We start from the raw sequence: 200,587 nt of genomic DNA, 5'->3' as shown, positions 1-200,587 counted from the left end.
GTCTGCTGTGTCACGCCGATCTGACGCACCGCCTCGGCGATCGTCGCGCCTTGTCCCTGCAGAACTTTAACCTGCCGAAGCTTCGATACAATCTCTTCGGGCTTTTCTCGTTTCCCAGCCATCGCTGATCCTCCAATTTGCCGGACAAATCTATCCCAGTTGGTGGACCACTTTCAGGGGGCTACTCCAATCGCGGCGGCCGCCGACTGAATCTCTGTCCCGATACGGGCCATGATCTCGGCATGTTGTTCAACGTACCTAGCTTCAGAACGTAGCAAAAAGTCTTTTTCTGCTCGGCGTGCCTGAAGCAGGTCCCCTTTAACATGCGACATCACGAGGGCCAGATCGTTGGCCTCTGCGCGTGCCTTGGCAGCGCGGGCATTCACGACGTACATGACTGCGCCTACCGCGAGCATCAGGGCCATCGTTGCGACTGCAATGCCTACGATAGCGCTGATCGCAGTACTGACCTTAAAGCCGTTCACGCCGAATCCATCCCAAGAGCCTTCGGCGCACCCTGTCCGCAAAGGCCTTCGAATTCGTGAATTGACTTGCAGTCGACTGACCGCACTAAAGCGCTCATATCGCTGACCGATACACCGGGATGCCCTTGACCGCCTCAGTTTGGCTAAGTCAATGACCTTCATAGGTTTTTCAGGCTGAAACGACTTGCCCAATTCGAAACATACAGGCCAATCCGATGTGCATCCACAGTTTGGGCATGACTGCACCAAAGCTTGGTGCATCAAATTGAGAAAAAACGTTTATCAGATCGGCACAGATCCGATGCTTGACCCACCACAGACATAGAGCGTCTGACCGGTGACAAACCCGTTTGCGGGGTCACAGAAGAAGAGGAATGCTCGGGTCACATCGTCGGTCTGACCAAGCCGCCCGACCGGAATGCGCCGGGCCAGGTCGTTCTCGCGTTCGCTGCCTTTAGGGATGATGCCCCAGAAATTATCGGTCTGGATCGGGCCGGGTGCCACGACATTCACCGTGATCCCATGAGGTGCGAGTTCCAGCGCCCATGTGCGGGCCATCCCGATCATACCGGCCTTGCTGGCGCCGTAAGCGGTGCGGGTTGCGGCGCCAAGGGCAGCGCGGGACGAATTGAACATGACCCGACCGAAAGCGCGCTTTTTCATCGCGGGAAGGGCGGATTGAAGCAGCGTCAGCGCCGAACCGAGATGCAGTTGCGCCAACCCGGTGATGTCCGATGGCTTGGCGTCTTCGATCAGATTGGGCCAGATCACCCCGGCGTTGTGGACGAGATGGGTCACCTCAAAGCGTGCGCCGATGTCATCGGCCACCGCCTGAACAGTATCGGGATCCAGCAGATCGCAGTCGAGATGTTCGAGCTTCTCGTGCGAAAAATCCGGCGCATGGCGGGCAAGGGTGATAACCCGGTAATCTTGCTCGAGAAGGCGCAGCGCCAGATCGGCGCCGATGCCCTTGTTGCCGCCGGTAATGACGGCCGTGTAATCGGTCATGATGCCCCCTTTGGAACGAGTGCGAGTACTCGCAGCGGACTGCCGGTGCCGTTGCGGATCTTGAGCGGGGGGCAAATCAGCATCGCGCCCGTGGCGGGCAGCCGGTCGAGCCCGGTCAAGCATTGAAGCCCGTACCGCCCATTGCCATGAAGAATGTAGTGGGCAGGGTAGGGCGGCGCGTAGTGCATTCCCTGTCCCGCATCGGTGCCGACGGTTTCAGTCCCGAAACCGCGAATGCCGCGCTCTTCCACCAGAAGACGGATCGCCTCGGGCGTGGGGCCGGGCGAATGCGGACCGTCCTCGCGCATATTGAGATAGTCGGCTCCCCGGCGCTTGGACCAGTCGGTGCGCATCAAAACCCATGTATCTTCCGGAATGCGTCCGTTGGTGGCTTCCCATTCGGCGATGATCTCCGGGGTCAGTTCAAAATCTTCATCCTGCGCCGCCCCTTCTGAGCAATCGATAACGCAGACAGGACCGATGAAGGCCTCTGCCGGGATTTCGTCGACCGCGCCATTGGCCACGTCGCGGCCCGAAACCCAGTGAACCGGCGCGTCGAAATGGGTGCCGGTATGTTCAGACATGGAGATGTTGTGCCATTTCCAAGCCGGTCCGCGATGGTCGTAAGCCGAGACTTCCTCCATCCGAAAGCGGGCGCATTGTCCGAATTCGGGCGGCAGGATGATAACCGGGAAATCCGGATCAAGCGTGTGGGTCAGGTCGACCACTTCGATCTCGCCACTGGTCAGAGCAGTGGCCATCTGGGTCAAAGCGTTCATCCCACATCTCCTGCCAGTTCGCGTTCCAGAACCCGTGGGTCCTGCCGCCATCGTTCTGCGTAGTCCTTGGCAACATCGCCGCACCAGACGTCTTCGACCCCGTCGCGCAACCCCTGTACGACAGACCGCGCGATGGCGCCGGGCAAGAGCTTGGGCGGCGGAACGTCCTGATACCAATCGTCATCAGTCGGACCGCAAAAGACGGTTATGACCTTTACGCCGCCGGGACGCAGTTCGGCCCGTAGCGACTGCGCCAAAGACAGTGCGGCGGCCTGCGACGCGTTGAAACTTCCATAGGAAGGATCGTTAGCGATGGCGTTTATCGACAGTATATTGACCCAAGCTGCGGCGTTGTTGATGCCGTCGGCACCTCGCGCTTTCATACCTGGTCCGAAAGCCTGTGCCAGCCGCATCAGGCCCAGATAGTTCACCTCCATCTCGTCACGGGCAAAGGCCGTGTCGCCACGGGCCAGCACGCCGCCAGGACGCATGAAACGGGCGTTGTTGATCAGGATGTCGACCTTGCCACCGATCTCTCCGGCCAGTTCGATGACCGAGCTTGTGTCGGTCAGATCGAGCGGCATCAGATGGACGCCGTCCATCTTTTCAAGCGCGCTCCGTTCCGGATAGGGGCGCCACGTCTCGCCTTCCCCAACGAAAACCGTCATGGCTCCGGCGTCCAGCAGAGCCTTGGCTAGTGCCGGGGCTCCGGGCTGTCGGCCATCTGTAATCAGAACGCGTCGGTGTTTGGGGTCGGCCCCCAATTCGCGAAGTTCGGGATCGTCTGCCATGTTGGGCGTCGTCTCCTTGGGGATGGCGATCAGCACGCCTTGACCCGCCCGGTCGAGACGGGAGAGCAGGCGTACCTCGCTGCCTTTTACGCAATCGCCATGGACATGGCAGAAGATCGAAGGACCGGCATTCAGACGCACGGTACCACAGCGCCAAGGCGCCTGCCGCCGGAAATATAGGTTGGGCGAGGTATGCACGATCGTGTCGGCGATCAGCTCTCCGACCGGATCGGTATCCCTCCACAACAGCTCGAGGCCGAGACAGGAAACGCAGGCATCGCGCGGCGGATATTGAACCGTGCCGCACTCTGCGCAGTGTTGCAGTTTGAATCGGCCTTCTGCGGCGGCAGCAGTAAGCCCCATGGCCGCGCGGCTGCGAAAGGAGGGCGGCAGGACCGGGACGGTCTGAACATTTTGCGGGTTCTTCTTTGGCGGACAGGCGAGTGGATCGGTCATGCGCTTTCTCCGGTCAGGATGGCGGCACCGGAACACAAGCCGCGGTCATAGTTAATCATACCAAAGCCCGAGACCAGTGCGTTTTTCGCATCGGCGACCTGCGTCGGCCCGGCGGTTCGGGTGACCTGTCGAAGCGCTTCGACCATGCCGAGAAATCCGCCTGCGGCCCCGGCCTGACCGGCGGAAAGCTGACCGCCCGAGGTATTATGCGGCAGGTCTCCGGTCACCGTGAGGTCACGGTCGCGCAGAAAAGCAGGTGCTTCGCCCTTACTGCAGAAACCCAGATCTTCGAACTGCATCATCGAGATCACGGGATAGTCGTCATAGGTCTGCACGAGGTCCATGTCGGCGGGTTCCATCTCGGCCATCGACCAGAGGTCCTCGACGTCAAGCGCCCAGCCGCCGCGCAGCTGGATCGGATCGTCCGGAAAGGCGTTGTGGCGCTCGATTGTTCCGGCGATCCGCGCAAAGGGCAGGCCGCGCTTCACCGCCTCTTCCTCTGACATGACAAGAAAGGCTTCGGCCCCGGCGCAGGGCATCACGCAATCGAAAAGCGCGATCGGGTCCGAGATCGGTCGTGCCTCAAGGTAATCTTTAAGGCTGAGGGGCTTTTTCATCAGCGCGTTGGGATTGCGCAAGGCGTTGTCGCGCTGCGCGACGGCGATACGGCCAAAGTCTTCTCGGGTCGCACCATATTCCTGCATGTAACGGTCCGTGAGCAAGGCGAACATCGAATTCGGGCCGCCGTAGCCATACGGATAGGCCGCATCCATCGCAAAGCGCGAAAAACTCGACAGCAGCTTGCGGAAGCTGTCGATATGGTTGGTGTCTCCGGCAACACAGGCGACGATCTCGGCATCCCCTGCCTGAACCGCCCGCGCCGCCCGGCGCAGCGCAACGACCCCGCTGGCCCCGCCCATTGGAATGGAATCCAGCCACCTCAGCGTCACGCCAAGATGCTGGGACAGTCCGACCGGGCTGTCGGGAAACAGAGTGAATGAGGCGACGGACAAGCCATCGATATCTTCTTTCCGAAGCCCCGCAGCGTCGAGCGTTCCCTTCAGGGCGCGCGCCAGCCAGTAATGTGCCGTCTGCGTCGAGTACCGCTCATATGGCGTTGAAAACGGCGCGGTGACAACGACGCCGTCATAGGATTGGCGGCGGCTCATGCGATTTGCCTTTTCTTTGCCTTGCGCAAATCGATGGTCGCCGCATCCTCAAGAAGGTCAGCGGCCAGCGATTTCAGAGTCGCACGCTGGATCTTGTTTGTCGCGGTCAGTGGCAGGTCGGTGACAAAGGCGATGTAGCCCGGTACCTTGTAATAGGCCATCTGTCCAAGTGCCCAGTCGGTGATCTGCCGAGCAAGCTCCGGTGACGGATCGGCATTGACCTGAAGACAGGCAAAGACCTCGTCGCCCCGGATGTCATCCGGCACGGCGGCCACCGCGGCGGCGGTGATTGCGGGATGGCGCATCAGCACGGATTCAACCTCGACTGCCGCGATGTTTTCACCGGACCGACGGATCACGTTTTTCTTCCGGTCGACAAAGAACATATCGCCAGTGTCGAGTTGCCGGACAATGTCGCCCGTGTGAAACCAGCCGCCTTCCCAGACCTTCTCCGTCTCCTTTGGGTTCTTCCAGTATTCCTTGAAAAACCCATGCCGGGGGTCCGGCCCGCTATGTCTGACCAGCAGTTCACCGGGCATGTCGTCCGTGCAGTCGCTTCCGTCGTCGGCGACGATCCTGACCTCAAGTTCCGGTCCTGGACGGCCAATGCATGCTTCTCCGACACGCCGAGGTTCGTGGTTGGCGGCAATCACCGCGCCAGCGCCGGTTTCTGTCATCGCCCATGCTTCCATAATCGGAAAACCGAACCTTTCCTCGAATGCGGCATGCAGGCGCGGATCAACCCCGGCGCCAAAACCAAAGCGGACGGAATGAGCGCGATCCTCGGGATCTTCGGGAAGACCCATCAGCATTGAGGGCATCACGCCCAGATAGTGCAGACAGGTCGCACCGCTGTCACGAACCGAGGCCCACCAGCTGCGTGGGTGGAACCGGTCGAGCGCGGTAAGGCACCCGCCGACTGTCAGCATCGCCATAAAGGAATAGGCCATAGCGTTCATGTGAAAGATCGGCAGCGGCGTCAGCATGCGCTCGCCATCTTCGGTCAGAGTGCAGACGCCCCCAGCCTTGGCGTACCAGTCCCCGGCCTCGGTGAAATACGTGTTGGCCAGAACGCAGCCCTTGGGCCGCCCGGTGGTGCCCGACGTGTAAAGCATGGCGGTTTCGCGATGCTGCGGATCACAGGACGTGTCAAACACTGGGGCGCCAAAGGGCGCGGGTATCGGCTGATCCGGCGCCACGACAGGGATCGGCCGGTTGACCGCCTCGCCCGCTTCGCGAAGCTCTGCCATTCGCGAAGGGATGGCGACCGCGAGGGCCGGTTCGGCGTTCTCGATCATGTATTCCAGCTCGGCCGCGCGCAGGTCGGGATTGACCGGGACGACAGATAAGCCAAGCGCGTTAAGTGCTAGCCAATACAGGAAAAAGTCTGGCCGGTTCTCAAGAAGCAGCATGACCCGCTGACCGGCCTTGAACCCGGCGTTTGCGAATTCTGCCGATAGATGCTCTACCCGTTCTTGCGCGGCGGCATAGGTAACCTCGCCAGCTGGAATGGCATAAATCGCAGCCGTTTCAGGCAGGACGTTGTTCAGGGGGCGCTCCGGCCAGCGCGTGGCGGAGGCAGAGAACAGGCCATGGACCGTGTCGGGCATTTCACTCATGGCAACAACTGGATATTGCCGAAAGCGGCGTCGCAATTCAGGATATCGACCCGCTTCCGTGCGATCTTCAACGCGTCGTCTTTGAGGACCAGTTCGTGCTGTGCCGTCAGTGCGAGCAGGAACTGATCATCCAGACGGGTTTCGACGTAGTGCATCTGGGTCGTCACCAGAAACGCGCCCGCGTCGTTGTCGATCTTGTCGACATAGGGACGCTGGATCACATGATGACAGCGGCTCTTGGGCTTTTGCGAAAAGGTCCGCGCCCCGGTCAGTCGTTCGACCCGCAGCCGCAGCATGAACTGGTCTTCATACATCAGCGAGGTTTCGTTGATCTCATCCTTCTGTTTCCAGTCCAGCGGCATCCAGTAAATGCCGTCCTCGGTCCAGAGGTTGAGCCAGTCGTCGTACCTGCCCTCGTCCAGCATCCTGACCTCGTCATAGACAAAGTCGATCAGGTCGTTCTTGGTGATGGTCATTCTGCAGCCTCCAGCGCGTCTTCGCTTGGCAGCGACATAGTCATGAACTTGGCCCAGGCGTGGAACTGGTTGCGCATCTGGCGTTCGGTAGTCCCGTTTTCCTCGGCCTGAGTGTCGAGATCCTCATCTTCCTTGTAGAGGCGCTGGATATTCACCCATTCCAGCCCATCGGACATGAGGCCTTCCTGCGCACGCTCGTACATTTCAAGATCGTCATGTCCGACGATCGAGGTAGGCGCGTTGATCATCCGGTTGTACATCGCCGTACGCGCTACCAATTCGTCCGGTGCATCGACAAGCCGATAGATCCAGCTTTCCACCAGTGTCTTATCTGGGCCAAGAGGGATGAAATTGCGCAGCTGCTGGATCGGCCCCTTGATCATGATATTCGGGAAATAAACCGTATTGTGCCGGTTCTCTCCAAGGATCTGCTTGGCCTTCTCTTCGCCGTAAGCCTCTGACATCTTTTCGAAATACCCTGGTATCTCGGAATAATCGGAATGGATCGAATGGCTGACACCGGTGTGGCCGTGGCCATTGGGCCATGTACGGATACCCATGTCTTCGAAGAATTCGTAAGGCGACATGAAGGGTGCGATGATCTGCATCGCGGGCGGTTTGGGTGCCCCCTCCGGCTGATCCATTTCTTCCCAGATCTTTACCGCTGTCCCTGCCGAACTTTCGTGCGCCACCATCGGATGGCAGGTGTCGGTCTGGTTCTCGACCAGCATCTTCCAGTTGCAGCGGTGCATGTAACGGAGAGGCTGTCCTGCAACGACTAGCTTCCCGGCGGGGGAACGATCAACCATGTTGTCGAACGAGGATAGCGACTCGCCAAAGTACTCTTCGAACCCGATTCCTTCGTCTGCCAGCCGGGCAAAGATGAAACCACGGTAGTTCATCACAGCCCCGACCGACTTCATGCCCTTGCCATTTTCCGTCTGGTCCAGACCGGTACCCTCATACCCTTTCTTGAGCGGGATCGCGAGAAGACAGCCATCGGTCTTGAAGGACCACGCGTGGTAGGGGCAGCGAAAGAATTTGCCCGTGTTACCTGTGCGATCAATGGCGATCTTGGTGCCCTTATGCGGGCAGCGATTGTGCAGAACCTTGACCTCGCCGTCGCTGTGACGCACCTGGATCACCGGCTGATCGCCGATCTGGGTGGTATAGTAGTCTCCCTTGTTCGGGGTCTGGCTGTCATGGCCGACGAACACCCAGCTGTTGGCGAACAGGTGTTTCATCTCAAGCCGATAGACTTCATCCGAGGTGTAGACGTCGCGATGCACCTGAAACGGTGTCACCAGCGCCTCGATATCCTGTTTTGTGCGATAGGTCGTCATTACTTCCTCCGTCAGATGTCGAGTTTCAGGCGGGCAGACTTGGCGCGGCTGACGCAAATCTGCATGACCTTGCCACTGTCGCGTTCGGCTTGCGACAGAACTACGTCGCGATGGTCGGGCGTGCCCTCAAGCACATCGGTCTGGCAGATGCCGCAATCGCCACGCTGGCAATCATAGATCAGATCTTCGCCCGCTTCTTCGAGCACGTCGATGATCGTCTTGCCCGGCGGGATCGTGTAGACCGCGCCGGTCGACGCGACTTCTACCTCAAACGCAGAATCGCCGTGCTGATCGGCGGCCGCGTCGAACAGTTCGAAATGCACGCGTTCGCTTGGATATCCTGCTGACTCTGCTTGTGATTTGACCGCTTCAATCATCGGTTTTGGGCCGCAGACATAGATATGAGACTGTGGGTCAGCGTCGCTCAGAACCTTCGCGATATCGAGTGGCCCACCCGCCTGATCGTCTCGGTGCACGGATAGGCGGTCGCCGTGGTCCTGCGTCAGCCGGTCGATGAATGCGGCGGCGCTGTCGTCGCGAATCGCATAATGCAGACGGTAGTCGCGGCCCTCTGCCTTTAGCGCGGTGGCCATTGAGATCATCGGCGTGATGCCGATTCCACCGGCGATCAGAACCGAAGGTACGTCGTCTGTGGCAAGCGGGAAATCGTTCTTGGCGGACTCGACAGTGACAGTGTCACCTTCTGCCAGCCCGTGCATGAACCGGGATCCGCCGCGGCTTTCATCTTCAAGCCTGATTCCAAAGACATAGGCTTTGGGGTCATTGGCTGCGCCGTCAAAGTCGATCAGACTATAGGGCCGTGTTGCACCATCGGGCAGGTGAACCTCGGCATGTGCGCCTGCCTCGTAAGGCGGAAGCGTACCGCCATCGGGCGTTACAAGAGTGACTACGCGGATTAGCTCTGCCGCCTTCCGCACTTCCTTGACTGTCAACGTGATGGCCGACATGGCCTCCCCTTTTTATGCAAATGCAGGCATCTCTGGCTTGCCTAAGCATGAGCGAGCGATGTTTTAAGTGTCAAGGTTTAAGTATGAAAAGATGAAAACTCATATTTTTATTGCCAGACTCGTGAACGCTTGATTACGCTCTGACCATAACAACCAACCGGGAGACGACCATGAACAAGATCATGAAGACCATTTCGGCCGCCGCGATCGCGGTTGCTTCGACTGGTCTTTCTGCCGCCGCGCAGGAAACCACGCTTCGACTGTCCAACTGGCTGCCGCCGTCGCATCCGATCGTGAAAGATATCGTGATGCCCTGGGCCGCGAATGTCGAACAAGCCACCGAAGGCCGCGTAACCGTGCAGATCCTCGATGCGCCACTCGGGCCGCCGCCCGCGCATTTCGACCTTGCTGCCACTGGCGCTGCCGATGTTACTTTTGGCGTCCACGGTTACACGCCGGGCCGCTTTTCGCTGACGCAGATCGCGGAGCTGCCCCTGAACACACCTAATTCCGAGGCACTTTCCGTCGCCTACTGGCGCGTACACGAAGCGATGCTGGCCGAAAAAGCCGAGCATCAGGGTGTCAAGGTTCTGGCCGTCTGGGGCCACGGTCCGGGTCACATGTTCACCACCGGCGCGGATGTAAGCCCGATGTCGGCGGTCGAAGGTCTCAAGATACGGGTGGCCGGAGCCCTGACCAGCCAGCTAGCCGAGGAAATGTCGATGGTTCCGCTTCAGGCGCCGTCGCCAAAGACCTACGAGCTTCTGTCGGGTGGTGTCGCGGATGCGATCTATTTCCCTTATGAATCGGTGCCGTTCTTCAAGCTCGACTCGCTGCTGACCAAGGCGCTGCGCGTTGATGGCGGCCTCTATAACGTCTCGTTCTTCATGGTCATGAACCAGGCCAAGTTCGACAGCATGTCCGATGCCGACAAGGCTGCCATAGACGAAGTCTCGGGCGAGACTCTTGTCCGGATGGCGGGCAAGGCTTGGGATACTGCTGACGAGGCCGGTCTTGCCGCGCTCGAGGGGACCGTCGACTTCCACGATGCGACCGAAGAAGAAATGGTGGCAATCGAGGAAATGTCGCAGCCGCTCTACGACACGGTCCGCAAGGCATTCGACGAAAAGGGCGTCGATTTCGATGCGGCGCTTGAAATGCTGCGCAATGAAACGCAGGCGGTTCTGTCCGAATGACGGGCATCCGCCAAACCGGGGCAGGGCGTCGCGCAAGCGCCCTGCGCCAGACGTTCCGGCGCATCACGGCGGTTCTGACCGGGCTGCTGCTACTGGCGCTGACCGGCGTGACGCTGGTCGATGTGCTGGGGCGCTACTTTTTCAACAGTCCGCTTCCCGGCGCCTCGGAAATGACCGAATTGCTGGTGATGGCAATCGTCTTTGCCGGCCTGCCGGCGATCTGTCTGGATGACGGCCACATAACGGTCGATCTGTTCACGTCGCGCCTCAAGGGGCCACTGGCCGAGGTGCAGACTTTCATGGCGCGGATCATTGTCGCGGTGGTGCTTGCGGTTGTCGCCTGGCAGCTGTGGGAGCACGGGATACGGCTGAGCGCTTATGGCGAAACGACTGTTTACCTGCGGGTGCCTCTGATGCCGGTCGCCCTCGCGGCCAGCATTTTGTGTGCCACATCTTCCATCATCGTGCTGGGTCTCGCGGTCATGCGACTACCCAAGGGAAAATCTGAGGAGATCTGAAAGTTGGACTGGCCCATTGGCATTGCCATTCTCATGGCGTCAATCTTCACGGGCGTACCGATCGCCTTTGCCCTGACAGCCGTCGGCGTGATTGGCGTCATTTCGATCATCGGTTTCGATCCGGCTATGGCGATGCTGGGCCAGATCTATTTCGACAGCGGCCGCAGCTATACCCTTTCGGTGGTGCCGCTCTTCCTTCTGATGGGCAATTTCATCGTCCAGTCCGGCATCGCGAGCGAGATGTACGATGCTGCCAACGCATGGCTGCGCCACCGCAAGGGCGGGCTGGCAATGGCGACTGTCGTAGCCTGCGGCGGGTTTTCCTCGGTCTGTGGTTCTTCGTTGGCAACAACTGCGACCATGGGCCGGATCAGCCTGCCTGCGATGCGCCGATATGGTTACTCCGACCGTCTTTCCGCTGCTTCTGTCGCGGCGGGAGGCACGCTCGGCATCCTGATTCCGCCTTCGGTGATCCTCGTGATCTACGGCATTCTCACACAGCAGGATATCGGCAAGCTGTTCCTCGCCGGTCTGATCCCCGGTCTGATCGGTGTGCTGTTCTATATGTTGGCCGTGCGCCTTTCCCTCTGGCTCCATCCCGAAGACCTCGTCACGCTGGACAAGCTGCCGCTGCGCGATCGCCTGCGCGCGACCAAGGGCGTTTCCGGCGCGCTCATCCTGTTCGTTTTCGTGCTCGGCGGCATCTACATCGGGTTCTTCACCGCCACCGAGGCCGCAGGCATGGGCGCAGGCGGAGCGATCCTGATCACCGCGCTGCGTGGCAAGTTGACCCTTCGGGAAACGCTGGAAACCCTGTTCGACACCGCCAAGACCACGGCGGTGATGTTCTTCATCCTGTTCGGCGCGCTCTACTTTCTGAACTATGTGAACCTCTCCGGACTGACGACGGACCTTCGCAGCTGGATCACCGCCTTAGGGGCTGGCCGGTTGCAGGTTATCCTGATGATCATTGTGCTGTTTCTGGTCCTGGGCTGCCTTCTGGAAAGCCTGTCAATGATCCTGCTGACGGTACCGGTCCTCTTTCCGATCGTTTCTGGGCTTGGTTTTGATCCGATCTGGTTCGGTGTCTTCGTCGTGGTCGCGACCGAGCTCAGCTACATCACCCCGCCCATCGGGATGAACGTCTTCGTCATGCGGATCGTGGCGCCCGACATTCCTCTCGAGCGGGTCTTTGCGGGTGTCCTGCCTTTCGTCTTCGTCGACATCCTGCGCCTGTTCCTGTTGATCGCTGTGCCGTGGCTGGTGCTGGTCGTTCCCAATTCGATGTGAGGGCGGATGACAGCTAAAACCGTAGAGGAACTTGAGGCACCGGCGACATCGGGCGCGCAGCCTTTTCTGCCCGATTACCTTCTTTTTCTGACCGCCTCCGTCTCGGCGGCGATGAGCGAAGAGTTTCATGAATACGTACGCACCCGCGGGCTGCGGGTGCCGGAATGGCGGGTGCTGGCCTGCTTGCATGACGACGACGGCCAGATGATCACCCGGCTGGCCCGTTTCGCCATGATCGAACAGTCCCGGCTGACGCGGATCATCGACCAGATGGACGAGCGCGGCCTGCTTGAACGCCGAAGCGACAAGGCCGACCGGCGCCGCGTCCGGATTTTTCTGACCCGTGCGGGGGCAAGGTTGGCCGCCGATCTCGTATCAGAGGCGCGCGCACATGAAAAACGTCTGATCAAGCGGCTTCCTGACGGTCTGGGCAAGGACCTGAAAGCCACGGTCAAGCGGCTTCACGCAGTCCTCTGGGCCGAAGAGCAGGACTGACACTACTCTTCAGAGATCGTGTTTCCGAATGTTGCCGAGGATGCGATGCAATGTTCCCACAAAGGCGGCAAGCTCCTGTGCATCGATGCCGGTGAACATCTTCTCGTAATGATCGTGCATGACCGGCCAAGCCCGATCAAACTCCTCGCGACCAAGGTCCGTCAGATAGACCTTGCGCACGCGCCCGTCACCATCGGTCTCCTGGCGGCGGACAAAACCCGATTTCTCAAGCGCTTCAAGCGTGCGCGACATGGTCGATTGTTCGGTCACCGTGTAGACCGACAATTCGTTGATGGTCAGGCCCGGCACTACAGCCACAACCGCAAGAGTGCGCGCCTTGACGGTCGTCAGGTTCTGCGGCTTCAGGTCGGTCAGTACCTCGGCGTTATAGCGCCCCATGATGCGGTTCATCAGGTAGGGTGCGAAATTCCACAACCCGATTTCACCCAGTGTCTGGGGTGGCCGTTCGGCGGTTTCGGGCGTCTGTTGTGTCTCCATAGGGAGCTCCGATTCTGTAAGCCTGAATGTTCACTGACGCAATTATGCGCCGGTTTCCACTCTCCTCTGTGGTTCCGGGTGGCCCGGCAGGTCGCGAACGACGCCCGGGGATGCCCGGACCCGCTACATTCTCCCGCATTATGCACATTTTCATTGAAGCTTAAAATAAATTACTTGCATTCGCAGATAGAGGCTGCTCGGATGTCTTCAAATATAATGCTTTTGGGTCCTGAAAGTATGCATCTGCATTTTATAGGGCGAAGGGGGACGTTTTGAAGATCACGGTAATGGGCGGCGGTAACGGCAGTTACGCAGCGGTAGCAGATGCAGTAGAGGCCGGGCACGACGTCCGGTGGTGGCGGCGTGACAAGGAAAAGTTCGCACCCCTGGGGACGCCCCCAAAGCTGACCGTGACCGATCATGCAGGCAGCCGTGAAATCGTCGTCGAAACCAGCGATGATCTGGGTTGGGCGATGGAAGGGGCCGAGGTCATCCTCGCGCCGACCCCCGCCTTCGCACAGGAAGACATGTCAAAGGCGCTGGCCCCGCATCTGGTGGACGGGCAGGTGATCTTTCTCGCGCCCGGTTCTTTCGGGTCGTGGATCATGTTGGAACGCGTGCGCAAGGCCGGTTGTACCGCCGACGTCGCTTTCTGCGAAACCGGCACCCTGCCGTGGCTCTGCCGTAAAAAGGGTGAGGCAGAGGTCCGCATCACGACCCGCGCCTCGCGCCTGCCGACTGGTGTTCTTCCCGCGCGCCTAACGGACATGGCGCTTGGCAAGTTGTCAGAGGTCTTTCCGGATGCGATCGAGCGCTGCGAAGATGCGCTGTCGGGCGCTTTGATGAACGCAGGCCCGATCATCCACCCGCCACTGATCCTTATGAATGCAGGGCCGATCCAGCATTTCGATAGCTGGGATATCCATAACGAAGGCACGCAACCCGCAATCCGCGCGGTGCATGACAAGCTTGATGCCGAGCGCATGGCGATCCGGGAGAAACTGGGATACGACGCGCCACACTTTCCACTTACCGATCACTACAACACGTCCAACTGGATGTACGGCAACCTTGCCCATGATAAGCTGGTGGACAGCGGTGACTGGCACGAAGCGCTCGATCTCTATGACCACCGCTACATGACCGAGGATATCGCCGTCGGTCTGGCGTTGCTGGTTTCCATCGGTCAATGGGCCGGCGTACCGACGCCGGTGGCAAGCGGCCTGCTGGCCATTGCCGGGGCAGTGACCGGCCGCGATCTGCGCGGCGAAGGGCGTACCTTCGAAAACCTAGGTCTGGCCGAGCGTTCGGTCGCGGACGTTCAGCAGGATCTGAAGGAAGGTCTGGCATGAGCGATGCGGCCACAGCCTGCATCGGTGCCGGTCGCATGGGCCGTGGCATCGCGCAATGCATGGCCTATGCCGGGCATGACATCGCCCTGATCGACGCAAAACCCCGATCCGACGAAGATTTTGATCGCTTTCGCAAGGAAACCCTTGCCGAGGTCGAAGCCGGGTTGACCATGGTCGCGGATATCGGCGGCTTTGATGTCGCAGTCCTGCCGGAGTTGATGAAACGGGTGTCGGTCTATCCGGTGGCTAAAGCGGAACAGGGGTTAAGCAGGGCGCATATCGTTTTCGAAGCCGTGCCCGAGGTGCTCGACGCCAAGAAGCACGCGTTTGGTCTGTTCAACGACCATGCCGATAATAACGCAATCCTCGCTTCCACCACCTCGACCATGCTGTCGACCGAATTGGCGCAATATTGCTCTGACCCCGCGAGGTTTTTGAACGCTCACTGGCTGAACCCCGCGCTTCTGGTGCCGCTGGTGGAACTCAGCCCGACAGATCAGACCAGCGATGCGGTTCTCGCCGACCTGACCGGTTTTCTCGAAGGCATTGGCAAGGTGCCGGTGGCCTGCAAGGCCTCGCCCGGATACATCGTCCCGCGCATTCAGGCGCTCGCGATGAACGAAGCCGCCCGACTTGTCGAAGAAGGTGTCGCCTCGGCCGAAGATGTGGACCGGGCTGTGAAATATGGCTTTGGACTGCGGTTTGCCGTGCTGGGCCTTCTCGAATTCATCGACTGGGGCGGCGGCGATATCCTCTATCACGCCAGCAACTACATGGCGGGGGCGACCGGCGAAGACAGGTTCGCCCCGCCACAGATCGTCAACGACAAGATGAAGAGCGGTGAAACCGGGCTGCGCGCCGGGCGTGGCTTTTTCGATTACGCTGGCCGGGACGTTCCGGCCTACCAGAAAGACCGAATGGGCGCATTTCTGAACGCCTTGAAACAAGCCGGGCTACACCGGCCACCCAGCGCCTGAACGGCGCAGTCAACCAACAATCCGATAATAGGGAGACTACAATGAGCAAATTCAGCCGACACTTCAAAACAGGCGCGCTAAGCCTCGCCTGCGTCATGGGCCTGACCGGCCCCGTTCTGGCCGAGGACGTCATTCGCGCCGTCACCGCCTTTCCAAAGCAGCTTGCCTTCAGCCAATCCTTCCTAGGATTCGTCGATCTGGTGAACGAGCGCGGCGAAGGCGTGGTGCGGATCGACTATATCGGTGGACCCGAAGCGGTGCCCCAGAACCAGCAGATGGAAGCGGCGCGTCGCGGCGTCGTGGACATGCACTATGGTCCCGCCTCCTTCCATCTTGGCACCATGCCCGAGGCGGACGCATGGGTCGGCTCGACCGTATCGGCGATGACCGCCCGCGAAAACGGCGGGTTCGACCTGATGGCCGATGCCTTTGCCGAGAAACTGGGCGTGACTTTGCTGGCCCAGATCGACAGCGGCATTCAGTTCCATATCTACACGGTGGATGAACCTACCATCGGCGAAGAGGGACTGCCCGATCTCGACGGTGCCAAGCTGCGCAGCCAGCCCATCTACAAGTCTTTCTTTGAAAGCCTTGGGGCGGTTCCTGTTTCGGTTCCCGTGCCGGATGTCTACACCGGGCTCGAGCGAAGCACATTCGACGGGGCCGGCTGGCCGATCGTCGCCATTCAGGACCTGTCCTGGGACAAGTTCTTGAAGTACCGGATCGATCCCGGCTTTTTCAACACCGACCTTGCCATCGTCATGAACCCGGATAAGTGGGAAGGGCTGAGCCAGGAGTCCAAGGACCTCATCACCCAGGTCGCGATCGAGTACGAACAGATCTCCTACGACAAGTTCCAGGAAGTCATCACGTCGACAGACGAAAAGGTTCAGGCCGAGGGCATGACTGTTATCTCCCTTGAGGGTGACGCACGCGACCAGTTCCTCGATGCGGCATATGACAGCGCATGGGCGCGCATGGAAGCGGCTGGCGCCGAGGACTATCAGGCCCTTCGCGACGCCTATTACGACCGCTAAGACATTGACGCCGGCGGCGGCAGTGTGCCGCCGCCGCACATCGGCCCGGTCTGCCGGGCCCGGATGCGGGGCAGAAACATGCGTATGATTTCAAAGGTCTATGACGGCCTGATCCACGGTCTGGCGGCGATTGCGGCAGCCTCTTTCGCCTTGATGGTGGCGGGCATCGTCGTTGATGTCGGGTTGCGGAATCTGGGCTTCCGGCCCTTCCAGCCGACAAGTGCCCTGATCGAATATGGCCTGATGCTGGCAACCATGGCGGGGGCACCCTGGCTTGTCCGCACGCAGGGACACGTCGCGGTGCGGGCCCTGATCTCGCGTCTTCCGAATTCCGCTGAAAGGGGTGTCGACCGCATCGTGTTGATCTTCTGCGCCGCCGTTCTTGGGCTTCTGGCCTGGCGCGCTGGCGTGGTGGCCGGTGAGATGGTCGATACCAACGCCGTCGATATCCGCTCCGTGGCCCTGCCCAAATGGATTTTGCCGTCGATGCTGATGGCCGGCTTTGCGCTGATGGCGATCGAATTTATTAGAATTTTTGTGAAGGGTGGCACCTACCATGCCCAGAACGCGAGCCACTGACATGACAAAGACAGGGCTCGCCACATGATCCCCTGGTATTTCGCAACCGCCATCATGATCGGCGGCGTCCTTTTCCTGATGGCACTTGGCCTGCCGGTCGCCCTTGCCTTTCTGTCGATCAATATCGTCGGAGCCTGGCTGTTCCTTGGCGGCATGGCAGGCATTGACCAGATGATCCTGAACGCCACGGATTCCGTCACAAGCTTCTCTCTAGTCCCTGTGCCGCTGTTTGTTCTGATGGGCGAGCTTCTGTTCCAGAGCGGCATGGCGATCCGCGTATTCGACGCGCTAGACAATTGTCTCGGTCGCGCGCGTGGACGCCTCAGCTATATGACCGTTGCGGGCGGTACGCTCTTTGCCACATTGTCCGGGTCCTCGATGGCCAATACGGCGATGCTGGGCACCACGTTGATGCCCGAAATGCGCAAACGCGGATACAAGAACGCCCTGGTCATGGGGCCGATCCTCGCTACGGGCTCTCTGGCGATGATCATTCCGCCCTCCTCCCTCGCCGTTCTGCTAGGGTCACTGGCAAGGATCGACGTGGGCGCGTTGCTGATCGCGGGTGTGCTACCGGGGCTCGTCCTTGCGGTGATGTTCGTTCTGACGATCCGCATACTCATCGCGCTCGATCCCGATGCCGCGCCCAGCTATGACGCTGAACGCGCCCCGTTCTCAGTCATCGTGAAATCGGTGCTGCGCGACGTGATGCCGATGGGTCTGGTGGTCTTTGCCGTTATCGGCCTGATCCTTCTGGGCTGGGCGACACCCACGGAATCCGCCGCATTCGGCGTGCTTTCGGTGCTGATCCTTGCCATTTTCTACCGAAAACTATCCTGGTCGGTTATCGTGAAATCCTTGTGCGGCACACTTTCCGTTTCGGTCATGATGCTGACCATCATCGTCGCCTCGACCACCTTCTCGCAGCTTCTCGCCTTTTCCGGCGCTTCGCGCGGTGTCGTGGAATGGGCCACGGGGTTCGATGTTGACGGCTTGGTCATGCTGGGCTGCATCTTCCTCGTGCTGCTGGTGATGGGCATGTTCATGGATCAACTCTCGATCATGATGCTGACCCTGCCGATCTTCATGCCGCTCGTGCTGCATTTCCAGTTCGACCCGGTCTGGTTTGGGGTCTTCATGCTGATCGCGCTTGAGATGAGCCTTGTCACGCCACCCTTCGGTCTATTGCTTTTCGTCATGCTGGGGGTCGCCCCAAAGGGCACCACATTGGGCGAGGTGACAAAATCCGCCATGCCATATCTGGCCTGCACAATGCTGCTTTTGATCCTTCTGGTGATGTTCCCGCCACTGGCCACCTGGCTGCCATCCCTCAAATAAAGGAGTTCCCATGCGCATTTGGTACCAAAGCTATGTCGATCGTGAGAATGGCGGCATTTATTGGGAAGAGCTACAAAAGCATCTCAACGCAATCGCCCGCGAGGGCACCGAGATCGTCGTGCATGGCATCACGCCCCACGACAGTTACGCCCATGCGCTCGTCGAATTCCGCTGCGCGCGAGAAATGATATGCAACGCCATTCAGGCCGAACGCGAAGGCTACGACGCTTTCATCATCGGCCATTTCCAGGACGCTGGCCTGTACGAGGCACGCAGCGCCGTCGATATCCCCGTACTCGCACTTGGCGAATCCTCCATGCTGCACGCCTGCCAGCTGGGCCAGCGCAGCGGCATCGTGACCATCAATCGTCGCTACATCCCGTGGTTCCACCAGCAGATTGGGAAATATGGTCTCAAGGAACGTGTCACCGGCGTCCACGCGATGAACTTTGAGCCCGGCCAGATCCTCGCCGCTTTCGGCTCGGATGAACGGCGTGAGGTCGTGGCGCAACTGTTCCACGATCAGGCCCTGCCGCTGATCGAGGCCGGTACGGATGTGCTGATACCGGGCGGCGGTATCCCGATGCTTCTCTTTTCCCAAATCCACGGTCACCGGATCGAGGGGCTGCCCGTGGTCAACGGTATCCCGCTGGCGGTGAAATATGCCGAGATGGCGGTCGAGTTGAAACGAGATTTCGGCCTGACGGTCAGCCGCGTATCCGATTTTTTCCAGCCTCCGGTCGAGGTTCTGGACGAATTCCTTGAATACCCCGCGCCACATCCCGGGCTGACCATCCCGCATTGATCGTTAGGCGACCGCGTAATCGGTCAAATTCGCCGCACTTGCGGCTCGATGCCTCGGAATTTCTCGCGCAAATCGCTTGGGAGCCCTTGGAAGAGATCCCGCAATAATATATGCAAATGAATATAGTTTATCCTGAAGACCGAGGGTGCCCATGGCCGAACGATCCTTCAAGAAAGAAGTTGAACAGCTCCGCATCGGTGCCGGACAGACTTTCCGTGGCGAGGGCATCCTTGCCATTACAAAGGCGCTTCTTGAAAATGGCGTCGGATATGTCGGTGGTTATCAGGGTGCCCCGATCAGCCACCTGATGGACGTTCTAGCCGATGCCGAAGAGCTGATGGCAGAGCTTGGCATCAGGTTCGAAGCCAACGCCTCCGAAGCCGCAGCCGCCGCCATGCTGGCGGCCTCGGTTCACTACCCGATCCGGGGCGCGGTGACATTCAAATCGACCGTTGGGACTAATGTCGCGTCGGACGCTCTGGCCAACCTCGCCTCGGGCGGGGTAACCGGTGGCGCACTTGTCATCGTTGGCGAGGATTATGGCGAAGGCTCCTCCATCATGCAGGAGCGCAGCCATGCCTTCGCGATGAAATCGCAGATCTGGCTGCTCGATCCCCGCCCCAACCTGCCGTCGATTACCGAGGCTGTGCGGCACGGGTTCGAACTGAGCGAGGCGACCAATACGCCGGTCATGCTGCAACTGCGCATCCGCTGCTGCCACGTGCATGGTGCATTCGAGGCCAAGGATAATGTGCCGCCGTCGCTGACCGTGCGCGATGCGCTTGCAAGCCCGCGCCGCGATACCAACCGGATCGTCCTGCCCCCGGCGTCTTTCAATCATGAAAAGGAAAAGGTCGAAAAACGCTGGCCTGCCGCGCTCGATTATATTCGTACGCATAAATTGAATGAATTCTTCGGCCCCGAGACCGGCAAGGTCGGCATCGCGCTTCAGGGTGGTATGTATAACGGCGTCATCCGTGCGCTCCAGCGTCTTGGGCTAGCTGACGTACACGGCGACACCGATGTTCCGCTCTATGTCATGAACGTCGCTTACCCGATCGTCGATGATGAGTTCCTCGAATTCTGCACCGGCAAGGACGCGGTGCTCGTGGTCGAGGAAGGTCAGCCGAATTACATCGAGCAGAATCTGCGGGCGATCCTCCATCAGTCCGGCCGCAGTCAGACCGTCGTCGGCAAGGATCTTTTGCCCAAGGCAGGTGAATACACCGGACGCATCATGTTCGAGGGCATCGGCGACTTCTTGCGTCAGCACGCGCAGGATCTGCTGCCCGCGGCGATGCGCGCGCCGAACAAGCCCAAAGAGACAGACCCCGTGCCGCAACTGCGCGATGTCGTCCCGGCCCGCCCGCCGGGGTTCTGCACCGGATGCCCGGAACGTCCGATCTTTGCCGCGATGAAGCTGGTTGAAAACGAAATGGGTCCGCACCAGACCTCGGCCGATATCGGCTGCCACCTTTTTTCGATCATGCCGCCCTTCGAAATCGGCGGGACCACCATGGGCTACGGGCTTGGCCCGGCCTCAAACGCGGCTTTCGACGGCGGCGGCGATAAGCGTCCGATCTCGATTATCGGCGACGGCGGCTTCTGGCATAACGGCCTGTCCAGCTCTATCGGCAACGCTGTTTTCAACAAGGCGGATAGTGTTACTGTCGTGGTCGACAACTACTATTCCGCCGCGACGGGCGGGCAGGACATCCTGTCCAGCCGCGCGAACAATCCGACAAAGTCGACCCAGCACCCAATCGCCAAGGCGGTTGAGGCTGTCGGGGTGGAATGGGTGCGCCAGATCGACCGTACCTATGACGTCGGAAAGGTTCAGGAAACGCTGAAAGAGGCGCTGACCACCGATTACGATGGCCCTAAAGTCATTGTCGCCTCGTCCGAGTGCATGCTGAACCGGCAGCGACGCGAAAAGCCTCTGCGCGCCGCCGCGATCAAAGAGGGCCGTCGCGTGGAACGGCCCAAGTTCGGCGTGGACGAAGATGTCTGTACCGGCGATCACGCCTGCATGCGCTTGTCCGGTTGCCCGTCCCTGACGTTGAAAATGCCTGACGATCCGCTGCGCGATGACCCCGTTGCCCATATCGACCAAAGCTGCGTTGGTTGCGGCAATTGCGGTGAAGTGGCGGATGCCGCCGTGCTCTGCCCCTCGTTCTATCAGGCTGACCTGGTCCACAATCCGGGCAAGTGGGAACGTCGCCGCGCAGAATGGCGCCGCCGCGCGATCAGCTGGCTACAGGACCGCCGCGCCAGCCGTCGACTCACATGGGAGGCAGGGGCATGACAGTGCAAGACACCGGACTGGTCGCGCGCGAGCCGGATGCCCGGCTGAACGACATCATCAAGATCGCCGTGCTCGCCGTTGGCGGGCAGGGCGGCGGCGTGCTGAATGGCTGGATCGTAGCCTTGGCCGAGGCCAACGGCTATGCGGCGCAGGCCACCTCGGTCGCGGGGGTTGCCCAGCGGACCGGTGCCACGATCTACTACGTCGAAATGATGCCCGAAGGTGCGGGCAACCCGGTATTCGCGCTGGCCCCGGCCGAAGGCGACGTCGATATCCTCATGGCCGCCGAGCTGATGGAGGCCGGACGAGCGATGCAGCGCGGTTTCGTTACACCGGACCGGACCACGCTGATCGCCTCTTCGCACCGCGCACTCGCTACATCGGAAAAAATCGTGCCCGGTAGCGGCATTTCAGATCCGACGGCTGTGCTGGCCGCCGCGCGCGAACAGGCTCAGGATGCGATTATCTTCGATCTCGAGACCATGGCGCTCAATGCAGGATCGGTCATTTCCGCCAGCCTCTTCGGTGCCCTTGCCGGTTCCGGTCGCCTGCCCTTCCCGGTCGAAAGCTTCCGGGACACGATCCGCGCCTCGGGCCGAGGCGTGGAGGCAAGCCTGCGCGCCTTTGATGCCGCTTGTGCTGCGGCCAAGGAAGGATATCGCGATCCGCAGGACGTGGCCCCGGCCAAGCCAAAAGCCGAAGTTCACGGGCCGGAGAAACTGGTGCGCCGCTGGTCCGCCCTGATCGCCCGGGCCGAAACACTGCCCGTTCCGGTTCAGGATATGGCGAAAGCCGGACTACGCAAGCTGACCGAATATCAGGATATTCCTTACGCGGAATCCTACATGGACCAGCTCGAAGCCATCTCCGCGCAGGACAAAGATGCTGGCGGCGCCGAGCATCAATTCGCCTTCACCGAAACGGCGGCAAAATACCTTGCCAATGCAATGGCCTACGATGACATCATCCGGGTCGCCGATCTCAAGACCCGCAAGGCGCGGGTCGCCCGAATCGACAAAGAGATGGGCGCGACGGAGGATCATCTCGTTCAGGTCACGGAATACGTGCACCCTGGCGCGGCCGAATTCGTCAGTATGATGCCCGCGCCGCTCGGTCGCTTCACCAACAATCGACCGGGCCTCTATCGCTTAATCGATCGTCTGGTTAATCGGGGTCGACGTATCCGCACCGACCGCTTTGGTGGTTTCTTTATGTTCTACCTGATGGCCGGGCTGCGCCGCTGGCGTCGCAGCCTCTTGCGCCATCAGGAGGAGGTCGCCCATATCGACGACTGGCTCACGACGGCAGAGGGTCGCCTTTCGCAGGACTATGCGCTGGCGGTCGAAACGCTGAAAATCCGGCGCTTGATCAAAGGGTATAGCGACACCCACGCCCGCGGACTGGCCAAGTTCGACAAGGTCATGTCCGGCACCTTGCTGGTCGAAGGTCGGGACGACGCCGCCGACTGGACTGCCCGTCTGATCGCCGCTGCTCTCGCCGACCCGGAAGGCAAGGCTCTGGACGGTGCGCTCGAAACCATCCGGTCCTTTACGACGGTCGGCAGGGCCTAAGGCCTCTGCCCTGCCACTAACCGGTCACGAAATCACGACCTCGGTCGTCCACTGTCCACAGCGTTCCGACAGCGGACCGGGCAGGGGCGCGTCGCTAAAGAAGGTGTCGATCTCTGAAAGCGAGGCGATGCGGGCCGGGGCGCTACGCTGAAATTTTGATTGGTCCGCGACAAGATAGGTGCGGCGCGATTGCCTGAGGATCGCCTGGCTGGCGCCGACCTCCTCTATGTCAAAGTCGAGAATATCCCCGTCCTCGTCCATCGCCGAACAACCGATCACCGCAAGGTCGAACTTGAACTGCCGTATCGTGTTGATGGCCAGCGAACCCACAAGCCCGCCGTCGGAGCGCCGCAGATTGCCGCCTGTCACAACCACATCGCAGTCGGAATTCGCCGCAAGGATATTGGCCACGTTCATGTTGTTGGTCACCACGAGCAGGTTCCTGTGCGACAGCAACTCCATCGCCACCGCCTCGGTGCTCGTTCCGATGTTCAGGAAGATCGAGATGTCATTGGGAATACGTCGGGCGCAGGCTTTGGCGATATTCGCCTTTGCGTTGGAATGCAGGGTCCGGCGTTCCTCATAACCGATATTCATCGTGCTCGACGGCAGAACCGCGCCGCCATGCACACGCTCAAGCCTTCCGGAATCGGCCAGATCGGTGAGGTCACGGCGGATGGTCTGAAGCGTCACACCGAAATGGCGGGCAAGGCCTTCAACCGTAACCTTGCCGTCGCGCCGCGCGATATCAAGGATCTCGGGGTGCCGGAATGTCTGGTTCATGCCGCTCTTTCGCAGGTTTGTCGCTCATTTCTCAATTCTGGTGTCTAAGCTGGGACGGCGCAAGCAGTTGAGCAAAACCGAATGCACATCGGCCGCAAGCTGTTTCGGTCCTTTGCGCTTCAATTTGAGATCTAAACTGTATTTTTCGAAATAGGGCGTTATTGCCGTCAATGCGAAAGAAAACGAACATTCACCATTGCGCGTTGACGTTCTTGTTGGCATAGATTGAGCCGTTCTTTATCGCGGGGAGGAGCGTTTTGAGCAGTGGGGACGGGTCGGTCACTGACCTTTTCATCATTGGCGGCGGTATCAACGGATGCGGCATCGCACGCGATGCGGCGGGGCGCGGCCTTTCCGTTGTCGTCGCAGAGATGAACGACCTTGCCAGCGCGACCTCCTCGGCCTCGACCAAGCTGTTCCACGGCGGGCTGCGCTATCTCGAATATTTCGAATTCCGACTGGTCCGCGAAGCATTGATCGAGCGTGAGATCCTGCTCGAGGCGATGCCCCATATCAGCTGGCCCATGCGATTCATCCTTCCTTACCATAAGGATATGAGGTTCGAATCGGACACGCCAACGTCCAATCTTTTAGGGATCTTCATGCCGTGGATGCGCGGAAAAAGACCGGCATGGCTCATCCGTCTGGGACTGTTCATTTACGATAACATGGGCGGGCGAAAGATCCTGCCAGCCACGAAAACGCTGTCGCTCCACAGTACGCCCGAAGGCGAACCGCTTCAGGACAGGTTCGAGCAGGCCTTTGAATATTCCGATTGCTGGGTCGAGGACTCGCGGCTAGTCGTGCTGAACGCGCGCGATGCCAAGGCCCGTGGCGCGTCGATCCTGACGCGGACCAAAGTGCTTTCGGCTGCGCGCGAATCGGCTGGCTGGCGAATTGAAACGCAAAACATCGAAAACGGCAAAAAGGAAACTTTTCGCGCGCGGATGCTCGTGAACGCGGGCGGTCCTTGGGTCGGCGACATCATTCAGTCCAAGATACGCTTGAACTCGCGCGAAGGCGTGCGCCTCGTGCGCGGCAGCCATATCGTGACCCGTAAGCTCTTCGATCACGGCAAATGCTACTTCCTGCAAGGCACTGACGGGCGGATCATCTTTGCCATTCCCTACCAAACCGATTTCACCCTGATAGGGACAACCGATGCCGAACATGACGACCCGACACAGCCTCCGGTCTGTACGCCCGAGGAACAGGCCTATCTGATCGATTTCGCCAACCGTTACTTCAAACAGGATATCACCGAAGAAGATATCGTCTGGACATATTCCGGGGTGCGCCCGCTTTATGATGACGGGGCCAGCAGCGCGACGGCTGCGACACGGGATTATACGCTCAAGGTCGATGCCGAAGGCGGCGCGCCGGTGCTCAATGTCTTTGGAGGTAAGATCACGACCTATCGCCGGCTTGCGGAAACCGCTCTGGAAAAGATTTCCGAACATCTTTCGGTTTCCTCCGGCCCCTGGACCGCAGGAGTGCCGCTCCCTGGTGGTGATTTCCCGGTGGATCAGGTCGACAGACAGATCGAAGACCTCAAGAAATCCTACCCGTTTCTCACCGATTTTTGGGCGCATCGCCTGATCCGCGCCTACGGCACGGAAGCGCACGGTATCCTAGGCGAGGCGACATCCGCAGCAGACCTCGGTCGTGATTTCGGGGCGACACTGACCGAGGCCGAGGTCAACTGGCTGATTTCCCACGAGTTCGCTCACACGGCAGAGGATATCCTCTGGCGGCGAAGCAAGCTTGGGTTGCGCTTGACGCAGGCGGAGTCAGATGTGCTCAATGAGTGGATAAGCGCGCGGCATCAGTCCGGATCCGGCCGCGAAAAAGCAAGAAGGACAATCTAGATGACGCTGGAGCTCAAGGGCGTATCGAAGATGGTGGAGGGACAGACCCATATCTATCCCACCGACCTGACTCTCACAAAGGGAACGATGAATGTCCTGCTTGGCCCGACCTCGTCGGGTAAAACCTCTCTGATGCGGTTGATGGCGGGGCTGGACGCGCCCGCAAGCGGCCGGATTTTCTGGGAAGGCAAGGACGTGACCGGCCAGCGCGTGCAGGACCGGAAAGTCGCGATGGTCTACCAGCAGTTCATCAACTACCCGTCGATGAGCGTTTACGACAACATCGCGTCCCCGATGAAACTCATGGGCGCGGACAAGTCCGAGGTTGACCGCCGCGTACGTGAAACCGCCGAGTTGATGCAGTTGACGCCAATGCTGTCGCGCAAACCGCTGGAACTCTCTGGTGGTCAGCAGCAGCGCTGCGCCTTGGCTCGGGCGCTGGTCAAGAATGCGGGGCTGGTCCTGCTCGATGAACCGCTCGCCAACCTCGACTACAAGCTGCGCGAGGAATTGCGGATCGAAATTCCCAAGATATTCGAGGCCTCCGGCTCTATCTTTGTCTATGCAACGACCGAACCCGAAGAGGCGCTCTTGCTCGGCGGCAATACCGCGACGCTTTGGGAGGGCCGCGTCACCCAGTTCGGCCCGACGCCCGAGGTCTATCGTCAGCCGGTCGATGCGACAACGGCGAGGGTTTTCAGCGATCCGCCGATGAATTTCCTGCCTGTGTCCAAGACCGGATCAAAGCTTATGTTCGGCAAGGGCCAAAGCGCCCCGGCAATCGGCAAGCTCGCCGAGCTGCCGGACGGTCGCTACATGGCGGGTTTCCGTCCCAACCATCTGGAAATAACGCAGCACGCGGCCGACGCCATGAAATTTTCGGCCAACCTGCATGTGACCGAACTCACTGGGTCAGAAACCTTTGTTCATCTCGACCACCACGGTGAGCGCTGGGTCGGATTGATACACGGGGTGCATGAATTGCCCATTGGCGAGGAGCTGAACGTCTGGCTCGATCCGCGCCATGTCTACATTTTCGGCGAAGACGGCGGGCTGATTGCACCCGCCGCCTATGCGCTGGCGGCCTGAGGGGGGAACGATGGCCAAGATCACACTCGATAACCTCGCGCATTCCTACCTGCCGAACCCGACGTCCGAGGACGACTATGCGCTGAAGGAGTTGAACCACGACTGGGAAGATGGCGCTGCCTATGCCCTGCTGGGCGCCTCCGGTTGTGGCAAGTCCACGCTGCTCAACATTATCTCGGGCCTCTTGCACCCAAGTCAGGGCCGTATCCTGTTCGACGGCAAGGATGTCACCAACGCCCCCACAGCCGAGCGAAATATCGCGCAGGTTTTCCAGTTCCCGGTGGTCTATGACACCATGTCGGTGCGCGACAACCTTGCCTTTCCGCTGCGCAACCGGGGCCGGGACGAGGCCTATGTCGCTGAACGCGTTCAGGAAATCGCCCGGATGATCGGGATGGAGGATATGCTGAACCGCAAGGCGCGCGGATTGACGGCAGATGCCAAGCAAAAGATCTCGCTGGGCCGTGGCATGGTGCGCAAGGACGTGAACGCGCTGTTGTTCGACGAGCCGCTGACCGTGATCGACCCGCATATGAAATGGGAGCTTCGGACCCAGCTCAAGAAGCTGCACCATGACTTCGGTCATACGATGATTTACGTAACCCATGACCAGACCGAGGCGCTGACCTTCGCCGACAAGGTCGTGGTGATGTATGACGGTCGCGTCGTCCAGATCGGCACGCCGGATGAACTGTTCGAACGGCCGGAACATACATTCGTCGGCTATTTCATCGGCTCCCCGGGAATGAACGTGATCCCCGCCAAGGTCGAAGGCAACAAGGCCTATATCAACGGATCGCATGTGGATTTGGGCCATGGCTACGGCCCCGTCGAAGGCAAGGTCGAAATCGGCGTCCGGCCCGAATTTGCGCGCCTGAGCCACGATGACGGCTTGCCTGTCAACATCCGTCGGATCGAGGACGTGGGCCGTCACAAGATCATCCGCGCAGACTTTTTTGGGCATGATATCAACATCATCGCCGGAGAAGACGACGAGATCAGCGCCGATATGAACCGCGTCAGTTTCGACGCCGCGCATGTGAATGTCTACGCCAACGACTGGCGCATCGCGCCTAAAGGAACTCTGGGGGAGGCGGCCTGATGGAGAAGACAGTCAACCAAAAGGCATGGTTCCTTGTTCTCCCAGTTCTGGTGCTGGTCGCCTTTTCGGCGGTGATCCCGCTGATGACGGTGGTGAACTATTCGGTGCAGGACACCTTTGGAAACAACCAGTTCTTCTGGGCGGGGCTTGAGTGGTTCAAGGAAATGCTCGACTCCGAACGCATGTGGAACGCGCTCGGGCGGCAGCTTATGTTCTCGGGCATCATCCTGCTGATCGAGGTGCCCTTGGGCGTTTTCGTCGCCCTGAACATGCCCAAGAGCGGGTTCTGGTCCTCCTTCTGCCTCGTGCTGATGTCCCTGCCGCTGCTGATCCCGTGGAACGTGGTTGGCACGATCTGGCAGATTTTCGGACGCGTCGATATCGGTCTGCTCGGCTATACGCTCGACGCGCTGGGCATCGACTACAACTACACACAGGATACGGTCGCAGCATGGATAACCATCGTCGTAATGGATGTCTGGCACTGGACCTCGCTGGTTGCGCTGCTGGCCTATGCCGGGCTGAAATCGATCCCCGACGCGTATTACCAGGCGGCAAAGATCGATCAGGCGAGCCGCTGGAAAGTGTTTCGCTACATCGAACTCCCCAAGATGATGGGCGTGCTGATGATCGCGATCCTGCTGCGGTTTATGGACAGTTTCATGATCTATACCGAACCGTTTGTCGTCACAGGCGGCGGTCCGGGCAACGCGACCACGCTGCTCTCCATCGACCTCGTGAAGATGGCGCTCGGCCAATTCGACCTTGGGCCTGCGGCCGCGTTCTCGCTGATGTACTTCCTCGTTATCCTGCTGATTTCTTGGGTCTTTTATACCGTTATGATCAACCTTGAGAAACGGGAGGGCTGAGCCATGGCCGATACCACGATGACCCCAGCATCGACCCGTTCGCGCAGCAAGATCCGGATCAACTCCAGCGCGGTTGTAATGACGCTCTACCTGTTGTTCCTGCTGCTGCCGATCTACTGGCTGCTGAACATGAGCTTAAAGACGAACAGCGAGATCCTGAACACTTTCACGCTCTGGCCCAACAACCTGACATTTGCCAATTATGCGACGATCCTGACCGATCCGGCGTGGTATATGGGCTATGTCAATTCGCTGATTTACGTGCTGATGAACACGGTGATCTCGCTCGCCGTGGCGCTGCCTGCCGCCTATGCGTTTTCCCGCTATCAGTTCATGGGGGACAAGCACCTGTTCTTCTGGCTGCTGTCGAACCGCATGGCCCCGCCCGCCGTTTTCGCACTGCCCTTCTTTCAACTTTATTCGAGCGTCGGCCTTTTTGACACGCATATCGCCGTGGCGCTCGCGCACTGCCTCTTCAACGTACCGCTGGCGGTCTGGATTCTCGAAGGTTTCATGCGCGGCGTGCCAAAGGAAATCGACGAAACCGCCTATATTGATGGTTACTCCTTTCCAAAGTTCTTCGTGAAGATCTTCATGCCGCTGATTGCGAGCGGGATCGGCGTCGCGGCCTTCTTCTGCTTCATGTTCTCATGGGTCGAACTGCTGCTGTCGCGCACCCTGACCACCGTCGACGCCAAGCCGATCGCCGCGATCATGACCCGGACGCAAGGCGCAAGCGGTATCGACTGGGGCGTTCTTGCCGCCGCCGGTATCCTGACCATCGTGCCCGGCGCGCTCGTCATCTACTTTGTCCGCAACTACATCGCCAAGGGCTTTGCCCTGGGGAGGGTGTGATGCGGGGTGTCGCTGCTCTTGCTGTGACTCTCTTCGCCGCTCCTGCCTTTGCGCAGGACTACGATCAGACCTGCAACGGTAATGGCTATGTGATCTCGGCGGACAAAGGCGTGTTTGCTGGGGCCCCGCTCTATCTTGGCAAATCCTGCGATGCCTACTCGGCCCGAACGGGCGAGGGCCGCTGGTGCTGGCAGAACTCCGGTGTTTCCGTGGAGATGGGCGACACACTCTGGCTGCTGGCACATGTCGAGCTCTACTGCCAGGCGCCCGGACTCGACGATCTGGCGTGCAGCTGCATCGACTATTTCAACGAGAAGGAAAACTGATGGACTGGATGGCATGGACATGGCCCACCGCGATCTTCTTCATGGTCATCGCCTCGCTGCTGATCATCTTTACGGTGCTGGCGATCAAGTTTCCCGAAACGCCGCGCATGGGGATCTTGCGGATTGAAACCACGCGCGGCGACCGGCTGTTCATCACGCTGCTGGGGTCGGCCTTTATCAATATCGCTTGGCTCGGACTGGTCGGCACCAACCAGCCCTACGCCATGATCGTCTGCCTGATCTATGCCGCAGCGGTGTTCCGCTGGGTCTGACAAGATACGCGCCGGGGACGAGGCGGAAGCCCGAAGCGCGTCTGACAGCCTCACAACTACTGGTTCGATAACGGGAGGAAATACCAATGAACCTGAGTTTGAAATCATCAACCGCGCTGGCGCTGGGCCTAGGGCTCATGTCCGGTCCGGCGTTTGCCGATATGGAAGCGGCGCAACAGTTCCTCGATTCCGAGATCGGCGATATGTCGGCCCTCACCCGCGAGGAACAGGAAGCCGAAATGCAATGGTTCATCGATGCTGCGGCGCCGATGGCGGGTATGGACATCAAGGTGGTGTCGGAAACGATCACGACCCATGAATACGAAAGTCAGGTTCTTGCACCTGCCTTTACGGCGATCACCGGCATCCAGGTCACCCATGACCTGATCGGCGAAGGCGACGTTGTCGAAAAGCTGCAGACGCAGATGCAGTCGGGCGAGAATATCTACGACGCCTATATCAACGACAGCGACCTGATCGGCACCCACTGGCGTTACCAGCAGGCGCGCTCTCTGACCGACTGGATGGCGGGCGAAGGTGCGGACGTGACCAACCCCGGTCTCGACCTCGACGATTTCATCGGTCTTTCCTTTACAACTGCGCCGGACGGAGAGCTCTATCAGCTTCCCGACCAGCAATTCGCGAACCTTTACTGGTTCCGTTACGACTGGTTCAACGACGAAAAGAACCAGGCGGATTTCAAGGAAGCTTACGGCTATGATCTTGGCGTTCCGGTTAACTGGTCGGCCTATGAAGATATTGCCGAATTCTTTACCGGTCGCGACCTGAGCCATATGGGCGTCGAAGGCGAAGTCTTTGGCAACATGGATTACGGCAAGAAAGACCCTTCGCTTGGCTGGCGTTACACCGATGCGTGGCTGTCGATGGCCGGTGCCGGTTCCAAGGGCGAACCCAACGGTCTGCCGGTTGACGAATGGGGCATCCGCGTCAATGAAAACTCGCAGCCGGTGGGTTCCTGCGTGGCCCGTGGCGGCGCGACCAATGGCCCAGCAGCGGTTTACGCGGTCACCAAAGCCATTGAATGGCTTGAGAAATATACGCCGCCCGCCGCCGCAGGCATGACCTTCTCCGAGGCCGGCCCGATCCCGGCGCAAGGCAATGTGGCACAGCAGATGTTCTGGTACACCGCCTTTACCGCAGACACCGTGAAAGAAGGTCTGCCGGTCATGAACGAGGACGGCACGCCCAAGTGGCGCATGGCCCCCAGCCCGCATGGCGTCTACTGGGAAGAAGGCACCAAGATCGGCTATCAGGACGTGGGCTCCTGGACGCTGATGAAATCCACCCCGGTGGATCGCGCCAAGGCCGCATGGCTTTATGCGCAGTTCGTGACCTCCAAGACCGTGGACGTCAAGAAATCCCATGTGGGCCTGACCTTTATCCGCGAGTCGACGATCCAGCACGAAAGCTTTACCGAGCGTGCGGACAAGCTCGGCGGTCTGGTCGAATTCTACCGGTCGCCCGCGCGGGTGGCATGGTCGCCGACCGGCACCAACGTGCCTGACTACCCGAAACTGGCGCAGCTTTGGTGGCAGAACATCGGTGACGCAATGTCGGGTGCCAAAACCCCGCAGGAAGCACTCGACGCGCTTTGCGCCGATCAGGAACGGGTGATGGAGCGTCTCGAGCGCGCCGGCATTCAGGGCGATATCGGGCCGAAGCTGAACGAGGAAAAGGACCCTCAGGAATGGCTCTCGATGGAAGGCTCGCCCAAGGCGAAGCTCGACAACGAGGACGAGGAACCGAAGACCGTTTCCTATGACGAGCTGATCAAATCCTGGCAGTAAGGATATGATCCGACCGGGGCCGTCTGGCCCCGGTCATTTCCGGCGAAAACGCTGTGCACTTGCTGTACACCCCCTGTACACCCCCCGTGCATCAAAAAGGTGCCTTTGGGCCGCAGACACGCCAAATCCCCTCAACAAATCCTTAACACCCGCAGGCCTTACCGAGCGCGCGTTAACCGATGTCGATGTCGGCAATCAGCTGCTGCCGGGAGTCTGCCAGCTTGCTTTTGACTGTTTCGCGGACGTCCGCATAGATCGTCGGGCTTAGCGACATGCGCGAGGCCGACAGCCAGTAGTCGAGCTCGTTCTTGCCCCAGGAAACAAAGAGGATGTTCTGCTTCTTGTCCTTGAAGGTGAAGTTGAACGCCCCCAGCGCCAATGAGATCACATCGCCCGCCGCCTCGGCGCTGCCGATCTGGAAATTGCCCCCGGTCGTGCTTGAGGTTTCGAAATCGAAGAGTTGGATCTTGCCGTCGCCCGAGGCCAGCCCGCGCAGCGCCTCGATCGCGGTCTCTACGATCTTGAACTGATTGCCGGTCGCGACCTGCGCCAGCGTGGCAAGGATGACCTGATCGAAACTGCCGTTGCCTTTCAACTTCTGGCTGGCCTCGAAAGGCTGGGATTCGCGGGTCCAGCCCATCACCCCAAGCATTTCCATATAGGCCGCGTACCATGCGGCGCGCTGGGTGATCGGGTCGGCCTTGGCATCCGCGGCGCGCTGGGCAAACAGGGTCGAGAGCAGCACGTCCTCCTTCTGGCCGGGGGTGAGGTTTTCTACAAAGGACACCACGCTGGACGCATTTACAGCCGCCTGAAGCGATTGCTGATGGATTTCAACTTGCGAGCTTGGATCGAAACCTTCGCCCGACCGGCTGGTTGCCTGGGCAAAGGCGGATTTCGCGCCTTTCTTGCTGCGGGTGGCGCGTGGTTCGGCCAGCACCGTGGCGATCAGTTTTTCGATCCTTTCCTTGAGGCTGGTGGGCGCGCGCTCTATCAGGGGCGAGGAGCCGGGCAGGGCGGCATCGCGGAAAGCGGGTGGCCACGTGGTGCTGACGGGGCGTGTGTCAATATGGGTGAAACCGTTGTACCGACCGATCCCGCCGGTGAAGAACTCTTCCTTGTCGCGCAGCCAGCGCAGGGCCATGGCGACATCGGGCTGGGACATGCCCGAGACTTTGAAATCGAGCGCGTTGAATTCCATGTGCTTGCTGCCCTTGGCCCCGCCGATGCAGGCGTTGTAGGCAGGCGCGCGATAGGCGTTGGTGATCGCGATGGGCTTGTCGAGCCGGTCGCGCAGATGGTCGAGCACCTGCGCAGTGCGCGCGATATTGGGCCAGAGCGCGCGGGGCGGATAGGTGTTCTTGCCTGCGCAGCTGCCGCCCGGCGTGTTATGGGCACCGCCAAGGATCAGGAATTCATCCGTCGAGAAATTACGCAAATTCAGTGACTTGATAAAACGGTCGAAATCACCGTAATCGGCCCAGCTAAGCGCGGCCGAGGTGCTGCGGACACCCGCGCCCCGCGATTTGGCGGCAAAGATCGCGTCGACCTCTTCGTCCGAAATCTGGTCACTCTCATCGCCTTCGCCGATGTCCACAGGCGTGGATGTGGACGTTGCGAGCGAGGGCGTTGCGGTTGCAAACGTCCCTTTGGGCTGGAGTGTGAAAGGCCGATCGTTGATGAAATTCGGCTCCTTATGCAGCCTGTCGAAAAGCTGGGGGATCTGGCTGGCGCTGGCAATCCGGGTTTCGATTTCCTGCCGGAAAGAGTGATAGCTACCCGAGAAACGGCCATTGTCCCAGACGGATAGTAGCGCGCCGGTGAAGGCACCATGCTGCGGGCCGTCCATCGCGAATTGTTCATCCTTGCAGGCCCCAAGGTTGAGCACCGACGCCTTGATTGGCGTGATCAGCGGGTTAGTCATCACGCTTTCCTTGAACGCACCGTAAGATTTCGACGCCTCGCGATAGGCGCCTTCGTTCGCCCGGAAGACCGCATCGGCCACATCAAGCGGCATGGCGCGGGGTGTACCGGCCAGATCCAGCGACCGTCCGAACAGGGTGGCGGGAGAAACCGGGCCAAAGCGGACCATCGACCCGGAATGGCAGGTGTCTGGCACCATCAGTATCCGCACGCCCGCTCGGAATTTCGTCCAGAGCATGTAGAGTTCATCATCGGCCAGCTGGAAGTCGAAGAGGCAGAGCGTCTCGTCGATCTTCTGGTCGCCGTCATGGTCTTCGTCCTGATTGAAATCAGGGATGCGGCCGCCATGTCCCGAGACGGTGAACAGGAACATGTCGCCGGGTTTGAGATCCCTGGCAGCCTTTTCGACCTGCTCGATGACATTCTGGCGGGTGGCGTCTGCGGTCAGAAGAAGCTCGGGTTTGAAGCCTTCGGCGGTGGCAAGGTTCTCCATCGCCAGCGCGTCAGCCTCGCAGGCGGCAAGCCTGCCGTCCCAGCCTGCGTAATGGCCGGGATCGACGGTGTTGAGCCCCACGTGCAGGGATATGCCGGTGGGTTGCCCGCCCGCGATCACGGGGGGCGATTGCAGCGCGCGCGACAGGCTGCGGGCCGAGCCGAAGGGCCCGTCGATAACCATCGGCGGCGCTTTGCGGGTATTGGCCAGCTTGCTGATTTCGCGCCGGAACTTGGCGGCCACATCGCCATATCCCTCATCCGTGGGATGCAGCCCGTCATGCCAGCGATGATCGCCGACGACGTTCCGGCAATTGATATAGGTTACATGGGGGTGGGTTGCCGCAAGGCGGCGCAGGCGGCGATTGAACTTGTCCATCATCACCGCGGCGATCTTCTTTTGCAGGCTCCGGTCAAGAATACCACGCGATTCCATCGGCTTGCCCAGCCATCGGTCGTTGTTCGGCACGGGGTAGTCGTAGCCGTGGCACAGGATCGAGACATGCGGGAACTGCTGGTGGACCTGCGTGAACATGCGTCCGTAATGCCCAAGCGCCTCGTCGAGCAGGGCGTTGAACGACGGTAGCAGGTAATCCTCGGGCATCAGGTCGGGGTCGAATTCCTCGAGATGCAGGGCAAGCGCCCCTTCGGCGACAAGGTCATTGCCGCCGCCAGACAGCAGCAGGATGCTGGCCCCGGTGTCGCGCAGGGCTTTGATGTATTCCTGCTTGTCCGCCATGTTCTTGAGCAGGTCGCCCGCCGCGCCAAGCGACAGGATGGCGTAGTTCTCATAGAGGTGATCGATCACGTCCTTGAGGAAGACCGGGTACTGGAACCAGCTGTCGCCCTCGGAGATGACAATCGGGCCGTCATAGCCGCTTGCGATGATCTTCTGGAACTTGTTGCGCCGGCTCAGTCGTGCGAACCAGTTGGCTGAATTCATCACGAGCGCAGAGCGTTCAAGCGCATTTGGCCCGGTGGGAATTTGCACCGTATCGGGGTTGAGTTTGAGGGCCGGATTGAACGGGCCGGAATTGTCCGGGTCGGGAATGAAATATGGCGACAGTTCGGATTCATCCATATTCGGGTCGGCCATTTTGGACATCAATTGATCGACGCTGATCTTGGTCATTTCCAACTCCTCACTTAAAATTTTTTTGGTCACTGAATTTGCCGATGATTTCGAGAATGTGGGATTCGATCACCGTGTCGTTGTTCAGGGCGATCTGGGAAACGCGGTCAAAGGCATGTTTTTGCGCCCTTATTCCGGTCAGCAGGTGCAGGGCAGTCCGGGCCGGGAAATCGGCTTTGTCGGCAAGCTCAGCCATGCCGAGGAACGGTTTTGATTCTGCGAGGCCCGGTTGGCGCTGGGCAAAGGACCGGGAAATTAAGTGCTGAATGGATTTGCCGTAATAGGCGAAATGGATGCGCTGTTCGAGTTCTTTGGTGGGAATGTAAATGCGCGCGCGGGGCGCTTTATTGGTCTTGATCAGCGGGAAAACAGTTGCCGGTTCTTCTGGCGGTTCGGCTTTTTCTTGCCCGGAAACGCCTTTGTTCATGGCGGCAATCAGCGGCAATAAACGCTTTTCCGCCTTTGCGACGTCGATGGAAGGGTGGATCAGGTGCAGGGTGTCGAAAATCTCTTGCGGGGGGATGCTTTTCACCCGCTTTTGGTCCGACCCATCCAATTGCTCATGCGTATCGAGAAGGGCGAGCATCTCATTGACGACCTGAACGCCGGCGGCTTCGGCCACGAGATGAATTTGACACCCCGTCTCTTTTCGCAGCTGGATGAGGTCGGCGAGAAACTGGCTGATATAGCCCTGCGGCGGCGAACCTGTCTTGTGATGGCAGGAATGTTCGCGCTCTCCCCAGACCGCGCGATAGGCGCTGAGTTTGAAATCGCGCCAGAATGCGCGTCCGATTCCGCGTATCCGGTTTTCAATCAGCGCATCGAGCTGTTCGCTATCGTCTCCGACTTGATCCTTGTAAATGTCGAACAGTCCGGTGAGCGTCTCAAGCGAGTTCTCGGCGAAACTGTTGCACCAGAAAACCGAATAGGGATAAAGCCGGGCCGCCTTTATAATGTTCTTGCGACGTGCCGCGGCGGCGAATGACGGTTTTATCCCTTCGAGACTTCCCGAGATCCAGATCAGGATGCCGTCGTATTTCTTTTCTTTAGGCTTTTTTCCGGCAAGGCATTCGGAAAGATATTGGCGCGTCTTTGGCCAACCTTTTTCATCCGAAGGGTATGACCCGGTGCGGACATGCATCCCATCGTCGAGATGTAAGTAATGGCCCATCAACTCGAAACAGGGGGTCGATCCGGTCTGGACCTTGCCGATCATGCCCCGGATGCCTTTTTCCCCGATTGAAAAGTCGAATGCGGTGGGCGCGCGCACCCCAAGGCGTAATACCCAGGAATCGACGATATGCCTTGCCCAGTCTTCGTATTTCCAGAGAGCGACGCCGCAAATGCCTTTGTAGCCGCCCCAGTTCTTTCCCCATGAATTCAGAACGTGAAAGCCAAGCTCGTCATATCCGACAAGGGTGAAGGCATGGGTTCCAATTACGCCCTTGTTGGGCGGCCATTCGATAACGCCGCCATTTTCCGGGCCAGCGTTTAGCCATCCGTGATGCACATTGGCGGATACAAGAATGGCCTCGGCATCATTCAACGCGGCATGGAAATGATTGAGGATTGGCGCTACGCGAAAATAGGCCCCCAACCCGATTTCGCGGGCTTTCTTGGCCTGGTCGACCGAGGGGAAACGGAAAGGTTTCTCAACGAAAGGGACGCAATAAGAGCTGCTTTGCCAGAAATGTTCGTGAGAGGGTTGCGAGTTTTCCGGCCAGTCGGGGCAGACACCGTGATGATAGAACCCTTTTATGACGGAACGCAGGGTATGTACGCCTTCGCCTTGTGGTGATTGACGGTCATCGAGCTCGGGATAGGTGTCATGAAAGAAGGCCATGCAATAAAGCATGTCAGCGCTGACAATATTCCTGATCTGTTCGCTTTTCTTTTTGCTCTTTTCAGCGCCGCGAAGGAATTGGAGACCAAGCTGAATGTCGATCAGATTTGCCAGCGCGTAGCCAACGCAGCGCCCGGTTTCGCCCTGATTCCTAGTGCCGAAAACGGGAATTTTCATGTCCGACTCCCTGTCTTTGACAAGCAGACGCGGGTCCAGCGATACGGCTTGACGCAGAATGGAGAGATTGGGGATGTATTCCTGATCACGCAGATCGACCCAGTCCCGGCGTACCAGATTCTTTTCCACGTATGCGGGCGCAATAAGAGTCATGACGGTAAAAAATCACTTGTTCAAAAGGGCTTGATCAAAAATAGTGCTAAAAAATATGCGCTTGTAATGTGCAACCTTAGCACGAATTTCTGATAAAATACAGCATCTAAGATTGTGGGTGTGCGCGTCAGACCCGGGTGAGGGGCATAGCGTCACACCACTACGGTGGCTTTTGAAGCCTGTTTTCAGATGATTAATTCGGCCTTGCACCGGCAGCATTCTCCCGATGCAAGATTGTTATTACAGCGGATCAGATGAAATCGAAATCATCCGCTGTCAGTTTCAAACCCCCGTCACCCGCCAGAATAATGCTGCCGCCGTCATGCTCGATCACAAGGTCTTTGCCGTCCTTTGAGATGTCGAGAGAATGGAAATTGCCGCTATGGTCCTCGATGCGCAGCGTATCGCTGCCCTGCTGAAAACCTTTGACCAGATCGATTCCACTATTTGCGCCGAATACGAACGTGTCATTTCCTGCCGAGCCGATAATCTTGTCGTCACCGCCCATCCCGGCAAGGGTATCATTGCCTTTGCCACCCTTGATGACATTGTCTTCGCCATTTCCGGTGAGATTGTCAGCTTTTTTCGACCCGACGACGTTTTCAAATCGATGCGTTCGGACCCAGCCTGCGATGTTTTCCGTTTCGCCGTTTGAGGCGCCGACATTCTGCCAGCCGGACGCCCACAACGAATAAGTCACGCCCATCGAGAATTTCGCGAAATTGATCAGATCGGTGCCGTCGCCGCCCCATGCCGTGACGCCGTAATCGCTGTTCTTTGCGTCGACAATGAACAGTTTGTCATTCCCGCCGCTCAGGTTGACGGTGCTGGCAAACCCTTCGCCCAGCTTGACCTTGTCATTGTCGTTGCCGGTGGAAATAAGCTCGACCCAGCCATCCTTGGTGATGACGGTATCCTTGCCGTCCTTTGTGCGAACGGCCCCGGCACCTTCGCTGCCGATATTGACCTTGTCATTGCCGGATCCGGTTGAGGCGAATTCGACCCAGCCTTTTGTTGATACAGAGTCATTCCCGTTTCCTGTGAAAAGCGAACCTGCGCCGCCGTCGCCAATTGTGATTTTATCTTTGGCACCGTCGCCCTCACCGCCCGTATTTATTGTTTGAACGTAGGCATTCCCGGTGACCACCGTGTTCTGCGTGGCGTAGAGGTTTATTGAAGCGGTGCTGCCATCCTGCTGGTTGCCCAATTTCACGATGTGTTTTTCGCCATCCCAGCCAAAGATGTATCTGGCGCGGGTCGAGATCAGATCGACATCGCTGTTATAACCGAGCTCGAGAAAATCGATGCGGCGGTCTTCGCCGTTATCAAGGTCAGTAAACACCGTTTGGCTGTTGTCGCCGGTAAGGCGGAGGGCCTTCAACCGCCATCCGCTGCCGGTAAAGCTGACCGTACCTTCTATTTCATCCGGGTCCGACGCGAAAACATTGTAATAGCCCATGAAAGGGCCGCCTTCGAATACGGACTGGCCGGGCAGTCGTTCAACGTCGTTTATACCATCAAATGTCACATCCAAATTGAACTTGGTCATTGTCCTCTCCTAGAAATATTTTCTGTATCAATTCTCTTAGGCGAGTGCCCCTATGGGCCGGGCGGCAGGGCAAAATATCCCTGTAATTCAATCAGCCTGAGCCGAGGGAATGGCGCTCCGAAACAATATTGCACGCAAAGAAAAGATTGGCGCGGATTTTTTATAAGCGGTCGCGAGGGCAGGCTGCCCTTAAACGTCAGATGGGCGAGCGTCCGGATTTCCGGTTTACAAGTAAGAACTTACAGGCAGGGGTTAGGTCGCTGCATCGATTTGGTGCTGCGATGCTAAAGCGCTCGCCGTGGTGTAAGGATGGGGGAAGGGCGCGAATCGTTGCTTTTCGTCCGGGCAATTCGGAAACCTGAACCAACGTTCTGAAAATCTCGGCACGGGGTGACGGCACGCGATGGTCTGCCGGGCCGCCTGCAGTTACAGGTAGCCCGGAAGCCGTTGTAGTACCGTGCGCAACGGTTCGCTTGCACCATTGATTTCATATTGAAATTCGCGATAAAAGCGCCCAATACTTTTCGCTCAATTTGCTCATAATATTTCGCAAATAGCGCAAAGTATTGCGTCGCTCCCACAGCCTGACCATAGGACCCCGGGAACTGACATCAGTCTAATATATTTTTTCCGACTCGCCAGCATTAAACCCATTTACTCCGGGGGTCCGTCCGTGGTTCAGCACAGCGAGAATTTCGCCCAGAGCCGCCTTTCCGGCTACCCGCGGCGAACGAACGTAAAGAGCCCAGAGTGAACGATACTGCAGCCTAATCGAAAATCCGCTAAGAAGCGAGCGTCGCTGATTTAGTAGATATTTCGATCCGTTTTTTAGGTTAGGGCAGGCAGAGTCTTCCAATAATAAAGTTGCACCAAGCAATCCTCACAAAGCTCGATGGCTACAGTAGATTCGATATCGAATTCGACGATGATCACATCATCGTTTGCTGCAAAAACGCCGAGAGCTTTGACCTATCGTTTCATGTTTTTGGCAGCGAATTTCAGGTCAGCTTCGACGGTTGGCACGAACACTTTCAAACCGAGGAAGAAGCCCTTAACTGCTTCGCGTTTGGCCTTTCACAAGAATGCCGCCTCAATGTGATAAAACGTGGCGCGAAGGAATGCAGTTGGACTGCTCAGGCTTGGCAATATGACACTTGGGTCGATGACACCAAAACCGGTTTGATCTTGATCCCGTTTTGGCGGCCAAAGCAAATCGAGTACAAGCATGGTCGCGCTCGCTTTGTTTTTTTCTTGCGGCAATAGGCCGACTTTGAAATTGGAACTATCGTTAAGGCTATTGTCGTAACCTCCAAAGCTGGCAAATCATTCCCCTGAGAGGTATATCGACCGCGCCCAAATGGTCTTCTTGATCCTGCGCACCTACACATGAGAACCGATACCAAGTACCGATTGAACTTGCGCTTCACAGTAAACAGAAACCAATCACATTGGGTAATCAGAAGGTCGCCGTAGCTTTCGGATTTTTCTTCGAGACAAGTTTCACAGACAGGAACTATTGCGCAACAGACTGGAATAAACTCTCGACCGTAATCAGGTTGTCATAATGCCGATGGCCGAATCGTCGGATTCTTGTTAAAGTTGTTAAGTGTAGTAGCATGGATTTCCCGATTCAATCGGGCCTCTAAGATTGCGTACTTTTTCCGATTTTTACTTATCCGGGCTACTGCAGACCGGAGGTCGCAATGAATTGCATCTTACGCGCATGCGTGATCGGGCTTTTGATACCGATACTGACGCAATCCCTAACGGCGCAGGAGGCTTCTGAGCGGAAAAACCAGTATGCGGCCAAGGTTGTCTGCGGCACCCAGCCCGATCCGAAGAACCTGCAATTCGTCCAGGGCGTATATGCCAGCGTCGTAAACATCCTGAACACGGAAGATGTCCGACAAAGTTTAGATATTTCCGTAGCCTTGACCCATCCTCCAGTGCCCCCGGCGCCTGGCGAAAACGTCGAAATTACAACACTGGAACTTGAGCCGGGCGAAGCGGTTGCGCTTGACTGTATGGATATCGAGGCATTGGGTTTTCCGTTTGGGTTGCCTGACGATTATATCGATGGCTTCGCGGTGATCGCATCTACAGGTCACCTTGGAGTCCAGGCTGTCTATACGGCGGCGCCGTTGATGAAGGATGGTTGCTGCAAGACATGGCTCGGCCCTGTCGCCAGTATCGACGTTGAGCAGATCCCTCCGGCAATGGCACCGTCGGGACCCGGTCACACCCCTGATCTTCTGCCTGAATCGCCGGAACTTGAGGCCGATCCACTGGGCGCTCCTGGAACCGGGTATTGCGGCCCAGTGTCGCCCGACGGTGGCCCACCGAGCGCGGTGGCCGAGATCGTCAACAAAGGTAACTCTGCCGCGAGTGCCTCGGTCGCGCAGTTCGACTTCGGAGCGTTCGGCCAAACGCAAGTGCCCGTTCCGACACTTGAACCCGGCGAACGACAGCCCATCAGCGTAGAAATTCCCGCACAATGTTTCGGTAGCGGGCGCGGCGATGGGCGCAACAATACATGCCCCTTCGATGTGATCGCTGACGTGAACAGCGAAGTGGATGAAAGCCTTGAAACCAATAACACTCGCCGCGGCCATTGCCTGCGCGCCCAGCCGGGTTGACGGGCATGGCTCAGTATCCCCTTCTCCTTGTAATTGCCGCAGTTACCGCGGCAGGCGGATATGCCACCGCCCAGGAACGGAAGCCCTCGCAGCCGGTCTATCGCTACCTGCACGAGGCCAAAGTAGTGTGTGGCCAAATCGGTATGCAGCGCGTCGGCCCGCTTCCCCAAGGGCATTACTCGACGGCGATCAATCTCTACAATCCACACAGCGCGGCAACCACCTTGGATTTTGATCTGCGTCTTGCAAATCCGCCAGGACAGTTACAGGCGGGCGATGTGGTTGCGCTCGAGCCTATCGAATTGCCATCCGGAGATGCTATTTCGGTCGATTGCCGAACTTTGAAAGCGCAAGCCTTTTCCTATGGGTATCCTTCCGGCTTCATCGACGGAATGCTCAGTGCGGCTGGGCTTCAGCCGCTTGTCGTGACCGCCGTTTACACCTCGGCCGCGCCGGGCGAACACCATGGCCACCAGCGCCTGACATCGCTTGATGTGGAGAATATTTCCGCGCGCGCCGTCGAGGTGTGGCCACCAGACGCTAATTGGCCAGAGGACGGCACAGAAGAGACATTCTGCGACACGTTGCGCCGTACAAGCGCTGTCATTACCGGGACCGTGGTGTCTCAGAGCTATACCTTTGATGAGGCTCCCGAAGAAGGCCCGCGCGAAGTCTCACGTATCGAGGATGTAGGGGTAGTGGCTGGCTCCGGCGCGGTTGTGGGCGGACCCGTCGAAATCCGCCTGAGGCGTGGGTTTCTCCCCGATGGGCGCTTCGTCGATACATCGGAAATGCCCGTCCTGACGGAGGGCGCGCGCTATTTATTCCTGCTTCCCAATCATGGGTGGGTTCACGAAGCGGTCTCCCTCGACGATGTGCTTAGAATTGTGGATTTGAACGGCACAGAAGTCCTGGTGGATCAGCATGGCTTCGCTGTCACCAATACAGAAGGTGGACGCAGCGTCGAACCTGTAAGCGAGCCGGAGTTTTTGTTCCGGAGTCCTCAGCTTACCGGAAATCCGCCGCCAGGTAATGCGCTGTCGCCCGAAGAATTCGGCATGGAGATCGACGAGGTTGATTGCCCCGATCCGGTTCTTACCGGTCCATTCACGGCCTATCCACTGGTCCCGGCAAGAATACGAGGGATGGAGTAATGTTCCGGGCCTTTACGCTTGCCGCCAGCCTCTTGATCGCATCGCCGGCGCTGGCCTTCACCGTTCAAGAGAACTGGGTCGGGAACCAGGTTCGCTGGGAAGATAGTGACCTGCCGGTAGAATGGCAGCTCGATTCCGGCAACGTTCCAGGTGGCAGCGGACGGATGACCGCCATCAACCAGGCTATCGACGCCTGGAACCGCACCGGCGGACTCCGCCTGCTTTTCACCACCGATCCCGGGACGGAAAACGATAATGTCATGACAGAAGGCGACGGCAAGAGCGAAGTCCTTTTCACCACTCGAAATGCAATCGACGGTGCTGCCGGGCGAGAGTTTACAACCCATAACTGTGCGGGCTGTCGGCGTATCGTGGAATCCGATGTAGCCATCGCCAATGATATCGGGGGCAATCCGTCACCCCCAACGTCACAATTCACCGGCTGCACAGCCCAAGCGGTTCTGATCCACGAATTCGGGCATACGATTGGTCTGGACCATGAATCTAATCGCCTTTCGATGATGCAGCCGATATGCAACGACACACCTCGCGTACGCGGCGCAGATGGCGGGCATATCGTATTGCCGGATGATCAGCAGGGCGCGCGACAGCAATATGCAGGGAATGGCGACGAGACTAACCTTATCGCCATTTCGCAATATCTTCTTCGCGAACTGCCTCAATTATACCGTGATCGCTACATATTTCTTGAACAGGCGGGGATCATCAATCCCAACGCAGGCAATCAGCGACTTGTTAATTTCGGGCTCAATGGCACGCGGCGCGCCTTTAACCCGGACATTCTCGAATGTGCAGCCTTCGGTCCGCTCGACCCGACCTGCGAAGGAAGGTTCTACGATGTCGCCGGGCCGGAACCGCGAGCGCTTCGTCTCTGCCCAGGCGACAGTTTTGACGTACCTTTCACTGTTGCCAATCGCGCCAACAGCGCAGGCACAGAAAAGGCGCATAGCATTGGCTTCTATTTGACCGACGGCACAGATCCGCCCTTCGATCCGACTGCGCAATTTTCAGCCGCGCATGATTTGGCTGGAGCCATCCTCGATAATGAGATCGAGTTTGACAGTACCGGCAGCTTCAATGCGACCGGCGTCCAGCGCCTGACACTTAGCAACGACCCGGATTGCGCACCCGAAGGACAATACCGATTGTGGCACGGCGTTGATATCTGCCATGAGCACCTGGAAGGAAACGGAACTGTCGCCGCGGGCGGCATTCTCGAAGACGACAATTTTGCGCTGACCGGGTTCTTCGTGAACATCGTCGATGCGGGCGCGGGGCAATGCCAAGGTGCGTCCATCCCGGCCAGTGATGGCATCTGTCCCACCGCCGAAATCCGCAAGACCTGCGATGCGCCTCCGCTCGACCCTCCGGATGGCGAACCACAACCACCCGATGATTGCGTGGCCGGAAGCGAGGATTGCGTCTGCCAGGTTACCTTCGGATCACTTGGCTCTGAAAGTGCGCACCCAGACGGCGATCACTCGATCAACGAGTTTTGCCCCGATGACGGCAATATCGAACGGACTTGCGTATCTCAGGGTTCATTTGGATTGTGCCGCACCTGCGGCAACTTCGGTGATCGCCATGTTGGGTGCTCATGCACATCCGATGATGAGTGTGGCGCAGATTTAACCTGCTTCGGCGACGAAACACAGAATGGTATGGGGACCGGCACCTGTCAGCCGGAAGAGCCACCCTCTTGGGTATGCCAGGCCGATTGCCAGGTGCTGTTCAACGATGAATCCGCCTATTGCGCCAACAATCACCCGTCCGGCACCGCGCTCTGCGTTCCCGGCGTCTGCAATGAGCCTGAAGTATTCGCGTGCTGGACCGAAGGCGAATTGCTGGACATAGATGACCAGCCTACGTTCGGGCCGGTCTGTCGCGTCGCGCCAGATGACTCACCGCTCTCCGTCTCATGCCAATCAGAATGCGGACCAGGCGCGGACCTGGATAATCCTGCGATAGACGTGTCCTGCCAGGATATTGGTTATCCAGATAATTTTGTCTGCGATCTTCAAGTGGCAGGTGGCGCTTGCCGCCCCAGTCTGCCCTGAGTGACAAAATGCGCTGGACCTGAGTATGCACTCGCCAAAGCCAGTTACGGCAGGTGCAGTCCGTTCTTACGAAACTCCATCCTGATCTTATCCGCACGCTAATCTACACCCCATGCGGTATAGCTGTCTAAAGCCAAGAGCCGCTCAGGGGAAACACGCGCTATGTAGGGTGGTTCGTCCCTAAAGGTACTCACATGAGGAAAGCCCTCGGCGTCCGGAAGCGTTCCGGCTTCAGACCAATCGCCGGTCGACACAGGTGGACCAGCGACATTGTTCGATACGCTCAACGCTGCCGACAAGGCAGTCGTTGGCAATGCCGCAATCGGCAGCATCCAGTCTCAAGTCAATGCCGACTTCCTCGAAAAACTGCCGTTCGCCGATGATCCGCTCGTGGCGACGCTCGATCTGGGCGCAAAAGGATCGTTCGACCAAGTGCTCGAGCGGCTCGAACTCTATCTTAGCCCAAAGAATGGCGGCGAGCGAGTGCCGCGAGGCCTTGGCTACAATAACTTGCTGTTCATGGCGGCTGAACTGCTCCTGCTTCAATCACATCCTGAACAGGTTCCGCTCCTCCTGATCGAGGAACCAGAGGCGCACCTCCACCCATAGCATCAGACTTTGTTCATGGACGTCCTCTCTGGACGTGCCACTGAAGCCACGTCCGACGATGCACCACAGCAAGTCCAGGTTCTGCTCACGACACATAGTCCGCAGCTCGCAGCTGGAGCCGCGCTCGAGGCGATGACGATGGTAGTTGAACATCGGACGTTCCCGCTCGGCAAAGAGCACACCCGGCTTGATGCTGACGACTATGACTTTCTGCGCCGTTTTCTTGATGCGACCAAAGCCAATCTATTCTTCGCCCGAGCGCTGATCGTCGTGGAAGGCGACGGGGAGAACCTTCTGTTGCCGGCAATCGCGGAAAAGGTCGGAAGGCCGCTTCGCAGCCACGGCGTCTCTATCGTCAATGTTGGGCATCGAGGGTTGTTCCGCTACAGTCGCATTCTTCAACGCAAGGACGGTGATGCTATCCCAATACCGGTTGCGCCAATCCCCGATCGCGACATTCCTCCCAAGGAGGCGAAATGGCTGGTCGGCGAGCGTAAAACGGAAGATGAACTTGGGGCCAGCGAGATCGACAAGCGAATAAAAACTCTGCGGCGCGACACCGGCGATCCGGTCGAAGCGTTCATAGCCGGCAACTGGACGCTCGAATTTGACCTCGCACTTCAGCCCGGCCTCGCCGCCGATGTTCACCAAGCGGTCCAGCTGGCTCAAACCACAAGTCGCAATCCGGTCCGGCTGAGGAAGATCGGCGAACGAGCAAAGAAGGCCTACGCTGACTGGTTAGAGGAAGGAAAAACCGCAGTCGAGATCGCAGCGCTGATCTATCAACCCGTTTTCAATAAAAAGGCATCAAAGGCCGAGGTCGCAGAGCAACTCGCCGCAATCCTGCGTGCTCGTAGTGAGACGCCCGAAGTGATGCGCACATTGCTACCGTCCTATCTTGTGAACGCGATCGACTACGTCACAGGAGCATATGTTCCCGGCGCGCCTGAATTCGCGACGAATGGCAATGATGAGCCAGATGAGGAGGAAACCGACACCGAGGAGATACCAAGTAGTGTCGCCACGGACCCGGCTTAATCATGTTCGAGATATTGCGCGCCACCCCTGAACTCCTCGCCGAACTCGGTGCCGAGATCGGCGGCTGCGATTTCACCGATCCCAACCAGAAGGCGTTCCTTGAGAACACCAATGCGTGCGATGTCCAAGCGGCGCCTGGTAACGGCAAGACGACTTTGCTCACTGCCAAGCTCGCTCAATTGTCGCGTAGCTCGAATGAGCTGCGCAGCGGTGTTTGCGTCATCTCACATACCAATGCCGCGCGATCCGAAGTGGAAAGCCAAATCTCCAATCATCCGACTGCGGCGAGTTTGATGGCCTAGCCGCACTTCACCGGGACGGTGACGGGGTTCATAAACCAGTGTCTCGCCTTGCTCTATCTTCGCGGGCTTGGCTGGACCATACGCCAGATCGACGATGATGTTTTTGCTGCCGAAGCACTGCGACTCTACCCCTATTTCTGGGCACTGAAGGCCCACGCCGGCCGCGCTCAGATGACAGTCGAGCGGTGGGTTTCGGAACTTACACTTGATGTCGACTCTGCGGACTGGGCCGGCGAGCCCGAAAGCCTCGCCGTGAAGCATCGCAAGGGTCAGCACCGCCCCAAAACCAACTGCGGCAGGGCACTCGCCAAGCTCAAGGCAGGGATGGTCAAATCTGGGCTCTACCGTTACGCCGACATGACGGTGCTCGCGCAACGAGCACTTGAAAGCACACCCGGGCTCGCCGAACGTATTCGAGCCCGCTTTCCGCTTGTCATACTTGATGAGGCACAAGACACCAATGGGGACCAGCTTCGGTTGCTTGAGGGTCTGTTCAAACACGATGACTGTGCGTTTCAGCGTCTGGGCGACAGCAACCAGACGCTCTATGAAGATGACGGAGTGGCACCCGAATACTGGTCGCCCGGCAAGGGCTCGCTCCCTCTTAATGACAGCCGCCGATTTGGAAATGAAATAGCCAATTTCGCCAGCCGTTTAACCGTCCGATCTTCCCAGACAATAACAGGCGTAGCCCATCGCCGATCGACACGTGTCCTGATCCTTTTCGATGAGAACACAATCGGTGATGTTCTTGGTGCGTTCGCCGACGACGCGCAAGCGCATTGGGGCGACGACAGCGCGGAACGGGAAATTTGGGCCGTCGCCTCGCGCCATTCCACTCATGGAAAAACGAAGGGTGAATGGCGGCCCATCAGTCTCGGCGACTATTATCCTGCATATCGAAGCGAGAATGGATCGCGGAAGGATGCCAATCGGTTCTGCCGTCAAATGCAAAGAGCCGCCTTGCAGCACGCAGCAGGACTGCCCCCGCGTGATGTCGCCGAGACTCTTACGACGGGGCTTGCCGGGCTTGCCCGGGCTCACACCTGGAATGCTCCAAACTGACGGGCGGTGGGTGCCCACAATCTCTGGATCACACTTTCCGAACGAAATCCCAGCCTACCGCGCCACGTCAAGCGGATCGTTTACGACCATATCCTTTAGGCGATGCGGCATGGGATCAGGAAGCGTGGGACGAATTCGTAGATGCACTTTTGCCTCTGTTCGCTCCTTTGCCCTCAGGCGCCGAGGAGACCGTTTCCGACTATTCCTCGTTCATCGAGGCGGTGAAGCCCAACCTCGCGGTCCCCGAATACAGTTCGACAAAGCATTTTCAGCAGGGTGAAGTGAGGTTGAACCTCGGCTCGATTCATTCGGTCAAAGGAAAGAGCGTAGATGGTATCCTTGTCGTCGAGAGCGAGGTCTGGGAAGGGTCAAGCAAAGACCAGAATTGCATGGACTTGACCACGGTTCTGCCGCACGCGTTCGGGATCGTAGATGAGAAGTTCACCGGGGCGGCATTAACCGCCGCCACCAATGTATTTGTCGGCGTGACTCGGGCAAGAGAACTGCTCGGGCTTGCGATGCGAAAATCAACGGCAGAGCAGGTTGTTGACGCCGCAAAGGCACAAGGATGGAAGGTCGTCGACCTGGTTGCCGCCGCTGGCTTTGCTGCGGATGATTAGTTTCCGCGCTCGAGCGATCCGTTTGCCTACCCCGCTACTGACTACCAACGAAAAGCATTTTCCGGGCTGCTGTTGACTTACCCGCATGATCGCCAATGACTTATCCGCCGTAATCGCTGAGTCGATCATTGGGGATGTCCCAACAAAACAGTTCGGCGTTCTGATGCATTGTAGGAAGTCTTGCGCCCGACAAGCGGCCCACGGACACACCTTGGTTGCCCGGAGGAAAGCAAGCGACCTGCGGGTTCATTGGCGCCGGGTCCGTTTCAAAGGGTCACGCAGCGGCGACCAGCCTCGTGCAATGGCCGTATCGCACGGCGTTACTGGCCGCTGGCTTGTCGGAGAGTGCTGGAGTCGCGCAGGTTTTTCCTGCCGCCTTTTCGGGGAGTATGCGGTTTTGGATTTCGCCCATGCAACGAAAAAAGCGGGGGAAATCGGTGGAAAATATCGGGATACCGTCGGGATCCCGTTTTTTCCGACCGCGCAGACTATTGGGCGAAATGCGCAAACTTATGGGGACCGCGCAATGTTATGCGCGATCCTACAGCCGTTCAGAAATCGAGGTTTTCGACGTTCAGCGCGTTCTGCTGGATGAACTCTCGGCGGGGTTCGACGACATCGCCCATGAGCTTGGTAAAGAGATCGTCGGCCTCGACCATGTCATCCACCTTGACCTGCAGCAGGGTGCGGGCGTCCGGGTCGAGCGTGGTTTCCCAGAGCTGGTCCGGGTTCATTTCGCCAAGACCCTTGTAGCGTTGCAGCGACAGACCCTTGGCACCTTCGTCGAGAATGGCCTGCAAAAGGCCAAGCGGGCCGTAGATCACCTGGTTACGGTCGCGGCGTTCCAGCGTGGCCGGGGCGCCATAGATGTCTTGCAGGCTTTGGGTAAAGCTGCCGGTCTTGCGCGCCTCGCCAGAGCGCAGCATCGGACCATCGAGCGTGCGGACCTCTTCAACACCGCGCAGGATGCGGGCCAGACGGATGCCGTGGTCCTGCGTGATACGCCCCTGCCAGCCGCGTTCGTATTCGGCGGCGATCACGTCGAGCCGTTTTGCCACCTTGTCGGCGACGGCCTGAAGGTCGGCGTCCACGGCGCCGGGCACAAATGCCCCGGCAATGGCCGCCTGTTCAAGGATGTGACGGGGGTAATGGGTCGGGAAGGCTTCGAGGACCCGGCGGAGCTGGCGTGCCTCGTCGATGACGCGGACCAGATCCTGCCCTGTGATTTCCTCGCCCGAGCCGAGCCGCAGAACCGCGTTCTCGACGCCCTGCTGGATCAGGTAGTCGTCCATCGCGGCCTGATCCTTGAGGTAGACCTCGGACTTGCCACGGCTCACCTTGTAGAGCGGCGGCTGCGCGATATAGAGATAGCCGCCTTCGATGAGTTCCGGCATCTGCCGGTAGAAGAAAGTGAGCAGCAGCGTCCGGATGTGTGCGCCATCCACGTCGGCGTCGGTCATGATGACGATCTTGTGGTAGCGCAGCTTGTCGATGTTGAATTCATCGCGCCCGATCCCGGTGCCAAGCGCCATGACGAGGTTGCCGATTTCCTGGCTGCCGAGCATCCGGTCGAACCGGGCCCGTTCCACATTGAGGATCTTACCCTTGAGCGGCAGGATCGCCTGCGTGCCCCGGTCACGTCCGGTCTGCGCCGAGCCGCCGGCGCTGTCACCCTCGACAAGGAAGATTTCGGTCTTGGCCGGGTCTTTTTCCGAACAGTCCTTGAGCTTGCCGGCAAGGAAGTTCACGTCCATCGCAGTCTTGCGCCGGGTCAACTCGCGCGCCTTGCGGGCAGCTTCGCGGGCCAGCGCGGCCTCGATGATCTTGCCGACGATGATCTTTGCCTCGTTCGGATTTTCCTCGAACCACTCGGAAAGCTTTTCGTTGACCAGACCTTCGACGGCGGGACGGACCTCGGAGGAGACCAGCTTGTCCTTGGTCTGTGAGGAGAATTTCGGGTCGGGCACCTTGACCGAAAGCACGCAGGTCAGACCCTCGCGCGCGTCATCGCCGGTAAAGGAGACCTTTTCCTTTTTCGCAATGCCGCTGGACTGCGCATAGGCGTTGATCGTGCGGGTCAGGGCGCCGCGGAAACCGGCCATATGGGTGCCGCCATCGCGCTGCGGGATGTTGTTGGTAAAAGGCAGGACCGTCTCGTGGTAGCTGTCGTTCCACCACATCGCGACTTCGACGCCGATGTCGTCTTTTTCGCCGGTGATAAAGATCGGCTCGCTCATCACGGTGGATTTCGACCGGTCGAGATATTTGACGAATTCCCGCACGCCGCCTTCGTAGAAGAGCTCCGAGCGGAGCGGTTCCACGGGACGCTCGTCGACCAGGATGATGCGGACGCCCGAGTTGAGGAAGGCAAGTTCGCGCAGGCGTTTTTCCAGCGTCTCGAAGGAATATTCGAGGTTCGAGAAGGTGTCGGTCGAGGCGAGGAAGCGAACCTCGGTCCCGGTCATGCCCTCTGCGTCGCCGACGACCTCGAGATGCTTGACCGTGTCACCGCGTTCGAACCGGGCCACGTGCTCCTTCCCGTCGCGCCAGATGCGCAGTTCCAGCCAGTCGGAAAGCGCGTTCACGACCGAGACACCCACCCCGTGCAGACCGCCGGACACCTTGTAGGAGTTCTGGTCGAATTTGCCGCCCGCATGCAGCTGGGTCATGATGACCTCGGCGGCGGAAACGCCTTCTTCCTCGTGGATGCCGACGGGGATTCCGCGTCCGTTATCCATTACTGAAACGCTGGAATCCGCATGGATTGTGACGGTCACCGCGTCCGCATGTCCGGCCAGTGCCTCGTCGATGCCGTTGTCGACGACTTCGTACACCATGTGGTGCAGACCCGAGCCATCGTCCGTGTCGCCGATATACATGCCGGGCCGTTTGCGGACAGCTTCTAAGCCTTTGAGAACCTTGATGGAATCAGCGCCATATTCTTCCGGTGCGCGGTCGGTCTCGGACATCCGAAAATCCTTTTGTCATTTTGCGATTTTATACCGGGTTCTGGGGGGATTGTCACGGGCTGACCACAATATTTGGTGTATCTCATGACGTCACTGCGCGCCCTTCCAGAGAGTCGATTCAGGTGCGGTCGTCGCGTGATGGGGGCTCTGCCCCCGATGCCCGTTCCGGGCATCTCCCCCGGGATATTTTCTGACCCAAAGAAAGACCAAACGAGCGCTTTAGGCTGGGTCCTGCAGCGAGACGCCGGTGGTTTCCGAGACATGCAGGTGTTGCGCCCGCGATCCGAGTTCGGCGAAGAGTTCAGCGCCGGTGCCGGTCATCCAAGCCTGGGTCCGCAGCGCGCATATCTCATCGTAGAGTGCGGCGCGGCGATCGGCATCGAGATGGGCGGCGATTTCGTCGAGAAGCAGGATGGGCGGCGCGCCGATCTGTCGCGACAGGGCGCGCCCGTTGGCGAGGATGAGCGACACCAGCAGCGCCTTTTGTTCGCCGGTCGAGCAGTCCTTTGCCTCGATCCCTTTTTCGGCATAGACGGCGTGAAGATCGGTTCTGTGAGGTCCGACCAGTGTCCGGCCGGCGGCCATGTCACGGAACCGGCTTTCGGCGATGGCCTCGGCAAGATCCGTGGCGCTTTTGGGCATGCTGCCTTCGGATTGGGTGAGGTCGAGCGCCGCAGCCGGAAAACGCGTGGTGCCATCCTGTTGCGCGGCTTCGAGTTTCAAAAGGGTGTCAAGGCGGTTGCGATGGATGAGTGCGCCCGCCTCGGCCATCTGCCGTTCAAGGGCCATGTACCAATGGGGATCGCGGACCATGTCCTTGAGCAGCCGGTTGCGTTCCCGCATGGCCTTTTCGTAGTCAAGAACGATCTGGGCGTGGCCGGGATCAAAGCTCAGCACGGCCCGGTCGAGAAACCGCCTGCGACCTTCCGCGCCTTCGATCCACAGACGATCCATGGACGGGATAAGCCACAGGACCCGGACTATCTGGCCAAGGGCGACCTGGCTTGCCTGTTTGTCGTCTATTCTGACCTGCCGCGCAGCCCCGTTTTCCGACCATGTCCTGATCTCGTGGGCGGTGCCGCCGGAGAGCACATCGGCCGTCAACTGCCATCCGATTGGATCGGGACGCCGGGCCATATCGCTTGCGCTGGCGCGGCGCAGCCCACGACCAGGGGAAAGCATCGACAATGCCTCAAGGATATTCGTTTTCCCGGCCCCGTTTGCCCCGAAAATCGCGACCGGGCGTTCATCGACGCGGATCCTGGCGATCTTGTGGGACCGGAAGTGCGACAGGGTCAGGGAGGTTACTGCCAGTGGCTTTTCGGGCGCCATCCGTCCCCCTTCTTTGGGTCTTAAAATATCCCCGCCGGAGGCAAAAGTTTTAGACGCGCATCGGCATGACGACGTAGACCGCGCTCTGATCGGTTCCTTCGCGCATCAGCGTCGGATCACCTGCCGAGTTGAACATGAAAACGGCGTTCTCACGGTCGACCTGGCTCGCGATTTCCAGCAGGTATTTCGCGTTGAAGCCGATCTCGAGCCGTTCGTCGGAATAGGCGACGGCAAGCTCTTCCTCGGCGGCGCCGCTGTCGGGGGCGTTCACCGACAGGATCAGACGGTCTTCTTCCAGCTGCAGCTTTACCGCGCGGGAGCGTTCAGAGGACACGGTGGCGACGCGGTCGACGGCCTTGGCAAAATCAGCCGCGTCGACTTCGAGCCGACGGGTGTTTCCCTGCGGGATGACGCGCGTGTAATCAGGGAATGTTCCGTCGATGACCTTGGAGGTCAGCGTGATGTCGGGTGTCGCAAACCGGACCTTGGTTTCCGAAACCGAGACTGCGATTTCCATGTCGTCCTCGTCGAGCAGCTTGCGCAGCTCGCCCACGGTTTTGCGGGGAACAATTACGCCGGGCATCTGTTCGGCGCCTGCGGGAAGCGGGGCGTCGATACGGGCAAGGCGGTGGCCATCGGTCGCGACGCAGCGCAGCGCCTTTCCGTCTTCGCCATCGGCCACATGCATGTAGACACCGTTCAGGTAGTAACGGGTCTCTTCGGTCGAAATGGCGAATTTCGACTTGTCGAACAGGCGGCGCAGCACCTCGGCCTTGGCGGAAAAGTTCGACTCGTATTCCGAGGTCGCCATGACCGGGAAATCTTCTTTCGGCAAGGTGGCCAGCGAAAAGTTCGACCGGCCCGCTTCGACCGTCAGACGGCCTGCGGCGGTATCGGCATTCAGGCTGACAAGGGCGCCGTCGGGCAGCTTGCGCACGATTTCATGCAGGGTCGTCGCGGCCACGGTGGTCGCCCCGGCGCGTTCGACCTGTGCAACGGCCTTGTCCACCACTTCGATATCGAGGTCGGTGGCGCGGAAATAGACAGAGTCACCCTCGGCTTCGATCAGCACGTTGGCGAGAATCGGAATGGTGTTACGGCGCTCGACAACCGATTGCGCCTGAGACACGGCCTTGAGCAATGTGCCACGTTCGATGCTGAATTTCATGTCCTTCGATCCTCTGCAAAGGCCGGGAAGGGCAAGTTAGCGGTTTGGCCCCCCGGCACAAGGCCTTTCCTGAGTTTGTCTGTTTTAAAGGAAAGGGCGTCAAGGGGGGCAGCGATGCGATTGCGGCGAGTATGGCCAAATCGCAAACATTCTGCGGCGTTACCGCGAATTTGCCCGCCCGGACGCGTGTTTATGGTCTTGTGCATATGCCCCGGCGCGGGCCGGGGCCTGCAAATCAAGCCTCGAGCGCGCGGCGCAGCATTTCAACGTCTTCGGCGATCTGACCGTCGGACGCCTTGAGCTCTTCGATGCGACGCACGCCATGCATGACGGTGGTGTGGTCGCGACCGCCAAAACGGCGGCCGATCTCCGGCAGTGAGCGGCTGGTCAGCTGCTTGCAGAGGTACATCGCCACCTGGCGCGGGCGTGCGTAGGAGCGCAGGCGTTTTGGGCCGATAATGTCGGACAGGCGGATGTTGTAATATTCCGAGACCTTGCGCTGGATTTCCTCGACGGTGATCTTGCGTTCCGAGGCGCGCAAAACATCGGCGAGACAGTCCTGCGTCAGCTCCATATCGATCTCGCGGCCAACGAGCGAAGCGAAGGCAAAGAGGCGGGTCAGCGCGCCTTCGAGCACACGCACGTTGGTCGAGATGCGATGGGCAAGGAATTCCAGCACACCATCGGTAACTTCCAGTCCGGGGTAGGTCTTTTTGTAATTGTCGAGTTTCGACTGGAGGATGCCGAGGCGCAGCTCGTAATCGGTTGGATGCAGATCGACGACGAGGCCGCATTGCAGGCGCGACTGGACGCGGTCTTCGAGATCCTTGATTTCACCCGGGGCACGGTCGGCCGAAATGATGATCTGCTTGTTCTGGTCGACCAGCGCGTTGAAGGTATGGAAGAATTCTTCCTGCGTGCTGTCCTTGCCGGCGATGAACTGCACGTCATCGACCATCAGAACGTCGACCGAGCGGAACATGTGTTTGAAATCCATCATCTTGCGTTCGCGCAGGGCCTGGACAAAGCGGTACATGAACTGTTCGGCCGATAGGTATAGCACGTTCAGCTCGGGCTGACGGGTCCGTAGTTCCCAGGCGATGGCATGCATGAGGTGCGTTTTACCAAGGCCGACACCGCCGTATAGAACCAGCGGGTTGAAGGTGACGGGACCGCCTTCGCTGACGCGACGTGCTGCGGCATGGGCCAGTTCGTTCGGCTTGCCGACGACGAAGTTGTCAAAGGTGAAACGGGCGTCCAGCGGCGCGGCGCCGAATTCGGGAGCCTGATCGTCCGAGACGGGCGCGGCCGCGGACGGGGCCGACGGCGCGACGGCAGGGTCGACGGGTTTGGCGCGCTGCTCGGGCGCCGTACGGCGCTTGGGCGAATTTGCCGGAACCTGGAACTGGATGCGCTGAACGTCCTCCCCACAGGAGTTCAGCTCGTACAGGATAAGGTCGGAAAAGTTCTGGCCAACGTAGTTGCCCATGAAGTTCGTCGGCACATGAAAGACGGCAACGCCATCGTTCACATCCGAAAATTCAAGCGGTTCGATCCATGTTGTATAGTTGTTCTGACCGACCGTCTTGAGCAGCTTTTGTCTGAGTTGTCCCCATTCTTCTTGTCTCATCTTTGCCTCATGCATCCCAAATTTCGAGGCCATTCGACCTCTTATCTCTTGTTGACCGGCGCAGAAACCGGCGGGACTCATGCACAAGAGGGGACACCGCTGACAAAAGCATGACAGCGCGTCGTCGTCGTATTGCGGCAATGACAACAAGCAAACCGAACCCGTCCGCCCAACACTAGACGGGTCATAACCGGTGCAATCATCGACGCACTATTTTACACGACAGGGTCACAATAACGATGGGCAGCCATCGTTCATGACACACTGAGAAAGCCGGATGAAATCCGACAATTCAGTTGAGTCTCCGGCGTTTTGACCCGTTGCAGACTGGGCCTTGGTCCGGAAACAACCTGTCCCCCCAAGCATATGAATCGCTCGCTTAGTGGTAGCAATTCTGACGGCAGACCGGCAACGAAACTATGTTATTGACTCACTCTTTTCTCGGCAGAGAATCTCTTGGCCCCATGGAAACCGGCGGAAGCCGTCCGGAACCAAAAAAGGCGCTGCCGACGGCAACGCCTTATAGTCATTAATATTTCACAAAAACTTGAGCGGTTGATCGCTCAACTCAGCTGAGAGCTTTCACGCGGCTCGAAAGACGGGACATCTTCCGGGCGGCTGTGTTTTTGTGCAACACACCCTTGGTGACGCCGCGCATCAGCTCTGGCTGGGCGTCGCGAAGGGCAGCAATTGCCGCATCTTTGTTACCGGAAGCGATCGCTTCCTCAACTTTACGAAGGTAAGTGCGAATCCGCGAACGACGGGCTTTGTTAACGGTAAAGCGCGATTCGTTCTGACGGGCGCGTTTCTTGGACTGCGGTGTATTGGCCATGTCGGCTCCCTCACATCGGGACGGTTGAAATCAAAAGCGCAAAACGTCCCGACACCGGGTTTTCATCGACCGGTCGAATCCTGCCAGAGCGGGCATCACGCGCATGTATCGGCGGCGTATAGGTCAGTTTTACGGGAAAGGAAAGCCATTTTCGCGAAGATCGCGGCGCAGGCCGGGCGGATGCCGGGGGCGGCGATGCGCCCCCGGTCGATTACTTGTCGCGGAACTGCGGTTGCCGCTTTTCAAGGAAGGCACCCATACCTTCCTTTTGATCTTCGGTCGCGAACATCGAGTGGAACAGGCGGCGTTCGAACAGGATGCCTTCGCGCAGGGTGGTCTCGTAGGACCGGTTTACCGCTTCCTTGGCGGCAAGGATGCTCGGCAGCGATTTCTCCGCGATCTTGTCGGCGGCGGACATCGCCTCTTCCATCAGTTTCTTGGCGGGCACGACCCGGCTTACGAGGTTCGCGCGTTCCGCTTCCTCGGCCGTCATGAAACGCCCGGTGAGGTTCATATCCATCGACTTTGACTTGCCGACATAGCGCGTAAGACGCTGGGTGCCGCCGATCCCGGCGATAACCCCGAGGTTGATTTCCGGCTGGCCAAACTTGGCAGTGTCGGCGGCGATGATGAAATCGCAGGCCATCGCCAGTTCACATCCGCCCCCAAGCGCATAACCGGCGACGGCGGCGATGATGGGCTTGCGGATCGCGAGAATTCGGTCGCTGGTATCGGCGAACAGGTTCTCGCTGTAGACATCCGCATAGCTCTTTTCGGACATCTCCTTGATATCCGCCCCGGCAGCAAACGCCTTTTCCGAGCCGGTTATGACGATGCAGCGCACCTTATCATTGCCATCGGCCTCTTCCAGTGCATCGCATAGTTCGCCCAGCAGCTGGGTATTCAGCGCATTCAGGGCGTCCGGGCGATTGAGGCGTATTTGGCAGATGTGGTCTTCTGTAGCGACGGTAATCGTCTCAAAGGCCATGAATCTTGCTTTCATTGTTCCGTTGTGAAACCGAGCCTTACCATTTGAAGCAATCACTTCAAGCTATCTTTGGCATTGCGCACAGAAGAACGACGATCTTCCCGATTGCACGATTCGCTGCACATTTGAGCGACAATCGGGGGTGCGGCAGGGCTGGCCCTCGCGTCCGTAGACGTCAAAGGAATGCTGAAAATATCCAAGTTCTCCATCGGCTTGGCGGAAGTCGCGCAACGAGGAACCGCCTGCCTGAATGGCATCCGTAAGCACCTGCCGGATGATCGGAACAAGCGCGCCGACACGGGCGGCCGAAATTTTACCGGCTTTTCGGCGGGGTGAAATTCCGGCACGGAAAAGCGCCTCGCAGACATAGATATTGCCAAGTCCCGCCACGATGCGCTGATCGAGCAAGGCCGATTTGACCGGGGTGTTGCGCCCGTGAAACGCCTTGATCAGATGCGCTTCGTGGAAATCGTTGCCCAGCGGTTCGGGCCCGAGCACGGCGAGCAGCTTGTGGGAATCGGCGCTGGCGGTGTCCATCAGATCCATCGCGCCAAAGCGGCGCGGGTCGTTGAAGGTAATGCGCGCGCCATTGTCCATATGCAGCACCACATGGTCGTGTTTTTCCGGCATCGGGTGTTCATGCACGAACCGGCCCAGCGGATCGCCCGACACCATCATCCGACCCGACATGCCCAAGTGCACCAATAGCGTCTCGCCCGAACTGAGGTCGGCAAGGATGTATTTCGACCGCCGCCGAAGCCGTTCGACGCGTTTGCCCGATAGCCGCACCGCCATATCCGGCGGGAACGGCCAGCGCAGGTCCGGCCGGTTGACCTCGGCGCGGGCGATGATTTCGCCCTCCATCACGGGGGCAAGGCCGCGACGGACTGTCTCTACCTCTGGCAATTCGGGCATGGTGCTCTTTCTTCTGGCAAGGGGGCGCATTGTGCCGCCCGGCAACGCCCTATAACAAGGGCCAAACTTTAGCGGCGGCAAGACCCATGACAGACGAAACCGACAAAACCACCCATTTCGGACGCGAGACCATCCCCGAGGGCGACAAGGCCGGGCGGGTGCAGGGCGTCTTCAACTCGGTCGCCAGCAAATACGACATCATGAACGACGTGATGAGCGTTGGCATCCACCGGGTCTGGAAAGATGCGATGATGGACTGGCTCGCTCCGCGCCCCGGCCAGCGGCTGCTCGACGTGGCGGGTGGTACGGGCGATATATCCTTCCGCTTTCTCAAGCGGGCCGGACATGGGCATGCCACGGTGCTTGACCTGACCGAGCCGATGCTGGTGGAGGGGCGCAAGCGCGCCGAGGCCGCGAGCATGGCGGACAGCCTTGACTGGGTGGTGGGCGACGCGATGGCGCTGCCCTTCGAGAACAATACCTTTGATGTTTACACGATCAGCTTCGGCATCCGGAACGTGACCCGCCCGCAGGAGGCGCTGAACGAGGCGTTCCGCGTGTTGAAACCGGGTGGACGGCTGATGGTGCTGGAATTCAGCCAATTGCCGAACGACGGGCTGCAAAAGCTCTATGACCTCTACAGTTTCAACGTCATTCCGCGCATGGGTCAGATGATCGCCGGCGATCGTGACAGCTATCAGTATCTCGTCGAATCGATCCGCAACTTTCCCGATCAGGAGACTTTCCTGTCGATGGTCCGGTTGGCGGGATTTGAACAGGCGAAATACCGGAATCTCAGCATGGGAATCGCGGCGCTGCATTCAGGGTGGAAGATCTGATGGGGCTGGCTGAGCTGGTGGCTGCCTGATGCGCGGTCCGCATAATATCATCCGCCTGATCCGTACCGGCGCCACGATGGAGCGTACCGGCGCGATGGGCGTAATCCTCGATGCCTATGACGCGCCACCCATGTTGCGCGTTGCTGCGCGCACGCTGGGCAAACCTTTCATGTGGCTGGGCTACAAGGGCGACCCGTCGATGCCGCCCGCGACCCGCGCGCTGACCGCGCTGGGCCCGGCCTATATCAAGTTCGGCCAGATCCTGTCGACGCGGCCCGATCTGGTGGGCAATGACCTTGCGGTGCAGCTGCGCGTCCTGCAGGACAAGTTGCCTCCCTTTGAGATGGCCGAATCCCGTGCCCAGATCGAAAGCGAGCTGGGCATGTCGGTCGACGAGATCTTTTCCGAGTTCTCCGAACCTATCGCCGCAGCCTCGATCGCGCAGGTGCATCAGGCACGGCTGGCGGACACGGGCGAGAAGGTCGCGGTCAAGGTGCTGCGCCCGAATATCGAGCGTGCCTTTCGCAAGGATGTGGACGCGTTCTATTTCGCGGCGCGCATGGTCGAGTTGTTCGCGCCGGGCGCGCGGCGGCTGCGCCCGATGGAGGTGGTCGAGCATTTCGACGGCGTCGTGCGGGGCGAACTTGACCTGCGGCTCGAAAGCGCGGCAGCTTCGGAATACGCGGCCAATACCAAGGACGACCCGGGCTTTCAGCTTCCCTCGATCAAGTGGAATTTCTCAAGCCGTCGGGTGATGACGCTGGGCTGGGCGGAAGGGGTGCCGCTTGGCGACAATGACGCGCTGGATGCGGCCGGGCATGACCGGCGCGATCTGGGCGAACGGCTGCTGCGGCTGTTCCTGCTGCACGCCCTGCGCGACGGGTTCTTTCACGGCGACATGCATCAGGGGAACCTCAAGGTCGCACCCAATGGCGATATCATCACCTATGATTTCGGCATCATGGGCCATATCGATGAATACACCCGCCGGGTCTATGCCGAGATCCTGTTCGGTTTCATCCGGCGCGATTACAAGCGTGTGGCCGAGGTGCATTTCGAAGCGGGTTACGTGCCCGCCGATCAGGATGTCGATGAATTCGCCCGTGCTCTGCGTGCAGTGGGCGAGCCGATTTTTGGCATGGATGCCTCGCATATCTCGATGGGGCGGTTGCTGACCTATCTCTTCGAGGTGACCGAGCGGTTCGGCATGGAAACCCGGACCGAGCTGATCTTGCTGCAGCGCACGATGGTGGTGGTCGAGGGCGTGGCGCGCTCGCTGAACCCGAATATCAACATCTGGGAAGTCGCGCGGCCGGTGGTCGAGGATTACATCAAGGATTCCATTGGCCCGAAAGCGGTGTTGTCGGACCTTGGCAAGGCGGCGCTGGTGCTGGCGCGGTTCGGTCCGCGCCTGCCGGGACTGGTGCAGAACGCGCTTATTGCACAGGCGGAACCGCCAGCGCCCGAACGCAAGCTGAGCCGCAGGATGCTGGGCTTGGTGGCCGTCTGTGCCGCTGTCGGTGGTGCGGCCCTCGCGGTTCTGCTGGAGCACCTGTTCTAGGGGGGTCATCCAGAGGCCAAGCGGTTTGATGTCCCGGAAAGAATAGAGCGTGTCCTCAAACCGCGTTGGTGAACTATGCCGTTTATACCGGACCCTTTGGGTGAAGGTCGAGTTTGAGCCCATGGGGACGTTTGGCGTCGATAAAGCGGGACGTGGCTCTGCCGAAAGTGTATGGCGACAGGGGCTTCCGGACGTTTCCGCGGAGAAGCCGGCAAACAGGCTAAGACACTATGACCAAACCCGCAGACAGCATCATTGGCATGTATCGTCGACATGGCAAGACCTGGGCCGAGGCGCGCGGCACCAAGTTGACGGAGGGCATTTGGCTCGATCGGTTTATCCCCATGGTACGGCCGGATGCAGCGGTACTTGATATTGGGTGTGGATCCGGCGAGCCGATCGCCCGACACGTCCGCGGTCACGGCCATGCCGTGACCGGTGTGGATGCATCGCCGGAAATGCTCGCGCTGTTTGGGGCAAACCTTCCGGGTGAGACGGCTGAACTGGCCGACATGCGTTTGTTGAATTTGGGCAGGACATTCGGCGGACTGATTGCCTGGGATAGCTTCTTTCATTTGACGCCTGAAGATCAGCGTTTGATGTTCCCTGTCTTTCGCCGCCATGCCGCACCGGAAGCCCCGTTACTATTCACCAGCGGTCCCGCTTTCGGCGAAGCGATTGGCACACTCGAGGGAAAGCCACTCTACCACGCGAGCTTGTACCCAGATGAATATCGCCAGCTTCTCAATGAGAACGGCTTCGATGTCGTGGCCTTCGTGGCAGAGGATCCCGCCTGTACCGGGCATAGCGTCTGGCTTGCGCGTCGTCTGGCTTCCTAACCTTGCCTTACGCTCTCCCCAGACGGGCGGTCCGATACGCGAATATCTTTGCAAAGGTCCGCTTCGTCCGCATACCCGACCAACAAATTTCGCGGGCACCCCCAAAGAAAAAACCCCCGCGCGGAGGGGGCGCGGGGGAGTTTGGTTGCCAAGGGAAGCAACGAGAGTTGGGTTACCAGTCCGAGGGACCTTTTTCTGCAAAGGCGTTGACCAGAAAGTCGATAAAGGCGCGAACCTTGGGCTGGGTGAACCGGCCCGGCGGGTAAACGGCATAGATGCCTTGCGTCTCGACCGGAAGGCTGGGCATCGCGTATTCGACCAGCCCTTTTTCCATCGCGTCGGCAAAGAGAAAGCTGGGCAGGAAGGCGATGCCAAGGCCCGAGATCGCGGCGTTGAGCAGCGACTGGCCGTCGTTCACACTTAGCCAGCCGGCGGTGCGGACCTGACGCTTTTCACCCGAGGGGGCGGTCAGTTTCCAGACGTTGCCGCTCGACTGGTTGGAATAATGCAGCAGCTTGTGTTCGTTCAGGTCGTCGATCTTCTGCGGATAGCCGTATTTCTGGAAATAGGCGGGCGAGGCGATCATCGCCTTGGTGGTTTCCGTCAGCTTGCGCGCACGCAAAGTGCTGTCTTCCAGCTCACCGATCCGCACGGCCATGTCGAAACCTTCGGAAATCAGTTCGACATACCGGTTGTTCAGCACCATGTTGACGGTGATTTCGGGGAAATCCGACAGGAATTCGCTGAGCACCGGCGAGAGATGATTGACGCCGAAATCCGTCGCAACCGAAATGCGCAGCAGACCCGAGGGGGCCGATTGCATCGAGGTGACCAGCGCATCCGCTTCGCCTGCATCGTTCAATACGCGGCGGGCACGGTCGTAATAGGCAAGGCCGATCTCGGTCGGGCTGACGCGGCGGGTGGTCCGGTTCAGCAGGCGTGCGCCCAGCCGTGCCTCAAGGCTCGAAACGTGCTTGGAAACGGCTGATTTGGAGATGCCCATTTTCTTGGCCGCATCCGTGAAGCCGCCCTGATCTACCACATTGGCGAAGGCTTCCATTTCGGTGAGACGGTCCATCGACTATTCCTTGGTGATTTCTATCGTTCTGGAAACAGTCTATCGCCATCAATCTTGGCAAGAACGCGGCACGTCTGAGATAATATCGCGGTTTTGTGTGGATCGTTCATGGCATGGAAACAGGGAAATCTCCCTTTAATGTTATGTTTTAATTGAATTTTAAACGCTTTCGTCAGCGGTTCAAGAGGCGTGTGTCAGCCCAGAATCCTGTCAAACTCTTTTTCGCCGCGTCTGGAAACGCGGAGGATTCGGCTGTCGGGGACACGGGCGACCCAGCCGAGGTCTTCGAACCGGGACAAGAGCGCGCGCCCGAGCCGTCCGGCCAGATGCGACTGGCGCATCGACCAGTCGAGGCATTCGCGGCAAAGAGGCGCGCGGCTGGGCGGCAGCGCGTCGGGGTCTAGGCCAAGTTCGCGCACGAAATCATACCCCTCAGGTGTCAGGTCCAGACCGGAATGGCTGGTCCGGAAGGCGCCGCGATCCTGCATCGCGCGGTAAAGCCGAACGCCCATTTCCCCGGCCATGTGGTTGTAGCAGACACGCGCGGTGCGCAGTTCCTGATCTTTCGGGCCGGTCCGCGTGCGCAATTGACCTTGCGTGGCGGCAAGGCCCATCAGACCTTCAAGCGCCCGGGCGACCTCATCCCCGGAGAGGGTGAAATAGCGGTGCCGTCCCTGCTGGCGACGCGCGATCAGTGAGCCGTCTTCCAGCTTGCGCAGGTGCGAACTTGCCGTCTGGGCTGTGACCCCGGCCTCATGCGCGAGTTCGCTCGCGGTCAGCGCCTTGCCCGACATCAGCGCGGTCAGGATATTGGCGCGGGCCGGATCGCCGATCAGCGCGGCGAGAGTCGCGATATTGGGACCGTCTTTCATGCTTCGACGCTAATCGAAGCATTGCGGACAATCCAGATGCTAGTCAGCGGCAAGCAAGGAAAGGAAACCACTATGCTGACATGTATCATCCGCTACCAGATCGATCCGGTGAAAAAGGCGCAGTTCGAAGAATATGCGCGCAACTGGGGGCAGGCGATTCCGCGCTGCGGTGCCGATCTTGTCGGCTATTATGCCCCGCATGAGGGGTCATCGACGCTGGCCTATGGCATCTATAACGTCAAAAGCCTGTCTGATTACGAAGCCTACCGCGCCCGGCTGGCCGCCGATCCGCTGGGGCGCGAAAATTACGAATTCGCGCAGCGCGAGCGGTTTTTGCTGCGCGAGGACCGGACATGGTTGAAACTGGCCTCGGCCCCACACGGAGACCCTGCATGATCGCCATCATTTTCGAAGTCGAACCCGCCGAGGGCCGCAAGGAGGAATACCTTGATATCGCCGCGAGCATGCGCCCGCTGGTCGAGCAGATCGACGGGTTTATCTCGGTCGAGCGGTTCCAGAGCCTGACCACCCCGGGCAAGCTATTGTCGATTTCGTTCTTTCGCGACGAAGAGGCGGTACAGGAATGGCGCAGCCTGACCCGGCATCGGGCCGCCCAATCCCGCGGGCGCAAGGGCGTGTTCTCGGACTACCGGCTGCGGGTGGCCCATGTGATCCGCGACTACGGGATGTTCGACCGGGAACAAGCGCCGCAAGACAGTCTTGCGGCGCATGACGAGCTATAGCGCGGCGGCGAGCCGTGTGCCCTGATTGATGGCGCGTTTCGCGTCAAGTTCGGCGGCCACATCGGCGCCGCCGATCACATGCACCTTGGTGCCTTGCGATTCCAGCGCGTCGGCAAGGCTGCGTTCCGACACCTGACCAGAGCAGAGCACGATGGTATCGACCTCGATCACGGTCGGGTTTTCGCGCGCCTCGCCAAAGCTGACGTGTAGCCCGCTCGCGTCGATCTTTTCATAGTTCACGCCGCCGACGAAATTCACGTCCTTCATTTTTAGCGCGGCGCGGTGAATCCAGCCGGTTGTCTTGCCTAGTCCCTTGCCGTGCTTGGTCTTCTTGCGTTGCAGCAGGGTGATTTCGCGCGCCGGTTCCTCGGGCTGGGGGCCTTCGGGGGCAAGGCCGCTGCGATGCTCGGCCGGGTCGGTGACGCCCCATTCCTTCATCCACAGCGGCAGGTCCACGGTCGGGCTGGTGCCTTCATGGGCGAGGAATTCGGACACGTCGAAACCGATGCCGCCCGCGCCGATCACCGCGACCTTGTGGCCGACCTTGGCCTTGCCGCGCAGCACGTCGATGTAGTTCACGACGTTCGGCCCGTCCTGACCGGGAATTTCCGGATCGCGGGGCAGCACGCCGGTGGCGATCACCACCTCGTCGAAACCGCCCAACATTTCGGGCGTGGCGGTTGTGTTCAGCTTTACCTCGATCCCGAGGTCGGTGACCATTGCGCGATACCAGTCGACGAGGCCCCAGAATTCTTCCTTGCCGGGGATCTGCTTGGCCATGTTGAGCTGGCCGCCGATCTCGTCCGACTGTTCGAAAAGCGTGACCTTGTGGCCCCGTTCGGCGGCGGTGATCGCGGTCGACAGGCCCGCCGGACCGCTGCCCACGACGGCAAGCGTCTTGATGTCGGTGGCCGGTTCGATCGGCAGTTCGGTTTCATGACATGCGCGCGGGTTCACAAGGCATGAGGTCAGCTTGCCTCCGAATGTGTGATCGAGGCAGGCCTGATTGCAGGCGATGCAGGGGGCGATATGGCTGGCCTCGCCGCGCGCCGCCTTGGCCACGAAATAGGCGTCCGCCAGCATCGGGCGGGCAAGGGAGACCATGTCGGCGCAGCCGGTGGAGAGCACTTCTTCGGCAACTTCGGGCGTGTTGATCCGGTTCGAGGTGATGACCGGGATGCTGACCTTGCCCATCAGTTTCTTTGTGACCCATGCAAAGGCCGCGCGGGGTACGCTGGTGGCAATGGTGGGAATGCGTGCCTCGTGCCAGCCGATGCCGGTGTTGATGATGGTTGCCCCGGCCTTTTCGATTTCCTGCGCCAGCTGAACCACTTCGTCGAATGTCGATCCGTCGGGGACGAGGTCGATCATGGAAAGCCGGTAGATGATGATGAAATCGGTGCCTGTCGCCTCGCGGGTGCGGCGCACGACCTCAACTGGCAGGCGCATCCGGTTTTCGTAAGACCCGCCCCAGCGGTCGGTGCGCTTGTTGGTGTGGGTGACGAGGAACTGGTTGATGAAATAGCCCTCGCTGCCCATGATCTCGACCCCGTCGTACCCGGCCAGTTTGGCCTTGCGGGCGGCCTCGACAATATCGGCGATCTGCGTTTCGATCCCCTCCTCGTCCAGCTCGTTCGGGGGAAAGGGCGAGATCGGGGATTTCACAGCGCTGGGGGCGACGCATTTGGGGCCAAAGGCATAGCGCCCGGCGTGGAGGATCTGCATCGCGATCTTGCCGCCGGCCTCATGCACGCGGTCGGTGACGATGTTGTGGTTTTCAATATCCGTCTCGCTGACCATCATCGCGGCGCCGGGCGCCACCGAGCCTTCGGGATTTGGGCCAATGCCGCCGGTCACCATCAGTGCCACGTCGCCACGGGCGCGCTCGGCATAGAACTCGGCCACGCGGTTCCAGTCGCCGGTTTCCTCAAGCCCCGTATGCATGGAGCCCATCAGCACCCGGTTCTTGAGCGTCGTGAACCCAAGGTCGAGCGGTTTCAGTAGGTTCGGATAGGTGGCCATTGCGTGCTCCCTGTCTGCATGTCCGTTGCGAAGATTGCCGTCTCGGCCGGGTTTGTCACCTGCTACGCTGCGTCATCGACGATGTCGTTTGGTATCGTACCGGTGGAAATCGCGATCCAGATGGCGATGGCGAGCAATGACAGGGCGAAGGCCAGCCGCACCGGCACCGAGCTTTGCCATGACGCAAGCCGCGTGCCGATCATCGCGCCAAGCAGGACGATGGCCGAATGCACGATCAGCGCGGTCAGTACGTGTAACCCGCCCAGCAGCAGCGTTTGCAGCCAGATCGGCCCAGCCTGCGGCGAGGTGAACTGTCCGATCACTACCATGTAAAACACCAGCGCCTTGGGGTTCAGCAGGTTGGAGATCAGGCCCCGGCGAAAGGCGTTTTCGTCGCGGATCGGCGGCACGCCTTCGGCGCTTTCAGCCCAGGCGCACCAGGCGAGGTAGACCATATAGCCCACCCCGGCCCATCGCAGCAGGTGATAGAGCCAGTCCGACGCGGCCGCTATGGCGCTGAGCCCCGTGGCGGCGGCGACGACCTGAACAGACAACCCGATGGTGATGCCAAGCACGGCGATCATGCCCGCCCGTCTGCCGGTTTGCGCCGAGAGCGCGGCAAGCCAGCCCATGTTCGGCCCCGGCGTGAGTTCGATGACGAACATCGCAATCATGAAAGAGGTCCAGTTGACCCCCAAAAGAATGTCCAAGTGCGGCCCCGTGGCTGGAATATCTGGCGTCGTTCCAGTCAGGCTGCCGCGAATAGGCGGGGAACAAAAGAGTAACTTTGCGGTATTCTAGGAAAACGGCGCCCATTAACGGCAGGGACATGCCTGCCGATATTGTGCTGACACGGGCCGTTCCTATATTTTTCCTGTCCCTTGCGGGGGCGAAGTCTGGAGATCGAAAGATGGGATATGTCAAGACGGCCATGCTGATGGCGGCGCTTACGGCGCTTTTCATGGGGCTGGGCTATTTGCTGGGCGGCACCGGCGGCGCGCTGATCGCGCTGGTCGTGGCGGCTCTCATGAATGTCTTTACCTGGTGGAATTCCGACAAGATGGTCTTGCGGATGCATAACGCCAAGCCCGTCGCTTCGGGCGACAGGCTTGGTCTTAACGATCTTGTGGCGCGGCTGGCTGAGAATGCAGGGCTGCCGATGCCCGCCGTCTACCTGATCGATACGCCGCAGCCGAATGCCTTTGCCACCGGACGCAATCCGCAGAATGCCGCCGTGGCGGTGACCTCGGGGCTGATGCAGAGCCTGTCGCGTGAGGAACTGGCCGGCGTCATCGCGCATGAGCTGGCCCATATTCGCAACCATGACACGGCGATCATGACCGTGACGGCCACCTTTGCCGGTGCGATTTCCATGCTCGCGAATTTCGCGCTGTTCTTCGGCGGCAGCCGAGAACGGATGGGGATTGTCGGCACGCTCTTGATGATGTTCCTCGCGCCGCTGGCGGCGGCTTTGGTGCAGATGGCGATCAGCCGCACCCGGGAATATGCCGCCGATAAGGCGGGGGCGCAGATCTGCGGTCAGCCGCTCTGGCTGGCCTCGGCGCTGGAGCGTATCCAGCAGGGAGCCTCGCGCATCGACAATGTCGCCGCCGAGAACAACCCCGCCACGGCGCATATGTTCATCATCAACCCGCTGCATGGCGGCGGACGGGACAAGTTGTTTTCGACTCACCCCGCGACTGAGAACCGCGTGGCGGCGCTGAAGGCAATGGCAGCACAAGGTTATGGTCATGAAAGCGTGCCTGAATCGGTGGCATCGCGGTCCTCCATTCCTTCGTCCGGACAACGCCGGGGCCGTGGCAATGGTAACGGGCCGTGGCGGTAAGCCGCTGAAGCTTGCAATGGGACAGGGCTTGCGGCAGGTCTGGGGCGCAGAGTAACGCGTCAGATCAGACCGCAGCGGAAGAGGCCGACTATGACCCCGGAAGAGATTGCCAAACTGCCCTATCGGCCCTGTGTCGGGGTGATGCTGGTCAACGGGCTAGGCGAGGTTTTCGTCGGCCAGCGCCGGGACCGCGATCAGGACGCCTGGCAAATGCCGCAGGGCGGGGTCGACAAGGGCGAAGAGGCCCGCGATGCGGCGCTGCGCGAGCTCTGGGAAGAGACTGGGGTGACCTCGGACCTTGTCGAGATCATCGGCGAAAGCGAGCTGTGGCTGCCCTATGACCTGCCGCATGATCTGGTGCCGAACATCTGGAAGGGCCGGTATCGGGGACAGGAGCAGAAATGGTTCCTGATGCGGTTCACCGGCGAAGATGCGCAGATCGATATTGCCACCGAACATCCCGAGTTCTCGGAATGGCGCTGGCTGCCGGTGGCCGATCTGGTGCCCAATATCGTGCCGTTCAAACGCGAGGTCTACGCGCGCGTGGTCGAGGAATTCGCGCCGCTGCTTGACGGATAAGCACACAGACAACGGCGGTGATCCCCGTACACCACCTGTACACCCCCTGTGCATCACGCGTGCAGCGTTTCGCCGGTCGCGCTCCCCTTGTGCCTCATGGCCGCAGGGCATAGGGTGCGGCCTACCTCGGGGGGCCAAGTGGCTGAGATGCGTAAGCAGACCCGTTGAACCTGAACCAGTTAGCACTGGCGGAGGGAAGGTATGGACATCGCGCCACCCCTTGCCCTGTCGCCGCAATAGGGAGGATGCCATGAAGTATCTTACATTTGCAGCGGGCGTATTCTGTGCCACGGGTGTTGCCGCCCAGACGCCGGAACTGACCGTTTACACCTATGACAGTTTCGTCTCGGAATGGGGTCCTGGCCCGCAGATCGAAAAAGCGTTCGAGGCCGAATGCGGCTGTGATCTGAAATTCGTCAGCGCGGGCGATGGTGCTTCGCTGCTGGCGCGGCTCAAGCTTGAAGGAGCGCGCAGCGACGCGGATGTCGTGCTGGGGCTGGATACGAACCTGATGGCCTCGGCCGAGGATTCGGGCCTCTTCGCGCCAAGCGAGGTCGATGTCGAATACGACCTGCCCGTCGCATGGGAAAGCGATACATTCGTGCCCTATGACTGGGGCTATTTCGCCTTTATTCACAACAAGGGCGTGACCCCGCCGCAGGATTTCCTTGAGCTTGCGAAGAGCGACATGAAGATCCTGATCCAGGATCCGCGTTCCTCGACGCCAGGGCTGGGCCTGCTGATGTGGGTCAAGGCGGCCTATGGTGACGACGCCGCGCAGGTCTGGGCCGATCTGGCGGATAATGTCGTGACCGTGACCAAGGGCTGGTCCGAGGCCTATGGGCTGTTTCTGGACGGCGAGGCCGACATGGTGCTGAGCTATACCACTTCGCCTGCCTATCACATCATTGCCGAAGACGACGACACCAAGGAAGCCGCCGCCTTTGACGAAGGCCATTACATGCAGGTCGAGGTAGCCGCAAAGCTGGCGGCCAGCGATCAGCCTGAACTGGCCGAACAGTTCCTGCAATTCATGGTGACGGATGCGTTCCAGTCGGTGATCCCGACGACCAACTGGATGTACCCGTCGGTGATACCGGGCGACGGTTTGCCCGAAGGGTTCGAAGGTTTGGTCGAGCCGCGCAAATCCCTGCTGCTGCCCCCGGCAGAGGTGCAGGCCGCAAGGGACGAGGCGCTGAATGAATGGCTGACCGCGCTCAGCCAGTAATCTCTCCGGTCAGCGGCAGGCCCGGGCTGGGCGCGGCGGCATTGGTCGCCGTGCTGATCCTTGGCCCGTTGCTGGCCGTCTTCCTGCGGGCCGAGGCCGGGGCGGGGCTGGTGCGCGCCGACTGGGCGGCGATCCGGTTCACCGTCTGGCAAGCAGTGCTTTCGGCGGTGATCAGCGTGGCGCTGGCCGTGCCGGTGGCGCGGGCGCTCGCGCGGCGGCGGTTCGCCGGACGTTCAATTCTGATCACGCTGCTGGGCGCACCGTTTATCCTGCCTGTGATCGTCGGGGTTCTGGGCTTGCTTGCCGTGTTCGGACGGAATGGCTGGATCAGTCACGGGCTTGGACTGATGGGCCTGCCGCCGGTGCAGGTATATGGGCTGCACGGGGTGGTGCTTGCCCATGTGTTCTTTAACCTGCCGCTGGCGACGCGGCTGCTCCTTCAGGGCTGGCAGGATATTCCCGCCGAGCATTTCCGGCTTGCCGCGCAGCTTGGCGCCGGGTCGCGGGTGATCTGGCGGCTGATCGAACGGCCGATGCTGGCGCGGGTGGTGCCCGGTGCGCTGGCGGTGATCTTTGCGATCTGCCTGACCAGTTTCGCGGTGGCGCTGACCTTGGGCGGCGGGCCGCGTGCCACCACGATCGAACTGGCGATCTATCAGGCGTTTACCTTCGATTTCGATCTTGGCCGCGCGGCGCTGCTGTCGGTGGTGCAGATCGCGCTGACCCTAGGCGCGGCGCTGATCGCGCTGCGTGTCGCCTCGGGCGACGGGTTGGGCGCGGGGCTGGATCGGCCCGTGCAGCGTTGGGACGCGGCGGGGCGCGGGGCGCGGTTGCTCGATGGCGCGCTGATCGTGGCGGCGGGGCTGTTTCTGCTGCTGCCGATGCTCGCCATCGTGGCCGAGGGCGTGCCGGGGCTGCTGCGCCTGCCCGCATGCGTTGGTCGCGCGGCGCTGGTGTCGCTGGGCGTCGCGCTGGGCAGTACTGCCGTGATGCTGCTGGTTGCCTTGCCGATGGCGCTGGCGATTGCAGCGGGGCGTGGGGCGGTCGAACTTGCCGGTCTATTGGGCCTTGCGGTGTCGCCACTCGTGATCGGCACCGGATTGTTCCTGATCGTGAACCCGATTGCCGACCCGTTTGCGCTGGCCCTGCCTGTGACGGCGGGGGTAAACGCGGTGATGGGGCTGCCCTTTGCGCTGCGTATTCTTGTGCCCGCCGCGCGTGAGGTGCTGTCGGTGCATGGGCGGCTGGCGCTGAGCCTGAACATGCGAGGGCTAACCTTTCTGCGACTGGTGATCTTGCCCCGGATGCGGCCCCAGATTGGCTTTGCTGCCGGGCTGGTCGCCGCGCTGTCGATGGGCGATCTGGGGGTTATCGCGCTGTTTGCCGAAACCGATGTGGCGACGCTGCCCCTGCAGATTTACCGGCTGATGGGGGCCTACCAGATGCAGGCGGCCTCGGGCGCGGGCCTGTTGCTGCTGGCGCTGTCGGTGGGGTTGTTCTGGACTCTAGATCGCGGGGGGCGCTGGCATGTTGCAGCTTGAACAGGTGCGCATCGACAATGGCGGGTTCGAGATGGACGCCGATTGGGCAGTCGAGCCCGGCGAAAAGATCGCGGTCATCGGCCCGTCGGGGGCGGGAAAATCGACTCTGATTGGGGCGATTGCCGGGTTTTACCCGGTGATCCGGGGTCGGATGCTGTGGCAGGGTAAGGACATCACAGCGGCCATTCCCGGAGAGCGCCCGGTGGCGATGCTCTTTCAGGATGGCAACCTATTTCCGCACCTAAGCGTCGCGGAGAATGTCGGTCTGGGTCTGCGGCCGGATTTGCGGTTGCCGGCGGCCGAGAAGGAGCAGGTGCGCGAGGCGCTGGGACGGGTCGGTTTACAAGGGATGGAGGAGCGTCGACCGGCGGCGCTTTCGGGTGGGCAGCAGAGCCGCGCGGCGCTGGCGCGTGTGCTGGTGCAGGACCGTCCGCTGCTGTTGCTCGACGAACCCTTTGCCGCGCTGGGCCCGGCGCTGCGGCGTGAGATGCTTGATCTGGTGCGGAGGCTGGCGGATGAGACGGGCAAGACAATGCTGATGGTCAGCCACGATCCCGACGACGCGCGCCGGATCGCGGACCGGATCATACTGGTCACCGAGGGCCGCGCCAATGCGCCTGTTGCAACCGGTGAAATACTGGCCAATCCGCCCGAGGCGCTGCGGCAGTATCTGGGCTAGATCCGGGCGGCGTTGCGCCCTTGCGGGGCCTGTGTCATTCAGCGGCAAATTCCCGGAAGGAAGCCGTTACATGGACCGAAACCTGCCCAATCTGCACGAAGTCAGCGAGAGCCGCCACGTAGAGATCACCCTCCCGGACGGCTGTGTTCTGGCCGCGCGGATCTGGCGGCCGGCGGATGGCACGCCGATGCCCGCGATCCTTGAATACCTGCCTTATCGCAAGGGCGACGGGACGCTCTATCGCGATGCGGTACGTGCGCCGTACATCGCAGCGCGGGGCTATGCCTATGTGCGGGTCGACATACGTGGCACCGGTGAATCCGAAGGGCTGATGGTCGATGAATATACCGCGCAGGAATTGCAGGACGGTTGCGATATCATCGCCTGGCTGGCGGCGCAGGACTGGTGCGACGGTAATGTCGGGATGGTCGGCATTTCATGGGGCGGTTTCAACGGCTTGCAGGTGGCGGCGCTGCAGCCGCCCGCGCTGAAGGCTGTCGTTTCGGTTGCCTCGACCGATGACCGCTATGCGGATGACGTGCATTACATGGGCGGGACCATGGTGGTCGATCAGATTTCATGGGCGTCGAACATGTTCGCGATCAACACGCTGCCGCCCGACCCGGATCTGGTGGGCGAAAAGTGGCGCGACATGTGGATGACGCGGCTGAAAGGCTCGGGGCTGTGGCTGAAGAACTGGCTTGAGCATCAGCGCCGCGATGAATTCTGGAAACACGGCTCGGTCTGCGAGGATATCTCGCGCATCAAGGTGCCGGTTTATGCGGTCAGCGGCTGGGCGGATGGCTATTGCCGTACCGTCTTCCGGCTGATGGAGACGTTGCAGGGGCCGAAAAAGGGGCTGGTCGGGCCGTGGTCGCATAAATACCCGCATATCGGCGTGCCCGGCCCGGCGATTGACTGGGCGGCGGAGGAGCTGCGCTGGTGGGACCAGTGGCTCAAGGGGCGCGAGACCGGGATCATGGAGGAACCGCAGCTGCGGCTCTACATGCAGGATCACGCGGCACCGGCGGGTTATTACGCCCATCGCGACGGGCGTTGGGTGGAGGAACCATCTTGGCCCTCGCCGAACATCACGCGCACCCCTTACGCGCTGGGCGCGGATGGGGTTCTGGGCGGTGAGGGTGGCGGTATGCTGTCGATCCGGTCGCCGCTGGATACCGGGCTTGCCGGGGGCAAATGGTGTTCTTACGCCAAGCCTGGCGATCAGCCGGTGGATCAGCGGCGTGACGATGCAGGCTCGTTGGTGTTTGAAACCGCGCCGCTGGCCGGTGCATTGGAAATTGCCGGGGACGCGGCGCTTGAGCTGACTTTCACCGTGGATCGACCTGTTGCACAGGTGGCGGCGCGGCTGGTGGATGTGGCGCCGGATGGGGCGGCAACACGGGTGAGCTATGGCTTGCTGAACCTCACCCATCGCGACAGCCACGAAACGCCGGAAGAGCTGGTTCCGGGCGAGGTCTACACCGCGACTGTACCCTTCAAGCATATGGCACAGACTTTCCGGGCGGGGCATCGGCTGCGGCTGTCGATTTCGACCAGCTATTTCCCCATTGCATGGCCCGCGCCGGAACCCGTGACTCTGTCGGTCGATACCGGGGCCAGCCGGTTGATACTGCCGGTGCGGGCGATCCGCGAGGAACCGACCCCGCGCGATCTGGGCACGCCGAAGGGGGCGCCGCCGATGGACGCGGAGACCCTGTCGCCGCCCAAGTTCGACTGGCAGGTGATCGAAAGCCTTTCCGCTGGCGAAACGCAGGTAGTGATTTCCGAGGACGAGGGGCGTATCCGCATTGCCGACAGCGGCATGGTAACGAACGCGCGGGTGGTCGAGACATATGGGTTCAGGGGCGACGACTGGCGGTCGTTCCGGGGGCACGTGGTCTGGGACATGGAACTGTCGCGTGACGACTGGCAGATGACCAGCCGGACTGAAACCGAGATCACGGCGACGGCGAGCCACTTCCAGATCCGGGCGCATCTCGTCGCGAAAGAAGGCGAACGGATCGCGCATGAGGAAAACTGGGTCTGCGACATTCCGCGTGATCTGCTCTGAGCGGAAGATAGCCGTCGCCCATTCAGCGCTTTATCGTACCGGTTGGTTCGATTATGATCCCGTTATCTGATCTGGGGGATCAATGGCGGAGAAACCGGCAAACACATCCCGTTGCGAAGGTGATGCGGCGGGCAAGGTGAAGACCCGCTACCGTCGCCATGCGGCAGGAGAGGACCCGGCCAAACGGGGCCAGATCCTGAAGGGCGCGATGCAGTGCTTTATGGAGAACGGGTTCGACGCGACCAGCATGAACGAGGTCTGTCGTGCGGCGGGCGTGTCCAAGGGCACGCTCTATGTCTATTTCACGGACAAGGTGGATCTTTTCGAAGCGCTGGTGGCGGAAGAGCGTGACCGGATGTTCGAGGGTATCGAAGCCCTGCTGAAGCAGGATTTGCCCTTGCGCGAGAAACTGGTGCTTTTCGGGCGGCTCATGGTCGAGGTGCTGTGTTCGGACCGGGTGATCCGTTCGCAGCGGATCGTTGCGGGGATTGTCGAGCGGATGCCCGATGTCGGCGCGCGTTTCTACGATGTGGCGGCGCGGCGGACCAATGCCTCGCTTGCAGAACTGCTGGAACGCGAGAGTGCCGCCGGGCGGGTGGATATTCCGGATATCGACCTTGCCGCGAGCCAGTTCTCGGAACTGGTCTGTGCGGGCATCTGGCGGGCAAGACTGTTCGGGAAACGGGAAACGCCGCCGTCGACCGCCGAGATAGAGACACATGTGCAATCGGCGGTCGGGATGTTCCTGCGCGCCTATGAAAAGCGTGTGGAGTAGAGGAAAGGGCAGATCAGTGCCGCCCTTTCCGATTCTCAGAACTCAGAAGATAAAGTCGTTCGCCGACAGGTCGTCGAGGCTGGTGTCGAGCAGGACGATCAGGTTGTCGCCATCATCGCCAAAGTCATAGACGACCTTGTTGCCACGCTCGACGGCGGCCGAAAGGAATTCGTCAAAGCTGGTAGCTTCGCCGTCGAAGTTCGAAAAGTCGAGGCTGTCGCGGTCCGGGGTGAAATCGGTGATCTTGTCCTTTCCGATGTTGTCCTCGAAGACAAAGGTGTCACGCCCCTTGCCACCGGTCAGCACGTCCTTGCCCTTGCCGCCGATCAGCGTGTCGGCGCCTTTGCCACCGATCAGGGTGTCGTGGCCGTTACCGCCGTCGAGCGTATCGTCGCCCTTGTTGCCCTTGAGCGTATCGCTGTTGCGGCCACCCTTGAGCACGTCGTCGCCAGCGCCGCCCTTGAGCACATCATCGCCGCGCTTACCGGTCAGGGTGTCGTCGAAACGGTAGCCCTTGAAGCTGTCATCGCCATTCGCACCGGTAAAGTCGATGCTGTCCGTCTTGATGTAGCTGGCGAGGAAGTCGGACCGGTCCGAGCCATCGTCGGACATGCCGAAGAAGCCGTAGACCATGTCATGGGCGTCGTCTTCGTTGCTGATTTCAGGATCGAAAGAGACGCTGTAATCGCTCTGGTCGAGCGCAAGGGCGCTGTTCGAGAGCGTCGCGCCATAGCCGAGGTCGACACCGCTGACCGGGCCGGACAGGGTGTGGGTGGTCATGCTGTAGACGATCTCTCCGCGCAGGATATAGGCCTGCGAGGCCGGGTTGGCGGTATCTGTGATATCAGATTCCGCGCCCGCGTAATCGCCCTGAAGACCGTCCGAAAAGGTGCCTCGTCCTGCTGGAGTGAATGCGGCATCGAAGGTATCGAGATATGCGAGAAAATCGGTAACGCTGTCGTTGCCGGTGGTAATGGTGATGGTCATGGCGTCTCCTGTACGGTCAGCGCCCTGATCGGTGGGAAAGTGCCAGCGACGGGAACGGACCGAAAACCTGTTTTGCTCGCGTTGCGAGGCTGTACTGAACGGGCTGGGTTCCTGTCGCGACCATCTGGGTCGCGCGGCTGGACCGCCGCCTTGCGGGGTCCGTGCCTAGCTGCTCATCGGCTACCGATTCTGACTATTTTTGTCAAGAATATGTCGGGAATAATTTTCGCTTGCCTTGAACAGAGGTCGAAAAGCTATTGCTTGGCAATTTCATCCGTGTCTTCAGGCGGTTGGCCCTTGACGGGCGGTGTCTTCTGCCCCTGTGACGACAGGAAACGGTCGGGGCTGGAATAGTGGTATTCCTGATCCACCGCGTTCAGCAGAAAGAGATAGGCAAGCGGGCGCGAGAAGCGCTGGCCGGGAAAATAGGTCTCGAACAGGCCCTTGGCCTTGGTGCTGTGCGAAAAGAATTCGTAGATGCGCTGCTGCACGTGCTGGATCAGGTCGGGATCGTTCTTTGATACCAGCAGGGCGTAGGGTTCGTAGGAATAAGCCTTGTCCTTGACCCGGATTTCGCTGCCGGGGCAGGGACGTCCCGAGCGTCTCCAGGCGCGGAGCTTGGCCAAGATGATGTCGCGGTCGCCAAAGTAGATCCGGTGCGGCCGGCCTTCGCGTTCGCTGCAGAACCAGCTGATCGCATCGTTGTGCAGGCTCATGGCGCAGAAGACATAATGCGGGTCAACCGGTTCAGGCGGGCCGAGGGTTTTCTCGGACCGGCTTGCGCAATCGGCCACCGGGTTGGCCGGATCGGAGTCGGATATCCCGGCGCAGGGGTCGATCGAATTTCCCTGTGGGTCGCTGCGGTTCCGGACATCGAAAAGGTCTATTTCGCAGGCCTGCCGGACGATTTCCTCGGAGGTCGTGTCCTTGATGAATCCGAGATAGGTGGGGCCAAGTGCGCTGCCGCTGCCGTCGCGTTCAAGGTAGGACACGCCCGAGGTGAAGACGATGGGCGAGAAGATCCCGTCATAGTCCCTTTCCTCGAGCCCGGCAGGGCGCTGGTAGCGCACGGTGATCGGATCGCAGATCACATCCACGCCTGCCGTGTCCGGATCGTCGGTGTCGGGGTCGAAACGTCGTGGCGGCGCGCCAGCCGGAGGCGGGGCCTTCAGGCGCCTGATGCGGGTATCGGCGGTGATCCGGGTCTGGTGAACCACGTATTTGCTGCTGTTGAAGATGTAATGGCAGAGGTCGGCGATATAGCCGATGTACTGCGGCTCATCGTCGCCGGATTCCATTCGGTAGGAGAACGGTTCGGCATCCTCGCGAAAGCCGAGCAATATGTCGATACGCTGTTCGCGGTCATGCGATTCTGCCTCGGCTGGGGCGGGGGCTAGGCTTGCGAGGCTCAGCGCGAGGGTTGCGGCTGCGGCGGCGGCTGTTTTGGCGGCCAGAGCAGCATCGGGGCCGGTGGTTTTCCTATCGGGGACGGCTTCCGTTGTGCGATGGGCACGGGCCCATGCGAAACAGACCACAAGGAAGGGCAGCAACGTGTACACGAGGTAATCGAGACCGAAATATTCGTAGAAGCAGGAGGTAAAACCCTTGCCGGTTGCGCCTGACCCGCGGAAGAAATCAAAAAGGTAGTATTCGCCGTAGACCATATCGCTTTCGGTGCAGGAGTAGGTCGCATAGGCTTGTTCGGTCGCGTCCCAGGACAGGGACCACGCGGCGGTGATCCCGTAGTAAAGCGCGACTGTCACCAACGCGTTGATCACGGCGACGGTGATAATCGCGCCGGACCGGGTTGGCTTGGGCGATCGCGCCCATTCCACGACAAACACCGCGAAAAGCGCCTGCACCACGCCAATCGGGGCGTATGAGGCGTAGTAGAGCACGAAAGGTGTCGGCTGACGCAGAAAGTTGAAGAACAGCTCGCGCTTGTCCTCGGAGATCACGACGGAGGACAGGAAGGCGGTGCCCACCAGCCCGAGAAGCGCGATCACGCCCGCGATGCAGATGATGCGGATCACCTGCGACAGGATGCGGTAGGACAGGCGCAGCGGCACCATGTTTGTCCATCTTTGCCGGGGGCTGAGCAGGGCGCTCGTCCCGCGATGCACCTGATGATCGACGAGGAAGAAACGCCAATACATGACGGCTGTGATCGGGAAGAGGAACAGCGAGGCTGTCTTGAGAGTCTCGACCGTGGCCGTCCAGAAGATCAGCGGCGGGCTTGGCGGCTTCCATGTCAGGGTGGGGTGCATGTGCTGCCATATGAAAATGGCATAGGCCACGCCAACCAGCAGAAAGACTGAAAAGGCAAGGTTTCTTTCCAGCCCCGGCGCGGCGTGCAGCTCCGGGAAGGTTTCGCGCAGAAGCCTGCGCAGGTCGGGGTTCAGCACCGCATCGAAATCGCCGTCACGCTCGGCATAGACGGTAAAAAGCGAGGCCAGCTCATCGCGCAGCTTTTCCATCTTTTCCGTGGCTTCGCGGAACTTCTTGCGCAGCATCTGCTGGTGCGCGGCGAGCGCGTCGGTATCCTTGGATTTATGGCGGGCGATGCTTTCGCGCGAGGGTTTTTCATAATCCTGAACGATGAGGCTTTCGAATTCGCCAAGCAGGCTCATCGCCTCGGCCATCAGCTCTTCCTGCAGGGGGGCGAGTTTCTGGCGGATGCCGGTTTCGGGCCAGTTGCCGATGCGCTCGTCCTTGAGCCATGACACCATCAGCTCGATCTCGTCACGCCGGTTGTAGAACTTGATCGGGTCTTCGGTGACGCCGAAATGGGTGTGTATCCAGGCGGGCACCTCTTCGGGCACCGGTTCGACGCCATCTTTCGTTTCGCGCCGCAGCATCGGGGTTTTGTCGTAGTAACCGCCGCTTTGCAGCCGGGCGATGAAATCGCGCGTATGCGCCTCGACCCTTGTGGGGATGCCCACAAGCTGGTGCGTGGCGATGCGCAGCCATTCCTCGGGCACTTGCAGAATGCGGAACAGCGGCAGGAACCCGGCAAAGCCAAAGGCCAGCGTCAGCGGCCAGTTCGGATTGTCGAGGTCGATGTTGCTGGTGTCCATCTGGATACCGGCCACCGGGCTCATGTTGAGCAGGTGAAAGATCAGCTCTCCGAAAAAGGTGAGGCTGAGATAGACGAAGAGGATGCAGGAGACATAGACGAAATAGGCGCGTCCCATCGGGCTGCGGGCGCGCAGGTCGGTCGGCGCCAGATGCTGCATCACCCGGTAATCGAGCGATTTCTGATCGTAGGAATGTTCGCGAAACCGCCGCCAGGCAAAGATCATGATAATGATCGACCCGGCAATGAAGGCGAAAACGAAATCCCAATTGAAAGTCAGGCCAGAAAAAGGGACATCCGGCGCCAGTTCATTCTTGAGAAGATTGTCATTCCACAAAGAAGGAACAAGCCCTTCGGGCCAGATGTCCCTGAAAGCGTTTTCCATTTAACCAACCCCACCGCGATGAAATAGCTGTGGGAACCTAATTATAACCAGCAATCATCCGCATTTCTGCTGTTTTGGATTACACGGATTCCCCGCCTGAGCGTCCCCGCCTGCGACTGTAATTGACGCTGCAGCAAGAACGGTAACCACGAACAATGCGATAGAAAATTTCTTCATGATTCCCTCCAAATACTCTTTCAGCATACCAAATTCCGCCGAAAATTACAACTTTAGGTAATCATGGCTTGACTTGAGCAACTTGAGCGGGATTTGCGCTTGCGATCCGACAGTTTAGGGAAACAGGCCCCGCTTTCACCATGCGCGGGCGACGCCGATGCCGAAGAAAAGCTGGCCCTCGGATTCGGTCGCTGGGCTGTTGGCGGCATCGTCGATCAGGCGGCTGTAGAGGACGCCCGCGCCGACGGCCCATTCGGTGCTGACGGGTTGCACAAAGTAGATCGAGGCGCGGATGTCGCGCCAGCCGGACCCGGGCAGGAACTCTCCGATCCCGGTCAGGGCGGCATCGGTGGCGTCGACGCCGAAATAGGTATCCATGTACTGGCCCGACCCCCAGCTTGCAGCCAGCCCGAGACCGAGCGCCCCATAACGGCCCGCAGGTAGCCAGCGCCGGATGCTGACATCGGCGACATGGCCGTCATGCACGCCGGTGACGTCCTGAAGGGTGCCCCCGGCAAAGCGCCAGCGGTTTCTGGGGTCATTGCTGCTGGTTTCAAAGGCGACAAAGCCGCCTAGATCGAGCGACATGGAGATATCGGAAAGACCGCTTTCCGCATCCGAGCGGCCAAAGCGCAGGATACCGGCGGGGCCGATGCGCCAGTTCGGATGGTCGAGCAGGTTGATGCTGAGATAATTCGCCTCGAGGCTGACAAATCTTTCGCCAAAGTTCAGCCGTCCGGCGGGTGCGATGGCCCATGTGTTGTCATCGGCACCTGCATAGCGTGGCCCCGCCCCGACACCGAGCGCGAAGAACTGGGGAAAGCCGGGTACGTCGATCCCGTTTCCCTCGGCATGGGCGGCTTTGGTCAGGCCAAGCGTCGCCGTCAGAGCGAGGGCTAGAGTGCGATAACAGTACATGTGGCGCAAGCCTCGCGGCGGTTGAGTGAGGTGATCATGAAAACGTTTTCAGCGGGGCGGTTTGCGGGGGCGGGTGGTTCATAAAGATTGCCGGATGTCGGGGATACGTGTACAATTCTAGGTTGAGTGCGTGTGGGGTTCAATGCGCTTGTTCAATGTCATGCTGCGCGGTTGTCGGTCTGGTGCGGGCAGCAGGTTCATCTTGCTGAGTGGGAGTTAGAAATGTCTGTCACGAACAATCAATTTCATCCGCCTGTGCATGTCGGGTCCGGGCTTCGGGCGCTGGGTCTTTGCGGCGCGCTTGCCGCGGCCACCTTGGCGCCCGAACGGGCTGCCGCGGTCGAAGGCGGGGCCGGGTTCTATATTCTCGGGTCACGGACCACGATGGGCGGGGCGGTGCCACCGCCCGGCACCTATTTCATGCAGCAGTTCTATGGTTTCGATGGCAGCTCGACCACGAATGTCACTGGCGCCAACGGTAATCTGTTGCTGGATTTCGACGCCTCGGCCTTTATCTCGCTCTCGACGGTGATCTGGGCGCCGGACAGTGCGCCGATCATGGGCGGGCGTCCCTATTTCCTTGCGGTTCTGCCGGTTGGGAACAAGTCGGTATCCGCATCTGGAATCCTGACAGGACCGGGCGGAGGGGTTTTGTCGGGCGCGGTCAGTGACGACAATACCGTGATCGGCGACCCGGTGCTGGGCGGTGGCCTTGGCTGGGGCGCGGGGCCGTGGTTCAGTTCGCTGAACGTGCTGGTGAACGTCCCGGTCGGCGAATACGATGCGTCGCGGGTCGCCAACGTCGCGTTTAACCGCTGGGCCACGGATATCACTGGCGCGCTCACATGGATCGATCCGGCCAGCGGCTGGCAGGCGGATCTGGCGCTGGGCGTTACCTTTAACGGGAATAACGACGATACCGATTATCACTCGGGCGACGAGTTCCACCTGGAAGCGGCGGTGATGAAGACCTTTGCCAATGGCCTGTCGGCGGGGCTTCAGGGCTATTACTACGAACAGATCAATGGCGACAGCGGCAGCGGCGCGGTGCTTGGGGATTTCGAAGGGCAGGTTTCGGCCATCGGTCCCGCCATCGCCTATACCGCCGAGATCAGCGGCATCCCGGTCAGTTTCGAAGCGCGATTCTTTCACGAGTTCGACGCCAGAAACCGGATTCCCGGCGACACGTTCCTGTTTAACGTCAGCTTTCCGCTGGGGCTGTGAGCCGGGTCAAAGGTCGTCTTCTTCGTCGGTGACGTCGATGCCAAGCTTGTCGAGCGCGTCTTCGAGATGTTCGGCAAGGCTCGGGATGCCCGAGAGGTAGCGCTCGGTCGGGGCCGAGGCTTCGAGCCGGGCCTCTTCCTTGGCGTCTTCCAGTTCCTCGGGTTCGAAGGAGCCGCGACCGATCCACATCAGGGCGACGAGGTTCAGTTTCTCGTCATCGTTGAGGCCCGAGATGTAATCCGCGAGCTTGACGCTGTCGGGACCGTATTCCCGGGTGAGCGCGATGACCCTGACGACTTTTCCGGTACTGATTTCAAGCATGATGACCTGCCTTTTCCCGGGGCAGCATGTTGCGCGCGCCCCGTGGTTTCAGAACAGCACAGGGGGCGGTGACGTTCAAGGGCGTGCGGCGAATGCCCGGTATGTAAGAGTATGGGGGCGTAAACGAAGATTTTATGCCGATCGGCGGGTACAGACCATGAAGGATCATGGTCTTGTCAGCTCATCTTGTGTATCGGGCGACCGAAAGCTTCCCGTTGCAGAAGACACCGAAAGACAAGATCAGGCATGACCGATTTTTCCCGTCCCACTCTGCGTGAGCGCGCCGCGCAATTCACCGACAGTCGCGCGTTTCAGAACTTTATCCTGTTCGTGATCCTGTTCAATGCGGGCATACTTGGCCTCGAAACCTCTGACACCGCCATGCAGCGGGTCGGGCCGCTGATCAAGCTGTTGGATCGTATCTGCCTTGTCATCTTCGTCGTGGAAATCGGTCTTAAGTTCTTTGGCCGGGGTCTCGGGTTTTTCCGGCGCGGGTGGAGCGTTTTCGACTTTGTCATCGTCGCGATATCGCTGATCCCGGCGGCGCAGGGGCTAAGCGTGCTGCGTGCTCTGCGTATCCTGCGACTGCTGCGCGTGATCTCGATGGCGCCGTCGTTGCGACGGGTGGTCGAGGGTCTGTTCAAGGCGATCCCCGGCATGGCCTCGGTTTTCGTCCTGATGGCGGTGATCTTCTACATCGGGTCAGTGATGGCGACCAAGCTGTTCGGCGACAGCTTCCCCGAATGGTTCGGAACGCTGGCCCAGTCGGGCTATACCCTGTTCCAGATCATGACTCTGGAGAGCTGGTCGATGGGGATCGTGCGCCCGGTGATGGAGCAGTATCAGCAGGCGTGGCTGTTCTTTGTCCCGTTCATCATCGTGACGACTTTTGCGGTGGTGAACCTTTTGGTCGGCCTGATCGTGAACTCGATGCAGGACGCGCATCATGAGGAAGATAGCGAAAAGACCGACCTTTACCGGGACGAGGTTCTGGCCCGCCTTGCCGAACTTGAGGCGCTGATCCGGTCGGAAAAGGACAGTTCCAAAGCGGATACAGGTCGGCGCTGACCGCGTGGGTGCTGATGCGTTCGGGCGGGTGTGACGCGCTGCTGTGCGAGGCGAAGAGATGGCGGCGCGGCGTGGCCGAACTGTCTATTCGCCGCGCCTGACAAGGACGACCATAGTGGCTGAGAAAGTTGCAGCCTCGGCCATCAAACGCCTCTTGCCGACACCCCGATCAGAACAGGAAGTCGCCTGCGTCGAGTTCCGACATGTCTACGGATTTCAGAATGATCTTGTTCGTCCCGGCCTCGATCACGACGTCGTCACCGTCCTGCGACATGTGGTTGTTCGACAGGTCCCGGAAGTTCTTGATCGGCTTCACGCCCGACAGGTCGATGTCTTCCTTGTCGTTCAGTGCGTTGAAGTCCTTGATCAGGTCCCGACCGAATTTACCCTTGAAGATGAAATCATCCGCACCGCCAGAGCCGCGCATCTTGTCGTTGCCCTTGCTTCCGACGATCCTGTCGTTGCCGGCTCCACCAACAAGGTTATCGTTGCCGTTCCCGCCGATCAGTACATCGGCCCCGCCGTTACCTTTCAGAAGGTCGTCGCCTCCGCCGCTTTTGAGCTTGTCCTTGGAAGACCCGCCGAACAGCTTGTCATGCCCGCTCCCGCCTTTCAGCGTATCTTTCCCTGATCCGCCGAAAAGCTTGTCATCGCCTTTTGCGCCTTTGAGCTGGTCGCGCGCCGCCCCGCCGCGCATAACATCGTCCGACTGCGTGCCTGTCCGGTTAATTCCGGGCATATTGGTGACGGAGATGTCCGAGCCATACTCGCTCATCGGGACCTCTGCGATGCGGAGGCCGTCGCCCCAATACGTGGCCGCAAAAACACTCTCAGCCTTCGGGTCGAGCGCATAGAACAGGTATTCATCGCCACCCTGGTCAATTGTGTAATCGGAAGTGACGGTAATGAATCGCCCGCCGGTATTGATGTAGGACACCGGGCCAAACCCCGAGGACTGGCTGGTCAGAAGGTCGGTCAGCCCGTCGCCGTTGATGTCAGCGGGCTGGAGCCGCATGATCCATTCCTGCCCGGTATCGAACCCCGGCAGGAATGTGTCGGTCTCGTCGGCAAAGCTGCCATCATCCTGCTGGATCAGGACCTGAATGGCACCACCATCGTAATTGTCGCCGGTCTGGCTGAACAGGATATCGAGGCGTCCGTCGTTGTTGAGATCGGCGGTTTTGGTGCTGACGGTGATCGAGTCCTTCTGGAAGCGACCGATCGGCAATTCCTGTTTCTCGACAAAGTCCTGCGCGTCATCATCCCAGGTCATGACTCTGGAAACGGACCGCGCGTCCATCCCGAGGATCAGCTCTGGCTGGCCGTCCTTGTCCAGATCAGCGATGTAGGATGACGTGTATTTGTATTGGAACAGGCCAAACAGTTTTTGGTCCAGTTTCTTGCGCTGGAACGTGCCGTCTCCGGCTCCGAGCAGCAGGTAAGGATCAATCTCTTTATTGCCGAAAACAGTGCCGACATAGATATCCTGATTGCCGTCGCCGTTAACGTCACCGTGAGTGACCGAATGCGTGAAATCCGAAAGTCCGGGCAGATTATCGGTGGCGTCGGTAAAGCCGCCTTTGCCGTCCGAGAGGTACAGAAGGTTCGGTTCGCCTTCAAAAGGTTCGGTATCGTAGCCGCCCGCCCCAAGGTAAATGTCGAGATCCCCATCGCCGTTGAAGTCGGCGAATTCAAAATCGCTGATGCTGTTCTGGACCGAGGGGCCGGGCAGCCGTTTCAGGCTGAGAGTGCCGGTGCCGTCGTTATACAAAATGAACGGCGTAGTTTCTATTTTCGGCGTGGGAGGAAACGACCCGATGGTCACGACCACGTCCATGTCGCCGTCCTGATCAATATCGACCCCGGCCAAGTTGACCGTATCGGTTCCGCTTAGAAAGGATGGTTGGAAAATCTGTGCAGGATAGTTTGTCATATTATGCCGGTAGAGTAGATCTTATACTTTGAGGCCTCTTTCAGACGCCCCTTCAATGGTTGAGGTGATATGATTCAATCCTGACCGTGCATGGAATTGAGAAATCGGGCAAGAATTAATTGGATTTTTCCATTTGAGGTCAGGTGCCGTTATTAATGTGAATTGTTAACGTCTGATTAATTCATGCATCCTGCCCGAGTTGAAACACCGTGACTTCGGGGCGCTGTGCATTCGAATCTTGTGTCATGAACAAGCAGGAGCAGGCATGACGATTTTGAGCCCGCACTCGATTGGAAATCACAGGCGGATGCGTCGCGAATGTCGTGGGGGATGCCTTGACGCTGAAACTTCGTTGGAGTGATCTGCATCGCCACAAGCCGCGCAGATTGGTCACTTTTCCGGCGACGTCCACCATGGCCGGTCCGGCCGCAGGCGTACCCTGCAGGCCATTGCGATGTAACGAATTTTCGTGCTTTTATGGTGCCCAGGAGAGGACTCGAACCTCCACATCGTTGCCAATACTAGCACCTGAAGCTAGCGCGTCTACCAATTCCGCCACCTGGGCAGGTGTCGTGAGCCGTGCACTTAAGGATTAGCGAGCGGGGTGTCAAACGGATTTTCGCGGAGTCAGGTAAAGTTTTTTGCCTTAACGTTACGATAATCCGCCGGGCGTTCGGGTTTGTCCCTTAGGCGCGGGCGAAACGCGTCGATTTGCGCCTTGTTCGCAAGGGCGTAGAGCGGTAGATCACGGTAAAAGTCAGTTACGGGAGAGCACGGATGTCCAGACTGGTGACGATCATTGGCGGGTCCGGCTTTGTCGGGCGCTACATTGCCCGGCGGATGGCCAAACAGGGCTGGCGCGTGCGCGTCGCGGTGCGCCGCCCCAACGAGGCAGCCTTTGTGCGCCCCTATGGCGCGGTCGGCCAGGTTGAGCCTGTGCTGTGCAATATCCGCGACGATGCTTCGGTTTCCTCGGTTATCAAGGGCGCGGATGCGGTGGTGAACTGCGTTGGTATCCTCGCCGAGAAAAGCCGCAATACATTCGACTCGGTCCAGAGCGAAGGTGCGGCCCGCGTGGCGCGGCTGGCGGCTGTCGAAGGTGTCGAGCATCTGGTTCAGATTTCGGCCATCGGCGCGGACACCGAGGCCGAGAGCGACTACGCCCGAACCAAGGGCGAAGGCGAAGCGGCGGTGCTTGAGCATTTCCCGTCGGCGGTGATCCTTCGGCCTTCGATTATCTTTGGCGCCGAGGACCAGTTCTTTAACCGCTTCGGCGGCATGGCGATGTTCTCGCCGGTGGTGCCGCTGGTCGGGCCAGAGACGCGTTTTCAGCCCGTCTATGTGGACGATGTCGCCGAGGCTGCCGTAAAGGGCGTTCTGGGCGAGGCTGCGCCGGGAATCTATGAACTTGGCGGACCAGAAACCGCGACTTTCCGCGGCCTGATGGAAAAGATGCTGGGCATGATCCATCGCAAGCGCGTGATGATCGGCCTGCCGTTCTTTGCCGCGCGGATCATGGCCGGGGGGCTCGACCTGCTGCAGTTCCTGTCCTTCGGGATCTTCCGCAACACCATGCTGACGCGCGATCAGGTCCGGAACCTGGCGGTCGACAACGTGGTGGCCGAGGATGCCAAGGGCTTTGACGATCTGGGAATCAAGCCGGTCGCGATGGAGGCGATCCTGCCGGATTACCTGTGGCGCTTCCGTCCTTCGGGTCAGTACGACGCGATCAAGCAGTCCGCAGGCAACCTGCGGACCTGATCGCCTAGCTATAGGCGTAGACCAGCAGGACGACGCCCAGAATAACGCGGTAGATCACGTAGGGCGTAAAGCTGACGCTGCGCAGCAGGCGCATCATCAGCGTCAGCGCCAGCAGGGCGGAACCAAAGGCAAAAAGCGCAGCCAGCGCGGCGTCGTGAACCGCGCCGTAATTCGCTTCTTTGACCACATCCGCGCCCAGCAGGACCGCCGAGGCAAAGATCGTCGGAATCGACATCAGCATGGCCAGACGTGCGGCGTCTTCGCGGTTATAGCCCATCTGGCGCGCGCCGGTGATGGTGATGCCCGAGCGCGAGGTGCCCGGGATCAACGACACGGCCTGCCATAGACCCATTTTCAGCGCATCGCCCCAGGTCCAGTCAGAGGCGGTCTTGTGTTCGGCGCCGCGCTGGTCGGCCCAGTAAAGCACCAGCCCGAATATCAGCATGGTCCAGCCGATCACTGCCACCGAGCGCAGGGATTCGTCGATGCCGGTCAGGTGCAGGAAGGCACCGACAATAACGACCGGAATGGTCGCGATCACGAGGCCGAGGGCGAGTCGCGCGCCGGGCGTATCGACGCGCCCGCGAAGCAGGCGGCCCAGCCCGGCCAGCGCGCTGCGCACATCGCTCCAGAAATAAACGATCACTGCACCAAGCGTGCCGACATGCACCGCGACGTCGATCAACTGGCCCTGATCGTTCAGTCCGGTCAGGCCGGGGAGGAGGATCAGGTGGCCCGAGGATGAGATCGGCAGAAACTCGGTTATGCCCTGAATCAGGGCAATCAGGATTAGCTGAAACAAAGGCATGGTTGAAGGAGCCGGTATTTTGGAGCGGTTTCGAGAATCATGTATAAGTACCTAAATTAAATGGAAAGCGGACATTTAGGTCCGGTTTGATACCTAAAAAAGAGTTTTGATCGCCACTTTTTCTCCTTCGGTGGTCGAAAAACGTGAAATAGGTCAGCATAGCTGACTTTTCATCCTTTCATGCTTTGTTTAAATGATGCCGACTTCTTACCTTTTTCTGGAGACCGACTCGTGGCCAAACAGCCGATGCTCAAATTTGTCCAGATTGACCGGGATATGCCGGAGAAACGTGACGCTAATATGCGCCGCGAAGATTTTCATGAGATTTATGCCGAGTTCGCGGACGCAAAGGCCAAAGAACAGGCGAGCCGGTGCAGCCAGTGCGGCGTTCCTTATTGTCAAAGCCACTGCCCGCTGCAGAACAATATCCCCGACTGGCTGCGCCTGACCGCCGAAGGGCGGCTTCAGGAAGCCTATGAGGTCAGCCAGGCGACGAATACCTTCCCCGAGATCTGCGGCCGTATCTGCCCGCAGGACCGGCTTTGCGAAGGCAATTGCGTCATCGAACAGTCGGGTCATGGTACGGTCACCATCGGGTCTGTCGAAAAGTACATCACCGACACTGCCTGGGAAAAGGGCTGGGTCAAGCCCGCCAACCCGTCGCAGGAGCGCAAGGAAAGCGTGGGCATCATCGGCGCGGGCCCTGGCGGTCTGGCGGCGGCGGATGTGCTGCGTCGCGCCGGCGTGCAGGTCACGATCTATGATCGCTATGACCGCGCGGGCGGGTTGATGACCTATGGCATCCCGGGCTTCAAGCTGGAAAAAGACGTGGTGATGCGACGCAATGACCAGCTTGAACAGGGCGGCGTGACCTTCAGGCTGAACTGCACCGTGGGTGAGGATATTTCTTTCGAGGAAATCCGCGAGGCCCATGATGCGGTGATCATCGCCACCGGCGTTTATAAATCGCGCGAGTTGGGCGGGCCGGGCAGCGGGGCCACGGGCATCGAGCGGGCAATCGATTTCCTGACCGCGTCCAACCGCAAGAGCTTTGGCGACGAGGTTGAAGATTTCACCAATGGCCGGATGAATGCCGAGGGTAAGAAGGTCGTCGTGATCGGCGGCGGCGACACGGCGATGGACTGCGTGCGGACCTCGATCCGTCAGGGTGCGACGAGCGTCAAGTGTCTTTACCGTCGCGACCGGGCGAATATGCCGGGCAGCCAGCGCGAAGTGGCCAATGCCGAGGAAGAAGGTGTTGTTTTTGAATGGCTTTGCGCGCCCAAGGGCTTTGTATCCGAAGGCGACAAGGTCAGCGGCGTGATGGTGCAGAAGATGCGTCTGGGCGCGCCGGATGCCTCGGGCCGTCAGGCACCCGAAGTGATTGAGGGCGCGGATTACGTCGAAGAGGCGGATCTGGTCATCAAGGCGCTTGGGTTCGAGCCCGAAGACCTGCCGAAGCTCTGGGATCAGCCGGAATTGACCGTGACCAACTGGGGTACGATCCGGGCCGAGTTCACCACCGGGCAGACCTATCTGCCGGGCGTATACGCGGTGGGCGATATCGTGCGCGGCGCGTCGCTGGTGGTCTGGGCCATTCGTGACGGTCGCGACTGCGCCGACGCGATCCTGCGGCAGTTCGGAAGCCCGGTTGCAGTAGCGGCGGAATGAGAGAAACCGGGGGGTGATCGCCGTACACAGGCCGTACACCCCCTGTACACCGCCGCGCTGCGGCATCTGAAATACCCAAGCGTCACAAGGTCAGCGTTGCGGACCCGGTTGGCGAGACCCAGGCAAACGGATCAGTGACATGACGAAGCGGACCGGAAAATGCATGTGTGGCGCGGTGGAATTCACGGCGCAGGACGTCCCCGAGGGGTTCGGCATCTGTCATTGCGAGATGTGCCGCCGATGGACGGGATCCGCCTTGATGGCGGTTTCGGTGCCGGTCAAGGGCGTGACATGGAAGGGCGAGGCGCATGTGCGCACGCTGCAGAGTTCCGACTGGGCCGAGCGGGCGTGGTGCCAGCGCTGCGGTACGGGTCTGTATTATCACGTCACCGCCGATGGTCCGATGACCGAGAATTACGAGATTCCGATAGGGCTGTTCGATGACACCGAGGGTCTGGTCCTGAAGCGCGAGATTTACATCGACCACAAGCCGTCCTGTTTTGACATCGCGGGCGATCATCAGCGCATGACTCGCAGCGAAGTGATGAAGATGTTCGGTATCGAGGACGACGCGTGAGCGAGGCGGTGCAACATGGACGCTGCCTGTGTGGTGCGGTGACGGTCTCGGGCCGTCTGGGACAGGACATGAGCGCCTGTTTCTGCACGATGTGCACGCGCTGGAGCGGCACCGTGCAGATGGGCATCGATGCCCCGGCGAACACGGTTGTCGTCAATGGCCCGGTCAAGACCTATCGTTCGTCCCCGTTTTCGGAACGCGCCTGGTGCGACACCTGCGGGTCGGCGCTCTGGTTGCGTGACGACGGTGGCGATTATGAATTCGTACCCGGCCTGTTCGAAAATGCCGGGGGCGGACGGCTGACGCGTATCGTCTATGCCGACCGAAAACCGGACGGCTGGGACATTGCCGATGGGCCCACGCGGGTAACCGCCGCCGAATACGAAGAGAAACACCCGTTTATACCCGAAGGAGAAATGCCATGACTGCGTATGATGAGAACTGGGTGCGCGCGGAAGAAACCAAGCGCAAGTGGATGGCAGAGAATTCGCTCTATACCGAAGAGAGCGAGCATTCCTCCTGCGGGGTGGGGCTTGTCGTGTCGGTGGATGGCTCGAAAAGCCGCAAGGTCGTGGAATCCGGGATCAAGGCGCTAAAGGCGATCTGGCACCGGGGCGCGGTGGACGCGGATGGCAAGACAGGCGATGGCGCGGGTATCCATGTGCAGATCCCGGTGCCGTTCTTCTATGACCAGATCAAGCGGACCGGCCATGAACCGCGTCAGGACGAGCTGATCGCCGTTGGGCAGGTGTTCCTGCCCCGGACCGATTTCGGCGCGCAGGAGACCTGCCGGACCATCGTGGAATCCGAAGTGCTGCGGATGGGGTATTACATCTATGGCTGGCGCCACGTGCCGGTGGATGTGACCTGTCTGGGTGAAAAGGCCAACGCGACCCGGCCCGAGATCGAGCAGATCATCATTTCGAACGCCAAGGGCGTGGACGAAGAAACTTTTGAACGCGAGCTGTACGTGATCCGTCGCCGGATCGAGAAGGCCGCCGCCGCTGCAGGTGTCGGGCAGCTCTATATCGCGTCGCTGTCCTGCCGGTCGATCATCTACAAGGGCATGATGCTGGCCGAGCAGGTCGCGGTTTTCTACCCCGACCTGATGGACGAACGCTTTGAGAGCGCCTTTGCGATCTATCACCAGCGCTATTCGACCAATACCTTCCCGCAGTGGTGGCTGGCGCAGCCGTTCCGGATGCTGGCTCATAACGGCGAGATCAACACGCTCAAGGGCAACACCAATTGGATGAAGAGCCATGAGATCCGCATGGCGTCGTCGACCTTTGGCGATATGGCCGAGGATATCAAACCGATCATCGCGGGCGGGTCTTCGGACTCGGCGGCGCTGGATTCGGTGTTCGAGGTGCTGGTGCGCGCGGGTCGTAATGCGCCGATGGCCAAGACCATGCTGGTGCCGGAGTCGTGGTCCAAGCAGGCGGTGGAGCTGCCCGAGGCTTGGCGCGACATGTATTCCTACTGCAACTCGGTGATGGAACCGTGGGACGGCCCGGCCGCGCTGGCAATGACAGACGGGCGCTGGGTTTGCGGTGGTCTTGACCGGAACGGTCTGCGCCCGATGCGCTATGTGGTGACGGGCGACGGTCTGCTGATCGCCGGGTCCGAAGCGGGCATGGTGCCGATCGACGAATCCACCGTGGTGGAAAAGGGCGCGCTGGGCCCGGGCCAGATGATCGCGGTCGACATGCAGGACGGCAAGCTGTTCCACGATGTCGAGATCAAGGACCGGCTGGCCGCCGCGCAGCCGTTCGGCGAGTGGGTCGGCAAGATCAACGATGCGGACGAGGTGCTGGCCGGGGTCAGTGAAAAGCCGCTGTTCACCGGCGAAGAGCTGCGCCGCCGTCAGATCGCGGCGGGTTACACCATCGAAGAGCTGGAACAGATCCTGTCGCCGATGGCCGAGGACGGCAAGGAAGCGCTGGCCTCGATGGGGGATGACACGCCGAGTGCGGTTCTTTCCAAGAAGTACCGCCCGCTGAGCCATTTCTTCCGTCAGAACTTCTCTCAGGTCACTAACCCGCCGATTGACAGCTTGCGCGAATTCCGCGTGATGAGCCTCAAGACCCGGTTCGGCAACCTCAAGAACGTGCTGGACGAGGACAGCAGCCAGACCGAGATCGTGGTGCTGGAAAGCCCGTTCATCGGCAATGCGCAGTTCGAGGCGCTGACCACGCAGTTCAACGCGCCGATGACGGTGATCGACTGTACCTTTGAGCCGGGCGAGAGGGCGCTGCACGGCGCGCTGGCGCGGATACGGTCCGAGGCCGAGGACGCGGTGCGTTCCGGTGCCGGGCATATCGTGCTGACCGATCAGGAGTCGGGCGAGGGCCGCGTCGCGATGCCGATGATCCTTGCCACCAGCGCGGTGCACAGCCACCTGACGCGCAACGGGCTGCGGACCTTCTGTTCGCTGACCGTGCGTTCGGCCGAATGTATCGACCCGCATTATTTCGCGGTGCTGATCGGCTGCGGCGCGACCGTGGTTAACGCCTATCTCGCCGAGGATTCCATTGCCGACCGGATCGAACGCGGGCTGATCGACGGGCCGCTGACCGAGGCGGTTATGCGCTATCGCGATGCCATCGATGCCGGTCTTCTCAAGATCATGGCCAAGATGGGGATTTCGGTCGTGTCGTCGTACCGGGGCGGGCTGAATTTCGAGGCTGTGGGCCTGAGCCGTGCGATGTGCAACGAATACTTCCCCGGCATGACCAGCCGGATCAGCGGCATTGGTGTCAGCGGCATCCAGCGCAAGGCCGAAGAGGTGCATGCGCTGGGCTGGACCTCGGGCCTGACCACGCTGCCCATCGGGGGTTTCTACAAGGCGCGCGCCAGTGGCGAGACCCATGCCTGGGAAGCGACCTCGATGCATATGCTGCAAATGGCCTGCAACAAGGCGTCCTACGAGCTGTGGAAACAGTATTCGCGCAAGATGCAGAGCAATCCGCCGATCCACCTGCGCGATCTGCTCGACATCAAGCCGCTGGGCAAACCGGTGCCGATCGAAGAGGTCGAAAGCATCACCTCGATCCGCAAGCGGTTCGTGACGCCGGGCATGTCGCTTGGGGCGCTGTCGCCCGAGGCGCATAAGACGCTGAACGTGGCGATGAACCGGATCGGGGCTAAATCCGACAGTGGCGAGGGCGGCGAAGATCCGGCGCATTTCGTGCCGGAGCCGAATGGCGACAATCCGTCGGCCAAGATCAAGCAGGTCGCGTCGGGGCGTTTCGGTGTCACCGCCGAATACCTGAACCAGTGCGAAGAGCTTGAGATCAAGGTCGCGCAGGGGGCCAAGCCCGGCGAGGGCGGCCAGTTGCCGGGGATGAAAGTCACCGACCTTATCGCGCGTCTGCGCCATTCGACCAAGGGCGTGACGCTGATTTCACCACCGCCGCACCACGATATCTATTCTATCGAGGATCTGGCGCAGCTCATCTATGACCTCAAGCAGATCAACCCGCGCTGCAAGGTGACGGTAAAGCTGGTCGCTTCTTCGGGCGTGGGCACGATTGCTGCAGGTGTGGCCAAGGCCAAGGCCGACATTATCCTGATCTCGGGCCATAACGGCGGCACCGGGGCTTCTCCGGCCACGTCCATCAAATACGCGGGTCTGCCGTGGGAGATGGGCCTGACCGAAGCGCATCAGGTGCTGGCGATGAACAAGCTGCGCGAACGGGTGACGCTGCGCACCGACGGTGGTCTGCGGACGGGCCGTGACATCGTGATGGCGGCGATGATGGGGGCCGAGGAGTTCGGCATCGGCACCGCCGCGCTGATCGCGATGGGCTGCATCATGGTGCGTCAGTGCCAGTCGAACACCTGCCCGGTGGGCGTCTGTACGCAGGACGAGGCGCTGCGCGGCAAGTTCACCGGCTCGGCGGACAAGGTTGTCAACCTGATCACCTTCTACGCCACCGAAGTGCGCGAGCTGCTGGCCGCCATCGGTGCCCGGTCGCTGGATGAGGTGATCGGCCGTGCGGATCTGCTGGCGCAGGTCAGCCGCGGGTCGGCGCATCTGGACGATCTCGACCTCAACCCGCTGCTGATCACGGTCGATGGGGCCTCGCGCATCCGCTATGACCGCGAGAAAGAGCGCAACTTCGTGCCCGATACGCTGGATGCGGAAATCGTGCGTGACGCGGCGCGCTTCCTCAAGGATGGCGAGAAGATGCAGCTTTCCTACGCGGTGCAGAACACGCACCGGACGGTGGGCACCCGCACCTCGAGCCTGATTGTGCAGAATTTCGGGATGCGCAACGCCTTCCAGAACGACCACCTGACGGTAAAGCTGCAAGGCTCGGCCGGGCAGTCGCTGGGGGCCTTTGCCGCGCCGGGTCTGAAGCTGGAAGTGTCAGGCGACGCGAACGACTATGTCGGCAAGGGACTGTCTGGCGGTACGATTGTCGTGCGTCCACCGATGGCCAGCCCGCTGAAGGCGAGCGAGAACACCATCATCGGCAACACTGTTCTGTACGGGGCGACCGACGGATATCTCTTTGCGGCCGGTCGGGCGGGCGAGCGTTTCGCGGTCCGTAACTCGGGTGCCAAAGTGGTGATCGAGGGCTGTGGGTCGAACGGGTGTGAATACATGACCGGCGGCGTGGCCGTGATCCTTGGTGAGATCGGTGCGAACTTTGGCGCCGGGATGACCGGCGGGATGGCCTATCTGTACGATCCCGAGGGCAAGGCCACGACGATGATGAACCTTGAAACGCTGGTCACCTGCCCGGTGACGGTGCCGCACTGGGAGTTGCAGCTCGAAGAGCTGATCGAGCGCCATGTGGCCGAGACCAACAGCCTCAAGGGTGCCGATATCCTCCAGCATTGGGATCTGGAAAAGCAGAACTTCCTTCAGGTCTGCCCGAAAGAGATGCTGAACCACCTTGCTGCGCCGCTGAGCCTTGAGCAGGGGGCCATTCCGGCAGAGTGACGGATCAAGGATAGAGGATGGGAAGGGGCCGCTGTTGCGGCCCTTTTTTTCATGTGTCCTGTGTCGGGTGCGGTTGCGGAAGTGCAGTCGACGACTTCGATGAGTTCAGGCGTTTTGCGCGATTTGCAGGCGCCAGCATCACTGTTGTGAAAATATACATGGATTGCGTTTAGGTAAACTTGCCTGTTCATGTTTACACTTATAGGGGAATTAAATTATCCTTTCCCCGCATGCGTAAACGCATGTGTCGGGTCCCGGCGCTGTCGGGGCCGAGAGAGAGGCAGCGGTCGCGGCGTGCAGACATTGCGCCGCTGCCGGATAGGTTTCACCGCGCATGAGATCGTCATCATGCCCAGAGAATGCACGAGTATCCCATGAAAGAGTTTGACCTGATCCACATCGGCCATGGCAAATGCCTGTCGACCTTCATGCAGGAACGCTGGAACCGGTCGGATCGTTACAACTTTTTCAACGGTGTTACCACGGGGGATGCGCTCTCCAAGGCGTTCATGGCCGGGGCACGGTCGTCAGAGGGTCAGAAGATCGACATCAACCTGAGCACAGATAAGCCCAATGTGCTGTCCTATGAATGCTTTACCTATTTCGGCTGCGCGGAGGATACACCGGAAGAGTACCGGCATCTGACGCTTGAACGGCAGGCATTCATTGCGGCAACGCTGTCGCATCTTTCGCGGACGGCCTTGTTGATCCTGCGGAATCCCGTCGACTGGATCAGGTCGGCGCATGCGCAATACATCAAATATGGCGGGTCCCTGAACCTTCAGGGATATTTCACCGCCTTTCGCACGCCTTTGCTGGATAATCTGCGGCTGGACCAAATTCTGCCGATTTGGCGCGACAACGGGTTCGAGCCGGTGGTGCTGGCGATGGAGGATTATACGCGCGATCCGGAAAGGTTCTGGCGCCAGTACGAAACCCTCACAGAGCTTCCGGCGCCACAGGATGTCGCGACGGATGCGCAGAGCGACAACCGCACGGACCACGGCAATCTGGAAACTCGGGCGGCCACCAATGCTTTGATCGATACGCTGATCGGCGCGATGGAGCGGAACCAGTTGTACAAGAACAGTCCGCCGCATCAGAAAGAGCTGGAATCGCTATCCACTGTGAACGAACATTTCCGGAGATGGACCCTGCGCCGGGCTTTCGAAGCAATGGGCGAAGAGGAGTTCGACGACCTCCGGTCCCAGCTTGCGCTGAGCGAAGATGAGAGTTTTCGAGAACTGGCGCTTGAACCAGCGGACGCCGATCTGCTGGCGCAATGCTATCTTGAGCCGCTGCGGGAATTTTCGGCGTTCGAGCCTTACGTCGAGAGCTATCGCAAGAGCTTGATCGCAGCGGCGGCGTAAACGGTCGCAGAGATCTTGTCGGGGGCACTGCCCGTGCGGCGGGTCGGATATTTTCCGTCCCAGGCGTTGCGCTGATAAGAGCGGCACTTGCCGCGAGCGAGCTTTGGTCGTGCGCACATGGTCTGACGGCAGGCCGATGCAGAAAAACCAAATAGCCAAGGGCCGCGTTGCGCGGCCCTTGGTCTGGATGATCAGGCGATCATGCCTTGCGCCGGCGGCGACGCAGAACGGCGATCCCGCCGAAGGCGGCCGCCAGCATCGGCAGCGAGGCAGGCAGCGGCACGGGCGTTGTCGCGTTCACGACGACATTGATGCCAGTCGAGGCGACCGAGTTGCCATCGTAGAACGCTTCGAATTCGATGCGGTAATTGCCGGCTACCGTCGGATCGAATGTGCTGAGCGGTGACATGAAGAAGCCGTCGGTCGGTTCGTTGAAGAACTCATAATTCCACGAGTTCTGTGCGACAGAGGACGTACCGAGAAGAGCGGCATATTCCGACGGGCTGGCCGCGACGATACCAGCGCCATTGGCGGTTGTCATATTGCCCAGTGCATGGTCCCAGTAGGGTTGGTTGATCGGGTCGAAAGTGAAGAAATTGGTTCCCGCGCCCGCGTCACCGTCGATACGCATTTCATAGGTGAGCGCGTTCAGACTGGTGTTGTTTGCAGAAGGAAAGGCGAAAGCGAGTTCTGTCGCGACGCTCCAATCAAAGCTCCAGACCGGGGTGGTCGGGCTGTTGGGGTCCCAGCCGAAACCGCCGGGTGCCGCGCCCGCGTCGAAGGTGTAGGTGTCGACGCCGTCGTAGTTATAGGTGGCGCTGGGCGCATTGTTTTCGTCAAAGCGGAGCTTGGCGCGCAGGCCGACTTCCAGTTTGGCGTCCGGGCCTGTGATGTTGGGTCCGTTATAGGCCCCTGTTCCCACGGTGAAGCTGCCATTTGCATTGCCCGACCCGAAGATGACGTTTGGCGTGATTTCTGCCGCCTGCGCCGTGCCGGCGGTCAGACCGAGAGCGATGAGTCCGGCATACCCGGCCGATACTATTCCTGTTGGTTTGGTCATTTTGTCCCCAAAATTCTGGTTTTCGTCAATCTGGCCACCGTATGGCAAAAGGTGGTCATCTCAATGTTTTTTCAGCAGTTTTTTGTTTTGAGAGCGAAATAACTGGCCGATTACAACCATACGTTTCTTGGTTTTCGACTTTACGTTCGTCAGGGCTGAGCCGGGAAACAATGTGGTTCGGTTTCGTCAGGTTTTTTGATTCGATGACCTGCCATGTCTGCGTTTCGTGGTCTGTTCGGGTTGTGGTCTCTGTTAAGCTCTTCCCCGGGGCGGCGTCTGCGCGTATTGCTGGGGCATGGCAAGTAAGACCTCATCGGCACGCAAGAAAAAACCCTCGGCAAAGACCGGGGGGAAGACCCGGAAACAGCGCAGTCTGAAAGGCTGGCTGTGGTTTGTGGCCACGCGCGCAGTGCTGGTGGCGGTGGGCTTGGCGCTGTTCGTGGTGCTGCTTTATACCGTGGTCAATCCGCCGATCACCCATACGATCTGGGCAGAGCAGCGGCGGCTGGGCTCGGTCGAGCGGGAGTGGGTCGCGATCGAGGATGTGGCCCCCGAGATGGCGCGCGCCGTGGTCGCGGCAGAGGACGCGAATTTCTGCCTGCACTGGGGGTTCGACGTGGAGGCGATCCGCAAGGCGTGGGACGCGGGGGCGGCGCGGGGCGGGTCGACGATAAGCCAGCAAGTGGTGAAGAATGTCTATCTCTGGCAGGGGCGGAGTTGGATCCGAAAGGCGCTGGAGGCGGGTCTGACGCCGCTGGTCGAGGTGATCTGGTCGAAGCGGCGTATCGTCGAGGTCTACCTGAACGTCGCCGAGATGGGTGACGGGGTGTTCGGGGTGGCGGCGGCCTCGGAGCGCTATTTCGACCGGGCGCCGGATAAGCTGACCGCGCAGCAGGCCTCGCTGATCGCGGCGATCCTGCCGAATCCGCGCGAACGGTCCGTCACGCAGCCGTCGTCATTCGTCCGCAAGCGGGCGGCGTCGGTCCGGGAGGGGGCGGCCACCATTCGCGCAGATGGGCGGGCGGCCTGTTTCGAGGATTGAAAATCCCTGCCGCAACAGGCATTGCTGGTGAGGCTTTACTGTAACCAGGATCATCATGGCCCGACTGTTTCACGTCCCCCTTTCCCCCTTTTGCCGCAAGGTGCGTCTGAGCCTTGCCGAGAAGAAAATAGAAGTGGAGCTGGTCGAGGAGCGCTATTGGGAGGCGGATCCGGATTTCCTGCGCCGCAACCCGGCGGCCAAGGTACCGGTGCTGAAGCTGGATGGCAGGATCATGGCCGAGTCCGCGGCGATCTGCGAATATATCGAGGAGACCCGGCCTGAGCCCGCGCTGATGCCGAAAGATGCCGAGGGGCGGCTGGAAGTGCGTCGGCTGGTGGGCTGGTTCGACGACAAGTTCCATAACGAGGTGACGTCGAAGCTGCTGTATGAGCGGGTCAACAAGAAGGTGACCGGCGCGGGCTATCCGGACAGCAAGAACGTCAAGGCCGGGGCCAAGGCGATCAAGTATCACCTCGACTACATGGCCTGGCTTCTGGATCACCGGCGCTGGCTGGCGGGGGACAGCATGACGCTGGCCGATTTCGCCGCTGCCGCGCATCTGTCCTCGCTGGATTACATTTCGGACGTGGACTGGAACCGGTCGGCGGCGGTCAAGGACTGGTATGCGAAGATCAAGTCGCGCCCTGCCTTCCGGTCTATCCTCGCCGATCAGATCCCCGGTTTCCGGCCACCGCCGCATTATGCCGATCTCGATTTCTGAAAAGGGGGCTCTGCCCCCGTCCTGCGGACTCCCCCGGGATATTTTTGACCCAAAGAAGCCATGGATGTTCTGAAGGAGCAGCTTGTGGCGCAGGCCCTGCGCGAAGGTTTTGTGGCCTGTCGTGTGTGCCGTCCTTGGGATGTGCCGGAGGTTGCCGGACGGCTGTCGGCGTTTCTGGAGGCTGGGTATCACGGGCAGATGGGCTGGCTGGAAGAGCGGTCGCATTGGCGGGGCGATCCTGCGGCGCTCTGGCCCGACGCGCGGTCGGTGATCATGCTGGCGGAGAGCTATACGCCGGAAGTCGATCCCCGGGAGGTACTGGCGCGGCGGGAGCGCGCGGCGATTTCGGTCTATGCGCAGAACCGCGATTATCATGATCTGGTGAAGAAGCGTCTGAAGCGGCTGGCGCGCTGGCTGATCGAGGCGTCGTCCAAAGGCGGGTGCCGGGACGGCGAGGGGCGCTGGGTGTCTTTTCCGGAGATGGGGGCGCCGGAAGTGAAGGTGTTTGTTGATACCGCACCGGTGCCGGAGAAGGCGCTGGGGCAGGCGGCGGGTCTGGGCTGGCAGGGCAAGCACACCAACCTCTTGAGCCGGGACTGGGGGAACTGGGCGTTTCTCGGCTCGGTCTTTACGACGCTGGAATTGCCGGTGGACGAGGCGGAGCGGGATCATTGCGGATCCTGCCGGGCCTGTCTGGACGCCTGTCCGACCGATGCTTTCCCCGCGCCCTACCGGATGGATGCGCGGCGTTGCATTTCCTATCTGACAATCGAGCATAAGGGGCCGGTGGCGCCGGAGTTGCGTGAGAAGATGGGCAACCGGATCTATGGCTGCGACGATTGCCTGGCGGCCTGCCCGTGGAACAAGTTCGCGGTGGCGGCAAGCGATATGCGCTATGCGGCGCGGGAGGATCTGGTGGCGCCAAGGCTGGCCGAACTGGCGGTGCTGGACGATGCGGGGTTTCGGGCGATGTTTTCCGGCTCGCCCATAAAGCGGATCGGGCGGGACCGGTTCGTACGTAATGTCTTGTACGCGATCGGTAATTCCGGAGAGGTCGCGTTGCTGGAGGTGGCGCGCGGGCTGGTCGGGGACGGTGATGAAGCAGTGGCCGATGCGGCCGTCTGGGCGGTGGAGAGGTTGCAGGCATGACGATCTTGCTGGGGGTGGATACGGGCGGCACCTATACGGATGCCGTTTTGCTGCGCGGTGAGGACGAGGTGATCGCGAGCGCCAAGGCGCTGACCACGCGGCAGGATCTGGCCATCGGCGTGGGCGAGGCGGTGCGGGCGGTTCTGGGAAAGGCCGGGGTGACGGCGGCGGAGGTTTCGCTGGCCTCGCTGTCCACGACGCTGGCGACGAATGCGCTGGTCGAGGGGCAGGGCGGGCGTGTGGGGCTGATATACATCGGGTTTCGTGAGGAGGATCTGGCGCGCCACGGGCTCGCAGAGGTCCTGCGGGGCGATCCCTCGGTGGTTCTGTTCGGGGGGCATGATCATGCGGGGGGCGCGGTGTGCCCCCTGGACGTGGCGGGATTGCGCGGCTTTCTGGATGAGGTCTCGGGCGGGGTATCGGCCTTTGCCGTGGCCGGGCAGTTCGCCACGCGTAACCCGGGGCATGAGATCGAGGCGGCGCGGGTGATTGCCGAGGTGACCGGGCTGCCGGTGACCTGCTCGCATCAGCTCTCGGCCAAGTTGAACGGGCCGAAACGGGCGGTGACGGCGGTGCTGAATGCGCGGCTGGTGGGGATGATCGACCGGCTCATCGGGCGGGCGCAGGATGTACTCGGCGAGATCGGGGTGACGGCGCCGATGATGGTGGTGCGTGGCGACGGGGCGCTGATGTCGGCGGAGCAGGCGCGGCTGCGGCCCATCGAGACGATCCTGAGCGGCCCGGCGGCCAGCCTTGTCGGCGCGCGCTGGCTCACCGGGGCGGAGACCGCGCTGGTGTCGGATATCGGCGGGACGACGACCGATGTGGCAATGCTGCGGGAAGGGCGGCCCTTGATCGATCCGGGCGGGGCGCGGGTTGGCGGGCATCGCACGATGGTCGAAGCGGTGGCGATGCGCACCACGGGACTGGGCGGGGACAGCCAGGTGCATGTTGAGGTCGAGGGGCTGCGCGGCGGAGTGCGGCTGGGGCCTCGGCGGCTGGTGCCGGTGGCGCTGATGGCGCGGGAGGCGCCGGAGGTGGTGCATCGCGCTCTGGAGGCGCAGCTGCGGGCGCAGAGCGTTGGCGAATATGACGGTCGGTTCCTGCGGACGGTGCCGGGTCTGCCTGCGGGCGGCTTAAGCGCGCGGGAGGAGGCCTTGCTGGAACGGATCGAGGGCGTGCAGCCGATGGGCGCGGTTCTGCGCACGCGGATGGAGCAGGGCGCGCTGGGCCGGCTGGTGGATCGCGGTTTGGTGCAGGTCGCGGGCGTGACGCCCTCGGATGCGTCGCATGTGCTGGGGCGGCTTGACGCGTGGGACGGGACGGCGGCGGAAAAGGCGCTGACCCTGATGGCGCGGCGACGGATTGGGTCCGGCGAACGCTTGGCCACGGATGCCGGTGCGCTGGCGCGGATGATCGTGGACCAGTTGACGGAACAGACCGCTTTGGCCCTGTTAGAGGCTGCTATTGCCGAAGAGGGCGAGGCGTTTGACGCGGCGCCCGAGGTTCTGGCACGGCATGAATTGATGGCGCGGGCGCTTGCGGGGCATCGCGGTGTGCTGGCGCTGGAGGCGCGGCTGAACGTGGATGTGATCGGGCTGGGGGCGTCGGCCCCGGCCTATTACCCGGCGGTGGGGGAACGGCTGGGGTGCCGGATGATCCTGCCGGAACATGCGGGCGTGGCGAATGCGATTGGCGCGGTTGTCGGGCGGGTGACGGTGCGCCGGTCCGGGACGGTGACCTGCCCGGCCGAAGGGCGGTTTCGGGTGCATCTCGCGGAGGGGCCGGAGGATTTCGCGGAATCCGAGACGGCGATGGTGCGGCTTGAGGAGGTCTTGCGCGACGAGGCGCTGGCGGCGGCAAGCGGGGCCGAGGGCGTGCAGATCACGGTCACGCGGGATGTGCGGGTGGCGCAGGCCGAGGCGCGCGAGGTGTTTGTTGAGGCGGTGGTGACAGTAGAGGCGAGCGGGCGGCCCCGGGTGGCGGCGGAGGCTTAGGGGCCTCTTTTCGACATGCACTGTGGTCGGTTGAGGGGTGGCCCGAGCCTGGGTGGGCGCGTGGTTGCCACCGATATGCCGGGCGGACGTCAAGAACAACATCGGTATTGCGTGTCGCGAGGTTGGAAATACGCCCTCCCGGGGGGAGGGTCGGGCGCGGCCCGGGCTTACAGCCCGTGCCCAAGGTTTTCTTCCCGGCGCGGGCGGGGTGCGCGCGCCGGGTTTATGTCATTCCGCTGCGGTGCGTTTCGGCAGCACCCAGTCGGGGCGGATGAAGTGGCAGGTATAGCCGTTGGGGATCCGCTCGAGGTAATCCTGATGCTCGGGCTCGGCCTCCCAGAAATCGCCGACGGGTTCGAGTTCGGTCACGACGCGGCCGGGCCAGAGACCCGAAGCGTTGACGTCTGCGATGGTGTCCTCGGCCACTTCTTTCTGCGCCTCGTCCACGTAATAGATGGCGGACCTGTAGGAGAGGCCAAGATCGTTGCCCTGCCGGTTCAGCGTGGTCGGATCGTGGATCTGGAAAAAGAACTCCAGCAGGCGGCGATAGCTTATCACCTCGGGGTCGAAGATGATCTCGATCCCCTCGGCATGGGTGCCGTGGTTGCGATAGGTGGCGTTGGGGACATCGCCGCCGGTGTAACCGACCCGCGTGGAAATCACGCCGGGCATCTTGCGGATCAGGTCCTGCATCCCCCAGAAACAGCCGCCTGCGAGTACTGCGCGTTCTTCACTCATGCTACGTCCTCCACCTGGTTGAGATAGTCGCCATAGCCTTCAGCTTCCATGTCGTCGCGATGGACGAAACGGAGCGAGGCCGAGTTGATGCAATAGCGCAGACCGCCCCTGTCGCGGGGGCCGTCGGGGAAGACGTGGCCAAGATGGCTGTCGCCATGGGTCGAGCGGACCTCGGTGCGGATCATGCCAAGCGAAGCGTCGCGCAATTCCTGCACATGCGCCGGTTCGATGGGCTTGGTGAAGCTGGGCCAGCCGCAGCCGGATTCATACTTGTCCGCCGAGGCGAACAGCGGTTCGCCCGATACGATATCCACGTAGATGCCCGGTTCCTTGTTGCCCAGAAGCGCGCCAGTGCCCGGGCGTTCGGTGCCGGATTTTTGGGTGACGTAATATTCCTCTTCGGAAAGCGCGGCGATCCTATCGGGGTCTTTGGTATACTTGGTCATGACTCACCTCTGCTTTGTGGCGTTTGGTTAGTATTTGGCGCTTTCACCGGCAAAATAAAGCCCCGGCGGGCGGGTTCACCGGGAAAGTGATCCGGAGCGGCGGGGCAGTCGTAACAGGTATGACAAGAGAATATGAGGTTTCAAATGCTGCGCTTTGTCCTGATGATCTGCGCCCTGCTGGCGGGTGCCGCTGCACAGGCCGGCGCCCTTCGGGGCGAGTTCCAGTCGATTGACGGGGGCGGCCTGTCTTTGGACCAGTGGCGGGGTCAGCCGGTGCTGGTGGTCAACACGGCCTCGCGCTGCGGCTATACCTATCAGTACGAAGGCATGCAGGCGCTTTACGATGCCTATCGCGGGCGCGGGCTCGTGGTGCTGGCAGTGCCCTCGGACGATTTCCGACAGGAGCTGGGCAGCGCCGAGGAGGTCAAGGAATTCTGCGAGCTGACCTTTGGTCTCGATATGCCGATGACAGACATCACCCCTGTGCGCGGGGCCAAGGCGCATCCGTTCTATCAGGACGTCAAGGCGGCGACAGGCTTTGTGCCGGGCTGGAATTTCAACAAGGTGCTGGTGGGCCCGGACGGAGATGTCGTCGCCACATGGGGGTCGAACACGCGCCCTGAATCCCGGGAAATCCGGGCGCGCATAGAACCGTTGCTGAGCGACTAATCAGTTGATCGGCGGCTTTTTCACCTTGGACTGCCGCGACAGTTGAACGGCGAGGATGCCGACGGTCACGATGACCACGCCAAGCACGTCCTGAGGACCGAGGCTTTCGCCGAGCAGGACCGCCGCAACGGCGACGCCGAACACCGGGTTGAGAAAGTGGAAGGTGGCCGCGCGGGTCGGACCGATCCGGTCAAGCAGCATGAACCAGATAAGCGTCGCGAGAATACCAGGGAACAGCGTCGTATAGGTAAAGGCAAGCACCAGCGGCAGCGTGAGGTTTACATGGACGGTTTCGAACAGGGCCGTTGCGACGAGCAGGATGGCCGAGCCGACCAGCATCTGCAAACCGACGATCATCATGAAGTTGCCGCCCGAGGTGGCGCCGCGCACTGCCAGCGTTGCAAAGGTGAGCGCGAGGACGGCAATGCCACAGAGCATGACACCGTGGATATCGACGCCCTGACTGATGCGGCTGCCCATGATAATTGAAACGCCAACGATCCCGGCGACAAGACCGACGATGCCCATGGGCGCCAGCTTTTCGCGGAAGATCAGCCATGTCGCCAGTGCGACCAGCAGAGGCATGGTCGAGGCGACGATGGAAGCCAGGCTCGCCTCGATGGTCTGCATCGCATAGAAATTCAGGCCGAGGTAAAGCGCGTTCTGACATATCCCGAAGAGGATCGTCGCGTACCACTGTTTCTTGGTCAGCCGCCAGGACTGGCCCATCATCCGCGCGATCGCCACGCCGATCACGCCCGAGACGAGAAAACGCATCGCCAGCGAAAATAACGGTGAGGCGTCTGCGACGATGATACGGGCCGAAGTGAAGGCCGAGGACCACATCAGCGCAAAAGCCAGCCCCATCAGAATCGAACGCATATCCAACTCAGCACACCCCTCGGGTGCAGGAACGGCTGTGCTGTCTCATGGTCATGGCCTCCTTGCGGGCCAGACACAGCCCTTATCGGGTGCCCAAATCAAAAAGGGCCGCCCGCGGGCGACCCTTTCCGAAATCTAAGAAAGATTCAAGATCAGCCGTTGACGCTGTCCTTGAGTGCCTTGGCGATGGTCATCTTGACCACCTTGTCGGCGTCTTTCTTGAACTGTTCGCCGGTGGCGGGGTTGCGCACCATGCGCTCGGGGCGCTCGCGGCAGTAGATCTTGCCAACGCCGGGCAGGGTGACGGCACCGCCGCCGGATACTTCCTTGGTGATCAGGTCGCATACCGCGTCAAGTGCGCTGCCTGCGGTTTTCTTGTCGGTGCCCATTTCTTCTGCAAGTGCGGCGACAAGCTGGGTCTTGGTCATTGGTTTCGACATTTTTGTTCTCCTTCAACTGCCCGCTCTCTTGGGCCTCGTCCCGGATATTTAACGGGATATGGGGGGAGAACACAACGAATTGTGGTCTGTGCCAAGCCCCAAACAGGCGGATTTTTGCGGTTTTTTACTGTTTTTGCCCTTTAAAGAAAGGCTGTTTCGTCAAAAGAGCGCAATTTTCGGCTGTGGAGGCGTTCAAGAGGCATCGTTCGCAGTATTTCCATGGCACGGATTCCGATGTTAAGATGGCGCGAAACCTGCGTCGTATAGAAGTCTGAAGCCATGCCGGGCAGCTTTAATTCGCCATGCAGCGGCTTGTCGGAAACGCAAAGAAGCGTGCCGTAGGGCACCCGGAACCGATAGCCGTTGGCGGCGATGGTCGCGCTTTCCATGTCGAGCGCGATGGCGCGAGATTGCGAAAGGCGCTGGACCGGGCCGGATTGGTCGCGGAGTTCCCAGTTGCGGTTGTCGATGGTGGCGACGGTGCCGGTGCGCATGATGCGTTTGAGTTCGTATCCCGAAAGCTCGGTCACTTCGGCGACTGCCTGTTCCAGCGAGGTCTGGATTTCGGCCAGCGCCGGGATCGGCACCCAGACCGGCAGGTCATCGTCAAGCACGTGATCTTCGCGCAGGTAGCCGTGGCCAAGGACGAAATCGCCAAGCGCCTGCGTATTGCGCAGCCCGGCGCAGTGGCCGACCATCAGCCACGCATGCGGGCGCAGCACGGCGATGTGGTCCGTCGCCGTCTTGGCGTTGGAGGGGCCGACGCCGATGTTGACCAGCGTGATGCCCGACCCGTCGGGTCGTTTCAGGTGATAGGTCGGCATTTGCGGCAGTTTCAGCGGCGCGTCGAGCGGTTCGTCCGGTTTGGTGATCTCGGCATTGCCGGTGCTGACGAAGCTGGAATAGCCGCTGCCCGGATTGGCAAGCTGGGCGCGGGCGAAGGCTTCGAATTCGGTCACGTAGAACTGGTAGTTCGTGAACAGCACGTGGTTCTGGAAATGCTCGGCATCCGTCGCGGTATAGTGCGAAAGGCGCGCGAGCGAGTAATCGATGCGCTGGGCGGTAAAGAGCGCGAGCGGCGCGATCCCGTCGGGGGCGGCATAGGTGCCGTTGACGATGTCGTCGTGGGTGGTGCTGAGGTCGGGCACGTCGAACACGTCGCGCAGGGTGAAATCGGTCGCGCCATCCTGCGGCACGGTGATCTCGGGCCGGTTGGCTACGGCGAAATGCACGGGGATCGGCGTGTGCGAGGGACCGATGGCGACGGGCTGGCCATGGTTCTTGATCAAGAGGCCGATCTGCTGGGTCAGGTAGCTGCGAAAGAGGTCGGGCCGGGTGACGGTGGTGCTATAGGTGCCCGGCAGCGCCACATGACCGAAACTCAGCCGGGAATCGACCCGCGCATAGGAGGTCGTCGTGAGGCGTATCTCCGGGTAAAATGCGCGGATGCGATAGCCGGGATTGCCCTTTTTCATGACCTCCATGAAGCGGTCGCAAAGGAAGTCGGTTGCTTCGGCGTAAAGCTGTTCGAGCCGGGCGACGGCGGCCTCGGCATCGGTAAAGCTTTCGGTCTTGAAGATTTCGGGCGTGTCTATCTTGCTCATGTCTGCGGCTCTAACAAAGGAATTTTTTTGAATTCGCGCACGTCGATCAGGCCAAGATCGGAAATGCGCAGCTCGGGGATGACGACAAGCGCCAGCAGGGAATGCTGCATATAGGCGTTGTTCAGCTTGCAGCCACAGGCGCGCATCGCCTCCATCATCTGTTCGGCTTTGGCGGCGACCTCGGATGCGGGGCTGTCGGACATCAGCCCGGCGATGGGCAGTTCGACCAGCGCCAGTTCCTCGCCGTCGCGATAGAGGGTGATGCCGCCGCCGACCTCGGCCAGCCGGTTCGCGGCCAGCGCCATCTGGGTGCGGTCGGTGCCGACGACGATCATGTGGTGGCTGTCATGGGCCACGGTCGAAGCCATCGCCATCGGACCGGTATAGCCGAAGCCCGAGACAAAGGCGTTGACCACGCCGCCGGTGGCGCGGTGGCGTTCGACCAGCGCGATCTGGCAGGTGTCGCCTTCACCCTCGACCAGACCGTCGCGGACCGGCAGGTCGATTTGCAGCGCCTTGGTCGGGGCCTGATTTTCCACCACGCCGATTACGTTGGCGCGGGCCGAGTTGGCGCCGTCGGGGGCCTTGATCTCAAAATCCGTCTCGCTCAGGTCGTGGCCAAGGTGCACCGTGCCGCGCGCGCTGTCGGGCCAGACGTAATGCGGGCAGTCGACGAGGCATTCGCCGTCCTTGGCGACGATCTGGCCGCGCGCGATGACCAGTTCGATGGGCAGGGTTTTCAGATCCGAGGTCAGGATTACGTCGGCGCGACGGCCGGGGGTCAGCGAGCCAAGCTCACGCTCCAGACCGAAATGGGTGGCGGTGTTGATCGTCGCCATTTGCAGCGCGATCAGCGGGTCGCAACCGCAGTCGATGGCGTGACGCACGACGCGGTTCATATGGCCGTCATTCACCAGCGTGCCGGAGTGGCAGTCATCGGTGCAGAGGATGAAATTGCGCGGGTCCATGCCCTTTTCGGTGATCGCGGTGATCTGGCTTTCGACGTCATACCAGGCCGAGCCGAGGCGCATCATTGACCGCATCCCCTGGCGTACGCGCATGATGGCGTCGGCCTCGCAGGTGCCTTCGTGATCGTCGGCGGGGCCGCCTGCCACATAGGCCGCAAAGTTCGGTCCCAGATCGGGCGAGGCATAGTGGCCGCCTACCGTCTTGCCTGCGCCTTGCGTCGCCGCGATTTCGGCCAGCATCTTGGGGTCGGCATTGGCGACACCGGGAAAGTTCATCATCTCGCCCAGACCGATGATGCCGGGCCATTGCATCGCCTCGGCCACGTCCTCGGGCGAAATCTCATAACCGGTGGTTTCCAGACCCGGCGCCGAGGGGGCGCAGGACGGCATCTGGGTGAAAATGTTGATCGGCTGCATGAGCGCTTCGTCATGCATCATCCGAACGCCGTTGAGGCCCAGCACGTTGGCGATCTCATGCGGGTCGGTGAACATGGTCGTGGTGCCATGCGGGATCACCGCGCGGGCGAATTCCGCCGGGGTGAGCATTCCGGATTCGATATGCATATGGCCGTCGCAAAGGCCGGGGATCATGTAACGGCCATTGGCCTCAATGATCTCGGTGTCGGGTCCGGTGCAGTAGCTGGCATCGGGGACGACGCAGGCGATGCGGCCCTCGGCGATGGCGATGTCATGGCCGGGCAGGCATTCGCGGCTGTGGACGTTGACCCAGACACCTCCCCTGATGACGCAATCGGCGGGTTCGCGGCCAGCGGCCACGGCAATCAGGCGGGCGGCCACGTCGGGCCATGTGGGAAAAGCTGTATGATCCATGTTCCAATTGTCCTGATTGCGGGGCCGGGTTCAAGGGGTGATGGCATCGCCAGATGAAACCTGCGTGTCGCAATGGCGCTTGCCAGCGCCGGTTTGCTTGGGCAGGCTGGGTGTCATGGATTACGATACGGTCTCACCCGAGGATTTCGGACGCTCCCTCAGTGGCTTGGGCATCAACCTGCTGGTGCGGGACGTGCGGCGGCAATGCGCTTTTCTGACCGGGGTTTTCGGCATGACCGCGCATCAGGTTTCGGATGATTTCGCTATTCTTCGCTATGGCAAGCAGGTGTTTCAAATTCACTCTGACGGCACCTATCACGCGAATCCGCTGCTGGGGCTTTTGCCCGAGACCCCGCCGCGCGGGGCGGGAATCGAGATTCGTCTGTACGACAGCGATCCGGAGGCCGCGGTGGATAAGGCCGAAGCCGCGGGCGCGACTATCCTGCAAGCGCCGACGGACAAACCGCATGGGCTGCGCGAGGCCTATGTCCTTTGTGAGAACGGTTATGCCTGGGTGCCGAGCCGGGTGCTTTGATCGCGGGCGAATTCGGCGCGGACCCAGTTGGCAAAGGCGATGGCGCCCGGGGAGCGTTCGGCCTGTGGGGACAGGATAAGATAATAAGCCTCGGCCATGGGGGCGCGATGGCTGAAGGGCGCGATCAACTCGCCACGTTCGATCATCCACGATGCGATGGTATCATGGGCCAGTGTCAGCCCGCCCCCCGCGCGGGCAATAGACATGGTCAGCGCGAAGGTCGTTGCGGTGACAATCGTCGGATCGCCCCAGCTTAGCGCCTGATCCTCGGCCCAGTTCGCCCAACTACAGAGCAGGTTCGAGCATTCGTAAAGCGGCTGGTCCTGTAGCGTGTCGAGAGTCACGGGAAAGTCTGGCGCGCAGACCGGGTAGTAATAATCGGAGCAGAGCTGTTCGGCCCGGACGGTATCCGAGGGGCGCACCGAATAGCGGATTTCCACATCCGCATTCTCGGCCATTTCGCGCGGCTCCCACAACTCGGTGATCAGGTTCAGCTTGACCTCGGGATGGGCGGCGCGAAACTGCGGCAGGCGGGGAGCGAGCCAGAAACAGGCAAGGCTGAGATTGCAGATGACCTGCACCACGTCGCCCTGCTGCCCGGTTACGGCGCGTGTGCCGCGCAGAAGCGTGCGGAAGGCGTCGCGCACCACCGGGAGATAGGTAATTCCCGCCTCGGTCAGTTCCAGCGCGCGGGGGCGGCGGATGAACAGGGGCTGTCCGAGATAGCCCTCGAGCGACTTGATTTGCTGGGAAACCGCGCTTTGCGTCATGTTCAGATCATGCGCGGCGCCGGTGAAAGACAGGTGGCGGGCGGCTGCCTCGAAGGTGCGCAGCCAGCCAAGGGGAGGAAGGGCGGTTTTCATTGCATAATTTTGCCATAAGCACAACTAATGACAAGCCATCGTTTTTTTCATTGGTCAAATATTCGCGCCGGATGCAGGTTTGCGGCCAGACAAGGAGAGATCAGATGAGCATCACCGAACTGCGCCCGAACATGAACCACTGGCCCGAAAGGGTGGACATGGCGGCAGCCTTTCGCTGGACGGCGCGGCTGAACTTTCATGAGGCAGTGGCAAACCACTTTTCGCTGGCGATCAACGATGAGGGCACCAAGTTCCTGATGAACCGCAACCAGGTGCATTTCTCGCGTATTCGCGCCTCGGACCTGCTGGAGATCGACGCGAACAACCCAGATACGCTGAAAGGCCCGGATGCGCCGGACCCGACCGCATGGGGCCTGCATGGCGGGATCCACCGGCACTGCCCGCACGCGCGCTGTGTCATGCATGTGCATTCGATCCATGCCACGGTTCTGGCCTCTCTCAAGGACAGCAACCTGCCGCCGATCGACCAGAACTGCGCCACCTTCTACAATCGCTACGTGATCGACGAAGGTTATGGCGGGCTGGCTTTCGAGGATGAGGGCGAACGCTGCGCCACGCTGCTGAGCGATCCCAAAAAGAAGGTCATGATCATGGGCAACCACGGGGTGCTGGTGATCGGAGACAGCGTGGCCGACACGTTCAACCGTCTCTACTATTTCGAGCGCGCCGCCGAGACCTATATCCGGGCGCTCCAGACCGGTCAGCCGCTGCGCGTGCTGCCCGACGATATTGCCGAGAAGACAGCGCAAGAGCTTGAGAACTATCCGGGGCAGGGCGACCGCCACCTGACCGAGCTGAAGCTTATTCTCGACGACGAAGGTTCCAACTACGCCAGCTGAGGCAACGACCATGAACATCAAACTGGAAGACAAGGGCCTGAGGCTGCCACTCGCTTCGGGACAGGGATATTTTAACTATTTCTGGCTGCGCGACAACGATCCGACGTCGATCGATCCGGTCACACGCGAACGGGTGTTCGACATCTCGGGTCTTGAAGGCGATCCGCTGCCCGAAGAGGCGCGGATGGAGGAAAACACGCTGGTGATCCGCTGGAAAGGGGAGCCGCTGGAATCGCGCTTTCCGCTGGACTGGCTGGATGCCTGGGGTGAAACCGCCGCGCCGCGCGACCCGGCGATGATCCCGCGACGGGCATGGCGCAACGGGTCCTACGAGAGCTGGGCGCGGGTGAGCCAGCCCGCGCTGGACAGCGATCCGGCAGAACGCGCGAAATTCGCCCGTGCGCTGATCGAGGACGGCATCGCGCTGGTCCGCGACATGGAAGACAGCGACGAGGGCCTGACGCGGCTGACACAGGTGCTGGGGCCGATCACGCCCTGCGTCGATGGCTATTACTTTGACGTCAAGCTGCACATCAACCCGACCAACCTTGCCTATACGGCGGGGGCGTTGGAAATGCACACCGATCTGCCCTCGGAAGAGGCGGCGCCCGGCGTTCAGTTCCTGCATTGCCGCCGCAATTCGGTGCAGGGCGGGCTGTCGTTGTTCGTTGACGGGGTGGCCGTGGCCGAAGCGCTCAAGGCCGAAGACCCCGAAGCCTTTGAGCTGCTCGCCAGTCACGACATCCCCTTCATGCGCCGCCATGACGGCTGGGATTACCGGGCGCATCAGCGCGTGATCGAACTGGATGCGCGCGGCGACGTGTCGGGCGTCACGGTATCGCAGCACCTCGCCGATGTCTTCGACCTGCCGCAGAACCTGCTGGACCGCTACTATCCGGCCTTCTGCAAGTTCCTGAAAATGCTGCGGTCGCCGGAATTCATGAACACCTTCCGGCTGAATGCGGGCGAATGCATCGTCTTCGACAACCATCGCGTGGTGCATGGGCGCGAAGCCTTTGTCGCCACCAGCGGCGAACGCCACCTGCGTGGCTGCTATGTCGACCGGGGCGCATTGCGCTCGACCTACAGAACTCTGGTGAAACAAGGCTACTGATTACATGCAATACGGATTGACCGACGAGCAGGAGATGATCGTCTCCACCGTGCGGAGCTTTGTCGAAAAGGAGATCTACCCCCACGAGGAACTGGTCGAACGCACCGGCGAAGTGCCGGCGGAGATCGCCGAGGAGATCAAGCGCAAGACGCTCGAGCTTGGGTTCTACGCCTGCAACTTTCCCGAAAGCGTGGGCTGCGCCGGGCTGAGTCACCTTGAATTCGCGCTGGTCGAGCGGGAACTCGGGCGGGGGTCAATGGCGCTGAACCATTTCTTTGGCCGCCCCCAGAACATCCTGATGGCCTGCGAGGGGGAGCAGAAGGAACGCTACCTGATGCCCGCCGTGCGCGGCGAGCGGATGGACGCGCTGGCGATGACCGAACCGGGCGCAGGTTCGGACGTGAGGGGGATGAAATGTATGGCGCGCCGGGATGGTGGCGACTGGGTGGTGAATGGCACGAAACATTTCATTTCGGGTGCCGACCACGCGGATTTTGTCATCGTTTTCATCGCGACCGGAGAAGACCAGACCCCGAAAGGCCCCAAGAAACGGATCACCGCCTTTCTCGTGGACCGGGGTACGCCCGGTTTCAAGATCCGGGACGGTTATAAATCGGTCAGCCACCGAGGCTACAAAAACATGATCCTCGAATTTGACGATTGCCGTCTTCCGAACGCGCAGGTGCTTGGCGAAGTCGACGGCGGTTTCGACGTGATGAACACGTGGCTCTATGCAACGCGGATCACGGTTGCGACCATGTCGGTCGGGCGGGCCCGTCGGGTGTTCGATTACGCGCTGAATTATTCGGCCGAGCGGGAACAGTTCGGCCAGCCCATCGGCAAGTTTCAGGGTGTGAGCTTTCAGCTTGCCGACATGATCACCGAAATCGACGCCGCCGATCTGCTGACCCTTGCCGCCGCCGATCGGCTGGATAAGGGCCTGCCGTCGAACCGCGAGATCGCCTCGGCCAAGCTTTACGCCAGCGAAATGCTGGCAAGGGTGACAGACGCGGCAATCCAGATCCATGGTGGGATGGGCCTGATGGATGACTACCCGCTGGAGCGTTTCTGGCGCGACGCGCGTGTGGAAAGGATCTGGGACGGTACGTCGGAAATCCAGCGACACATCATCAGCCGCGATCTGCTGCGTCCGCTTGGCGCATGATCGAGATGAATCCGTGTGGAGAGCTACGGTCGAACCGGGGGCTCTGCCCCCGGACCCCCGGGATATTTTTGACCCAAAGAAGAAGAAAGAATCCACCCCCTGTCGCGTCAGGCAACAGGGGGCTTCTTCGGGTGCGATCATCGACGTCCCCGCCTGTACCGCTTTTCCAGCATGGCTGAAGATGGTCAACAAATGGTTACCAATAACGCAGAGTCCCCTGCTTCTTTGGGTCTTAAAATATCCCCGCCGGAGTCATCCGGACTATCCAAATTCGATGAGGTGGATGAATGGCGCGTGATATGAAGCGCATGCTGGCTCCGCGCAGCATTGCCGTCGTGGGCGGCGGTACATGGTGTGCGTCGATCATTGGCGCCGCGCGGCAGATCGGCTTCAAGGGAGATATTTTTCCCGTGCATCCGGGTGGCAAGGAGATCGCCGGGATGGCTTCGGTGCGTTCTCTTTCTGATTGGGCGGGGGAAATCGATGTCGCGTTCATCGGGGTGAATCGCCATGCGACGATCGACATCGTGGGGGAGTTGCGGAGCCTCGGTGCTGGCGGGGCCGTCTGTTTTGCCTCCGGTTTTTCCGAGGCGCATGAAGAAGATGCGTCCGGCGTGGAATTGCAGGCGCGTTTGCTGGAGGCGGCTGGCGATATGCCGATCTTTGGCCCGAACTGCTATGGTTTCGTCAATGCGCTCGACGGGGCCGCGATATGGCCGGACCAGCACGGGATGAGCCCTGTCGACTCCGGGGTCGCCATTCTGACTCAGTCCTCTAACATCGCGATCAACATGACGATGCAGCGGCGGGGGCTGCCGATCGGGTACATGCTGACCTGTGGGAACATGGCGCAGACCTCGCAGGCGGAGCTTGCGCTTGCGATGCTCGATGATCCGAGGGTCACGGCCATCGGGTTGCATATCGAAGGGTTTGGTGATCTGCGGCAATGGGAGGATCTGGCCCATGCCGCGCGTGAAAGGAATGTTCCGGTTGTCGCCCTCAAGGTCGGGGCCTCGGAACAGGCGCGGCGCGCGACGGTTTCGCATACGGCCTCGCTTGCCGGGAGCGATGCGGGGGCACAGGCCTTGCTGGATCGGCTGGGGTTCGTGCGGGTCCGCGACCTGCCGGAGTTTCTGGAGACGCTGAAGCTTTTGCATTGTGTCGGCCCGCTGGCGTCGAACCGGATCGCGTCGATCAGCTGTTCGGGGGGCGAGGCGAGTCTGATGGCGGATCTGGCGGAACCGCGCGACCTGGTGTTTCCAGCGCTGGAGCCTAGCCAGAAGGAGGGGCTGCGCGCGGCACTGGGCCCGATGGTGGCGCTCGCCAACCCTCTGGATTACCACACCTATATCTGGGGCGATGCGCCTGCGATGACGCGGGCGTGGTCGGGGATGACCGGCGCGGATATCGCGCTGACGCTCAGCGTCGTGGATTATCCGCATACGGATGCCAGTGCATGGGAATGCGCCACCGAGGCCGCGCTTGGGGTGCGCAGCGAAACCGGTCGTCCCTTTGCCGTGGTCTCCAGCCTGCCGGAACTGATGCCGTCGAATGTCGCGCAGCGGTTGATGGCGGGGGGCGTCGTGCCGCTCTGCGGGATGCGCGAGGCGCTGGTTGCTGCCGCAGCTGCCGCGCGGCTTGGGCGTGTCTCGGGCGAACTGGGCGATCCTGTGCTTTTGCCCGGCCAGCCGGAAGACATCGAGCTGATCGGTGAATCCGAGGCCAAGCAGGCCTTGGCGGGTTTCGGTCTGGACGTGCCGCAGTCGCGTTTGGCCGGAACGCCGGAAGAAGCGGCGGGTATGGCGGGCGAATTGCGCGCGCCGCTGGTGCTCAAGGGCACCGGGCTTGCCCATAAATCAGAACATGGCGCGGTTGTGCTGGGCCTGACGGCGGCCGAGATCGAAGCGGCGGCAACCGGCATGAGCGCCGGCGGCTACCTTGTCGAAGAGATGATCGGCGGCGCGGTGGCAGAGCTGCTCGTCGGGGTCACGCTGGACCCGGCGCATGGGTTCGTCCTTACGATCGGGGCGGGCGGTGTGCAGACCGAGCTGTTGCGCGATACCGTGTCGTTGCTGGTGCCCAGTGACCGTGAGGCCGTCGCCAGTGCCGTGCAGAAACTGGCCTGCGCGCCGGTGCTGAACGGGTATCGCGGCAAGCCCGGTATCTGTATGAAATCCCTGCTTGATGCGGTCGACGCGGTACAGGCCTATGTTACGGCCCACGCGGAAACCCTGAGTGAAATTGAAATCAATCCGCTGATCTGCACGCCCGAAAGGGCTGTGGCGGCGGATGCCCTGATCCGAAAGGCAAAGACATGAGCCCGTTGAAAACCGAACGCGATGGCGGCGTATTGCTGGTCACGCTGGACCGGCCCAAGGCCAATGCCATCGACCTCAAGACCTCTGTCGAAATGGGCGAGGTGTTCCGCGATTTCCGCGACGATCCGGATATGCGCGTCGCGATCATTACCGGGGGCGGGGAAAAATTCTTTTGCCCCGGCTGGGATCTGAAGGCGGCGGCGGATGGCGACGCGGTCGACGGCAATTACGGCGTTGGCGGCTTTGGCGGGTTGCAGGAAATGCGTGACATGAACAAGCCGGTGATCGCGGCGGTCAACGGCATCGCCTTTGGCGGCGGGCTGGAACTGGCGCTGAGTGCGGATATCATCATCGCCGCGGAACATGCCACCTTTGCCCTGCCAGAGATTCGTTCAGGCACGGTGGCCGACGCGGCCAGCATCAAACTGCCCAAGCGCATCCCCTATCACATCGCGATGGAGCTGCTTTTGACCGGGCGCTGGTTCGACGTGCATGAGGCGCATCGCTGGGGGCTGGTGAACGAAGTCGTGCCCTCGGACAAGCTGATGGACCGCGTGTGGGAGCAGGCGCGGCTGCTCGCCTCGGGTCCGCCGCTGGTCTACGCGGCGATCAAGGAAATCGTTCGCGACGCCGAGGGTTCGAAGTTCCAGGATGCGATGAACCGGATCACCGGGCGGCATCTGGCGACGGTGGATGTGCTCTATTCCTCCGAGGATCAGATGGAAGGTGCGCGCGCCTTTGCCGAGAAACGCGATCCGGTCTGGAAAGGGCGCTAGGCCCAACCCTCCGGCAGAAAACAGGCCGGTGCCTTGCGGGGTACCGGCCTGTTTCCAAGCTTACGCCTTGCGGAAAACCGCGATCAGCGCGGTATCTTCCTTGTGGGCGCCGGTCGCCTTGACACCGTAGATCTTGGTTTCGATTAGCTCGAGTCCTTCGATCGCGCCCTCGGACAACTCGGCGAATTTCGCCTCGAACCCTTCCGAAACGTAATGTTTCTGATTGATCGAGAGCGCAAAAACCGCGCCCTTGCAGGCGACCGGCAGCAGGGCGTCGATGGCATCCGGCCCCACATGGCCTGTGGTGAACGTGCCCGAGGACACGATACCCTCGTAGCTTTCATCTTCCATCGGCAGGCCGACAGTCAGATCGGCCTCGAAGGATTTGCGGTAGACGCCCTTTTTCATCGCCACTTCCAGCATTTCGGGCGAGATATCGACCGCGTCGACCGGTTTCATCCGGTGTCCGGCCAGCGCCAGACCGCAAAGCCCGGTGCCAGCGCCCACGTCGAGAACGGGGCCCTTGCCGCCCGCCTGCGCAAAGGCGCGCGCGGTGTGCAGGTGGAGTTCGTAATCCTCCTGCGCCGCGAACGTCATGTCGTAATCATTGGCCCAGTCGGCATAGAGCCGACGGGAATCATCGGGGGTTCGCAGCGCGTAGGCTGCCTCCAGATCGGGATCAGTCATGCCCTAAGGCAAACAAATCCCGACCCGAGATTCAAGCCGCGTCGAAATCCAGCACCAGTTTTTCGCTGGTCGGGCGCGTTTGGCAGGCAAGTACGAACCCTGCTTCGGTCTCCCAGGGCTCGAGCGAGTAGTTCACCGCCATCTCTGCCGAGCCTTCGGCGACCTTGCAGCGGCAGGTACAGCACATGCCGCCCTTGCAGGAGAAAGGCAGTTCCAACCCCTGACGCGCGGCGGCGTCCAGCACCGTGTCATCGCTCTCCTGTACGGTGAAATTGCGCGAGGCACCATCAAGCACCACGGTCACGGCCACACCGGACTTGGCGGCGGCATCCGCAGCCTCTGAACGCGGCTTGCGCGGGGCTTCGCCATCCTGCGTAAAGCGTTCGAAATGGATGCGGGCGCGGTCGATGCCCTGCTGTTCCAACGTCCCGGTCACATTGTCGATCATTTCGCCCGGACCGCACAGGAAAATCCCGTCGGCGGACTCAAGGTCGACCGCGCCGGCCTGTGCCAGCTGGGTGACTTTTTCCCCTGAGACACGGCCATTCAGGATCGGTACATCCTGCTCTTCGCGGCTGAGGATATGGATCAGGGTAAAGCGGTTAAGATACTTGTCCTTCATCGCCTCGAGCGCCGAACGGAACATGATGCTGTCGGTCTGGCGGTTGCCATAGATCAGCGTCACCTCGGCCCCGCGCGCCAGCGCATCGGCGGCAATCGCCATCATCGGCGTGATCCCGGAACCGGCCGCGATCAGAACCAGCTTTTCTTCTTCCGAGGCGATGAACCGCCCCTCGGGCGCCATCACCGCAAGGGTCGAGCCGGGCTTTAGCGACTGGCAGAAGGTCGAAAACGCCCCGTCCGGCACCTGTTTGACACCAACGGTCAGCGGTGCGCCCGGCGCCGAGGCGATGGAGTAGGAACGCCGGATGTCTTCCCCGTTCACGTCCGAACGCAGGGTCAGGTACTGCCCGGGCTTGTAAGTGAAAGCGCTGCGCAGATCTTCGGGCACGTCGAAACTGATTGCGACGGAATCGTCGGTTTCACGGCGGATCTCGCTGATGGTCAGGTTATGAAACATGGACGTGTCCTCAGATGCATTTGAAATAGTCAAAGGGTTCGCCGCAGGCAGTGCAGCGGTAATGCGCCTTGCAGGCGGTAGAGCCGAATTCCGACAGCTTCTCGGTATGATCCGAGCCGCATTTCGGGCAGGCTACCTTTGTCTCGCCAAAAAGCGCCAGTTTCGAGCCCGATTGCTCCACAGGCGGCGCGATGCCGTAGTCTCGCAGCTTTTCACGCCCCTCTTCGGTGATCCAGTCGGTGGTCCAGGGCGGCGACATGACCCGCTCCACCCGAGCCTCGAACCCGGCATCCAAGAGCGCGGTCTCGACCGCCAACTCGATGGCAAGCACCGCCGGGCAGCCCGAATAGGTCGGCGTCACACCGGCGACGGCCGTGCAACCCTCAACCCGGACCCAGCGCAGGATGCCAAGATCGGCCACCGTCACGCAGGGCACCTCGGGGTCCGGCACCGCAGAGGCCGCCGCCCAGGCGCGCGCCTCGTCCAGAGATGTGGCCGTGCCTACCACGTCGCCCCCGGATGGGCGCGATGCACCGATTGCATCTCGGCAAGCATATGGCCCAAACCTTCGCCATGAACGCCTGAACGCCCGCCGGTCTGCGGAAACTTCGAGTCCTCGAAGGTCAGGCCGGCCTCGTCAAACACCCGTTTGACCGTCGCAAGCCATTCATCGCGAACAGCGGCGCGAGAGGGCAGCACATCCACCCCTTCGGCCGCGCCTTCCTCGAACAACTCGCCGACATAGATCGACAGGGACTGAATCGCATCTGCCATCCGGCGCGCGCTCTCCTCGGTCCCGTCGCCAAGGCGCACAACCCACTCCCCCGCATGGCGGATGTGATAGGCCATTTCCTTGACCGCCTTGCCGGCGATGCCCTGGATGGTCTCATCCTTGCTGGTCAGCGCCGCCGTCCAGTAGGGGTGCATGAAGGCCGCGAAATACAGCTGGCGCAGCATGGTATGAGCGAAATCGTCGTTCGGACGCTCGACCAGCAGCAGGTTGCGATACTCGCGTTCGCCCCGCAGATAGGCCAGATCGTCCTCGTCACGCCCGGCACCTTCGACCTTGCCGGCGTAATCGTACAGGGACCGCGCGGTGCCGATGACGTCCAGCGCCATGTTCGGCATGGCAAGGTCTTCTTCCAGCATCGGCGCATGGCCACACCATTCGCTCACCCGGTGACCCAGCACCAGATGATCGTCGGCCAGTTCCAGCAAAGCGTCGAACAGGGCCATCACATATGCCCCACTTCGTCCGGGATCTCGTAGAAGGTCGGGTGACGATAGATCTTCTCGCCGGGCTCGAAATTCTCACCCGCCTGATCCGGATCGCTCGCGGTGATCGCGCTCGAGGCCACCACCCAGATCGAATTCCCCTCGCCGCGCCGTGTATACACATCGCGCGCCGCCTGCAGGGCCATCACCTCGTCCGTCGCATGCAGCGATCCGACATGCTTGTGCGCCAACCCGTTACGGGGCCGGATGAACACTTCCCAAAGGGGCACTTCACCACTCATGGCGTTTTCCTCTTGCTAAAATTACTCCGGGGGTGTCCGCCTTGGCGGACGGGGGCAGAGCCCCCTTACTCGGCTGCCATCGGCGCGGCCTGCGCGCGGGCCTTACGCTTCTCCGCATGGGCCAGCGCCGCTTCGCGCACCCACTCGCCATCGTCCCAGGCCTTCTTGCGCGCCTTGACGCGGTCCTTGGCCATCGGGCCGAAACCCTTCACCACACGCCAGAACTCGTCCCAGTCGATGGGGCCGTGATCGTAGCCGCCCTTTTCCTCGTTCCATTTGAGGTCCGGGTCCGGCAGGGTCAGGTCGAGATACTCGGCCTGCGGCACGGTGGCGTCGATGAATTTCTGCCGCAGCTCGTCATTGGTGAATCGCTTGATCTTCCAGGCCATGGACTGGTCCGAATGCTGGCTGTCCGCGTCATGTGGGCCGAACATCATGATAGACGGCCACCACCAGCGGTTCAGCGCATCCTGCACCATCGCCTTCTGCTCGGGTGTACCCTGCGCCAGTTTCATCACGATTTCATAACCCTGACGTTGGTGAAAGCTCTCTTCCTTGCAAACGCGGATCATCGCGCGGGCATAGGGGCCATAGGAACAGCGGCAGAGCGGGATCTGGTTCATGATCGCCGCGCCATCGACCAGCCAGCCGATGATGCCGATATCTGCCCAGCTCAGCGTCGGGTAGTTGAAGATCGAGGAATATTTCGCACGCCCGTCCAGCAGCTCTTCGGTCATCTGCTTGCGCGTCACGCCCAGCGTTTCTGCCGCGGAATAAAGGTAAAGCCCGTGGCCGCCTTCGTCCTGCACCTTGGCAAGCAGGGCCGCCTTGCGGCGCAGGCTTGGCGCTCGGGTGATCCAGTTGCCCTCGGGAAGCATGCCGACAATTTCCGAATGCGCGTGCTGGCCGATCTGACGCACAAGCGTGCGGCGATAGCCCTCGGGCATATCGTCATTCGGTTCAATCTTGGTTTCCGCATCCACGCGCGCCTGGAACGCCGCCAGAAATTCCGGGGTTTCCTCGCTACGACCGTCAGCGCCGATCAGACCTTGGCTATACATGGGCTAGGCTCCTCAAAACTTGCAAAAACAATATATGTTACGAAAAACAAAAAATCAATCAGTTTTCGTAACGCTTGCATCGGGTCGCGCCGCCGCGCATCAAGGGGCATGGGCAAGACATTGTTTTCTTTCGGTCATGGCTTTTCGGCGCGGGCGCTGACCCGGTTGCTGATCCCGCAGGGCTGGCGCGTGATCGGCACGACACGCAGCGCGGACAAGGCCGAATCGTTGCGCGCAAGCGGCGTCGAACCTGTGCTTTTCCCGGGCGATCTGCCGCCCGAGGGCTTGTCCGAGGCCACGCATCTTCTGATCTCTGCCGGGCCGGATGCCGAGGGCGACCCGGTCCTGCGCGCCTTGCGTCCCGAGATCGAGAAACTGGCGCCAAGGCTCGAATGGGCCGGGTATCTCTCGACCACCGGGGTCTATGGCGATCATCAGGGCGGTTGGGTCGATGAATCGACACCGCTCACCCCCTCGACCCGGCGGGGTAAATGGCGCGTTGCGGCTGAGGCTGAATGGCAATCGATCCCCGACCTGCCGCTGCATATCTTTCGTCTGGCGGGAATCTATGGACCCGGTCGCGGCCCCTTTGCCAAGGTCCGCAAGGGCACCGCACGGCGCGTCATCAAGAAAGGGCAGGTCTTCTCGCGCATCCACGTGGATGACATCGCGCAGGTGCTCGCCGCCTCGATTGCGCAACCCAATCCCGGCGCGATCTACAACCTCTGCGATGACGACCCGGCCCCGCCACAGGACGTGATCGCCCATGCCGCCGAACTGCTCGGCCTGCCGCTTCCCCCCGCCGTCGATTATGAGACCGCCGAGATGACCCCCATGGCCCGCAGCTTTTACGCCGAAAGCAAGCGTGTCAGGAACGACCGCATCAAGGAGGAACTGGGGGTAGAACTGCTCTACCCGGATTACCGGAAGGGGCTGCAGTCGTTATTGGAAGACGAAAACGGCTGACCGCGAAAAGGGTCAGATTGCCGTCTGAACCCTCACGAGGTGACAGAAATCACGCCCGCTTTTCGCCGATCCGCGCGACACCCAGCACGTCGAGCACCTTTTTCTCGATCTCATCCGCGCTCATGCCGGCGACGGCATACATATCCGCCGGGCTGGACTGGTCGATGAAGATATCCGGGAAGACCATGGAACGGAATTTCAGCCCGTGGTCGAACACGCCCTCATCGCCAAGAAGCTGCGCCACATGGCTGCCGAAACCGCCGACGGCGCCTTCTTCGATGGTGATCAGCGCCTCATGCTCGGCGGCAAGGCGCAGGATCAGGTCGCGGTCCAGCGGCTTGGCGAAACGGGCGTCGGCGATGGTAGGTGTGATGCCCTTGGCGGCCAGCGCTTCGGCGGCTTTCTCGACTTCGGCCAGACGCGTGCCAAAGGACAGGATTGCCACGCGCTTGCCTTCCTGGATCATCCGGCCCTTGCCGATTTCCAGAACCTCGCCTTGTTCCGGCATCTCGACACCGGTGCCCTCGCCACGGGGATAGCGGAAGGCAATCGGTCCGCTGTCATGGGCGGCGGCGGTGGCGACCATATGCACCAACTCGGCCTCGTCCGCGGCGGCCATCACGGTAAAGCCCGGCAGGTTCGCGAGGTAAGCAATGTCGTAGCTGCCCGCATGGGTCGCCCCGTCCGCCCCGACAAGCCCGGCGCGATCAATGGCGAAACGCACCGGCAGGCGCTGGATTGCCACGTCATGCACGACCTGATCGTAACCGCGCTGGAGGAAAGTTGAATAAAGCGCGCAAAAGGGTTTCATCCCGCCAGCCGCCAGCGCGGCGGAAAAGGTCACGCCGTGTTGTTCAGCGATGCCCACGTCGAAACACCGGCTGGGAAAGCGTTCGGCAAAGAGGTTCAGCCCCGTGCCATCCGGCATCGCCGCCGTAACCGCGCAGATCTTGTCATCAGCGGTGGCCAGCTTGACGAGGTTTTCTCCGAAAACCTTGGTATAGGAGGGCGCGTTCGACGGTGCCTTGGTCTGTTCGCCGGTCACCACGTCGAACTTGGCGGTCGCATGGCCCTTGTCGCGGGCCTGTTCCGCCGGGCGATAACCCTTGCCCTTGCGGGTCAGTGCATGGATCAGGATGGGGCCCCGAGCACGGGCCTTGACCATCCGAAGGATCGGCAGAAGCTGGTCCATGTCATGCCCGTCGATCGGGCCGATATAGGAAAACCCAAGTTCCTCGAAGAGCGTACCGCCCATCGCCATGCCCTTGAGCATTTCCTTGGCGCGCTTGGCACCTTCGCGGAACGGGCCGGGCAGGAGGGAAACGGCCCCCTTGGCGGCGGCCTTCAGCTCCTGAAACGGTTCCTCGGCATAAAGCCGCGAGAGATAGGACGACAGCGCCCCGACCGGCGGTGCGATGCTCATCTCGTTATCGTTGAGGATAACGATAAGCCGCTTGCCCAGATGGCCCGCGTTGTTCATTGCCTCAAAGGCCATGCCCGCGCTCATCGCGCCATCGCCGATCACCGCGATGCTGTCGCCAATGCCCTCGGGCGGATTCCCGCCCAGATCGCGGGCCACGGCATAACCCAGAGCTGCGCTGATCGAGGTCGAACTATGCGCCGCACCAAACGGGTCATAGGGGGATTCGGCGCGCTTGGTGAAACCGCTCAGCCCGTCCTTCATCCGAAGGGTGCGGATACGATCGCGGCGTTCGGTCAGGATTTTGTGCGGATAGCACTGGTGCCCGACATCCCAGATCACCTTGTCACGCGGCGTGTCGAAAACCGCGTGCAAAGCCACGGTAAGCTCGACCACGCCCAGCCCGGCGCCAAGATGGCCGCCCGTAACGGACACAGCGGAAATCGTCTCGGCCCGCAACTCGTCCGCGAGCTGGTTCAGCTGCTTGTCAGTCAGCGATTTCATATCCGCGGGGCGGTGGATCTTGTCGAGCAGCGGGGTATTGGGACGGTCTGACAATGGTCACTCTTTCGGCGGCTGGAACAGGATCGTGCGGGCTATGCCTGTCGCGAGATAACGAAACGCGCGGCTTCCCGCAAGGTTTCCGCCCGGTCTCCGTAAGGCGCAAGCGCATCGCAGGCGCTTTCGGTCAGCACTGTGGCGCGGGTCTTGGCCTCGTCCAGACCCAGCAGCGAAACAAAGGTTGCCTTGCCAGCGGCTGCATCCTTGCCGACGGCCTTGCCGGTCAACTCGGCGCTGCCCTCGACGTCAAGAATGTCATCCGCGATCTGAAAGGCCAGGCCCATGTCTCGGGCATAGCTCTGTAAGGCGGAAATATCGGCCCCTGCAAGCCGCGCGCCCGCGCATGCCGCCCATTCGATCAGCGCACCGGTCTTGCCCGCCTGCAAGGCGGTGATTTCCGACAGGGTCAGGGGCGTATCGGCACTTTCGGCCGCGATATCCAGCGCCTGACCCAATACCATGCCCCGCGCGCCCGCTGCCTGCGCAAGGCTGAGCGTCAGGTCCGCGCGCACCTCGGCAGAACCGGCCCCGGGATGGGCCGCGCATTCAAACGCCAGAGCCTGCAGGGCATCGCCGGTCAGCACTGCCGTCGCCTCGTCCCATTTCACATGAACCGTCGGCAGCCCGCGCCGCATGTCGTCATCATCCATACAGGGCATGTCGTCATGAACCAGAGAATAACTGTGCATCGCCTCTATCGCACAGGCCGCCCAAAGCGCGCGTGCCTCTTCCACGTCGTGCAACCGCGCCGATTCCAGCACCAGGAACCCGCGCAGCGCCTTCCCGCCCCGGCTCGCATGGCGCATCGCCTGCACCACCGGCACATCGCTCAGCCCGTCCAACAGACCCACAAGGCGGGTGTCGATCAAAGATCCCGCCGCCGCCAGCTTTTCCTCGAACATTCAGAGCCCTTCGACAGGCTTGGTCCCGCTCGGGTTGCCATCCGCATCCAGCGTGATGGCCGCGACCTTTTCCTCGGCGCGCTTCAGCTCTTCCTCGCAGCGTTTCTTGAGTGCCGCCCCCCGTTCGTAAAGCGTGATCGAGGCATCCAGCGGCACATCCCCGCGCTCAAGCTGGTCCACGACGCTTTCCAGCTCTTTCATCGCCTCTTCAAAGCTCAACTCGGATACGGGTTTGTCACTCATCTCTCGCGGCCTTCATCAGTTCCTGCACATGCGCCCTCGCGCTTTCGCTCAGGGCTTTCAGATCATAGCCGCCCTCGAGAGTCGAGACCACGCGGCCGCCGCAGATTTCCGCTGCGAGGGCACAGAGCTGTTCGGTCAGCCACGCGAAATCCTCGATTTCCCAGTTGAGCTCAGCCAGGGGATCGTCGCGGTGTGCGTCGAACCCGGCAGAGATGATAATCAGTTCCGGCGCAAAGGCGCGCAGCCGGGGGAACACCTTCGCCTCGTATTCGCCGCGCATCTGCGCCCCGCCGCTTTCGGGGGGCAGGGGCACGTTCAGGATATTGTCATGCGCGCCGGTCTCATCCGTCCGGCCGGTCCCGGGCCAGAGCGGCACCTGCTGGCTTGTCACCAGCAATGCGCGCTTTTCGTCCCAGAGCAAATCCTGTGTCCCATTCCCATGATGGACATCGAAATCCACCACGGCCACACGGCTCAGGCCGTGATGATCCAGCGCGTATTTCGCTGCCAGCGCCGCATTGCCGAACAGGCAGAACCCCATGGCCGTATCCGTTTCCGCATGATGGCCCGGCGGGCGGATCGCGGCAAAGGCGTTCCCGGCCTCGCCTCCCAGTACAATGTCGACCGCCCGCACAACCGCCCCCGCCCCGCGGAACGCGGCATCGAGCGATCCCGGCGACAAGAAGGTATCGCCGTCGATCTGCACGATCCCGTGCTGCGGTAAAGCCCGCCTCATATCTGCCAGATAGGCCGCCGGATGCACGCGCAGCACATCATCCTCCGCCGCCAGCGGCGCGGTCACACGCCGCAGCTCCAGATCCTCGAGCGCATGCAGCACATGTTCCAGCCGCGCCACCCGCTCCGGATGTCCCTCGGGTGTTTCATGTTTCAGGCAATCCGCATGGGTGATCAGCGCCGTTACCATCTCAACTCCTGTTTTCCTCTTGCCGGAAATACTCCCGCCGGAGGCATCAAATCGCCGCGCAGCGGCTTCGACGCCCTCAGTCCGGCGCCAGCATATACCCCGCGCCGCGCACGGTCTGAAGATAGCGCGGCTGTTTCGGATCGGTCTCGATCTTGCGCCGCAACCGGGTGATCTGCACGTCCACCGCGCGTTCCTGTGCCTGGCCCCGGTCGCGGCCAAGATCCTCCACCAGCTTGGTGCGGCTCACCGCCTCGCCCGGGCAGGCCGAGAAGATCTTCATCAGCTGGCTTTCGGTGGCGGTCAGCCGGACCAGATCCTCGCCCTGCCACATCTCGCCCCGTTCCACGTCATAGCGGATCGCGCCAAGATTCAGGAACTTCGGCGCACCGGTGGCGGCAGGCGTTTCCGGCATTCGCCGCAGGATCGCGTTGATCCGCAGCAGCAATTCCTTGGGCTCGAAAGGCTTGGCAAGGTAATCATCCGCCCCGGCTTCGAGCCCCGCGATGCGGTTCTCGGTCTCGCCCTTGGCGGTCAGCAGCAGGATCGGCGTCGTCATCGTTTCACGCAGGGCGCGGGTCAGGCTGATCCCGTCCTCGCCGGGCATCATCACGTCCAGTACCACCAGATCGAACTGCAAGCCGGTCAGGATCCTCCGGGCATGGGCCGCGTCGCGGGCCGCACTGACGAGGAAACCGTTCCTCATCAGGAACTTCTTCAGCAAATCCCGGATGCGCTCGTCATCATCGACTATCAGCAGATGGGCGTCCATTTCCGCCATACCCTCAATCCCTCAGCCGGGTATAGGCACGCCGCATGTCCGGGTCCATCATCGATTCAAGCACAAGTCTGAAACCGGCAACCGCCTCGGGGCCGGCATCGCGAAAGGCGGCTCGCATCCGGGCGCGCTGGGCATCGCTCAACTCTGCCTCCAGCTCGCGCCCCTTTTCTGTCAGATAGAGATGCCGCTCGCGCTTGTCGGTGGTGCCGACACGGCTCGATACCAGCCCGTCGGCGATCAGCGCCCGCAGCACCCTGTTCAGGGATTGCTTGGTCACCCCGAGTATGCTGAGCAGGTTGTTGACCGTGGTGCCCGGCGCCCGGTTGATGAAGTGGATCGCCCGGTGATGCGCGCGCCCATAGGACAGCTCGGCAAGAATACGGTCGGGATCTGCAGTAAAGCCGCGATAGGCAAAGAACATCGCCTCGATGCCCTGCCGCAATTGCTCGTCCGTGAGGAAAAGAAGGTTCCCGCCCCGTTGCGCTTGACCCGCTCTCGTGTCCGACATCGCTTTTCTCATTTCGTCACGTTTTTAGGCAGCATAAGTCAGCGATATTGACATTCCAAGGGCCAAGCGGTATCGAATCGCAGATTTCGCGCAATAATATATCCGGTTTATCCGCTTGTAGCGCAACAATTGAAAATCCTAGGGCGCAGGAGAGTAAGACTATGTCGGCATATGATGATCGCGACGGCAAGATCTGGTTGGACGGAAAACTGGTCGATTGGCGCGACGCAAATGTCCATATCCTGACCCATGCCATGCATTACGCCAGCTCGGTTTTCGAAGGCGAGCGCTGCTATAGTGGCAAGATTTTCAAAGGCGTAGAGCATTCCGAGCGGCTGCGCGCCTCGGCGCAGATGCTGGATTTCGAAATTCCCTACACCGTCGATGAGATCGAAGCGGCAAAATATGCGATGCTCGAGGCGAACGGCTGGACCGATGCCTATGTGCGCGCGGTCGCATGGCGCGGCGCCGGCGAGGACATGGGCGTTTCGGCGGCGCGCAACCCGGTTCGTCTGGCCATAGCCGGCTGGGAATGGGGCAATTATTACGGCGACGCCAAGATGAAGGGCGCCAAGCTCGACATCTCGAAATGGAAACGCCCAAGCCCGGAAACCATCCCGGTTCACGCCAAGGCCGCCGGTCTTTACATGATCTGCACCATGTCCAAGCACGCGGCCGAGGCCAAGGGCTGCTCGGACGCGCTCTTCATGGATTATCGTGGCTATGTCGCCGAAGCCACCGGCGCCAATATCTTCTTCGTCAAGGACGGCGAGGTTCACACACCGGACGCGGATTGCTTCCTGAACGGACTTACGCGCCAGACCGTGATCGGCATGCTAAAAGACAAGCAGATCAAGGTGCATGAGCGCCACATTATGCCCGAGGAACTGGAAAGCTTTGAGCAATGCTGGCTTACGGGCACCGCCGCCGAAGTCACGCCCGTCGGCCAGATCGGGACGTATAACTTCGAAGTCGGCGCAATGACCCGCGATATCTCGGAAAGCTACGAAAAACTGGTCCGCAGCTAAGCGGACCGGATTTAGATCGCTCGGGCGAAGAACATCACGGTGTTCTTCGCCACCTCAAGCACGGCACGTAGCGAGTCGAACATGGTCGCCATCTGAAAAGTCAGCAGGAACATGGCCGGGTAAAACAAGATCTCGTAACGTAGTGCCGTATCGACAAGCCCCATGCGTTCAATCGCGTTCTGCAACGGTTTCATCATCAGAGCAGCCAAGGCGGCCCCGATGAGGATCCCGACGAATACGTCGGATGGCCAGTGCAGCCCGTATATGACGCGGGGCAGCAATGCGATGAAAAAACTGTAGATGCTGATGATGATGCCCAGCGGGCGGTTTATCATGAAAACGCAGGCACAGAGCGATGCGAAAAAAATCGCATGATCGCTGGGCAGGGAACTCCACCCATCAAGCGTCCTGCGGCCGAGGCCCTCAAATACAGTGATGTCGATGTCGGGCGTGTGTATCGGACGCAGGCGAAACGGCAAGACCACGGCAAGGAAACGACCAACTATTATAGACACGAGCGCAATGATGAAGCTTGCCGCCACGCGTGAGCGGTTGATGTATTGCCCTTGCTTCATTACGAACCAAAGCGCCCAAAAGCAGACGATAAGCGGCAGGCTTTTCGTAAGCGGGTTTCTAGCCAAAAAGAGAATATGGTAGTCGATCTTGTCAGAATGTCCGAGTATCGAATTACTGAGCAGGAGAAGGTATTCGTCCATCGGACATCCTCGTCAAAAACAAATTATGACAGTTTCATGACAGAAATGTGTCGATGTTAAACGTTGATGTGATGAAGACGGTTCCGAAGTATCGAGGACGCAGGTAAATGTTGTCTTATCAACACGCATATCATGCCGGGAACATGGCGGACGTGCATAAACATGCCATCCTGTCCTGTGTGCTCGACTATCTGGTGCAAAAGCCAAAACCCCTTTCCTACATGGAATCGCATGCGGGCAGGGGCCTTTATGATCTGTCGGGGACCGAGGCGCTCAAGACCGGCGAAGCCGGGGCCGGCATCGCGCGGGTTCAGGAGCGCTTTCCGCCCGATCATCCCTATATGCGGGCGTTGGGCGCGATCCGTGACATGGCGGGCGCGGACGCATACCCTGGATCGCCACTGATTGCCCGGACACTCCTGAGAGGCGAAGACACGATCACGCTGGCCGAAATGCACCCGCAGGAAGTCGCGGCGCTGCGCGAAAACGTCAGATCGGTGCACATCAGGCAGACCGATGGTGTGCAGATGCTGCTCTCGCTTGCGCCGCCGACGCCACGGCGCGGCGTGGCGCTGATCGACCCGAGCTACGAGATCAAGGACGAATGGCAGGTGATGCCCAAACTCCTGCGCGATCTGCACCGGAAATGGCCGGTCGGAGTGCTGATGCTCTGGTATCCGATCCTGAGCAACGGGATGCATGAAACGCTGACCGGGGCGCTCCCGGACTTGGCCGGAGACATGCTGCACCACCAGCTGAATTTCGCGGCGGCCCGTCCGGGACATGGCATGATCGGCAGCGGGATGGTGGTGATCAACCCGCCATGGGGGCTGGATCATGCTGTCTCCGAACTGGAGTCTTATCTCGGCTGAATGGGCGCCGTCCGGCACCGGCGGGGCGGACCTGTTCATTCCACTGGCGCACCGGGGACTTTTGTAGAGATTTTCGCTTTTTCTGGCTTCCGGCAGGTCGACATTCCCGGTCTCTGCCGTCTAGCTTCGCGACGAAAATCGCAGCCGTGACGGGCGGCGTCGGCAAAGGAAAGACAGACAGAATGACAAGACGTTTCCAGGGCTCTCGCGCCCTTGTCTCCCCCTCGTATCGCTGCGGTAAAGGAGCCATGGCATGAAGGACACCCCGATCACCGAAGCCACGCCGCTGACCGTCGTCACCTTGTCGCGTGACGGCTATGACATCAAGCGGGCCATGTCCAAGGCGAAGGAACCGCGCCTCAACCTTGTGCGCCCGGACGAGGTCGAGGATCCCTCGGCTGTGACCTGCGCGCTGGTATGGGCACCCGAGGACGATGCTTTCGAGCGCTTTCCCAACGTCAAGATGGTGTCGTCGATCGCGGCGGGCGTGGACAGCATCTTTGCCTGCCCATCGCTGCCGGAAAGCGCGACCGTTACCCGGATCCGTGACGATGAGCAGGCCCGCCAAATGGCTGGTTTCGCGGCATGGCACGTGATCTGGCATCACCGTAAGATGGGCGAATTCCTCAAGGCGCAGGAGGAAAAACGCTGGGCACATTCCCATTCGACCGACATGCCCTCGCAGGTTCCGGTTGGCATTCTGGGTTTTGGCCTGATGGGGCGTCAGACCGCCCGGGCTCTGGTCGCGATGGGCTATCCGGTCATTGTCGCCTGCCGCAGCGAGAAAGATCCCGAGCCCGGTGTCGAGATCATCGTCGGCGAGGATGCGGTCGAACAGGTCGCGGCCCGGTCGCGCATTCTCGTCAACCTGTTGCCGTTGACCGAAGATACACGCGACGTGCTGAACGCCGAGCTTTTTGCAAAGCTGCCAAAGGGCGCGGCGCTGGTCCAGATCGGGCGTGGTGAACACATGGTAGAAGAGGATTTCCTCGCGGCGATCAAGTCGGGTCAGATCGGGTCTGCCACGCTGGACGTGTTCCGTCAGGAGCCGTTGCCCGCCGATCACGTGTTCTGGACGCTGCCGAATGTGCTGGTGACGCCGCACAAGGCGTCGGACACGACGCGGCGCGAGGTCTTGCGGCAGGTGGTCGAGAATTACATCGCGCTTAGCGAAGGCAAGGTGCCACCGGGGGCCGTGGACCGGTCTGTCGGCTACTGAACGAGAATGCGATGGCGGGGTGCCGCCATCGCCTGTCCGGCGCGGGTTTCAGTAGTCCACCCCGCGCTGGGCCTTGATCCCGGCTTTGAACGGGTGTTTGACCTCGCCCATCTCGGTTACGAGGTCGGCATATTCGCAAAGCTCGGGTTTAGCGTCGCGCCCGGTCAGGATCACGCCCGTGCGCTTGTCGCGCGCGTCGAGACCCGCGATCACCTGTTCCACCGACAGATAACCGTAACGCAGGGCGATGTTGATCTCGTCCAACACGATCAGGTCATATTCCCCGCTTTTCATCATCTCGCAGGCCTTGTCAAAAGCGGCGGTTGCGGCGGCGATGTCGCGTTCGCGGTCCTGCGTGTCCCAGGTGAAACCTTCGCCCATCGTGTGCCACGTCACGCCGCCGAGGTCCTGAAAGAAGCGGCGCTCGCCGGTGATCCACTTGCCCTTGATGAACTGGACGACGCCGCAGGTCTGTTTCCAGCCAAGCGCGCGGATCAGTACGCCGAAAGCGGAGGAGGATTTACCCTTGCCCGCGCCGGTATGGACAAGCACCAGCCCGCGTTCCGGATCCTGCAGCTTGGATATCTTCTCGCGCTGCTCGGCCTGAACCTTTTGCATTTCTTCCTTGTGCGTTGTGCTGTCGGACATGGGATCTCCTCCTTGGATCAGGCTTTGGGGTCGGTGACGGCCCGCGCCTTGGTGCGTTGCAGGCCAAGTTGGCGTTCGCGCCAGACGACGATACCGTTACTCGCGATGACCAGCACCGCACCGGCCAGCATCACCAGCGTCGGCAGTTCGGCGAACCAGACATAGCCGATCAGGATCGCGAACAACATGGATGTGTAATCATAGGGCGCCAGCATAGAGGCGGGGCCGAAACGATAGGACGAGGTCACGAGGATCTGCGCGATGCCGCCCAGCAGCCCCGCGCTGATGAGCAGGAACAGGTTCTGCGGCGACGGCAGGACCCAGCCGAAAAAGACCGTGACCAGTGACAGTACCGTGGCCGTGACCGAGAAATAGAACACGACGGCGGCGGCATGTTCGGTCTGGACAAGCTGGCGGATGTGGATCTGCACCAGCGCCCGCGCGATGGTTGCGCAAAGGATCAGGACCGCGCCTAGCGTCGCCGTATCGCCCAGATCGGCGCCGCCGCCCAGCCGTGGCCAGAGCATGATGACAACCCCGACCAAACCGATGACAACAGCGGTAATCCGGATGAGGCGGATCTTTTCGCCCAGCATAATAGCGGCGAAGATCACCGTAAAGATCGGCGCGGCATAGCCAAGCGCCGTGACCTCGGGCAGGGGCAGCATGCCAAGCCCGGCGAATGTCATCCCCATGGCCGAAGTGCCCAGTACCCCGCGCCAGAAATGCCCGCGCGGGTTTCGGGTCGACAGGCCGTGGCGCAATTCACCACGCGCGGCCAGCCAGACAAAGATCACCGGGATCGCAAAGAGCGACCGAAAAAACACGGCTTCGCCCGGCGGAATCTCTTCCGAGGTCGCCTTGATCATCGCCGCCATGACCGAAAAGAAACCGATCGCTGAGATCTTGAGGACGATGGCAAGGCCGGGACGGTGAGAAGACAGGGGCTGTGGCATGCGCGCGAACCTGCGCCGTGGCGCGGGAAAGATCAACGGGTTGATTTTGCAGCCTTGCAGGCGGGACGTGGCTGTTGCGGCCGGTCCGCGGTGCGGGTGCTATTCAACGCAGGTATCACCGCGATTTTGGTTCGGGAGCGACCCCTTCAGGTCAGCAACCAGAGGAAAATGCTTAGCGTGAAAAAGGCGCTGCTGGTCCCGGCAAGCAGCGCCAGCGATGCGGCCCCGCCAAGGCCGCGTTCCTGTGCTAAAACGGTGTAGATCGCGAACATGGGCATGGCGGCGGTCAGGATGACGCTTGTGTGCATATCCGGAGATAGCGACACCACCCCTGCGCCGATCAGAAGCGCGGCGGAAAGCGCGACCAGCGCCGGGTGCACCAGAAGCTTGGCGGCCGCGATCTGGACCGCCATCGCGCGGTTCCCGGTCAGCGGCAGACCAACCAGCGAGCCACCGATCACCACCAGCGCCACGGCGGAGGCTGCCCCGGCGAGCAGGGTAAAGAACCGGTCTGCCGGGCCGGGTAGATGCAGGCCCGCCATCGAGAAGACAAGGCCAGCGAGCAGCGCGATCACCATCGGACGCTTGAGGAATCCCCAGATCACCGTCACCAGCAGCTTGGGGAGGGACAGGTCCGGACGGTCTTCGGCCAGATCGACAAGGATAAGCGTCAGCGGTATGAACAGAATGTTCTCGATCAACACGTTCTGCGCTAGGATGACGCCTGCGAGATCGGGGAAAACCATCAGCATCAGCGGATAGCCGACAAAGCTGGAATTCGGGCAGACCGAGCCCATGACGGCAATCGCGCGCCGCCGCTTGTCCGATGCGGTCAGTGAGAACCAGCCGAACGTGACCACGACGGTCAGCAGCCCGCCGACAAGCAGGATCGTGATATAGCCAGTGTCGATGACCTCGTGCAGGTCGCGCGAGGCAACCGCGTGAAACAGCAGGGCGGGCAGGGCAAGCTGCATCACGAACCGGCCAAGCACCGGCATGTCCGAGGGTTTGAACCATCCGGCGCGGACTGCGCCATAGCCAACGGCGATCACCGCGAAAAGCGGGAAGACAATGCCCAGAATTGAGAGCATTTCAGCCGATCTTGCCCCGGTTTTCCCCGACCTGACCGCGATGCAGCAGCAGGTGGTCGAGGATCACGCAGGCCATCATCGCCTCGCCTACCGGCACGGCGCGGATGCCGACGCAGGGGTCGTGACGCCCCTTGGTGATGATATCGGTCGACTGGCCGGATTTGGTGATCGTCTGGCGGGTTTTGAGGATCGAGGAGGTCGGCTTGACCGCGAAACGTACAACCAAATCCTGCCCGGTCGAGATGCCGCCAAGGACCCCGCCCGCGTGGTTGCTGGAATAAACCGGCTGGCCGTCATTGCCCATGAAGATCTCGTCGGCGTTTTCTTCGCCGGTCAGCATTGCCGCTGCCATGCCTTCACCGATTTCCACACCCTTGACGGCATTGATGCTCATCATCGCGGCAGCGATATCGGTGTCGAGCTTGCCATAGACCGGCGCGCCAAGTCCGGCGGGCACGCCGCTGGCGGTCACTTCGACGATGGCGCCGACCGAATTGCCGGACTTGCGCAGGCCGTCGAGGTAACCGGCCCAAGTCTCGGCCGCACCGGCATCGGGACACCAGAAAGGGTTTTCCTCAATCTGGGTAAGGTCAAGGTTTTCGCGGTCGATCCCGTGCGGGCCGATCTGCGTCATGTAGCCAGTGATCTTGACCTCTGGCGCCAGGACGCGGATCGCCTCGCGCGCCAGACCGCCCGCGGCGACGCGCGCCGCAGTCTCGCGTGCCGACGACCGCCCGCCACCGCGATAATCACGAATTCCGTATTTCTGCCAATACGTTATGTCTGCATGGCCGGGGCGGAATTTGTCCATGATCTCGGAATAGTCTTTCGACCGCTGATCGGTGTTTTCGATCATCAGCTGGACGGGCATCCCTGTAGTCTGTCCTTCGAAGACGCCCGAGAGGATCCGCACCTGATCAGGTTCACGCCGCTGGGTCGTGTACTTGGACTGGCCGGGTTTGCGCCGGTCAAGCCAGTGCTGGATCACCGCCTCGTCGATTTTGACACCCGGAGGGCAACCATCAACCGTTGCGCCAAGCGCCGGACCATGGCTTTCGCCCCACGTGGTGACACGGAAAAGATGGCCAAAACTGTTGGTCGTCATGTCGGGCGCCCTTTCAAAACCTTGCTTCGGTTACCCCATCGGGATCGGGCGCGCAATCGCGCTTGGTCGCTGAAAATCGGGCGATTTCATGGGCCAATCCCAAGCAGCCACAACCAAAAGATGAAAATTTACTATAGAAATCGAAAGTTTCATGCCACCATTGAAGCAGATCGGGGAATGAGTGGAGTGAACCATGACTGTGACTCATAGCGCGACAGGCAGCGGAAAAATGTCTCTTACCGTCAAGGTGATGATCGGGATGATCGCGGGCCTGATCCTTGGCGTGATACTCAACATGATCGACAGCGATTTCATCAATACCCATATCGTTGGCGGTTTCTTCGGGATGATTGGCAAGATGTTTGTCAATGCTCTCAAGATGTTGGTCGTGCCTCTTGTGTTCTTCTCCCTGATCAACGGGGTTACCGGGATCGGCGATATCCGCATCCTCGGAAGGGTGGGCGGCAAGAGTTTCGTGCTTTACCTCACCACCACTGCTATCGCCATTGCGGTTGCCATACTGCTTGCGACGCTTGTCGGTCCGGGTCAGGGTTTCGACATGGAAGGTGTCGACACCAGCGGTGTCACCGGCAAGGAAGCGCCTTCGGTCTGGGATGTCTTTGCAGGCATCGTGCCGACCAATCCGGTCGCCGCCTTCGCCAACGGCGACATGCTGCAGGTCATTTTTTACACAGTTATCCTTGGCGTCGCGGTGCTGATGCTTGGGGGCAGGTCCAAGGCATTTGTCGAGGGCTGCGAATACATGAACGAACTGATGATGAAGGTCGTTTCCATCGTCATGGCCTTTGCGCCCTATGGCGTATTCTGCCTGATCGCGAAAACCTTCACCGAACAGGGGATCGAGCTGTTCGGCCCGGTTCTCGCCTATGTCTTGACGCTGGTCGCGGCCCTGTTCCTGCATCTTTTCGTGACGCTGATGCTGATGCTCAAGCTGTTCACCGGGCTGAACCCGTTCATCTTCATGCAAAAGATGCGCCCGGCGCAGATCTTCGCCTTTTCCACGGCCTCATCGAACGCGACTATCCCTGTCACGCTGCGCTCGGTGACGGAACGGGTGGGGGTCGATAACTCGGTCGCGTCCTTCTGCGTGCCCTTTGGCGCGACGATTAACATGGACGGCACTGCGATCATGCAGGGTGTCGCCACCGTGTTCCTTGCCAATGTCTACGGTATCGACCTTGGTCTTGGCGGCTATATCACTGTGATCGCAATGGCGGTTCTGGCCTCGATCGGGACAGCGGGCGTGCCGGGCGTTGGCCTTGTCATGCTGACGATGGTGCTTGGTCAGGTCGGGCTGCCGATCGAAGGCATCGCCCTGATCCTTGGGGTCGACCGGCTGATGGACATGATCCGGACAGCCGTCAACATCACCGGCGATGCGGTGGTTTCGACCATCGTCGCCAAGGGGGAGAACAAGATCGACCTTGCGGTATTCAACGACCCGAACGCCGGGCTGATCACGGACGAAGAGCTGGACATAGACGAAACAGCCGAGGCGGAACTGGCGCAATACGCCAAGCCACACTGATATCGGATCCGGCGGCGCTGGTGACGCCGCCGGGTATCATAAGGCGAAAATCGGAATGTGCGGGGCGGCTTCTTTGGGAAGGTCGCCGGTCAGACGTGGGTCTTCCAGTACCTCGATTTCCTGGCGGACAGGCGTGAACCCAGTGCGCCGGTAAAAGGCCAGCGCCCTAGGGTGATCCAGCGTGCAGGTGTGCAGGTGAAGCATGTCGATCCCCTGCGCAAAGGCATAGGTAATCGCGTGGTTCATCAGGCAACGTCCCGCCGTGCTGCCGGTCAGCGCAGGGGCGACGCCGAAAAACGCCACCTCGCATTTGCCCTTCTCGCGAAAGTCGAGCTCCAGAATGGCCTGCGACGTTCCGTCAAGATCAAGCGTGAACATATGGACATCGGGGTCGCGGATGATCGCGCCCAGCTTGCTGTTTTCCATCTTGAGCCGCGAGAACCAGAGCCAGTCCTGACCGCCGACCCGCATGAACAGGTCCTTGTACCAGACAGTATCCGGTTCAGTGACGCTCCGCAGGGTGACACCCTCGGGAAGTTCCGCCGGGCGCAGGGCCGCGGGCGAGGTCATCTCGAGATAGGTGACGACGGTCGCCACATGGCCAAGCGGTACCTTGTGAAAGCCTTCCTTGATCATGGTCAGAGAAGACCGGCCTTGCGCAGCAGTTCGGGCATGTCGGCTTCGGGCCGGGGACCGATGTGCGAAATCACCTCGCCCGCGCAGACGTTGCCGATCTTTGCGCAGGTTTCCAGATCGCGACCCGTGGCAAGACCATAGAGGAAACCTGCAGCGAACTGGTCGCCCGCGCCGGTGGCGTCGACGGGGACGATCTTTGTCACGGGCACATCCACTCGGTTGCCCTCGGCCAGCACGGTGACACCGTCACCGGACCGGGTGCAGACCACCAGCGGGCAGATCGCGCCCGTTTTGGTGATGGCTTCTTCAAGATCGTCGGTTTCGAACAGCGACTTGATTTCCTCTTCGTTACCGATGACGAAATCCAGATCCTTTTCGATCAGGTCGAGAAAGTCGGCCCGGTGGCGTTCGACGCAGAACGGGTCAGAGATGGCGATGCCGGTCTTGCCGCCGCCCTTACGGCAATCGCGGGCGGCTTCCAGAAACGCGCTTTTTCCCTTGTCCTTGTCGAAAAGATACCCTTCGAGGAACATGATCTTGGCGTTGCTGGCCACCTCCGAGGAAACGTCATCGGAGCTGAGCTCCGAGGAAATCCCGAGATAGGTATTCATCGACCGCTCGCCATCGGGCGAGACGAAGATCATCGACCGCGATGTGGGCAATTCGCCGCCCGGTACCGGTGGATTCACGAAATCGATGCCCTTGTCGTTCATCGCATCGGCGTAGAAACGGCCGAGCGCGTCATCATGGACGCGGCCGATGAAACCGGCACTCAGACCCAGCGCGCCCGCGCCGGCGATGGTGTTGGCAACCGATCCGCCGGGCGTCTGGACGCGGTTTTCCATCGCGCCGTACAGCGTTTCGCCGCGTTCGCGTTCGATCAGCTGCATGATGCCCTTTTCGATGCCCATGAGGTCGAGAAAGCTGTCGTCGGATTGCGAGATCACGTCCACGATGGCGTTGCCGATTCCGACGATGTCATAGGTTTTCATTCAGTCTTTTCCTCGTATTGGCATAGGTCGCGGATCAGGCAGGCCGGACATTTTGGCTTGCGCGCGACACAGGTGTAGCGGCCATGCAGGATCATCCAGTGATGCGCATGGAGTTGGAAATCCGCCGGGATGTTGTCTTCGATGGCACATTCGACATGATCGACCGTCTTGCCCGGGGCGATGCCCGAGCGATTGCCGAGACGGAAGATATGGGTATCGACCGCCTGCGCCGGATAGTGCCACCACATGTTCAGCACGACATTCGCCGTCTTGCGCCCCACGCCCGGGAGAGACTGCAGCGCGGCGCGCGAATTGGGGACTTCTCCGCCGTATTCCTCGACAAGGATACGCGACAGTTTCATCACGTTCTTTGCCTTCTGGCGGAAAAGGCCGATGGTCTTGATATGCTCGATGAGGCCTTCTTCACCGAGATCGAGCATTTTCTGCGGCGTGTCCGCGACCTTGAACAAGGCGGCGGTGGCTTTGTTCACCCCGGCATCGGTTGCTTGTGCCGAGAGCGCTACGGCGACAACCAGCGTATAGGCGTTCACATGATCCAGCTCTCCCTTCGGCTCGGGTTCGGCCGTATGGAAACGGGTAAAGATCTCGCGGATCGTGTGGTAGCTGAGTTGTTTTGCCATTGCGGGCTTTAATGCCGTGCAAGCGCCAGCACCGCAACGGAAAATCCACCCCTCCCCTGCGGAACCTTGCGGGGGCGCAAGAATTTTCAAAAATTCTTGGCAAAAGTCTTAATTAAAGACTTTTGGCGCATGAGGTGGCGTCGATTTCCACAAGAAACGGGTCGCTCCGTTGACACCGTCGGGATAGGTTGAGCAGCAGCAAGGAAAGGGTGTTTCCATGAATGTCCAATCATCCGAGACCGGGTATCACTACGGTGTCATGCGCCGCGCGATCGAGCTTATCGATCAGGGCGGCGACGCGCTCACGCTCGAGGAAATGGCTCGCGAAATGGGCATGAGCCCTGCGCATTTTCAGCGGCTGTTCTCGGCATGGGTCGGTGTTTCACCCAAGCGCTACCAGCAATACCTGCGCCTTGGTCATGCCAAGTCTTTGCTGGCCGAACGCTTCACAACGCTTGAAACGGCGCTGGCCACCGGGATGTCGGGCAGCGGACGTCTGCATGATCTGTTCCTCCGCTGGGAAGCGATGAGCCCGGGCGAGTACGCACGCGGCGGGGAGGGGCTGACCATCTACTGGGGCTGGTTCGAAAGCCCCTTTGGTCCGGCACTGGTCATGGGCACTGAAAAAGGCATCTGCGGTATGGGGTTTGCGGCGGATGCGGGTGAGGCGGCGGCGATGGAAGACCTTTGCGGTCGCTGGCCAAAGGCGCGCTATATCGAAGATGTGATGCGCCTGCGTCCTTGGGTGCTCAGTGCATTCGGCGGTGAGGAAGGGTTGAGTGACACGCCGCTTTTCCTGATTGGTGCTCCGTTCCAGATCAAGGTCTGGGAGGCGCTGCTGAACATCCCCTCGGGGCATGTCACGACCTATTCGGAAATCGCCGAGGCCATCGGTAACCCGCGCGCCGTACGGGCGGTGGGCACGGCCGTCGGGCGCAACCCGGTCAGCTGGCTCATCCCCTGTCACCGTGCGCTGCGGAAATCCGGCGGGCTTGGCGGATATCATTGGGGATTGCCCGTCAAACGGGCGATGCTGGCATGGGAATCGGCCCGCCACGACGCCTGAACCTGCCCCGCGTGACGTGAGGAATGGGCGGGATTTCGCCGAAGCAGGCCAGTTTCCGGCTGCGCCCTGCGACGGAAATATGGTTTACTGCGTTCAATATCCCGAAGAACGGGATCCATACAGAGCAGGACCGATATGAATTTCAAGACACCTTTGGCTGTCGCTCTTGGCGGCGCAGTATTTCTCAGCGCGTGCGGCACTGACCCGGCGCGGCTGAATGACCCGACCAACCCGAACCGTAACACCAACAAGGGCGCTCTGATCGGTGCCGGCGTCGGTGCGCTGGTGGGCAACCTTGCGGGCGGAGATACCGAAGCGACCGCAGCAGGCGCCGTGATCGGCGGTCTTGCCGGCGGCGTGATCGGCAACCAGCTCGACAAGCAGGAAGCGGAACTGCGCAATTCGCTGGGCAATGATCGTGTGACGATAACCAACACTGGTGACCGTCTGATCGTTACCCTGCCGCAGGATATCCTTTTCGACACGGACAGTTTTGCCGTGCGCTCCTCGCTGGTGCCGGATCTGCGCGCTGTGTCGCAGAACCTTCAGGCCTATCCGAATTCGACCGTTCAGGTGATCGGCCATACCGACAACACCGGTGAGGCCGCCTACAACCAGGATCTTTCGGAGCGTCGCGCCGGATCGGTCGCAAATGTGCTGATCAGCTCCGGCACCTCGGCATCGCGCATCGTGACTGTCGGACGCGGCGAAGACGCACCGATCGCGACCAACCTCACCCCCGAGGGCCGCGCGCTGAACCGCCGCGTCGAGATCGTTATCCTGCCGCGCTGAGCCCGGCGGCACAATAAATCCACCGTAAACGCCGACCCGCTGTGGTCGGCGTTTGCTTTTGCGCTGTTTCCTTTCGGCCCGTACGCACTAGCCTCTCTACCAGCGCCATCTGATTACGGGAGGGTCTCTCATCAGTACCTACAAGCTTGTCGGACTGTCCGGCTCTTTGCGCAGGGACTCGACCAACACGCGCCTGCTTTACGAAGCGGCCCGCCTGTTCGATGCGGAATCCTTTATGCTGCTCAACCTGAATTTCCCGCTCTACGATGGCGACCGCGAAAAGATGGACGGCATCCCGGACGTGGTGCGCGGCGCGGCGGCCAATATTGCCGAGGCGGATGGTATCCTCATCTCGACCCCTGAATATAACAAGGGCCCGTCCGGCGTGCTGAAGAATGCGCTCGACTGGATCAGCCGGGTAAAGGGCAAACCGTTTCAGGGTAAACCGCTCGCCGTGATGTCGGCCTCTTCCGGTCGCGCGGGCGGAGAACGGTCTCAATTGGTCTTGCGTACCTTCATGGTGCCTTTCCGCACCCGGATTGTGCAGGGGCCGGAAATGTATCTGGCGGACAGTTCAAACCAGTTCGACAAGGATGGTCGGGTGACCGGAGAGCTTTACATCGAAACCCTGCAGCAGTTGATGGACAATCTGCGAGCGGAAATCGCGCGTTAGCTGAAAGAGTTTTCGGCAGGCCGCAATGGCGTTTTCGCCGCGACGGCGGTCAAAAGCCGAACCACGGTCCTTGCAGCTTGTTTCCTGCAGCCTGCAAACCTAGGCTTTCACCATGACACCCGGCACGGTAACCAGCGCAATGCTCACTGATCTGATTGATCCCGCCCGCGCTCGGGCTTTTCAGGTCTCCATGGGTCAGACGCCGGATATCGAAACGGGCTCGGCCCTGCCGCCATTTTACCATCAGCTCTACTTCTGGTCGCCAGAGCCGCCGGGGAACCTTGGACGCGATGGTCATCCGCGCGTCGGCGAGGGATTGATCCCGGACATGGGGTTGCCCCGACGCATGTGGGCGGGCGGCAGGCTTTCTTTTGATGCACCGCTGATCGCTGGCAGGCCCGCAGAAAAAGTCAGCGAGGTCGAGCAGGCCCAGCACAAGACGGGCCGCTCCGGTCCGCTCGGATTTGTGACGCTGCGCCATGACATCTATCAGGACGGAAAGCTGTGCCTCTCGGAATGGCAGGATCTGGTCTACCGAGAGGATGCCGATCCAACTGCCGACCCCGCTCCGATCATAACGGCCCGCACGGATGAAAGCGACCGGCGCGACATGGATTTCGATACGACCCTGCTATTTCGCTATTCCGCCCTGACTTTCAACGGTCACCGAATTCATTACGATCTGGACTATGCCCGCGACACCGAGGGGTACGACGGGCTGGTGGTGCATGGTCCCTTGCTGGCGCAGGTCCTGATGCTGATGGCGCAGGACCTGATCGGGCCGCTCAAGCGATTTTCCTTCCGCGCGTCCTCGCCTCTTCTCCATACCGAGAGGGCCAGTTTCTGTCGCGCGGGCGAGACGCTTTGGGTGCGCGGTCCGGATGGGAGGCAATGCATGACGGCCACCGCCGAGACCTAGGCGCGAAAGCCCTCGGGCATTTCATCGCGCCCTTCCAGCATGAGGTCGGCCATAACCTCGGCAATACGCGGAGCCATGCCGAAGCCGATCTTGAAGCCGCCATTGGCAATGAATTGTCCCGGGTAAAGCGGATGTTCCCCCAGCACCGGCGCCCGGCTTTGTGAGCGTGGCCGCAGACCGGCCCAGCGTTCGATAACGGGGGCATCCCGTAGCACCGGCATGGCTGCAATGGCACGATTCAGAACCTCGTCAAGCAGGGCATCGGTGCTGTGACCGTCTTTGTAGTCGCGTTCGCTGGTCGATCCGATGGCAAGCGTCCCGTCGGCGTGGGGGATGAAATGCAGCGTATCGGCGAACAATTGGGGCGCTTGCGGCCCGGCGTCGAATGCCAGAAGCGCGGCTTGCCCCTTGACCCCATTGCCAAAGGTCTTGCCCTTGGCGCGGTTGATCTCAGCCAGCCCGGCGACGCCAGTTGCGTGCAGAACCTGCCCCTCGTCCACAGTTTCTTTGACTATTTCAACGCCCATCGCGCACAGGGCCGCGACCAGCGCGGCACAGGCCTGCCGGGGATGGACGCGGGCGCTTAGCGTATCGCGGATTAGGAAACCCGTGGCGCTGGGCGGCGACCATGTTCCAGCCTCGGGCGCGGCGATGACTTCCCACCGGGCATGATCCTGCCACAGCTCGGCGGCGGTGTCTTCGCGCGACTGGGCAAGAACCAGTGCGCGCTCATCCGCAATCGGCTGAAGCCGCCCGGTCCGCGCATAGCCGGGGGAAACGCCACCGGTCTGGGCAACCTCGGTCCAGAAGCTTTCGGCCATCAGCAGGCTGGCAAGCTGGAACGCCTTCTTTTCGTTCCAGTTCTCGGGCACATGCGGCGCCAGCGCGCCGACGATCCCGCCACTGGCCCCGGCGGCCGGGCCATTGGGGTCGACAACGCGCACGCTTGCGCCCCGCCGGGTACAGACCCATGCGATAGAGAGACCAAAGATACCGGCCCCGCGGATCGTGATATCGACCATTGCCAAGGTTAGCCCCTTTCGCCAGTGTCGCGCCGTTCCGGGCATGGTTTAGAGAATTGCGCGATGCAGCACCAGAAGGCAGAGATCGAATGGCGGGAAAGCGGTGTCCCGGTTTCCAAGCGCTTTGACGATCCGTATTTCAGTCTCGAGAACGGGCTCGCGGAAACGCGCCATGTTTTCCTTGCCGGGAATGATCTCCCAGAGCGGTTCGTCGACGGGTTTCGCATTGCCGAGCTTGGGTTTGGCACGGGATTGAATTTCCTGGCGACCCTCGTGGCATGGGAAAAGGCGGGCGCGCCCGGCCACCTGCACTACACGGGGTTCGAGGGTTTCCCCATGTCCCACGAGGAAATGACCCGCGCCCTGTCGCATTACCCTGAACTGGCCGAGCCGGCCGAGGCGCTGGTGGCCTTCTGGGCGGGTGGTGCGTTCTCCCATCCCTCCGTTTCGCTTGAAATCGTGGGCGGGGACGCGCGGGAAAGCCTCGCCGCATGGCAGGGCGGCGCCGACGCATGGTTTCTTGACGGGTTCTCTCCGGCGAAGAACCCCGAGCTCTGGCAACCCGAGCTGATGGTCGAGGTCGCGGCTCATACGGTTCCGGGCGGTACAGCGGCGACCTACACGGCGGCGGGCTTTGTGCGCCGCGGTCTGGAAGCGGCCGGGTTTGACGTGACACGGGTCCCGGGATACGGGCGCAAGAGACATATGACACGGGCGATTCTGGAATGAGCGAAACACATTTGCCGCGCGCCGCCGTTCCGGCACGGGCCCCTGCCACGCAAAGCAACAACGTCCCGCTCGGTGTGGCGCTCATGTTGGCGACCACGGTGGTCTTCTCGCTGCAGGACGCGATCTCGCGCCACCTGGCAAGCGAATACAACACCATCATGGTGGTCATGATCCGCTACTGGTTCTTCGCCACTTTCGTCATAGCGCTTGCGGCGCGTACGGCTGGCGGGTTGCGCGCGGCGGCGCGTACCAGCCAGCCGTATCTGCAGATTTTCCGCGGCCTGATGCTGGCCGGGGAGATCTGTGTGGCGATCTACGGTTTTACCCTTCTGGGACTTGTTGAAAGCCATGCGGTCTTTGCCTGCTACCCGCTTTTGGTGGCCGCGCTTTCCGGTCCAATCCTGGGCGAAAAGGTCGGCTGGCGACGCTGGACGGCCATCGCTATCGGCTTTGTCGGCGTGTTGATCATCCTGCAACCGGGTTTCGGCGTCTTTGACCCGCTGGCGGTGATTCCGCTGATCTCGGCGGTTATGTTCGCGGTCTACGGGCTTTTGACCCGCTATGCCGGACGGCGGGATCGCACGGCCACCTCCTTTTTCTGGACGGGGGTTACGGGCGCGGTGTTCATGACTGCCATCGGTCTCTGGTACTGGGAGCCGATGACCCAGACTGACTACGCCTGGATGGCTTTGCTGTGTTTGACAGGCGCATCCGGCCACTGGCTGCTGATCCGCTGCTACGAGGCCGCCGAGGCCAGCGCGGTACAGCCCTTTGCCTATTTCCAGCTGGTTTTTGCCTCGGCCATCGGGATGATCGTCTTTGGCGAGGTGCTGCGCACCAATGTTGCCGTTGGCGCGGCGATCATCGTGGCAGCCGGGCTGTTTACCCTATGGCGCGAACGCCAGAAGAGTTGACCCGGCAAGCTCGCGCGAGAAGGGGATTGGCAGAGGGTCCTTGCCCAGCCGGGCGCGATAGACAGGCAGGCTCTCGGTGACCCGCATGACGTAGTTCCGGGTCTCATCGAAGGGAATCATCTCGATCCAGTCGACGATCTCGACCTCGTCTTTCGGTTCGGCACGGCGCGGATCACCGTAAAGCTCCATCCAGCGCGAGGGGCGGCCCGGCCCGGCGTTATACCCTGCGGACATCATGACGACATTGCCGGTGAAATCGCCCGCGAGCGTCGCAAGGTAATTCGCGCCCAGCTTGGCGTTATAGTCCCATTCGCGGGTCAGCCGGCCCGTGTCATGTGCCGAGAGGATGCCGAGACCCGAAGCGACGATTTTGGCCGTTGCCGGCATCACTTGCATCAAGCCGCGCGCCCCGGCGCCGCTGATGACCGTGTGGTCGAATTCGCTTTCCCGGCGGGCGATGGCAAGGGTCATCTCGGGCGCCATCGGCAGATCCATCCGGCCGACGGGGTGGATCGGATAGTAAGCGCCGTAGAGGATCTGCCCCTGCCGCGCCGCGCGCTTGGCGATCATCACCGCCAGATGGGGCCGTTCCATTTCGACCGCCATCTGCCCCATCTGCCCCGCGCCGATCTCATCCTGCGATTCGACCAGATGGGTAAGGAACCGTTCGCCAAGGTTTTCCTCTCCCGCTGTCAGCAGCATCAGCCCAGCCATCAGGACAGAGGAATCCATGAAAGCCGCATTGCGCCAGTCGGGCAGTTCCGGAGGCTGGCGCAGGGACGGGTCAAACGGCAGCCCGGCTCGTTCCGCCGCAAGCAGACCGTAGAACGAGGTCTGGTACTGCGCGCCCATCGCATAGGCGAGCTTGGCCGCGTCGGCTTCACCCAGCGCTTCATGCGCCCGGCCCAGCCAGTATCCGCCGCGACCCTGCGAGATCGGGGATTGAACGGCGGCCTCGAAACGGCGGAAATGTTCCAGCGCGACCTTGGGATTGTTCAGCTTGCGCAGGGCTAGGAACCCCGAGAGCCATTCAAGATCGGCGTGGACATAGCCCGCTTCAGGCGTCGTGTGGTGCGACGCGGCGATCTTGTAGGCCTGTGCCGGATCGCCTCTGCGCATCATCGCACGGGCAAGGTTGAGCCTGCGATAGGCCCATGCGCCCGGGTCGCCAAGCGACTCGGCGTTCGAACTGCGTTCAAGCATCAGGGCAATCGCGTCGGCGTCGCGCCCTTTCTTGTCACGCCAGACAAAGCGGTCATAGGCCATACCGGGGTCGTTCTGGAGCGATGCGGGCACGGCGGCAATCTTAGTATCGACGCCCGGAGCCTGTTGCTGCAGGGCGATCCGCGCCTCGGCAAGTTTACGGTGCGCGTCATCCACGATGTTCAGCATCTGCCCGGCACTGTCGAGGTGACCGTCCCACAACATGCGCGAGAGCCGCGCCTCGTGATGAGGGGCCAGCAATTCCTTGTGCGCTGAGAGGTAGGCGGCCTGAATGGCGCTTCCCATTGGCATGGTGCGCCATGCCAGTACCAGCGCTGCCTCGCCATCGCCGCGAGCGTCCGTATCGATCAGCGCATTGGCAAAGGCCAGCACGCCTTCGGGGCTTTGCGGTGGTGACTGGGTGAAAAACCGCAGCACTTCCGCCTGTCCCGTGGCCGCAATCGCCCCTTCGCTCTTGCGGCGCAGCCAGTCCAGACCCGGCCAGTCGGGGCGCCTGCCAAGAAAGGCGATGACCTCGCCGCCAGTGCCGCGCCCGGCCCGCAGCCGGTGCCATTCGATCACGTCACGCCCGATGGATCCTTCGCGTCCGGCAGTGCGCAGGGCCGACTCGTAATCCCCTTGCCGCATCTCGATCATCGCGCGGCGCAGATCGTCGGTACTATCCGCCGAGGCGGGCAGTGTGAGAGCCGCCAAAATAAGGGCGAAAAGGGCCAGAACGCGTGTCATCACTTGCATTTCCCGAGCATACGAGTTTAGAGCCTCTAGACGATAAAGCCTGTATAGGCGGGATCAACTCACTTTCGTGCCAGCGATCATCTTTGACCGGATGAGTCTCGTCCGCACAACGCAACCCTGTCAGCGGATTTCACCCGCCGACGCAACCGAAATTACCGGACGGGAGACCCCCGTCACCAAAGGCCCGGTGATTGATGGGGCAAACCCGTCAACATCACGTTAAACTACGGAGAGTGCCCATGTTCAAAGGCTCAATGCCCGCCCTCGTTACCCCGTTCCGCGACGGCAAACTGGACATCTATGCACTCAAACGTCTGGTCGACTGGCATGTCGAGGAAGGCTCCGCGGCCATCGTGCCCGTCGGGACCACCGGCGAAAGCCCGACCCTCAGCCACGAAGAGCATGAGCAGGTCGTCGAAGAGGTGGTAAAGGCCGCAGCCGGGCGCGTACCGGTGATCGCCGGTGCCGGGTCGAACAACACGACCGAGGCCGTGCGGCTGATCCGTTTCGCGGAGAAAGCCGGTGCCGATGCCGCGCTTGTCGTTACGCCTTATTACAACAAGCCGACCCAAAAGGGCTTGATCGCGCATTTCACCGCGGTCCATGACTGCTGCGACCTGCCGATCATCATCTACAACATCCCTCCGCGCTCGGTCATCGACATGGTTCCCGCGACAATGGGCGAACTGTCCAAACTGCCCCGAATTATTGGCGTCAAGGACGCGACCGCAAAGCTCGACCGTGTCAGCCAGCAGCGCGCCGCCTGCGGTAAGGATTTCGTCCAGCTTTCAGGCGAAGACGCGACCGCGCTTGCTTTCAACGCGCATGGCGGCGTCGGCTGTATCTCGGTCACGGCTAACGTCGCGCCCCGGCTCTGCGCCGAATTCCAGGCGGCCATGGCAGAAGGCGATTTCGTCAAGGCGCTGGAGTATCAAGACCGTTTGATGCCGCTGCACGAGGCGATCTTTATCGAACCCGGCGTGGCCGGTGCCAAGTACGGTCTTTCCCGTCTTGGGCTCTGCAGCGACGAAGTCCGCTCGCCGCTGACCGCGCTTGAAGACAGCACCAAGGCGGCGATCGATGCGGCCATGGAACATGCCGGTCTGATCTGATCCCTGGCGACCCGGCTAGGTTACGTTCGCTTGCCGTAGTAGAGGCCGACCACGTGTTCGGCCTCTGCAAAGAACAGCCATCTGGATGTGATAACGCCCGTAAGGTGGCTGATGACGGCCAGCGCTGCAAGCGCATGGCTGAAAGGCAGAACCAACAGAACGGCGGGCAGAACCACCATCAACAAAAGCGCAATGACGCGCAGTTTGCGCGCATGTTTGCGACCAATCACGTAGATCATCTCGCGGGTCAGGTAGTTGCCGCCGGTGTGGGGCGGTTCGAAAGAGCGAACCTTGCCGATGCTGCCCAGTCCGGTTGCCGTTGCGAGTGTCGTGCCGGAGCTGGCCAGTGCCTGATCGCCCCGCCACCAGTGCAGGCACTGGATCACCCCTGCCAGAACCAAGAGCCATGGCGCGACGCTTGTCATGCCAGCCAGCAGAGCGCCGCCTGACAGGCTGAGGCTCAGGAACAGGACCGGCGTCAACGGCTGATGCCAGCGGGGAACCGTCCGAAGCTGCGAATAGATCATCGACGTGGTAAAGACCGTCAGCAGGGAAAGTACGGCGCCAAGCCAACCGACGGGTGCGACTGCGATCCCGGCGAAAACAAGCCCGGCACCGAAAGCGGCCATGACAAAAAGCGTGGCAACAGAGCTCCAAGCCTCGCGGCTGAGCCAGCTTGTCTTCCATTGGGTAAACGCCTTGAGTGCCCGCTCCGGATGCCCGAGGTGAAAGGTCGAGGCGAGCAAACCGCCGACCGCCAGCAGGTAGGCGAGCGCGAAGAACACGAAGGCGACCCAGCCTGTGACAGGTGGAAACCCAAGCCCGAGCCAGAAGAGCAAACCAAAGCCAAGCCCGGAGAGAGAGGTGAAAGCGATAACAGAAGCTGCGGGATTCATGTCAAAGCCGGTCCAGCGCCCTGTCGAGCCAGCCAAGAAAGCCGGGCAAATCAGTCGCTACTGGATCGAGTTGCTGCGTTTGCGTTTCGGCCATTCGATCCTTTGCACGCGGTGGCAGGTAACGGTTGACGGGGCGGGTGCCCTGCTCGGGCATAAGCTCGATGCCACCACGTTCCCGCGTCAGTCGCGACACATTGCTGTCGGGGTCCGCAAAATCGCCGAAGTGGCGCGCGCCGGCGGGGCATGTCCGGACACATGCGGGTTCGCGATCTTCTTCAGGCAAGTTCTCGTTATAGATCCGGTCAACGCAGAGGGTGCATTTCTTCATCACCTTCTCGGCCCCGTCCATTTCACGCGCGCCGTATGGACAGGCCCAGGCGCAGAGGCCGCATCCGATACAGTCGGTTTCGTTGACGAGCACGATACCGTCCTCGACCCGTTTGTAGCTGGCGCCCGTCGGGCAGACAGTCACGCAGGGCGCGTCTTCGCAATGCAGGCAGGACTTGGGGAAATGGATCAGCTGGGCCGGTCCGCCATCAGGCTGAACCTCGTAGGAATGCACGCGATTGAGGAACGTTCCGGTTGGTTCTGCGCCATAGGCATCCTGATCCGAAAGCGGTGCGCCGTAGTTCTCGGTGTTCCAGCCTTTACAGGATATCACGCAGGCATGGCAACCGACGCAGGTGTCGAGGTCGATGACCAGCCCCAGTTTGCGGGTGGTTTCGCCGGGAAGTTCGGTCATCGCGCGCAAACTCTCGAAACGCCCAAGAAAATTGAAATTTTCTTGGCAAATTTTTTGGAAAAATTTGGGGATCTGGTCACGAAACCTTCCATTCTTACTGGTCCGCCGAATAGTGGATCGGTGGAAAAACCGGCTGGCTTTGGCCGGGAGGGGGCACCTTCTCGATCCGGACACGCAGGTCGAACCACGCCGCCTGTCCTGTCACCGGATCTGAGTTCGACCAGCGCAGCCCATCGCCTTTTGGCGGCAGCAGCTCGGATATCAGATGGTTGAGCAGAAAGCCTTTTCTGGCCTCGGGCGCGTCGGGGTCCAGGGCCCACGCCCCCTTGCGTTTGCCAATGGCATTCCACGTCCAGACCGTATTCGAATTCAGCGCAGCCATTTCCATGACCGGCACGATGATCTCGCCATGTGCCGAACTGACCCGCGCCCAGTCGCCGTCCTGCAACCCTTTTTCCCGCATCAGCTTGCTTGGCACATAAAGCGGGTTGTGCCCGTGAAGCTGCCGCAGCCAGGCGTTCTGGCTGCCCCAGCTGTGATACATTGCCATCGGGCGCTGCGTCAGCGCATGGATGTCAAAGCTTCCCTCCGCATCTTCACCATCGCTGTACCAGATCGGCAGTGGATCGAGTTTTATCTTGATCCGGTCGCGCAGCGCCTCGGGGGGCTGGCGATCTCCGTGACCTTCGGCGGCAAGCTGGAACCGGCGCAGGGGTTCGACGTAAAGCTGGAACAGATAGGGCTGGGGCTTGTCGTAGAAACCCGTCTCGACAGCCCAGTCCTGATAGGCCGAGTTCCACGGTTTGTAATAAGCGCATTCCTCGGGGATGTGCTTGATCCAGAATCCGCCGTTTTCAATATATCTGTCGATCTGGTCTGGCGGGGCCTCGCCGCGCCCCGCGCCGTCGCCCACTCGCCAGCCGGCCAGCGGACCAATCCCGGGGCGGCGTTCATGCGAGACGATGTAATCCGCGTAATCTGCGTATTTCTGGCTCCCGTCCGCGTCCACGAATCCCGGCAGGCCAAGACGCGCGCCCAGATCGCAGAGAACCGACTGAAACCCGCGCACGTCCCGGTCAGGTTCAACGACGGGCCAGCGGATGGCATCGGCGGCGGCATCGGCCTCGCAGATCGGCCTGTCGAGCAGGGAAATGCAGTCATGCCGTTCAAGATAGGTCGTGTCGGGCAGGATGAGGTCGGCATAGGCCACCATTTCCGAGCTATAGGCATCCGAATAGATGATCCGGGGAATGACATATTCGCCATCTTCACCCTTGTCCGTCAGCATCTCCATGACGCCGCCGGTGTTCATGGAGGAATTCCACGACATGTTCGCCATGTAGAGAAACAGCGTGTCGATCTTGTAGGGATCGCCGGCATGGGCATTGGAAATGACCATATGCATCAGCCCGTGCGCCGACATGGGGTTTTCCCACGTAAAGGCCTTGTCGATACGCGCCGGCGTGCCATCGGGTTTCAGCGCAAGGTCATCCGGCCCTTGAACAAATCCAAGGTGCGGGCCGTCCAGCGGACCCCCGGGCGTTACGTTGCAATGGGGCTTGGGATGGGCATCGGCAGGTTTCGGATAGGGCGGTTTGAAGCGGAAACCGCCCGGCGTTTCGACCGAGCCGAGAATGATCTGCAACACATGCAGCGCACGGCAGGTCTGAAACCCATTGGAATGCGCAGAGATACCGCGCATGGCGTGAAAACTGACCGGACGTCCGATCATGCTGCGATGGTTTTCGCCCCGGAAATCGGTCCATTCGCGGTCAAGCTCGATAGCTTCGTCAAAGGCGACGCGGGCAAGTTCCGCCGCGATGCTCCGGATCCTGGCTGCGCTGATGCCGCAGCGGTCGGCCACGCTCTCTGGCGCGTATTCCGGGGACAGGTAGCGTTCGGCCATCCGGTGGAAAACTGTCCGATGGGTGATGTCTTTCTGATCGTAACTGGCCGAGAGATCGGGGCGTACGCCCGGCCGGTCGAAGGGCACCAGCTCTTTTGACATGCGGTCGATGACCAGCGGTTTGCCGTCCTCATTGCGCAGGAACAGGCCGAATTCGGCCGAGCCCGGGTCAGAGTTCAACAGTACCGGCGCGTTTGTATAGCGCGACAGGTAGTCGAGGTCGATTTTACCCGCTGCCATCAGCACATGGATAAGCGACAGGATGAACAGGCCATCGGTGCCGGGTGTGATGCCGACCCATTCGTCGGCGATCGCGTTGTAACCCGTTCGGATCGGATTGACCCCGATCACCTTAGCGCCGCGCGCCTTGATCTTGCCCAGCCCCATCTTGATCGGATTACTGTCGTGATCCTCGGCCACACCAAAAAGCATGAAGAGCTTGGTGTGATCCCAATCTGGCTGCCCGAATTCCCAGAACGCGCCGCCCATGGTGTAAATCCCGGCGGTGGCCATGTTGACGGAACAGAACCCGCCATGCGCCGCGTAGTTTGGCGTTCCGAAATTCTGCGCCCAGAAGCTGGTAAAGGATTGCGACTGGTCACGTCCGGTAAAAAAGGCCAGCTTTTCCGGTGCATCTGCGCGAAGCGGTGCCATCCATTCGGTGGCTATCTCGAGCGCTTCGTCCCAGCTGATCTCTTTGAATTCGCCCGATCCGCGCGGCCCGACCCGTTTGAGAGGCGCGCGCAGCCGCGAGGGCGCGGTATGCTGCATTATCCCGGCCGACCCCTTGGCACAAAGCACGCCCTTGTTCACGGGGTGATCACGGTTGCCTTCGATGTAAGAGACCTTGCCCGATTTCATGTGGACATTGATCCCGCAGCGACAGGCGCACATGTAACAGGTGGTTTTGCGGATCTCGTCGGAAACCCGGGGTGACGTATCAAGCTTGGGTTGGTGTAAGGCCATTCAGTCCCGGGCGCGTCTAGGTATTTGTTCTGCTATTCAGGTCGTTGGTAAAACCCTGTCCCCGATGGGGCGTAAAAAATGGAACAAAGTCAACAGTTGCTGCGTGAACCCCGGCTTTGGCACCGGGGTTCGGCATGTATGACGGATGTCATACAGGTATCATACGGTTTGTGTACGCATGTCAGCCGGGTCGATTCCGGCCACCGAGACCGGCTTTTTCATCGCGTCACGGCGGAACGGTTCTCCGAGTTCCTGATTGATCAGCGCTTCGATAAGGGTGGTGGTGCCATTCTGCATCTGGTCGGTGATCGCTTGGTTCAGCGCCTCGGTCAGACCCTCCATCGTCTTCGCCTGAACGCCTTTCAGACCGCAGGCCTGAGCGATGCCGGCATAGGAAACGCCGTCGGACAATTCTGTGCCGACAAAGTTGTCGTCATACCACAGGGTCGAGTTCCGCTTTTCCGCGCCCCACTGGTAATTGCGGAAAACGATCATGGTGATCGGCGGCCATTCCTTGCGGGCAATGGCGGTCAGTTCCGTCACCGCGATGCCAAAAGCACCGTCACCGGCAAAGCCGACAACCGGCACATCCGGGCAGCCGATCTTGGCGCCTATGATCGCGGGCAGGCCATAGCCGCAGGGACCGAACAGGCCCGGTGCTAGGTATTTGCGGCCTTCCTCGAAAGACGGATAGGCGTTGCCGATGGCGCAGTTGTTGCCGATATCCGAAGAAATGATGGCCTCACGCGGCAGGGCGCTCTGAATTGCGCGCCATGCCATGCGCGGGCTCATCCAATCGGGCTTGGCCGTGCGGGCGCGTTCGTTCCATGTGGTGCCCGGATCGTCATCTTCGTGATCCATTGAGGAAAGCTGCTGCGCCCATGCGGATTTGGCTTGCGCGATCTTCGCCTGACGGTCGTCGCGGCCTTCGTCACCTGCGCTATCGGAGAGGCGCGACAGGATGCCCTGCGCGACTTTCTTGGCGTCGCCGACGATGCCGACCGACACCTTCTTGGTCAGACCAATGCGGTCGGGATTGATGTCGACCTGAATGATCTTTGCGTCCTTGGGCCAGTAATCCATCCCATAGCCCGGCAGCGTCGAGAACGGGTTCAGGCGTGTGCCGAGGCACAGCACAACATCTGCATCCTTGATCAGCTCCATCCCGGCCTTGGACCCGTTGTAACCCAGCGGACCTGCGAAAAGCGGATGCGATCCGGGGAAGGCGTCGTTGTGCTGGTAGCCGACACAGACCGGTGCGGTGAGACGCTCGGCCAGTTTCATCGTGTCGGGGATCGCACCGGCAAGAACGACACCGGCACCGTTGAGGATGACCGGATTCTTGGCAGCGCTCAGCATCGCGGCGGCATCGTCCAGCGCCTTTTCGCCGCCGGACGGGCGTTCGAATTCGACGACTTCGGGGATCTCGATGTCGATCACTTGCGTCCAGTAATCACGAGGCAGGTTGATCTGAGCCGGGGCCGAGGCGCGCTTTGCCTGCAGGATCACGCGGTTCAGCACTTCGGCGACGCGGGACGGGTCACGGACCTCTTCCTGATAGGCCACCATATCCTCGAACAGTTTCATCTGCTCGACTTCTTGGAACCCGCCCTGACCGAGGGTCTTGTTAGCGGCCTGCGGTGTGACCAGTAGCAGCGGCGTATGGTTCCAGTACGCGGTTTTCACGGCAGTGACGAAGTTGGTGATCCCGGGGCCGTTCTGCGCGATCATCATGCTCATCTTGCCGGAGGCGCGGGTATAGCCATCGGCCATCATGCCGCCGGAACCTTCGTGTGCACAGTCCCAGAAGGTGATGCCAGCCTTTGGGAAAAGGTCGGAGATCGGCATGAAAGCCGATCCGATGATGCCAAAAGCGTGTTCGATTCCATGCCTTTGCAATGTTTTTACAAAGGCTTCTTCTGTTGTCATCTTCATCGGGGGTGCCTCGTTTGGGGGCGGATCGCCCCGTTTGCGTTTGTGCGGACAGTACCGGATTGCAGGCTTTCGCAGTTAGGGCCAGTTGGGTGTGGCAGTTAGGTCCACATCGCTGTTTCGCCCGTGCCACTACTATAGATTTGAACGAAGCATGGCAAAGACGCTGGCAGGATGGCCTTTCGGAAAGGCTCCGACAAACGCATCCGGCGGTGGGTCAGGCCGTCGGTTCGTATTTTTCCAGCCCTTCGCGGATCAGGCGCACGCCATCGTCGATCCGGTCGATATGGATTGACGAATACCCCAGCCGGTAGAAATTCGCGGGGCCCGCCTTGGCAGAAAAGAAGGGAGCGCCTGGTTCGATAAGCACGGCTTTCCGGCGCAACTGATTGGCCAGCATTTCGGTATCCACATGGGCCGGCGCCTGCATCCACAGAGCCGAGCCACCGTAACCGCCGTTGCCGGAAATGGTAAGACCATGACGCACCACCGAGTCCTCAAGCTGTTTACGGCGCGCATGCAGGGCCTTGGACATCCGCCTGATCTGGGCGTCGTAATGTCCCAGCGACAGAAAATAGGCGGCGGTGCGCTGCACGTGCCCCGGCGGGTGACGAAGCACCGAGGCGCGGAGGGCGCGGGCTTCGCGGATGAAGGGTTCCGATCCGACCAGATAACCAAGCCGAAGACCTGGAAACAGCGATTTGGAAAAAGAGCCGACGTAGATCACGCGCCCGTCGCGATCCATCGATTTAAGCGCGGGGGAGGGGGCGCCGAGAAAGGACAGTTCAAATTCATAATCATCCTCGATTATGAGGGCGTTCAGCGCGCTGGCCTTTTCAAGCAAGGCCTTGCGTCGGGCCATCGGCATCGTGGCTGTGGTCGGGGACTGATGGCTCGGCGTTGAGAATATAATGTCCGTGTCGGCCGGAATGGCATCTGGCGGCAGGCCATCGGCATCGACGCGCACCGGCGAAATGGCGCAGCGGGTATGGGCAAGGACGTCCCTGAGTGCGTGATAACCGGGATCTTCGATCGCGGCCCGGCGGCGGCTGTTGAGCAGAACCTGCGCGGTGAGCCAGAGCGCGTTCTGGGCACCCATGGTGATCAGCACCTCGGACGGGCGCGCGGTGATGCCGCGACGCGGCAGCGTGTGGCGCGAGATGAACTCCACGAGAAGCGGGTCGTCACGGTCGTAGTAGTCGGAGGTAAGGGAGGAAAAATCCTTGGCCCCGAGAGCGCGCATGGCGCTGAGCCGCCAGTTCGCATGGTCGAAAAGTGTGGGGTCTACCTGTCCGTAAATGAAAGGATAGCGGTAGTTTTCCCAATCCGAAGGTTTGACCGGTGTATCGCCGCCGGTAAACGTGCGGGTGATCGCCCGGGCCCAATCCACCCGGTCCTCCGAAGCGGGGCGGGGGTCATAGACCGGGGGCACCGGTGCGTTGTCGGAAACGAAATAGCCGGAGCGGCCACGGGAACTCAGGTAGTCGTTGGCCAGCAATTCGGTATAGGCAAGGGTGACAGTAATCCGGCTAACCCCGAGGTGCGCGGCGAGGCTGCGCGAGGAGGGGAGTTTTTCACCACGGTGGAACCGGCCCGAAAGGATGCCCTGCGCGATCATTTGCTGGATCTGCGCTTGGAGCGTACCTTGCCCGTCTGCCGCGAGGAAAAAAGTTTCGACCGATATTGCCATGTATTGGCAATAAGCTGGTCTTAAGGCGGGTGCAATCTGGACTTAGAGGTGCGCCAGACTTGCTGGTTGCAAAAAAAAGCCCCGGCACGCATGCCGGGGCCAATTTTCCGAAGGAAAATTCCCAAGAAAATTGAATTTTCTTGTTAGCCGAAAACCTTGGTCAGCGCGGAATCGACGGCCGAGGTGATCTCGTCGATATTGTCGGCGCTGGCGATCAGGGCCGGTGAGAAGCACAGGCAGTTGTTCTTGCCGGGAACGGAGCGGTTCGAGGCGCCGATCACAACGCCCTGCGCCATGCAGTCGCCCGTTACCGCTGCGATCTGTGCCTCGGTCACCGGTTCCTTGCTCTCGCGGTCCGAGACGAGTTCGAGCCCGCAGAACAGGCCCTTGCCGCGCACGTCACCGATGACCTGGTGCTTGTCTTTCAGCGCGTGAAGGTTGCCCATCAGCCGTTCCCCCATTGCAACCGTGTTGTCGAGCAGGTTTTCGTCCTCGATGATGCGCATGTTTTCAAGCGCTGCGGCCGGTCCGGAGGTGCAGCCGCCGAAGGTCGAGATGTCCCGGAAGTAGTTCAGTTTGTCCGAGGGATCGTCCTTGAACATCTCGAATACTTTCTCGGTTGTCACGAGACAGGCAATGGCGGCATAGCCCGACGCCACACCCTTGGCCATGGTGACCATGTCCGGTTCGATGCCGTATTGCTGGTAGCCGAACCATGTACCTGTCCGCCCGACGCCGCAGACGACCTCGTCGATATGCAGCAGGATATCGTACTTGCGACAGATTTCCTGGACCTTCTGCCAGTAGCCTTCCGGCGGCGTGATGACGCCACCGCCCGCCGTTACCGGCTCGAGGCAGAGCGCACCCACAGTATCCGGTCCTTCCCGCAGGATGACCGCTTCGATCTGTTCCGCTGCCCATTCGCCGTAGTTCTCGACCGGAGCACCATCCTGTTCGTGGCGACGGTATTCGAGGCAATGCGGCACCCGGACGAAACCCGGGGTGAATGGGCCGTACTGCATTCCGCGTTCGTCCTGACCACCTGCGGACAGGCAGGCGATGGTCGTACCGTGGTAGTCGCGGTCGCGGTACAGAATCTTGTGTTTCTTGCCGCCGTATTTCTTGTGCGCGATCTGGCGCACCATCTTGAAGGCTTTCTCGTTCGCCTCGGACCCGCTGTTCATGTAATAGACGCGGGATAGACCCGGCATCTTGGAGATCAGCTTTTCGGCGTAGATCGCGCCTGGAATGGAGCCGGCAGATCCGGCGAAATAGTTCAGCTTGATCAGCTGGTCGCGCACGGCATTGGCGATAGACTCGCGGCCATAGCCGACGTTGACGGTCCAGACGCCGCCGGAAACCGCATCGAGATGTTTCTTACCGTGCTGGTCCCAGACATGGATGCCCTTGCCTTCTACGATGATGCGGGGGTCGGAGGTCTCATAGGGTTTGTGCTGGCTTAGGTGGTGCCAGACATGGGCCTTGTCGGCCTCTACAACATGAGAAATATCGTTCTCGCTGAATGCGCCATCCATGACGGGCCCTTTCGAATGCGGTGAAAACACAGGAAAAACGGGCAGACTCGCTACCCTCGTTTCATTACCGACAACAGCGCGAATTCTTTGCAGATTATAGGGCCAATTCAGCATCAGCCATAAGTCCAGAATGGGCTGTGAAGTGCTGTTCTTCGTAAGTCGAGATGATTTAACTATACGATTTTAATAACAAAAACCGATTCTTCGCCCGTATTCCTGACGACCTCTTTTGCTGATTTGGGGTGAGAGCTGTCACAAAAAATGTTGATCGGCTGCTTCTTTTCGGTTCGGGTTATCGGAAGGGACGCACCCGGAAGGGCGCATTTCGGAAAATTTGATCCGGCTGTGCAGCGGCCGGACAATGTAACAAGCCGCACAAGCGGCGGAATAGGGAGAAAAACATGAAAACGAAACTTAGACTGCTGGGCGCGGCAGCGTCGCTTGCCTTTGCCGCCGGACCTGCGCTGGCGGATATCACGGTCGGCTACTTCCTCGAATGGCCGATGCCATTCCAATACGCGAAGGCCACCGGCATGTATGACGAAGCGCTGGGCGAGACGGTCAACTGGGTGAGCTTTGATGCAGGCACCGCCATGAGCGCGGCGATGGCTTCGGGCGACGTGCAAATCAGTGTCAGCCAGGGCGTACCGCCTTTCGTCGTCGCGGCGAGCGCCGGGCAGGACCTTCAGGTGCTCGACGTTGCGGTCAGCTACTCGGATAACGACAACTGCGTCGTGGCCAGCGCTCTTGAAATCGACAAGAACAGCGCAGGGGAGCTGGAAGGCAAAAAGGTTGCTGTTCCGCTGGGAACCGCGGCACATTACGGGTTTCTCAAGCAGATGGACCATTTCGGGGTTCCGCTCGACAGCCTTGAGATCGTCGACATGGCGCCGCCGGATGGCGCGGCTGCCTTCGCGCAGGGCGCGGTCGACATGGCCTGCGGTTGGGGCGGTTCGCTGCGCCGCATGAAAGAGCATGGCAACGTGTTGCTGACCGGTGCAGAGAAAGAAGAGCTTGGCATTCTTGTGTTTGACGTCACCTCGGCCCCGGCCGGTTGGGTTGCCGAAAACAGCGATGTTGCCGCGAAGTTCCTCAAGGTCACGGCTGAAGCCAACGCGATGTGGGCCGATGAGGCTAACCACGCCGAAATGCTTCCCGTGATCGCCAAGGACGCGGGCATGGACGAAGAGGCGACGATGGAGACCATCTCGACCTTTGTCTTCCCGACGGTCGATGACCAGCTCAAAGCCAAGTGGCTTGGTGGCGGTGCGCAGGAGTTCATGAAGGGCGTGGCGCAGGTCTTTGTCGAAGCGGGCAGCATCGATGCGGCCAAGGACTCTTACGAAAACGCTGTCAACACGGGGCCGCTTCAGGCCGCGCATGGCATGTGATTGAAACGGATCGGGCGGCCGTTGTGCTGCCCGGTCCATTTCTCATCGGGCTCGGCCGAGGGCCATCACGACAATCTGGAAATTTGAAAGTGGGGCCTCATGTCAGGGTTGGCTATCGACAATATATCCATGCGCTTTGACCTGCCCAACGGGACGTCGGTTCAGGCGCTGAAGAACGTATCGCTTGATCTCAAGGCAGGAGAGCTGCTGAGCGTTCTGGGTCCATCCGGCTGTGGTAAGACAACCTTGCTCAACATCGTTGCCGGATTTCTGGCGCCAACGGACGGGCGCATCGTGCTGAACGGACACGAGGTCAAGGGCCCAGATGCAGAGCGTGGCATGGTCTTTCAGCAGGGTGCGCTGTTCGAGTGGATGAGCGTGCGTGAAAATGTCGGGTTCGGTCCCTCAATGAAAGGCATGGCCAAGGCCGAAAAGGACAAGATCGTGAACCACCTGCTGGACGTGGTTGGCCTTGGGGCTTTCAAGGAAAAGGCGGTTTACGAGTTGTCTGGCGGGATGCAGCAGCGTGTCGCCTTGGCGCGGTGCCTCGCCAACGATCCGGACGTGATCCTGATGGACGAACCGCTTGGCGCGCTGGACGCGCTGACGCGGGAAAAGATGCAGAGCCTCGTGCTCAAGCTTTGGAAAGAAACCGGCAAGACGATCATCCTGATAACCCACTCGGTCGAAGAGGCGCTGCTGCTGGGGGAGCGCCTGCTGGTCATGGCACCGCGGCCCGGTCGCATTCACAAGGATTATCGCCTGCCTTTCGCGGAACTTGGTGTCAATCAGGACCTGCGGGAGGTCAAGAAACACCCCGAGTTCGCGGTAAAGCGTGAAGAGATCCTTGGGATGATCTGGGACATGGAAGAGGAAATCATGGGCCGCACGGAGGCTAGCGCATGATCGTCCTACTTCTCTACGTCTTCATCTTTGTCGTGGCCTTTTTCCTCGTGACAAAGGTGATCGCCAAGGCGACGACGCGCGATTTCACGTCGCTCAAGACGGTTACTTTCGGCGATGAAAGCGCGGTGCGTCCGAACCGGGCGGCTTCGGTCATTTCGATCCTGACGCTGTTCCTGCTTTGGGGCATGTTCACCGGCTCGACCCTTCTGCCGAAATTCCTGCATGCGCCGGGCCCGTTCGAGGGGTTGGCAACATTCGAATACACAGCAGAAGCACCCGGTCAGGGCAGCGATACGGCAACCGTCAGCGTGATGGTTCACCCGATCGATCAGAGCGTTGACGCCCCCGAAGTAGATCCGGGCGAAGGCTGGGCCAAGAATGACAGTGCAACCGTCGGCGTCTGGCGCAGCGGATTGATCCGCGTCGATGGCAATGACGAATTTGGCCGCGATGAAGGTGCCGAAGTCGTCGCCGTGAACGGACAACCGATAAGACCCGGCGGCGAGGTCATCACCGATTTCGGGCGCATCGGCATGAGCCCCAAGGGAACCCTCAATTTCGAGCCGAACAAGGGCTGGCAGATGGAGCCGATCTGGCTCCCTGCGCCCGAAGCGGTCGTTGCGCGGGTCGTCGAGATCGCCAGCGACGGTTTCCGGGGGTCGACGCTCTGGGAACACCTTGGCTATTCGCTGTTTCGCGTCATTGTCGGTTTCCTGTGCGGGGCAATCGTCGGCATCCCCCTCGGCTATGCGATGGGACTGTCTGACTGGTTCCGGGGCTGGTTCGATCCGATCGTGGAATTCATGCGCCCCGTACCTCCGCTGGCGCTTATTCCGCTGGTCATCATCTGGGCGGGCATCGGCGAGGTCGGCAAGATCATCCTGCTGTTCCTCGCGGCCTTGTGGATCATGGCAATTGCTGCGCGGTCGGGCGTGTCGGGTGTGCGGATCTCCAAGGTTCACGCTGCCTATTCGCTCGGCGCGAGCAAATGGCAGATCATGCGTTATGTCATCATCCCGAACTCGCTGCCCGACATCTTTACAGGTGCCCGTGTCGCAATGGGGGTCTGCTGGGGAACGGTCGTGGCTGCAGAACTCGTTGCCGCCGAAAAGGGCGCGGGTATGATGATCATGGTCGCGTCGAAGTTCCAGAACACGGATATCGTGATCATGGGGATCATCCTGATCGGTATTATCGGTTTTGGCATAGATATGCTGATGCGCTGGGCGGAACGTCTCTTGGTACCGTGGAAGGGCAAGGGCTAATCCACCTCTGATCCGGCGAGGGGCGCGCCCTGCGCAGGTGCGCGCCATTTCTTATTGCCGCCGGTGGCTGGGCGATTGATCCCGTTCAGCTTTCCCGCTCTTAGCCCATCTGCCCCCTCAGGCGGATGGTCACGTTTTATCAACAAGCCTGCTTTTTAATGCCGGGGAATCTGACGGCGAAAAAGGGGTCTGCTGATTTGCGTCATAAGGCAAACGATCCAAGGGTAGATGGTGTTGGCATCACCCCGTACCAGCAGGGGGTGGCCAATGTGGCCAAGTTCAGGTTTGGCGCCGTAATCGTTATGGTTGTCGCCGCGATCGCGATGGTTGTGGTGTCTCTCAAAATTGAGCGGTTGATCGACAAACAGTTTCGGGAAAGCGTGCGCGCACAGGCTTTTGACGAGGTGTTCAAACGGCGGCATGAAGTTAAAGCAACAACCCTTGACATGTTCCTGACATTGCAACGCTTGACCATGCACGTGCTGGATGGGAACAGTCAGTGGGCTTCTCATTTTCAACGCTATGCTGAAAAGGAACTAAGTGAAAATATTTATCTGACCGCGGTTATCGCCTCGCCTTTTTCGGGTTTCGAAGCGGCGTACCCACCCGGCGCCGATGCGCTATTACCCACCGGTCAGATGAATAACCTTTTTGAACCGTACGAATCTGATCCAGAATATCTAGCCGGCAAGCTCGGGATTCTTGCCGGTCCTGTTACGGCGACCGACGGGCGTGAGGTTTTACTGCTAAGGCATCGCGTCGTGCCGCATCCTCTGGAACCTGGCAATGCGGCGTGGGGCGTTACGACGGTCGCGGTCGACGTCGAGCGCTTTTTCTCGAGCGTTGGACTGAAAGAATTGTCCGAGGCGTTTGATGTTCTCATATTGAAAGAGGCGGCTGCAACCGAGGGGAACACCGTCATTTACGGCAATGCGTCCTTGGATTGGGGGGCTGCGCTGAGTTTTGCGTTCGAGTTTCCGAACGGCAGCTGGCAATTTCTCGCCAAGCCGAAATCGGGATGGCCAAAGCATTCACCGGACTGGTTGCGCAACCGGGCAATCATGTTTGCCGTCACGCTACTTGTCGTGATTATCCTGGCTTACGTCCTGCGTCTTTCCGAATCCCGTTATCTGGCCGAAGCCCGCCTGAATAACGCGATCCGCGCGATGGAAAATGGTATGGCCATTTTCGACAGCCAAGGGCGGTTGCACAAATGCAATGCCACTTTCGCTGGTTTCTATAGCGGCGCGCTGGATGTGATCCGCCCCGGAGCATCTGCACGGGAATTTGCCGAAGCCATTGCCAGACGTGGAATCGTTGTCGATGCCATCGGTCGCGAAGAAGACTGGATCGCAGAGCACGGCGCTGCTCGCCAGCGCAGCGACAGTTTCATCTGCACAGACAAAATGAGCAACGGAAGAGTTCTGCGTGTCTCGGATCACCGGATGGAAGATGGCGGGATGGTGTGCATTCGTACAGATGTCACGGAACTCGAAGAGGCGGTTTCGGAGGCCCAGGCCGCCAACCTGGCCAAAACTCAGTTTATAAACGCGCTGTCGCATGAACTCCGGACACCGCTGACCGTCATCCTCGGACTTGCGGGGATCGCGAAATTGACCGACCGGATGCCGGTTGTGCAGGCCTTGAAAAAATCGCTCGAGGAAACCGGCGCATCCAGCACTGTGCGAGAGAAGGTCGATGAAGTCATCGCCCATTTTTCGAAATTGGTCATCCAGCAGGAAAAGTCGGGCCAGCACTTGTTGGGCCTTATCAACGAGATGCTGGATTTCGCCAAGATCGAATCCGGCACATTCGTCGTCGAATGCGCGGAAACGTCAGTAAGCGAGATCGTTGAACCGCTGGAGGCCCAGCTGGAAATCGAAGTCGAACGGAAAGGGCTGGCATTCGAGGTCGACTGCGATAACGGTACCGTTTACGCGGATGCATTCCGGACGCGACAGATCCTCTACAATCTGATCGGGAACGCTCTCAAGTTCACGGACAAGGGGAAAATCGTTCTGTCTACCGAAAGGAATGATCAATACGTCATGTTTCATGTGCGAGATACGGGTACTGGGATCGCGTTGGATGATGTCGGCAGGATATTCGAAGCATTCCGCCAAGTGGATTCGTCGGTAACCCGCCGTCGCGGCGGGACCGGGCTTGGACTTGCGATTTCACGTGAACTTGCCTCGGCCCAAGGAGGCACGATATCCGTTGACAGCGAACTCGGTGTAGGCAGCACGTTTACCCTCTGTCTTTTGGCGACCGCGCCCAGTTCACTTGAGCGGGAAGGTGACACCCAGGGTGCAGATCGGGGACAGGCAGCGTAAACTATCCAAGAAAAAAAACGGTTGTGATGCGTCTCTATTAGAAATGATAGAAAGACGATCCCTCAGGGTAAATCGCGATTCTGTATCAGCAGTTTTCGGCTAGTTGGTGGCTGAGGCGGAGCGATAAGAAAAATTGATTTGAAAAGCTGTGGGTTTGATGGACTAACCTATTCGCTCCCGCTCATTGCTACAGGAAACTTCGAGCAAAAATAAAGATCAGAGCCTGCGTATGTTAAGCTGCTGGCAGTTCAGATGTCCGTTATGCATGTATAACGGTTCTTATGAACCAGTGTAATTTCCATTGAATTGCCGGCCGCCGCGACGAAGGCATCATGATCTTGGTTAATTAATTACCGTTCAAACCTTGGCGATTTCGCGGCGCTCCGGGCGCGTGTAGGCTTTTTTCGTTCTAATGCGGCAGGGCGTTTTGCCTTCGCAGTTATGTAGTGCTCGCGCGGATCGTGTAGAGTTTGAGACAGCCGAAGGTCGCCGGCCAGGCGGCTTTTCGCGTTGGCATTGAGCTGTGCCAAATCAGTTCTGTTTGATGGTTTCCCCGAAGGACTGAACGGCGGCTTTATCGTAGCAATAGTTTTTGTCTCTCACAGACGGTTCTAATTTTGCTGACGCAACATCTTCCGGCGAATGAAAAGAGTGGTGAACTAAACCTGGGGAGAATTTTTGTGTTGTTCGATCGCGAACCCTTTTTGTTTACTAAGACGACGACGAAAGAATTGCCCGGAAGAAGATCCGCGCAGCCGGTACTGCTTTACTTGCCGATCAGATGCAAAGCTGCCTCAAAACAGGTCCGAAGGCGGGCACGAACCTCCGAGATTACGGATCGGACAACCACGTCGATGTCAGAACACGTCGACGCATGTCATGCCTCTCAACCTACCGTTAATGAAATTCTCAACGGATGAGCCTTTCGAGATTTTTGTGTGCTCGTTTTCGGACAGTGCTGAATCAACGGAGGAAGTTGTCACGCAGAAGCGAGACGACCTCACGTGCGCGACCGTCCAGAACAGCCTTAATTCCGAAAAGCGCGGTCGAGGCGACCTGTCCGGTTTCGACTTTTGGTGGCATGACCAGCTCCATCCGGTTGACCCTTACGTCGAGAATGGCCGGTCCGTCGGTGGCCAACCACTGTGTCATGGCTCCTTCCAGATCGTCTGCACTTTCGACCCGGATGCCTTTCAGCCCGCAAACTTCGGCCAGTCTGGCGAAGTCGGGGTTTTCCAGCCCGGTATAGCTGTCAAGCAGGCCTTCGACCCGTTGCTCCATTTCGACGAACCCGAGGGAGCCATTGTTATATATCAAAATTTTTATCGGCAGTTTCTCTTGCTTGAGCGTCAGGAGATCGCCCATCAGCATTGTCAGGCCGCCGTCGCCACACATTGAGATGACTTGACGCTCTGGGTAAGCTGCGACGGCGCCCATGGCCTGGGGATAGGCATTGGCCATCGTGCCGTGCAGCAGGCTGGTCAGGAAACGCCTGTCGCCGTTCGCCGTGAGATGCCGCAGCAGCCAGACCATGGGCGATCCGCCATCTGCGGTGAAAATTGCGTCTTGTGCGGCAAGGCGGTCGAGAGTTTGAGTGACGAACTGCGGATGAATGAGGGAAGGATCGCTTTCCTTGGCTTCGTCTTCATATCCATCAAGGTCTTTCTTCCACTGCAGTCGCGTGGCTTCCAGATGCTTTGTGTCGTCATTCCGGTCCAATCGGTCGATCAATGCCGCGACGGTCGGTCCTATGTCGCCGACCAGCCCCATTCCGACCGGCGACCGGCGCCCGATATGCGCGGGATCCCGATCAATCTGGATGATTTTGTCCTGTCCGGGATAGAATTGTGTGTAAGCAAAGTCCGTGCCCAGGCAGAGCATCACGTCGGCACCGTCTACGGCCTCGACCCCGGCCTTGTTACCCAGAATGCCAATCATGCCAACATTGTAAGCATTGCCGGGTTCGATGAATTCCTTTGATCGACTGGTATGGGCGATTGGGGCGGCGAGTTTTTCGGCGAGTGCCAAAAGCTGGGGCATCGCGTCGCGCGCGCCGATCCCGGCGTAGAGAGTGACAGTGTCCGCCGAATTGAGCCGTTCCGCAAGCGCATCGAGTTCATCGTCTGCCGGGATCAGCCGAGATCTGGGACGGTGCACTGACCAAGGCAGTTCGTCTTGCGTATCCTCTTCGAACATGTCGCCATTGACGATGACGACCGCTACGCCCCCCTTCGTCAGCGCCGCCTGAGCAGCTTGCACAGTGATGCGCCGCGCTTGGTCGGGGTGCGAAATGTATTCGCAGAAAACGCTGTGCTGTTCATAGATCTTTCGCTGGTCGACCTCTTGCGGAAACCCGAGACCGGCCTCTGTGCGCGCTACGTCCGACGCGATGAGAACAACCGGCGCGCCGTTCCGGTGGCTTTCGAATATTCCGTTGACGAAATGAAGCGATCCCGGTCCGCAGGTGCCAGCACAGACAGCCAGTTCACCTGTAAAGTAGGCCTCTCCGCCAGCGGCTAGGCCTCCCACCTCTTCGTGTCGCACATGGATCCAACGCAGATCGGACTGGCGCACTACGTCGGTGAAGTGATTAATCGTGTCACCAACGATTCCCCAGCAGCGACGCGCGCCTGCCTTCACAAGTGCATCCACGACGACATTCGCAACTTTAGCCATGTCAAGTATCCTTTCAGATGAAATCGCTTACTTGGCTCGCGCTTTCGCGAGATCGAGGGCAGGGCGGAAACTGGTCGCCTGTGCCGCGCGCCAGAAATCGGCATAAGCAGTGTCCTCTGGCGCCTCTAAAAGTGCGCCTTCGGCAAGGAAGGGATGGACCTGATCCATTGGCAACGCCTTTTCGGGTCCATTGCGGTGCATCAAATGGTGTGGCTCCAGGTCGCCGGGATGCTCCAGACCGGCTGACGCGACAATTTCCATCAAGGTATCAACGGTCTTTTCCTGAAAACGGGCTGATCGTTCGCCCTGTACCTCTGGCACCAGTCCCCGTTGACGGGTGGGATCCTGCGCGGTGACACCGGTCGGGCAGGTGCCAAGGTGGCAGCGTTGCGCCTGGATGCAGCCGATTGAGAACATGAACGCGCGTGCTGCGTTGCACCAGTCCGCCCCCTGAGCGATGTTGCGCGCCAAACCCATGCCGGAATAGACCTTGCCGCTTGCCGCCAGCCGAATCTGGGATTTGACGCCTGCCCCAACCAGCGCATTTCGCATGAGGATCAAGCCTTCGGATAATGGCATTCCGACCCAGTCGGACAGTTCCAGCGGGGCGGCGCCGGTGCCGCCCTCTCCCCCATCCACGACGATGAAATCCGGATAGATCTCCGTTTCGAGGATTGCCTTCATGATCGCGAAAGGCTCGTGCGGCTGGCCGATGCTCAGCTTCAGACCCACAGGTTTTCCACCGGACAAGTCGCGCATCCGGGCGGCGAATTCCAGCATCTCGATTGGCGTTGAAAATGCTGAGTGGCCGCGTGGCGACAGGCAGTCTTCATGCGCAGGCACCTGCCGGATCTTGGCGATTTCCTCGGTCACCTTGGCGGCAGGCAGAAGGCCGCCGTGGCCCGGTTTTGCGCCTTGGCTGAGCTTGATCTCGGTCATCTTGACCTCGTCACGCTGCGCGGTGTCCTTGAATGTCTCCGGGTCGAATTTGCCGTCTTTGTCACGAGCACCAAAATAGCCGGACCCGAGTTCCCAGACGAGATCGCCGCCGTGTTCCAGATGATAGGGCGAAAGTCCTCCTTCGCCTGTGTCGTGGAAGTAACCGCCTTTTTTAGCCCCCAAATTCAGAGCGCGCACGGCATTGGCGGAAAGCGCGCCAAAGCTCATGGCGGAAATGTTCAGAACGGATGCCGAATAGGGCTTGGCGCATTGATCGGACCCTACATCGACACGAGGCGACTTGATCGGGTTCTCGGTGGGCGCGATGGAATGCCCTACCCAGTGATACGTATCCTCATCAGTGTTGCGCTCGGTGCCGAAGGGCTGGGTGTCGGTGATGCCTTCCGCACGGGCATGAACAAGGCGACGCGCCGCCAGGGAATATGGCGTGCCGCCAAGATCGTCTTCTACGATGTAGCTGTAGAGATAGGGTTTCAGATCGTAAAAGATCCATCGGATCCTGCCAGCTACGGGATAATTTCTCGTGATTGCCCAACGAGACTGGAACGCATCAAACAGCCCGAGCAATACGATGGCGGCCATGAGCAACGCGACCCAGAACCATCCATAGACGATGGCAACAATGAGCAGGATTACCGCTGTTATCGGCACCACAGCCCGCTTGGACAGATCGAGAAGGCTGGCGAAAAACTTTTTCAATTTTTCATTCTTTCGATTTTATATTCTGAAAAACGTCGGTGATACGGTGCAGGTTCCGCGCCGGACCTTACGCCAGAGTTTCCGGTTCCTTACATATTCTTCAGAAGCAGAATGGCGTTGTCGTCCAACGCGCCCAGGCCGCTCTTCATTCAAAGAACCCTGTGCCGATAATTTGGGGCCGTTGCGATGTCAGTGGCGCTAGAGGCTGCGCTGCGTTGAACGTTTTGTGAGTGCGATGCGGAAGATAGCGACCTCCGAGTCCGACAGACCATAGCAGTGTCCCGGCGCAAGTCAGTTTCTTCTCCACCCTCCCGATCCAGACATGGCTGACGTCATTTAAGACGACTTTCGCCAGATGTATCAGCTCGGGTGCGGTGGGATGCCGCCGGAAAGCTATTCGGGCCGGGCTTGACTGGATTGATAGCATAACTTGCTACAATCTGACTAACGCAGTCATCCTCTCATAAAGGACGGATTTCCTGTTTTAGCTGAACGGCCCGGCAAACCTGTCGCAGATGTAAGGTTGCCGAAAAGATGGCGCCGGAGAGCAGCCCTAGATTTCCTTCAACGACACGATACGCCGGCTGAAAGGAACAGATGAAATGCCTTCTAACGAACTGAATGCCCTGGTGCTGCAAGGAGGCGGAGCGCTGGGAGCCTATCAGGCAGGAGCGTTCTCTGCTCTCAATGAGGCCGGTTTTTCATTTGATTGGCTGGCCGGTATTTCGATCGGTGCAGTCAATGCCGCATTAATCTGCGGAAACCGCGAAAAGGACCGAATTCCAGCGCTTGAAGCCTTTTGGAACAAGATCACCTCGAACCTGACGATGTCGGCACCATTCTGGACAAAGTCCGGTCGCCGCGCCTTTTCAGAGCTGGCGGCAGCCGAGATAGCGCTCGCGGGCGCGCCGGGCTTTTTCCGACCGCGCATGCCTGCCGCGTTCTGGCCTTACCTCACCGAGCCTGCCTTGAGTTTCTATGATACCGCGCCTCTCGCCGCGACGCTGGGCGAACTTGTCGATTTCGACCTCATTAATGACGGCGGCCCCCGGCTTTGCGTTGGCGCCACCGACGTGGAGACCGGGAACTTTGTCTATTTCGACAGCCGCCACACCCGGATCAACGCGAGACATATTCTGGCCAGTGGCGCCCTGCCGCCGGGTTTTCCAGCTGTCGAGATTGATGGACGCTACTATTGGGACGGCGGTCTCGTGTCAAATACTCCGCTGCAATACGTCATGGAACTGGCCGAGGGCGATCAGCCGCTCTGTGTGTTCCAGATTGATCTCTTCAATGCGAAGAGCGCGCTTCCGAAGGACGTCTTGGAGGTTCAGCAGCGCGAGATGGATATTCGCTATTCGAGCCGGACACGCCTCACGACGGATCGTTATCGAGATCTGCATGCGCTGCGCACCGCCGCCGAACGACTTGCCAAAAAACTGCCGGATGGGCTGAAAGGCGACCCGGATCTGGCCGTTCTGCGCAAGGCCGGACCATCCTGCCCTGTCACTCTCGTGCATCTGATCCATCGCAAGCAAGGTTTCGAGGGCAGCGCGAAGGATTATGAGTTTTCCCGACAGTCGATGTCCGATCACTGGGCCGCCGGCCGCGAGGATGTCACGCATACCCTGTCGGCCGAGGCATGGACCTCCCGTAGTCCGGGCGCGGACGGCCTGCAAATCTTCGATCTTGGAAAATGCGATTAACAGAGGGTTATCCCATGAAAATGTCTGATCTCGTCACAACCGCCTTTGCGATGCCAGTCACCAGCCCGTCTTATCCCAAGGGCCCTTATCGCTTCGTCAATCGCGAATTTCTGACGATCATATATCGAACCGACATGGAGGCACTGCGACTGGTCGTGCCGGAGCCGCTGGAGATTCCAGAGCCGCTGGTGAAATACGAATTCATCCGCATGCCCGATAGCACCGGCTTTGGCGACTACACCGAAAGCGGTCAGATTATCCCCGTTACGCTCGATGGCGTCGCTGGAGGGTATATCCACTCGATGTTTCTGAACGACGACGCGCCGATTGCCGGAGGGCGCGAGATCTGGGGTTTTCCCAAGAAGTTCGCCGACCCCTCACTTCGGGTAGAAAAGGATACGCTGGTCGGCACATTGGACGTCGGCTCGGTTCAGGTTGCCACAGGCACAATGGGTTACAAACATCACAAGCTCGACCACGACAAGGTGCTGAAAGGGTTTGAGGCGCCGAACTTCATGTTGAAGGTCATACCTCATGTCGATTGCACGCCGCGGATTTGCGAGCTCGTCCGATACTATACGACGGACGTGACACTCATGGGTGAGTGGGAAGGCCCGGCGGGGCTCGAGCTGCATCAGCACGCGCTGGCGCCGGTGTCTGATCTGCCGGTTCGCGAGGTCGTCTCGGCCGTCCATCTGATGACCGACCTCACGCTTGGGCTGGGCGAAGTCGTCCACGATTATCTCCAGCCAAAAGGATGACCGATCATGCAGCCTGCAGGACAATCCGCCTCAACGGCGCAAGTATCCCGCCACAACCTTCCGACACGGCTGGTCCATGCGGGACTGGCGCTTGCGGTCGTAGTGCAGCTTGCAACCAGCCTAGTCTTGCGCCCGGCTGAGAATGGCAGTGACGGTAATCTCTGGTTCGGGGTCCACGAAATTTGCGGACTGATCGCCTTTGCCCTGATCCTGCTGTTCTGGATCGTTCTGACGGTTCGCAAGCACGACACCCCTGCGGGTCTGCTATTTCCATGGTTTTCGCCCGTACGTCTTTCTGCGCTGTGGTCGGACGTAAAGCGCCACGGCAACGCACTCTTCCGTCTGCGCCTGCCTGCGCATGATGACGAAAGCCCGCTGGCCAGTGCCGTGCATGGGCTGGGAATTGTGCTCATCACCGCAATGGCGGTCACGGGCACGGCTTACTATGCCATCGGGGGCGCAAACCCGGATGCTGGTGGATTGGTCGGGGCCGCAGTGTTCATTCACCGGGCGCTCTCGAACCTCGTCTGGGCTTACCTGATCGGCCACGTCGGCATGGCCATCCTCCATCACTTTTTCACCGACTTCAATCTGCGCGGAATGTGGTCCTTTCACGCCGCGCCCAACAAGGAACCTATGAAATGAATCTCAAGAACAAAGTTTGCATCATCACCGGCGCGGCCAGCGGTATTGGCCACGGCATCGCCAAACGCTTTGTGGCCGACGGCGCCAAGGTCGTTATCGCCGATCTGAAGCTTGACGCCGCGCAGAAGGCTGCGGACGAGTTGACTGCCCAAGGTCCGGGCGAGGCTATGGCTGTCGAAATGAACGTCACCGACGAGACTCAGGTCAATGACGGCGTCGCCAAGGTCGTCGAGACATGGGGCAAGATCGACGTGCTGGTATCCAATGCCGGGGTGCAGATCGTGCATCCGCTCGAGAACTTCCCCTTCGACGACTGGAAGAAACTCCTGTCAATCCACCTCGACGGCGCCTTCCTGACTTCAAAGGCCGTATTGCCGCACATGTACAAGGCCGGTTCGGGCTCAATCATCTTTATGGGCTCTGTCCATTCCAAAGAAGCGAGCGCTCTGAAATCAGCCTATGTGACAGCAAAGCACGGTCTGCTGGGCCTTGCCCGCGTCATTTCGAAAGAAGGCGCCGAGCATGGTGTCCGCGCCAACGTGATCTGTCCCGGTTTCGTGAAGACGCCGCTGGTGGAAAAACAGATCCCGGAACAGGCGCGCGATCTCGGCATCTCGGAAGAGGAAGTCGTCAATAAGGTCATGCTGGGCGAAACCGTCGATCAGGATTTCACCACGATCGAGGACGTCGCCGAGGTGGCGCATGTCTTTGCAGCCTTCCCCACAAATGCGCTTACCGGCCAGTCGCTGGTGGTCAGCCATGGCTGGTACATGAACTGACTTTTGCACCAAAGGAGACATGGAATGGAAAAAAACCTTCACGATCGCCTGCATGCGCTGGGGCAAAAGATCGAAACCGCCGAAGCGCGGCTGCGGGCAGCTTCGCACCTGAAGAACCACGGGGCGCATCTGATGGCACAAGAATTGAGGGAGCGCTACAGGCACTTGCAAGAGCGTCTGAACGGCGAGGCTGCCGGTCACGACGCCCATGATGACCGCGTCGCGGACCTGGAACGTTCTGTGCATCAATGGGTCGACAGCTTCGATACCACGCACGTTGCCTCCAACTGATAAACACACATGCACTGAAAAGGTGACTGAATGTCCGAACTGATCGTCATCGGGTACGAGATACCCGAAAGGGCGGAAGAGGCCCGCGCAGACCTCATGACTATGGCCCGAGAGTATCTTGTCGATGTGGCCGACGCTGTTGTTGCCGTTGTGGACGAGGAAGGAAACGTCAAGCTCAACCAGATGGTCAACCTGTGGACCGCAGGGGCGGCCGGCGGCGCCTTTTGGGGCCTGCTTGTCGGAATGATTTTCTTCAATCCGCTGCTAGGTGCTGCTGTCGGTGCAGGGGCCGGAGCGCTGTCAGGCGCGTTAACCGATTACGGTATTAACGATGAGTTCATGAAAGACGTGGGTAGCGTCCTTCAACCGGGGCAGGCCGCGCTCTTCATGATGGTTCGCACCAATGCCTCGGACGGGGTCATCGAGCGGCTTGGCGAGCACGGTTGCCGAGTGCTGCGTACCAACCTCGACACCGATGCCGAAAACCATCTTAGGAAGGCTTTCGATGAAGCTCACAAGGCGGAGGTCGGCGCATCTGCGCCGGAACACGCATGACACAGGTTATTATCATCCAGCCTCTGCTGGCGCTGATCGCTGGCGTCTTGATCCTGCTGTTTCCGCGGCTTCTCAACTATGTGATCGCGGGCTATCTGATCCCATCAACGATGTGATCGGTGCCCAGGGTGTGGGATAACAGTCGGAAATTCATGCGCCGGACACAGATAGGCTAGAAGTCCCTGCCGCACGAGGAAGCGCGGCGCTTGAAACTTTTTGTGCAATGCTCCTCTACGCTCCGATTGCCAGACCTATGCTGGTCCGTACCTAGGCGCTTATAATCGGCAACCACTCTCTTTGAGCCCAGTGCGAGGCTACATCCGGGTCGCGAGATTGCCCATGATCCAGAGCGTGCCGAGCGCCATGATCGCCAAGAGCAATACGGTGAAGAGGATCAGCTGCAGATCCTCGCGTTTCTGACGCGATAGGTCGATATGGAGGAAAAACCGCAGGTGCACGACGATTTGCGCAATAGCGAGGACGGCAATCGTGATTGCCAGCGTCCGCCCATGAAGCAACGCCCAGTGAACCAGGGCGAAAGGGATCAGCGTCAGCGTCAATGCCAGACCAAAGCCTGCCAGGTAAAGCCGTGCCTCGCTGCGATAGTCAGGGTGTTTCATCCCATCAGCCCTCCAAGATAGACGATTGAAAAAATTCCGACCCAGATCAGATCGAGGAAATGCCAGTAGAGTCCAAGCCGCAGAAGACGCGTCTTGACGACCGGGATCAGGCCCAGGGTCGCCAATTGGATCAGCATCACCACGATCCACAAGCAACCTACGGTCACATGCACCCCATGAAGTGGCACAAGCGCCCAGAAGGCCGACCAGAAACCGCTGCGCGATGGTACAGCGCCGACATCGATCATATGGGCGAAGTCGTGCAACTCCATCGCCAGAAAACCCAGACCAAGAAACAGCGTCACAATCAGCCAGGATGCGATTGACCTGCGCCCCGTCTCGTGCCGCATTGCAAGCGTGGCAAAGCCGAATGTCAGACTGCTGGAAAGCAGGATCACAGTCTGTGCGAAAACGCTTCGCAGGTCGAACGCTTCTGCTGGGCCCGGGCCTCCCGCCGTGCCGGTCGGGTTGGCGACAGTAAGGTAAGAGGCGAAGACCAGCCCAAAGATCACCAGATCGCTCATCAGGAAGATCCAGAAACCGAAGAGGATGGTTTCGGCCCCCTCATGTGCAGCCCCGTGCCGCGCCCCTAGATTAAGGCCGGGATGAATATTGTGTTCTGTCATTCCGCAGCCTCGATCCGTGTCGGCCGCTCCAGCGAGGCACGGCCCAGATTACTTTCCTGTGTTTCCTCAAGCCGGTCGACCGCCGAGGCGGCCTTTACTTTGTCGAGCCAAGCGCGATGCTCGGCGGCGATCTTTGCAGCCGGGATGACATGCGTCGTCTCGGTCCGGAAGGTTCGCAGAGTGATGGAAAGCACGATAGCGAGGAAGGACAGCGCGGCCAGCCACCACATCCAGAACACCAGTGCCAGTCCAAACAGTGTCGCGCATACGCAGATAATCATGCCGATGGCTGTATTGTTAGGCATTTCGATGTCTTCGTATTCTTCCGGCTCGGTATAGGCGCGGCTCTTGGCCTTTGCCTCGGCAAAGTCGTCGCGCGCGGCAACCTGCGGCTGCATTGCGAAATTGTACTTCGGCGGCGGCGACGGGATCGACCATTCCAGCGAACGCCCGTCCCACGGATCCCCCAAAGGCACAGTCAGACTGTCGCGGTCACGGATGCTGACCCACAACTGGACCGCCAGAGACGTGAGCGCGGCCAGGATTAGAGCTGCACCGAAGAGCGCCAGCCAAAGGGTGGGCTGAAATGCGGGGTCGCTGAACGTGGCAGATCGGCGCGGCATGCCGTGCAGCCCCAGCCAGTAGAGCGGGAGGAAGGTGAATGAAAAACCGGCGATCCACAAATACGCCGCCGCCCGTCCCCAGCCTTCATTCAAGCGAAAGCCGAAAGCCTTGGGGAACCAGTAGTGATACCCTGCCAACAGCCCGAATAGCACGCCAGGAATGATAACGTTGTGGAAATGCGCCACCAAGAACAGGGTGTTGTGCACCTGATAGCTGATTACCGGGTTCGCCAGCATTACGCCGCTGAGGCCGCCGATGACAAAAAGGTAAAAGAACCCGGTTGCATAGATCATAGGCACAGTCATGCGGACCCTGCCGCGAAAGATCGTTGCCATCCAGTTGTAGACCTTGATCCCCGTAGGCACGGCGATTGCCATCGACGCGATGCCGAAGGCCGCGTTGATATTGGCGCTCTGGCCCATGGTGAAAAAGTGATGGAGCCAAACGCAGAAGCTGAACACTGCGATCGACATGGTCGCATAGACCATCGACATGTAGCCGTAGATCCGTTTGCCAGAGAAGGTCGAGATGACTTCGGAGAAGATTCCGTAAGCTGGGATGACCAGCAGGTAGACTTCGGGATGACCGAACAACCAGAAAAGATTGACGTAATTCATCATGTTGCCGCCGAGGTCGTTGGTAAAGAAGTGGAAGTCGAGATAGCGGTCGGCAGCCAGCATCAAAGCAGCAACCGTCAGCGGCGGCAGCGCGAAGATCATGATGATGGAGGTACAGATCACCGTCCAGCAGAAGATCGGCATCCGTAGGAAGGCCATACCCGGCGCGCGTTCCTTGTACAGCGTGACCGCGAAATTGATCCCCGAGAGCGTGGTTCCGATCCCCGCAAGCACAATCGACCAAATCCAGTAATCCGGCCCCGGGCCGGGCTGAAAATCTGACCCTGTATAGGGCGGGTAATTGGCCCAGCCGCCGGTTGCGAACTTTCCCAGCACCAAGCTGATCATCACCAGCGCGGCACCTGTCGCAGTGAGGCCTAGGCTGATCTGGTTCATTACCGGAAAGGCCATGTCCCGCGCCCCGATCTGAAGCGGCATGACGTAGTTGATCACGCCGGCGATAAAGGGCATCGCGACGAAGAAGATCATGATGGTTCCGTGGGTACTGAATAACTGGGAAAAGTGGTCGGGCGTGAGGAAACCGCCGTGCAGGCCGAATGCCTGTTGGGTCCGCATCAAAACGCCTTCGATGACGCCACGTGCCAGCATGATGAGCGCAAGCGCGCAGTACATGATGCCTATCCGCTTGTGATCGACGCTTGTCAGCCAATCGCGCCAAAGCGGCCCCCAAAGCCGGAACCACGTCAATAGGGACACCGTGACAAGCGCACCCAGAAGCACTGCCGTTGCTGCCCCGGCCGCGACCAATTCGCTTACGGTGGGATCTTGTATCGCTCGCCAGAGAGACAGCGAAGACAAGTCGAGCCGGCCGAAAATTGTATGGATCATTGGTTTGGCTCTCCCGTCGACGCTTGAGGATCATAGCCGACCGCGCCCGGCTGATTGGCAGATGGGACGGGCGTGCCCCGCATGTAGCGATGCAGGACCTTATCGAAGAGGTCATTTTCGGCCGATGAAAAATGCAGGACGCCCTCAGGCAGAGCCTCCGCGCCCAGCTGCTGTTGCGCTGTTGCACCGGTGGTGGCTTGGGCCAGCACGCCATATTGTTTTGCTGTCAGTGGCTGGCCGTCCGATCTGACATCTTCAACCCAGGACTCGAAGGCTGTCGGTGTCATTGCAATTGCCCGGAATTTCTGTTGCGGGAAACCGGTTCCGTTGAACTGCGTGTTCTCGCCCTCGAATTCGCCGGGCTGATCGGCGAGGACGTGCAGCCGCGTATGCATGCCGGGCATGGTGTAGATTTGCCCTGCCAGCGCAGAAATCAGAAATGACTGCATCACCGTGTCGGTCGTCAGGTCAAGCGCAACGGACGTCTTCTCGGGGAAGGCCAGTTCGTTGATCGTGGCGATGCCAAGATCGGGATAGATGAACAGCCATTTCCAGTCGAGCCCCACGACTTCGACCCGAAGCGGTGGGTTATCAGATGCGATGGGCTTCATAGGGTCGAGCTCGTGCGTCGTCCGGTAGAGCTGCACCGAAAGCACTGTTACGATGACAAGTGGCACACCCCACATGAGCACCTCAAGCAGGGGCGACCTGTCCCAGTCCGGTGCATAGCTCGCATCGCGGTTCCGGTATCGGTAACGCCAGAGCAGCACGGGAACGAGCGCAAAGACAGGCACGATTGCAACGAGGGTCCAGCCGAGAATCTGGATGAACTCCGCCCGTTGTGCTGCCGCGATCGGTCCGGCGGGCAGAAGAAATGTGCTCCCCGCCTTGCTGCAAGCCGCCAGAGCGAGACAGCCGATCAGAGGAATGATCCCGAAAATGCGTCGAAATATCATTGCCGTCCATCCTGCTGCTTGGTGCAAAAGTAACGTTCTTGATGAGCTTCGGCCATATGTTCGTTCGATCGTCGCGGATTGCGCGCTGGCGCCGGGACGATGTCATGACCTGGACGGCGGGGAAGATACCAACCGACACCGAAGCCGATGATCAAAGCGATGACATGACCTCCGAAGGCGAGCGACTCTAACGCGACGGCGAATTTTGTCGCGATTAGGCCAAGGAGCACAACGAGCCAGATCGATGCGTTCCGGTGCGCAGCTATCAGAACGCCGATCAACCCGAAGCCGCCCATTGACATGCCGACATCCGTGGTTGTCGCCAGCCCGGTGAAATCGGGAAGAAGGGCGACCGTAGCAAGAAGTATGATTGTCGCGGTCACATCGATCCCGAAGAACAATCCGAGGGCGCACCGGGTGCCCCATAGAAGCTCCGTCGCTCCGATCACGGTGGCGGTGAAGGCAAGCTGACGCAGCAGCATCGGCAGATCGTGTGACAGGAAGATGGCGGTCAGGAGTCGCATCAGATTGCCGTCTTTCATTGCATCTACACCGATACCCCGGGCGGCGAGTACATGTGGATCGATCTGACCCGAAAACGTTCCCGCAGCAGCGTTGGCCACTAGCATCACCATGAGGAATGCAAGCGTGAACCGTACCTTTCGGATCGAGGCAACACCCGTCCGGGGAAAATGCAGATCAAGGCGCGACATGAACAGCGAAGCTTCCCAGCAAAACGAAAAGAGCCATCACAAGCAGGAGCAGGAAGGTGGCCGCCGATCCATCGTCGTCGGGCAGCCGCTCTTCCAGGTCGATCCGCTTGCGCACGTGACGCATGCGTAGCCAGGCGATCATCACTACGGCAGCCCCTGCGCCGAAAAGCAGCCAGGTCGACCAATGCGGTACCGTTCGCTGACCTAGCCGGGCCGCTGCAAGGCCAAAGCCGACAATGGCAACAGCGGTGCGCACCCACGACAGGAAGGTCCGCTCATTAGAAGCATGCAGCTCGAAATTGAAGATCATGGTCACGGTCTCCTATTTCATCAGGCCGCGAAGCCCGCCCGAGACCAGCACATTGACTTCGTAGAGAATTTGCGGCGCGGCCAATCCGCCCGGGCAGGCAAGGTAATTCGGCGACCAGACGGGATCGAATTTTTCCTTGTAGGCCCGCAGACCCTCGAACCGGTAGAAAGGCTCGCCATGTTCGTAGATGAAACCGCCGGTGCGGTTCCAGAGCGGCGCAAGTTCGCGGTTCTCGACACCCGCGAATGGCGCAGCCCCCAGCGATGCCCAGCGGTAGTTCTCTGCCGCGCCCCAAAGCAAAAGCTCTCCGAATAGCGCGTCCATTGCGAAATGTGGCGCGTCTGGCAGGTATCGCATGAGATCAAGCGACAGTTCGTGCCGGTTTGCGCCCCGGAACAAGTTGGCGAAGGCAATGATCTGTCCGTCGGGATTGCGAAGTACGGCAATGTCAAAATTGCTCATGTAATCTTCGGTGAAGGCCCCGAGGGAAAAGCCTTTTTCCTCGCCGGGTTTCTGAGCGAGCCAGGCGTCGGAAATGCGCCGCAGCTGAGGCAGGATCGGCTCTGCATCCGAGGCTGGCACCACTTCGAAAACAAATCCGTCCCTTAGGACGCGATTACGGGCTTGTCGCAGATCCTTGCGCTTCGAGCCGTCGAGGGTGAAGCCGAGCAGATCGACACGCGCGACTTCCCCGATCTTGAGAATGGACAGACCCAAATCAAGATAGGTCGGCAAATAGGCAGGTGAAACCGAATAGAACGCGACCCGCTTTCCAGCGCGGTAGGCCTGTTCGCGCAACGCCCATATCAGGGCCTGTCCTGAATTGGGATTGCCAACCGGATCGCCCTTGGCAATCAGAGATTTTCCTGTATCCGCGTAAGCGATGAAAGCGGTTTCATCCTGTGCCACGAGGAACAGCTTATCTCCGGTCAAGGCGATATTGGCTTCGGTATCTTCGCTTTCCTTCACCAGCCGACGTACAGCATCCGGAATTTTGGTAGGCTTGCTCACCGCGGGGCGGTGGCTGATAAGAGAGTTGACGAAGACCGCCACCAGAACGATCGCGACGACAAGGCTGGCCCGTAGAAAGCGCGAGGCATCGCCATTCCAGCTGAATTGCCACCAAAGGGCGTTCCGGTATTCGACATGATGATAAGCGAAAAGCCCGATCCAGAAGATTGCCCCGGCCATTACGAGGACGCTGAGCATCCACCGTCGGTCCAGCTGAAACAGGGAGATTCCTTCCGCGCGATAGAACGCCGGCCTGAGTAGGCCCAGAGTCACGAGCGTCGCGGCCATGGACATGGCCTCGACCCAGTCGAGACCTTTCCCCAGTGATACGACGAATCCGATCCCGATCAGCGCCATGGCAAAGAGCCACGCCCGGAAGAGCTTGCGGTAGAGCCCCGCCGCGATAACGATCAGAAGAGCGCCAGCAAGGCTTCCTGCCAGGTGAGAAGCTTCGACAACGCCAAGCGGAAAGATGTCACGCAGAATTTCAAGGCGGGTACCCTCGGCCGGCAGGTTGCCTGAGACCAAAAGAATGACACCTGCAAGCATGGCGAGGGCCGCAGAAACTATGGGCACCACCGGCTTCATCGCACGCCAGAGAACGCTTGATGTCGTTTTGAGCCTTCCCCGGTTGGCCAAAGCCGCCGAGATGGCAAGACCCAAGGTTGCTATGGCGAAGGGAAGAACGGTGTAAATCAGGCGATACAGTAGCAACGCTGCCAGAACGTCGGAACGTCCGGTCGCTCCGAAGCCGGCGATGATGGTTGCCTCGAACGCGCCAAGACCGCCGGGCGCATGGCTGAGAATACCAAGACCGATCGCCGCGATAAAGACGGTCGCAAATACAGGAAGGCTTGGCACCAGATCGGCGGGCATCAGCATGTAGAGGGTCAACCCGGCACCGGATACATCCAGTAAACCGGCCAAGGTAAGGCCAACAGCTTGCACGGGTCTTGGCAGATCGACAGTTTTTCCGCCCGATTTCAATCGTCGCTTGCCCAGTGAAAGCCATACCAGATAAACGCCCCAGCAAGTGAGCAGGACTGAGCCAATTGCGGTTTCAAAGGCGGGGGAGAAGTTGATAACGGCGCTCAATCCGGTGGGATGAAGCGCAAGCAACAGACCAAATCCCAGAACCAGAGCGGAAACAAAGCCCGACCAAGCAATCGCGATGATCGCTGTTATCGTAACCAGATCGAGTCCGAATGCCGAATATACCCGATAGCGAACAGCCGTGCCGGTAAGGTAGGACACACCAAGCAAGCCGGAAATCGCGTAGCCCGCGGCACCGGTGACCATCGGCACCAAAGTGGGCAACCTTTTTGGAGCGACCGTCCGCATGCCGAGGAAGTCGTAGGTCGCAATGCCAACAAAGCTCATGACGGTGCAGGCCAAGGCCGCGAGGAGCACCGAAGGGCGAGCCGCAGCGACATCGGCCTTTACGTCCTCCAATCGGATATGGCTGGCCAGCTTGTGCAAAACTACCAAGGCAATTAGACCGACGAGAGCGGGAATTGCGATCTTAAATATTGGATGTTCGATCACGCGCAAAACAGACGACATGAAGGTCTGGGTCTTAATCTCGGCCATCTATGCCTTCCTTGAAAATGTCGATCCAGATTAGTGAAATCACCAAGAGCTTTCCCCAATCCACCGAAAACCAGTGATCGTTGTTTTCAGGCAGCAAGCGTTTCTCCGGTTTGGATTGTGGTTAATCCGGGATTCATTCCCTGCGCGCCTTTGGTCTCGGTGTCCTTGCTGCCACGGCTCAGCATTAGGGAGGTGCTCTGAGATACCTTTAAGAAGGACACTAGGAAATTGAGCAGGATGAGCGTCCGGCGATCAAAGGGGGCGGCGCAAAGCATCCGCGCAATTGGTGTCATTTTACTGCACTTGCCGAGTTCCAAGCATGACGAGCGACAAGCCGGTCGAAAAAAAGTTCAAGCCCATCATCAGGCCCAGCGTCCAACTTGCAGTCCAGGGCCAGCCGAACAGGATCACGACGCCAGCAACAAAGGAGCACAGCCCGCTGAACAAGAGCCAGCCCCAGTTCGGCACATATGCACTGCTGCGCAGCCCGAAGAGAATGGAGAGAATGCCTTCCATCAGGAACGACAGCATCATCAGAACGGTCAACGCGGCTATGCCTGCGAGCGGAAACAGGACGAACGCAACACCGACGAGAAACAAAATGCCAAAGGCCGCAAAGCCATAACGCCACTCTGGCGCTGGTCTTATCGCAAGTGAAAACCAAAGACCGACGGCGCCCCAGATCGTCAGCATCCATGCGACGAGCACCTCTGCCGCGACCGTGGCGAACTGGGGGAGCAGAATGGCCAGCAGGCCAATCACGACAAGAATTGTGCCGACAAGTTTCAGCCGCTTGAAGCTCGTCCGCTTGCCACCTGTACGCATCGGTGACTTCAGATTGGTCATATAGGTCTGCATTTGGGGGCGCTCCTTGGTTTCCCTTCGGTCTGTCGGGAACGAGATGACCCTAAGCTTCCAGCATCGCCCGAAATTCGCGCGAACCTTACTTCTGTGCAAAGGAAGCTGTTTCGCTGGCACAGCCGGACGGATTCCAATTAGATGGCCGCAAGGAGACGGACCTCGATGAAAATTCTGCTGGCTGAAGACGATACCAAAATTGCCGACTATATCGTTTCCGGCCTTGCGGAACACGGTCATTCCGTCGATCACGTTGCCGATGGCCGGGACGCGCTCAGCTACTGTCTCTACAACGACTGCGACATGGCGATCCTTGACCGCATGCTTCCCGGGATGGACGGCCTCTCGGTGCTCAAGGCACTCAGGGCGTCAAAGAAAGCCGTGCCGGTGCTTTTCCTGACCGCCTTGGGGCAAGTCGACGACCGCGTCGAAGGTCTGGCGGCAGGTAGTGATGATTATCTGACCAAACCGTTCCACTTCTCGGAACTTGTCGCCCGGATTGACGCCATCGTCCGCCGCAAGTCCGAGACAAGCGTGGTATCCACCCTTACAGTATACGATTTGGCGCTCGACCTCCTCTCCCGCACCGCGAGGCGCCAAGGTAATTTGATCGAGTTGCACAACAAGGAATTTGCCATCCTCGAAATCCTGATGCGCAATGCCGGGCGGGTCGTGACCCGTACGTTGCTGCTGGAACGTGTCTGGAATTTTAACTTCGAACCCAGCACCACCGTGGTCGAAACACATATGAGCCGATTGCGCGCCAAGATCGACAAACCGTTCGACACGCCGCTGATCCACACGATCCGCAATACCGGGTATTCGATGCATGGACCGCGGTGACGTCCTTTCGGGGGCCGCGTTTTCGGCGGTTTTGCGGTCCGCTTTCGTTTTTATTTTGGTGCTTGTGCTGTTCGGCTGGGTCACGCTGACCTACGTTGAGCGAAGCCTGATCGCTGAACTCGGCGACGATGTGCAGCAACGCTGGAACATCATCGCCACCGACCATGCAAACGAAGGGCAGGACCACGTAGTGCGGACGATCGCGCACGTTTCACGGGGTGCGACGGGCGGACATCACGCAGTTTCATTGTTCGGGGCAGCGGATACTCTGGTCGCCGGGAACATCATGACTCGGCCGGAAGGCGACGGACTGCAGGTTGGGAAGCTCGAGCATGCTGCCGCATCGCCCGAGGATCTCACCAACGACTACGTCTACTTCTCTGGCCCTTTGGAGGACGGCATCCTTGTTGTCGGGCAGCGGCTTGACCTGCTCTACCGCACGCAGATCCTGGTTTTTCGGGCCTTGACGCTGAGCGGGTTCATCGTGGTTCTGACGATGCTGTCGGTCGGATATTATCTGAGCCATAAGAGTCTTCGCCGTTTGAAGGACATTGAAACCGCCCTGTCGAAAACCAGCGAAGGGGACACGGCGGTTCGGATATCTGAAAATGGGGGAACGACGCAGATCGACCGGATCGCACATCAGATGAATCTGCATCTCGATCGCTTGTCTCGACTGATCGCAACGACGCGAAACACGGCCGCCGCCGCCGCGCACGATCTGAAATCACCGCTCGGCCGTGCTTATCTTTCGCTGGGTAAAGCGTTGGAGATGGCGGATCAGGGCGAGGATCCGACCGAGGCGCTCACCGACACGCAGGATGAGCTCGAAAACATGCGCGTCATATTCGATTCATACCTGCAGCTTTCCCATATAGAAGCGGCCGGCGGTGAGCATCTGACCGGCGATGTTGATCTGGAAAATCTGGTGATTGAGCTGGTCGAGACTTTCGCGCTGATCGCGGAGGACGAAGGACAGAGCCTGTCATTCGATGTCGAGCAAGGTCAGCACTACGTGATCAAGGGTAACGTCCAGATGCTTCAGCAGATGTTGGTGAACCTGATACAGAATGCGGTTACCCACGGCCCCATCGGCAATGTCATCTCCGTCACACTGAACCGATCGGACAGTATCATCCGGCTGGCGGTGGCGGATAAAGGTCCCGGCATTCCCGAGGTGCAAAGGGAGAGCGTTTTCGAACCCTTCCTACGGCTTGATCCCAGCCGGTCCAAACCGGGAAGCGGCCTTGGACTGGCGCTCGTCCGCGCGATTGTCGAAAAACACAGTGGAACGGTCATGCTGGTAGACAACCATCCTGGCCTGATCGTCGTGGTAACCCTTCCAAGTCTTGGTAGTTAGCGTTTGCAAAACAAAAATGAGCGATTCGGGCAGCGACAGCTGGGCTGAATTCTGACCTTCCATCCCGGAAGCTGTCGCTATGAGACCGAAGTTAGCTGCTATTTGGCTTCCCGAGGAAACCTGCAAGTAGGCAATGCAAGCGCTTGTCTAATCTCTCATCTCAACAGATGCGCGGCGACAAAGTCGGCGCGATCTACAACGTCCTTAAATGGCAGCTCAGTGATCTCGTACCCGAGTGCAGTATAGGTCTCGTGCAAGATAGTGCAGGTTGCTTCAGCCTCGGCGCGGGTCTGCTTGCGCTCGGCATCTTGTTCGAAAATGGCATCCCAGAACGGCGCAAGAAAGACGCTACGGTTGTAACGTGTTTTCTCGGCCGCTGCGGTGACGTATGGCGGCACGGGAAGCCCGCATAGGGTCAGGTAGCCCATGATGTCGGGAATGCCGCGGTCAAAGATCACAGGACTTGGGAGCGCCTGCGCGGCGCTGTAGGCGTGCAGGTCTTGTTGCAGCATCCGTTCGGCGTAGGCCGTGCGATCCGCCCACGGTAGGGCGATACCACCGATCGCCATCTCCTCGCGAATGATCGCCCGACCAGATTCGGAAATCGTGTGAAAGCCGCGGCGAGCGAGCTCGGTGATCAGGCTGGTCTTGCCCGCACCGGGGCCGCCCGTCACGACGAAGAAATGGTCGCTCATGGGGCATCCTAATGTTTGAAAGGTGGAGGGCAGCGAAGCGATCAACACGCCGAAAGGTGTGGATCAAGGCTGCATGAATTTTGATAAGTAAAACAGCATCATTCTGCGCGGTCGAGGCATATTCTCTGACAACAAAGGCAGAGTTATCTGGTGCTGTAAAAGGGAGGTTTGGTGGAGCCTGGGTCTGTCGAAAATTCGTTTCATCTTGTCTGATATGGTAACCACATGTAGCAAAAAACAAATGTTGCCAACTAGTTACCATATGCTCGATGGGGGGAAGATTCGGTGCCAAAGCTGAGTGCAAGACAGGTGAAGACACAAAACAAATCCTGCAAACGTTCCCAAAAAGCAATCGAAGAAGTGATTAGTCTGGCTAAATAGCGGATTTGTCGTCCGGCTGCGGCCTGAGCATCGCAATGATGTATGCAGCTACGCCATCGTCCTTTGCCGCACGGAGGACGGAAAGGTCTTCCAGACGCCAGCGGCGCGCCCTCTAGACGGAAGGACCCGCCGAGTAGGCTTGGTTGTGAAAAAGCGCTTGCTCTCTGTCCGTCCGTTCCAAGAACTATCACGATTGCATGTTTTTTGCGGCTAAAACGACGGACCCAAAGATAGATCAGTCACCTGCAGAGGGGACGCGTGTCTGCCATATGCTCTCTCTTGGAAAAAGAAGTCAAATTTTTTTGGCTGGTAACGCGAGCCCGTGCTAAAGTAGCGACGGGTGTCCATTAGAGTATTGTTCTTTGAAATCGCCTCAGGTGGACACGTTCTCTGTTCATTTGAATACATACACAAGTTTTGTGACGACCAGCAAAGACAGCATTTATTTTTGAAATTGAGCGATTGGGGCGTGTGGCTCATCGCAAGTGATTTGGGGGGAAGTATGTTCAGATTTTCGTTTGTAATGTGGTCTTTTGGATTTCTCACGGCCACGTCGGTCTGCGCTTCTTCTATCCAGGTTACGCCCGTATCCTTCGACTTTGGCAATGTCGCGGTCGGCGACACGTCGTTGCCTCAGGAAGTGATTTTTACCAACTTAGGTGACGTTCCGGTTTCACCCAATTTCGCTGGCGGCGCGGTGCCGGGGAATAACTTTCCCGGCTCACAAAACTGCGCAGGCGTGACACTCGCGCCCGGCGCGTCGTGCCAATTCACTTATCGATTTACGCCACAGACGTTGGGTAAAGTTTCGGGCTCAACCAGTGCTGCCGTCGATGCTGAGACTTACGGTTTCAATTTCAAAGGCAACGGAATAAGTCCTTTTTTGGCGACGGCGACTTCATTCGACTTCGGGAATGTGTCCGTAGGATCTGAGTCTGCTCCGCAGGTTGTGACGATCACGAATGTCAGCAATGCAAACTTGTCGCCAAATTTTGCGGGGGGCGCTGTCCCGGGGGGTAACTTCCCCGGCTCGCAGAACTGCGCCGGTAAGACGTTCTCGCCGGGCGAATCCTGTCAATTTACATACCGGTTCGCGCCGCAGACAGAAGGCCCGATTATGGGCGCTACTAACTTTGCAATCGACGGCGAGGCGATGTCACTCTCGTTCACTGGAATCGGGGGGACCACGGATGCAGACCCGTTTCTTGTGACAGCGCGGTCCTTCAATTTTGGCGACATGCATGTTGGCGCGACCTCGCCTGCCCAGAGCGTGACGATCACGAATGTCAGCGGCGACGTACAGTCGCCAAATTTCGCAGGGGGCGCGGTTCCGGGCGGTAACTTTCCCGGTTCGCAGAACTGCGCCGGTAAGACTTTCGCGCCGGGCGAGTCCTGCCAGTTCACTTACCAGTTTGCACCGGGAGGCGAGGGATCGGTTTCAGGAACGACCAATTTCGCAATCGACGGCGCTGCCTACTCGCTGAACTTCCAGGGCAACGGGATAGACCCGTTCCTTGTGACGCCGCTCAGCTTTAATTTCGGTGAGACCTTGATCGGCCAGATGTCGGCTCCGCAATTCGTCACCATCACTAACGTCAGCAGTGCTACTCTTTCGCCCAACTTTGCAGGCGGTGCTGTTCCGGGCGGTAATTTCCCTGGTTCTCAGAACTGTGCCGGAAAGACTTTCGCCCCAGGCGAGTCCTGCCAGTTCCAGTATGCCTTTGTGCCGACCATCGAAGGCGTGATTTTTGGAACGACAAATTTTGCGATCAATGGCAAAACACGGACATTGAACTTCACTGGAGGGACGGGGACCGTGCCACCCAACCCCTCGCAAGTACCCCTGCCTGCCTCGATAACGCTGCTTGCCTTAGGACTACTTGGACTTTTCGGCTTTCAGCAAAGTTCGCGTCGACCTTGAAATCGAGCGATTGCAAACCGACCCTTCGAAACAGGCGTTCGGTGCTCACGTAAATCAGGTCGTCTTGATATGAAGAATAGCGAGGTGGTTCAGGACTTCTATTGCAGTGCGTTTAACGGATGCCAAAATACCCTACGGGTCGGGGATATTAATCGTCGGAACACTGCGGCCGAGCATGCCGTAGTTTTGTGGCAACAAAGGCACCAGGCCTCGTTTCACAATCTGCGCCGTATGTTGCCACAAGTTGCTGCCGTGTGCGCTCCGCGCAGGCTTTCGACACAACGCAAGTAGGCATGCGAGACAGAAGAACTTGAATTGCCCCTGCCTTCGAAATGTGATCCCGACCCGGGTACGCTTGGCTTAGCTGTTGGGCCGCACGCGGGCTGCGGTCTTGTTGGCGAAGGCTTCAAGCCGTTCGCGTGCGGCGGGCTGGGTGTTGACGATACCCCCCACGAAGGCCTCGGCATAGGCGGCATCCATGCCGGACATGTTGTTCATGTGGCTGACTGCCGAACAAATCGCAAAGTTCGTCAGGGGCAGGTTCTGCGCGACCTTGTCCGCGAGTTCCATCGCCTTTGCAAAGCTGCCGCCGTCTTCGGTGATGTATTGCGCCAGCCCCAGATCGACGGCCTCTTGCCCTTGATACACGCGGCCGGTCAGAATCATGTCGATCATGCGATACTTGCCGATCATGTCGGACACCCGGATCGTCGCGCCGCCTCCGGTGAAAATGCCGCGCTGGCCCTCTGGCAGGGCGAAATAGGTGCCAGGGTCGATCACGCGCACATGGGCGGCGCTGGCCAGTTCCAGACCGCCGCCGACAACCGCACCCTGCAGCGCGGCAATAATCGGAACACCGCCATATTCCATCTTGTTGAAGGCTTCGTGCCAGCGCAGGCAAACATGCATGAAGTCATCAGGGCTGCGGTCTGCTTTCCAATGTTCGACCAGATCAAGACCGGCGCAGAAGTGATCACCGTCGCCTGCCAGCAAAACGGCCTTTACGCCCGCTATTCGCGCCCCGCTGAAGAAGCGGATCAGTTCCTCGATCGTGACCACATCCAGAGCGTTGCGTTTTTCCGGGCGGTTCAGCGACACGACATAGAGACCGTTGTCGCGCGCGGAAATCGAGAGTCTTTCGTAGGTGTCGGGGTTCACGACGTCATTCATGGGTCGGGTCCTTTCCAGGGATTAATCGGCGAAAGCAGCGTCCAACAGGCTTTGAGAGCCGTGCTGGATGCGTGCTTGCTCGGTGGCACATTCGGGCAGAACGTGCTGGGCATAGAAAAGGGCTGTGGCGATTTTCCGGGTCATGAACGCGGCGTCCTGCCCGGCGTCGCGCGCGGACTGCGCCGCCAGAGTGCCTTGGGCGAGTTTCCATCCCGCCGCCAATGTGCCGGTCAGCATAAGGAAGGGGACAGAGCCCGCGAATGCCGCGTCGATATCCTTGCGGCTATTCTCCAGAAGCCAATCCAGCGCGGCCTCAAGTGCGCCGCGCGCCTGCGCGAGGCTTGTGCCGATCGCCTGCGCCGAGGCATCACCGCCCGCAAGCTGCGCTTCGGTCTCCGCAATGAGTGCTGCGAACCGACGGGCGGTTTCGCCCCCGTCGCGCATCACCTTGCGTCCCAAAAGATCGTTGGCCTGAATGGCCGTTGTACCTTCGTATATCGGCAGAATGCGGGCGTCGCGGTAGTGCTGCGCGGCGCCGGTCTCTTCGATAAAACCCATGCCGCCGTGGATTTGCACGCCCAGCGAGGCGACCTCGACCGCACGTTCGGAGCAAAAGCCCTTGACGAGCGGGACCATGAATTCGGCAAGCGATACCATTTCCGGATCACCTTTGTGATGCGCGACGTCCAGCAGTCCCGCGGTTGCCGCCGCCATCGCCCGTCCGCCCTCTGTCAGGCTGCGCATCCGCAGGAGCATACGGCGGACATCCGGGTGGTCGATAATCGGGACGGCGTCCTTGCTTTGGCCATTCAACGGACGGCTTTGGACCCGGTCGCGTGCATAGGCCAGCGCCCGCTGGTAGGCCCGCTCGGACATCGCAACGCCCTGCACGCCTACCGAAAACCGCGCGGCGTTCATCATGATGAACATGTATTCGAGGCCGCGGTTTTCCTCACCTATCAGGAAACCTGTGGCATCGTCGTAGTTCAGCACGGCGGTCGGACTCGCGCGCACACCCAGCTTATGTTCGATGCTCACACAGTTGACAGAATTCGCACTGCCAAGCGTTCCGTCCGGTTCCACGAGTTTCTGTGGCACGATGAAGAGGCTCAACCCCCTGGGTCCGTCGGGCGCATCCGGTGTGCGCGCCAGCACCAGGTGGATGATGTTCTCGGTCAGGTCATGGGCACCATAGGTGATATAAATCTTGGTACCGGTGACGCCATAAGTGCCGTCTGGGCGCCGCATCGCCTTTGTCGCCACCCGGCCCAGATCGCTGCCCGCCTGCGGTTTGGTCAGGTTCATTGTGCCGGACCAGCGGCCTTCGATCAGAGGCCCAAGATAGGTGGCTTTCTGTTCCTCTGAGCCGGTCAGCAGCAGCGCCTCAATCGCACCGTCGGTAAGCAGCGGGCAGAGACCAAAGCTCATGTCAGCGGCGTTCAACATCTCGACCGCCGCCGCGCCAACGGCACGCGGCAGCCCTGTGCCGCCATACTCGCCCGGATGGGTCAGCGCCTGCCATCCCATTTCTACAAACCGGTTATAGGCCCGCGCGTTGCCCTCGGGCATGGTCACCCGACCCTTGTCAAACCGGGCCGCTACTGTGTCGCCGATCCGGGTCAACGGTGCGACTTCCTCGGCGCAAAACCGGGCATAACCCTGAAGCACAGCATCAATATCCGACAGCGCACAATCCGAATACGCCTCGAGCGCTGAAACCTTTTCCCAGTGAGACAGGTGTTGGATACAGAACATCAGATCCTGCACGGGCGGTTGATAGGACATGACGGATTCTCCGACAGAAACTATGGCTTCTTGCCTCCTACTACTTCCGTAACTTGCCAATAAGTTCATTTTTTGCCAAATTTGTATCCGATCACGACATAAAAACCTTTATGACCAATCATGACCCAATCTCCCTGACGACCGTTTCAGCGGGTTTCATCGAGGACTGGCTCGATGCTCTTCGGTCCCGTTGCACCTCGGTAGAGATGACCTCCCTTTTGGAAAGCTCTGGACTGCAGACCAGTCCGATGGCGTCGACACAGCGCATCACGCTCGAAGAAATCGCCACTCTGTATCAGCAGGCCGCGCCGGCCACCGGCGATGAAATGATGGGGCTCTGGAGCCGCGCGATCCGACCACGCGCGTTGCAGCACCTCCTGACCGTACAGCGTGAGGCGAGCAGCATGCTCTCAGCACTGTTTCGGTTCTCGACGTTCTGGAATCTGCTACTGGATGATTTTCGCCTGGATTTGCGGAGCAGTCCAAAGCAGGTGGAACTGGCATTGATTCCTTACTCCCCGCACACCGAGCCCCAGCGATTTGGTCACATGCTGATCCTCAAATTGGCGCATGGGCTTCTGTCTTGGTTGGGCGGGGTGGAAACGCCGGTGCATGAGGTTCGCTTTGCCTTTTCCCGTCCGGATTTCGCCGCAGATTACGCGGTTGTCTTTCCCTGTCCGGTCGCGTTTGACGCACAGCATACCAGCATATTATTCGATCCAAGCCAATTCGACCGTCCGGTCACTCGCAGACCCACCGAAGCATCCGTCTTCCTGGAACGTGCGCCGCGTGACTGGATTTTCACTGGCTCACGCGCCCATACGAACAGCCTCCGCGTCCGCGCCTTTCTCTACGGAGAGACATGGCAGAGCTGCCAACTTCCGGACGCGGCTCACGCACTGAAAATCACGCCCCGGACGCTAAATCGCCGCTTGAAAGAGGAAGGGACATCCTTTCAATCCATAAAGGACGCTCTGCGCCGTGACATCGCTATCCGAGCGCTTCAGCAAGGAACGGACAGCATCGAACAGATCGCCTTTGACACCGGTTTTTCTGCGCCGTCGAACTTCCACCGAGCGTTTCACAAATGGACCAACCGGACGCCCGGATCATACCGTTTGTAACTTCACGGATGATCTGATCCAGCGCCTCTGCCACTTCTGCAATACGGCGGTCCAAGCGCAGGCTCTGGTGTCATACTAACCAACATTGTCGGGTTGTTTTTTGCCTTCAGGGCGTCGGAATTGGCTGAAAATGCTCATTCCAATCCGCACACGCGGCTAAGGTCCGCTAACCACTGTTTTCTTGAGACTGGAAATATGGTGGAGCCTAGGGGGATCGAACCCCTGACCTCCTGCATGCCATGCAGGCGCTCTCCCAGCTGAGCTAAGGCCCCGATTGTGTGCGCCGCTGAATAGGCGCAAGCTTGGGCGGGTTCAAGCGAAAAATTCCGCCCAAGCGCAGGTTTTCTTCAATCGTCGTCGTCGCTGGCGACGTCCGCGATTTCGTCGAGCGAAACATCATCGTCGTCGTCTTCATCTTCAAGAAGATCGTCGCCGAGGTCCACGTCAACATCATCATCGTCCAGAACGACTTCGTCATCGTTCTCCATCGCTTTTTTCGACTTTGCTGTCGCGGCATCTTCGGCGTCGGCGGCGATCATGCGCGCCTTGGCATTGTCTACTTCGACCACCTCGCCCGTGTACGGGCTGACGATCGGATTCTGGTTCAGGTCGTAAAACCGTTTACCCGTTGTCGGGCAAACGCGCTTTGTACCCCATTCTTCCTTGGGCATTGGCGTCCCCTTGAAATTGCATCTGGTCATATCGACGATTCCGGTCGCTTGCCATATGACGTAGGTACTGTCAAAGCCTTTGAACATATTCGGGGGTCCATCTTGGGCAAACATCATCTGCCGGGCGTTCCGGGCGTGCCAATCGTGATGCGGCGTTCCGCACGGGCAAGGCGGATAACGTTGCGCATATCGCAGCTTGACGGTCGTGTGACCCTGACCCTGCCCAATGGCACGCCGGAATCCGAAGCGCTCGATTTTGCGCGACAAAAGCAGGACTGGATTCTCGGGCATCTAGACCGGCGCGAAGAAGACGTGAGCGTCGGGCCGGGCGTTGCGCTCCCCGTAAACGGAATTTCGCGGGAAATCCTGCACATCAAAGGGCGTCGGATTGTTTTGCAAGATGAGACACTTGGCGTGCCAGAAGGGCCGGTCGGGCCGAGATTGCAGGCTTGGCTGAAAGTTCGGGCGCGCGATCGTCTCGCGGCGGCATGTGACGGGTACGCGACGCGGTTGGGGCGGCCATATGCGCGGCTGGTTCTGCGCGATACACGGTCGCGTTGGGGGTCTTGTACCTCGGAGGGGAATCTCATGTTCTCCTGGCGGCTGGTTCTCGCGCCTGCCGACGTTCTGGATTACGTCGCCGCGCACGAGGTGGCCCACCTTGCAGAAATGAACCACTCTCCGGCTTTCTGGTCCGTGGTGGAAAATCTGTACGGACCCTATGCCGCACCCCGGGCATGGCTGCGGAGCGAGGGGAACAAGCTGCATCGCTATCGCTTCGATTCGGATAGTTGACTTGTGACGCAACTGTGATCACAAACCGGATGACATGATGAACCCGCGTCTGACCGAAGCCTTTCCCGCAGCGCATGAACGCGTTTACCGTGCATTGCGCACACGCATCATGCATGGGGAAATCGCGCCCGGCGCCTCTCTGACCCTGCGGGGTATCGGCCGGGAATACGATGTCTCGATGACGCCCGCGCGTGAAGCCGTTCGCCGACTGGTGGCCGAGGGCGCTCTGTTTCTTTCAAGTTCGGGGCGGGTGTCCACCCCGGAACTTAGCAACGAGCGGATCGAGGAACTCGCCGCGCTGCGGGCCTTGCTCGAAGTCGAGCTGGCCAGCCGGGCCTTGCCAAGGGCGCATATGGCGCTGATCGACCGGCTGCAATCCATCAACCACACGATTGGCGAAGTCGTCGTGAACCGCGATGCGGTCGGGTATATCCGCACAAATCTCGAATTCCATCGCACTCTCTATCTGCGGGCGCAGGCCCCGGCGATGCTGGCCATCGCAGAAACCGTCTGGCTGCAGCTGGGCCCGACCATGCGGGCGCTATACGGTCGTCTGAAACGGACCGACCCCCCACACTACCACAAGCTCATCATCGCGGCGCTCAAGTCCGGTGATGAACCGGGGCTTCGCCTCGCGGTGCGCTCCGATGTGACGCAGGGGTTGCGGCTGCTGACAACATAGACCAATTCGCTGGGCCGGACGAAACTGTTAAGAAATTATTAACAAAGGGCTATCGCGCTAAGGCAACTTGTGGCTAAATCTACCCAAGGTTGATTTGAGCTATTTGGAGGCGCGCAATGAGTTGTCCGGATTTCCTGAAAGTCGTCGCCGTTACATCGCTGCTTTCCATAGGACCTGCCGCGGCGCAGGACGCGCAGGATCTTGCGAAACAGTTGAGCAACCCGGTCGCGGCGCTGATCAGCGTTCCCTACCAGTTCAACTATGACGAAGGGTATGGGCCGAATGGCGACGGCTCTCGCAGCTTTGTCAATTTCCAGCCGGTGATCCCTATTTCCATCGGTGAGAACTGGAATCTGATCTCACGCACGATCATCCCGTTTATCGATCAAAAGGATGTTATTCCCGGCACATCTCAGTCCGGCCTTGGCGACATCACCCAAAGCTTCTTTTTCTCGCCAAAGGCACCGACTGCCGGTGGGTTGATCTGGGGGGTTGGTCCTGCTTTCCTGCTGCCGACAGGGGGTGACAACCTCAGCGCGGATGAGTTCGCGGCCGGTATCACAGGCGTCGTGTTGAAACAGGCGGGCCCGTGGACAATAGGGGCCTTGGCTAACCATCTCTGGGACGTCGATGGCGATACCGAGATCGATTCGACCTTTTTCCAGCCTTTCCTGAGCTATTCCACGCCAAACGCCTGGACCTTTACCGTGAACTCCGAGGCCACGTACGACTGGACGACGGATGACAGCGGTGTGCCTATCAACTTCACGGTCACCAAGGTAACCAAAATCGGATCGAACCTTGTCAGCATCGGCGGCGGGGTCCGCTATTGGGCGGATACGACCGCGAACGGGCCGGATGACTGGGGCGCGCGGATTATCGTGAGCTTCCTTTTCCCGAGATAGGTCAACACTTTCCCCGACTCTATTGCAATTGCACCTCTCGGCGTCGCGATTTAGGGTCGCGCCGGAATATCCGCCTTCATTTCGGGGGCAAAGCGACTTTGGGAGGAAGACTCATGACGAATTTCACTCGGCGCGGTGCGCTTGGATTGATGGGCGGTGCCGCGACGCTGCCGATGCTTGGGACGCCTGCACTGGCCAATACGAAGATGACCGTGGGTGCGCTGCGCTTTACCAGCCACGCCGCCAGCTTCGTCGCCTTTGAGCGCGGGTATTTTAGCGAAGAAGGTCTGGATGTCGATTTCCGCTTTTTCCAGGCAGCGCAGCCGATGGCTGTGGCGATTGCTTCGGGTGATGCGGATTTCGGTGTGACCTCGATCACCGGCGGCTTGATCAGCCTTGCCGAAAAAGGCGCGGCCAAGGTGATCGGCGGTGCGCTCAGCGAAGAGCAGGGGATCGACGGCCAGATGATCCTTGCCTCGAACGCTTCTTACGATGCTGGTTTGACCGCGCCGGACAAGCTGGATGGCAAGAGCTTTGCCGTAACGCAGGCGGGGTCGTCCTTCCATTACATGGGCGCCAAGATTGCCCAGGCCGAAAACGCCGAAATGTCCTTTAAGCCGCTGCAAAAGGTCGGTGCCATTATCGGCGCGATGAAATCGGGACAGGTCGATGCCTGGACCATCGTGCCACATATCGGCAAGGCGCTTGTTGGTGGCGGCGCTGTCAAGCATATCGGCATGGTCGCGGATTACCTGCCCAATTATCAGGTGACGACGGTATTCACCTCGGCAGAGAATGCTGAGAACGAACGCGCCAAGACCGAAGCATTCCTGCGTGCGTTCTCGAAGGGGGCGGCGGATTTCAATGCCGCGCTGGTGGACAAAACCACCGACGAGGCGGGCATGGAAGACATGGTGAAGCTGATTCACAAATATGTTTACGCGGACGATCCCTACGAAAAGGCCAGCAAGTCGATCATCAACGGCGCGATGCGGATCAACGCGAATGCGGCACTGAATATGGGGTCGGTCACGGATCAGGTGGACTGGTTCAAGTCGGAAGGTCTGATCAAGGACAGCATTTCCACCGAGACGCTCGTCGATTCCAGCTATGTGGAAATGATCTAGGGCTTGACCGGGCGGGCCATTTGTGGCCTGCCCCATCCTGCCATGAAACTAGCTCTCGAACAGATTACGCATCACTATGCCGGCATGCCGGTATTACAGGATATATCGCTTTCCATTCCGGCCGGAGAGATACTCTGCATCATCGGCCCTTCGGGCTGCGGCAAGTCTACGCTGCTGCGCCTGATCGGCGGTTTAGAGCGGCCCGATGCCGGTCAGGTCCTTCAGGTGGGAGACTCGCCAGAAGGCTGTCTGAACCCGCTCACCTATGTGTTTCAGGATTTCGCGCTCCTGCCTTGGCGCAGTGTCGGTGGCAATATCTCTCTCGTGTTGGAAGATCACGGCATTCGCGGCCGTGAGGCGGACGAGATCATCGAAGATGTACTGGCACGTACCAAGCTGAGTGATTTTCGCAAGGCGCTGCCAAGGCAGCTTTCCGGCGGCATGAAGCAGCGGGTGGCCATTGCGCGCGCGCTTGCGGTGAAACCGGCGGTCATGCTGCTTGACGAACCGCTCTCGGCGCTGGACGCTCAGACGCGCGAGTTGCTGATGGACGATCTGCTCGCCCTCTGGACGCGGCAGCCGTTTTCCGGGGTTTATGTGACGCACAACCTCGCCGAAGCTGTGCGGCTTGGGCATCGGATTGCCGTATTGTCGCGCCGTCCCGGCAAGGTCCGCGAAATCATCGAAATCGATCTGCCGCTGGAAGAGCGCCATCACGGTCATGCCGGGCTTGACGAGGTGCAGGCGCATCTCTGGTCGCTGATGAAGCAGGAAGCAATGGCGGCTGATCAGGAGTTGCTGGATGTCTGATGCGACACTGGCCCAATCGGGGCAGGTTCCCACGCGCAAGGTGCCATTCCGGGGGGGTGGTTTTCGCCCCGTCGCCAAGCGTGGTATCGGTTTCGTGGTGTTCGTTGCCCTGCTGCTTGTCGTCGAATGGGGCACGCGGGCCGGGTGGATCGGCAATCTGACCCTGCCGCGCCCGTCAGATGTGGGACAGACGCTGTGGGCTCTGGCCGAGAGCGGCCAGCTCTGGGTGCATATGCAGCCTTCGCTGACCCGGCTTGTCGTCGGTAGTCTTCTGGGTGTCAGTCTTGGTGTGGCGGTCGGCGTGCTGATCGGATTGTTCAGCTACGCGCGTGCCGGGCTGGTGCCGCTTGTCGCGGCCCTGTTTCCGATTCCGAAGATCGCGCTGCTGCCGCTATTCGTGATCTGGTTCGGTATCGACGAGGCGAGCAAATACGCCCTGATCGCGCTCGGGACGTTCACGCCGACTGTGGTCTCGACCTACGGGGCGGTGGATAACGTCGACCGGACTCTGATCCGGATGGGTCAGAGTTTTGGGCTTAGCTGGTGGAGCATTGTGCGGAAGATCGTCGTACCCGGTGCGCTTCCCGGAATCCTGTCAGGGCTGCGGGTGTCGCTGGCCATCGGGATCATCTTGCTGGTCGCGGCAGAGATGCTTGGCGCGGAATATGGTATCGGCGCATATATCCTTCAGGCCGGATCGCTTTACGATCTGGAAAAGCTTTTTGCCGGGGTGGTCATTCTCTCTGCGCTTGGTGTTCTCACGAGTTCCGGCATTGGGCTGATCGAAAAACGCCTGCTGCGCTGGCGCGCCTGACCGGCTGACGCGCTGGATGCGACCGAGGGAGGGGCTCTGCCCCATCCGCGCAGGCGCGGATTCCCCGGGATATTTTTGACCCAAAGAAGCGGGTAAGGTCAGGGGGGCTGCCTCGCCTGTCAGGCGGCGAGGCCCTTGGACCCCATTTTGAGGAATTTCTGGCGGCGATCGGCGACCAGATCGGCGCCTTTCTTCTTGCCGAGTTCCTTGAGCATCGCCTTGATCGACTTGCCGACGCTTTCCATGGCGGCGGATTTACCGCGATGTGCGCCACCGCTGGGTTCGGGGATGATTTCGTCGATGACGGCCAGTGTCTTGAGATCCTGTGCCGTGAGGTGCAGGGCTTCGGCGGCTTCGCGCATCTTTTCGGAGTCCTTCCAGAGGATTGACGCGCAGCCTTCGGGGCTGATGACCGAGTATATAGAATGTTCGAGCATGGCGACACGGTTGGCTGTTGCGAAAGCGACGGCACCGCCTGATCCACCTTCGCCGATGATGACGCTGATCAGCGGGACGGGGATCTGCAGGCAGGTTTCCGTCGAGCGCGCGATGGCCTCGGATTGGCCGCGTTCCTCGGCACCCTTGCCGGGGTAGGCGCCGGTGGTGTCGATGAGGGTGATGACGGGCAGGTTGAACCGACCGGCCATCTGCATCAGGCGGATCGCCTTGCGGTAACCTTCGGGGCGGGCCATGCCGAAATTGCGTTCGATTCGGCTCTTGGTGTCCGAGCCTTTTTCGTGGCCAATCACCATGACCGGGGTGCCATCGAGACGGGCGAGACCGCCCATTACGGCAAGATCGTCGGCAAAATTGCGATCGCCCGCGAGCGGAGTGAATTCAGTAAAGAGCGCATCGATATAGTCACGGCAATGGGGCCGTTCAGGGTGGCGCGCGACCTGGCATTTGCGCCAGGGCGTCAGGCTCTTGTAGAGGTCGGTGAGCATGGTTGCGGCCTTGGCATCAAGTGCCGCAGCCTCGGAGGCGACATCCATCTCTTCGTTTGCCCGTCCGAGGGCGCGCAGCTCCTCGGCCTTGCCTTCGATCTCGGCAAGCGGCTTTTCGAAATCCAGATACTGTGTCATGCCTTGGCTCATCCTTGTTTCCCGCATCGTATATGTCCTTGGGCGAGGAGATTGCAACTCGGCAAGATTTGCAAATGCGCTTCATGTCACCTGCAAGGGCGAAGCAACGGGGGTAACTGGATGGCCCAGGCATATGAAAACCGGCTGATCCGTGTGGTGGACTATATTCACGACAATCTCGATGGTGATCTGTCACTTGATGCGCTGTCAGACGTCGCGTCGATGAGCCGGTTTCACTGGCATCGGATCTGGACCGCGATGACAGGAGAGACGCTGGCGCAGACGACACGGCGCATCCGTTTGCACCGGGCCTCGGTCATGCTGGTGTTCGAAGAGGCCTCTCTGTCAGAGATAGCCGCCAGATGCGGGTACCCTGACCAAGCCAGTTTCACCCGGACTTTTCGCGAAAGGATGGGCGTAACGCCGGGTGTGTTCCGCGATCGCGGTCGCGCTCTGCCACCGCTTCAATTTGATAGCCATAGCAGGGAAAATGACATGACGTACGAAGTAAGACTGAGCGAGGAAGCGGTACGGAAAGTTGCCGGTATCGAGCACAAGGGCGCTTATCAGGAAATCTCGCGCGCGTTCGAGACGCTTGCCGCGACGCTCGCGGCGCGTGGCCAGATGGCCCAGATGCGCGAAATGGTCGGTGTTTTTTACGAGGACGCGCGAAGCAGGCCTGTCGAGGATCTTCGATCCTATGCGGGGGCTGTCGTGCCTGAGCAATTCGATGTGACCGAGCCGTTCGAAAAGGTTGAGCTATCGGGCGGAGAATATGCGGTACTGACCTTTCATGGGCCCTACACGGGGCTACAAGAGGCTTATGATTTCTTTTTCGGTGAATGGCTGACCGGCAGTGGCCGGGATGCGGCGGATTCACCCTGTTTCGAGAAATACCTCAATACGCCGGCCGATACCGCGCCGGAGAAGCTGGTGACAGAGATCTATATGCCTCTGGTCCCTGCATCCTAGATTTCCGCCGGTCAACTGCCGAGGTCGGCAGGTGACCGGCGCTATTGCTCAGCCTGCGATTAACTCGGACTGTTTGACGATGACTTCGGCCTGTTTGATCGATGCGATATCGACGAGCCGGCCTTTGTAGACCGTGGCACCGGCGCCGGTGCGGGTCGCTTCCTCCATCGCCGCGAGGATTTCGCGTGCCTCGGCGACCTTTTCGTCTCCGGGGGTGAAGACTTCGTTGGCCAGAGCCACCTGTTTGGGGTGGATCGCCCATTTCCCGACCATGCCGAGCGTTGCGGAGCGGCGCGCTTGTGCGCGGAAACCTTCGTCGTCCGAGAAATCGCCAAAGGGGCCGTCGACAGGCAGCAAGCCGTGTGTCCGACAGGCGGCAACGATGGCGGCCTGCGCCCAGTGCCACGGATCGGACCAGTATTTCTGGCCTTCCTGAAGCATGTAGTAATCTTCCTGCGTGCCGCCGATGCCGGTGGTCTGCATGCCCATCGATGCGGCGAAATCGGCGGCGCCAAGGCTCATCGCTTCGAGCCGGGGGGAAGCGGCGGCGATTTCCTCTACGTGAGCGATGCCTGCCGCGCTTTCGATGATCACTTCGAATTTGACTGGTTTTGTGCGGCCGTTGGCGCGTTCGACCGCTGTGGCCAGTGCGTCGACCGCGTAGATATCCTCGGCGCAGCCGACTTTGGGGATCATTAGCATGTCGAGACGGTCGCCCGCCTGCTCGAGGAGGTCCACTACGTCCCTATACCAGTAAGGCGTGTCGAGAGAGTTGATGCGCACCGACAGCGTCTTGTTGCCCCAGTCGATATCGCTGATGGCTTCGATGATGTTCTTGCGGGCCTGATCCTTGTCATTCGGAGAAACGGAATCCTCAAGATCGAGGTTGATGACATCCGCATCGCTTGCTGCCATCTTGGGCGGCAGTTTCGTGTTCGAACCCGGTCCGAAAAGCTGGCATCGGTTCAGGCGGGCCGGCGGGGTAGGCTGGAGGCGGAAGGACATGAGGACTCCTTGGCGAAATAAAGTTTTCGATTGTCTGTTGGTTGGGTTATAAAATTACCCGATAGTTCGCAACATGTTTCTGCGATGCAGCGTTTCAAGCGGTGCTTGCTGACGCGACAAGTCGAATTGAGGCCTGGCCGTGATTTTTTTGGATAAACCGGCTTGGAGTGGGGCAGGGGCCTGAGAAAAGGTAGCGAGATAGGCGCGTATCCTCGTGTGCCAGCCATCTCTTGCCGATGTGAGGCCAAGCTGCATTAATTTGCGGCGCTTGAGCAGGTTTTTCGAATAATCTTGCGCCTCGGTGGTCCCTTGCGCCGATTTATGCAAGCGACTGGATCGCGTCTTCTTTTATGGTCCGGGCGAATCAAAGGAGTACCCGCAATGATCGAGACCCCATACCTTCTTTTCCTCGGCGACGCGCCGGATCCGCTTTCTGCAAAGGTCGCCCAGGGCATCAAGGATTGGAGACCGGAAAACGCGGTTGGCCAGTTCCGGATGGAAGGGTGCAAGGCCGATATGAAGCTGCCGGACATGGATCTGGCCGCAGCCAAGGCCGCGGGTGCCAAGACTCTGGTCATCGGCGTGGCCAACCGGGGTGGTATCATCTCGCAGGCGTGGAAAAAGGTGCTGGTAGAGGCGCTGGAAGAAGGGTTTGACCTGGCCTCGGGTCTGCATAACCTCCTGCGCAATGAAGAAGACCTTGCGGCCGTTGCAAAGGGATGTGGCCGGACCCTGCACGACGTACGCATCCCGACGGTACAATATCCGATCGCCAACGGCGAGAAGCGCAGTGGCAAACGGGTTCTGGCCGTTGGCACAGACTGCTCCGTCGGCAAGATGTACACGGCGCTGGCGCTGGATGAATCCCTGCGCAAGATGGGCAAGAAGAGCACGTTCCGCGCGACCGGCCAGACCGGCATCCTCATCACCGGCGGCGGTGTGCCGCTGGACGCCGTGATCGCCGATTTCATGGCCGGGTCGATTGAATACCTGACGCCCGACAACGACGACGATCACTGGGATATCATCGAAG

At 60.1% G+C, this 200,587-nt stretch carries 179 protein-coding genes, 2 tRNA genes, 1 pseudogene and 1 riboswitch (1 of these 183 only partly in view); of the genes and pseudogenes, 95 read left to right on the top strand and 87 right to left on the bottom strand.

The window, feature by feature from the left end; translation table 11 throughout:
- The 10 genes and pseudogenes from ACU0FH_RS18110 to ACU0FH_RS18065 form a co-directional block, all read right to left on the bottom strand.
- Positions 1-122 (bottom strand): annotated as a pseudogene (locus ACU0FH_RS18110) (IS3 family transposase); the annotation flags it as partial.
- A 51-nt stretch (positions 123-173) separates the two neighbouring features.
- Positions 174-485 carry a hypothetical protein gene (locus ACU0FH_RS18105; protein ID WP_446196106.1) on the bottom strand — a complete coding sequence of 104 codons (312 nt, stop codon included), beginning with the start codon at positions 483-485 and terminating at the stop codon, positions 174-176.
- A gap of 282 nt (positions 486-767) precedes the next feature.
- A complete protein-coding gene (locus ACU0FH_RS18100) occupies positions 768-1,493 on the bottom strand; it encodes an SDR family NAD(P)-dependent oxidoreductase (RefSeq protein ID WP_446196105.1) in 726 nt (241 codons plus the stop codon).
- On the bottom strand, positions 1,490-2,272 hold the full coding sequence (locus ACU0FH_RS18095; RefSeq protein ID WP_446196104.1) for a cyclase family protein: 783 nt from the start codon (positions 2,270-2,272) through the stop codon (positions 1,490-1,492). Before ACU0FH_RS18095 ends, ACU0FH_RS18100 begins: the two co-directional genes overlap by 4 nt.
- Complete coding sequence (locus ACU0FH_RS18090; RefSeq protein WP_446196103.1) at positions 2,269-3,519, bottom strand: SDR family NAD(P)-dependent oxidoreductase; 1,251 nt, start codon at positions 3,517-3,519, stop codon at positions 2,269-2,271. The genes ACU0FH_RS18095 and ACU0FH_RS18090 overlap by 4 nt, the downstream gene beginning before the upstream one ends.
- Entirely contained in the window at positions 3,516-4,688 is a 1,173-nt protein-coding gene (locus tag ACU0FH_RS18085; protein ID WP_446196102.1) for a thiolase family protein, read from the bottom strand. The genes ACU0FH_RS18090 and ACU0FH_RS18085 overlap by 4 nt, the downstream gene beginning before the upstream one ends.
- On the bottom strand, positions 4,685-6,307 hold the full coding sequence (locus tag ACU0FH_RS18080; protein ID WP_446196101.1) for an AMP-binding protein: 1,623 nt from the start codon (positions 6,305-6,307) through the stop codon (positions 4,685-4,687). Before ACU0FH_RS18080 ends, ACU0FH_RS18085 begins: the two co-directional genes overlap by 4 nt.
- Entirely contained in the window at positions 6,304-6,783 is a 480-nt protein-coding gene (locus tag ACU0FH_RS18075) for an aromatic-ring-hydroxylating dioxygenase subunit beta (protein WP_446196100.1), read from the bottom strand. Before ACU0FH_RS18075 ends, ACU0FH_RS18080 begins: the two co-directional genes overlap by 4 nt.
- The gene (locus ACU0FH_RS18070; RefSeq protein ID WP_446196099.1) at positions 6,780-8,126 is read right to left on the bottom strand and encodes an aromatic ring-hydroxylating dioxygenase subunit alpha; all 1,347 of its coding nucleotides are present in this window, start codon (positions 8,124-8,126) and stop codon (positions 6,780-6,782) included. Before ACU0FH_RS18070 ends, ACU0FH_RS18075 begins: the two co-directional genes overlap by 4 nt.
- Before the next feature lie 11 nt (positions 8,127-8,137).
- Positions 8,138-9,094 carry a PDR/VanB family oxidoreductase gene (locus tag ACU0FH_RS18065; protein WP_446196098.1) on the bottom strand — a complete coding sequence of 319 codons (957 nt, stop codon included), beginning with the start codon at positions 9,092-9,094 and terminating at the stop codon, positions 8,138-8,140.
- Between the two features lie 170 nt (positions 9,095-9,264).
- On the opposite strand from ACU0FH_RS18065, the gene ACU0FH_RS18060 reads away from it, so the two are divergent.
- The 4 genes from ACU0FH_RS18060 to ACU0FH_RS18045 are packed head-to-tail and all read left to right on the top strand — an operon-like array spanning position 9,265 to position 12,593.
- Positions 9,265-10,290 carry a TRAP transporter substrate-binding protein gene (locus ACU0FH_RS18060; protein WP_446196097.1) on the top strand — a complete coding sequence of 342 codons (1,026 nt, stop codon included), beginning with the start codon at positions 9,265-9,267 and terminating at the stop codon, positions 10,288-10,290.
- The gene (locus ACU0FH_RS18055; RefSeq protein ID WP_446196096.1) at positions 10,287-10,808 is read left to right on the top strand and encodes a TRAP transporter small permease; all 522 of its coding nucleotides are present in this window, start codon (positions 10,287-10,289) and stop codon (positions 10,806-10,808) included. The genes ACU0FH_RS18060 and ACU0FH_RS18055 overlap by 4 nt, the downstream gene beginning before the upstream one ends.
- Before the next feature lie 33 nt (positions 10,809-10,841).
- The gene (locus ACU0FH_RS18050) at positions 10,842-12,098 is read left to right on the top strand and encodes a TRAP transporter large permease (RefSeq protein ID WP_238373267.1); all 1,257 of its coding nucleotides are present in this window, start codon (positions 10,842-10,844) and stop codon (positions 12,096-12,098) included.
- Positions 12,099-12,104: 6 nt separating this feature from the next.
- The gene (locus tag ACU0FH_RS18045; RefSeq protein WP_446196095.1) at positions 12,105-12,593 is read left to right on the top strand and encodes a MarR family winged helix-turn-helix transcriptional regulator; all 489 of its coding nucleotides are present in this window, start codon (positions 12,105-12,107) and stop codon (positions 12,591-12,593) included.
- A gap of 9 nt (positions 12,594-12,602) precedes the next feature.
- On the opposite strand, the gene ACU0FH_RS18040 is transcribed toward ACU0FH_RS18045, so the two are convergent.
- Positions 12,603-13,091, bottom strand: coding sequence for a MarR family winged helix-turn-helix transcriptional regulator (locus ACU0FH_RS18040; protein ID WP_238373247.1), 489 nt, complete (start codon positions 13,089-13,091; stop codon positions 12,603-12,605).
- Positions 13,092-13,363: 272 nt separating this feature from the next.
- Between ACU0FH_RS18040 and ACU0FH_RS18035 the strand changes: the two genes are divergently transcribed.
- The 8 genes from ACU0FH_RS18035 (at position 13,364) to ACU0FH_RS18000 (ending at position 23,055) form a co-directional block, all read left to right on the top strand.
- Entirely contained in the window at positions 13,364-14,443 is a 1,080-nt protein-coding gene (locus ACU0FH_RS18035) for an NAD/NADP octopine/nopaline dehydrogenase family protein (protein WP_446196094.1), read from the top strand.
- Positions 14,440-15,420, top strand: a complete 981-nt coding sequence (locus tag ACU0FH_RS18030) for a 3-hydroxybutyryl-CoA dehydrogenase (RefSeq protein WP_446196092.1) — start codon at positions 14,440-14,442, stop codon at positions 15,418-15,420. The genes ACU0FH_RS18035 and ACU0FH_RS18030 overlap by 4 nt, the downstream gene beginning before the upstream one ends.
- Before the next feature lie 41 nt (positions 15,421-15,461).
- Entirely contained in the window at positions 15,462-16,457 is a 996-nt protein-coding gene (dctP, locus tag ACU0FH_RS18025) for a TRAP transporter substrate-binding protein DctP (RefSeq protein ID WP_446196091.1), read from the top strand.
- Positions 16,458-16,535: 78 nt separating this feature from the next.
- A complete protein-coding gene (locus ACU0FH_RS18020) occupies positions 16,536-17,036 on the top strand; it encodes a TRAP transporter small permease (protein WP_446196090.1) in 501 nt (166 codons plus the stop codon).
- A gap of 24 nt (positions 17,037-17,060) precedes the next feature.
- The gene (locus ACU0FH_RS18015) at positions 17,061-18,374 is read left to right on the top strand and encodes a TRAP transporter large permease (RefSeq protein ID WP_446196089.1); all 1,314 of its coding nucleotides are present in this window, start codon (positions 17,061-17,063) and stop codon (positions 18,372-18,374) included.
- Between the two features lie 10 nt (positions 18,375-18,384).
- A complete protein-coding gene (locus tag ACU0FH_RS18010) occupies positions 18,385-19,179 on the top strand; it encodes an aspartate/glutamate racemase family protein (protein WP_446196088.1) in 795 nt (264 codons plus the stop codon).
- A 151-nt stretch (positions 19,180-19,330) separates the two neighbouring features.
- Positions 19,331-21,484, top strand: a complete 2,154-nt coding sequence (locus ACU0FH_RS18005; RefSeq protein WP_446196087.1) for a thiamine pyrophosphate-dependent enzyme — start codon at positions 19,331-19,333, stop codon at positions 21,482-21,484.
- A complete protein-coding gene (locus ACU0FH_RS18000) occupies positions 21,481-23,055 on the top strand; it encodes an indolepyruvate oxidoreductase subunit beta family protein (RefSeq protein ID WP_446196085.1) in 1,575 nt (524 codons plus the stop codon). Before ACU0FH_RS18005 ends, ACU0FH_RS18000 begins: the two co-directional genes overlap by 4 nt.
- 24 nt (positions 23,056-23,079) lie before the next feature.
- Here ACU0FH_RS18000 and ACU0FH_RS17995 read toward each other — a convergent pair whose 3' ends face one another.
- Positions 23,080-23,838 carry a DeoR/GlpR family DNA-binding transcription regulator gene (locus tag ACU0FH_RS17995; RefSeq protein WP_446196083.1) on the bottom strand — a complete coding sequence of 253 codons (759 nt, stop codon included), beginning with the start codon at positions 23,836-23,838 and terminating at the stop codon, positions 23,080-23,082.
- Positions 23,839-24,095: 257 nt separating this feature from the next.
- On the opposite strand from ACU0FH_RS17995, the gene glpD reads away from it, so the two are divergent.
- The 8 genes from glpD to ACU0FH_RS17955 all read left to right on the top strand — a co-directional run bounded on the left by glpD (position 24,096) and on the right by ACU0FH_RS17955 (position 32,027).
- Entirely contained in the window at positions 24,096-25,706 is a 1,611-nt protein-coding gene (gene glpD / locus ACU0FH_RS17990; protein ID WP_446196082.1) for a glycerol-3-phosphate dehydrogenase, read from the top strand.
- Entirely contained in the window at positions 25,707-26,795 is a 1,089-nt protein-coding gene (locus ACU0FH_RS17985) for an ABC transporter ATP-binding protein (RefSeq protein WP_446196081.1), read from the top strand.
- A 10-nt stretch (positions 26,796-26,805) separates the two neighbouring features.
- The gene (locus ACU0FH_RS17980; protein WP_446196080.1) at positions 26,806-27,897 is read left to right on the top strand and encodes an ABC transporter ATP-binding protein; all 1,092 of its coding nucleotides are present in this window, start codon (positions 26,806-26,808) and stop codon (positions 27,895-27,897) included.
- On the top strand, positions 27,897-28,766 hold the full coding sequence (locus ACU0FH_RS17975; protein WP_238373259.1) for a carbohydrate ABC transporter permease: 870 nt from the start codon (positions 27,897-27,899) through the stop codon (positions 28,764-28,766). The genes ACU0FH_RS17980 and ACU0FH_RS17975 overlap by 1 nt, the downstream gene beginning before the upstream one ends.
- A 3-nt stretch (positions 28,767-28,769) precedes the next feature.
- The gene (locus ACU0FH_RS17970; protein ID WP_446196079.1) at positions 28,770-29,621 is read left to right on the top strand and encodes a carbohydrate ABC transporter permease; all 852 of its coding nucleotides are present in this window, start codon (positions 28,770-28,772) and stop codon (positions 29,619-29,621) included.
- A complete protein-coding gene (locus ACU0FH_RS17965) occupies positions 29,621-29,947 on the top strand; it encodes a hypothetical protein (RefSeq protein ID WP_446196077.1) in 327 nt (108 codons plus the stop codon). The genes ACU0FH_RS17970 and ACU0FH_RS17965 overlap by 1 nt, the downstream gene beginning before the upstream one ends.
- Positions 29,947-30,219: a DUF2160 domain-containing protein gene (locus ACU0FH_RS17960; protein WP_446196076.1), complete on the top strand. Its 273-nt coding sequence runs from the start codon at positions 29,947-29,949 to the stop codon at positions 30,217-30,219. Before ACU0FH_RS17965 ends, ACU0FH_RS17960 begins: the two co-directional genes overlap by 1 nt.
- Before the next feature lie 86 nt (positions 30,220-30,305).
- Entirely contained in the window at positions 30,306-32,027 is a 1,722-nt protein-coding gene (locus ACU0FH_RS17955) for an ABC transporter substrate-binding protein (RefSeq protein WP_238373262.1), read from the top strand.
- A gap of 172 nt (positions 32,028-32,199) precedes the next feature.
- Here the strand turns inward: ACU0FH_RS17955 and ACU0FH_RS17950 are convergent, their stop codons facing one another.
- From ACU0FH_RS17950 to ACU0FH_RS17940, 3 genes are all read right to left on the bottom strand, one after another.
- Positions 32,200-35,574 carry a D-Ala-D-Ala carboxypeptidase family metallohydrolase gene (locus ACU0FH_RS17950; protein WP_446196075.1) on the bottom strand — a complete coding sequence of 1,125 codons (3,375 nt, stop codon included), beginning with the start codon at positions 35,572-35,574 and terminating at the stop codon, positions 32,200-32,202.
- Between the two features lie 10 nt (positions 35,575-35,584).
- The gene (locus ACU0FH_RS17945; RefSeq protein ID WP_446196073.1) at positions 35,585-37,747 is read right to left on the bottom strand and encodes a hypothetical protein; all 2,163 of its coding nucleotides are present in this window, start codon (positions 37,745-37,747) and stop codon (positions 35,585-35,587) included.
- 250 nt (positions 37,748-37,997) lie between these two features.
- Positions 37,998-39,296, bottom strand: a complete 1,299-nt coding sequence (locus ACU0FH_RS17940) for a hypothetical protein (protein WP_446196071.1) — start codon at positions 39,294-39,296, stop codon at positions 37,998-38,000.
- 864 nt (positions 39,297-40,160) lie between these two features.
- On the opposite strand from ACU0FH_RS17940, the gene ACU0FH_RS17935 reads away from it, so the two are divergent.
- The 9 genes from ACU0FH_RS17935 (at position 40,161) to ACU0FH_RS17895 (ending at position 48,798) form a co-directional block, all read left to right on the top strand.
- Entirely contained in the window at positions 40,161-40,559 is a 399-nt protein-coding gene (locus tag ACU0FH_RS17935; protein WP_446196069.1) for a hypothetical protein, read from the top strand.
- Between the two features lie 440 nt (positions 40,560-40,999).
- Positions 41,000-41,932 carry a CARDB domain-containing protein gene (locus tag ACU0FH_RS17930; RefSeq protein ID WP_446196067.1) on the top strand — a complete coding sequence of 311 codons (933 nt, stop codon included), beginning with the start codon at positions 41,000-41,002 and terminating at the stop codon, positions 41,930-41,932.
- A 5-nt stretch (positions 41,933-41,937) separates the two neighbouring features.
- A complete protein-coding gene (locus tag ACU0FH_RS17925) occupies positions 41,938-43,086 on the top strand; it encodes a hypothetical protein (protein ID WP_446196066.1) in 1,149 nt (382 codons plus the stop codon).
- Positions 43,086-45,164, top strand: coding sequence for a matrixin family metalloprotease (locus tag ACU0FH_RS17920; protein WP_446196064.1), 2,079 nt, complete (start codon positions 43,086-43,088; stop codon positions 45,162-45,164). Before ACU0FH_RS17925 ends, ACU0FH_RS17920 begins: the two co-directional genes overlap by 1 nt.
- A 270-nt stretch (positions 45,165-45,434) precedes the next feature.
- Positions 45,435-45,773, top strand: coding sequence for a hypothetical protein (locus ACU0FH_RS17915; RefSeq protein ID WP_446196063.1), 339 nt, complete (start codon positions 45,435-45,437; stop codon positions 45,771-45,773).
- A gap of 15 nt (positions 45,774-45,788) precedes the next feature.
- Complete coding sequence (locus ACU0FH_RS17910) at positions 45,789-46,811, top strand: ATP-dependent nuclease (protein WP_446196061.1); 1,023 nt, start codon at positions 45,789-45,791, stop codon at positions 46,809-46,811.
- Between the two features lie 2 nt (positions 46,812-46,813).
- The gene (locus tag ACU0FH_RS17905; RefSeq protein ID WP_446196060.1) at positions 46,814-47,113 is read left to right on the top strand and encodes a UvrD-helicase domain-containing protein; all 300 of its coding nucleotides are present in this window, start codon (positions 46,814-46,816) and stop codon (positions 47,111-47,113) included.
- 48 nt (positions 47,114-47,161) lie between these two features.
- Positions 47,162-48,178, top strand: a complete 1,017-nt coding sequence (locus ACU0FH_RS17900) for a UvrD-helicase domain-containing protein (protein ID WP_446196058.1) — start codon at positions 47,162-47,164, stop codon at positions 48,176-48,178.
- Between the two features lie 287 nt (positions 48,179-48,465).
- Positions 48,466-48,798, top strand: coding sequence for a hypothetical protein (locus ACU0FH_RS17895; RefSeq protein WP_446196057.1), 333 nt, complete (start codon positions 48,466-48,468; stop codon positions 48,796-48,798).
- A 551-nt stretch (positions 48,799-49,349) separates the two neighbouring features.
- On the opposite strand, the gene gyrB is transcribed toward ACU0FH_RS17895, so the two are convergent.
- The 7 genes from gyrB to mutM all read right to left on the bottom strand — a co-directional run bounded on the left by gyrB (position 49,350) and on the right by mutM (position 58,632).
- Positions 49,350-51,767, bottom strand: coding sequence for a DNA topoisomerase (ATP-hydrolyzing) subunit B (gene gyrB / locus ACU0FH_RS17890; RefSeq protein ID WP_446196056.1), 2,418 nt, complete (start codon positions 51,765-51,767; stop codon positions 49,350-49,352).
- A 219-nt stretch (positions 51,768-51,986) separates the two neighbouring features.
- Complete coding sequence (gene recF, locus ACU0FH_RS17885; RefSeq protein ID WP_446196055.1) at positions 51,987-53,099, bottom strand: DNA replication/repair protein RecF; 1,113 nt, start codon at positions 53,097-53,099, stop codon at positions 51,987-51,989.
- Between the two features lie 49 nt (positions 53,100-53,148).
- The gene (gene dnaN, locus ACU0FH_RS17880) at positions 53,149-54,267 is read right to left on the bottom strand and encodes a DNA polymerase III subunit beta (protein WP_238373231.1); all 1,119 of its coding nucleotides are present in this window, start codon (positions 54,265-54,267) and stop codon (positions 53,149-53,151) included.
- Positions 54,268-54,502: 235 nt separating this feature from the next.
- A complete protein-coding gene (gene dnaA / locus ACU0FH_RS17875) occupies positions 54,503-55,897 on the bottom strand; it encodes a chromosomal replication initiator protein DnaA (protein ID WP_446196054.1) in 1,395 nt (464 codons plus the stop codon).
- Between the two features lie 568 nt (positions 55,898-56,465).
- On the bottom strand, positions 56,466-56,729 hold the full coding sequence (rpsT, locus tag ACU0FH_RS17870; protein ID WP_446196053.1) for a 30S ribosomal protein S20: 264 nt from the start codon (positions 56,727-56,729) through the stop codon (positions 56,466-56,468).
- A gap of 211 nt (positions 56,730-56,940) precedes the next feature.
- Positions 56,941-57,717 carry an enoyl-CoA hydratase gene (locus ACU0FH_RS17865; RefSeq protein WP_446196112.1) on the bottom strand — a complete coding sequence of 259 codons (777 nt, stop codon included), beginning with the start codon at positions 57,715-57,717 and terminating at the stop codon, positions 56,941-56,943.
- Between the two features lie 63 nt (positions 57,718-57,780).
- Positions 57,781-58,632 (bottom strand): bifunctional DNA-formamidopyrimidine glycosylase/DNA-(apurinic or apyrimidinic site) lyase, encoded by an 852-nt coding sequence (mutM, locus tag ACU0FH_RS17860; protein WP_446196051.1) that lies wholly within the window; start codon positions 58,630-58,632, stop codon positions 57,781-57,783.
- 86 nt (positions 58,633-58,718) lie between these two features.
- Between mutM and ubiE the strand changes: the two genes are divergently transcribed.
- The 3 genes from ubiE to ACU0FH_RS17845 all read left to right on the top strand — a co-directional run bounded on the left by ubiE (position 58,719) and on the right by ACU0FH_RS17845 (position 61,871).
- Entirely contained in the window at positions 58,719-59,471 is a 753-nt protein-coding gene (gene ubiE / locus ACU0FH_RS17855) for a bifunctional demethylmenaquinone methyltransferase/2-methoxy-6-polyprenyl-1,4-benzoquinol methylase UbiE (RefSeq protein ID WP_446196049.1), read from the top strand.
- 28 nt (positions 59,472-59,499) lie between these two features.
- Entirely contained in the window at positions 59,500-61,032 is a 1,533-nt protein-coding gene (gene ubiB / locus ACU0FH_RS17850) for a 2-polyprenylphenol 6-hydroxylase (protein WP_446196047.1), read from the top strand.
- 230 nt (positions 61,033-61,262) lie between these two features.
- A complete protein-coding gene (locus ACU0FH_RS17845; RefSeq protein WP_446196046.1) occupies positions 61,263-61,871 on the top strand; it encodes a class I SAM-dependent DNA methyltransferase in 609 nt (202 codons plus the stop codon).
- A gap of 172 nt (positions 61,872-62,043) precedes the next feature.
- On the opposite strand, the gene ACU0FH_RS17840 is transcribed toward ACU0FH_RS17845, so the two are convergent.
- Together ACU0FH_RS17840 and ACU0FH_RS17835 are read right to left on the bottom strand one after the other, a co-directional pair.
- On the bottom strand, positions 62,044-62,949 hold the full coding sequence (locus ACU0FH_RS17840; RefSeq protein ID WP_088635609.1) for a LysR family transcriptional regulator: 906 nt from the start codon (positions 62,947-62,949) through the stop codon (positions 62,044-62,046).
- Positions 62,950-63,143: 194 nt separating this feature from the next.
- On the bottom strand, positions 63,144-63,821 hold the full coding sequence (locus ACU0FH_RS17835) for an ArsR/SmtB family transcription factor (RefSeq protein WP_446196043.1): 678 nt from the start codon (positions 63,819-63,821) through the stop codon (positions 63,144-63,146).
- Positions 63,822-63,893: 72 nt separating this feature from the next.
- Between ACU0FH_RS17835 and ACU0FH_RS17830 the strand changes: the two genes are divergently transcribed.
- Together ACU0FH_RS17830 and ACU0FH_RS17825 are read left to right on the top strand one after the other, a co-directional pair.
- A complete protein-coding gene (locus ACU0FH_RS17830; protein ID WP_238373222.1) occupies positions 63,894-64,217 on the top strand; it encodes an NIPSNAP family protein in 324 nt (107 codons plus the stop codon).
- A complete protein-coding gene (locus ACU0FH_RS17825; protein ID WP_446196041.1) occupies positions 64,214-64,564 on the top strand; it encodes an antibiotic biosynthesis monooxygenase family protein in 351 nt (116 codons plus the stop codon). Before ACU0FH_RS17830 ends, ACU0FH_RS17825 begins: the two co-directional genes overlap by 4 nt.
- Here ACU0FH_RS17825 and ACU0FH_RS17820 read toward each other — a convergent pair.
- A complete protein-coding gene (locus ACU0FH_RS17820) occupies positions 64,559-66,586 on the bottom strand; it encodes an FAD-dependent oxidoreductase (RefSeq protein WP_446196040.1) in 2,028 nt (675 codons plus the stop codon). The two genes, ACU0FH_RS17825 and ACU0FH_RS17820, sit on opposite strands and share 6 nt — an antisense overlap.
- A 62-nt stretch (positions 66,587-66,648) precedes the next feature.
- A complete protein-coding gene (locus ACU0FH_RS17815) occupies positions 66,649-67,296 on the bottom strand; it encodes a LysE family translocator (RefSeq protein WP_446196039.1) in 648 nt (215 codons plus the stop codon).
- A gap of 200 nt (positions 67,297-67,496) precedes the next feature.
- Between ACU0FH_RS17815 and htpX the strand changes: the two genes are divergently transcribed.
- The 7 genes from htpX (at position 67,497) to ACU0FH_RS17780 (ending at position 75,308) form a co-directional block, all read left to right on the top strand.
- Complete coding sequence (gene htpX, locus ACU0FH_RS17810) at positions 67,497-68,432, top strand: zinc metalloprotease HtpX (protein WP_238373218.1); 936 nt, start codon at positions 67,497-67,499, stop codon at positions 68,430-68,432.
- 90 nt (positions 68,433-68,522) lie between these two features.
- Entirely contained in the window at positions 68,523-69,011 is a 489-nt protein-coding gene (locus ACU0FH_RS17805; RefSeq protein ID WP_446196038.1) for an RNA pyrophosphohydrolase, read from the top strand.
- 117 nt (positions 69,012-69,128) lie between these two features.
- Positions 69,129-69,225: riboswitch (TPP riboswitch) on the top strand.
- Between the two features lie 36 nt (positions 69,226-69,261).
- The gene (gene thiB / locus ACU0FH_RS17800; protein ID WP_446196037.1) at positions 69,262-70,239 is read left to right on the top strand and encodes a thiamine ABC transporter substrate binding subunit; all 978 of its coding nucleotides are present in this window, start codon (positions 69,262-69,264) and stop codon (positions 70,237-70,239) included.
- Positions 70,215-71,780: a thiamine/thiamine pyrophosphate ABC transporter permease ThiP gene (locus ACU0FH_RS17795; RefSeq protein WP_446196036.1), complete on the top strand. Its 1,566-nt coding sequence runs from the start codon at positions 70,215-70,217 to the stop codon at positions 71,778-71,780. Before thiB ends, ACU0FH_RS17795 begins: the two co-directional genes overlap by 25 nt.
- Positions 71,767-72,459: a thiamine ABC transporter ATP-binding protein gene (locus tag ACU0FH_RS17790; RefSeq protein ID WP_446196034.1), complete on the top strand. Its 693-nt coding sequence runs from the start codon at positions 71,767-71,769 to the stop codon at positions 72,457-72,459. Before ACU0FH_RS17795 ends, ACU0FH_RS17790 begins: the two co-directional genes overlap by 14 nt.
- 70 nt (positions 72,460-72,529) lie before the next feature.
- Positions 72,530-74,533 (top strand): CocE/NonD family hydrolase, encoded by a 2,004-nt coding sequence (locus tag ACU0FH_RS17785; protein ID WP_446196033.1) that lies wholly within the window; start codon positions 72,530-72,532, stop codon positions 74,531-74,533.
- An 82-nt stretch (positions 74,534-74,615) separates the two neighbouring features.
- The gene (locus tag ACU0FH_RS17780) at positions 74,616-75,308 is read left to right on the top strand and encodes a TetR/AcrR family transcriptional regulator (RefSeq protein ID WP_446196032.1); all 693 of its coding nucleotides are present in this window, start codon (positions 74,616-74,618) and stop codon (positions 75,306-75,308) included.
- 42 nt (positions 75,309-75,350) lie between these two features.
- Here the strand turns inward: ACU0FH_RS17780 and ACU0FH_RS17775 are convergent, their stop codons facing one another.
- The 3 genes from ACU0FH_RS17775 to ACU0FH_RS17765 all read right to left on the bottom strand — a co-directional run bounded on the left by ACU0FH_RS17775 (position 75,351) and on the right by ACU0FH_RS17765 (position 80,851).
- A complete protein-coding gene (locus ACU0FH_RS17775; RefSeq protein ID WP_446196031.1) occupies positions 75,351-76,295 on the bottom strand; it encodes a calcium-binding protein in 945 nt (314 codons plus the stop codon).
- 254 nt (positions 76,296-76,549) lie between these two features.
- Entirely contained in the window at positions 76,550-79,756 is a 3,207-nt protein-coding gene (locus ACU0FH_RS17770; RefSeq protein ID WP_446196030.1) for a hypothetical protein, read from the bottom strand.
- A gap of 312 nt (positions 79,757-80,068) precedes the next feature.
- Positions 80,069-80,851 carry a MipA/OmpV family protein gene (locus ACU0FH_RS17765; RefSeq protein ID WP_446196029.1) on the bottom strand — a complete coding sequence of 261 codons (783 nt, stop codon included), beginning with the start codon at positions 80,849-80,851 and terminating at the stop codon, positions 80,069-80,071.
- A 222-nt stretch (positions 80,852-81,073) separates the two neighbouring features.
- Between ACU0FH_RS17765 and ACU0FH_RS17760 the strand changes: the two genes are divergently transcribed.
- Entirely contained in the window at positions 81,074-82,075 is a 1,002-nt protein-coding gene (locus ACU0FH_RS17760; RefSeq protein WP_446196028.1) for a SphA family protein, read from the top strand.
- A 6-nt stretch (positions 82,076-82,081) separates the two neighbouring features.
- Here ACU0FH_RS17760 and ACU0FH_RS17755 read toward each other — a convergent pair whose 3' ends face one another.
- Complete coding sequence (locus tag ACU0FH_RS17755) at positions 82,082-82,396, bottom strand: DUF3775 domain-containing protein (protein ID WP_446196027.1); 315 nt, start codon at positions 82,394-82,396, stop codon at positions 82,082-82,084.
- Positions 82,397-82,642: 246 nt separating this feature from the next.
- Here ACU0FH_RS17755 and ACU0FH_RS17750 point away from each other — a divergent pair, with 246 nt between their 5' ends.
- Positions 82,643-83,464, top strand: a complete 822-nt coding sequence (locus ACU0FH_RS17750) for an ion transporter (RefSeq protein WP_446196026.1) — start codon at positions 82,643-82,645, stop codon at positions 83,462-83,464.
- Positions 83,465-83,633: 169 nt separating this feature from the next.
- Here the strand turns inward: ACU0FH_RS17750 and ACU0FH_RS17745 are convergent, their stop codons facing one another.
- A complete protein-coding gene (locus ACU0FH_RS17745; protein WP_446196025.1) occupies positions 83,634-85,397 on the bottom strand; it encodes an FG-GAP-like repeat-containing protein in 1,764 nt (587 codons plus the stop codon).
- A 478-nt stretch (positions 85,398-85,875) separates the two neighbouring features.
- Positions 85,876-85,962, bottom strand: a tRNA-Leu gene (locus ACU0FH_RS17740).
- 212 nt (positions 85,963-86,174) lie between these two features.
- On the opposite strand from ACU0FH_RS17740, the gene ACU0FH_RS17735 reads away from it, so the two are divergent.
- On the top strand, positions 86,175-87,158 hold the full coding sequence (locus ACU0FH_RS17735; protein ID WP_446196024.1) for a complex I NDUFA9 subunit family protein: 984 nt from the start codon (positions 86,175-86,177) through the stop codon (positions 87,156-87,158).
- A gap of 4 nt (positions 87,159-87,162) precedes the next feature.
- Here the strand turns inward: ACU0FH_RS17735 and ACU0FH_RS17730 are convergent, their stop codons facing one another.
- On the bottom strand, positions 87,163-87,966 hold the full coding sequence (locus ACU0FH_RS17730) for an undecaprenyl-diphosphate phosphatase (RefSeq protein ID WP_446196023.1): 804 nt from the start codon (positions 87,964-87,966) through the stop codon (positions 87,163-87,165).
- A gap of 231 nt (positions 87,967-88,197) precedes the next feature.
- On the opposite strand from ACU0FH_RS17730, the gene ACU0FH_RS17725 reads away from it, so the two are divergent.
- The 5 genes from ACU0FH_RS17725 to ACU0FH_RS17705 all read left to right on the top strand — a co-directional run bounded on the left by ACU0FH_RS17725 (position 88,198) and on the right by ACU0FH_RS17705 (position 96,538).
- Positions 88,198-89,637 (top strand): NAD(P)-dependent oxidoreductase, encoded by a 1,440-nt coding sequence (locus tag ACU0FH_RS17725; RefSeq protein ID WP_446196021.1) that lies wholly within the window; start codon positions 88,198-88,200, stop codon positions 89,635-89,637.
- Positions 89,638-89,776: 139 nt separating this feature from the next.
- The gene (locus ACU0FH_RS17720) at positions 89,777-90,214 is read left to right on the top strand and encodes a GFA family protein (protein WP_446196019.1); all 438 of its coding nucleotides are present in this window, start codon (positions 89,777-89,779) and stop codon (positions 90,212-90,214) included.
- Complete coding sequence (locus ACU0FH_RS17715; protein ID WP_446196017.1) at positions 90,211-90,639, top strand: GFA family protein; 429 nt, start codon at positions 90,211-90,213, stop codon at positions 90,637-90,639. Before ACU0FH_RS17720 ends, ACU0FH_RS17715 begins: the two co-directional genes overlap by 4 nt.
- Positions 90,636-95,168, top strand: a complete 4,533-nt coding sequence (gene gltB / locus ACU0FH_RS17710) for a glutamate synthase large subunit (protein ID WP_446196015.1) — start codon at positions 90,636-90,638, stop codon at positions 95,166-95,168. The genes ACU0FH_RS17715 and gltB overlap by 4 nt, the downstream gene beginning before the upstream one ends.
- Before the next feature lie 374 nt (positions 95,169-95,542).
- Positions 95,543-96,538 (top strand): hypothetical protein, encoded by a 996-nt coding sequence (locus tag ACU0FH_RS17705; protein WP_446196013.1) that lies wholly within the window; start codon positions 95,543-95,545, stop codon positions 96,536-96,538.
- Positions 96,539-96,737: 199 nt separating this feature from the next.
- On the opposite strand, the gene ACU0FH_RS17700 is transcribed toward ACU0FH_RS17705, so the two are convergent.
- Positions 96,738-97,598 carry a VPLPA-CTERM sorting domain-containing protein gene (locus ACU0FH_RS17700; protein ID WP_446196011.1) on the bottom strand — a complete coding sequence of 287 codons (861 nt, stop codon included), beginning with the start codon at positions 97,596-97,598 and terminating at the stop codon, positions 96,738-96,740.
- A gap of 295 nt (positions 97,599-97,893) precedes the next feature.
- Here ACU0FH_RS17700 and mtgA point away from each other — a divergent pair, with 295 nt between their 5' ends.
- Genes mtgA through ACU0FH_RS17680 form a run of 4 tightly spaced genes read left to right on the top strand, consistent with a single transcriptional unit; the run spans position 97,894 to position 102,507 of the window.
- Positions 97,894-98,640, top strand: a complete 747-nt coding sequence (mtgA, locus tag ACU0FH_RS17695) for a monofunctional biosynthetic peptidoglycan transglycosylase (protein ID WP_446196009.1) — start codon at positions 97,894-97,896, stop codon at positions 98,638-98,640.
- A 55-nt stretch (positions 98,641-98,695) separates the two neighbouring features.
- Positions 98,696-99,361: an FtsZ-binding protein FzlA gene (fzlA, locus tag ACU0FH_RS17690; RefSeq protein ID WP_088632367.1), complete on the top strand. Its 666-nt coding sequence runs from the start codon at positions 98,696-98,698 to the stop codon at positions 99,359-99,361.
- A 60-nt stretch (positions 99,362-99,421) separates the two neighbouring features.
- Positions 99,422-100,510: a tRNA epoxyqueuosine(34) reductase QueG gene (queG, locus tag ACU0FH_RS17685; protein ID WP_446196006.1), complete on the top strand. Its 1,089-nt coding sequence runs from the start codon at positions 99,422-99,424 to the stop codon at positions 100,508-100,510.
- The gene (locus ACU0FH_RS17680; protein ID WP_446196004.1) at positions 100,507-102,507 is read left to right on the top strand and encodes a hydantoinase/oxoprolinase N-terminal domain-containing protein; all 2,001 of its coding nucleotides are present in this window, start codon (positions 100,507-100,509) and stop codon (positions 102,505-102,507) included. Before queG ends, ACU0FH_RS17680 begins: the two co-directional genes overlap by 4 nt.
- A gap of 228 nt (positions 102,508-102,735) precedes the next feature.
- On the opposite strand, the gene msrA is transcribed toward ACU0FH_RS17680, so the two are convergent.
- Both msrA and msrB read right to left on the bottom strand, forming a co-directional pair.
- Positions 102,736-103,245 carry a peptide-methionine (S)-S-oxide reductase MsrA gene (gene msrA / locus ACU0FH_RS17675; RefSeq protein WP_446196002.1) on the bottom strand — a complete coding sequence of 170 codons (510 nt, stop codon included), beginning with the start codon at positions 103,243-103,245 and terminating at the stop codon, positions 102,736-102,738.
- Complete coding sequence (msrB, locus tag ACU0FH_RS17670) at positions 103,242-103,691, bottom strand: peptide-methionine (R)-S-oxide reductase MsrB (protein WP_446196000.1); 450 nt, start codon at positions 103,689-103,691, stop codon at positions 103,242-103,244. Before msrB ends, msrA begins: the two co-directional genes overlap by 4 nt.
- Positions 103,692-103,835: 144 nt before the next feature.
- On the opposite strand from msrB, the gene ACU0FH_RS17665 reads away from it, so the two are divergent.
- On the top strand, positions 103,836-104,360 hold the full coding sequence (locus ACU0FH_RS17665) for a glutathione peroxidase (RefSeq protein ID WP_446195997.1): 525 nt from the start codon (positions 103,836-103,838) through the stop codon (positions 104,358-104,360).
- On the opposite strand, the gene ACU0FH_RS17660 is transcribed toward ACU0FH_RS17665, so the two are convergent.
- From ACU0FH_RS17660 to ade, 4 genes are all read right to left on the bottom strand, one after another.
- Complete coding sequence (locus ACU0FH_RS17660) at positions 104,361-105,248, bottom strand: DMT family transporter (protein WP_446195995.1); 888 nt, start codon at positions 105,246-105,248, stop codon at positions 104,361-104,363. It abuts the gene before it with no gap.
- A gap of 146 nt (positions 105,249-105,394) precedes the next feature.
- Positions 105,395-105,682: an HU family DNA-binding protein gene (locus ACU0FH_RS17655; RefSeq protein WP_088632360.1), complete on the bottom strand. Its 288-nt coding sequence runs from the start codon at positions 105,680-105,682 to the stop codon at positions 105,395-105,397.
- Positions 105,683-105,822: 140 nt separating this feature from the next.
- Positions 105,823-107,286 carry an AMP nucleosidase gene (locus ACU0FH_RS17650; RefSeq protein ID WP_446195993.1) on the bottom strand — a complete coding sequence of 488 codons (1,464 nt, stop codon included), beginning with the start codon at positions 107,284-107,286 and terminating at the stop codon, positions 105,823-105,825.
- Positions 107,283-109,085, bottom strand: a complete 1,803-nt coding sequence (gene ade, locus ACU0FH_RS17645) for an adenine deaminase (RefSeq protein ID WP_446195992.1) — start codon at positions 109,083-109,085, stop codon at positions 107,283-107,285. The genes ACU0FH_RS17650 and ade overlap by 4 nt, the downstream gene beginning before the upstream one ends.
- 115 nt (positions 109,086-109,200) lie before the next feature.
- Between ade and ACU0FH_RS17640 the strand changes: the two genes are divergently transcribed.
- Positions 109,201-109,620 carry a VOC family protein gene (locus tag ACU0FH_RS17640; RefSeq protein ID WP_446195991.1) on the top strand — a complete coding sequence of 140 codons (420 nt, stop codon included), beginning with the start codon at positions 109,201-109,203 and terminating at the stop codon, positions 109,618-109,620.
- Here ACU0FH_RS17640 and ACU0FH_RS17635 read toward each other — a convergent pair.
- On the bottom strand, positions 109,590-110,483 hold the full coding sequence (locus ACU0FH_RS17635) for a LysR substrate-binding domain-containing protein (RefSeq protein WP_446195990.1): 894 nt from the start codon (positions 110,481-110,483) through the stop codon (positions 109,590-109,592). The two genes, ACU0FH_RS17640 and ACU0FH_RS17635, sit on opposite strands and share 31 nt — an antisense overlap.
- 104 nt (positions 110,484-110,587) lie before the next feature.
- Between ACU0FH_RS17635 and ACU0FH_RS17630 the strand changes: the two genes are divergently transcribed.
- The 5 genes from ACU0FH_RS17630 (at position 110,588) to ACU0FH_RS17610 (ending at position 116,716) form a co-directional block, all read left to right on the top strand.
- Complete coding sequence (locus ACU0FH_RS17630) at positions 110,588-111,343, top strand: class II aldolase and adducin N-terminal domain-containing protein (protein ID WP_088632356.1); 756 nt, start codon at positions 110,588-110,590, stop codon at positions 111,341-111,343.
- A 10-nt stretch (positions 111,344-111,353) separates the two neighbouring features.
- A complete protein-coding gene (locus ACU0FH_RS17625; RefSeq protein ID WP_446195989.1) occupies positions 111,354-112,457 on the top strand; it encodes a TauD/TfdA family dioxygenase in 1,104 nt (367 codons plus the stop codon).
- Positions 112,458-112,461: 4 nt separating this feature from the next.
- A complete protein-coding gene (locus tag ACU0FH_RS17620) occupies positions 112,462-113,622 on the top strand; it encodes an acyl-CoA dehydrogenase family protein (protein ID WP_446195988.1) in 1,161 nt (386 codons plus the stop codon).
- A gap of 287 nt (positions 113,623-113,909) precedes the next feature.
- Entirely contained in the window at positions 113,910-115,940 is a 2,031-nt protein-coding gene (locus ACU0FH_RS17615) for an acetate--CoA ligase family protein (RefSeq protein WP_446195987.1), read from the top strand.
- Positions 115,937-116,716, top strand: a complete 780-nt coding sequence (locus ACU0FH_RS17610; protein WP_446195985.1) for a carnitinyl-CoA dehydratase — start codon at positions 115,937-115,939, stop codon at positions 116,714-116,716. Before ACU0FH_RS17615 ends, ACU0FH_RS17610 begins: the two co-directional genes overlap by 4 nt.
- A 60-nt stretch (positions 116,717-116,776) precedes the next feature.
- Here ACU0FH_RS17610 and ACU0FH_RS17605 read toward each other — a convergent pair whose 3' ends face one another.
- The 6 genes from ACU0FH_RS17605 to paaA all read right to left on the bottom strand — a co-directional run bounded on the left by ACU0FH_RS17605 (position 116,777) and on the right by paaA (position 121,062).
- Positions 116,777-117,403, bottom strand: coding sequence for a class I SAM-dependent DNA methyltransferase (locus tag ACU0FH_RS17605; protein WP_446195984.1), 627 nt, complete (start codon positions 117,401-117,403; stop codon positions 116,777-116,779).
- Positions 117,404-117,434: 31 nt separating this feature from the next.
- Positions 117,435-118,484 (bottom strand): 2Fe-2S iron-sulfur cluster-binding protein, encoded by a 1,050-nt coding sequence (locus ACU0FH_RS17600; RefSeq protein ID WP_446195983.1) that lies wholly within the window; start codon positions 118,482-118,484, stop codon positions 117,435-117,437.
- Positions 118,485-118,494: 10 nt separating this feature from the next.
- Positions 118,495-118,992 (bottom strand): 1,2-phenylacetyl-CoA epoxidase subunit PaaD, encoded by a 498-nt coding sequence (paaD, locus tag ACU0FH_RS17595; RefSeq protein ID WP_446195982.1) that lies wholly within the window; start codon positions 118,990-118,992, stop codon positions 118,495-118,497.
- Complete coding sequence (gene paaC, locus ACU0FH_RS17590; protein ID WP_446195980.1) at positions 118,986-119,720, bottom strand: 1,2-phenylacetyl-CoA epoxidase subunit PaaC; 735 nt, start codon at positions 119,718-119,720, stop codon at positions 118,986-118,988. The genes paaD and paaC overlap by 7 nt, the downstream gene beginning before the upstream one ends.
- Positions 119,720-120,001, bottom strand: coding sequence for a 1,2-phenylacetyl-CoA epoxidase subunit PaaB (paaB, locus tag ACU0FH_RS17585; RefSeq protein WP_238372289.1), 282 nt, complete (start codon positions 119,999-120,001; stop codon positions 119,720-119,722). The genes paaC and paaB overlap by 1 nt, the downstream gene beginning before the upstream one ends.
- Positions 120,002-120,066: 65 nt before the next feature.
- The gene (gene paaA, locus ACU0FH_RS17580; RefSeq protein WP_446195978.1) at positions 120,067-121,062 is read right to left on the bottom strand and encodes a 1,2-phenylacetyl-CoA epoxidase subunit PaaA; all 996 of its coding nucleotides are present in this window, start codon (positions 121,060-121,062) and stop codon (positions 120,067-120,069) included.
- Positions 121,063-121,170: 108 nt separating this feature from the next.
- Between paaA and ACU0FH_RS17575 the strand changes: the two genes are divergently transcribed.
- The gene (locus ACU0FH_RS17575) at positions 121,171-122,028 is read left to right on the top strand and encodes an SDR family oxidoreductase (RefSeq protein ID WP_446195977.1); all 858 of its coding nucleotides are present in this window, start codon (positions 121,171-121,173) and stop codon (positions 122,026-122,028) included.
- Between the two features lie 49 nt (positions 122,029-122,077).
- On the opposite strand, the gene dxs is transcribed toward ACU0FH_RS17575, so the two are convergent.
- The 6 genes from dxs to ACU0FH_RS17545 all read right to left on the bottom strand — a co-directional run bounded on the left by dxs (position 122,078) and on the right by ACU0FH_RS17545 (position 127,365).
- Positions 122,078-124,006, bottom strand: a complete 1,929-nt coding sequence (gene dxs / locus ACU0FH_RS17570) for a 1-deoxy-D-xylulose-5-phosphate synthase (RefSeq protein WP_446195976.1) — start codon at positions 124,004-124,006, stop codon at positions 122,078-122,080.
- 38 nt (positions 124,007-124,044) lie between these two features.
- The gene (locus tag ACU0FH_RS17565; RefSeq protein ID WP_446195975.1) at positions 124,045-124,911 is read right to left on the bottom strand and encodes a polyprenyl synthetase family protein; all 867 of its coding nucleotides are present in this window, start codon (positions 124,909-124,911) and stop codon (positions 124,045-124,047) included.
- Positions 124,912-125,154 (bottom strand): exodeoxyribonuclease VII small subunit, encoded by a 243-nt coding sequence (locus ACU0FH_RS17560; RefSeq protein WP_446195974.1) that lies wholly within the window; start codon positions 125,152-125,154, stop codon positions 124,912-124,914.
- Positions 125,147-126,079 (bottom strand): histone deacetylase family protein, encoded by a 933-nt coding sequence (locus ACU0FH_RS17555; protein ID WP_446195973.1) that lies wholly within the window; start codon positions 126,077-126,079, stop codon positions 125,147-125,149. Before ACU0FH_RS17555 ends, ACU0FH_RS17560 begins: the two co-directional genes overlap by 8 nt.
- Positions 126,080-126,155: 76 nt before the next feature.
- The gene (locus ACU0FH_RS17550) at positions 126,156-126,857 is read right to left on the bottom strand and encodes a response regulator (protein WP_238372297.1); all 702 of its coding nucleotides are present in this window, start codon (positions 126,855-126,857) and stop codon (positions 126,156-126,158) included.
- A 4-nt stretch (positions 126,858-126,861) separates the two neighbouring features.
- Entirely contained in the window at positions 126,862-127,365 is a 504-nt protein-coding gene (locus ACU0FH_RS17545) for a MarR family winged helix-turn-helix transcriptional regulator (RefSeq protein WP_088632339.1), read from the bottom strand.
- Between the two features lie 161 nt (positions 127,366-127,526).
- On the opposite strand from ACU0FH_RS17545, the gene ACU0FH_RS17540 reads away from it, so the two are divergent.
- On the top strand, positions 127,527-128,393 hold the full coding sequence (locus tag ACU0FH_RS17540) for a branched-chain amino acid aminotransferase (protein WP_446195971.1): 867 nt from the start codon (positions 127,527-127,529) through the stop codon (positions 128,391-128,393).
- A gap of 11 nt (positions 128,394-128,404) precedes the next feature.
- Here ACU0FH_RS17540 and ACU0FH_RS17535 read toward each other — a convergent pair whose 3' ends face one another.
- Positions 128,405-129,109, bottom strand: a complete 705-nt coding sequence (locus ACU0FH_RS17535; RefSeq protein WP_446195969.1) for a phosphatase PAP2 family protein — start codon at positions 129,107-129,109, stop codon at positions 128,405-128,407.
- Positions 129,110-129,216: 107 nt separating this feature from the next.
- On the opposite strand from ACU0FH_RS17535, the gene ACU0FH_RS17530 reads away from it, so the two are divergent.
- Positions 129,217-129,981, top strand: a complete 765-nt coding sequence (locus ACU0FH_RS17530; protein ID WP_446195968.1) for a 23S rRNA (adenine(2030)-N(6))-methyltransferase RlmJ — start codon at positions 129,217-129,219, stop codon at positions 129,979-129,981.
- Positions 129,982-130,234: 253 nt separating this feature from the next.
- Positions 130,235-131,200, top strand: a complete 966-nt coding sequence (locus ACU0FH_RS17525; RefSeq protein WP_446195967.1) for a 2-hydroxyacid dehydrogenase — start codon at positions 130,235-130,237, stop codon at positions 131,198-131,200.
- A gap of 48 nt (positions 131,201-131,248) precedes the next feature.
- Here ACU0FH_RS17525 and cobO read toward each other — a convergent pair whose 3' ends face one another.
- The 4 genes from cobO to aroC form a co-directional block, all read right to left on the bottom strand.
- Positions 131,249-131,848 carry a cob(I)yrinic acid a,c-diamide adenosyltransferase gene (gene cobO / locus ACU0FH_RS17520; protein ID WP_446195966.1) on the bottom strand — a complete coding sequence of 200 codons (600 nt, stop codon included), beginning with the start codon at positions 131,846-131,848 and terminating at the stop codon, positions 131,249-131,251.
- Between the two features lie 17 nt (positions 131,849-131,865).
- Positions 131,866-132,804 carry a DMT family transporter gene (locus tag ACU0FH_RS17515; protein ID WP_446195965.1) on the bottom strand — a complete coding sequence of 313 codons (939 nt, stop codon included), beginning with the start codon at positions 132,802-132,804 and terminating at the stop codon, positions 131,866-131,868.
- Between the two features lie 146 nt (positions 132,805-132,950).
- Positions 132,951-133,895: an AEC family transporter gene (locus ACU0FH_RS17510; RefSeq protein ID WP_446195964.1), complete on the bottom strand. Its 945-nt coding sequence runs from the start codon at positions 133,893-133,895 to the stop codon at positions 132,951-132,953.
- Position 133,896: 1 nt separating this feature from the next.
- Positions 133,897-135,000 (bottom strand): chorismate synthase, encoded by a 1,104-nt coding sequence (gene aroC, locus ACU0FH_RS17505; RefSeq protein WP_446195962.1) that lies wholly within the window; start codon positions 134,998-135,000, stop codon positions 133,897-133,899.
- A gap of 229 nt (positions 135,001-135,229) precedes the next feature.
- Here aroC and ACU0FH_RS17500 point away from each other — a divergent pair, with 229 nt between their 5' ends.
- Positions 135,230-136,549, top strand: a complete 1,320-nt coding sequence (locus ACU0FH_RS17500; RefSeq protein WP_446195961.1) for a dicarboxylate/amino acid:cation symporter — start codon at positions 135,230-135,232, stop codon at positions 136,547-136,549.
- Between the two features lie 36 nt (positions 136,550-136,585).
- Here the strand turns inward: ACU0FH_RS17500 and ACU0FH_RS17495 are convergent, their stop codons facing one another.
- Genes ACU0FH_RS17495 through nth form a run of 3 tightly spaced genes read right to left on the bottom strand, consistent with a single transcriptional unit; the run spans position 136,586 to position 138,818 of the window.
- Positions 136,586-137,185: a GNAT family N-acetyltransferase gene (locus ACU0FH_RS17495; protein ID WP_446195960.1), complete on the bottom strand. Its 600-nt coding sequence runs from the start codon at positions 137,183-137,185 to the stop codon at positions 136,586-136,588.
- A 2-nt stretch (positions 137,186-137,187) separates the two neighbouring features.
- Complete coding sequence (locus ACU0FH_RS17490) at positions 137,188-138,177, bottom strand: adenosine kinase (protein ID WP_446195959.1); 990 nt, start codon at positions 138,175-138,177, stop codon at positions 137,188-137,190.
- Positions 138,174-138,818 (bottom strand): endonuclease III, encoded by a 645-nt coding sequence (gene nth / locus ACU0FH_RS17485; protein WP_446195958.1) that lies wholly within the window; start codon positions 138,816-138,818, stop codon positions 138,174-138,176. Before nth ends, ACU0FH_RS17490 begins: the two co-directional genes overlap by 4 nt.
- Before the next feature lie 217 nt (positions 138,819-139,035).
- Between nth and ACU0FH_RS17480 the strand changes: the two genes are divergently transcribed.
- The 4 genes from ACU0FH_RS17480 to ACU0FH_RS17465 all read left to right on the top strand — a co-directional run bounded on the left by ACU0FH_RS17480 (position 139,036) and on the right by ACU0FH_RS17465 (position 142,268).
- Positions 139,036-139,884 (top strand): methylated-DNA--[protein]-cysteine S-methyltransferase, encoded by an 849-nt coding sequence (locus ACU0FH_RS17480; RefSeq protein ID WP_446195956.1) that lies wholly within the window; start codon positions 139,036-139,038, stop codon positions 139,882-139,884.
- Positions 139,885-140,019: 135 nt separating this feature from the next.
- Positions 140,020-140,676 (top strand): OmpA family protein, encoded by a 657-nt coding sequence (locus tag ACU0FH_RS17475; protein ID WP_238372311.1) that lies wholly within the window; start codon positions 140,020-140,022, stop codon positions 140,674-140,676.
- 130 nt (positions 140,677-140,806) lie between these two features.
- Positions 140,807-141,349, top strand: coding sequence for an NADPH-dependent FMN reductase (locus ACU0FH_RS17470; protein ID WP_446196111.1), 543 nt, complete (start codon positions 140,807-140,809; stop codon positions 141,347-141,349).
- A gap of 112 nt (positions 141,350-141,461) precedes the next feature.
- Positions 141,462-142,268 (top strand): acyl dehydratase, encoded by an 807-nt coding sequence (locus tag ACU0FH_RS17465; RefSeq protein ID WP_446195954.1) that lies wholly within the window; start codon positions 141,462-141,464, stop codon positions 142,266-142,268.
- Here the strand turns inward: ACU0FH_RS17465 and ACU0FH_RS17460 are convergent.
- Positions 142,265-143,290, bottom strand: a complete 1,026-nt coding sequence (locus tag ACU0FH_RS17460; RefSeq protein ID WP_446196110.1) for an NAD(P)/FAD-dependent oxidoreductase — start codon at positions 143,288-143,290, stop codon at positions 142,265-142,267. The two genes, ACU0FH_RS17465 and ACU0FH_RS17460, sit on opposite strands and share 4 nt — an antisense overlap.
- Before the next feature lie 63 nt (positions 143,291-143,353).
- Here ACU0FH_RS17460 and mnmD point away from each other — a divergent pair, with 63 nt between their 5' ends.
- Positions 143,354-144,019: a tRNA (5-methylaminomethyl-2-thiouridine)(34)-methyltransferase MnmD gene (gene mnmD, locus ACU0FH_RS17455; RefSeq protein WP_446195953.1), complete on the top strand. Its 666-nt coding sequence runs from the start codon at positions 143,354-143,356 to the stop codon at positions 144,017-144,019.
- Positions 144,016-144,933 (top strand): DMT family transporter, encoded by a 918-nt coding sequence (locus tag ACU0FH_RS17450; RefSeq protein WP_446195952.1) that lies wholly within the window; start codon positions 144,016-144,018, stop codon positions 144,931-144,933. Before mnmD ends, ACU0FH_RS17450 begins: the two co-directional genes overlap by 4 nt.
- On the opposite strand, the gene ACU0FH_RS17445 is transcribed toward ACU0FH_RS17450, so the two are convergent.
- Positions 144,907-146,883: a transglycosylase SLT domain-containing protein gene (locus tag ACU0FH_RS17445; protein ID WP_446195951.1), complete on the bottom strand. Its 1,977-nt coding sequence runs from the start codon at positions 146,881-146,883 to the stop codon at positions 144,907-144,909. The two genes, ACU0FH_RS17450 and ACU0FH_RS17445, sit on opposite strands and share 27 nt — an antisense overlap.
- 248 nt (positions 146,884-147,131) lie before the next feature.
- On the opposite strand from ACU0FH_RS17445, the gene dapA reads away from it, so the two are divergent.
- A complete protein-coding gene (dapA, locus tag ACU0FH_RS17440; protein WP_446195950.1) occupies positions 147,132-148,004 on the top strand; it encodes a 4-hydroxy-tetrahydrodipicolinate synthase in 873 nt (290 codons plus the stop codon).
- Between the two features lie 20 nt (positions 148,005-148,024).
- On the opposite strand, the gene ACU0FH_RS17435 is transcribed toward dapA, so the two are convergent.
- The 6 genes from ACU0FH_RS17435 to ACU0FH_RS17410 all read right to left on the bottom strand — a co-directional run bounded on the left by ACU0FH_RS17435 (position 148,025) and on the right by ACU0FH_RS17410 (position 157,671).
- Complete coding sequence (locus ACU0FH_RS17435) at positions 148,025-148,900, bottom strand: dimethyl sulfoxide reductase anchor subunit family protein (RefSeq protein ID WP_446195949.1); 876 nt, start codon at positions 148,898-148,900, stop codon at positions 148,025-148,027.
- Between the two features lies 1 nt (position 148,901).
- Positions 148,902-149,642: a 4Fe-4S dicluster domain-containing protein gene (locus ACU0FH_RS17430; protein ID WP_446195948.1), complete on the bottom strand. Its 741-nt coding sequence runs from the start codon at positions 149,640-149,642 to the stop codon at positions 148,902-148,904.
- 94 nt (positions 149,643-149,736) lie between these two features.
- Positions 149,737-152,514: a molybdopterin oxidoreductase family protein gene (locus ACU0FH_RS17425; RefSeq protein ID WP_446195947.1), complete on the bottom strand. Its 2,778-nt coding sequence runs from the start codon at positions 152,512-152,514 to the stop codon at positions 149,737-149,739.
- A gap of 159 nt (positions 152,515-152,673) precedes the next feature.
- Positions 152,674-154,449, bottom strand: a complete 1,776-nt coding sequence (gene xsc / locus ACU0FH_RS17420) for a sulfoacetaldehyde acetyltransferase (protein WP_446195946.1) — start codon at positions 154,447-154,449, stop codon at positions 152,674-152,676.
- A 214-nt stretch (positions 154,450-154,663) separates the two neighbouring features.
- A complete protein-coding gene (gene pdxR / locus ACU0FH_RS17415) occupies positions 154,664-156,136 on the bottom strand; it encodes a MocR-like pyridoxine biosynthesis transcription factor PdxR (RefSeq protein ID WP_446195945.1) in 1,473 nt (490 codons plus the stop codon).
- A gap of 143 nt (positions 156,137-156,279) precedes the next feature.
- Positions 156,280-157,671, bottom strand: a complete 1,392-nt coding sequence (locus tag ACU0FH_RS17410) for an aminotransferase family protein (RefSeq protein WP_446195944.1) — start codon at positions 157,669-157,671, stop codon at positions 156,280-156,282.
- Between the two features lie 401 nt (positions 157,672-158,072).
- Here ACU0FH_RS17410 and ACU0FH_RS17405 point away from each other — a divergent pair, with 401 nt between their 5' ends.
- The 4 genes from ACU0FH_RS17405 (at position 158,073) to ACU0FH_RS17390 (ending at position 163,566) form a co-directional block, all read left to right on the top strand.
- Positions 158,073-159,062, top strand: coding sequence for a taurine ABC transporter substrate-binding protein (locus tag ACU0FH_RS17405; RefSeq protein WP_446195943.1), 990 nt, complete (start codon positions 158,073-158,075; stop codon positions 159,060-159,062).
- Between the two features lie 99 nt (positions 159,063-159,161).
- On the top strand, positions 159,162-159,968 hold the full coding sequence (locus ACU0FH_RS17400) for a taurine ABC transporter ATP-binding protein (RefSeq protein ID WP_446195942.1): 807 nt from the start codon (positions 159,162-159,164) through the stop codon (positions 159,966-159,968).
- A complete protein-coding gene (locus ACU0FH_RS17395; RefSeq protein WP_446195941.1) occupies positions 159,965-161,233 on the top strand; it encodes an ABC transporter permease in 1,269 nt (422 codons plus the stop codon). Before ACU0FH_RS17400 ends, ACU0FH_RS17395 begins: the two co-directional genes overlap by 4 nt.
- Positions 161,234-161,358: 125 nt before the next feature.
- On the top strand, positions 161,359-163,566 hold the full coding sequence (locus ACU0FH_RS17390) for a sensor histidine kinase (protein WP_446195940.1): 2,208 nt from the start codon (positions 161,359-161,361) through the stop codon (positions 163,564-163,566).
- A 963-nt stretch (positions 163,567-164,529) separates the two neighbouring features.
- Here ACU0FH_RS17390 and ACU0FH_RS17385 read toward each other — a convergent pair.
- Together ACU0FH_RS17385 and ACU0FH_RS17380 are read right to left on the bottom strand one after the other, a co-directional pair.
- Positions 164,530-166,242, bottom strand: coding sequence for a thiamine pyrophosphate-dependent enzyme (locus ACU0FH_RS17385; RefSeq protein WP_446195939.1), 1,713 nt, complete (start codon positions 166,240-166,242; stop codon positions 164,530-164,532).
- A gap of 27 nt (positions 166,243-166,269) precedes the next feature.
- Positions 166,270-167,901, bottom strand: coding sequence for an FMN-binding glutamate synthase family protein (locus tag ACU0FH_RS17380; protein WP_446195938.1), 1,632 nt, complete (start codon positions 167,899-167,901; stop codon positions 166,270-166,272).
- Between the two features lie 602 nt (positions 167,902-168,503).
- Here ACU0FH_RS17380 and ACU0FH_RS17375 point away from each other — a divergent pair.
- Genes ACU0FH_RS17375 through ACU0FH_RS17345 form a run of 7 tightly spaced genes read left to right on the top strand, consistent with a single transcriptional unit; the run spans position 168,504 to position 172,754 of the window.
- Positions 168,504-169,607, top strand: coding sequence for a DUF3734 domain-containing protein (locus ACU0FH_RS17375; protein ID WP_446195937.1), 1,104 nt, complete (start codon positions 168,504-168,506; stop codon positions 169,605-169,607).
- A 14-nt stretch (positions 169,608-169,621) separates the two neighbouring features.
- Positions 169,622-170,368, top strand: a complete 747-nt coding sequence (locus tag ACU0FH_RS17370) for an acetoacetate decarboxylase (RefSeq protein ID WP_446195935.1) — start codon at positions 169,622-169,624, stop codon at positions 170,366-170,368.
- A gap of 6 nt (positions 170,369-170,374) precedes the next feature.
- Positions 170,375-171,013: a cytochrome b/b6 domain-containing protein gene (locus tag ACU0FH_RS17365; RefSeq protein WP_446195933.1), complete on the top strand. Its 639-nt coding sequence runs from the start codon at positions 170,375-170,377 to the stop codon at positions 171,011-171,013.
- Positions 171,010-171,792 (top strand): 3-hydroxybutyrate dehydrogenase, encoded by a 783-nt coding sequence (locus ACU0FH_RS17360; RefSeq protein WP_446195931.1) that lies wholly within the window; start codon positions 171,010-171,012, stop codon positions 171,790-171,792. Before ACU0FH_RS17365 ends, ACU0FH_RS17360 begins: the two co-directional genes overlap by 4 nt.
- Positions 171,793-171,816: 24 nt before the next feature.
- A complete protein-coding gene (locus ACU0FH_RS17355; RefSeq protein WP_446195929.1) occupies positions 171,817-172,083 on the top strand; it encodes a 3-ketoacyl-ACP reductase in 267 nt (88 codons plus the stop codon).
- Positions 172,084-172,113: 30 nt separating this feature from the next.
- A complete protein-coding gene (locus tag ACU0FH_RS17350; RefSeq protein WP_446195927.1) occupies positions 172,114-172,638 on the top strand; it encodes a DUF1269 domain-containing protein in 525 nt (174 codons plus the stop codon).
- Positions 172,635-172,754 carry a DUF3096 domain-containing protein gene (locus tag ACU0FH_RS17345; RefSeq protein ID WP_446195926.1) on the top strand — a complete coding sequence of 40 codons (120 nt, stop codon included), beginning with the start codon at positions 172,635-172,637 and terminating at the stop codon, positions 172,752-172,754. The genes ACU0FH_RS17350 and ACU0FH_RS17345 overlap by 4 nt, the downstream gene beginning before the upstream one ends.
- Positions 172,755-172,952: 198 nt before the next feature.
- Here the strand turns inward: ACU0FH_RS17345 and cyoD are convergent, their stop codons facing one another.
- The 9 genes from cyoD to ACU0FH_RS17300 all read right to left on the bottom strand — a co-directional run bounded on the left by cyoD (position 172,953) and on the right by ACU0FH_RS17300 (position 181,412).
- Positions 172,953-173,258, bottom strand: coding sequence for a cytochrome o ubiquinol oxidase subunit IV (gene cyoD / locus ACU0FH_RS17340; protein WP_446195924.1), 306 nt, complete (start codon positions 173,256-173,258; stop codon positions 172,953-172,955).
- Positions 173,255-173,884 (bottom strand): cytochrome c oxidase subunit 3, encoded by a 630-nt coding sequence (locus tag ACU0FH_RS17335; RefSeq protein WP_446195923.1) that lies wholly within the window; start codon positions 173,882-173,884, stop codon positions 173,255-173,257. Before ACU0FH_RS17335 ends, cyoD begins: the two co-directional genes overlap by 4 nt.
- The gene (locus tag ACU0FH_RS17330) at positions 173,881-175,974 is read right to left on the bottom strand and encodes a cbb3-type cytochrome c oxidase subunit I (protein WP_446195922.1); all 2,094 of its coding nucleotides are present in this window, start codon (positions 175,972-175,974) and stop codon (positions 173,881-173,883) included. Before ACU0FH_RS17330 ends, ACU0FH_RS17335 begins: the two co-directional genes overlap by 4 nt.
- Positions 175,971-176,930, bottom strand: coding sequence for a cytochrome ubiquinol oxidase subunit II (locus ACU0FH_RS17325; protein ID WP_446195921.1), 960 nt, complete (start codon positions 176,928-176,930; stop codon positions 175,971-175,973). The genes ACU0FH_RS17330 and ACU0FH_RS17325 overlap by 4 nt, the downstream gene beginning before the upstream one ends.
- Entirely contained in the window at positions 176,927-177,643 is a 717-nt protein-coding gene (locus ACU0FH_RS17320; RefSeq protein WP_446195919.1) for a hypothetical protein, read from the bottom strand. Before ACU0FH_RS17320 ends, ACU0FH_RS17325 begins: the two co-directional genes overlap by 4 nt.
- Positions 177,630-177,953: a YidH family protein gene (locus tag ACU0FH_RS17315; RefSeq protein ID WP_446195918.1), complete on the bottom strand. Its 324-nt coding sequence runs from the start codon at positions 177,951-177,953 to the stop codon at positions 177,630-177,632. The genes ACU0FH_RS17320 and ACU0FH_RS17315 overlap by 14 nt, the downstream gene beginning before the upstream one ends.
- Positions 177,954-177,965: 12 nt before the next feature.
- Positions 177,966-180,554: a bifunctional lysylphosphatidylglycerol flippase/synthetase MprF gene (mprF, locus tag ACU0FH_RS17310; protein ID WP_446195917.1), complete on the bottom strand. Its 2,589-nt coding sequence runs from the start codon at positions 180,552-180,554 to the stop codon at positions 177,966-177,968.
- 86 nt (positions 180,555-180,640) lie between these two features.
- The gene (locus ACU0FH_RS17305) at positions 180,641-180,847 is read right to left on the bottom strand and encodes a hypothetical protein (protein ID WP_446195916.1); all 207 of its coding nucleotides are present in this window, start codon (positions 180,845-180,847) and stop codon (positions 180,641-180,643) included.
- Between the two features lies 1 nt (position 180,848).
- Positions 180,849-181,412 (bottom strand): HdeD family acid-resistance protein, encoded by a 564-nt coding sequence (locus ACU0FH_RS17300; protein WP_446195915.1) that lies wholly within the window; start codon positions 181,410-181,412, stop codon positions 180,849-180,851.
- 165 nt (positions 181,413-181,577) lie between these two features.
- Between ACU0FH_RS17300 and ACU0FH_RS17295 the strand changes: the two genes are divergently transcribed.
- Both ACU0FH_RS17295 and ACU0FH_RS17290 read left to right on the top strand, forming a co-directional pair.
- Entirely contained in the window at positions 181,578-182,255 is a 678-nt protein-coding gene (locus ACU0FH_RS17295; protein ID WP_446195913.1) for a response regulator, read from the top strand.
- Positions 182,256-182,319: 64 nt separating this feature from the next.
- Entirely contained in the window at positions 182,320-183,615 is a 1,296-nt protein-coding gene (locus tag ACU0FH_RS17290; RefSeq protein ID WP_446195912.1) for a sensor histidine kinase, read from the top strand.
- A 155-nt stretch (positions 183,616-183,770) separates the two neighbouring features.
- Here ACU0FH_RS17290 and ACU0FH_RS17285 read toward each other — a convergent pair whose 3' ends face one another.
- Positions 183,771-184,310, bottom strand: coding sequence for an AAA family ATPase (locus tag ACU0FH_RS17285; RefSeq protein ID WP_446195911.1), 540 nt, complete (start codon positions 184,308-184,310; stop codon positions 183,771-183,773).
- Between the two features lie 721 nt (positions 184,311-185,031).
- Here ACU0FH_RS17285 and ACU0FH_RS17280 point away from each other — a divergent pair.
- Positions 185,032-186,612, top strand: coding sequence for a choice-of-anchor D domain-containing protein (locus tag ACU0FH_RS17280; protein WP_446195909.1), 1,581 nt, complete (start codon positions 185,032-185,034; stop codon positions 186,610-186,612).
- 360 nt (positions 186,613-186,972) lie between these two features.
- Here the strand turns inward: ACU0FH_RS17280 and dmdD are convergent, their stop codons facing one another.
- Together dmdD and ACU0FH_RS17270 are read right to left on the bottom strand one after the other, a co-directional pair.
- Positions 186,973-187,782: a methylthioacryloyl-CoA hydratase gene (gene dmdD, locus ACU0FH_RS17275; RefSeq protein WP_446195908.1), complete on the bottom strand. Its 810-nt coding sequence runs from the start codon at positions 187,780-187,782 to the stop codon at positions 186,973-186,975.
- A 21-nt stretch (positions 187,783-187,803) separates the two neighbouring features.
- A complete protein-coding gene (locus tag ACU0FH_RS17270) occupies positions 187,804-189,567 on the bottom strand; it encodes an acyl-CoA dehydrogenase (protein ID WP_446195907.1) in 1,764 nt (587 codons plus the stop codon).
- Between the two features lie 53 nt (positions 189,568-189,620).
- Here ACU0FH_RS17270 and ACU0FH_RS17265 point away from each other — a divergent pair, with 53 nt between their 5' ends.
- A complete protein-coding gene (locus tag ACU0FH_RS17265; RefSeq protein ID WP_446195906.1) occupies positions 189,621-190,691 on the top strand; it encodes an AraC family transcriptional regulator ligand-binding domain-containing protein in 1,071 nt (356 codons plus the stop codon).
- A gap of 196 nt (positions 190,692-190,887) precedes the next feature.
- Here the strand turns inward: ACU0FH_RS17265 and ACU0FH_RS17260 are convergent.
- Both ACU0FH_RS17260 and ACU0FH_RS17255 read right to left on the bottom strand, forming a co-directional pair.
- A tRNA-Ala gene (locus tag ACU0FH_RS17260) sits at positions 190,888-190,963 on the bottom strand.
- A 75-nt stretch (positions 190,964-191,038) separates the two neighbouring features.
- Positions 191,039-191,362: a TIGR02300 family protein gene (locus tag ACU0FH_RS17255; RefSeq protein ID WP_238372351.1), complete on the bottom strand. Its 324-nt coding sequence runs from the start codon at positions 191,360-191,362 to the stop codon at positions 191,039-191,041.
- Positions 191,363-191,464: 102 nt separating this feature from the next.
- On the opposite strand from ACU0FH_RS17255, the gene ACU0FH_RS17250 reads away from it, so the two are divergent.
- The 6 genes from ACU0FH_RS17250 to ACU0FH_RS17225 all read left to right on the top strand — a co-directional run bounded on the left by ACU0FH_RS17250 (position 191,465) and on the right by ACU0FH_RS17225 (position 196,495).
- Positions 191,465-192,157 carry a M48 family metallopeptidase gene (locus ACU0FH_RS17250; RefSeq protein WP_446195905.1) on the top strand — a complete coding sequence of 231 codons (693 nt, stop codon included), beginning with the start codon at positions 191,465-191,467 and terminating at the stop codon, positions 192,155-192,157.
- Between the two features lie 37 nt (positions 192,158-192,194).
- A complete protein-coding gene (locus ACU0FH_RS17245) occupies positions 192,195-192,839 on the top strand; it encodes a GntR family transcriptional regulator (RefSeq protein WP_088632410.1) in 645 nt (214 codons plus the stop codon).
- Positions 192,840-192,955: 116 nt separating this feature from the next.
- Positions 192,956-193,744: a transporter gene (locus tag ACU0FH_RS17240; RefSeq protein WP_446195904.1), complete on the top strand. Its 789-nt coding sequence runs from the start codon at positions 192,956-192,958 to the stop codon at positions 193,742-193,744.
- Between the two features lie 113 nt (positions 193,745-193,857).
- On the top strand, positions 193,858-194,871 hold the full coding sequence (locus tag ACU0FH_RS17235) for an ABC transporter substrate-binding protein (RefSeq protein WP_446195902.1): 1,014 nt from the start codon (positions 193,858-193,860) through the stop codon (positions 194,869-194,871).
- A 42-nt stretch (positions 194,872-194,913) separates the two neighbouring features.
- The gene (locus ACU0FH_RS17230) at positions 194,914-195,681 is read left to right on the top strand and encodes an ABC transporter ATP-binding protein (protein ID WP_446195901.1); all 768 of its coding nucleotides are present in this window, start codon (positions 194,914-194,916) and stop codon (positions 195,679-195,681) included.
- Positions 195,674-196,495, top strand: a complete 822-nt coding sequence (locus ACU0FH_RS17225) for an ABC transporter permease (RefSeq protein ID WP_446195900.1) — start codon at positions 195,674-195,676, stop codon at positions 196,493-196,495. The genes ACU0FH_RS17230 and ACU0FH_RS17225 overlap by 8 nt, the downstream gene beginning before the upstream one ends.
- Before the next feature lie 119 nt (positions 196,496-196,614).
- On the opposite strand, the gene ACU0FH_RS17220 is transcribed toward ACU0FH_RS17225, so the two are convergent.
- On the bottom strand, positions 196,615-197,577 hold the full coding sequence (locus ACU0FH_RS17220) for an acetyl-CoA carboxylase carboxyltransferase subunit alpha (protein WP_446195899.1): 963 nt from the start codon (positions 197,575-197,577) through the stop codon (positions 196,615-196,617).
- 120 nt (positions 197,578-197,697) lie between these two features.
- Here ACU0FH_RS17220 and ACU0FH_RS17215 point away from each other — a divergent pair, with 120 nt between their 5' ends.
- Complete coding sequence (locus tag ACU0FH_RS17215) at positions 197,698-198,549, top strand: AraC family transcriptional regulator (protein WP_446195897.1); 852 nt, start codon at positions 197,698-197,700, stop codon at positions 198,547-198,549.
- A 48-nt stretch (positions 198,550-198,597) separates the two neighbouring features.
- On the opposite strand, the gene ACU0FH_RS17210 is transcribed toward ACU0FH_RS17215, so the two are convergent.
- Positions 198,598-199,554, bottom strand: a complete 957-nt coding sequence (locus ACU0FH_RS17210; protein WP_446195896.1) for an L-malyl-CoA/beta-methylmalyl-CoA lyase — start codon at positions 199,552-199,554, stop codon at positions 198,598-198,600.
- Between the two features lie 381 nt (positions 199,555-199,935).
- On the opposite strand from ACU0FH_RS17210, the gene dgcN reads away from it, so the two are divergent.
- Positions 199,936-200,587: the 5' portion of an N-acetyltransferase DgcN gene (gene dgcN / locus ACU0FH_RS17205; RefSeq protein WP_446195894.1), read on the top strand. Its footprint extends 350 nt past the window's final position; the window shows 652 of its 1,002 coding nt (coding positions 1-652); its start codon is at positions 199,936-199,938; its stop codon lies off the right edge, out of view.

Source organism: Heliomarina sp. (assembly GCF_052826185.1).
The sequence above is the reverse complement of the archived record's forward strand: the minus strand, read 5'-3'. Positions and strand labels throughout refer to the sequence as shown.

Bases quoted from the DNA above. Each gene is read 5' to 3' on its own strand.
- ACU0FH_RS17515 (WP_446195965.1), bottom strand. From the start codon at position 132,804: ATGCCACAGCCCCTGTCTTCTCACCGTCCCGGCCTTGCCATCGTCCTC.
- ACU0FH_RS17615 (WP_446195987.1), top strand. From the start codon at position 113,910: ATGGCGCGTGATATGAAGCGCATGCTGGCTCCGCGCAGCATTGCCGTC.
- thiB (WP_446196037.1), top strand. From the start codon at position 69,262: ATGAAGTATCTTACATTTGCAGCGGGCGTATTCTGTGCCACGGGTGTT.
- ACU0FH_RS17335 (WP_446195923.1), bottom strand. From the start codon at position 173,884: ATGACAGAACACAATATTCATCCCGGCCTTAATCTAGGGGCGCGGCAC.
- ACU0FH_RS17755 (WP_446196027.1), bottom strand. From the start codon at position 82,396: ATGCTTGAAATCAGTACCGGAAAAGTCGTCAGGGTCATCGCGCTCACC.
- cyoD (WP_446195924.1), bottom strand. From the start codon at position 173,258: ATGAAACACCCTGACTATCGCAGCGAGGCACGGCTTTACCTGGCAGGC.
- ACU0FH_RS17360 (WP_446195931.1), top strand. From the start codon at position 171,010: ATGAATCTCAAGAACAAAGTTTGCATCATCACCGGCGCGGCCAGCGGT.
- ACU0FH_RS17295 (WP_446195913.1), top strand. From the start codon at position 181,578: ATGAAAATTCTGCTGGCTGAAGACGATACCAAAATTGCCGACTATATC.
- cobO (WP_446195966.1), bottom strand. From the start codon at position 131,848: ATGTCCGACAGCACAACGCACAAGGAAGAAATGCAAAAGGTTCAGGCC.
- ACU0FH_RS17960 (WP_446196076.1), top strand. From the start codon at position 29,947: ATGGACTGGATGGCATGGACATGGCCCACCGCGATCTTCTTCATGGTC.
- ACU0FH_RS17840 (WP_088635609.1), bottom strand. From the start codon at position 62,949: ATGGACCGTCTCACCGAAATGGAAGCCTTCGCCAATGTGGTAGATCAG.
- htpX (WP_238373218.1), top strand. From the start codon at position 67,497: ATGGGATATGTCAAGACGGCCATGCTGATGGCGGCGCTTACGGCGCTT.
- aroC (WP_446195962.1), bottom strand. From the start codon at position 135,000: ATGACGACCAACAGTTTTGGCCATCTTTTCCGTGTCACCACGTGGGGC.
- ACU0FH_RS17410 (WP_446195944.1), bottom strand. From the start codon at position 157,671: ATGGATGGCGCATTCAGCGAGAACGATATTTCTCATGTTGTAGAGGCC.
- ACU0FH_RS17635 (WP_446195990.1), bottom strand. From the start codon at position 110,483: ATGAAAACCGCCCTTCCTCCCCTTGGCTGGCTGCGCACCTTCGAGGCA.
- ACU0FH_RS17225 (WP_446195900.1), top strand. From the start codon at position 195,674: ATGTCTGATGCGACACTGGCCCAATCGGGGCAGGTTCCCACGCGCAAG.
- ACU0FH_RS17330 (WP_446195922.1), bottom strand. From the start codon at position 175,974: ATGATCCATACAATTTTCGGCCGGCTCGACTTGTCTTCGCTGTCTCTC.
- ACU0FH_RS17640 (WP_446195991.1), top strand. From the start codon at position 109,201: ATGGATTACGATACGGTCTCACCCGAGGATTTCGGACGCTCCCTCAGT.
- ACU0FH_RS17490 (WP_446195959.1), bottom strand. From the start codon at position 138,177: ATGAAAACCTATGACATCGTCGGAATCGGCAACGCCATCGTGGACGTG.
- ACU0FH_RS17565 (WP_446195975.1), bottom strand. From the start codon at position 124,911: ATGTTCGAGGAAAAGCTGGCGGCGGCGGGATCTTTGATCGACACCCGC.
- ACU0FH_RS17605 (WP_446195984.1), bottom strand. From the start codon at position 117,403: ATGACTGATCCCGATCTGGAGGCAGCCTACGCGCTGCGAACCCCCGAT.
- dctP (WP_446196091.1), top strand. From the start codon at position 15,462: ATGAGCAAATTCAGCCGACACTTCAAAACAGGCGCGCTAAGCCTCGCC.
- ACU0FH_RS18085 (WP_446196102.1), bottom strand. From the start codon at position 4,688: ATGAGCCGCCGCCAATCCTATGACGGCGTCGTTGTCACCGCGCCGTTT.
- ACU0FH_RS17390 (WP_446195940.1), top strand. From the start codon at position 161,359: ATGGTCACGTTTTATCAACAAGCCTGCTTTTTAATGCCGGGGAATCTG.
- ACU0FH_RS17965 (WP_446196077.1), top strand. From the start codon at position 29,621: ATGCGGGGTGTCGCTGCTCTTGCTGTGACTCTCTTCGCCGCTCCTGCC.
- paaA (WP_446195978.1), bottom strand. From the start codon at position 121,062: ATGTATAGCCAAGGTCTGATCGGCGCTGACGGTCGTAGCGAGGAAACC.
- ACU0FH_RS17270 (WP_446195907.1), bottom strand. From the start codon at position 189,567: ATGTCCTATCAACCGCCCGTGCAGGATCTGATGTTCTGTATCCAACAC.
- ACU0FH_RS18010 (WP_446196088.1), top strand. From the start codon at position 18,385: ATGCGCATTTGGTACCAAAGCTATGTCGATCGTGAGAATGGCGGCATT.
- ACU0FH_RS17365 (WP_446195933.1), top strand. From the start codon at position 170,375: ATGCAGCCTGCAGGACAATCCGCCTCAACGGCGCAAGTATCCCGCCAC.
- ACU0FH_RS17370 (WP_446195935.1), top strand. From the start codon at position 169,622: ATGAAAATGTCTGATCTCGTCACAACCGCCTTTGCGATGCCAGTCACC.
- ACU0FH_RS17500 (WP_446195961.1), top strand. From the start codon at position 135,230: ATGTCTCTTACCGTCAAGGTGATGATCGGGATGATCGCGGGCCTGATC.
- ACU0FH_RS17975 (WP_238373259.1), top strand. From the start codon at position 27,897: ATGGAGAAGACAGTCAACCAAAAGGCATGGTTCCTTGTTCTCCCAGTT.
- gyrB (WP_446196056.1), bottom strand. From the start codon at position 51,767: ATGTCCGAGACCGACCGCGCACCGGAAGAATATGGCGCTGATTCCATC.
- ACU0FH_RS17775 (WP_446196031.1), bottom strand. From the start codon at position 76,295: ATGACCATCACCATTACCACCGGCAACGACAGCGTTACCGATTTTCTC.
- ACU0FH_RS17955 (WP_238373262.1), top strand. From the start codon at position 30,306: ATGAACCTGAGTTTGAAATCATCAACCGCGCTGGCGCTGGGCCTAGGG.
- ACU0FH_RS17820 (WP_446196040.1), bottom strand. From the start codon at position 66,586: ATGGCCACCTATCCGAACCTACTGAAACCGCTCGACCTTGGGTTCACG.
- ACU0FH_RS18090 (WP_446196103.1), bottom strand. From the start codon at position 3,519: ATGACCGATCCACTCGCCTGTCCGCCAAAGAAGAACCCGCAAAATGTT.
- ACU0FH_RS17610 (WP_446195985.1), top strand. From the start codon at position 115,937: ATGAGCCCGTTGAAAACCGAACGCGATGGCGGCGTATTGCTGGTCACG.
- ACU0FH_RS17560 (WP_446195974.1), bottom strand. From the start codon at position 125,154: ATGAGTGACAAACCCGTATCCGAGTTGAGCTTTGAAGAGGCGATGAAA.
- ACU0FH_RS17300 (WP_446195915.1), bottom strand. From the start codon at position 181,412: ATGCAGACCTATATGACCAATCTGAAGTCACCGATGCGTACAGGTGGC.
- rpsT (WP_446196053.1), bottom strand. From the start codon at position 56,729: ATGGCCAATACACCGCAGTCCAAGAAACGCGCCCGTCAGAACGAATCG.
- ACU0FH_RS17985 (WP_446196081.1), top strand. From the start codon at position 25,707: ATGACGCTGGAGCTCAAGGGCGTATCGAAGATGGTGGAGGGACAGACC.
- ACU0FH_RS17540 (WP_446195971.1), top strand. From the start codon at position 127,527: ATGTCGGCATATGATGATCGCGACGGCAAGATCTGGTTGGACGGAAAA.
- ACU0FH_RS18050 (WP_238373267.1), top strand. From the start codon at position 10,842: ATGGCGTCAATCTTCACGGGCGTACCGATCGCCTTTGCCCTGACAGCC.
- ACU0FH_RS17220 (WP_446195899.1), bottom strand. From the start codon at position 197,577: ATGACACAGTATCTGGATTTCGAAAAGCCGCTTGCCGAGATCGAAGGC.
- ACU0FH_RS18055 (WP_446196096.1), top strand. From the start codon at position 10,287: ATGACGGGCATCCGCCAAACCGGGGCAGGGCGTCGCGCAAGCGCCCTG.
- ACU0FH_RS17305 (WP_446195916.1), bottom strand. From the start codon at position 180,847: ATGACACCAATTGCGCGGATGCTTTGCGCCGCCCCCTTTGATCGCCGG.
- ACU0FH_RS17235 (WP_446195902.1), top strand. From the start codon at position 193,858: ATGACGAATTTCACTCGGCGCGGTGCGCTTGGATTGATGGGCGGTGCC.
- recF (WP_446196055.1), bottom strand. From the start codon at position 53,099: ATGGCGCCCGAAAAGCCACTGGCAGTAACCTCCCTGACCCTGTCGCAC.
- ACU0FH_RS17320 (WP_446195919.1), bottom strand. From the start codon at position 177,643: ATGTCGCGCCTTGATCTGCATTTTCCCCGGACGGGTGTTGCCTCGATC.
- ACU0FH_RS17910 (WP_446196061.1), top strand. From the start codon at position 45,789: ATGGACGTCCTCTCTGGACGTGCCACTGAAGCCACGTCCGACGATGCA.
- ACU0FH_RS17785 (WP_446196033.1), top strand. From the start codon at position 72,530: ATGGACCGAAACCTGCCCAATCTGCACGAAGTCAGCGAGAGCCGCCAC.
- ACU0FH_RS17665 (WP_446195997.1), top strand. From the start codon at position 103,836: ATGCTGCGCTTTGTCCTGATGATCTGCGCCCTGCTGGCGGGTGCCGCT.
- ACU0FH_RS17575 (WP_446195977.1), top strand. From the start codon at position 121,171: ATGGGCAAGACATTGTTTTCTTTCGGTCATGGCTTTTCGGCGCGGGCG.
- ACU0FH_RS17680 (WP_446196004.1), top strand. From the start codon at position 100,507: ATGACGATCTTGCTGGGGGTGGATACGGGCGGCACCTATACGGATGCC.
- ACU0FH_RS17355 (WP_446195929.1), top strand. From the start codon at position 171,817: ATGGAAAAAAACCTTCACGATCGCCTGCATGCGCTGGGGCAAAAGATC.
- ACU0FH_RS17940 (WP_446196071.1), bottom strand. From the start codon at position 39,296: ATGACCAAGTTCAATTTGGATGTGACATTTGATGGTATAAACGACGTT.
- ACU0FH_RS17865 (WP_446196112.1), bottom strand. From the start codon at position 57,717: ATGGCCTTTGAGACGATTACCGTCGCTACAGAAGACCACATCTGCCAA.
- ACU0FH_RS17750 (WP_446196026.1), top strand. From the start codon at position 82,643: ATGACCGATTTTTCCCGTCCCACTCTGCGTGAGCGCGCCGCGCAATTC.
- ACU0FH_RS17770 (WP_446196030.1), bottom strand. From the start codon at position 79,756: ATGGAAAACGCTTTCAGGGACATCTGGCCCGAAGGGCTTGTTCCTTCT.
- ACU0FH_RS17555 (WP_446195973.1), bottom strand. From the start codon at position 126,079: ATGGTAACGGCGCTGATCACCCATGCGGATTGCCTGAAACATGAAACA.
- ACU0FH_RS17350 (WP_446195927.1), top strand. From the start codon at position 172,114: ATGTCCGAACTGATCGTCATCGGGTACGAGATACCCGAAAGGGCGGAA.
- ACU0FH_RS17435 (WP_446195949.1), bottom strand. From the start codon at position 148,900: ATGAATCCCGCAGCTTCTGTTATCGCTTTCACCTCTCTCTCCGGGCTT.
- ACU0FH_RS17655 (WP_088632360.1), bottom strand. From the start codon at position 105,682: ATGTCGAAACCAATGACCAAGACCCAGCTTGTCGCCGCACTTGCAGAA.
- ACU0FH_RS17395 (WP_446195941.1), top strand. From the start codon at position 159,965: ATGATCGTCCTACTTCTCTACGTCTTCATCTTTGTCGTGGCCTTTTTC.
- ACU0FH_RS17450 (WP_446195952.1), top strand. From the start codon at position 144,016: ATGAGCGAAACACATTTGCCGCGCGCCGCCGTTCCGGCACGGGCCCCT.
- ACU0FH_RS18030 (WP_446196092.1), top strand. From the start codon at position 14,440: ATGAGCGATGCGGCCACAGCCTGCATCGGTGCCGGTCGCATGGGCCGT.
- ACU0FH_RS17240 (WP_446195904.1), top strand. From the start codon at position 192,956: ATGAGTTGTCCGGATTTCCTGAAAGTCGTCGCCGTTACATCGCTGCTT.
- ACU0FH_RS17930 (WP_446196067.1), top strand. From the start codon at position 41,000: ATGAATTGCATCTTACGCGCATGCGTGATCGGGCTTTTGATACCGATA.
- ACU0FH_RS18045 (WP_446196095.1), top strand. From the start codon at position 12,105: ATGACAGCTAAAACCGTAGAGGAACTTGAGGCACCGGCGACATCGGGC.
- ACU0FH_RS17950 (WP_446196075.1), bottom strand. From the start codon at position 35,574: ATGACCAAGATCAGCGTCGATCAATTGATGTCCAAAATGGCCGACCCG.
- ACU0FH_RS17445 (WP_446195951.1), bottom strand. From the start codon at position 146,883: ATGACACGCGTTCTGGCCCTTTTCGCCCTTATTTTGGCGGCTCTCACA.
- xsc (WP_446195946.1), bottom strand. From the start codon at position 154,449: ATGAAGATGACAACAGAAGAAGCCTTTGTAAAAACATTGCAAAGGCAT.
- ACU0FH_RS17625 (WP_446195989.1), top strand. From the start codon at position 111,354: ATGAACATCAAACTGGAAGACAAGGGCCTGAGGCTGCCACTCGCTTCG.
- ACU0FH_RS18095 (WP_446196104.1), bottom strand. From the start codon at position 2,272: ATGAACGCTTTGACCCAGATGGCCACTGCTCTGACCAGTGGCGAGATC.
- ACU0FH_RS17375 (WP_446195937.1), top strand. From the start codon at position 168,504: ATGCCTTCTAACGAACTGAATGCCCTGGTGCTGCAAGGAGGCGGAGCG.
- ACU0FH_RS17925 (WP_446196066.1), top strand. From the start codon at position 41,938: ATGGCTCAGTATCCCCTTCTCCTTGTAATTGCCGCAGTTACCGCGGCA.
- ACU0FH_RS17905 (WP_446196060.1), top strand. From the start codon at position 46,814: ATGTTCGAGATATTGCGCGCCACCCCTGAACTCCTCGCCGAACTCGGT.
- ACU0FH_RS17345 (WP_446195926.1), top strand. From the start codon at position 172,635: ATGACACAGGTTATTATCATCCAGCCTCTGCTGGCGCTGATCGCTGGC.
- ACU0FH_RS17825 (WP_446196041.1), top strand. From the start codon at position 64,214: ATGATCGCCATCATTTTCGAAGTCGAACCCGCCGAGGGCCGCAAGGAG.
- ACU0FH_RS17650 (WP_446195993.1), bottom strand. From the start codon at position 107,286: ATGAGCAAGATAGACACGCCCGAAATCTTCAAGACCGAAAGCTTTACC.
- ACU0FH_RS17545 (WP_088632339.1), bottom strand. From the start codon at position 127,365: ATGTCGGACACGAGAGCGGGTCAAGCGCAACGGGGCGGGAACCTTCTT.
- dmdD (WP_446195908.1), bottom strand. From the start codon at position 187,782: ATGAATGACGTCGTGAACCCCGACACCTACGAAAGACTCTCGATTTCC.
- paaB (WP_238372289.1), bottom strand. From the start codon at position 120,001: ATGAGTGGTGAAGTGCCCCTTTGGGAAGTGTTCATCCGGCCCCGTAAC.
- ACU0FH_RS17425 (WP_446195947.1), bottom strand. From the start codon at position 152,514: ATGGCCTTACACCAACCCAAGCTTGATACGTCACCCCGGGTTTCCGAC.
- ACU0FH_RS17830 (WP_238373222.1), top strand. From the start codon at position 63,894: ATGCTGACATGTATCATCCGCTACCAGATCGATCCGGTGAAAAAGGCG.
- ACU0FH_RS17385 (WP_446195939.1), bottom strand. From the start codon at position 166,242: ATGGCTAAAGTTGCGAATGTCGTCGTGGATGCACTTGTGAAGGCAGGC.
- ACU0FH_RS17705 (WP_446196013.1), top strand. From the start codon at position 95,543: ATGAAAGAGTTTGACCTGATCCACATCGGCCATGGCAAATGCCTGTCG.
- ACU0FH_RS17805 (WP_446196038.1), top strand. From the start codon at position 68,523: ATGACCCCGGAAGAGATTGCCAAACTGCCCTATCGGCCCTGTGTCGGG.
- mtgA (WP_446196009.1), top strand. From the start codon at position 97,894: ATGGCAAGTAAGACCTCATCGGCACGCAAGAAAAAACCCTCGGCAAAG.
- ACU0FH_RS17400 (WP_446195942.1), top strand. From the start codon at position 159,162: ATGTCAGGGTTGGCTATCGACAATATATCCATGCGCTTTGACCTGCCC.
- ACU0FH_RS17215 (WP_446195897.1), top strand. From the start codon at position 197,698: ATGGCCCAGGCATATGAAAACCGGCTGATCCGTGTGGTGGACTATATT.
- ACU0FH_RS17255 (WP_238372351.1), bottom strand. From the start codon at position 191,362: ATGCCCAAGGAAGAATGGGGTACAAAGCGCGTTTGCCCGACAACGGGT.
- ACU0FH_RS18020 (WP_446196090.1), top strand. From the start codon at position 16,536: ATGCGTATGATTTCAAAGGTCTATGACGGCCTGATCCACGGTCTGGCG.
- ACU0FH_RS17790 (WP_446196034.1), top strand. From the start codon at position 71,767: ATGTTGCAGCTTGAACAGGTGCGCATCGACAATGGCGGGTTCGAGATG.
- ACU0FH_RS17210 (WP_446195896.1), bottom strand. From the start codon at position 199,554: ATGTCCTTCCGCCTCCAGCCTACCCCGCCGGCCCGCCTGAACCGATGC.
- ACU0FH_RS17700 (WP_446196011.1), bottom strand. From the start codon at position 97,598: ATGACCAAACCAACAGGAATAGTATCGGCCGGGTATGCCGGACTCATC.
- ACU0FH_RS17945 (WP_446196073.1), bottom strand. From the start codon at position 37,747: ATGACTCTTATTGCGCCCGCATACGTGGAAAAGAATCTGGTACGCCGG.
- ACU0FH_RS17795 (WP_446196036.1), top strand. From the start codon at position 70,215: ATGGCTGACCGCGCTCAGCCAGTAATCTCTCCGGTCAGCGGCAGGCCC.
- ACU0FH_RS18080 (WP_446196101.1), bottom strand. From the start codon at position 6,307: ATGAGTGAAATGCCCGACACGGTCCATGGCCTGTTCTCTGCCTCCGCC.
- dapA (WP_446195950.1), top strand. From the start codon at position 147,132: ATGTTCAAAGGCTCAATGCCCGCCCTCGTTACCCCGTTCCGCGACGGC.
- ACU0FH_RS17630 (WP_088632356.1), top strand. From the start codon at position 110,588: ATGAGCATCACCGAACTGCGCCCGAACATGAACCACTGGCCCGAAAGG.
- ACU0FH_RS18060 (WP_446196097.1), top strand. From the start codon at position 9,265: ATGAACAAGATCATGAAGACCATTTCGGCCGCCGCGATCGCGGTTGCT.
- msrB (WP_446196000.1), bottom strand. From the start codon at position 103,691: ATGACCAAGTATACCAAAGACCCCGATAGGATCGCCGCGCTTTCCGAA.
- ACU0FH_RS17720 (WP_446196019.1), top strand. From the start codon at position 89,777: ATGACGAAGCGGACCGGAAAATGCATGTGTGGCGCGGTGGAATTCACG.
- ACU0FH_RS18065 (WP_446196098.1), bottom strand. From the start codon at position 9,094: ATGTCGGCCATCACGTTGACAGTCAAGGAAGTGCGGAAGGCGGCAGAG.
- ACU0FH_RS17465 (WP_446195954.1), top strand. From the start codon at position 141,462: ATGACACCCGGCACGGTAACCAGCGCAATGCTCACTGATCTGATTGAT.
- ACU0FH_RS18005 (WP_446196087.1), top strand. From the start codon at position 19,331: ATGGCCGAACGATCCTTCAAGAAAGAAGTTGAACAGCTCCGCATCGGT.
- ACU0FH_RS17480 (WP_446195956.1), top strand. From the start codon at position 139,036: ATGAATGTCCAATCATCCGAGACCGGGTATCACTACGGTGTCATGCGC.
- ACU0FH_RS17325 (WP_446195921.1), bottom strand. From the start codon at position 176,930: ATGATATTTCGACGCATTTTCGGGATCATTCCTCTGATCGGCTGTCTC.
- queG (WP_446196006.1), top strand. From the start codon at position 99,422: ATGGATGTTCTGAAGGAGCAGCTTGTGGCGCAGGCCCTGCGCGAAGGT.
- ACU0FH_RS17620 (WP_446195988.1), top strand. From the start codon at position 112,462: ATGCAATACGGATTGACCGACGAGCAGGAGATGATCGTCTCCACCGTG.
- fzlA (WP_088632367.1), top strand. From the start codon at position 98,696: ATGGCCCGACTGTTTCACGTCCCCCTTTCCCCCTTTTGCCGCAAGGTG.
- ACU0FH_RS17315 (WP_446195918.1), bottom strand. From the start codon at position 177,953: ATGATCTTCAATTTCGAGCTGCATGCTTCTAATGAGCGGACCTTCCTG.
- ACU0FH_RS18040 (WP_238373247.1), bottom strand. From the start codon at position 13,091: ATGGAGACACAACAGACGCCCGAAACCGCCGAACGGCCACCCCAGACA.
- ACU0FH_RS18070 (WP_446196099.1), bottom strand. From the start codon at position 8,126: ATGACGACCTATCGCACAAAACAGGATATCGAGGCGCTGGTGACACCG.
- ACU0FH_RS18000 (WP_446196085.1), top strand. From the start codon at position 21,481: ATGACAGTGCAAGACACCGGACTGGTCGCGCGCGAGCCGGATGCCCGG.
- ACU0FH_RS17285 (WP_446195911.1), bottom strand. From the start codon at position 184,310: ATGAGCGACCATTTCTTCGTCGTGACGGGCGGCCCCGGTGCGGGCAAG.
- ACU0FH_RS18015 (WP_446196089.1), top strand. From the start codon at position 17,061: ATGATCCCCTGGTATTTCGCAACCGCCATCATGATCGGCGGCGTCCTT.
- ACU0FH_RS17245 (WP_088632410.1), top strand. From the start codon at position 192,195: ATGAACCCGCGTCTGACCGAAGCCTTTCCCGCAGCGCATGAACGCGTT.
- mutM (WP_446196051.1), bottom strand. From the start codon at position 58,632: ATGCCCGAATTGCCAGAGGTAGAGACAGTCCGTCGCGGCCTTGCCCCC.
- ACU0FH_RS17835 (WP_446196043.1), bottom strand. From the start codon at position 63,821: ATGAAAGACGGTCCCAATATCGCGACTCTCGCCGCGCTGATCGGCGAT.
- ACU0FH_RS17735 (WP_446196024.1), top strand. From the start codon at position 86,175: ATGTCCAGACTGGTGACGATCATTGGCGGGTCCGGCTTTGTCGGGCGC.
- ACU0FH_RS17550 (WP_238372297.1), bottom strand. From the start codon at position 126,857: ATGGCGGAAATGGACGCCCATCTGCTGATAGTCGATGATGACGAGCGC.
- pdxR (WP_446195945.1), bottom strand. From the start codon at position 156,136: ATGGCAATATCGGTCGAAACTTTTTTCCTCGCGGCAGACGGGCAAGGT.
- ACU0FH_RS18100 (WP_446196105.1), bottom strand. From the start codon at position 1,493: ATGACCGATTACACGGCCGTCATTACCGGCGGCAACAAGGGCATCGGC.
- ubiE (WP_446196049.1), top strand. From the start codon at position 58,719: ATGACAGACGAAACCGACAAAACCACCCATTTCGGACGCGAGACCATC.
- ACU0FH_RS17995 (WP_446196083.1), bottom strand. From the start codon at position 23,838: ATGAACCAGACATTCCGGCACCCCGAGATCCTTGATATCGCGCGGCGC.
- ACU0FH_RS17920 (WP_446196064.1), top strand. From the start codon at position 43,086: ATGTTCCGGGCCTTTACGCTTGCCGCCAGCCTCTTGATCGCATCGCCG.
- ACU0FH_RS17765 (WP_446196029.1), bottom strand. From the start codon at position 80,851: ATGTACTGTTATCGCACTCTAGCCCTCGCTCTGACGGCGACGCTTGGC.
- gltB (WP_446196015.1), top strand. From the start codon at position 90,636: ATGACTGCGTATGATGAGAACTGGGTGCGCGCGGAAGAAACCAAGCGC.
- ACU0FH_RS17405 (WP_446195943.1), top strand. From the start codon at position 158,073: ATGAAAACGAAACTTAGACTGCTGGGCGCGGCAGCGTCGCTTGCCTTT.
- ACU0FH_RS17780 (WP_446196032.1), top strand. From the start codon at position 74,616: ATGGCGGAGAAACCGGCAAACACATCCCGTTGCGAAGGTGATGCGGCG.
- mprF (WP_446195917.1), bottom strand. From the start codon at position 180,554: ATGGCCGAGATTAAGACCCAGACCTTCATGTCGTCTGTTTTGCGCGTG.
- mnmD (WP_446195953.1), top strand. From the start codon at position 143,354: ATGCAGCACCAGAAGGCAGAGATCGAATGGCGGGAAAGCGGTGTCCCG.
- ACU0FH_RS17530 (WP_446195968.1), top strand. From the start codon at position 129,217: ATGTTGTCTTATCAACACGCATATCATGCCGGGAACATGGCGGACGTG.
- dnaN (WP_238373231.1), bottom strand. From the start codon at position 54,267: ATGAAATTCAGCATCGAACGTGGCACATTGCTCAAGGCCGTGTCTCAG.
- ACU0FH_RS17525 (WP_446195967.1), top strand. From the start codon at position 130,235: ATGAAGGACACCCCGATCACCGAAGCCACGCCGCTGACCGTCGTCACC.
- ACU0FH_RS18075 (WP_446196100.1), bottom strand. From the start codon at position 6,783: ATGACCATCACCAAGAACGACCTGATCGACTTTGTCTATGACGAGGTC.
- ACU0FH_RS17730 (WP_446196023.1), bottom strand. From the start codon at position 87,966: ATGCCTTTGTTTCAGCTAATCCTGATTGCCCTGATTCAGGGCATAACC.
- nth (WP_446195958.1), bottom strand. From the start codon at position 138,818: ATGGCAAAACAACTCAGCTACCACACGATCCGCGAGATCTTTACCCGT.
- paaC (WP_446195980.1), bottom strand. From the start codon at position 119,720: ATGGCCCTGTTCGACGCTTTGCTGGAACTGGCCGACGATCATCTGGTG.
- ACU0FH_RS17970 (WP_446196079.1), top strand. From the start codon at position 28,770: ATGGCCGATACCACGATGACCCCAGCATCGACCCGTTCGCGCAGCAAG.
- ACU0FH_RS17430 (WP_446195948.1), bottom strand. From the start codon at position 149,642: ATGACCGAACTTCCCGGCGAAACCACCCGCAAACTGGGGCTGGTCATC.
- ACU0FH_RS17510 (WP_446195964.1), bottom strand. From the start codon at position 133,895: ATGCTCTCAATTCTGGGCATTGTCTTCCCGCTTTTCGCGGTGATCGCC.
- ACU0FH_RS17495 (WP_446195960.1), bottom strand. From the start codon at position 137,185: ATGATCAAGGAAGGCTTTCACAAGGTACCGCTTGGCCATGTGGCGACC.
- ACU0FH_RS17475 (WP_238372311.1), top strand. From the start codon at position 140,020: ATGAATTTCAAGACACCTTTGGCTGTCGCTCTTGGCGGCGCAGTATTT.
- ACU0FH_RS17600 (WP_446195983.1), bottom strand. From the start codon at position 118,484: ATGTTTCATAACCTGACCATCAGCGAGATCCGCCGTGAAACCGACGAT.
- dnaA (WP_446196054.1), bottom strand. From the start codon at position 55,897: ATGAGACAAGAAGAATGGGGACAACTCAGACAAAAGCTGCTCAAGACG.
- ACU0FH_RS17980 (WP_446196080.1), top strand. From the start codon at position 26,806: ATGGCCAAGATCACACTCGATAACCTCGCGCATTCCTACCTGCCGAAC.
- ACU0FH_RS17230 (WP_446195901.1), top strand. From the start codon at position 194,914: ATGAAACTAGCTCTCGAACAGATTACGCATCACTATGCCGGCATGCCG.
- ACU0FH_RS17460 (WP_446196110.1), bottom strand. From the start codon at position 143,290: ATGGTCGATATCACGATCCGCGGGGCCGGTATCTTTGGTCTCTCTATC.
- ade (WP_446195992.1), bottom strand. From the start codon at position 109,085: ATGGATCATACAGCTTTTCCCACATGGCCCGACGTGGCCGCCCGCCTG.
- ACU0FH_RS17760 (WP_446196028.1), top strand. From the start codon at position 81,074: ATGTCTGTCACGAACAATCAATTTCATCCGCCTGTGCATGTCGGGTCC.
- ACU0FH_RS17745 (WP_446196025.1), bottom strand. From the start codon at position 85,397: ATGACAAACTATCCTGCACAGATTTTCCAACCATCCTTTCTAAGCGGA.
- ACU0FH_RS17535 (WP_446195969.1), bottom strand. From the start codon at position 129,109: ATGGACGAATACCTTCTCCTGCTCAGTAATTCGATACTCGGACATTCT.
- ACU0FH_RS17845 (WP_446196046.1), top strand. From the start codon at position 61,263: ATGACCAAACCCGCAGACAGCATCATTGGCATGTATCGTCGACATGGC.
- ubiB (WP_446196047.1), top strand. From the start codon at position 59,500: ATGCGCGGTCCGCATAATATCATCCGCCTGATCCGTACCGGCGCCACG.
- msrA (WP_446196002.1), bottom strand. From the start codon at position 103,245: ATGAGTGAAGAACGCGCAGTACTCGCAGGCGGCTGTTTCTGGGGGATG.